At 39.9% G+C, this 191,939-nt stretch carries 194 protein-coding genes, 5 tRNA genes and 3 pseudogenes; 120 read left to right on the forward strand and 82 right to left on the reverse strand.

The window, feature by feature from the left end; all coding sequences use genetic code 11:
• Together FTT98_RS01035 and FTT98_RS01040 are read left to right on the forward strand one after the other, a co-directional pair.
• Window positions 1-111, forward strand: a pseudogene (locus FTT98_RS01035) (IS701 family transposase); the annotation flags it as partial.
• A 56-nt stretch (window positions 112-167) separates the two neighbouring features.
• Window positions 168-827, forward strand: coding sequence for an SOS response-associated peptidase family protein (locus FTT98_RS01040; protein ID WP_180040273.1), 660 nt, complete (start codon window positions 168-170; stop codon window positions 825-827).
• 21 nt (window positions 828-848) lie between these two features.
• Here FTT98_RS01040 and FTT98_RS01045 read toward each other — a convergent pair whose 3' ends face one another.
• The gene (locus FTT98_RS01045; protein ID WP_078193646.1) at window positions 849-1,313 is read right to left on the reverse strand and encodes a MarR family winged helix-turn-helix transcriptional regulator; all 465 of its coding nucleotides are present in this window, start codon (window positions 1,311-1,313) and stop codon (window positions 849-851) included.
• Window positions 1,314-1,929: 616 nt separating this feature from the next.
• On the opposite strand from FTT98_RS01045, the gene FTT98_RS01050 reads away from it, so the two are divergent.
• The 3 genes from FTT98_RS01050 (at window position 1,930) to FTT98_RS01060 (ending at window position 5,131) form a co-directional block, all read left to right on the forward strand.
• Window positions 1,930-3,450, forward strand: a complete 1,521-nt coding sequence (locus FTT98_RS01050; protein ID WP_180040254.1) for a transporter associated domain-containing protein — start codon at window positions 1,930-1,932, stop codon at window positions 3,448-3,450.
• Window positions 3,451-3,831: 381 nt separating this feature from the next.
• Complete coding sequence (locus tag FTT98_RS01055; RefSeq protein ID WP_180040256.1) at window positions 3,832-4,560, forward strand: hypothetical protein; 729 nt, start codon at window positions 3,832-3,834, stop codon at window positions 4,558-4,560.
• A gap of 19 nt (window positions 4,561-4,579) precedes the next feature.
• Window positions 4,580-5,131 (forward strand): hypothetical protein, encoded by a 552-nt coding sequence (locus FTT98_RS01060; protein WP_180040258.1) that lies wholly within the window; start codon window positions 4,580-4,582, stop codon window positions 5,129-5,131.
• Window positions 5,132-5,230: 99 nt separating this feature from the next.
• Here FTT98_RS01060 and thiM read toward each other — a convergent pair whose 3' ends face one another.
• From thiM to FTT98_RS01075, 3 genes are all read right to left on the reverse strand, one after another.
• Complete coding sequence (thiM, locus tag FTT98_RS01065; RefSeq protein ID WP_180026863.1) at window positions 5,231-6,100, reverse strand: hydroxyethylthiazole kinase; 870 nt, start codon at window positions 6,098-6,100, stop codon at window positions 5,231-5,233.
• 11 nt (window positions 6,101-6,111) lie between these two features.
• Window positions 6,112-7,269: a hypothetical protein gene (locus FTT98_RS01070; RefSeq protein ID WP_111885041.1), complete on the reverse strand. Its 1,158-nt coding sequence runs from the start codon at window positions 7,267-7,269 to the stop codon at window positions 6,112-6,114.
• Window positions 7,270-7,418: 149 nt separating this feature from the next.
• The gene (locus FTT98_RS01075) at window positions 7,419-7,682 is read right to left on the reverse strand and encodes a hypothetical protein (RefSeq protein ID WP_111885040.1); all 264 of its coding nucleotides are present in this window, start codon (window positions 7,680-7,682) and stop codon (window positions 7,419-7,421) included.
• 495 nt (window positions 7,683-8,177) lie between these two features.
• On the opposite strand from FTT98_RS01075, the gene FTT98_RS01080 reads away from it, so the two are divergent.
• The 6 genes from FTT98_RS01080 (at window position 8,178) to FTT98_RS01105 (ending at window position 15,540) form a co-directional block, all read left to right on the forward strand.
• Window positions 8,178-8,453, forward strand: a complete 276-nt coding sequence (locus FTT98_RS01080; RefSeq protein ID WP_180040260.1) for a hypothetical protein — start codon at window positions 8,178-8,180, stop codon at window positions 8,451-8,453.
• Window positions 8,454-8,807: 354 nt separating this feature from the next.
• Window positions 8,808-11,417 carry an aminopeptidase N gene (gene pepN / locus FTT98_RS01085; protein WP_180176873.1) on the forward strand — a complete coding sequence of 870 codons (2,610 nt, stop codon included), beginning with the start codon at window positions 8,808-8,810 and terminating at the stop codon, window positions 11,415-11,417.
• A 332-nt stretch (window positions 11,418-11,749) separates the two neighbouring features.
• Complete coding sequence (locus FTT98_RS01090; protein WP_180003031.1) at window positions 11,750-11,962, forward strand: hypothetical protein; 213 nt, start codon at window positions 11,750-11,752, stop codon at window positions 11,960-11,962.
• Window positions 11,963-12,187: 225 nt separating this feature from the next.
• Window positions 12,188-12,964 (forward strand): Rossmann-like and DUF2520 domain-containing protein, encoded by a 777-nt coding sequence (locus FTT98_RS01095; protein WP_180040264.1) that lies wholly within the window; start codon window positions 12,188-12,190, stop codon window positions 12,962-12,964.
• A 62-nt stretch (window positions 12,965-13,026) separates the two neighbouring features.
• Window positions 13,027-13,710, forward strand: coding sequence for a class I SAM-dependent methyltransferase (locus FTT98_RS01100; protein WP_180022464.1), 684 nt, complete (start codon window positions 13,027-13,029; stop codon window positions 13,708-13,710).
• A 213-nt stretch (window positions 13,711-13,923) separates the two neighbouring features.
• Entirely contained in the window at window positions 13,924-15,540 is a 1,617-nt protein-coding gene (locus tag FTT98_RS01105; RefSeq protein WP_180040266.1) for a GMC family oxidoreductase, read from the forward strand.
• A gap of 104 nt (window positions 15,541-15,644) precedes the next feature.
• Here FTT98_RS01105 and trmB read toward each other — a convergent pair whose 3' ends face one another.
• From trmB to FTT98_RS01120, 3 genes are all read right to left on the reverse strand, one after another.
• A complete protein-coding gene (trmB, locus tag FTT98_RS01110) occupies window positions 15,645-16,361 on the reverse strand; it encodes a tRNA (guanosine(46)-N7)-methyltransferase TrmB (protein ID WP_078188891.1) in 717 nt (238 codons plus the stop codon).
• A 175-nt stretch (window positions 16,362-16,536) separates the two neighbouring features.
• Window positions 16,537-18,477, reverse strand: a complete 1,941-nt coding sequence (locus FTT98_RS01115; RefSeq protein WP_257220677.1) for a sensor histidine kinase — start codon at window positions 18,475-18,477, stop codon at window positions 16,537-16,539.
• A 289-nt stretch (window positions 18,478-18,766) separates the two neighbouring features.
• Complete coding sequence (locus FTT98_RS01120) at window positions 18,767-20,209, reverse strand: SulP family inorganic anion transporter (RefSeq protein WP_180041312.1); 1,443 nt, start codon at window positions 20,207-20,209, stop codon at window positions 18,767-18,769.
• Window positions 20,210-20,424: 215 nt separating this feature from the next.
• On the opposite strand from FTT98_RS01120, the gene FTT98_RS01125 reads away from it, so the two are divergent.
• Entirely contained in the window at window positions 20,425-21,036 is a 612-nt protein-coding gene (locus FTT98_RS01125; RefSeq protein ID WP_078188886.1) for a glutathione binding-like protein, read from the forward strand.
• A 67-nt stretch (window positions 21,037-21,103) separates the two neighbouring features.
• Here the strand turns inward: FTT98_RS01125 and FTT98_RS01130 are convergent, their stop codons facing one another.
• From FTT98_RS01130 to FTT98_RS01155, 6 genes are all read right to left on the reverse strand, one after another.
• Entirely contained in the window at window positions 21,104-21,676 is a 573-nt protein-coding gene (locus tag FTT98_RS01130; RefSeq protein WP_180041314.1) for a hypothetical protein, read from the reverse strand.
• A 181-nt stretch (window positions 21,677-21,857) separates the two neighbouring features.
• On the reverse strand, window positions 21,858-22,643 hold the full coding sequence (locus FTT98_RS01135) for a thiazole synthase (RefSeq protein WP_180041316.1): 786 nt from the start codon (window positions 22,641-22,643) through the stop codon (window positions 21,858-21,860).
• A gap of 12 nt (window positions 22,644-22,655) precedes the next feature.
• The gene (gene thiS, locus FTT98_RS01140) at window positions 22,656-22,853 is read right to left on the reverse strand and encodes a sulfur carrier protein ThiS (protein ID WP_111885686.1); all 198 of its coding nucleotides are present in this window, start codon (window positions 22,851-22,853) and stop codon (window positions 22,656-22,658) included.
• Between the two features lie 57 nt (window positions 22,854-22,910).
• Window positions 22,911-23,276: a DUF423 domain-containing protein gene (locus FTT98_RS01145; RefSeq protein WP_180010328.1), complete on the reverse strand. Its 366-nt coding sequence runs from the start codon at window positions 23,274-23,276 to the stop codon at window positions 22,911-22,913.
• 171 nt (window positions 23,277-23,447) lie between these two features.
• Entirely contained in the window at window positions 23,448-24,317 is an 870-nt protein-coding gene (gene rpoH / locus FTT98_RS01150) for an RNA polymerase sigma factor RpoH (RefSeq protein WP_078188879.1), read from the reverse strand.
• Between the two features lie 143 nt (window positions 24,318-24,460).
• On the reverse strand, window positions 24,461-24,655 hold the full coding sequence (locus FTT98_RS01155; protein WP_078189214.1) for a sulfurtransferase TusA family protein: 195 nt from the start codon (window positions 24,653-24,655) through the stop codon (window positions 24,461-24,463).
• 415 nt (window positions 24,656-25,070) lie between these two features.
• Between FTT98_RS01155 and FTT98_RS01160 the strand changes: the two genes are divergently transcribed.
• Together FTT98_RS01160 and rhlB are read left to right on the forward strand one after the other, a co-directional pair.
• A complete protein-coding gene (locus tag FTT98_RS01160) occupies window positions 25,071-25,283 on the forward strand; it encodes a cold-shock protein (protein WP_005014923.1) in 213 nt (70 codons plus the stop codon).
• 99 nt (window positions 25,284-25,382) lie between these two features.
• Complete coding sequence (gene rhlB, locus FTT98_RS01165; protein ID WP_180003018.1) at window positions 25,383-26,534, forward strand: ATP-dependent RNA helicase RhlB; 1,152 nt, start codon at window positions 25,383-25,385, stop codon at window positions 26,532-26,534.
• A 100-nt stretch (window positions 26,535-26,634) separates the two neighbouring features.
• Here rhlB and FTT98_RS01170 read toward each other — a convergent pair whose 3' ends face one another.
• On the reverse strand, window positions 26,635-27,024 hold the full coding sequence (locus FTT98_RS01170) for a hypothetical protein (RefSeq protein ID WP_078188876.1): 390 nt from the start codon (window positions 27,022-27,024) through the stop codon (window positions 26,635-26,637).
• A 212-nt stretch (window positions 27,025-27,236) separates the two neighbouring features.
• Between FTT98_RS01170 and FTT98_RS01175 the strand changes: the two genes are divergently transcribed.
• The 15 genes from FTT98_RS01175 to FTT98_RS01245 all read left to right on the forward strand — a co-directional run bounded on the left by FTT98_RS01175 (window position 27,237) and on the right by FTT98_RS01245 (window position 41,535).
• Window positions 27,237-27,827, forward strand: a complete 591-nt coding sequence (locus tag FTT98_RS01175; protein WP_218954585.1) for a nitroreductase family protein — start codon at window positions 27,237-27,239, stop codon at window positions 27,825-27,827.
• 60 nt (window positions 27,828-27,887) lie between these two features.
• The gene (locus FTT98_RS01180; protein WP_180041318.1) at window positions 27,888-28,961 is read left to right on the forward strand and encodes an NAD(P)H-dependent glycerol-3-phosphate dehydrogenase; all 1,074 of its coding nucleotides are present in this window, start codon (window positions 27,888-27,890) and stop codon (window positions 28,959-28,961) included.
• 79 nt (window positions 28,962-29,040) lie between these two features.
• Entirely contained in the window at window positions 29,041-29,496 is a 456-nt protein-coding gene (locus FTT98_RS01185) for a histidine phosphatase family protein (RefSeq protein WP_078193626.1), read from the forward strand.
• Window positions 29,497-29,523: 27 nt separating this feature from the next.
• Window positions 29,524-30,663, forward strand: a complete 1,140-nt coding sequence (gene gspL / locus FTT98_RS01190; RefSeq protein ID WP_180041320.1) for a type II secretion system protein GspL — start codon at window positions 29,524-29,526, stop codon at window positions 30,661-30,663.
• The gene (gspM, locus tag FTT98_RS01195; protein WP_180041322.1) at window positions 30,663-31,142 is read left to right on the forward strand and encodes a type II secretion system protein GspM; all 480 of its coding nucleotides are present in this window, start codon (window positions 30,663-30,665) and stop codon (window positions 31,140-31,142) included. Before gspL ends, gspM begins: the two co-directional genes overlap by 1 nt.
• A 90-nt stretch (window positions 31,143-31,232) precedes the next feature.
• Window positions 31,233-32,234 (forward strand): quinone-dependent dihydroorotate dehydrogenase, encoded by a 1,002-nt coding sequence (locus tag FTT98_RS01200; protein ID WP_180041324.1) that lies wholly within the window; start codon window positions 31,233-31,235, stop codon window positions 32,232-32,234.
• Between the two features lie 5 nt (window positions 32,235-32,239).
• Window positions 32,240-32,827 (forward strand): CvpA family protein, encoded by a 588-nt coding sequence (locus tag FTT98_RS01205; protein WP_078188866.1) that lies wholly within the window; start codon window positions 32,240-32,242, stop codon window positions 32,825-32,827.
• A 24-nt stretch (window positions 32,828-32,851) separates the two neighbouring features.
• The gene (gene purF, locus FTT98_RS01210; protein ID WP_078193623.1) at window positions 32,852-34,390 is read left to right on the forward strand and encodes an amidophosphoribosyltransferase; all 1,539 of its coding nucleotides are present in this window, start codon (window positions 32,852-32,854) and stop codon (window positions 34,388-34,390) included.
• A gap of 91 nt (window positions 34,391-34,481) precedes the next feature.
• Entirely contained in the window at window positions 34,482-36,371 is a 1,890-nt protein-coding gene (locus FTT98_RS01215) for a M48 family metalloprotease (RefSeq protein ID WP_180007308.1), read from the forward strand.
• Window positions 36,372-36,545: 174 nt separating this feature from the next.
• Complete coding sequence (locus FTT98_RS01220) at window positions 36,546-37,193, forward strand: hypothetical protein (protein ID WP_180041326.1); 648 nt, start codon at window positions 36,546-36,548, stop codon at window positions 37,191-37,193.
• A 20-nt stretch (window positions 37,194-37,213) separates the two neighbouring features.
• On the forward strand, window positions 37,214-38,185 hold the full coding sequence (locus FTT98_RS01225; protein ID WP_180041328.1) for a D-glycerate dehydrogenase: 972 nt from the start codon (window positions 37,214-37,216) through the stop codon (window positions 38,183-38,185).
• Window positions 38,186-38,270: 85 nt separating this feature from the next.
• Window positions 38,271-39,713, forward strand: a complete 1,443-nt coding sequence (locus FTT98_RS01230; protein WP_180176874.1) for a M48 family metalloprotease — start codon at window positions 38,271-38,273, stop codon at window positions 39,711-39,713.
• 31 nt (window positions 39,714-39,744) lie between these two features.
• Window positions 39,745-40,407 (forward strand): IS1595-like element ISAcra1 family transposase, encoded by a 663-nt coding sequence (locus tag FTT98_RS01235; protein ID WP_004783898.1) that lies wholly within the window; start codon window positions 39,745-39,747, stop codon window positions 40,405-40,407.
• 163 nt (window positions 40,408-40,570) lie between these two features.
• On the forward strand, window positions 40,571-40,930 hold the full coding sequence (locus FTT98_RS01240) for a hypothetical protein (protein WP_168378953.1): 360 nt from the start codon (window positions 40,571-40,573) through the stop codon (window positions 40,928-40,930).
• A gap of 47 nt (window positions 40,931-40,977) precedes the next feature.
• Window positions 40,978-41,535 carry a GNAT family N-acetyltransferase gene (locus tag FTT98_RS01245; protein ID WP_180041330.1) on the forward strand — a complete coding sequence of 186 codons (558 nt, stop codon included), beginning with the start codon at window positions 40,978-40,980 and terminating at the stop codon, window positions 41,533-41,535.
• A gap of 112 nt (window positions 41,536-41,647) precedes the next feature.
• On the opposite strand, the gene FTT98_RS01250 is transcribed toward FTT98_RS01245, so the two are convergent.
• Window positions 41,648-42,094, reverse strand: coding sequence for a GatB/YqeY domain-containing protein (locus FTT98_RS01250; RefSeq protein WP_180010337.1), 447 nt, complete (start codon window positions 42,092-42,094; stop codon window positions 41,648-41,650).
• 39 nt (window positions 42,095-42,133) lie between these two features.
• Entirely contained in the window at window positions 42,134-42,349 is a 216-nt protein-coding gene (gene rpsU / locus FTT98_RS01255) for a 30S ribosomal protein S21 (RefSeq protein WP_001136722.1), read from the reverse strand.
• A gap of 146 nt (window positions 42,350-42,495) precedes the next feature.
• On the opposite strand from rpsU, the gene tsaD reads away from it, so the two are divergent.
• Window positions 42,496-43,512 carry a tRNA (adenosine(37)-N6)-threonylcarbamoyltransferase complex transferase subunit TsaD gene (gene tsaD / locus FTT98_RS01260; RefSeq protein ID WP_180010338.1) on the forward strand — a complete coding sequence of 339 codons (1,017 nt, stop codon included), beginning with the start codon at window positions 42,496-42,498 and terminating at the stop codon, window positions 43,510-43,512.
• 132 nt (window positions 43,513-43,644) lie between these two features.
• Window positions 43,645-44,034, forward strand: a complete 390-nt coding sequence (locus FTT98_RS01265) for a hypothetical protein (RefSeq protein WP_180010339.1) — start codon at window positions 43,645-43,647, stop codon at window positions 44,032-44,034.
• A gap of 249 nt (window positions 44,035-44,283) precedes the next feature.
• Here FTT98_RS01265 and FTT98_RS01270 read toward each other — a convergent pair whose 3' ends face one another.
• Window positions 44,284-45,162: an ATP-binding protein gene (locus FTT98_RS01270; RefSeq protein WP_180041332.1), complete on the reverse strand. Its 879-nt coding sequence runs from the start codon at window positions 45,160-45,162 to the stop codon at window positions 44,284-44,286.
• Between the two features lie 189 nt (window positions 45,163-45,351).
• Here FTT98_RS01270 and FTT98_RS01275 point away from each other — a divergent pair, with 189 nt between their 5' ends.
• The 6 genes from FTT98_RS01275 to FTT98_RS01300 all read left to right on the forward strand — a co-directional run bounded on the left by FTT98_RS01275 (window position 45,352) and on the right by FTT98_RS01300 (window position 48,247).
• A complete protein-coding gene (locus FTT98_RS01275; protein WP_180041334.1) occupies window positions 45,352-46,863 on the forward strand; it encodes a DUF3336 domain-containing protein in 1,512 nt (503 codons plus the stop codon).
• Window positions 46,841-47,665, forward strand: coding sequence for a protein kinase (locus FTT98_RS01280; RefSeq protein WP_180026843.1), 825 nt, complete (start codon window positions 46,841-46,843; stop codon window positions 47,663-47,665). Before FTT98_RS01275 ends, FTT98_RS01280 begins: the two co-directional genes overlap by 23 nt.
• A 107-nt stretch (window positions 47,666-47,772) precedes the next feature.
• Window positions 47,773-47,857: transfer RNA gene (locus tag FTT98_RS01285), tRNA-Leu, on the forward strand.
• A 37-nt stretch (window positions 47,858-47,894) separates the two neighbouring features.
• Window positions 47,895-47,968 (forward strand) — tRNA-Trp (locus FTT98_RS01290).
• Between the two features lie 36 nt (window positions 47,969-48,004).
• A tRNA-Leu gene (locus FTT98_RS01295) sits at window positions 48,005-48,089 on the forward strand.
• A gap of 73 nt (window positions 48,090-48,162) precedes the next feature.
• Window positions 48,163-48,247: transfer RNA gene (locus FTT98_RS01300), tRNA-Leu, on the forward strand.
• Between the two features lie 307 nt (window positions 48,248-48,554).
• On the opposite strand, the gene FTT98_RS01305 is transcribed toward FTT98_RS01300, so the two are convergent.
• Window positions 48,555-48,758, reverse strand: a complete 204-nt coding sequence (locus tag FTT98_RS01305) for a hypothetical protein (RefSeq protein ID WP_078188846.1) — start codon at window positions 48,756-48,758, stop codon at window positions 48,555-48,557.
• A 482-nt stretch (window positions 48,759-49,240) separates the two neighbouring features.
• Between FTT98_RS01305 and FTT98_RS01310 the strand changes: the two are divergent.
• Window positions 49,241-49,466, forward strand: a pseudogene (locus FTT98_RS01310) (hypothetical protein).
• A 92-nt stretch (window positions 49,467-49,558) separates the two neighbouring features.
• Here FTT98_RS01310 and gloB read toward each other — a convergent pair.
• Both gloB and FTT98_RS01320 read right to left on the reverse strand, forming a co-directional pair.
• Entirely contained in the window at window positions 49,559-50,290 is a 732-nt protein-coding gene (gene gloB / locus FTT98_RS01315; RefSeq protein ID WP_180002990.1) for a hydroxyacylglutathione hydrolase, read from the reverse strand.
• Window positions 50,291-50,399: 109 nt separating this feature from the next.
• A complete protein-coding gene (locus tag FTT98_RS01320) occupies window positions 50,400-51,008 on the reverse strand; it encodes a flavin reductase family protein (protein ID WP_180002988.1) in 609 nt (202 codons plus the stop codon).
• A 104-nt stretch (window positions 51,009-51,112) separates the two neighbouring features.
• On the opposite strand from FTT98_RS01320, the gene FTT98_RS01325 reads away from it, so the two are divergent.
• Together FTT98_RS01325 and FTT98_RS01330 are read left to right on the forward strand one after the other, a co-directional pair.
• Window positions 51,113-51,934 carry a PhzF family phenazine biosynthesis protein gene (locus FTT98_RS01325; protein ID WP_180041336.1) on the forward strand — a complete coding sequence of 274 codons (822 nt, stop codon included), beginning with the start codon at window positions 51,113-51,115 and terminating at the stop codon, window positions 51,932-51,934.
• A gap of 149 nt (window positions 51,935-52,083) precedes the next feature.
• Window positions 52,084-54,852, forward strand: coding sequence for a pitrilysin family protein (locus tag FTT98_RS01330; protein WP_180041338.1), 2,769 nt, complete (start codon window positions 52,084-52,086; stop codon window positions 54,850-54,852).
• 80 nt (window positions 54,853-54,932) lie between these two features.
• On the opposite strand, the gene FTT98_RS01335 is transcribed toward FTT98_RS01330, so the two are convergent.
• Both FTT98_RS01335 and FTT98_RS01340 read right to left on the reverse strand, forming a co-directional pair.
• Window positions 54,933-55,997, reverse strand: coding sequence for an amidohydrolase (locus tag FTT98_RS01335; protein WP_180007295.1), 1,065 nt, complete (start codon window positions 55,995-55,997; stop codon window positions 54,933-54,935).
• A gap of 172 nt (window positions 55,998-56,169) precedes the next feature.
• Window positions 56,170-56,571 carry a DUF3144 domain-containing protein gene (locus tag FTT98_RS01340; RefSeq protein ID WP_078188837.1) on the reverse strand — a complete coding sequence of 134 codons (402 nt, stop codon included), beginning with the start codon at window positions 56,569-56,571 and terminating at the stop codon, window positions 56,170-56,172.
• A gap of 106 nt (window positions 56,572-56,677) precedes the next feature.
• Here FTT98_RS01340 and FTT98_RS01345 point away from each other — a divergent pair, with 106 nt between their 5' ends.
• Together FTT98_RS01345 and FTT98_RS01350 are read left to right on the forward strand one after the other, a co-directional pair.
• Window positions 56,678-57,310 (forward strand): hypothetical protein, encoded by a 633-nt coding sequence (locus tag FTT98_RS01345; protein ID WP_180007293.1) that lies wholly within the window; start codon window positions 56,678-56,680, stop codon window positions 57,308-57,310.
• A gap of 446 nt (window positions 57,311-57,756) precedes the next feature.
• Window positions 57,757-57,927, forward strand: a complete 171-nt coding sequence (locus FTT98_RS01350) for a hypothetical protein (protein WP_180002979.1) — start codon at window positions 57,757-57,759, stop codon at window positions 57,925-57,927.
• A gap of 100 nt (window positions 57,928-58,027) precedes the next feature.
• On the opposite strand, the gene FTT98_RS01355 is transcribed toward FTT98_RS01350, so the two are convergent.
• On the reverse strand, window positions 58,028-58,459 hold the full coding sequence (locus tag FTT98_RS01355) for a hypothetical protein (protein WP_168378945.1): 432 nt from the start codon (window positions 58,457-58,459) through the stop codon (window positions 58,028-58,030).
• 223 nt (window positions 58,460-58,682) lie between these two features.
• Entirely contained in the window at window positions 58,683-60,143 is a 1,461-nt protein-coding gene (locus FTT98_RS01360; protein WP_180041340.1) for an inorganic triphosphatase, read from the reverse strand.
• Between the two features lie 321 nt (window positions 60,144-60,464).
• On the opposite strand from FTT98_RS01360, the gene FTT98_RS01365 reads away from it, so the two are divergent.
• The 8 genes from FTT98_RS01365 to rapA all read left to right on the forward strand — a co-directional run bounded on the left by FTT98_RS01365 (window position 60,465) and on the right by rapA (window position 69,032).
• Window positions 60,465-60,848 (forward strand): DUF962 domain-containing protein, encoded by a 384-nt coding sequence (locus FTT98_RS01365; RefSeq protein WP_168378946.1) that lies wholly within the window; start codon window positions 60,465-60,467, stop codon window positions 60,846-60,848.
• 594 nt (window positions 60,849-61,442) lie between these two features.
• Window positions 61,443-62,063, forward strand: coding sequence for a thiamine phosphate synthase (gene thiE / locus FTT98_RS01370; protein ID WP_180040098.1), 621 nt, complete (start codon window positions 61,443-61,445; stop codon window positions 62,061-62,063).
• 31 nt (window positions 62,064-62,094) lie between these two features.
• Window positions 62,095-63,393, forward strand: coding sequence for a glutamate-1-semialdehyde 2,1-aminomutase (gene hemL / locus FTT98_RS01375; protein WP_180040096.1), 1,299 nt, complete (start codon window positions 62,095-62,097; stop codon window positions 63,391-63,393).
• A gap of 104 nt (window positions 63,394-63,497) precedes the next feature.
• A complete protein-coding gene (locus tag FTT98_RS01380; protein ID WP_180040094.1) occupies window positions 63,498-63,911 on the forward strand; it encodes a heme-binding protein in 414 nt (137 codons plus the stop codon).
• Between the two features lie 226 nt (window positions 63,912-64,137).
• Window positions 64,138-64,431, forward strand: a complete 294-nt coding sequence (locus tag FTT98_RS01385; RefSeq protein WP_180040092.1) for a hypothetical protein — start codon at window positions 64,138-64,140, stop codon at window positions 64,429-64,431.
• Window positions 64,432-64,570: 139 nt separating this feature from the next.
• Window positions 64,571-65,275: a phosphopantetheine-binding protein gene (locus FTT98_RS01390; RefSeq protein WP_180176875.1), complete on the forward strand. Its 705-nt coding sequence runs from the start codon at window positions 64,571-64,573 to the stop codon at window positions 65,273-65,275.
• A gap of 133 nt (window positions 65,276-65,408) precedes the next feature.
• Window positions 65,409-66,053, forward strand: a complete 645-nt coding sequence (locus tag FTT98_RS01395) for an RluA family pseudouridine synthase (RefSeq protein ID WP_180040088.1) — start codon at window positions 65,409-65,411, stop codon at window positions 66,051-66,053.
• Between the two features lie 141 nt (window positions 66,054-66,194).
• Window positions 66,195-69,032, forward strand: coding sequence for an RNA polymerase-associated protein RapA (rapA, locus tag FTT98_RS01400; protein ID WP_078188819.1), 2,838 nt, complete (start codon window positions 66,195-66,197; stop codon window positions 69,030-69,032).
• Window positions 69,033-69,142: 110 nt separating this feature from the next.
• Here rapA and FTT98_RS01405 read toward each other — a convergent pair whose 3' ends face one another.
• A complete protein-coding gene (locus FTT98_RS01405) occupies window positions 69,143-69,532 on the reverse strand; it encodes a hypothetical protein (protein ID WP_180040086.1) in 390 nt (129 codons plus the stop codon).
• A 560-nt stretch (window positions 69,533-70,092) separates the two neighbouring features.
• Here FTT98_RS01405 and FTT98_RS01410 point away from each other — a divergent pair.
• A complete protein-coding gene (locus FTT98_RS01410) occupies window positions 70,093-70,356 on the forward strand; it encodes a PAAR domain-containing protein (protein WP_078193592.1) in 264 nt (87 codons plus the stop codon).
• 106 nt (window positions 70,357-70,462) lie between these two features.
• Window positions 70,463-71,260, forward strand: coding sequence for an alpha/beta fold hydrolase (locus tag FTT98_RS01415; protein ID WP_180003806.1), 798 nt, complete (start codon window positions 70,463-70,465; stop codon window positions 71,258-71,260).
• A gap of 64 nt (window positions 71,261-71,324) precedes the next feature.
• On the opposite strand, the gene fabR is transcribed toward FTT98_RS01415, so the two are convergent.
• Complete coding sequence (gene fabR / locus FTT98_RS01420; RefSeq protein WP_078188804.1) at window positions 71,325-72,023, reverse strand: HTH-type transcriptional repressor FabR; 699 nt, start codon at window positions 72,021-72,023, stop codon at window positions 71,325-71,327.
• Window positions 72,024-72,167: 144 nt separating this feature from the next.
• Between fabR and FTT98_RS01425 the strand changes: the two genes are divergently transcribed.
• Both FTT98_RS01425 and FTT98_RS01430 read left to right on the forward strand, forming a co-directional pair.
• Entirely contained in the window at window positions 72,168-73,235 is a 1,068-nt protein-coding gene (locus FTT98_RS01425; protein ID WP_180022037.1) for a ferredoxin reductase, read from the forward strand.
• A gap of 11 nt (window positions 73,236-73,246) precedes the next feature.
• Window positions 73,247-74,341 carry an acyl-CoA desaturase gene (locus tag FTT98_RS01430; RefSeq protein WP_180040084.1) on the forward strand — a complete coding sequence of 365 codons (1,095 nt, stop codon included), beginning with the start codon at window positions 73,247-73,249 and terminating at the stop codon, window positions 74,339-74,341.
• 87 nt (window positions 74,342-74,428) lie between these two features.
• Here the strand turns inward: FTT98_RS01430 and FTT98_RS01435 are convergent, their stop codons facing one another.
• From FTT98_RS01435 to FTT98_RS01445, 3 genes are all read right to left on the reverse strand, one after another.
• Window positions 74,429-74,632 carry a hypothetical protein gene (locus FTT98_RS01435; protein WP_078188800.1) on the reverse strand — a complete coding sequence of 68 codons (204 nt, stop codon included), beginning with the start codon at window positions 74,630-74,632 and terminating at the stop codon, window positions 74,429-74,431.
• A gap of 176 nt (window positions 74,633-74,808) precedes the next feature.
• Complete coding sequence (locus tag FTT98_RS01440; RefSeq protein WP_180040082.1) at window positions 74,809-75,438, reverse strand: HAD-IB family hydrolase; 630 nt, start codon at window positions 75,436-75,438, stop codon at window positions 74,809-74,811.
• Complete coding sequence (locus FTT98_RS01445; RefSeq protein ID WP_180003816.1) at window positions 75,405-76,610, reverse strand: DUF1615 domain-containing protein; 1,206 nt, start codon at window positions 76,608-76,610, stop codon at window positions 75,405-75,407. Before FTT98_RS01445 ends, FTT98_RS01440 begins: the two co-directional genes overlap by 34 nt.
• 277 nt (window positions 76,611-76,887) lie before the next feature.
• Here FTT98_RS01445 and FTT98_RS01450 point away from each other — a divergent pair, with 277 nt between their 5' ends.
• Window positions 76,888-77,070 (forward strand): hypothetical protein, encoded by a 183-nt coding sequence (locus tag FTT98_RS01450; RefSeq protein ID WP_168377709.1) that lies wholly within the window; start codon window positions 76,888-76,890, stop codon window positions 77,068-77,070.
• Window positions 77,071-77,231: 161 nt separating this feature from the next.
• Window positions 77,232-77,399, forward strand: coding sequence for an acyl-CoA thioesterase (locus FTT98_RS01455; protein ID WP_373683444.1), 168 nt, complete (start codon window positions 77,232-77,234; stop codon window positions 77,397-77,399).
• A 91-nt stretch (window positions 77,400-77,490) separates the two neighbouring features.
• Here FTT98_RS01455 and FTT98_RS01460 read toward each other — a convergent pair whose 3' ends face one another.
• A complete protein-coding gene (locus FTT98_RS01460) occupies window positions 77,491-77,661 on the reverse strand; it encodes a hypothetical protein (RefSeq protein WP_171262568.1) in 171 nt (56 codons plus the stop codon).
• A 314-nt stretch (window positions 77,662-77,975) separates the two neighbouring features.
• Window positions 77,976-78,350, reverse strand: coding sequence for a hypothetical protein (locus tag FTT98_RS01465; RefSeq protein ID WP_257230169.1), 375 nt, complete (start codon window positions 78,348-78,350; stop codon window positions 77,976-77,978).
• 564 nt (window positions 78,351-78,914) lie between these two features.
• Here FTT98_RS01465 and FTT98_RS01470 point away from each other — a divergent pair.
• Window positions 78,915-79,262, forward strand: a complete 348-nt coding sequence (locus FTT98_RS01470; RefSeq protein WP_180003822.1) for a hypothetical protein — start codon at window positions 78,915-78,917, stop codon at window positions 79,260-79,262.
• 16 nt (window positions 79,263-79,278) lie between these two features.
• Here the strand turns inward: FTT98_RS01470 and FTT98_RS18025 are convergent.
• From FTT98_RS18025 to FTT98_RS01530, 13 genes and pseudogenes are all read right to left on the reverse strand, one after another.
• Window positions 79,279-79,634, reverse strand: a pseudogene (locus tag FTT98_RS18025) (site-specific integrase); the annotation flags it as partial.
• Window positions 79,635-79,910: 276 nt separating this feature from the next.
• Complete coding sequence (locus tag FTT98_RS01475; RefSeq protein ID WP_180176876.1) at window positions 79,911-80,192, reverse strand: pyocin activator PrtN family protein; 282 nt, start codon at window positions 80,190-80,192, stop codon at window positions 79,911-79,913.
• Between the two features lie 13 nt (window positions 80,193-80,205).
• Window positions 80,206-80,511 (reverse strand): hypothetical protein, encoded by a 306-nt coding sequence (locus tag FTT98_RS01480; protein WP_180176877.1) that lies wholly within the window; start codon window positions 80,509-80,511, stop codon window positions 80,206-80,208.
• Entirely contained in the window at window positions 80,508-82,001 is a 1,494-nt protein-coding gene (locus FTT98_RS01485; protein WP_180176878.1) for a 3'-5' exonuclease, read from the reverse strand. The genes FTT98_RS01480 and FTT98_RS01485 overlap by 4 nt, the downstream gene beginning before the upstream one ends.
• 52 nt (window positions 82,002-82,053) lie before the next feature.
• On the reverse strand, window positions 82,054-82,983 hold the full coding sequence (locus FTT98_RS01490; protein WP_180176879.1) for a transcriptional regulator: 930 nt from the start codon (window positions 82,981-82,983) through the stop codon (window positions 82,054-82,056).
• Between the two features lie 12 nt (window positions 82,984-82,995).
• The gene (locus tag FTT98_RS01495) at window positions 82,996-83,976 is read right to left on the reverse strand and encodes a YqaJ viral recombinase family protein (RefSeq protein WP_180176880.1); all 981 of its coding nucleotides are present in this window, start codon (window positions 83,974-83,976) and stop codon (window positions 82,996-82,998) included.
• A gap of 1 nt (window position 83,977) precedes the next feature.
• Window positions 83,978-84,193: a hypothetical protein gene (locus tag FTT98_RS01500; protein ID WP_180176881.1), complete on the reverse strand. Its 216-nt coding sequence runs from the start codon at window positions 84,191-84,193 to the stop codon at window positions 83,978-83,980.
• The gene (locus tag FTT98_RS01505) at window positions 84,190-84,579 is read right to left on the reverse strand and encodes a hypothetical protein (protein WP_180176882.1); all 390 of its coding nucleotides are present in this window, start codon (window positions 84,577-84,579) and stop codon (window positions 84,190-84,192) included. The genes FTT98_RS01500 and FTT98_RS01505 overlap by 4 nt, the downstream gene beginning before the upstream one ends.
• A gap of 1 nt (window position 84,580) precedes the next feature.
• Window positions 84,581-85,021, reverse strand: coding sequence for a hypothetical protein (locus FTT98_RS01510; protein WP_180176883.1), 441 nt, complete (start codon window positions 85,019-85,021; stop codon window positions 84,581-84,583).
• 93 nt (window positions 85,022-85,114) lie between these two features.
• The gene (locus FTT98_RS01515) at window positions 85,115-85,939 is read right to left on the reverse strand and encodes a DUF2303 family protein (RefSeq protein WP_180176884.1); all 825 of its coding nucleotides are present in this window, start codon (window positions 85,937-85,939) and stop codon (window positions 85,115-85,117) included.
• Between the two features lie 53 nt (window positions 85,940-85,992).
• Window positions 85,993-86,322 (reverse strand): hypothetical protein, encoded by a 330-nt coding sequence (locus tag FTT98_RS01520; RefSeq protein WP_010112842.1) that lies wholly within the window; start codon window positions 86,320-86,322, stop codon window positions 85,993-85,995.
• 199 nt (window positions 86,323-86,521) lie between these two features.
• Entirely contained in the window at window positions 86,522-86,848 is a 327-nt protein-coding gene (locus FTT98_RS01525; protein WP_180175461.1) for a hypothetical protein, read from the reverse strand.
• A 74-nt stretch (window positions 86,849-86,922) separates the two neighbouring features.
• Window positions 86,923-87,648 (reverse strand): helix-turn-helix transcriptional regulator, encoded by a 726-nt coding sequence (locus tag FTT98_RS01530; RefSeq protein ID WP_180175462.1) that lies wholly within the window; start codon window positions 87,646-87,648, stop codon window positions 86,923-86,925.
• A 107-nt stretch (window positions 87,649-87,755) separates the two neighbouring features.
• On the opposite strand from FTT98_RS01530, the gene FTT98_RS01535 reads away from it, so the two are divergent.
• The 18 genes from FTT98_RS01535 to FTT98_RS01620 all read left to right on the forward strand — a co-directional run bounded on the left by FTT98_RS01535 (window position 87,756) and on the right by FTT98_RS01620 (window position 99,559).
• A complete protein-coding gene (locus FTT98_RS01535; protein WP_004761406.1) occupies window positions 87,756-87,983 on the forward strand; it encodes a Cro/CI family transcriptional regulator in 228 nt (75 codons plus the stop codon).
• A gap of 8 nt (window positions 87,984-87,991) precedes the next feature.
• Window positions 87,992-88,318, forward strand: a complete 327-nt coding sequence (locus FTT98_RS01540; protein WP_180176885.1) for a hypothetical protein — start codon at window positions 87,992-87,994, stop codon at window positions 88,316-88,318.
• A gap of 2 nt (window positions 88,319-88,320) precedes the next feature.
• Window positions 88,321-88,587, forward strand: coding sequence for a hypothetical protein (locus FTT98_RS01545; RefSeq protein WP_180176872.1), 267 nt, complete (start codon window positions 88,321-88,323; stop codon window positions 88,585-88,587).
• The gene (locus FTT98_RS01550; RefSeq protein ID WP_180176886.1) at window positions 88,584-89,273 is read left to right on the forward strand and encodes a hypothetical protein; all 690 of its coding nucleotides are present in this window, start codon (window positions 88,584-88,586) and stop codon (window positions 89,271-89,273) included. The genes FTT98_RS01545 and FTT98_RS01550 overlap by 4 nt, the downstream gene beginning before the upstream one ends.
• Window positions 89,270-89,785, forward strand: a complete 516-nt coding sequence (locus FTT98_RS01555; RefSeq protein ID WP_180176887.1) for a hypothetical protein — start codon at window positions 89,270-89,272, stop codon at window positions 89,783-89,785. The genes FTT98_RS01550 and FTT98_RS01555 overlap by 4 nt, the downstream gene beginning before the upstream one ends.
• Window positions 89,782-90,039, forward strand: a complete 258-nt coding sequence (locus tag FTT98_RS01560; RefSeq protein ID WP_180176888.1) for a hypothetical protein — start codon at window positions 89,782-89,784, stop codon at window positions 90,037-90,039. The genes FTT98_RS01555 and FTT98_RS01560 overlap by 4 nt, the downstream gene beginning before the upstream one ends.
• 73 nt (window positions 90,040-90,112) lie before the next feature.
• On the forward strand, window positions 90,113-90,691 hold the full coding sequence (locus tag FTT98_RS01565) for a hypothetical protein (protein ID WP_180176889.1): 579 nt from the start codon (window positions 90,113-90,115) through the stop codon (window positions 90,689-90,691).
• Window positions 90,688-90,993 carry a hypothetical protein gene (locus FTT98_RS01570; protein ID WP_180176890.1) on the forward strand — a complete coding sequence of 102 codons (306 nt, stop codon included), beginning with the start codon at window positions 90,688-90,690 and terminating at the stop codon, window positions 90,991-90,993. The genes FTT98_RS01565 and FTT98_RS01570 overlap by 4 nt, the downstream gene beginning before the upstream one ends.
• A gap of 6 nt (window positions 90,994-90,999) precedes the next feature.
• Window positions 91,000-91,908 (forward strand): DUF1376 domain-containing protein, encoded by a 909-nt coding sequence (locus FTT98_RS01575; protein ID WP_180176891.1) that lies wholly within the window; start codon window positions 91,000-91,002, stop codon window positions 91,906-91,908.
• Entirely contained in the window at window positions 91,905-92,648 is a 744-nt protein-coding gene (locus tag FTT98_RS01580) for an ATP-binding protein (protein ID WP_180176892.1), read from the forward strand. The genes FTT98_RS01575 and FTT98_RS01580 overlap by 4 nt, the downstream gene beginning before the upstream one ends.
• 8 nt (window positions 92,649-92,656) lie before the next feature.
• Entirely contained in the window at window positions 92,657-92,830 is a 174-nt protein-coding gene (locus tag FTT98_RS01585; protein ID WP_180176893.1) for a hypothetical protein, read from the forward strand.
• A complete protein-coding gene (locus FTT98_RS01590; RefSeq protein ID WP_180176894.1) occupies window positions 92,827-93,222 on the forward strand; it encodes a DUF1064 domain-containing protein in 396 nt (131 codons plus the stop codon). Before FTT98_RS01585 ends, FTT98_RS01590 begins: the two co-directional genes overlap by 4 nt.
• A gap of 23 nt (window positions 93,223-93,245) precedes the next feature.
• Window positions 93,246-93,707: a hypothetical protein gene (locus FTT98_RS01595; RefSeq protein ID WP_180176895.1), complete on the forward strand. Its 462-nt coding sequence runs from the start codon at window positions 93,246-93,248 to the stop codon at window positions 93,705-93,707.
• Entirely contained in the window at window positions 93,700-93,885 is a 186-nt protein-coding gene (locus FTT98_RS01600; protein ID WP_180176896.1) for a hypothetical protein, read from the forward strand. Before FTT98_RS01595 ends, FTT98_RS01600 begins: the two co-directional genes overlap by 8 nt.
• Before the next feature lie 84 nt (window positions 93,886-93,969).
• Complete coding sequence (locus FTT98_RS01605) at window positions 93,970-94,623, forward strand: hypothetical protein (RefSeq protein WP_180176897.1); 654 nt, start codon at window positions 93,970-93,972, stop codon at window positions 94,621-94,623.
• A gap of 101 nt (window positions 94,624-94,724) precedes the next feature.
• On the forward strand, window positions 94,725-96,392 hold the full coding sequence (locus tag FTT98_RS01610; RefSeq protein ID WP_180176898.1) for a terminase: 1,668 nt from the start codon (window positions 94,725-94,727) through the stop codon (window positions 96,390-96,392).
• Between the two features lie 11 nt (window positions 96,393-96,403).
• The gene (locus FTT98_RS01615; protein WP_180176899.1) at window positions 96,404-98,707 is read left to right on the forward strand and encodes a hypothetical protein; all 2,304 of its coding nucleotides are present in this window, start codon (window positions 96,404-96,406) and stop codon (window positions 98,705-98,707) included.
• 60 nt (window positions 98,708-98,767) lie between these two features.
• Window positions 98,768-99,559, forward strand: coding sequence for a Gp49 family protein (locus FTT98_RS01620; RefSeq protein WP_257230171.1), 792 nt, complete (start codon window positions 98,768-98,770; stop codon window positions 99,557-99,559).
• Window positions 99,560-99,606: 47 nt separating this feature from the next.
• On the opposite strand, the gene FTT98_RS01625 is transcribed toward FTT98_RS01620, so the two are convergent.
• A complete protein-coding gene (locus tag FTT98_RS01625) occupies window positions 99,607-99,834 on the reverse strand; it encodes a hypothetical protein (RefSeq protein ID WP_227515190.1) in 228 nt (75 codons plus the stop codon).
• Window positions 99,835-99,939: 105 nt separating this feature from the next.
• Between FTT98_RS01625 and FTT98_RS01630 the strand changes: the two genes are divergently transcribed.
• From FTT98_RS01630 to FTT98_RS01725, 20 genes are all read left to right on the forward strand, one after another.
• Window positions 99,940-101,001 (forward strand): hypothetical protein, encoded by a 1,062-nt coding sequence (locus FTT98_RS01630; RefSeq protein WP_042890536.1) that lies wholly within the window; start codon window positions 99,940-99,942, stop codon window positions 100,999-101,001.
• A 26-nt stretch (window positions 101,002-101,027) separates the two neighbouring features.
• On the forward strand, window positions 101,028-102,317 hold the full coding sequence (locus tag FTT98_RS01635; protein WP_180176900.1) for a DUF4043 family protein: 1,290 nt from the start codon (window positions 101,028-101,030) through the stop codon (window positions 102,315-102,317).
• Window positions 102,318-102,381: 64 nt separating this feature from the next.
• A complete protein-coding gene (locus tag FTT98_RS01640; RefSeq protein ID WP_180176901.1) occupies window positions 102,382-102,855 on the forward strand; it encodes a hypothetical protein in 474 nt (157 codons plus the stop codon).
• A 71-nt stretch (window positions 102,856-102,926) separates the two neighbouring features.
• Window positions 102,927-103,820: a RyR domain-containing protein gene (locus FTT98_RS01645; protein ID WP_180176902.1), complete on the forward strand. Its 894-nt coding sequence runs from the start codon at window positions 102,927-102,929 to the stop codon at window positions 103,818-103,820.
• A complete protein-coding gene (locus FTT98_RS01650; RefSeq protein ID WP_180176903.1) occupies window positions 103,821-104,495 on the forward strand; it encodes a DUF6682 family protein in 675 nt (224 codons plus the stop codon).
• A 93-nt stretch (window positions 104,496-104,588) separates the two neighbouring features.
• Entirely contained in the window at window positions 104,589-104,786 is a 198-nt protein-coding gene (locus FTT98_RS01655; protein WP_180176904.1) for a hypothetical protein, read from the forward strand.
• Window positions 104,767-105,174, forward strand: coding sequence for a hypothetical protein (locus FTT98_RS01660; RefSeq protein WP_180176905.1), 408 nt, complete (start codon window positions 104,767-104,769; stop codon window positions 105,172-105,174). Before FTT98_RS01655 ends, FTT98_RS01660 begins: the two co-directional genes overlap by 20 nt.
• A 62-nt stretch (window positions 105,175-105,236) precedes the next feature.
• The gene (locus FTT98_RS01665; protein ID WP_218954586.1) at window positions 105,237-105,602 is read left to right on the forward strand and encodes a hypothetical protein; all 366 of its coding nucleotides are present in this window, start codon (window positions 105,237-105,239) and stop codon (window positions 105,600-105,602) included.
• The gene (locus FTT98_RS01670) at window positions 105,583-106,842 is read left to right on the forward strand and encodes a hypothetical protein (RefSeq protein WP_218954587.1); all 1,260 of its coding nucleotides are present in this window, start codon (window positions 105,583-105,585) and stop codon (window positions 106,840-106,842) included. Before FTT98_RS01665 ends, FTT98_RS01670 begins: the two co-directional genes overlap by 20 nt.
• Window positions 106,829-107,188 (forward strand): carboxypeptidase regulatory-like domain-containing protein, encoded by a 360-nt coding sequence (locus tag FTT98_RS01675; RefSeq protein ID WP_180176907.1) that lies wholly within the window; start codon window positions 106,829-106,831, stop codon window positions 107,186-107,188. Before FTT98_RS01670 ends, FTT98_RS01675 begins: the two co-directional genes overlap by 14 nt.
• 1 nt (window position 107,189) lies before the next feature.
• Window positions 107,190-110,009, forward strand: coding sequence for a hypothetical protein (locus FTT98_RS01680; protein ID WP_180176908.1), 2,820 nt, complete (start codon window positions 107,190-107,192; stop codon window positions 110,007-110,009).
• Complete coding sequence (locus FTT98_RS01685; RefSeq protein ID WP_180176909.1) at window positions 110,002-112,593, forward strand: hypothetical protein; 2,592 nt, start codon at window positions 110,002-110,004, stop codon at window positions 112,591-112,593. Before FTT98_RS01680 ends, FTT98_RS01685 begins: the two co-directional genes overlap by 8 nt.
• Window positions 112,594-112,602: 9 nt before the next feature.
• The gene (locus tag FTT98_RS01690; protein WP_180176910.1) at window positions 112,603-113,793 is read left to right on the forward strand and encodes a hypothetical protein; all 1,191 of its coding nucleotides are present in this window, start codon (window positions 112,603-112,605) and stop codon (window positions 113,791-113,793) included.
• Between the two features lie 27 nt (window positions 113,794-113,820).
• Window positions 113,821-114,405: a hypothetical protein gene (locus FTT98_RS01695; RefSeq protein WP_180176911.1), complete on the forward strand. Its 585-nt coding sequence runs from the start codon at window positions 113,821-113,823 to the stop codon at window positions 114,403-114,405.
• Window positions 114,406-114,454: 49 nt separating this feature from the next.
• Window positions 114,455-115,615, forward strand: a complete 1,161-nt coding sequence (locus tag FTT98_RS01700; RefSeq protein ID WP_180176912.1) for a hypothetical protein — start codon at window positions 114,455-114,457, stop codon at window positions 115,613-115,615.
• Window positions 115,615-117,525 (forward strand): hypothetical protein, encoded by a 1,911-nt coding sequence (locus FTT98_RS01705; RefSeq protein WP_180176913.1) that lies wholly within the window; start codon window positions 115,615-115,617, stop codon window positions 117,523-117,525. Before FTT98_RS01700 ends, FTT98_RS01705 begins: the two co-directional genes overlap by 1 nt.
• A 69-nt stretch (window positions 117,526-117,594) precedes the next feature.
• The gene (locus tag FTT98_RS01710; protein ID WP_180176914.1) at window positions 117,595-119,523 is read left to right on the forward strand and encodes a hypothetical protein; all 1,929 of its coding nucleotides are present in this window, start codon (window positions 117,595-117,597) and stop codon (window positions 119,521-119,523) included.
• Window positions 119,524-119,748: 225 nt separating this feature from the next.
• Window positions 119,749-120,213 (forward strand): hypothetical protein, encoded by a 465-nt coding sequence (locus FTT98_RS01715; protein ID WP_180176915.1) that lies wholly within the window; start codon window positions 119,749-119,751, stop codon window positions 120,211-120,213.
• Window positions 120,210-121,271: a serine/threonine-protein kinase gene (locus tag FTT98_RS01720; protein WP_180176916.1), complete on the forward strand. Its 1,062-nt coding sequence runs from the start codon at window positions 120,210-120,212 to the stop codon at window positions 121,269-121,271. The genes FTT98_RS01715 and FTT98_RS01720 overlap by 4 nt, the downstream gene beginning before the upstream one ends.
• Window positions 121,272-121,548: 277 nt before the next feature.
• Window positions 121,549-131,838, forward strand: a complete 10,290-nt coding sequence (locus tag FTT98_RS01725) for a PLxRFG domain-containing protein (protein ID WP_180176917.1) — start codon at window positions 121,549-121,551, stop codon at window positions 131,836-131,838.
• Between the two features lie 38 nt (window positions 131,839-131,876).
• On the opposite strand, the gene FTT98_RS01730 is transcribed toward FTT98_RS01725, so the two are convergent.
• The 5 genes from FTT98_RS01730 to FTT98_RS01750 all read right to left on the reverse strand — a co-directional run bounded on the left by FTT98_RS01730 (window position 131,877) and on the right by FTT98_RS01750 (window position 134,317).
• Window positions 131,877-132,599, reverse strand: coding sequence for a phage antirepressor KilAC domain-containing protein (locus FTT98_RS01730; protein WP_010112790.1), 723 nt, complete (start codon window positions 132,597-132,599; stop codon window positions 131,877-131,879).
• Window positions 132,596-132,886, reverse strand: a complete 291-nt coding sequence (locus FTT98_RS01735; protein WP_004761346.1) for a hypothetical protein — start codon at window positions 132,884-132,886, stop codon at window positions 132,596-132,598. The genes FTT98_RS01730 and FTT98_RS01735 overlap by 4 nt, the downstream gene beginning before the upstream one ends.
• Before the next feature lie 80 nt (window positions 132,887-132,966).
• Window positions 132,967-133,314, reverse strand: coding sequence for a hypothetical protein (locus FTT98_RS01740; RefSeq protein ID WP_180176918.1), 348 nt, complete (start codon window positions 133,312-133,314; stop codon window positions 132,967-132,969).
• Entirely contained in the window at window positions 133,311-134,147 is an 837-nt protein-coding gene (locus FTT98_RS01745; RefSeq protein ID WP_180176919.1) for an ORF6N domain-containing protein, read from the reverse strand. Before FTT98_RS01745 ends, FTT98_RS01740 begins: the two co-directional genes overlap by 4 nt.
• A 2-nt stretch (window positions 134,148-134,149) precedes the next feature.
• Entirely contained in the window at window positions 134,150-134,317 is a 168-nt protein-coding gene (locus tag FTT98_RS01750; RefSeq protein ID WP_180176920.1) for a CopG family ribbon-helix-helix protein, read from the reverse strand.
• Window positions 134,318-134,431: 114 nt separating this feature from the next.
• On the opposite strand from FTT98_RS01750, the gene FTT98_RS01755 reads away from it, so the two are divergent.
• Entirely contained in the window at window positions 134,432-134,746 is a 315-nt protein-coding gene (locus FTT98_RS01755) for an Arc family DNA-binding protein (protein ID WP_004761343.1), read from the forward strand.
• A gap of 29 nt (window positions 134,747-134,775) precedes the next feature.
• Here the strand turns inward: FTT98_RS01755 and FTT98_RS01760 are convergent, their stop codons facing one another.
• A complete protein-coding gene (locus FTT98_RS01760; RefSeq protein ID WP_180176921.1) occupies window positions 134,776-135,390 on the reverse strand; it encodes a DUF4124 domain-containing protein in 615 nt (204 codons plus the stop codon).
• Between the two features lie 140 nt (window positions 135,391-135,530).
• Here FTT98_RS01760 and FTT98_RS01765 point away from each other — a divergent pair, with 140 nt between their 5' ends.
• From FTT98_RS01765 to FTT98_RS01775, 3 genes are read left to right on the forward strand one after another with little or no spacing between them, the layout of a single operon-like run.
• On the forward strand, window positions 135,531-135,911 hold the full coding sequence (locus tag FTT98_RS01765; RefSeq protein ID WP_180044781.1) for a hypothetical protein: 381 nt from the start codon (window positions 135,531-135,533) through the stop codon (window positions 135,909-135,911).
• Window positions 135,911-136,495 (forward strand): glycoside hydrolase family 19 protein, encoded by a 585-nt coding sequence (locus tag FTT98_RS01770; RefSeq protein ID WP_174498793.1) that lies wholly within the window; start codon window positions 135,911-135,913, stop codon window positions 136,493-136,495. Before FTT98_RS01765 ends, FTT98_RS01770 begins: the two co-directional genes overlap by 1 nt.
• A complete protein-coding gene (locus tag FTT98_RS01775; protein ID WP_180176922.1) occupies window positions 136,492-137,001 on the forward strand; it encodes a hypothetical protein in 510 nt (169 codons plus the stop codon). The genes FTT98_RS01770 and FTT98_RS01775 overlap by 4 nt, the downstream gene beginning before the upstream one ends.
• Window positions 137,002-137,005: 4 nt before the next feature.
• Here FTT98_RS01775 and FTT98_RS01780 read toward each other — a convergent pair whose 3' ends face one another.
• Window positions 137,006-138,622 carry a tyrosine-type recombinase/integrase gene (locus FTT98_RS01780; RefSeq protein ID WP_180175489.1) on the reverse strand — a complete coding sequence of 539 codons (1,617 nt, stop codon included), beginning with the start codon at window positions 138,620-138,622 and terminating at the stop codon, window positions 137,006-137,008.
• Between the two features lie 147 nt (window positions 138,623-138,769).
• Between FTT98_RS01780 and dusB the strand changes: the two genes are divergently transcribed.
• Window positions 138,770-139,789 (forward strand): tRNA dihydrouridine synthase DusB, encoded by a 1,020-nt coding sequence (gene dusB / locus FTT98_RS01785; protein ID WP_257230173.1) that lies wholly within the window; start codon window positions 138,770-138,772, stop codon window positions 139,787-139,789.
• 155 nt (window positions 139,790-139,944) lie between these two features.
• Here dusB and FTT98_RS01790 read toward each other — a convergent pair whose 3' ends face one another.
• Window positions 139,945-140,988, reverse strand: coding sequence for a nitronate monooxygenase family protein (locus FTT98_RS01790; protein ID WP_111883795.1), 1,044 nt, complete (start codon window positions 140,986-140,988; stop codon window positions 139,945-139,947).
• A 214-nt stretch (window positions 140,989-141,202) separates the two neighbouring features.
• On the opposite strand from FTT98_RS01790, the gene FTT98_RS01795 reads away from it, so the two are divergent.
• The 3 genes from FTT98_RS01795 to FTT98_RS01805 all read left to right on the forward strand — a co-directional run bounded on the left by FTT98_RS01795 (window position 141,203) and on the right by FTT98_RS01805 (window position 143,838).
• Window positions 141,203-142,462 (forward strand): putative DNA modification/repair radical SAM protein, encoded by a 1,260-nt coding sequence (locus FTT98_RS01795; protein WP_180176924.1) that lies wholly within the window; start codon window positions 141,203-141,205, stop codon window positions 142,460-142,462.
• Between the two features lie 9 nt (window positions 142,463-142,471).
• Window positions 142,472-143,251 (forward strand): TIGR03915 family putative DNA repair protein, encoded by a 780-nt coding sequence (locus FTT98_RS01800; protein ID WP_180176925.1) that lies wholly within the window; start codon window positions 142,472-142,474, stop codon window positions 143,249-143,251.
• Window positions 143,252-143,316: 65 nt separating this feature from the next.
• Complete coding sequence (locus FTT98_RS01805) at window positions 143,317-143,838, forward strand: hypothetical protein (RefSeq protein WP_180176926.1); 522 nt, start codon at window positions 143,317-143,319, stop codon at window positions 143,836-143,838.
• Between the two features lie 39 nt (window positions 143,839-143,877).
• Here FTT98_RS01805 and FTT98_RS01810 read toward each other — a convergent pair whose 3' ends face one another.
• The 5 genes from FTT98_RS01810 to metK form a co-directional block, all read right to left on the reverse strand.
• Entirely contained in the window at window positions 143,878-145,089 is a 1,212-nt protein-coding gene (locus FTT98_RS01810; protein WP_180176927.1) for a YeeE/YedE family protein, read from the reverse strand.
• Window positions 145,090-145,224: 135 nt separating this feature from the next.
• Window positions 145,225-145,926, reverse strand: coding sequence for a VIT family protein (locus FTT98_RS01815; RefSeq protein ID WP_168377647.1), 702 nt, complete (start codon window positions 145,924-145,926; stop codon window positions 145,225-145,227).
• 146 nt (window positions 145,927-146,072) lie between these two features.
• Window positions 146,073-146,417 (reverse strand): hypothetical protein, encoded by a 345-nt coding sequence (locus FTT98_RS01820; protein ID WP_078188782.1) that lies wholly within the window; start codon window positions 146,415-146,417, stop codon window positions 146,073-146,075.
• A 151-nt stretch (window positions 146,418-146,568) separates the two neighbouring features.
• Entirely contained in the window at window positions 146,569-147,009 is a 441-nt protein-coding gene (locus FTT98_RS01825; protein ID WP_180022259.1) for an SMI1/KNR4 family protein, read from the reverse strand.
• Between the two features lie 207 nt (window positions 147,010-147,216).
• Complete coding sequence (gene metK / locus FTT98_RS01830; RefSeq protein WP_078188779.1) at window positions 147,217-148,383, reverse strand: methionine adenosyltransferase; 1,167 nt, start codon at window positions 148,381-148,383, stop codon at window positions 147,217-147,219.
• 444 nt (window positions 148,384-148,827) lie between these two features.
• Between metK and FTT98_RS01835 the strand changes: the two genes are divergently transcribed.
• The 4 genes from FTT98_RS01835 (at window position 148,828) to FTT98_RS01850 (ending at window position 152,748) form a co-directional block, all read left to right on the forward strand.
• A complete protein-coding gene (locus FTT98_RS01835) occupies window positions 148,828-149,253 on the forward strand; it encodes a pilin (protein ID WP_180003834.1) in 426 nt (141 codons plus the stop codon).
• A gap of 459 nt (window positions 149,254-149,712) precedes the next feature.
• Window positions 149,713-151,701: a transketolase gene (gene tkt, locus FTT98_RS01840; protein WP_180176928.1), complete on the forward strand. Its 1,989-nt coding sequence runs from the start codon at window positions 149,713-149,715 to the stop codon at window positions 151,699-151,701.
• 182 nt (window positions 151,702-151,883) lie between these two features.
• On the forward strand, window positions 151,884-152,099 hold the full coding sequence (locus FTT98_RS01845; protein ID WP_180114028.1) for a hypothetical protein: 216 nt from the start codon (window positions 151,884-151,886) through the stop codon (window positions 152,097-152,099).
• Between the two features lie 205 nt (window positions 152,100-152,304).
• On the forward strand, window positions 152,305-152,748 hold the full coding sequence (locus FTT98_RS01850; protein ID WP_373685110.1) for a GNAT family N-acetyltransferase: 444 nt from the start codon (window positions 152,305-152,307) through the stop codon (window positions 152,746-152,748).
• 52 nt (window positions 152,749-152,800) lie between these two features.
• On the opposite strand, the gene FTT98_RS18035 is transcribed toward FTT98_RS01850, so the two are convergent.
• The gene (locus FTT98_RS18035) at window positions 152,801-153,316 is read right to left on the reverse strand and encodes a nuclear transport factor 2 family protein (protein ID WP_252725773.1); all 516 of its coding nucleotides are present in this window, start codon (window positions 153,314-153,316) and stop codon (window positions 152,801-152,803) included.
• Between the two features lie 293 nt (window positions 153,317-153,609).
• Here FTT98_RS18035 and FTT98_RS01860 point away from each other — a divergent pair, with 293 nt between their 5' ends.
• Window positions 153,610-154,206 (forward strand): YceI family protein, encoded by a 597-nt coding sequence (locus FTT98_RS01860; protein ID WP_078188771.1) that lies wholly within the window; start codon window positions 153,610-153,612, stop codon window positions 154,204-154,206.
• Window positions 154,207-154,287: 81 nt separating this feature from the next.
• Here FTT98_RS01860 and FTT98_RS01865 read toward each other — a convergent pair whose 3' ends face one another.
• Together FTT98_RS01865 and FTT98_RS01870 are read right to left on the reverse strand one after the other, a co-directional pair.
• On the reverse strand, window positions 154,288-154,917 hold the full coding sequence (locus FTT98_RS01865) for a LysE family transporter (protein WP_180010148.1): 630 nt from the start codon (window positions 154,915-154,917) through the stop codon (window positions 154,288-154,290).
• 66 nt (window positions 154,918-154,983) lie between these two features.
• Window positions 154,984-155,691 (reverse strand): glutamine amidotransferase, encoded by a 708-nt coding sequence (locus FTT98_RS01870; protein WP_180040058.1) that lies wholly within the window; start codon window positions 155,689-155,691, stop codon window positions 154,984-154,986.
• 420 nt (window positions 155,692-156,111) lie between these two features.
• Here FTT98_RS01870 and FTT98_RS01875 point away from each other — a divergent pair, with 420 nt between their 5' ends.
• Complete coding sequence (locus FTT98_RS01875; protein WP_078193570.1) at window positions 156,112-156,387, forward strand: hypothetical protein; 276 nt, start codon at window positions 156,112-156,114, stop codon at window positions 156,385-156,387.
• A gap of 86 nt (window positions 156,388-156,473) precedes the next feature.
• Here the strand turns inward: FTT98_RS01875 and FTT98_RS01880 are convergent, their stop codons facing one another.
• The 3 genes from FTT98_RS01880 to cysS all read right to left on the reverse strand — a co-directional run bounded on the left by FTT98_RS01880 (window position 156,474) and on the right by cysS (window position 160,721).
• A complete protein-coding gene (locus tag FTT98_RS01880; protein ID WP_180040056.1) occupies window positions 156,474-158,573 on the reverse strand; it encodes a TonB-dependent siderophore receptor in 2,100 nt (699 codons plus the stop codon).
• 588 nt (window positions 158,574-159,161) lie between these two features.
• Window positions 159,162-159,237, reverse strand: a tRNA-Gly gene (locus FTT98_RS01885).
• Between the two features lie 62 nt (window positions 159,238-159,299).
• Window positions 159,300-160,721 (reverse strand): cysteine--tRNA ligase, encoded by a 1,422-nt coding sequence (gene cysS / locus FTT98_RS01890; RefSeq protein WP_180040054.1) that lies wholly within the window; start codon window positions 160,719-160,721, stop codon window positions 159,300-159,302.
• Between the two features lie 355 nt (window positions 160,722-161,076).
• Between cysS and FTT98_RS01895 the strand changes: the two genes are divergently transcribed.
• The 11 genes from FTT98_RS01895 to FTT98_RS01945 all read left to right on the forward strand — a co-directional run bounded on the left by FTT98_RS01895 (window position 161,077) and on the right by FTT98_RS01945 (window position 171,767).
• A complete protein-coding gene (locus FTT98_RS01895) occupies window positions 161,077-162,054 on the forward strand; it encodes an SIS domain-containing protein (protein ID WP_168377848.1) in 978 nt (325 codons plus the stop codon).
• Between the two features lie 4 nt (window positions 162,055-162,058).
• Window positions 162,059-162,598 (forward strand): HAD family hydrolase, encoded by a 540-nt coding sequence (locus FTT98_RS01900; protein ID WP_078188762.1) that lies wholly within the window; start codon window positions 162,059-162,061, stop codon window positions 162,596-162,598.
• Between the two features lie 35 nt (window positions 162,599-162,633).
• Entirely contained in the window at window positions 162,634-163,176 is a 543-nt protein-coding gene (lptC, locus tag FTT98_RS01905; protein WP_180040052.1) for an LPS export ABC transporter periplasmic protein LptC, read from the forward strand.
• Entirely contained in the window at window positions 163,166-163,732 is a 567-nt protein-coding gene (lptA, locus tag FTT98_RS01910) for a lipopolysaccharide transport periplasmic protein LptA (RefSeq protein ID WP_111883783.1), read from the forward strand. The genes lptC and lptA overlap by 11 nt, the downstream gene beginning before the upstream one ends.
• Complete coding sequence (lptB, locus tag FTT98_RS01915; RefSeq protein ID WP_180176929.1) at window positions 163,732-164,475, forward strand: LPS export ABC transporter ATP-binding protein; 744 nt, start codon at window positions 163,732-163,734, stop codon at window positions 164,473-164,475. Before lptA ends, lptB begins: the two co-directional genes overlap by 1 nt.
• Before the next feature lie 166 nt (window positions 164,476-164,641).
• The gene (locus FTT98_RS01920) at window positions 164,642-166,165 is read left to right on the forward strand and encodes a TolC family protein (RefSeq protein ID WP_180040100.1); all 1,524 of its coding nucleotides are present in this window, start codon (window positions 164,642-164,644) and stop codon (window positions 166,163-166,165) included.
• Window positions 166,162-168,288, forward strand: a complete 2,127-nt coding sequence (locus FTT98_RS01925) for a type I secretion system permease/ATPase (protein ID WP_078193563.1) — start codon at window positions 166,162-166,164, stop codon at window positions 168,286-168,288. The genes FTT98_RS01920 and FTT98_RS01925 overlap by 4 nt, the downstream gene beginning before the upstream one ends.
• 3 nt (window positions 168,289-168,291) lie before the next feature.
• A complete protein-coding gene (locus FTT98_RS01930) occupies window positions 168,292-169,482 on the forward strand; it encodes an HlyD family type I secretion periplasmic adaptor subunit (RefSeq protein WP_180040048.1) in 1,191 nt (396 codons plus the stop codon).
• A 102-nt stretch (window positions 169,483-169,584) separates the two neighbouring features.
• On the forward strand, window positions 169,585-170,184 hold the full coding sequence (locus tag FTT98_RS01935; RefSeq protein ID WP_180040046.1) for a YigZ family protein: 600 nt from the start codon (window positions 169,585-169,587) through the stop codon (window positions 170,182-170,184).
• Window positions 170,177-170,794: a DapH/DapD/GlmU-related protein gene (locus FTT98_RS01940; protein WP_180040044.1), complete on the forward strand. Its 618-nt coding sequence runs from the start codon at window positions 170,177-170,179 to the stop codon at window positions 170,792-170,794. Before FTT98_RS01935 ends, FTT98_RS01940 begins: the two co-directional genes overlap by 8 nt.
• Before the next feature lie 130 nt (window positions 170,795-170,924).
• Window positions 170,925-171,767 carry a universal stress protein gene (locus FTT98_RS01945; RefSeq protein ID WP_078188753.1) on the forward strand — a complete coding sequence of 281 codons (843 nt, stop codon included), beginning with the start codon at window positions 170,925-170,927 and terminating at the stop codon, window positions 171,765-171,767.
• A 166-nt stretch (window positions 171,768-171,933) separates the two neighbouring features.
• Here the strand turns inward: FTT98_RS01945 and FTT98_RS01950 are convergent, their stop codons facing one another.
• The 18 genes from FTT98_RS01950 to FTT98_RS02025 all read right to left on the reverse strand — a co-directional run bounded on the left by FTT98_RS01950 (window position 171,934) and on the right by FTT98_RS02025 (window position 191,728).
• Entirely contained in the window at window positions 171,934-172,599 is a 666-nt protein-coding gene (locus tag FTT98_RS01950; protein ID WP_078193558.1) for an O-methyltransferase, read from the reverse strand.
• Between the two features lie 131 nt (window positions 172,600-172,730).
• Window positions 172,731-173,453, reverse strand: coding sequence for a D-Ala-D-Ala carboxypeptidase family metallohydrolase (locus tag FTT98_RS01955; RefSeq protein ID WP_078188751.1), 723 nt, complete (start codon window positions 173,451-173,453; stop codon window positions 172,731-172,733).
• Between the two features lie 138 nt (window positions 173,454-173,591).
• Complete coding sequence (gene fdxA / locus FTT98_RS01960) at window positions 173,592-173,915, reverse strand: ferredoxin FdxA (RefSeq protein ID WP_004651686.1); 324 nt, start codon at window positions 173,913-173,915, stop codon at window positions 173,592-173,594.
• Between the two features lie 385 nt (window positions 173,916-174,300).
• A complete protein-coding gene (mutS, locus tag FTT98_RS01965; RefSeq protein WP_180064208.1) occupies window positions 174,301-176,931 on the reverse strand; it encodes a DNA mismatch repair protein MutS in 2,631 nt (876 codons plus the stop codon).
• A gap of 286 nt (window positions 176,932-177,217) precedes the next feature.
• On the reverse strand, window positions 177,218-177,373 hold the full coding sequence (locus FTT98_RS18305) for a hypothetical protein (RefSeq protein ID WP_373685111.1): 156 nt from the start codon (window positions 177,371-177,373) through the stop codon (window positions 177,218-177,220).
• A gap of 76 nt (window positions 177,374-177,449) precedes the next feature.
• Complete coding sequence (locus FTT98_RS18310; protein ID WP_257231037.1) at window positions 177,450-177,548, reverse strand: hypothetical protein; 99 nt, start codon at window positions 177,546-177,548, stop codon at window positions 177,450-177,452.
• Window positions 177,549-177,738: 190 nt separating this feature from the next.
• Window positions 177,739-178,230 (reverse strand): hypothetical protein, encoded by a 492-nt coding sequence (locus FTT98_RS18315; RefSeq protein WP_373685112.1) that lies wholly within the window; start codon window positions 178,228-178,230, stop codon window positions 177,739-177,741.
• Between the two features lie 250 nt (window positions 178,231-178,480).
• A complete protein-coding gene (locus FTT98_RS01975; RefSeq protein WP_373685113.1) occupies window positions 178,481-180,448 on the reverse strand; it encodes an esterase/lipase family protein in 1,968 nt (655 codons plus the stop codon).
• A 167-nt stretch (window positions 180,449-180,615) separates the two neighbouring features.
• Window positions 180,616-181,530, reverse strand: a complete 915-nt coding sequence (locus FTT98_RS01980) for an ABUW_2363 family tetratricopeptide repeat lipoprotein (RefSeq protein ID WP_180048902.1) — start codon at window positions 181,528-181,530, stop codon at window positions 180,616-180,618.
• Between the two features lie 105 nt (window positions 181,531-181,635).
• On the reverse strand, window positions 181,636-182,445 hold the full coding sequence (gene cysE, locus FTT98_RS01985; RefSeq protein ID WP_180003858.1) for a serine O-acetyltransferase: 810 nt from the start codon (window positions 182,443-182,445) through the stop codon (window positions 181,636-181,638).
• A complete protein-coding gene (locus FTT98_RS01990; protein WP_078193553.1) occupies window positions 182,438-183,280 on the reverse strand; it encodes an RNA methyltransferase in 843 nt (280 codons plus the stop codon). The genes cysE and FTT98_RS01990 overlap by 8 nt, the downstream gene beginning before the upstream one ends.
• Window positions 183,281-183,331: 51 nt before the next feature.
• Window positions 183,332-186,904 (reverse strand): DNA polymerase III subunit alpha, encoded by a 3,573-nt coding sequence (gene dnaE, locus FTT98_RS01995; protein ID WP_180176931.1) that lies wholly within the window; start codon window positions 186,902-186,904, stop codon window positions 183,332-183,334.
• A gap of 152 nt (window positions 186,905-187,056) precedes the next feature.
• Window positions 187,057-187,728: a hypothetical protein gene (locus FTT98_RS02000; RefSeq protein ID WP_257220665.1), complete on the reverse strand. Its 672-nt coding sequence runs from the start codon at window positions 187,726-187,728 to the stop codon at window positions 187,057-187,059.
• A gap of 172 nt (window positions 187,729-187,900) precedes the next feature.
• A complete protein-coding gene (locus FTT98_RS02005) occupies window positions 187,901-188,596 on the reverse strand; it encodes a methionine ABC transporter permease (protein WP_078188742.1) in 696 nt (231 codons plus the stop codon).
• Window positions 188,593-189,618, reverse strand: coding sequence for a methionine ABC transporter ATP-binding protein (locus tag FTT98_RS02010; RefSeq protein WP_180039990.1), 1,026 nt, complete (start codon window positions 189,616-189,618; stop codon window positions 188,593-188,595). The genes FTT98_RS02005 and FTT98_RS02010 overlap by 4 nt, the downstream gene beginning before the upstream one ends.
• 75 nt (window positions 189,619-189,693) lie before the next feature.
• Window positions 189,694-190,566, reverse strand: a complete 873-nt coding sequence (locus FTT98_RS02015) for a MetQ/NlpA family ABC transporter substrate-binding protein (RefSeq protein WP_168377622.1) — start codon at window positions 190,564-190,566, stop codon at window positions 189,694-189,696.
• A 348-nt stretch (window positions 190,567-190,914) separates the two neighbouring features.
• Window positions 190,915-191,385, reverse strand: a complete 471-nt coding sequence (locus FTT98_RS02020) for an IS5/IS1182 family transposase (protein WP_039254797.1) — start codon at window positions 191,383-191,385, stop codon at window positions 190,915-190,917.
• Window positions 191,333-191,728 (reverse strand): transposase family protein, encoded by a 396-nt coding sequence (locus FTT98_RS02025; protein WP_071851480.1) that lies wholly within the window; start codon window positions 191,726-191,728, stop codon window positions 191,333-191,335. Before FTT98_RS02025 ends, FTT98_RS02020 begins: the two co-directional genes overlap by 53 nt.
• Between the last annotated feature and the right edge of the window lie 211 nt (window positions 191,729-191,939).

Below are 191,939 nucleotides of genomic sequence, written 5' to 3' on the forward strand. Positions count from 1 at the left end.
GAAAATGTATATCGTTGGCAGAAGAAATTATTTAGACCAATTATCAAAAGCTTCATTGATGACTTTATTCTCGATAAAAATCATCTGCTACCACAGAGAATCTTTAAATAATAGTGCGTAAGTCCTAATTTATTATAAAGATTGAATTTTTGCGGATTATGGCAAATATGTGTGCCAATTTCAAACCGATTACCTTAGCGCAATTAAAGTCGCAAAACTTGCCTGAAATCAGTTTTGAATATCCTGAGGAAGTCTATCCAAATTATGATTTACCGCTGCTCTTTAAGTCTGAGCAAGGGCTAGAGTGGCGAAAAGTGGGTTTTGGCATGGTGCCTAAATGGGCCGAAGACAAATCTATTGCACTAAAAACCTATAATGCCCGAAATGAAACTTTGTATCAAAAGCCGTCTTTTATCAATGCGATCTCAAAATGTAAGTTTGGCGTAATTCCAGTGTCTGAATTTTATGAGTCTATGTATATCGACAATAAACCGCAGCGTTGGAGTGTTAAACGCAAAGATGGAGAAGCGTTTTATATCGCTGCCTTATATGACATTTGTCGGCAAGGTGATGAGATTGTACGTTCTGCAACCATGATTACGATGGATGCTATTCAGCATGAGATGATGAAACACTTTCATGAGCCAGGTAATGTAAAACGCTCAGTGATTGTGATTCCGCATGCACGATTAGAGGAATGGCTGAGTTGGAAATCACCGAATATCCAAAGTTTTGTACAGGGTTTTCCTGTTGACGAATTTGAATGTGAGCATGCACCCAAAATAAAAATCGAAAAAATCAGTCCCCAACTGAACTTTTTCGATTGATACTTCGGTGATGCAGAATGCTTAGCGCGCTAAGTTTTTGAAAATGTGCTTTAAACTTTCCATGGTTTTTTCAATTTGTAGCGGTGTTAAGCCTTCAAAAGATTGTTCTAGAACGACATTCGTTAGATCGTTAATCTTTTGCGTCATAGCAGTGCCTTTATCGGTTAACACGACGCGAGTAATACGTGCATCATCTTCACAAGAATAAGTGTCTACTAAGCCTTCATCTTTTAAGCGATAAACAATTTTGGTTGTCGTCGACATTTTAGACACGACCATTTCAGATAAATCCGAAACGCTCGCATGTGGTTTAGACTTGAGTGCGAGCAGGATGCGACGACGTGAATTATCTACGCCATACTTTTTTAAGGCATGGTCGACGTTTAAAACATATTGTGAATGCACCTGAGTGACCCAGTAGAAAGGAAAATTTTCTAAACTAAAGTCATCGGTGGATGGTAAAAATTTTGAATACTTTTTTGTCATGAAGGAGTCCCCTGAATATTTGTTTTAATTTTATTTAATGTTTTAACATTCTATTGAAAAATAGAGGGTAATAGCAAGAGTTCACAATAAAAAAATAGAAAGTAGAAGATATCTCATTTTTAGATTATCTTAATAGATTATATTGATATTCTTTCCAAGCGATTAAAAGAGAATAAAAGCAAAGTTGGGTAAAGAGATAGTGTAGTGAAAATAAATAAGTTTTTAATTTGAATTGAATATTAATATTTTTTACCAAAAGGTAGAAATAAATAATTCATTAGATTTGTCATACAATCTCATACAACGTATTTAATTACATTTAATTAAAAGTCAGGTGAATTCATACTTTTTTTAAAGTGGAAGAGGAGATCTCAAAAAGTAGGTTTTAACATCTAGATGTGTATTTTATATCGCCCATTCGATTTGTAATACATTCAGCGTTTTTAACATTTTGTCATATTGTTGCTGCGAAAAAATATGCTTGAATACATTACAAATGCGCAAGATTATGCATAATGGAATGGTCTCTAGTTACACAGGTTAAATTTATGGATCCGTCGCCGTGCGTTGGTCTGATTGAAGATATTCTTACAATCCAGAATGAGGAAGAGAGCTAATGGAATTTTTGTTAGATCCTGGAATCTGGGTTGGTTTACTTACATTAATTATTTTAGAAATTGTACTAGGGATTGATAACCTAGTCTTCATTGCCATTTTGGCAGAAAAACTCCCTCCAGAACAACGTGACAAAGCCCGTATACTTGGTCTTTCACTCGCATTGTTAATGCGATTAGGATTGTTATTTGCAATCTCTTGGTTGGTCACATTAACAAAGCCCCTGATTACCGTTTTTGATTGGACATTCTCTGGTCGAGATCTCATTTTATTGTTCGGTGGATTATTCTTAGTCTATAAGGCGGTCACAGAGCTGCATGAGAAATTAGAAGGTAAACCAGAAGTTCAAGTGACAACAAAAGTGGCTTATGCGAGCTTTACAGCAGTCGTGGCGCAAATTGTTGTCTTAGATGCAGTTTTCTCTCTAGATTCTGTCATTACAGCAATCGGTATGGTCGACAACATTTATGTCATGATGGCTGCAATGATTGTTGCAATGGCTGTGATGTTACTTGCATCTAAACCGTTAACGGCCTTTGTTAACCGACATCCGACCGTCGTGATCTTATGCTTAAGCTTCTTATTGCTTATTGGTATTAGTTTGATTGCAGAAGGTTTTGGTTTCCATATTCCGAAAGGCTATATCTACTCAGGTATTGGTGTTGCGATTATCATCGAAGCCTTTAACCAGTTTAGTCAGCGTAATGCTCAAAAACACGAAGCGAAAATTCCATTACGTCACCGTACTGCAGACAGTATTTTAAAGCTGATGGGTGGACGCTTAGAAGCCGATCAAGTCGGTAATCAAGCACAAGAAACCTTTGCAGACGAAGAACGTTACATGATTGGTGGTGTATTGACGCTTGCAGAGCGTTCAGTTGCGTCGATCATGACCCCTCGTAATCAAATTTCTTGGGTTGATTTAAATGACACACCTGAGCAAATTCGTGAGCAAGTCCTTTCAGTGCCGCACAGTTTATTCCCTGTGTGTCGTGGTAGCTTGGACAAAGTGATTAGTATTGTCCGTGCGAAAGAACTTATTGATGTTCTAGATAGCGAAGATGATCTAAAAGTATTGATTAAACGTCATCGTCCGATCTTTATTTTCCAAAAAATGAAGGTGATTGATGCGATTAATACCTTGCGTACCTCTAAAGGCTCTTTGGTACTGGTTACGGATGAATTTGGTGCGGTACAGGGTCTGATTTCACCACTCGATGTGTTTGAAGCAATTGCTGGTGAATTCCCAGATGCGGATGAACAACTTGATTTGATTAAAATCGATGATGAACATTGGAAAGCTTCAGGCATGCTCGATCTGTATCAGTTAGAACTTGAATTGGAAATGCTGGATTTGATCGAAGAAGATGATGGTTATATCAGTGTTTCAGGTCTTATTTTAGATCAGACCCACGGCAATGTAGAAGTCGGTACTGTGGTTGATTTTAAAGGCATTCAATTTAAAGTCACGGCAATGGATGAAAACCGCATTAAAACGGTTGATATCTATTACCAGGCCTAATGCTCAAATATTAAAAATGACCCTAAGACAGCTTTTCGAAGCTGTCTTTTTTGTATGACTAGAAAGTATAAGAAATCCTATCCAAGGAGGCTGTAATTCACTATGTTAAAACGTATTATATTTACATGATGTAACAGTCAAAAAACGCTGCAACTTTTGGGCTTTTAGAGGGCTAAAACGATTCAAAAGTAAGAAATATTGATAGGGTTGATTTTAAAAAAGCATGAGGGTAAATAGCGATTCATTTTTAACTTGGGGTTTTAATCATCATTGATGATCTATGAATAATTTTATTTCATTTAAATACCGCTTCGGAAAACTTTATAACTAGGGACTTTGAAAAAACATCAAAGTTAATCCATTAAGAAAATGGGTGTTGGTATGGCGATCACTGAGAATATCATTGATTTTTGCAAACTCACGATTGAAGAAAAACATGAGTTGTTTCAACGGCTCTGGGAGTTTGATCAATGTATTTTTCCAACTTCTAGGATTGAGCAACTTTATCAATACATGCATGACCCAGATATTGTTGCCTTACCAATCATTCAGTATTTTGAGCAGGAAAAACTGATCGGGCAAAACATTGTGCGTATATTAAAAATTATGCATAACAATCGGCCGATTTTTATTTTTAATTCACGGGCAGGGGTATTGGTTGATTATCGTCGGAAAAACCTGACCTTAAATTCGGCGATTAAAGTGGCGATGCAGCATCAGATTCGATTTCCAGCGATTCCTATGTGGTTTGTGGCTACATTGGCACAACCAAAGGTATATACATTATTTGCCTCGCGCTCTGTTAAGTTTTATCCAAGGCATGGTGTCCCGATGCCCACTGAGTATGCGGATGTTTTAAACAGTTATAAAATCCGTCAGCATGATGTGCAGCATCGCGCTGAGGATATTTTTGTTCATCGTTGTGATTTACCGAAGGTGACGCCTGAGCAATTGGTTCGGCTACGGAAAAAATCTGATGAACATGTTCAATTTTTTATGCAGCACGTGCCAGATTATTTTGATGGCATGGGTTTAATGTGTATTTGTAAATTAAATGTTTCAACTATTTTTGAAGCAAGTATGAATCTGGCAGTTGGGCGGGCAGTTTAATGACGGACATGGATGTGTTATGCGACAAATGACGATATATCGATTATTCGGTTTCGGCGCGGCGATCTTTTTAACGGCTTGTCAGCCAGCAGAGCAAAAAGTACAGGAGCAATCGCAGAAATGTGTTGCCCCCGAAAAACTGGTCAAACAAATTTATGATCAAGAGTTGAAATTGCATGCTTTGAGTAAAGATCAACTTGCTGCCTATTTTGAGCCATCGTTAGTGGAACGTATGCAAGCAGAAATTAACTGTAAGCAGTCGCAACAAGAGTGTAATGTGGATTTTGATATTTTCACGGACAGCCAAGATCCGCAGCAAAATTCCAAAAAGGGCGTACAGCCTAAACTGAGTTTTGATGAAAATAAAAACGTTGTTCGTGCTGAGTTTAAAATTGGTGATGAAGCCAAAGTCTTAAATTATGAAATGAGTGATGGCGACTGTTCAAAAATCAAAAATATTGTCTATGCGGGGGACTATGACCTCGACATGATTTTGAGTAATCCAACAGAAACGATCGAAGATTCAGAAATGTTTGATGCCAATGCTGCAATTGACAGTACGGCACAGTAAATTTTTTGTCGCATATTAATTAGTACAAAACAGTATGAATCCCTGAACAGCTTGAGTCTTTACTCAAGCTGTTTTTGTTTTTCTCAAGCTATCATAGCTTCATAGTGCATAAATTTGCATGTTGGCAAGTTGATTGAAATCATCTTCATTGAGATTATAAATTTCATCTAAAAATGCAACATTGAAACTGCCGACACTTGAGCTAATTTCATAGGCTTTTTGACCCGCAATCGCAAAGTGCAAATGTGCTGCGACCGTGCCAGCAGTTAGCGTTTCACTCACGGCGCAATAAGCCGCTGTTAACGCACCTAAAGCGCAGCCAGAAGCCGTCACTTTGGGTTGTAAGTAAGATCCACCATTAATCTGTATCACAGCATTCATTTCTTTTGATAAGATGAAATCCGATTCGCCTGAAATTGCCACACATTCACAGTGTTCTAATAAGGGCGCAGCATTTAAATAAATCTCGGCACTATTGAGTGTGCTATCGACACCGCGTGACTCACCTTGATTACCTGCAAGACCACTGATTTCTGATGCATTGCCACGGATTATGCTTGGCTTGTACTGGAGTAATTGATCAACCATTTCAGATCGCCACGGCAAAACGGGGCCATAACCGACAGGGTCAAGCACCCAAGGTTTATTTAAATTTTGTGCTGTTTGTGCAGCAATTTGCATGGCCTGCATTTGTTCAGACGTTGGCGTACCTAAATTGATATTCAATGCACTGGCAATTGAGGCAAAGCTTTCGGCTTCAAAGGGATTGTCAATCATTGCAGGAGAAGCACCCGCAGCCAAAAGGACATTGGCGACATAATTACTCGCGACTGCATTGGTGAGGATATGCACCAAAGGTTGTTTGGATTGAAGTTCAATCCACGCATTGATGACGCTTTGCAAAAGCGGGCTATTTAAGTCAGTCAATTCACTGTTCATGGTCGTTTCAAAATTTTCAGATTGATTCATCGGTTTCTCCCTTAGCGGGTGAAGTAATGGTCTTGATGTTTACAATTACGGCAGAACAGGGTCACATAATCTGCGGCATCATAATCGACAGAGAGCTCTTGTGAACCACAGTACATGCAGCGCTTTGTGGAATAAAAATTTAAGCGAGGTTCGATTTTTTTCCAAGCATGGCGTATTGGCTGCACAAAGATACTTTCATCGAGTCCTAAAAAGTTAAAGAGCAAAATTTCACTCATTTTACTAAAGGGGAGTTGTGGCGGACGAGGGAGGGTAAAAGTTTCCCATTTTTCCTGTAAGCCACGTTCACGGTATTGCTGTAAGGTCTTTTTTAACAGATTGGTGTTAATGAAATTTTCATTACGAACTTGCAGGGCTTTTTGTTTATGTAGATATTCGAGTGCTGACTGAATCATATAATAAATCTGCCCAACCGCTAAATGGTCGAGTAGGCGATAACAGAACACTTGAAAGCTTTTATTCCCTGCAATTTGAATACCCCATGTCTTACAGTAAAACTGCATGAATTGCACAATTTCTTGAAAAAGTAGGAGATACAAGCATTCTTTCACTTCGTCAGCACTTTTAAAGGGAACACCCAAGGCTAAATTTTCATAAAACCAATGACGGAGTTGCTGCGCTACGCTAAAAAGACTGGGCTCCGAATAGCCATCCAGACGGACATTGATATAATACTGTTCAGCTTGTAGTGCATCATCTTTCACAATCAAAATTTGCTCATGCACGAGATGCTTTTTGAGTGATTGTTGGAAGAAATAATTCGGGCTGATGTTATGATACTTAATAGCGTCCCAGTCGATAAATTCTTGATGCGCCGTATGTTCTTGGACGTGATTATCCAATAAAGCCAGCAAAAAGAGTTTCTGTAAAAAACTCAGTTCACTTAATTCACGTTCAACGATATCTTTATTTTTGAGTTTACGCTGTTCTTGTAAACGGGTTTCTTTCAGTAGTTTTTTTCGCGCAGCCTGACAGTTTTCACAATGACAGTTGTATTGCTGTTCTGGAAATATTTGATGATGACAGTGGCTACACTGATAAAAATTAAATTCTTGCTCATCTAATTTTTCAGCATCTACCCAATACATAGATGCACGACACAACGGGCATTGCGTACTTTCATCCATTTGTTTGCGTAGAATATTGAACATGTTGCCAGCGTTTCTTGAAAGGTTAAATTGATTATACACATCTCTGTTTAAAGACGGGTTTGCAATTTCAGTTGCAGCAGCTCAGGCGAGAAGTCGACAAATAAAAAAAGCTGCATAGTGATGATGCAGCTTTTAGTTAGAATGGATTATTAATAGGCGGCTGGGCATGGGATCGATTCGTCCTCCTCTCCAACTTGTTTGGCTTGTATTAAGGCTTGCACTTTTTTAGACGCGACTTTTTTAGTGCCTAATGCACTATATGAGTTAAGTAATGAACTGACCTCAAAGGCTTTGAGTGGAATCCCTTCGCAAGTCATAAACATTGCAATTACTTGATGGTCGATATTTGCAGCATCAAGCGCTTGCAGGGTCTTCATATTTTCAATACGGATGATGTGTTCTTTAATAAACATAATGCACCTCTTTTTGTTTTAGCCTGATGATTTTGCTTTTGGCAATTAAGTAGATGCAAAACGCATGCTCAAATGTTTTGAGTAGACATTTTAAAGCAGATAAACTTTATAATTATTTACTAAGATATTGAAAATAAATTATTAATTTAAAAGTAACAAAATAATATTGATGCGTATGGCTATGTCTAATGAATTCTCAAAATGCTTAAACTGTTGAAAAAGAAACATCTTGGTGCATCGTTTAAACAGAAGTATGCAATCAAATACAAATTAGAAGATTGATATGAATTACGTACTAAGGTGCTTTTTGGAAGGAATCACCTAAGCGATTGGATTTGAAAAGTATATTTGTATATATTGAGCTTATAATTTTTAATGATCTAGGCTTCTAGGATTGAAACCAAGCGGAATCTACTGAACTTGATACACAGCATGATTCAGCTGGATTTCTAAAGGTTTTGATCTTTTTTTATCCTTTCTTTGTATGGAATACATATGTCAGACGCACTTAAAAACAGCAATATCACCCGTATGCAATTATATAAGCAGCCACAGGGTACGGTTGGTGCGCTGATTATTGGGCATGATCAAACACTGGAAAAGACGATCGAGTTATTGAGCCTGGCGCAGCAACATCAAGTATCTAAAATTTATGTGGCGGGTGCGACGGAAGAAATTCAGCAATTCCTCACCTCAAAAGTCACGGCATTTCAATTTTACTTTGCTGCAGACTATGACAGCGCGCTCGATTTAATTTTCGAAAATCAATAATCCTCTAAGTCTTAAGCAGGAAAGTTTGAGCGTAATAATTTGAAGGTACAGAAGGATATAAAGCACCTGTACTTTCTCTTTCTAGTATATAGGTGCTTTATTTATTTGAGGTAGATAAATAATTTGCATATTGCAGTAGCTGTACTCAACTCGGGCATTTATTTTGCTTAAACATGGCGAAAATATGTGCCAGCCTTTAAATTATTCAATAAAGATGATTGAAAACAACATGCGCTGAGCCCATATATAAATCATTGTAAATGCGAAGACAGCTTATGCATCTTGTCGTATGATCAAGTCATTCACAATGTGTTCAAAAAGCTGATGAGCAATAACTAAGGAATAGGACGAGATATGAACATTGCGGCAAATCCAGTGGTCGAAGCAGACCAAACTGTTTATTTAAAAGATTATCAAAAACCATCATTTGTCGTAGATAGTATCGATCTAGATATTCAAGTCTTTGATGACCATACCAATGTAAATGCAAAATTAGTGATGCGGCGTCAAACGGCAGGGGATTTGGTGTTATTGGGTCGTGATTTGGAACTCAAATCAATTCACTTAAATGGTCAAGTCTTGCCAGCAGATGCCTATGTTGTAGATGCAGAACAACTGGTGATATCAAATGCACCTGACCAAGCTGTCATTGAAACCGAAGTCGTGATTCATCCTGAAAGTAATACTCAACTCGAAGGCTTATACCAAGCGGCAGGCGATCTATTCGTCACTCAAAACGAGCCTGAAGGCTTCCGTAAAATTACCTATTATCCTGACCGTCCTGATGTGCTATCGGTATTTACCACACGTGTCGAAGCGGATAAAAAATTCCCTGTATTACTTGCCAATGGTAATTTGATTGAAGCGGGTGAAACCGGTGAAGGTCGTCATTATACCGTTTGGCAAGATCCAACCAAAAAACCATCGTATCTTTTTGCTTGTGTGATTGGTGATTTGGCGGTACTTAAAGACTCTTACGTGACGTCTGAAGGTCGTAATGTTGCTTTAGAAATCTATGCAGAAGAAAAAGACATTCCAAAATGTCATATTGCGATGGAAGCTTTAAAGCACTCGATGCGTTGGGACGAAGAACATTATGGTCGTCCTTATGATTTAGACAATTATATGATCGTGGCAACCAGTGCATTTAATATGGGTGCAATGGAAAACAAAGGCTTGAATATTTTCAACACCTCTTGTGTGCTTGCTGATGAAGAATATACGACTGATGCTGCGATCATGCGCGTTCAATCGGTGATTGCACATGAATACTTCCATAACTGGACGGGTAACCGTATTACCTGTCGTGATTGGTTCCAACTATGCTTAAAAGAAGGTTTGACGGTATTCCGTGATCAGTCGTTCTCAGAAGATTTACAATCTGCTGCGGTACAACGAATCGATGATGTTGCAGTATTAAAAGCACATCAGTTCCCAGAAGATTCAGGCCCGCTTTCGCATCCACCGCGTCCAGATCATTTTGTTGAAATTAATAACTTCTATACCGCAACAGTGTACGAAAAAGGTGCGGAAATTAACCGCATGATGGCGACACTCTTGGGCAAAGAAAAATTCCGTGCAGGTACTGACGAATATTTCAAACGCCATGATGGTCAAGCTGTGACTGTTGAAGATTGGGTGGCAGCACTGACAGCGGGTTCAGGTGTGGATTTATCGAGTTTCTTGATTTGGTATAACCAACCGGGTACACCAAAACTTGAAGCAAAAGGTGAGTACGATGCTGCAAATCAAACCTATACTTTAAGCTTGAAACAAAGCTTAAAAGCTCATCCGAAATATCCAAATTTAAAAGCTGTGCCTATTCCTGTGGCTTTGGCATTGTTTGATGCGACGAGTGGTGAACAGTTAGTTCTCAGCTCAGATGCATTGGTTGAAAATGGCATCAAAGATGGCGTGTATTTATTTGATACCGATACTGCAACCATTACATTTAGCGGTGTAAAAACTCAGCCTGTTGTTTCTTTACTACGTAACTTCTCTGCACCTGTTAATCTTGAATTTAACTATTCAGATGAAGAGCTTGCATTCCTTCTGCAGTATGAAACCAATGGCTTTAACCAATGGCAGGCGGCGCAGAGCCTGGTCGAAAACATTCTGCTGAAAGATCATGATGCGCAAATTTATTTAGATGCGATCAGTTCGCCTAAGCTGCTGCCTCAATTGGTCTGCAAAGATCCGTTATTGGCTTCACGCTTGCTGGATGTTCCGGCTGAGGGCTATTTGGGCAGCCGTATTGATGAGAACTACAATCCAGCCATGATCCAAGAAAAGCGCAATGCTTTACTTACCGCTGTTGCATTGTCATTTACCGGTTTCTGGAAAAATATTTATCAAACATTAGAAGCGCCTGCAGAGTTCAGTCAGGCAATGGGTGTGCGCGCGCTGAAAAATATCGCTTTGAATATGATGGCGCGTCAGGGGGATAAGTCAGTATTTGATTTAGCCTTTGAACAGTTTAAAACCACGCAAAATATGTCTGAACGTCTTGGTGCTTTAAAAGTATTGGTTTGGAATGATGCACCACAAGCACAGCAAGCTTTAGAAGCCTTCTATACACGCTTTAAAAATGAAGCTTTGTCGATGGACCAATGGTTTATGCTGCAAGCTGCACATCCGAAAGCAACTGCGGAAACTATCAAGGCACTAACTGCTCATCCTGACTATGACTTGAAAGTACCGAACCGTATTCGTGCGGTTACAGGCGGTTTAAATAGCAATCCTGTCAACACATGGAGCTTTGGTGTACAGCACATTGTTGAATTGGCAAAATTCCTCGATGAGAAGAATCCAATTGTCGGTTCACGGTTACTGCAAATTTTGTCCCGTTGGTACACTTTGGCAGAACCGCAGCGTAGTGAAGTCAAAGCAAAACTTGAAGCACTTAAACCTGTTGTGAAATCGAAGAATGTGTCAGAAACATTAAACAGTATGTTGAGTGTTTAATCGTTCAACCACATTGTACGATTGATTTGAGTTAAATCAGTCGTACTGAAATGAGCCTATTGCCATGGCTATGGCAGCAGGCTTTTTTATATCCAGTCTTTTTATCCAATCTTTAGCTAGGATTGAAAATCAATCATGTTTAGATGACTGGAACTGAATGATTTTCTCTAATTATTCATTTAAATTGCATAATAATTGCAATACAAATCACATAATGGCGTTACAATGATTTCGGTTTATCCTATTTATAACTGTATGCGGTAAGGCATCCAAGTTTATGAATGTTTAGATATTTTTATCTATTTCATTATGCAAGATTTTTGAGGCGAGTCATGTTAGTTAAGGTTGATGATGGTTTTTATTTAAACTCACATCATATTATTGCAATTCGGATTAATAGAGATTTGCTTGATACCTTTGTTGTTTCGGTAGAATACACACCGAACAGTGTGCAAAACACAGGTGTATTTGAAAAGAAATTCAATGCGCGCCGTGACGCAGAACAATACCTACAGACTCTGAATCAAATCATTGGTAAATCGTAAAAGCTAAAGTGCATATCGAATATTGTCTAGATTGAAAGCGATATGATATGCATTAGACTTAGATTGACGTCTAGCAAAAGGGATGAAACGCATCCCTTTTTTTGTGCTTATCTGAGCGAAACTAATGTGAAGAATTGAAAATAAATCATTCTATCGATACAACTCGATTTGCACGTCCGATATTTTCCTGACATGCTGTAGCCATCGAAAATGAGTTAAAACTATATGCGAATCAGTATTGTGGGTGCAGGTCGTGTTGCACATCATTTGCTCAAAGTACTTCATCCACAACATCACATTGTGCAAGTTTATGCGCGAAATCTTGATAAGGCAGAAAAACTTGCAGCAAGTGTAGGTGCCGAAGCCATTCATACCCCAAATAAGTTGAATGCTGAGACTGATCTTTTGATCATTGCGGTGAGCGACCAATCGATTGCAACCGTTATTCAGCAAGTTACAGCCTATCTGCCACAGGTTTTGATCGTGCATACTTCAGGTAGCACCAATATCACGGTACTGACCCAGCAGCATTTGCGAGCAGGGGTGTTTTATCCTTTACAAACCTTTAGTTTAGATCGAGATGTGGACTGGACGTCTACACCGATCTTTGTAGAAGCCGCGGATTCTAAAGATTTGAGGACACTAACAGATTTAGCAAACAGCATGAGTCAAAGGGTTTATCAATATGATTCGGCACAACGTTTAAGTCTGCATCTTGCTGCGGTGTTCGCATGTAATTTTAGTAATTATTGTTATGACATGGCAAAGCAGGTTGTCGATGCAAAATACGTCGATTTTAGCTTGCTTTATCCATTGATTTTAGAGACAGCCAATAAAGCGACTCAGGCTGAACCGCGTAACATGCAAACAGGCCCTGCAATGCGTGGGGATCAAAATATCATGCAGATGCACGCCAATATGCTTGAGCAAGCGGATCAAGTCGATCTGAAAGTGGTCTATGAAATGCTGAGTCAGCAGATTTTTGAGCATCATCAGAAATAAACAATCTATAAAGAACAATGAATATTTATTAGCATAGAAATACATGTCAATCAGGATGTTACATGGCAAAAGATTTTAATAGCCCACAAGTGGTCGAAAGTTATGATGCACATATACGTAAATTAATTCCCGGTTATGAACTTGTCCATCAACAGATTCAGGCGGTGTTAAATTGCTATGTCGCTGAAGATGCCCATGTACTGATCATTGGATGTGGGACGGGCTATGAATTGGGCTATCTCATGGCCTTGAATCCAACATGGTCATTTACCGTTACAGAATTATCTGAAAATATGCTGAATCAAACACGGCAAAGTGTTGAAGCTGCTGGACAGTTGCATCGCGTCAAATTTGTTTTGGGCAGTCACACTACTTTTGAGCAGGCGAGTTGTTTTGATGCGGCGCTGAGTATCTTGGTGACGCATTTCATTCTGTTGTCAGAGAAAACTAACTTTTTAGCAAAAGCTTTTGAATTGCTTAAACCGCAGGGCATTTTTGTAAGTTTTGACTTGATGCAAACTCATTCGAATTTTGAGCAGCGTGTCCTACCTGAATTTTGCCAAATGCAAGGTTTATCTGCTGTACAAGCGACAAAAATGATGCAGCGTTTAGAGGATGATTTTGAACTGATTAGCCAGCAGCACTATCAAAATTTACTAACGGAAATAGGCTTTGATCAAATCCATTGTTTCAGCCAAATCTTTAGCTATGCAGCTTACAGTGCTTTTAAAACGTCTATAGATTAAAAATATAAAAAGACCAAGTTTGGGTGTTAAGTTCATCGATCATTTTGACCGACATAGTTGCTACCTTGCATGAGTGACGCTTGCCTCAAAATTTCGATCATCAGTTTCATCCTTCTTGCACGGTATCGCGCGTCATTTTTTAAAAAGAAACTTTTCAGTCAGCGTTAAATCACTTATTGTGCATTTATAAAAAGAATCAATTGGATGAAAATAATGTCAAAAATGGAATTTGATTATATTGTGATTGGTGGCGGAAGTGCGGGTTGCGTACTGGCTGCACGACTCAGTGAAGATCCGAATATATCTGTGTGCTTGCTAGAAGCAGGTGGACAAGGTGATCAGTGGACGGTCAATATTCCAGCTGCATGCGTGGTGAGCTTGCCGACCAAGATCAATAATTGGGCTTTTGAAACTGTGCCACAAGCTGGCTTGAATGGTCGTAAAAGCTATCAACCACGTGGAAAATGCCTAGGCGGTTCATCTAGTATTAATGCCATGATTTATATTCGTGGTCATAAAAATGATTATGATCAATGGGCGGTACAGGGCAATACTGGTTGGTCATACGACGAGGTCTTGCCATATTTTATTCGCTCAGAAAATAACAACCGAATACACAATGAATTCCACGGAAATGACGGCCCTCTATCCGTCACAGATGTACAAAGTGACAATATTTTCCATCAACGCTATACCGAAGCGGCTCGTGCACAAGGCCATAAAGTCCTTGATGATTTTAATGGTGCAGAACAAGAAGGCTTAGGGGTTTATCAAGTTACGCATATCAATGGAGAGCGTTGTAGTGTGGCGCGTGCGTACTTATTTCCACATTTAGATCGGCCAAATTTAACCGTATTGACCAAAGCAACAACGCATAAAATTACCATAGAGCATCAAGTTGCGACTGGTGTAGAAGTACAACATGCAGGGCAAATGAAACACCTAAAAGCCAGACGTGAAGTCTTGCTCAGTGCCGGAGCGATGCAGTCACCGCAGATTTTAATGTTGTCTGGAGTGGGAGATCAGGCCGAGCTACAAGCGCATGGCATTGAATTGAAGCACCATTTACCGGGTGTAGGAAAGAACTTCCACGATCATCCCGATTTCATTTTTGGTTATAAAGTCAAAGAATATCAAGGCACATTTGGGGTGTCCTTACCAGGCTCAATTGATATGTTTAAGCAGATCAGTCGCTATCGTAAGGAGCGACGGGGCATGATTGCTTCAAATTTTGCAGAATGTGGTGGTTTTCTAAAGTCTTCACCCGATTTAGCGATACCAAATTTGCAATTACACTTTGTCGTCGCGTTAGTAGATGATCATGCACGGAAATTTCACGCAAGCCATGGTTTGTCTTGTCATGTGTGTCTGCTCAATCCAAGAAGTCGCGGTACGATCAAATTGAGTGGTTCCAGTGTCAATGATCCATTATTGATTGATCCAAACTTTTTAGGGGATGAACAGGATTTAGAAGATTTGGTACAAGGCTTTAAGTTGACGCAGCAATTAATGATGTCGCCGTCTTTATCGAGTCATTATCAGCAAGATTTATTTACCTCACTGGTCAAAACCGATGATGACATACGTGCAATCTTACGTCAGCGTGTGGATACGGTTTATCACCCTGTCGGCAGTTGTAAGATGGGCGTAGATGAGATGTCTGTGGTTGACCCTGAATTGAAAGTCTACGGGATTCAAAACCTTCGTGTAGTCGATGCTTCTATTATGCCTTCTGTGGTGAATGGCAATACCAATGCCCCAACAGTGATGATTGCTGAAAAAGCCGTGGATATGATTCGTCAAAGTCAGCTCCAAGCGCAAGTAGCCTAGGTGTAAGCAGTTTTCCTGTGATTTGAAACAACACAGATAAATCTTAGATCAAAAACAGCAATAAAAAACCACCGCTAACGGTGGTTTTTTATTTCATTCAAAAATTAGTTTACTTTTTTGAAGATGAAGTCATTAATTTTATGGCCTGCTTCAATTCCGCGACGTTCAAATTTAGTTTGTGGACGCCAGTCTGGACGAGGGTAGCTATTGCCTTTACCTGCAAGGTTTTCAAGACGTGGACGTTCTTCAAGAACTTCGATCATCCATTCAGCATACGGTTCCCAGTCAGTTGCTGAGTGGAATGTGCCGCCGATTTCTAATTTTTCTTCAACCAATGGCATACGGTCATGAGATACAAAACGACGTTTGAAATGACGTTTCTTCTGCCATGGATCTGGGAAGTATAATTGCACAGTATTAATACTGTTATCTGGCATTTCACGTAGCACTTGGATGGCATCAGCATCCAGTACTCGAAGGTTAGTTAAACCTGCAAGACCTGCTTCATACACACATTGAGCGATACCCGGAACATGCACTTCAATGCCGACAAAGTTTCGCTCTGGGTTTGCTTTTGCCATTAGCACCAAAGAGCGACCCATACCAAAACCGATCTCTACAGTTAATGGGCGTTCAGGGTGTTCAAAATGCTGACGCAAATCACCAACAGGGTATTCCAAAATTAGATGACCATATTGTTCCAGCGCAGTACGTTGCGAAGTATTAAGTGGCGCAGAGCGGCGCATAAACGTCACGATTTCACGGTGTTCGTTTAGATTATCCAGATCTACAGCGTGCTGGTCTAATTGATCGTTCGACATAACTTTGGCAAATGTAAAAAATTCGAATGCGGTATTTTAAGTCCTGAGATGCACAAGTCAAATTTTTTACCGTGAATATATCCGCTTTTTGCTCAATCTCACCGACGGAAGCCGTGCCGAGGATTTGCAATGTACAGTGAATTACTCAGCTCAAAAGCGATGAAATAACATTAAGCTAGGCGATTTTATCGTCAAGATCTTCACTATCTGTATCATCATGTTTAAACGGTAAAATGGCCTCAAGAACGGTACAACCCGGCTGTGACTGTATTTTAAATTCACCACCGATACGATGTATTCGTGTTTGCATACTATGGAGGCCAACATGTAGCCCTTGTTCAACTTCGTTAGGGTTGAAGCCTATACCATTATCTTCAATACGTAATATCAGTTGAGTCTCTGTTTCGCACAAACTGACTTGAACTTTGCTAGCCTGACTATGCTTTAGAATATTGGTCAGGGTTTCTTCTGCGACACGAGTCAAATTGAGACATTGAGTTGCAGTGGGTGAGTGAATCCATTCGGCAGCAAATTTCCAGCTTGAGCTCATGTCTAATTCTTCAAAGAGCTGTACAAAGCGATGGCGAATCGGCGCCGCCCATTCGATCGGGGTGTCTGGAACTTTCGTCCCTATACTTGAACCCGAATCGATAACTTGTCTTAAATCATTTCGGAACAATTTAAGCATCGACATGATTTGTGGTTTTTCAATTTTATCATTTTGTTCTAACAGTAAAATTGAACGGACAATTGATCCGCCTAAACCATCATGTAAGTCATGAGATAAATGAATTCGTTCTTGAAGTCGTGCATTTTCAAGCGCGAGTTGATGTTGTTGACCGAGTGAAGTAGCGAGTTTCAGTTCAGCTCGTTGAACATTTTCAGTTAAGGTCTTATTAAAACGCTCAATTTGACGCGTGTGTCGAGCTAAACGTAGAGCCAGTACGCCGCCCAAGATGAGGGTTGTCACTGGCCCGGTATAGGGCGAGAGCGCATGACCTTCCATGGTCATCATAAAGTGAGCATCATGTACCGCAATCGGTAAATAAATCAGATACAGCGTTGCAAGCAAATAGGTTTCAGCCATTTTGGCTTTATAGGCTAAATAGGGGTAGCTAATACATTTGGCCACAAAGACAAAAACAAAGAAGCTAAAACAAATTTGGATGACGGTCTTTAAATAAGCCTCTGGCGCAAAACCTATACAGAGAGCGGCGATGGTGGCAAGACTTAATAATAGTTTCTGAATTTTTGGAAATGGGTGGTTTGCAAAATACCATGCACCAATACAGCCAAAAACCGTATAAAAGCAGAAAATGATATTTTGCATACGGTCGATCTGTACGGTGGTTAGAAATGCAATTGGCCCATTAAAAATAATACACAGGCTATAAAACACCCAACACATACCAGTGATGGTTAACCATAAGTAAGCTCTTTCATTACGATTGGCGAGCCATGCTAAAAAAAAGAACACAGCCACGACGAAATTAATCATCGTATTGAGTTCGACTAATTGTCGTTGTTCGAGTAACCAAATTTTAAAGGTGTCATAGACTTGCGGGTATTCCCCAATTTGAACTGAACTGAGTCCTGATTTTTGGGTCACCGAACCATATACTTGCACCCAAATGGTATTAACACCTTGCTTTAAACTCGAGCTAGGCAAGTTCAATAGTCTAGGTTGATGTTGGCTTCGCGAAAAATGTTCTGCTGAAATGTAATCTTGCCAAAGTAGGGCATCGTTGATGTACACCCGTCCACTTTGGGTGATGCCTTGTATGGCGATAGCAATGGGCTGATTTAACTGATGGAGGTCACAGTTCAACTTAAATTGGATTTTGTACCAAGCGATACCATGATAATCCGGCCAACGTTTATTCCAAGTGTCTGGAAGCTTTTGCAGATTTTGCCAACCTGTACGTGGGCGCTCTTGCTCGACAGCGCTTTTAGCTGTGGCAATATGGGTAATTTCAACAGGACAATGACTGCTTGAGATCTGAGGGGTGGCATTGGCAAAAGTGGGTATAGCAATACAACATAGCAGGCAAAATAGACTCGCTAAGACCAGCAGCCGATTTGCTTGAATGCAGTGTCGTGACCAAAACCATACCATCAAAATTCCCCCAATTTTGTGTATCCACAATTTAAAAAAATAAATAGAAAGTCACATCAAATCTTTGTTTTATTTTTGATAGTTATAATTTTATGAGATGAATTATACAGTTAAATCGAATGAATGGTGAATTTTTCGCTTTTTTATAGGCTTAGTATTTTATGTAATGTCATTACAAATGAGACTTTGATTATTGAAACCCTTTGCTATATATATCCTGCTTAGGGTCCCAATAGGTCGCGCTTTATTGAAAATTGATTTGATTCAAAGTGAATATTTCAAAAATCCATTAGTCACTGACACGGTCAAGTAAAGTGCTACTTGCTTCATTTAAGCCAAAAACCTCTACTTGAATCTGTTTTGACTCAAATTTTTGCACGACATTTTTTAAAATATTGACGGAAGTAATATCCCAAATATGTGCATGACTCAGATCAATTCGCACATGACTAACCCTCTCCTGAAAATCAAAAAATTGATAAAAACTCTCAGAGCTACTAAAGAAAATTTGTCCATAGACTGTGTAGCTACGAATATTGTCTTTAAGTTCTGATGTGACTTTTACCGAACTTTCCAGTTGATTGATAATAAACAACGCAGAGAGGAGCACACCAACCAATACGCCAAGCGCCAAATTATGTGTTGCAAGCACCACGATCACCACAGTAATCATCACGACATTAAAAGACATTGGATGCTTTGAAAATTGCTTGACTGAATTCCATTGGAACGTAGTGAATGACACCATGACCATAATCGCGACTAAGGCCGCCATTGGGACATAGGCCAACCAGTCTTTTAGGAACACCACTAAGCACAACAAAAATACACCTGCAACCAAAGTGGAGAGACGAGTTCGCGCGCCAGAGCTAACATTAATAATCGACTGACCAATCATGGCGCAACCTGCCATGCCGCCCATAAAGCCACTGACAATATTGGCAATCCCTTGACCACGACATTCCTGATGACGATCTCCTTCGGTTCCAGTGACTTCATTGATCACTGTCGTGGTCATCATGGTTTCTAATAGGCCAACTGTTGCTAGGGTGATGGAATAAGGGAAAATAATCGTGAAGGTTTCAAGATTGAAAGGAATTTCAGGAATCAAGAAAATAGGTAGAGTCTCTGGAAACTTACCCAAATCACTCACAGTACGCAGGTCTGCACCTAGAAATAATGCCAAGCCACTGAGGACAATAATGCAAATCAGCGGTGATGGAATAGCTTTGCCAATTTTAGGTAGATATGGAAACAGATAAATAATCGCAAGCCCTAAAAGCATAAACACATAGCCCCAACTATCCATCTTTGACATTTCAGGTAGCTGTGCGACAAAAATTAAAATCGCGAGTGCATTTAAAAAACCATACACCACTGACTGCGAGACGAAGCGCATAAGTTTTGCGACTTTAAAATAGCCAGCAATGATCTGAATCACACCAGTCAAAACCGTGGCAGCCAAAAGGTATTGCAAACCATGATCTTTGACCAAAGTGATCATAAGTAAGGCCATCGCACCCGTAGCAGCTGAAATCATTGCTGTACGACCACCAAAAAAGGCAATGGTGACGGCGATACAAAACGAAGCGTACAAACCAACCTGAGGGTCAACCCCAGCAATGGCTGAAAAGGCGATCGATTCTGGAATTAGCGCCAGTCCAACTACTAAGCCAGCGAGCACATCGGTACGAATATTGGAAAACCATTGTTCTTTTTTAAGTTGTAACACGGTAACTTTTCATCAAATCTTAAACGCGGCTATGTTAAAACAACTGAGTATAAAAATGCATAACAGATTGACTTGAAATCTTCTTGATAATGGACAATAGTCAATGAGTATATGTGTTTCAGCATTTACGCTTTTTTGCAATTTACAGGTTTGATCACTTGAAAGTTTGACAGAAGAGATTTAAAACATTGAATAGTACATAACAAGGATCAGATATGAAGCTTTATTATTCTCCAGGTGCATGTTCATTAGCATCACATATAATTTTAAATGAAATTAATGTCGATTTTGATTTGGTCCGTGTTGACCTAAAAAACCATAAAACAGAAAAAGGGGTGGATTATTACGAGATCAACCCAAAAGGTTATGTACCTGCATTAGAAATTAACCCAGGTTTGATCCTGACCGAGAACGTGGCCATTTTACCGTTCCTTGCACAGCATGATCCAAAACAAGATTTAATTCCGCCATCAGGTTTAGGTCGTGCCAAAGTTTTAGAATGGCTTGGCTATTTGAACTCAGAATTACATGATGCTTATGCCGTATTCTTTGGTGCTCCACTAGATGCAGACGCTAAAGAAAAAGCTTATGCAGAAATTGATCGTTTATTGACATACATCGATAAAGCGATTGGTGAATCAGATAACGACTATTTGGTCGATGATAACTTTGGCCCAGCAGATGCTTATCTCTTTGTACTGACAAATTGGTCAAATGGCATCGGACATGATTTAACGCCATATAAAAATATCATTGCATTGCGTAACAAAGTTGCAGAGCGTCAATCAGTTCAAATTGCGATGCGTGATGAAGGATTAATTCCTTAAGTTGTGTATTCAAATTGAATTAAAAAAAACCGCCGAAATTGGCGGTTTTTTATTGCTCAGGTTTAGCTTAATACTCGAACTGTGTATAGAAATCATCAAAGTTAATATTTTTAAGCGTCAGTTGCTGTGGTGCTTTGAAGGTTGACCATTTGGTCTGAGTTTTGGCATCTTCAAACATATTGCCGCCTACAATTTCCTTACGTTTTAAGGTCGAAAAATTATAGCTTTTCGATGTTTCTTCACCAGAAGCTCGGTGAAAGCTATTGTAGTCAAAACCAATCAGGTCAAAGCGTTGATTTTGCCAACGGAAGGTATAACTATGTCGGGGCCATTCCCAGCCACCACAAGCCATAAAATAACTAAAATGAACGAGTAAATTGCCTTTACTGATTTGGATGTCTTCTGCTTCAGCAAGTGGATCAAGTAAGCATGAATTGGGCTGCTGAGCGACTGGGATACTGTTGTTTTCAACGATACGTTGATATCCCTTTGCGGTTTTAAAAAATACGATGAGTTGTCGTGGATGGTTATGAACGACTTTGCCATCGTCATCATAGGTCACCACATCGACTTTTTGTTTTTCCACGATCATCGCAATATCTGGCATTTGATCTTTGTTTAGGTCGCCAGTCGTAGCCATCAAAATCTCCCAACCTTGAGGCGCGAGTGATTTGGCTGTGCTGGGCACTTGGGCAGACAGCCAACTAGATGCGACACAAAGACTCAAAGTACAAAATATATGGGATATTTTCATTGTTATCAGGTTTTCAAAATCAAAAAAAGGACTCAATAGAGTCCTCTTTTATACCGTGAATGAGTTCTTATTTAAAGAAGTATCCAGTTTCAGGTGAACTGGCATTTGCCATGCGTTTACGCGGCATACGTCCTGCTAGGAATGCTTCACGACCTGCTTCAACTGCTTTTTTCATCGCTGAAGCCATCAGAACAGGGTTTTGTGCAGCTGCAATTGCTGTATTCATTAATACGCCATCACAGCCCAATTCCATCGCTATCGCTGCATCACTTGCTGTACCTACACCCGCATCGACCAAGACAGGCACTTTGGCATTGTCTTTAATGATCGAAATAGTATGTGGGTTGAGAATGCCTAAACCTGAGCCAATGAGACTACCTAAAGGCATAATCGCTACACAGCCCATGCTTTCCAGTTCTTGTGCCACAATCGGGTCATCTGAGGTATAAACCATGATTTCAAAGCCATCGTCAATCAATGTACGTGCAGCTTTTAAAGTCTCGGTAATATTTGGATATAAGGTTTTCTCATCGCCTAAAACCTCAAGTTTAACCAAATTGTGACCATCTAATAGTTCACGCGCCAACATGCAAGTACGGACCGCACTGTTCGCATCGAAACAACCTGCTGTATTTGGCAAAATCGTATATTTTTCAGGTGGAATTACAGAAAGCAAGTTCGGCTGGTCTGGATGCTGACCAATATTCACACGGCGAATGGCAACGGTCACAATTTCAGCACCACTGGCTTGAATGGCCTGGTCAGTTTCCGTTAAGTCCTTGTACTTACCTGTACCAACTAAAAGTCGTGAATTAAATGTACGTGAACCAATGATTAGGGGTGTATCTTCCATGGGAGCTCCATTTTAGCCGCCACCTACGGCATGAATAATTTCAATATGATCTTGCTCTGCAATTGGGGTTTGTTCCAATTTACTTTTCGAGATGATCATTTCATTTTTTTCAACAGCGAAGCGTTTGCCTTCCAGTTGTAATTGTTGAACCAATTGCAAGAGGTTGACACATTCGGTTTGTGTAGCTTCGCCGTTTAAATAGATTTGCATTTGTGGATTCCGTTCTTGCTGCCTTACCTATTGAATAAGGCCAAAATCTGTTGTTAATTATTTTGCGTATTTAAATGCATTCCAGGCCAATATGAGCCATCCAGCAATCATCAACGCTCCACCAATTGGGGTAATGGCACCGAGACCGCGTGGTAAGCCTAGAGCCATCACATATAAAGAACCACAGAAGAAGAAAATACCAACTTGTATAAGGAGGAAACTAGCTTTTATTGGAAGTTGGGGAATGACTTTAGATAAGATCGCGAGGGCAAGTAAGCCCAGTGCATGATAAAAGAAATAGTCCGTTGCAGTTTGCCACCAAGCCAATTGGGCTTCAGTCGCGCGCGCTTTTAATCCGTGTGCACCAAAGGCACCAAGCATCACAGCAAAAGCTAAGTTAAGTGCGGAAATGGCAATCCACATGTGCATTCACCTTAACAAAATTTGCGCATAACCATAGCATATTTAGTACCTTGGGTTAAAGCAAAAATGCCCAAAGTTTTTGTGTTGCAGTTTGTCATTCGACAATATTCAGGCATAAAAAAAAGAGCATCGAAATGCTCTTTTTTAGTATGACTGGGAAAAGTCTTCAACTTAGTTTGAAGACATTGCGACTTTAATTTTTTCCATCGCATTTTTTTCCAACTGACGAATACGTTCAGCAGATACATTATATTCCGCCGCTAATTCATGCAGTGTCGACTTTTCGTCATCTAACCAGCGACGTTGTAAGATGTTACGTGAACGATCATCCAGCTGATCCATGGCTTCATGTAAAGCTGAAGTACTTTGTTCTTCGTAGTCTTCATCTTCCGCTAAACGCGCAGGGTCGTAACGGTTATCTTCGAGATAAAGGGCAGGAGCAACATGAGTCGAACCTTCATCGTCATCATCACCTTGAGCTTCAAACGCAGCATCATAAGCGGTTAAACGGCCTTCCATTTCCAAGACTTGTTCGGGTGTCACATTTAAGTCATTGGCAATTGACTGTGCTTCAGCCAAAGTTAATTTTTTAGACGACTTTTTTAAGCTACGTAAATTAAAGAATAATTTACGCTGTGCTTTAGTGGTCGCAATTTTGACAATACGCCAGTTACGAATCACATATTCATGAATTTCTGCTTTAATCCAATGCACAGCAAAAGATACGAGACGTACGCCCATATTTGGGTCAAAACGTTTTACCGCTTTCATTAAGCCCAAGTTACCTTCTTGAATCAGGTCACCTTGTGGCAAGCCGTAGCCTGCATAGCTACGTGCGATATGCACAACAAAACGAAGATGCGACATCACCAGCATTTTAGCTGCGTCTAAATCTTGGTCATAATAATAACGTTCGGCCAGCTCTTTTTCTTGTTCGGCCGATAAAATTGGAATCTGATTAACAGTACTAATATAAGCACCAAGATTCACCCCAGGTGCCGATAATGACAGGGGCATCAATTGATTGCTGCTGTCACTCATGTTTTCTCCTTGAGAACTAAAAATGGGTAAGCCCAATAACTAAGATTCATCTTAATCCAATATTTCCGTAAATTATGGAAAATTGGGTATAGAAATGTAAACTTTTATTCAATTATGAAGCAATTTAGTTTAACTGAATCTTTTTAAGATTCAATTAAGTAATGAAACTCAGAATCGGAAATTTTGCGCATTTCACAGTTTAACTGATGTATTTGACAGTATCGTGATACATCTTGTTGGCTGTGCGGATCGGATGACTTTAACAATAAAGATTGGTCTGGACTTTTCTTTAAAGCTTTTTTGAGCATCAATAGTGGCATCGGGCAGGGTTTACCCATTGCATCTACAGTTAAAAGCGAATTTTGGCTGTCACTCACGAAGCAGATCCAACATGTTTACATTTCAATGGAAATATTAGCAAATACAGTGCCAAATCCCAACCTAAAATAGGTAAAAATCCTTTGTAATTTATAACTCAAACGATGTGAAAAAATAAGAATATTCAAAAGGAAAATAGATCAAAAAAATCTATTAATTGCGGTAAACCCGTGTTAAGCTCGTTGCGTTGTTAAGATTTTTGTTGGCTGTGAAGCCTCTTAACTCTTGATATATTTGGATGTAACCGGGATTTTGTTGATAGTTTTACAGAATGATTACAAGCTTAGAAATAAAAATATTTTTTTTAACCTTGTTTGGTCTGCTGTTTGCAACACCGGGTGGTCCTTCTTTTTTAAATACGATAAGGATTAACTTATGACAGCTCGTGAACAAGGCGTTGTTAAATGGTTCAACGACACTAAAGGCTTTGGCTTTATTCAACGTAACGGCGGCGACGACGTATTCGTTCATTTCCGCGCAATTATGGGCGAAGGCCACCGTTCACTTCGTGACGGCCAACGCGTAGAATTCAGCGTTGTTAAAGGTCAAAAAGGCTTCCAAGCTGAAGAAGTACAACCTTTAGACTAATCGTCTGAATGTACTCAAAAACGCTCCAATGTAAATTGGGGCGTTTTTTGTTTATAATGCTTCAGCAATTTTGTGATTATTCAATTAGGGCACATCTATATGTCATCAGGTTTTGAAACCTTAAATTTACATCCGAACCTTAAAAAAGCCATTGATGCTTTGGGTTTTAAGGATATGACGCCTATTCAGCAAAAGGTTTTAAAATTTACATTGGCTGGACATGACGCTATTGGTCGTGCTCAAACTGGTACTGGGAAGACTGCGGCTTTCTTGGTCAGTGTGATCAATGACTTGTTGAATAATCCAATTAAGGAACAGCGTTATCGTGGTGAACCGCGTGCATTGATTCTTGCACCAACCCGTGAGCTTGCATTGCAAATTGAAAGTGATGCTAAAGAATTAGTGAAATACACTGATCTCAATGTCATGACTTTGCTCGGTGGGGTAGATTTTGATAAGCAAAAAAATCTATTAAATCGTAATTTTGTCGACATTATGGTTGCAACCCCAGGTCGCTTAATTGACTTTGTGGAACAAAAAGAAGTTTGGCTCGATCAAATTGAATTTTTAGTGATTGATGAAGCTGACCGTCTTTTAGATATGGGCTTTATTCCTTCAGTTAAACGTATTGTGCGTTTCTCACCACGTAAAGAACAACGCCAAACACTAATGTTCTCTGCGACGTTTAGTTATGACGTGCTCAATCTTGCACAGCAGTGGTTGTTTGAGCCCGTTACAGTTGAAATTGAGCCTGAAAAGAAAACCAATGCAGACGTTGAGCAACGTGTCTACATGGTGGCGAAGTCTGATAAATATAAATTATTGGAAGACATCTTACGAGATGAACCAATTGAAAAGGTCATGATCTTTGCCAACCGTCGTGATCAAGTGCGTAAACTTTATGATCATCTCAAAAAAGACGGTTATAAAGTGGTGATGTTGTCAGGTGAAATCGCTCAAGATAAGCGTTTGAAAATGCTTGATCAGTTTAAAAATGGTCAACATAACATCATGATTGCAACAGACGTTGCAGGTCGTGGTATCCATGTCGATGGCGTTTCTCATGTCGTGAACTTTACACTTCCTGAACAGTCTGATGATTATGTACACCGTATCGGTCGTACAGGTCGTGCAGGAACACGTGGTGTCAGTATTAGTTTCTTGTCTGAAGATGATGCTTTTTCACTACCTGAAATTGAAAAAGCTATTGGTCAAAAATTACCTTTAACCCGTTTAGACGGTTATTGCTAATTTTTGCTTCTAAAAAAGCCTGCAGATTTGCAGGCTTTTTTATTTCATGTTGACTATTTCATTTTGAGTTAATGACAAAACTAAATCACAAACTAACGTTTTAGTTTGCACGGCAACTAAAGGTTAGTACAGTTTGGTAATCATCATCTTTGCTGATGCTGCCGCTATTTCCTGTAATGGTGCCAAGTACGCCAGCCGCCGCCTGAATCATTTGACCTGTCTTTTCATCGACCACGCCTTTTAATACACCGTTGTATTCTTGCTTTTCATCTACCACGACAGGGGTCGCATTTTTACCACAGGTACTATTTGCAGCTGCAATTGCATTATTTTTTGCCGCTAAACTGGTTTTACCTACGGCGGTCACTTCATATTGATTATTTGGTTTTTGAATCGCTAAAGATTTTGTTGGCGTAGATGTACATGCAGCTAAAAGCACAGTTGCGCTTAGCGTGCTAACAATGGCAACAGTTTTGTTGAATTTTTTCATGCGGTGCCCCGAGTTAGAAATAATTTGATTTATTTGAACATAAAATTTCTTATAGAACAGGGAACTGCTGTACAAGTTATGCGGTTTTTTTATAGTAAATCTGTGAATAAAGCTGACTTAACAAATAAGCACCGAGTCTGACGTAAACATTCTAGAGTAAGTTATTGAGAATATGCTAATCTTGAGCAAACGTTTTAAAGTACAGTGTATAGATGTCAATTCTAAAATCAGCAGTTGATACAGTTCATCAAAATATTCATCAGCGTCAGTCGATTGGTCATTTAATTGAACCTGCGCCGAATGCTGAGCAATTGGAAAATGCGTTTCAAGCCGCTTTAACGGCGCCAGATCATCATCGTCTTAAGCCTACGCGTTTCGTGATTATTCCTGAAACTGAACGTGAAGCATTTGGTGAATTACTTTCACATGCCTTAGCTGATACTGGACAAACAGAAGAAGCGCAGTTGGAACGTGTGAAACACCATCCATTTCGTGCGCCACTATTGGTTTTGGCTTTAACTCAATTACAAGATCATCCCAAAGTTCCGCATTTCGAACAAATTTTAAGTTCAGGCGCAGCAGTACAAAACTTTTTGCTCTCTCTACAAGCACAGGGCTTTTCAACCATGTGGCGTAGTGGGGCGGTGGTTGAATCTAAATTGTTTAAACAAGCCTTAGGCTTAACGGAAAATGATTTGATTTCAGGCATTATTTATATCGGTACAGCAGTGAAAGCAATTCCACCGCGTGCTGAAATACAGTCTGCTGACTTTGTAAGCCATTGGCATAAAACAAACCAATAAAAGTGAAAAATAGTTCGATTGAACAAGATCGATCAGTAAAGAAATTAGGATAAAAGAACAATGTCAGAACTTGATTTTGCAAGTCTTGTTAGCCCTGTGTCAGTTGACCAAAAAACTGCACTGCGTGTTACGGTATTGGGTGGCGGGAGTTTTGGTACTGCGATGGCCAATACCGCAGTACGTAATGGCTGTGACACCATGATATGGATTCGTGATGAGGCGGCGGCTGCGGATATCAATGCAACACATATCAATAAACGTTACTTGCCAGATTTTCAATTAGAAGCTGGGTTGCTCGCTGTTTCAGATTTAGAAAAAGCAGTATGTAATCGTGACATTATTTTAGTGGCCATTCCGAGCCATTCTTTCCGTAGTGTTTTACAGCAGATCAAGCCTTTTATCACGTCACAAGCAGTGGTGTCTTTAACCAAAGGTATTGAAGCCAATACCTTTAGCTTTATGAGCGATATTATTCGTGAAGAACTTCCTGAAGTCCCTTATGGTGTGCTTTCAGGGCCAAACTTGGCGAAGGAAATTGTTGCAGGACAACCAGCAGGAACAGTGATCGCAAGCCAATCTGAGCTGGTTCGTTATGCAGTTCAACAAGCGCTACACAGTGCGTTGTTCCGTGTATTTGCCAGTGATGATGTGCATGGCGTGGAATTGGGCGGTGCTCTGAAAAATATCTATGCAGTCGCGATGGGTCTAGCTGCGGCTTATGGTGTCGGTGAAAATACCAAGAGTATGATTTTGACACGTGCTTTGGCAGAAATGAGCCGTTTTGCAGTGAAATTAGGCGCAAACCCATTAACATTCCTAGGTTTATCTGGTGTCGGTGACTTATTTGCAACTTGTAGTAGTCCACTCAGCCGCAATTACCAAGTCGGCTTTGCACTCGGTAGTGGTAAAAGCTTAGAACAAGCTACCAAAGAACTCGGACAAACTGCGGAAGGGATTAATACGATTGTGCAAGTACGCGCACGCTCTGAAGAGCTCGGTGTGTATATGCCAATTACCAGTGCCTTGTACGAAGTGATTTTTGAAGGTGCGCCGGCACTGAATATTGCATTGTCACTGATGAAAAATGGCCATCGCAGTGATGTTGAATTTGTCTTGCCACATCAGCAAGTTTAAGTTTGCTGATTAATATGCAATACACATAGCTTTGTCATACTGGCTGTATATAATGTGCGGAATAGAATAAGGAAATTTTATGCAACTGACATTGGTTAGGCATGGCGAAGCTGCTCCGCCAGTAATGGGGAATGATGAAAAGCGTCCTTTAACAGCGCGCGGACAAACTCAAGCGGCAGAAACTGCAGCATATTTGAAAGATATAATTCAACCAGACGTTTTTGTGGTGAGTCCGCTACTGCGTGCGCAGCAAACACTTTCATCTTTGCAAAAACATTTTCCACATGTGCCTGTGGTTATTTGTAATGCCATCAAACCGGAAGATGATGCCAAAGTTGCAGTGGAATGGTTGTCACATTTACCGTATGAGTCTATTGTGGTGGTGTGCCATATGAACGTTGTGGCACATATGGCCAGTGTTTTGGTCTCAGAATATTTTAATCCCTATGCTTTGGCAGAAGCGCGCATTTATGAACAAGCGGTCATTGCTCCAGGGTTATCAACACAAATTAAAACGTTTATACCATCAACATAAAAACCAATTAAAACGGCAGAAAAATTAATGTTGTATTTATGGATGCCCGAAGCCAATGGGGTTTGGCAATGGTCAGAAGGGGATTTCTGGAAGCAGTCATCGACACTTGAACAGTTGATTCAGGAAATTCAGCCACATGCGGGAAAGGAAGCGGTTGTTTTCTTTCCGAGTCGTGATGTACAAATCATTCAGCAAAATTTTCCAAAAAACCAATATAAAAAACTTGGCCCAGACGGCGTAAAATATTTACTTGAGGAATATGTCATTTTGCCTTTGGATGCAATGAAAGTATTGCATCATTTTCAAAGTCCAGATGAATTAACGGTCATGGGGATTGCACATAGTGCAGTCGAAACGATGCAGCATGCTTTGACGCTAATTCCTGTAAAAGTCATTTCGTTATTACCTGACTTTTTGGTCTTACCAAGTCCAGAATCAGGGCAACATGTTTTGGCAAATGTCAGCGGTCATTTATTGGTCCGAAATGGTGAATATGTCGGGCAATCCGTTGATGATTTGGCTTTGTACTTAGATTATCAAATTGGTCAGCCGAACTATAAGATTTCAAATCTAAGTTCAGATCAGACGCATAGTCTTGAAGCCGCTGTAACGCATGATCACATTGAATCTTTTCATTATGAATTACCCAATATAAAAAAACCGAAACAACACCCACTCAATGTTTTGCCGAAAGCCAAAGCCAATACGGGTGTGAGTGGCTATTGGAAAGCATGTGCAGCTGTTTTGGTTGCGGCTCTAATTACTCAGTTTAGTTATGATGCAGTTCGCTGGTATCAATACAAAAAAGTGGCCAATATCACTGCGGCACAAGCGATTGATCAGTTTAAATATTGGTTTGGTCAAAGCTATCCTGTCACTGAACAAACGCTGAAAAGCCAGTTCGAATCACAATTGCGTCAGAGTCAAACGGGCAATGCACAGGCTTTGTCTTTACTGAGCCGTGTTGGTCCTGTTCTAATGCAAAACCAAATTTCTGCAAATCGTGTGAGCTATGAAGCCTCGATGCTGAATATGGAGTTAAAAGCTAATTCGGCAGAAGTACTACAAACCCTAACTGATCAATTAAAACAACAAGGTTTTAAAGTCGAATTAGGGAATATTCAACCAAGTGCCAACGGCGCGATTGGATTGGTGAAAATACAATAATGATAAAAATGGAAAACCTACAGCAACGTATAGATGGGCAAATTGAGCGCATCACTGATTATTTAGACCAACTTTCTACTCGTGAACGAGTCATGGTGATCTTTACCACAATTTTTGTTGTAGTGGCAGCGATTGGTTCGGCACTGTTTTATATGAACAAAGCTGCAAATTTTCAACAAAAGCGCGTGAATGAACTCAAAGATACTGTTGTTTGGATGCAAAGTAATGCCGTCACGATGAAACCAGCAGGTGATACACAACTGAGCGCGTTGGAAAAAGTTCAGCGTGTATCGCAACAACAGGGCTTGTCAGTAGCATCTCAACAAGTCGGCGAGCAAATACAGATTGCTGTGATGCATGAAAATTATGCAATTCTGGCCAATTTTTTGACGCAATTGGTTCAAATGGGTTTAAGTATTGAAAAGATGGAATTAAGTTCTGAAGCGGGACAGATCAAATTAACAGCGAGTGTACAATAATCGGTAAAAATAAAGATCTGCTAAGCATGGTGTTTTATTTGTGCTGTGCCTATAATATGCCGACTTAAAAAGCAGTAGACTTTTATAGATATGTTGTATTCTCTAGCCCGCCCTTTGTTGTTTACTTTAGCACCAGAGCGTGCACATGAGCTGACATTATCGCTGTTGAAATCTTCTCACAAGATGGGAATGATGCGTCAAAACGTGGCGTCTAAACCAGTGACATGTATGGGAATCGAATTTCCTAATCCTGTTGGTTTAGCAGCCGGTCTTGATAAAAACGGTGCTTATATCGATGCGCTGGCGAGCCAGGGCTTCGGCTTTATTGAAATTGGTACAATTACACCCCTTCCACAATCAGGTAACCCTGAACCTCGTTTATTTCGTTTACCGAAAGCAAAAGCCATTATTAACCGTATGGGTTTTAACAACGATGGCGTGGATCAGCTGATCGAAAATGTAAAAGCTGCAAAATTTAAGGGTGTACTTGGGATCAATATCGGTAAAAATGCAGTTACACCTGTTGAAAAAGCAGTTGACGATTATCTGATTTGTCTAGAAAAAGTTTATAACTACGCTTCTTATATTACGGTTAATATTTCATCTCCTAACACAAAAAATCTTCGCAGCTTACAAAGCGGTGATGCTTTGACTGAACTGTTAGAGACGCTCAAGAAAAGTCAACTCGAGTTGGCGGATGAAAATCAACATTATGTACCCTTAGTACTTAAAGTTGCACCAGATCTAGAACCTGAAGACATTAATTTTATTGCACAACAATTGTTAAAATTTAAAATTGATGGTCTGATTGTTACCAATACGACTTTGTCACGTGAAGGTGTTGAAGGCCTTCCATTTGGTGATGAAGCTGGTGGTCTATCAGGTGCGCCAGTCTTTGAAAAAAGTACGGCATGTTTGGCGGCTTTTGCTAAAGTATTAAACGGTCAAATTCCATTGATCGGTGTGGGTGGTATTTTGTCGGGCGTAGATGCTGTTGCGAAACAAAAAGCAGGAGCAAGCCTTGTACAAGTGTATAGTGGCCTCATATATACAGGTCCGACACTTGTAAAAGACTGCGTAGACGCATTGTAAATATCATGAATACCATTGATATCTTTATACTGATTATTTTGCTCATTGGAGGGCTTAACGGTTTGCGTCAAGGATTTGTAAAAGCCTTTGCGAACTTCATTGGATGGATTCTTGCACTTGTCATTGCGGCAAAGTATGCAACCGTCCTTGCACCTTCGATGACATCTTTAAGTACAGATCCAGTGGTACAGAAGATTGCCGCGTTCGCATTTATTGTATTGTTGATTGTAGTCATGACTTGGGTCGCGACATGGTTATTGAACAGTATTTTGAAAACATTAAAGCTTGGTCCGTTAAATCGACTGGCAGGTGGTGTTTTCGGAAGCTTAAAAGGATTGTTGGTGGTGCTGATCACTATGCAGGGGCTAGGTCCTTGGGTAGAAAGTTCACCACATTGGAAACAATCTAAAATGGTTCAGTCATTATTGCCATATGCGCCTTGGGCAACCGAATTGTCCAAAGATGCTGCAAATCAAGCACTTCATCATATTCAGTCTGAAGATGCTCAGAAATCTTCAGACCTACCATCTGAGTCGCAGAACAAGCACGGACGTTCTGGATCAGGTGAGTCAACAAATAATCCTTTTTATTAACCCTAGCTTGTCTGCGAGGTTGCTATGTGTGGAGTAGTTGGTATAGCTGGTAAATCACCTGTTAACCAAATGTTGTTTGATGCGTTAACGATGTTACAACATCGTGGACAGGATGCAGCCGGGATCGTAACTTGTCAGGATGGTCGTTTATTCCTGCGCAAAGATACGGGTATGGTACGTGATGTGTTCCACACACGTCATATGCGTGCATTACAGGGTAATTATGGTATTGGCCATGTTCGTTACCCAACTGCTGGTTCTTCAAGCAGTGCTGAAGCTCAGCCATTCTATGTAAACTCACCTTATGGCATCACGCTTGCACATAACGGTAACTTAACCAATGCTGCTGAAATTCATGATGACTTGTTCAAGACTGACTTACGTCATATGAACACCGATTCAGACTCAGAAGTATTATTAAACGTATTTGCTCACGAATTGCAAAAACGCGCAAAACTTACACCAAGTGCTGAAGATGTATTCCACGTGGTTTCACGTGTGCATGAACGTTGCAAAGGTGGTTATGCGGTTGTTGCTATGATCACAGGTCAAGGCCTTGTGGGTTTTCGTGATCCAAATGGTATTCGTCCATTAATTTACGGTTCTCGTGAAACTGAAAATGGTATGGAATATATCATTGCGTCTGAATCTGTCGCAATTACAGCGCTTGGCTTTAAAGTTGAGCGCGATATTGCACCGGGTGAAGCAATTTATATTACTGCTGATGGCGTGATGTCGACCAAGCAGTGTGCAGTAGCCCCTGAATATCGTCCTTGTATCTTTGAATACGTATATTTTGCGCGTCCAGATGCAACCATTGACGGTATTTCAGTTTACAAAGCACGTTTGAAAATGGGCGAAAAACTTGCTCAGAAAATTCTACGTGAATGGGGCGATGAGCACGATATCGATGTCGTGATCCCAATTCCTGATACTTCACGTACTTCGGCGCTAGAACTTGCAAATACCTTAGGTGTGAAATTCCGTGAAGGCTTCATGAAGAACCGTTATATCGGTCGTACCTTCATTATGCCGGGTCAGCAACTTCGTAAGAAATCTGTGCGTCAAAAGCTCAACCCTGTAGAGTTAGAGTTCCAAGGCAAAAACGTACTCTTGGTCGATGACTCGATTGTTCGTGGTACGACTTGTAACGAAATCATTCAAATGGCGCGTGATGCGGGTGCGAAAAAAGTCTTCTTTGCGTCTGCTGCACCGATGGTGAAATATCCAAACGTTTACGGTATCGATATGCCAGCCAAATCTGAACTGATTGCGTCAGAACGAAGTGTAGAAGAAATTCGTGAAATCATTGGTGCTGATCGCCTAATTTTCCAAGACTTGGAAGATTTGAAATCTGCAGTACGTACCAAGAAAGTCCCTGAGTTACAGGACTTTGATTGCTCGGTATTTGATGGTAAATATGTGGCAGGCGGTATTGATGCTGAATATTTAGCAGCATTAGAGCGTAAGCGTAATGACTCTGCAAAAAATGAAAAGCCAGCTTATATCGATGTCAACATTGATGCGGCTTCTGTGGATTTAACAGGTGTTCGCGAAGAATAATCTGCTGAAAACATACTGAAAAAGCGGGAATTTCCCGCTTTTTTCATTTATGATGAGCAAACAAAAGACAATGTAGCTTAAGGGTATTACATTGAGACGTGTGGGTTATGATTTTATAAAAAACAAAAATATGTTTTGGCCTGTCACCATGTGTATGGCGGCAGTGTTTTTGACCGTCGCAATTATTAATGTAATTGTCGGTTTAATTGTGGATTATTATGATTCCACTCAGTCTATCTATTGGCATGTCCTTAGCCCATTTTTAGTGGCAGCTGTGCTGCTGATTATGTTGGTTTCAGTTCTCTATGATTTTTACACCTTTCGCTTAGGTGGTTATTCACTTGCCAAACAGTTAGGTGCGCGTCGTCTCAGTCTGATAGAAAGTATTCCTGAAGAAAGTGTTGCACTGCGTATGACAGAGCAATTGGCAGATACCTTTCTAATCGATACTCCTGCACTTTATGTCTTACCTGATGAAGTGGGTGTGAATGCGCTCACCGCTGGTTTTAGCCCTCGAGATACATCGATCATTTTAACCTGGGGTGCCTTACAAACCCTAGATGAGATGGAAATGTATGGTTTGCTGAGCCATGAATTTAATAAGATCTTGTCGGGGGAAGCTGCTGAAAATACCCGTTTGAAAATCTTATATAGCGGTTTGACGACCTTTAGTCAGTGGGGCAGTAAAATTGCAAAACGTGGTTTCTATAAAAATGGACAAGCACGGGACAATAAGTTTGAAACGCTCTTTGTAGCGATTGGCGCAGTTATTTGGTTGATCGGTAGTTTAGGTGTTTTGATTTCCCGCTTTATTAAATATATCTCTTTGGGTTCTCGAACCTATCGTAATGACCAGAAAACTAAACGTCTGATTCAAAATGATGCCAATATTCAAACCTTATTAAGGATTTATGTGCATCATTCAGGTTCGCAAATTCATAGTGAATATGCGGAATCGATTTCTCATATGTGTTTTGCAAACTCACTCAGTCCGCAAAACTGGATGAATATTCACCCAAGTATTGAACAGCGCATTTTTGAATTAAATCCGGCGCTCATTCATGACCTGCAACTAGAAAATTTAAAAAAACTGCGAAACCAACCGCTATTTTATTTGTTCCGTTCACTAGAAGAAGCCAGTCCAGATGTTGCAACTCCATGGAACTCGCCACAACCATTACCTTTACTGCGCTTGTCACCGATCAGTTTTGCGATACGAGATGCAATTAAACCGTTGAACCCCGAGATTCGTGAAAATTGGCAGCGGCCTGAATTGATCCAACGTGCCTTGCAAACTGCAACCGGTTCGCGTGAGGTGATGGTTGCGATTTTAATGATTCGTCAGTATCGAGAATTTATTCCGACTGAAGCTGAAGTCAGTCGTGCGATTGTGGATGCCTTATTGAATCTTGATGGTCGTGTGCATATCTCAATTTTTCATGAGGCATGTAAAAATATTGGCACCATGCCTGCAACAATTTCTCGGCAGTTCTTAACCAAGCTGGCCAAGATTATTCAAGAAGATGGTGAAATTGGATTACTCGATGCATTACTACTTGAAACAGTCAAATATGAGTTAAATCTGTTGCCTGCACATACGCCTACGTCTTTAGAAGATGTAAAACCCAGTATTGTGCGTTTGATTGATGCCTTGCTGCATGTGCAACAAATTAACAGTGATAACCAGCTCGAAGTGCGTGAAAAAATCCTCAATCGAATCTTAACGAAAGAAGAACTAGAGTTCTATCGCGATATATCTGATGAGCCAATTGATTTGGCTGAAATCCTAAATGATATTTCTGGGCTGCTGCTGCGTGAGCGGTTAAGCATTCTTGGGGTTGCTGAAATATGTTTATGGAATGATCGAATTATCACGCAAGATGAGTTGGATGTTTTGCAGCTACTATATTGGCGTATTGGATTTGAATCAGCTGAGATAGTTGAACTAATGCAAAAGAAAAATAGTTTAATGATCGTATAATTATTTATAGCGGCTTGATTTATGAATAAATTGTTTAATTTTAAGTCAAAAGTAGTCTGAGCAAGTCTACATAATCATTAGAGAAATAGAGTGGTCTAATTGATTTATAAAAGTTCAGCAAAACAGAGTGAATCCCGTTAGAATAACAAGCCTTGAATAGGTGAAAATGAAAGCATGATTGGGCATCAGCGAAGCATAATGGCGGCAATGGGAATTGATATATGGATTCCTCAGGCGGCTCCGTGTCAGCAATTTAGCTCAAATATTTGGCGAGATCAGGCGGCTCCTGAAATAGTCTCTGAAATTCTACTCAAAAATGAGCCTCAGCCAACGCCTGTTTCATCACAGACTGAGCTTAAAAAGAACGTTGATATTGTTGTAAATCAATCTGTAGAAGCACCTAAAGATGAACCAAAGGTTGTTGAGCCTGTTGAAGTTCGTCCAATTGTTCAAATCCCTTCGTTTAACTTAGAAGCCATCTGTTTAATGCACTGTGTCATTGTCATTGATGCCACAGAATTAACGGCAGAGCAGCAAGTTTTGTGGAGCAATATTCAGCGCGCAGTCAGTGCAGATTTTTTTGCCTTACAGTGGCCATTTGGTTGGGTGAATTTGCAAGATGGTCGTGGTGCAGCATCTTATGTGCAGGGCTTTATCGATGCGATGAGCTTGGATAAAAATGTCATTTGTCTAGGCGATATTCCGCATCTAGATCATGAGAAAGTGTATCCATTGGCATCTTTACAGCAAATGATTGAACAGCCTTTATTGAAAAAACGCCTATGGCAATTTATGCAAAACAAGGCAGGACAAAATACTTAAATGACGTAAATGGAAAATTTATGCAAAAAAAAGTAGTGGTTTTTAGTCAAATAGATCAAGAAATAATTCAACGTTTAGAACAGCAATTTAAAGTTTTCCAAATTAGCCCTAAATTGGGCGATGTGAATCAGCAAATTCTTGAGCATTCAAAAGATGCTGACGCCATGATCGGTGCGGGACGTTTGTTGAATGCTTCGAATTTAGCGCATACGTCACAATTAAAAGTCATCTCAAGTGTAAGTGTCGGTTATGACAACTATGATTTAGCATTTTTAAATCAAAAAAATATTTGGTTGAGCCATACTCCGCATGTATTGACGGAAACTACAGCAGATTTAGCATTTACTTTGTTGATGAGTGCAGCACGTAAAGTGCCTGTATTGGATCAATGGACCAAACAAGGGCAGTGGAAGCGTACAGTGGGTCCTGAGCAATTTGGTATGGATGTCTTTGCTAAAACTATTGGTATTATTGGCTTAGGACATATTGGCGCAGCGATTGGGCGTCGTGCTCGCTACGGCTTTAATATGAATGTACTCTATCATAATCGCCGAGAAAAAATTGAATTGGCTGAATCGTTATCAGCGCAATATTGTGATTTGGATGATTTGTTGCAACGTGCTGACTTTGTGGTCGTTGCAGTGGATTTAAATGCAGAATCGAAAGCTTTAATTGGTGAACGTGAGTTGGCCTTGATGCAATCGCATGCGGTATTGGTCAATATTTCACGCGGTTCAGTGATTGATGAAGCCGCTTTAATCGATGCATTAAGTCGTGGTCAAATTTTTGCAGCAGGCTTAGATGTGTATGAGCAAGAGCCACTTCAAGAATCGCCATTATTTACATTAGCCAATGTCGTGACATTACCCCATGTGGGTTCAGCAACAGCGGCAACTCGTAAACGTATGGCGGAATTGGCTTATCAAAATCTAGTGGATGTTTTGGTACATGAGTGCGCGCCACGCTATGTGGTCAATCCAAAATTTGAATAAACAATCACAACAGTTTTCTCCATAATTCACCAAAATTCAATGCTATATTCGATGAAGTACGAATATGAAATTTAGAGAATAGACTTTGAAAAAGATTTTACTGGCATGTGGTCTCGGGCTTTGTTCGACATTGGCGCAGACGCAGTCCGTAGATTTTAGTTCATCCCCACAATTTTCTGTGCCTGAAATAGGTAGTGGTGTCGGCTTGTTGGATCAACAAAAAGAGCGTGCCATTGGCGAGAAGGTGTATCGTGAGGTGCATCGTCAACTTCCTGTGACTGAAAATCCGTGGATGGAAGATCGTCTTTTATCTGTCTTTACGCATATTTTGAGCCAAACCCAACTCAACCAACCGGTCGGTTTGTTATTAATTAATGATCCACAAATTAACGCTTTTGCTGTGCCGGGAGGTTTATTTGCATTAAATGCTGGATTAATTAATTCAGCTCGCAACATGGATGAAGTGGCAGGGGTGATGGCGCATGAAATTGCACATGTCTCACAACGTCATTACAGTCGTTCACAAGAAGCTTTTAAAGGGCAAGGTTTATTGTCACTAGCCGGTATTTTGGTCGGAGCCTTGGTGGCCTCACAGGCAGATGGTGATGTCGGTGCGGCTGTAATGATGGGTTCACAAGCCGCTTTGATGGATAAACAGCTAACCTATAGCCGCAATCAAGAACGTGAAGCAGACCGTATCGGGATGCAGTATATGTATCGTGCTGGATACAATCCGCAGAGCATGGCTGACTTCTTTGAAGTGATGCATCGCTCTACGAGTCGAGTGAGCTTTCTGCCTGATTTTTGGTTGACGCATCCTTTAACCACGGAGCGTATGAGCGAAGCGCGCTTACGTGCCAATCAGTTGCCTCAAGTTAAAACCAGTTTGGTTGATCAAGATTTTGAAATTCTGCGCTGGTATAGTCGAGTACTGTCAGGTCAGGCGACTGAATTGCAATTAAATGCGATGGTGGCGCAAAAGAATTATGCAGCTGAGTTGGCTTTGGTGAGCTTGCATATTAAACAAGGTGACTTTAGTGCTGCTCAAAAGTTATTAAATGAAGCAGCAAAACAAAATGCTTCGCATGCACTTTTTACTATTTTGCAGACCGATGTGCTGTTGGGTCAAAACAAAGCGGCTGAAGCCGTGAACGCTGTGAAAAGTTCGGCAATCATTATGCCTGAAAATCGTGCTTTAAATTATAAATATGCAGAGGCTTTGATTCGAAACAAAGAATATGCGCAAGCACAACTGATTCTACAGCGATTTTTACAAGCAAATCCACGCGACTTGAGTGGTTGGCGACTGATGTTGCAAATGGCTGATGCAGACAAAGATGCAAGCTTCCGTTCGGTCAATGTGCTGCGATATCGAGCTGAAGTAGAGTATTGGGGCGGGGATGAAGAACGCGCGATTAAATCTTTGCTACAGGCGCAGCGCATCGCCAAAGACTCGAAAAGTCTTTCTGCAAAAATCAAGCAGCGTGTAGACGAAATGCAAAATGAGCGGAAATTAAAAAGGCTCTAGACTAGCAAAATGATTATGTTAGTCTAGAATCATGATAGAAAACAGTAAATTAAGTCACTACAAGATTAAAAAAATTATTCAATGCTTTTGTGTTGATATTCCTGCTTCCAAAACAGCCTTATTACTCAATTTAAATCGTAATACGATTAACTATTGGTACATGCTTTTTAGAGAAACTATCTATGATCATCAAACAGATTTAAGAGCTAAGTTTGTTGGTTCAATAGAAGTAGATGAAAGCTATTTTGGAGCGAAAAGGCAACGTGGGTTTCATGGAAAGTTAAAGCGTGGTCGTGGGACTCTAAAACAGCCAGTATTTGGAATATTCGAACGTAATGGGCGCGTCTATACTGAAATCGTACCTGACTGTAAAATGAAGACTTTACAAGAGGTTATCATTGGTAAAGTTTCACTTGAGAGTGTGATTTATAGTGATGGATGGCGTGGCTATAATGGTCTTGTTGATGTGGGTTATTCAAAGCATTTTAGGGTAAATCACGGAGCAAATGAGTTTGCTAGAGGAGAATGTCATATAAATGGAATAGAATCATTTTGGAGCTTTTGTAAAAGAAGGCTAGCAAAGTTTAACGGCATATCAAAAGAGTACTTTGATTATCATCTTAAAGAAACTGAATGGCGTTGGATGAGGGAACCTAATGAGTTAGCAACTGAGCTGTGGAACCTCATTAGGTAAAATTAAGTGTAAATCTGCTAGTCTAGAGCCTTAAAAATATAAAGATTTCAACTGTGATGCACTTATCTATGTCGATTATAAAGTGCAAATTGTAGTTTTAGTGGCTTAGATTAATCAGTGTAAACTAGCTGGATGTAAAATGTTTATGATTAAGAACTTACAAATGAAAAATATAATTTTAGCGGCCTGTCTGTTGGGCTTAGCAACGAATATTGCAGCAGCGAGCGCAGAGCAATATGTGATCGCTGTGAATGATATTAACGAAAAATATAAAACCGATGTACGCCAATTTTTTAGTCAGTTAGACCCACAGCAACAGGGATTTAAAGCAGACCAGCAAGTGAAATACTGCGGTATTGTTCAGACTTATGTAAATGATCTATATCGTGCTGCAGACGAAAATCGTGCATTTTTAGATCGTGAGTACCGTAATATGAATAAGCAGGATGTGATTCAGCAGGTGATCGCATCAAAAGAGATGCAATTATTAAAAAAATATAATGTGCAATGTGCCCTAAATTAAAAATAAATTTATAAGCATTTTAAATCATCACGAGAAACTGAATAAAAATGAAACTCGATGATTTTGGTATGAGTCATGGCAGAATCACGCTTCAGTTGATTCAGCGCCACGATGCAAAAGCACTTTATGAGGCTATTTGTCAAAGTATAGAAACCTTACGAATGTTTCCTGCAAGTTTGGCTTGGTCCTTACAAGAACCTAATTTAGATGCTTCATTGGCATTTTGTGATTCGAGAGTGTTGGCAGCGTTAAATCAGGAAAATTTTGTTTATGTGATTCGTGAGCAACAGTCGCATAACTTTTTAGGTGTCATGGATATTCATCAAATCAATTGGATGGAAAACCAAGCTGCCGTTGGATTTTGGGGAAATGTTGAATTTAAAGGGCAGGGCTTGATGACAGAAGCTTTGCAGTTATTTGTGGATCAATTATTGAATGATCTAGGATTTCAGCAATTAAACGCTTTTGTAGATGTAGAAAACAAGCAAGCACGACGTCTATGTGAACGAGCAAATTTTAAATTGATTGAAATCGAACAAGCTGCAATTCAAAATCCAGTAGATGGAAGTTGGCGAGATATTTGTAAGTATGAAATCGTTAGATGATAAAGAAAAATAAATGATGTGTGGATTTGAATTTTTTTTGAATTTGGATAATTTGGCTATTTAAGTCATCAGCGTACTTAAATAGACCAAATCAAACAATATAGATGAAAGATTAAGAGAGTTTCGCTTTAATTTTAGCTGAAACTTGTGCAGGATCGGCACGTCCGGCTATGAGCGGACGTAGAGAGTTCATCACCTTACCCATATCTTTCATGCTAGTAGCTTCTTGCGCAGTAATCGTTTGCGCAATGATGGAATCAAGTTCTTCCTCAGTCATAGCTTCTGGTAGAAATTGAGATAACACCTCAATCTCGGCTTGTTCCTTACTAGCTAAATCATCTCGGTTTGCACCTAAAAAGGCTTTAACCGATTCTTTGCGTTGTTTGATTTGCTTTTCAATGACCGCAAGAACTTGGTTATCGTCAAGCTCTATGCGCTCATCGACTTCGATTTGCTTGATTGCTGCCTGTAGACTACGTATTACCGTTAACTTATCCATTTCTTTAGCACGCATTGTTGCTTTCAAAACTTCAGTTATTTGGTTTTTTAAAGTAGTCATTTATCTTGTCCAGGTTAGTCAATCAATCACAAATTAATCTTAGTAAAGGCGAGTAGTACGTACTGATTCGCGAGCCAATTTCTTTTGGTAGCGTTTAACAGCAGCAGCTTTTTTACGTTTACGTTCTTGAGTTGGTTTTTCGTAGAATTCACGTTTACGAACGTCAGCAAGAACACCTGCTTTTTCGCATGAACGTTTGAAACGACGGATAGCTACGTCTACTGGTTCGCCTTCTTTCAATTTAACTTGTGGCATGAAGAATCCTCATTAAGTTATGGATAAGATCTCGGGTCGAATTACCCTTGATCACAAGTGAAGGTCAGTATTTTACTCATTTACATCTCATATCACAAGTCTATAATAGGTTTCGCAATATTTTGAAATGGGCAAAAGGCAGTTTAATGATCGTTTTAGGCTTGGAAACTTCGTGTGATGAAACAGGACTCGCACTCTACGATAGTGAGCAAGGATTACGCGGACAAGTATTGTATAGCCAAATCAAACTGCATGCAGAATATGGTGGTGTGGTACCTGAATTAGCTTCACGTGATCATGTGCGCAAGTTAATTCCTCTAATAAAACAATTGCTTGAAGAAAGTCAGATAGATAAATCTGAAATTGATGCCATTGCATATACCCGCGGACCGGGCTTGATGGGTGCCTTAATGACTGGCGCATTGTTTGGTCGCACATTGGCATTTGCACTGAATAAACCTGCTATTGGCGTGCATCATATGGAAGGTCATATGTTGGCGCCTTTGTTGTCTAAAACTCCACCAGAATTTCCATTTGTGGCACTTTTAGTCTCTGGCGGACATACTCAATTGATGGCTGCTTATGGAATCGGTCAATATGAATTATTGGGTGAGTCGATTGATGATGCAGCAGGTGAGGCATTCGATAAAGTCGCTAAAATGATGGGGCTACCATACCCAGGTGGTCCAAATATTTCGAAATTGGCGATGAATGGCGACATCAATGCCTTTGAATTTCCACGTCCAATGCTACACCAAGGCTTAGATTTTTCATTTAGTGGTTTAAAAACTGCCGTTTCAGTTCAATTGAAAAAAGTTGAAGGCGAAGGTCGTGAGGCGGATATCGCTGCATCTTTCCAAGAAGCGTTGGTTGATACATTGGTGAAAAAATCAGTTAAAGCCTTAAAACAAACCGGTTTAAAACGTTTAGTTATTGCCGGTGGTGTAAGTGCGAACAAACGTTTACGTGAGCGCTTAGAAGCTGACTTGGCAAAAATCCGTGCAAATGTGTTTTATGCAGAACCTGCGCTTTGTACAGATAATGGTGCAATGATTGCGTTTGCTGGTTATCAGCGTCTTAAAGCGGGTCAGCATGATGGTTTGTCTGTTACGACTACACCGCGTTGGCCGATGACGGAATTAAGTAATCCAAACGAAGCGTAAAAATCGGTTAAAAAGGAGGCTAAATTAGCCTCTTTTTTTTGGGGAAATGAAAAAAAATTATAGTGAATGTTATGTTCATCTATCTGAGTCTTTTGTTATGCTAAGTTTTAAACTTAACTAAAAAAATTAAAGATGAATAAATTATTAGCACTAGGATTTATGGTTATTTCTTTGTCTGCTTGTAGTACGAAACAAGAAACAGCAACTGAGCTAAAGAGTACTTTTAAGAACTCTGTTGAATGTCAGACATTGTTAAAGGAAATTGTAAATCAGCATTTTAATTTACGTGGTATTCCAACAAGTGCATTGAAATTTACTGTATCAGCAAAATCTGAAAATGAAGAACAAATTCAAATAGATGTCTTGAAAAATGACGTATCAAAAGCAACCTCAATTGGGAAATTCAAAGTCTTAAAAAATGAAAAGCAAATTTTTGATTCAACTTTTGAAGATACAAATATGATTAAAGTTAATTTAAAGGAAAATATAAGTGTAATTGATATATGTTTTTCACAAGCATAGCGCAATTATAAACTCAAAATATTAGGCATCAGAACCTTATATGTGAATCGCTCAACTCAATTTAGCGCCATAAGCGGTGTGTTCTTAATGATTTTCAAGCAATTGATTTAATCAAGAGTTTGAATCGAGTTTGCTAAATTCTTAGATTAGCATTTAAAAGCAGCCAACGAGGATGTGGCTGCTTTTTTTGAAATAATCTGACTGGCTTTGCAGAACTTATATTTTCAGATCATAAAAATATTGTAGACGTTATTTTTCCAAAGCCTTTAGATTTTCAGACCCAATCCAATGCTTTGAAAACTGATAAGCAGCACGGCCTGAACGCTGCCCACGAGACTGACACCATCTTAAGGCTTCAGCACGAACTTCGCTGGTCATGGCTAAATCAGCCTTGGCAAGATAGTGTTCCACAATTTCGAGATATAAATTTTGATCCATTGGGTAAAAAGACAGCCACATCCCAAAGCGGTCAGAAAGAGATATTTTTTCTTCAATCGCTTCTTGTGGATGGAGCTCAGTATATTGAGGCACATCTACCTTGGTTACAGGTGTGTTTTCATGCATGAATTCAGGCAATAAATGACGACGGTTACTGGTAGCATAAATAATAAAATTACTTGAACCTGATTGTAATGAACCATCCAAAACACTTTTTAAACTGCGATAGTTTTCATCTTCAGCATTGAATGCCAAATCATCACAATATACGATAAATTTTTCAGGGCGATTTTTAATTAAATTTTGGATTTCTGGTAAATCAGATAGATCATCACGCTCAATTTCAATTAAACGTAAACCTTGGTCTGCATAATGGGTGAGCAGAGCACGGACGATGGATGATTTACCTGTACCACGAGAGCCAGTGAGTAAAACATCATTGGCAGGTAAGCCTTTTAAAAACTGTAAAGTGTTTTGAATCACTTTTTCTTTTTGACGTTCAATTCCTTTTAAATCTTCTAAATACATGACTTTGGGCTGTTGAATGGCTTTAAGCTGTTTATCTTGCCATTTAAACGCGATACTCGAAAAATCGGGTGCTTGTTTAAGCTCAGGCAAACTGTGCTGTAGTTGTAAGAGTACAGTAGATAGCGATTGAAGGATGTTGTCAGGTAAATCAATTGTAGCCATGATAAGTCAGCTTGTCGTGTCTTGTTGTTGGTTAGTATATGACAGCAGTGTACATCAATAATGCAGTTATAATTGCTGAAATATGTCAAAGTTAAATGATTGTTCTGGCAGATCAGCGCTATTCGAATAACCAAAAAGTTGTTATAAATCTAGCTGAGTGAACAGTTTAAAGTGTGCTGAGGGATAGTCATGTTGTTTACAGGGTTTTCAAAAAGTATTAATCCACATCAGGCATATCGGATAAAAAAATTAAAGCGTCAGCTCGACCGTGCTGAATGTTATGAAGAATGGAAAGATATCGCACTTAAAATAGATGAAGAATCGGGTGCGCAAGAATGGAAATTCGATAATAGTTCACCGTATTTTGATGCAGAAATTATTACTCATCGTTTAGGGTTACTGAGACGATATCGTGCTCAGAAACGTACTCGAGATTTGATGTACATTTTAAGTGAAGGTTTAACTTATGATGTGGGCAATATTGCCCATCCCTTGCTGTTTACAGAAGCCTACGTCGGCACCAAAAAAATTATTGAAGACTATGTTGATGAGGTGAGTCAAAGTTTGGCCTTTATTGCATCCGAAGAATGCGTTTGTCTCAATGCTGCACAAAAAATTGAATTCTTTGAACAAAGCCAAAAAGCCTATGGACAACCTGTATTGATGTTTTCCGGCGGTTCAACTTTAGGCTTGTTTCATACCGGTGTGTGTAAAGCGCTGATGGAACAAGACCTCATGCCAAAAGTTTTGTCAGGTTCCAGTGCTGGCGCCATTATGACAGGGATGTTGGGTGTATCTAAACCGTCAGAATTTACCAATTTATTAAACGGACAAAACTTCTTTAGTGAGGCATTTCACTTTCGGAAATTGACTGAGTTAGTGCAGGGTAATGGCGGCTTGGCGGATGTAAAATATCTGAAAAAGTTTTTGGTTGAAAACTTAGGTGACTTAACTTTTTTCGAAGCCTATAAGCAATCTGGTCTGCATATCAATGTGGCAGTTGCGCCTTATGATGCATCACAAGATGCAAGAATTATGAATGCCTATACCTCACCCGATTTGTTGGTATGGAGTGCAGTGCTGGCATCATGTGCAGTGCCCATTCTATTTCCACCGGTACGACTGACCAGTAAGCGTTATGACGGGCAATTTACGCCATATATGTCGGCAACACGTTGGGTAGATGGTAGTGTGCGCAGTGATTTCCCACAGGAGAAAATGGCACGTCTATATAATATTAATTATAGTATCGCCAGTCAGGTCAATCCGCATATTGTGCCGTTTATGCAGGATGATGCTGCACGCTTTCGTAAAAGCATGTTGAGTTGGCCTGAGCGGATCGTTCGTCGTCAAGGTAAGGTGATTAGTAAAGGGGTTATGGATTTTGCCCGTGAGCGCGCAGGAAGTATTCCACCTGTTAGACGTTTGCTTGATCATGGTTATGGCGTGATGGATCAGCGTTACTATGGTGATGTCAATATTGTGGGGAAATATGGCTTAAGACACTATAGTTATATGTTGCAAAATCCTCGACCTTATCTGTTTAAGGTATTGCAACGTGAAGGTGAAAGAGCCACATGGCCGAAGATTTCATTAATCGAAACGCAAGCCCGTATCGGTAAGACCATTCAGCATTGTTTGGAATTATTAAATTATCAAAATGAACCCAGCCAACGACATGCAGAGTTTATTGCGGTTTAAATCCACAGATTTAACGCAAATCATTTATGAGCCAAAAACCAAATCTAAAAGTTTGGTTTTTGGGCGTCGTCTATATCAATTTCAATTCAATCAACAACGTTATTGGCTCAAGGCGCAAGTCAGTGACAGCAGTCCTGAACATGTAGCTAGTTTTGGTCGTGAAATTGAGCTGTACCAACTATTTAGTCAAGCGTCTACACAAAACAGCATCACGCTACCTTTTCAAGTGATAAAACAGTCGCATCTCAGTATTCAGCAAGAGTCTATTGATCGCCTATTAATACTCCCGAATGCCGAGCCTTGGTTCGTACAGCCTGCATCGAATTTGAGCCTTGCGCAGGTGAGGCAAGTGCTATGGCAAGCACTCGATGTGGTTGAACGATTAAGCTTGCACGGTTGGATACATGCAGATTTAAAACAAGAGCATTTTGTGAATTGGCAAGGGCAGTGCAGACTCATCGATTTTGAGCAAGCGTTACCTTTAGAATTTGATCAGTTAGATGCCTTAACTGCGACACCACGTTATATGGCTCCAGAACTTTTCCATGGACAAGCGAAATCTTTGCACAGTGATATCTATGCGCTGGGGATTATTTTTTTGGAATGGCTGACATCACAGCGTTTAGAGGCGAAAAACTATGAAGATTGGGCCTATTTACATTGCCAACGCTTAAAGCTTGATCTGCCACTGCAATATCAAGGGTTTACTCAGCTATTGCAACACATGTTGATGAAGCAAAAAAATGACAGATTGGTGGATTTTTATCGCTTAAAAAGCGACTTAGTTGCTGAATTTGCTTAAGAAAAATACAAAAAAAGCACTATTGTTTTTTATTTAAACAAACAAGATGCTTTTTTATAAAAAAGGCTTGTCATGTAGGGGTGATCTCTATAATATACACAGCCATCGGGGACGTGGCGAAATTGGTAGACGCACTGGATTTAGGTTCCAGCGCCGCGAGGTGTGAGAGTTCGAGTCTCTCCGTCCCCACCACTGAATTACTAAACATGAGTTTGGTAATGAAGGTTACAGAGGATTGGTGTAATGGTAGCATGACGGTCTCCAAAACCGTTCGTCAAGGTTCGAATCCTTGATCCTCTGCCAAGTTTTAAAAAGTCTGACATTGTCAGCAACCCTGTTGGGGACGTGGCGAAATTGGTAGACGCACTGGATTTAGGTTCCAGCGCCGCGAGGTGTGAGAGTTCGAGTCTCTCCGTCCCCACCACTTAATTTATTAAGTTGCCAAATAAACAGGTTTTTAAAACAAATTAAAGTCTGACATTGTCAGCAATCCTGTTGGGGACGTGGCGAAATTGGTAGACGCACTGGATTTAGGTTCCAGCGCCGCGAGGTGTGAGAGTTCGAGTCTCTCCGTCCCCACCATTAGATTAAGCAAGGTTTTATACCTTGCTTTTTTGTTTTTGAAATTCGAAAAAAATCAGTGTCTCAAACGTGGTTTTTTTGAAGACATAATCTAATGAAATAAATCTAATGAAAGATGATGAACCAAGAGATACAGCAAGATGTCTAATCTTGCTTTTTTATTGTCTGAAATTTAAATCAATAAAAATGTGTCAGTAAAACAAAGGTGAAAAAAAGCCCGCATATACGGGCAAATTTAGAAATGTGGATTCGAATCAATCGAATTAAATCATTTATTTCAAATCGTTCGAATAAATTATAGAGCAGATTATGCCTTTAAATGATCTTCAAACTCTTCACCGAGCTGCATGGCCAAAGCATTACCAGACAAGTCTACAGTCACTAGACCATATTCTTTTTTAAAACTGAATGTAAATCCACGATTATCTGCCAGTGTGCGAACAGAATATCCTAACTTTTCCAACCAAAGACGGAAGGCAACTAAATTTTTTGCTTTAACCACTTTTTTCACGAGCGAACTCCTTATCAATCATTAAAATATTAAATAGGGGTGTCAAAATATTTTTTAAAGGGGAAAGGGAAAACTTTTATTTAAAATATGAAATTTTGATGGATAAATAAACAGATTATCGGCTTGTAAACTGTATAAATTCATTTAAATTGCTGTTTTATAACAAGCTAAACTTAATGTAAGTAAATATAACGTATTTTAAAAATTTGGTTTTTAACTGCTGGCTTAAAATCTATCCTATGCCTATAGAGAAGCTGTGCGCAAAATAAACGATTGCTTGGCTTAGAATGCACAGCTGTTTGGGCGTGCAATATTGATTGCAAATAAAGACTTGTTCACAGCCAAATTAACTGGATAGGTGAGCATGCAAAGCTATTTCACATCAAGATTTGTCGAAAAGCTTTTATACTATGTTCTATTAGTATAAGTAGATTGAACGCATGCAGAACATTGAGCACGCTGTAAAAGCAAAAATTGAACAGATGCAACAAGCGGGACAGACGCCTGTTGCGGTGATGCTTGGACATGAAGATTGGTTGGTCTTTTCGGAGCAATCCAAAGTGGCATATACACCCATTTGGTAGTGCACGACGTTATCAGCCGGCATTAGGTGGTTTATTGATGGTACGTATCGATGAAATGCAAGCCGTTCGAGTTGTGACTCAAGCTGAATTGGATGAGTTTGCTGCAAGCAATCAAATTTTATAAATATAGAATGATAAATCGTCCCGAAATATTCATCACAAATAAAAACAGTATATTTGTGATGAAATCTTAAATTCATTAAACTCTCAATCCAATTAAAAATTGTCTTTAAGTTCTCTTAAGCGCTGAAACGCTTCAACACTTTCTGCGCGTAAAAATGGATTGGTTTCTAGTTCTAATTCAATGCTGCTTGGCAAAGTACATTGTCCAAGCATGCGTAGGGATTCAACCTCATCAAAACGCTGTTGTATGGCAAGGTTGTCGGGTTCAACATGCCGCGCAAACTGCGCATTCGACAGGGTGTATTCGTGAGTACAATACACTTGAGTTTCTGCAGGGAATGCGGCAATACGGTTCAATGAATCGTACATTTGTTGAAAAGTACCTTCAAATACACGTCCACAGCCCATAGCAAATAATACGTCGCCACAGAAAAGTGTATGAATGTCATCGATAAAATATACGATATGACCGAGGGTGTGGCCGGGCGTTGCTGTTATTTCAACTTCAAGACCATGAAATTCAAAACGGTCATTATGATCGAGAGGATAATTCACCCATGGAATACGGCTCAATTCTGCACGGGGACCGTAAACAGCAATGTTTTTATCCTGAATAAGTTCTGGTACGCCACCGACGTGATCTTTATGCCAATGCGTTAGCCAAATTTGCGTAAGATTGAGTTGATGTTCCTGACAATAGCGCTCGACCAAGGCAGCTTCAGTAGGATCTACTGCAATGACATCATGGCTTTCGGTGTGTTCAAGCAGCCAAATATAATTTTGCAGTGAATTTTTGACATCCAATGTATGTATTTTAAACGTCATATCCATTCATTCAATATTTAAAATTAAGTTAAAGTTAGCATGAAAATGCTCAAAACGGATGATTATTGATTTTCAACCTTAGGTAAACGACAGAGTTCATAGCACTATTTTAGTCTGGTGTCTCGTCTACAGATACGGGATTACCAATGGTATAAAAGTGCCCGCCAGCAACATGGTGTAGGCTTTTCCATTCATCTGCTACTTCATGATAATACCAATGTCCGTTACGGAAGACGCGGTCGTCTGCATAGGCAGCAATGACTTCGCCAATAAACAGATCGTGCGCTTGTTGATTGTGCGGCTCAGGAATAAGTTTGCACAGTAGCCAAGCAGCACAACCTTCAACCACAGGAATATTTGAGTTATTAAATTGAAATAATTCCACGCCACATTGGCGTAATTTTTCTGGCGCATCACGTTGGCTCATCATGCCAAGTGCATAGACCAGTTTGAGTTGTTTTAGTGTTGGTACTTGTAAGGCGAAATAGCCTGAATTCTCGATAATCTCACGTGTTTTAGTTGATTTATCCAGTACTACCGTCACTTTTGCAGGATTGAACTCTAAGGCGCATGCCCATGCCGCAGTCATCACACCGGTATGGGTTTGATCCTGAGCAGAGACGAGCACAGTCGGCCCATGATTTAAAAGTCGGTATGATTTTTCTAAAGGAACAGGGTGAATATGCGTTTTCAAAATTGTACCTATATTTAAGTTCATCTAAAACTTAGATGTTTTATTAAAAAGTGTTGCTACATAGCATATAACGCATGAAATATTTTCAAAAGCCTTTAATATAAATCACTAAATCAGGAGTTCTATCAATGAAAATGTATCAAGTGGACGCATTTACCCAAGTGTTATTTAAAGGCAACCCAGCGGCGGTTTTGGTGTTGGATGAATGGTTAGATGAACACTTGATGCAACAGATTGCTTTGGAAAATAATCTGTCTGAAACTGCATTTGTGAAAAAAATTGACAGCAGTAATTATGAAATTCGTTGGTTTACACCGACCACTGAAGTGGACTTTTGTGGACATGCGACATTGGCCAGCAGTTATGTGCTTTTTGAGTTTTATACTGCAGAAAAAAATATCCAATTTCATGTCAAAAATCTCGGTATTTTTAGCGTAAATAAAGCTGAAGATGGAAAAATTCTGATGAATTTCCCTGTGCGTCGGGCACAGGTCGTGAGCGAATATCCTGAAGAGCTACGTCTAGGGTTGAGTCAACCTTTTAAGCAGGTTTATCAGAATGCGCAGGCGTATATCGTGGAATACGAAATGGCTCAACAAGTCTTGGACGAACAACCGAATTTTGAAATTTTAAAACGTCTTGGCAAAATCCGCACCGCCATCACAGCGCCGGGTACGATCACTGATGTTGCAATCACTGCGGCAGCCCAGCAATATGACTGTATTTCACGCTATTTTGCACCGGGTAATGGCATCAATGAAGATCCTGTTACGGGTTCTATTCATACCGGAATTGTGCCCATTTGGGCAGAATGTCTACAAAAAAGTCAGATCTTGGCATATCAAGCATCAAGTCGTGGTGGTGAACTACACTGTCAAATGCTTGAAAATGACCGTATAGAAATCTCAGGCTATGCGTGTTTGTATATGCAGTCGGACATTTATATCTGAACATAAATCAAATACATGCTGTCGAAATCTGCGGCATGTATTTAATAAAAAGTAACTATTAATCCTGAAAAGCTCAGCATAAAATCAAAACCAATCTGATCGACAGCACTGCGCTGATCGATACTAAATATAAAGGACACTTGAATTACATGCGTATTAAACATTTAACGCTTTCACTTTTTTTTGCAGGTTTAAGTACAAGCCTCTTTGCTCAACCTGTATTGGTTAAAACTGAACAAGCCATTGAAGAATATAAATTAGACAACGGTTTTCGTGTGGTTTTGGCGCAAAACGATAAAGAAAGCAAAGTGTTTATGAATACGGTGTATTTCACGGGTTCATTAAATGACCCTGAGGGCAAAGGTGGTTTAGCGCATTTGCTTGAACATTTGGCTTTTAAAGGCACTGAAAATGTCAAAGGTGATGAATTTCAGCGTCGCTTAGACCAATTCACGCTGATGACCAATGCCAGTACGGATTATTATTCAACGAAATATACCAATGTGATTCGTCCTGAACAAAGTTCAATCGATCAAGTTTTGCATTTAGAAGCAGAACGGATGGATAAATTGGTACTTCAGGAAAAGTTTGTACCAACAGAAATTGATATCGTTAAGCGTGAACGTGAAATTCGTTTAGATCAGCCATTTTCCGTCTTAATCGACCAAGTTTTAAAAGAAGCCTATGGCAATCAATCTTTAGGTCGTTTACCGATTGGTGATTTGAAAGAACTTCAATCGATCAATATGAACGAATTAAACCAGTTCTATCGCCGTTGGTATGTGCCAAATAATGCAGTGATGGTGATTTCTGGTAAGTTTGATAAAGCGGCTGTATTAAAACAAATTGATCAACAATTTAGCCCAATTGCCGCACGTCAAATTCCTGAACAAGCCAAAGTCCCTAAATTAGATGGAACGAAATTAAAGCAACGCGAATTTACCGTTCATAAGGGCAGTGACTTTGGCAAATTTAATATTTATTTAAATGGTGCAGTCGAACCAATTAAAACTGCTTTGGCTGTATCTCCAACGTTGTATACCTTACAGCCAAGTGGACATTTGTACCAAAGCATGGTGGAAACAGGGACAGCAACCGCAGTTCAATCGACCACATGGTTAGATAAAGATTTTAATTTGGTGTTTATGGGGGCGATATATGGCCCAAGTCATGATGCTAACAAAGTGGCAACCAGTCTGGCACAAGGTGTAGAGCAGAATAAAGCCTTTAATGACGTCGAGCTAAACCGTGTTAAAAGCCTGACTCGAAATATGGCTGACAATGTCAAAAATAGCGCAACAGCACTTGGCGAGCGTCTTAGTTCTTATACTGTGGCTTATAACGGGGACTGGTCTCAATATTTCCGAGACTTAGATAAAGTACAAAAGCTAAATGTAAGCGACGTGAATCAGGTGTATAAGGACTTTCTAAAGCCCGAATACCGTGTCACAGGAAATATTCTACCAACACCTGAAGACCAGAAGAAAGCACAGCAACAGGCTGCGTCAAAACCTGCTGAAACTTTAGATCAGCAAGCGCCTGCAGAAGAGCCGTTGAAAGATGCGAGTGTTTATCGTGCTGAAGTGAAGCAATACGTTGCAGAGTCTAAGCAATATTTAAATCAGAAAGAAAAACAGATTCAGCGCGCTAAATTTAAAAACGGCATTCAGTATGCATTGTTTCCAACCAAAACTCGTGATGACAAGACCTATGCTACGATTGCATTGGATTTTGGTACAGCGCAAAGCTTAATGAATAAAGGTGAGTTGCTAGATTTGACAGCTTATCTCATGTTCCGTGCATCTAAAGATCAAAGTTTACAGCAAATTGCCGATAAAATTATTGATGTTGGTGGCGGTGCAACGGTCAGTGCAAATGATAATGGTCTCATGATTCAGGTGGTTGCACGTAAAGAAAAATTTGCTGATTTTTTGCAATATGTTATTGATGTTATTAAAGCTCCAGCATTTGAACAGTCACAATTTGATTTAATTAAAGCGCAAAGTTTATCGAGTTTGGATCGACCTTATACAGAGCCGGATACCGTTGCTGCAATGACGCTGTCGCGTATTGTCGAGATCTATCAGCCGGGGGATATTCGTTATCACTTCGAACCTGAACTTGCGAAAAAACAAATTGAGTCGGCTACACGTGATCAAGTGCAGCAGTTACATCAAAAATTCTTTAAAACACAGCATGCACAAATTGCGGTAACTGGTGATTTTGATACTAAGCAAATTGAAAAAATTCTGAAAAAAGAATTTGCAGATTGGAAAACCAGCGAGCCATATCAACGCTTAGAGTCTACGTTTACGGCATATCCTGCACAGAAAGTGCATGCATTGTCTGAACAGCGTGAGTTTGGTAGTTACCAAGCGATTATGACTCTACCTGTAGGTGTGGAGCATACTGATTCTCCTGCACTACAAGTATTACGCCACATACTTGGTGATTCACAGTTGTCTTCACGTTTAGCTCAAGAGTTACGTGAAAAGAATGCACTGGTTTATGGTTTTAGTGCAGACATTAATTTTGATGAATGGGTGAATTCGGGTGTACTGAGTATTGATGCAAACTACACTGCGGGTAAATCAGCACAAGTTTCTCAGTCTGTTCATAAAGTTTTGCAAAACTTATTGAAAAATGGCGTGACGGAACAGGAAGTAGAAGCGGCCAAAGCCAGTATTTTGAAAAAGCGTTTAACTGCACTTGAAGATGACCGTCGCATTCATAGCATGTTGATTCCACAGTTAGAAAAAGGTCGTGACCTAAACTATCGTGAAAAACGTGATCAACGCATTGCTGCTTTGACCAAGGCGGATGTTGATGCTGTCATTAAAAAATATATTCAACCTGAACATTTGGTTGAAGTGATGTCTGACCAATATGGTCAAGCCGCAAAATCTACTCAAAAATAAACCGAATAAAAAAATCCTCCAGATGGAGGATTTTTTTTGAGCCGCAATGGATAGCTTGATAGCAAAATAGCTTAATGAACTTATAGGCGGTAGAACTGACGCGCATTTTGTTGGAAGACTAAAGTCAGCGCATCAGGATCATAACTCGCGACCGCATCTGAAAAGGCGTCAATAATATTCACCAAGGATGCACTCACACTATCCATCGGGAAGTTAGAGCCAAACATCACACGGTATTTCCCAAAGCATTGTAGAGCATGCGAAATAAGCGGGAAGGCGCAATCGAAAATCTCTTGTTTGGATGCAAGGCGTTGTTCTTTATGAAACTGATGACCCAGCACAGGCATGAATAAACCAGACATTTTGGTATAAACATTTGGGCAACTTGCCAGTTCAGCTAAATCATCTTTCCAACGAAACAAGATATTGTCACGTGAAGTTTGGGTTAAGCCTGTATGTGAGCCGACAGGTCCAAAGGCACCGACAGGTGTCCCAAAATGATCCAGAACGATAGATGTTTCAGGGAAAGCACGTGCTAAAGCGGTTAAATCACGAATTTGGTCTGAATAAACCCATGCATCAAAACTTAAATTCATTTGAGCAAGGGCTTCAAAACCTTTCATAAATTTTTTATTGGTATAGAGATGGGGCTCATTGGTCCATGCGTGAACTTTTGGGTCTTCATGTACAGCTGCCATTTTTCGTATGCCACGAAAATGTGGGGAGGCTTGTTTATGCATTTTAAGAATTTTCTTAAAACTACTGTCACATGGGTCTGCAGTGCCGACTATGGCGCCAAGTTTAATCTTTTGAGCATTAAAGTCTAAAGATTCAATAAACTTTGTTTCACCAACCACCCCTTTGCCTTTATGGTCATGCCAGCTCGCTTCTACATGTACGATTTGATCGACCAGATAATGTCCTGCATCTTGCTTATAATTTTCAGGCAAATACGGTGTCGTCACATGTTTGGTTAAACCAACTGTGTCAATTAACTCTTGCGGCTTAACTAAGCGCATCATTTTGTCGAGCAAGTAGGGATGTTTACCCAATAATTTCACGGCAAGTGAAGCGGCATGTGGGGTATTGTATGGATCCCATTGATGTATATGTGAATCCACGATGGCAAAATCGAGCGTCTGCATTGCTATCCTTGTCCTTAAAACCATGTCCATTTCTTGCGTATTTCATTGTATTTCCGAATACGCGAGGCACTGAAAATAGCATGAATGATGAAAATACAACGTTATGACTAAATATTAAATCAAAGCTTTGTGAAAGAGAAGTTGTATAAAAAAAGCCCCGAAGGGCTTTTGATTAATGCTGATGATCGTGGTCGTGATCATGCTTATTTGCATGGAATTCTTCGTTATGACGGAAGCGAAGATAGTTTTCAAACTGTTCGCAATATTCATCATAATTATCTTCAAGCATCATTTGAAATTGTTGAAGAATATAAGACATCACTTGATCTTTGGCATCACGCATTTCTTTGCCATCTTTGAAGCCATTTGCAGCAACCCAAGTATTAAAGCGAGCAGTACCAAATAACATGGCAGCACTTACTTGACCGCGCATTTCTGCAGGTTTGACTTGAGAACCTTTTTCAACACGACAAAATTCATTGGCTTGTTTAATAAATTCATCCGCACGTTCAAAGAATGCTGCATTCAACGCTTCTTCTTCGGTTACATCAGTAGCTTCAATCTTTTGAACCATGAATGTGTCCTAGCATAAAAATCTAATGCAGTATTATAGGCAAAGCCTTGCAGAAACTAAACCTTTGACTTAATCTAAAAATAGCCTAAGTACAATGGAATGCTTCATGCAAGACGCAATCGCAGTGCAAAGTCTGAAAAGTGATATTGCATTACTTCGACAAAATATTTGGCCGCCCTCAACCTTAGCCAATGTAGAAGGGCTGCCCATTTATTATGGTACGCAGTCTGAAGTAGCCGAATATTATGCACAGTGGACAGGTTTAATTGAACGTGCTCAAGACTTATTTCAACCCTTTGTGGAAGATGAAGTCCTTGATGCAATCCATTTGCCGAGTCATTTGAATCTGCCGCTTTTTTATTTTCATGTGGATCGTATTCGAATCAACAAAACACGTGCAAAAGAATCTAAAACCTTTCGGGGTATTGCCAGCTTAGTTGAAAAATGTGGGCAGTTTGAAGCAGATCAAATTCAAGCGATGCGACATTGGCTTGACAGCGATGACACGGCAGCCTTGGTCGGACACCGTGAATTTATTGACCTCAGAACCTATGTATTTCAACATGGGCAAAGTGATTATACCCGTACTCGTTTTTATGTGAATGGCATTGTACTTAGTGTCGAAAACGAGTTTAAATTGGTGGATGCCCGTGACAAACCACGTAAAGCCCGTAGCGATAGCTATAGTGACCCTTTAGCAGATAACAATACGTGGAAAATCTTTGGGAAATATCGTTAATTAATAAATATCGTTAATTACTGATGTTACGCAGTAACATCAGAAGCGCCATTTGATTCAAATAAAAGAGCGATACGCGGCAACGTCATCCGCAAGTGTTTGAGACAGAACTACATCTATTTAAAGATGTTTTTGCGATACTTTGAATAAGTAGACGCTAGTGAACGAGTTTTGCGGATGACAATGGTTTTGGGTACTTTTGCCGAATGAGAAACAACGTTTCGTAAGAGTACTTCCAGCCGAAGGCTAATCCCTTTATTTAAACCCTAGATGTAAGACTCCGTCGAATAGACTTAAAAATCATTTTAAAAATGCGTAATTACTTTTACGCGCGTAACATCAGTTAATTAAATATGTTGACGATATTACTTAGAACGTGAATTTAGTTCGCTGCACAAGGATGCTTTGGATTATGTAATCCACGCCCTAATGTGAAAATAGCCACTATGGCAAATGCCGAAATTGAAAGTTTGGCTCATGCAGAGCAATTGACTGATTTTTATATGACCTTATTGCAAGGGATGACGATACAAGCACGTGATGGTATGGCCTTGACACAATTACAACGCATGGTGAGTAATGCCATGAAATCATGGGGGTTATTAGCACAAGGTTAAATCAGTATGGATTATGAATTAAACCCCCAATAGCAGTGTAGCCTTAAGGCAATTTTCTTAGTTTTTTTGAATGACTGATATGCAAATACTATATTGAAGTTTATTTGCAGGGATGAATTTTAATGTCGCCCAATTCCATCACACTGATATAACCGTCAACCGCAATTAAATTGTCGCTTTGACTCGATAGGGTGAGACATTCTCCAGACTTGACGCTAGATAGTAGCTGACCTTGTTGCGGATTCAAGTTCATGCTGTAAATACTCAGTGTGCCAGCATCGGTTTTGATTTGGTAAGACTCATCACCATAGTCCTCATTATTATTGCGCAGGACTTTAAAGGTTCGTCGTGTCTGATCAAAGTTTTGAGTTGGAGAAAGCGGCTTTTCGACTTGTAAGGATGCCGTGCGCCTTAATTCGGTACTTTGCACAGGCTTATGTTGTTCACTACAAGCACTCAGTATTGGGAAAAATATAAAAATAAGTGAAAATGAAAATAGGGGATAAATTACAGGTATGTGACTTTTCAACATAAAACCACCCTGAATCTAAGTTTTCAGATAGCTTATTTTAAAAGTTTTTATCCAGAAAACAAAAATAATAGGTTCTCAAAATATTTCAATGTAACTGAGTCAAACTAAGGAAATGATGAATTGAAAATAGCCGACTTTGAATCTGAATGATCAACAAATGAATATCTATATGACAATGTAGGATACAAATAAACAGGGAGAATCATTGAATCTCCCTTAGGTTTTATTTAATAAGTTTTCGACTGACAAGGAATTGTTCTGTCGCGTCTAATAGCTTATCTGCATAAACCTCTTGTTTTGCCGTCAACCAACCGAGAACAAACCAATCGCTAGCTTCCAGCTCTGTTTGCTGAATATATTGTGCAGAAGAAGATAGGACTTGGTATTCCTGAGCCGCGACTTGTGCATCATTAAGCGCTTTACTGTATTTCTGCAAGTTTTTTACATCATAAATCGATGTCAAAATAGGGAAGCTAAATTTAAGCTCTTGTATGCGCTGAGAAAGCACATCTAAGCTTTCAAAATTGTTAATGTCGGCATCATTTAAAGCCTCTTGCAGGGCTTTATATTGGTTTTGCAGGGTGTTTTGAGCATGCCATTTAAAATCATGTTGCTGCGGTGCATCATCGATTTTCAAACTAAACATTAAAAGCTCAAGATAATGATGTACATTTTGAGTCGATTTAACCAAATTGCCTAACTTCTCTTTGGCATACAAAATATCTTTGGTTAAATTTTCAGAAGTCGTTGGGTTTTGTAAAAAGCCACCCAAGGTATTTTGCATGTGCTCAAAATGGTGTAATTGTTCAAACTGCTGTTTAAATGCGCCTAATTGCAATGCCCATTTTTCAATGATATCGCTGTTCCAATCTTTAAACAGCGAAATGGTTAATTGTAAATGATGGAGTGCTTTTTGAGCTTGTGTAATGTGCTCGGCCTGAGCCACACCTGCAGAAATTGCGGCAATATTAGGCAGAAGGTGCTGCATTTCCTGTGCAATTAAAAGTCGTAAGTTTTTTGCGGCAGTGTCTTTTTTACTGAGTTGAAATTCTTTAGCCTCAACTGCTGGACTCACCGTTTGATTCAATGCCAGCAAGTTACCAATTTCCGCTTTACTGCGAACGTCTAACCACAAATGGTACTTTTTAACCCATTCAAAACTAAAGGCTAGAAGCGATTGAATAGAGCCACTTTTAAGTTCAAATTCAACTTCGTGAACCTCTGTTTCTGTGCTGTTACTGCGGATACAGCCGACATCTAAGCTAACTTCGATCTTGGCGTCTTCAAACTCTATGACGCGATAAGTTCTCAGAATGTCAGTTTCAAATTGAAGTTGTAGCGTATCTTGCTGATCGCCTAAAGTGGTTTTTAAAACCGATTGAACTTCAGCTTTATTGGCATAGACCGATAAATCTAAAGCAGGAGCTTGTTCAACTTCACCCAAATCTAAGTTATGTTCAAAGCGTTCAATGTGGCTTTTACCTGCAGCTTTCAGGGTTTGAATCCAGCGGGTTCCTTCTAAACGCTGACGCAAGGCTGCATGCTGCTGTGCCATTTTTCGATCTGGGGTATCAAAATATTTAGCTTTAAGTTGAATTTGTTCCGATTTTTTTGGATCGAGTGCTTTTAATAATGCAGTTCGACGTGCTTCTGGAATCTGGAACTTTAATTCAACTTCAACCATGGTTTTCTGTCCTGATGTCACAACTTCATGATCTGGCATGAAGCGATCTTTAAATTTTTATAAAAATGAAAAACTAAAATGTGCGTACATTTTCTATCAACTAAACGCGTATCGATTGTAGCGAAAAACAGTTGAGAAGTAAGACTTGACGGATTTGAAAACTCTGATTTTGGACGAAGAAAAGTTTTAAAAGATGGATATTCCATCAATTGTATAATTCACAATGGTTCGACTTTCATGGGATCAAAATAAAATTTTACGTCTTTAACGCGGACGAATTTTAAGCTATGTTGATTAAAATAAGTTCAGGATGAGCACAACATGAATTCACAAGTACAACCCGAGTTTAATCGAAACTTAAAGCCCGAATTTCAGTTACCGATTCGTGACTATTCGCAATTTTATCGATTTTATTTGACTGAACATCGAAATATTATGAGTCGTCGTTTACATGCCACCGGCAGCAGTATTGGACTCTATTTCTTTGCAAAAGCAATTTTAAAAAGACAACCAAAGTATTTTGCTTATGGCCTGGTTTCAGGCTATGCTTGTGCATGGGTCGGACATTTTTTCTTTGAAAAAAATAAGCCGGCAAGTTTCAAGCAGCCTTTATACAGCTTTATTTCCGATTGGCGCATGCTGTCTGATATTGTGAAGGGGAACTTAAGCTTAAAAGACCGTAATTTAGATAAGATTGATAGTTAATTATTTATTAATCAAACGTTTAATTTTTATTGATTTTGGTGTAGTTTTTTGAGTAAATGACTTGTAAGTTTAGAGTGATTAGTCTAATAATGTTCATATTGTTTATTCACTGTTTATCTGAAAGATAAATAGACGATAAACCCCAGTTTTCCAAGCCTAGAGTGACCTTCTCTAGGCTTTTTTTATGGCCTTAGAAATGGTCTATTGTTTGAAAGATTTAACCACAAAAATGTTCACAAAAAAAAATAGGCTAGACTTTTTGATGCTCTGAACGCTCCCCAAAACGTTTCTTACCAAGCACCAAAAAGTCTAATAGGTTGCATATTTTATTCTTATCAAGTGTTTTGTTTTTATGCGCTGTTTTTTGTATTCTTCTGTTTCGCTATTAGATAATTTGTATCAGTTTTGTTCTATACCTAAAAATAGTGATTTTTTCCATTTTTTACAGACAATTCAATTAAACATTTATATAAGCAGTCTTGTGAAAAGGAATATAACTTTCACAGCGGGAAAATATTAAAATTTTATGCCCCAAGCAACATTTCATAGACCTAATCGCTATAATATTCAAAAGTTTTAAGTTGTGATTGAACTATGCGTGGTTTATACCTCATTACCAATGATGATCCTATAGAATTGCTTTTAGCCAAACTTGAAGGCGCGATGGCGACTTATGAAGTCGCTGTTTTGCAATATCGCCGTAAAAAAGTGGCAAAAGAAGATCAGGCTTATGAAATTGAATACATGAAAAATATGTGTAATCAGTACAAAGTGCCTTTTGTTATTAATGACGATTTAGAAACTGCAGTTCAATATAGTGTGGGTGTCCATTTAGGGCAAGATGACGGTTCAATTGCTGAAGCTGTAGCACGCTTACCTAAAAATGTTTTGATCGGTCGAAGCTGTAATAACTCTTTAGAACTGGCTGAGCAGGCGATTGCAGACGGTGCAAACTATGTGGCTTTTGGTGCCATTTTTGCAACTGAAACCAAGCCTGAAGCAGGCAATATTGGCTTAGAAACGCTAAAACAAGCCAAAGCGAAACTAAATGTACCTATTTGTGCAATTGGTGGTTTAACTGTAGAGAACTCCGCTGAAGTGATTGAAGCAGGTGCTGATCTTTGTGCTGTGATTAGTGATGTATTAGGTCGTTCAATGTCTGCTGTCAGCAGTCGTGTTTATGAATGGTCTGAGCTTTTTGCTGAACAAGCTTAATTTTTTTAGATTGAATAAGTAGAGAATTTTTATGAGCTTATCTGCTAAGCAAGAACAATTATTTAAACAAGCCAGCAAGCATATTCCTGGCGGCGTAAACTCTCCTGTACGTGCATTCAATGGTGTAGGTGGTACACCGGTATTTATCGAAAAAGCGCAAGGCGCATATCTCTATGACGTAGACGGAAAACGCTATGTCGACTATGTCGGCTCTTGGGGCCCAATGATTTTAGGTCATGCGCAGCCCGACATTATTAAAGCGGTTCAAGAAGCGGCTGTTGATGGTTTGAGTTTTGGTGCGCCAACCGTTCATGAAACGACTTTGGCGGATATTATTTGCGAAATTATGCCGTCTATTGAATTGGTTCGTATGACTAATTCAGGGACTGAAGCGACTATGACAGCCATTCGTCTTGCTCGTGGCTATACCGGCCGTGACAAGATTGTAAAATTTGAAGGTTGCTACCACGGTCACTCAGATTCACTCTTGGTTAAAGCGGGTTCAGGCTTACTCACTAAAGGTGAAGGCGAAGCGACTTCTGCAGGTGTTCCTGCTGATTTCGCCAAACACACTTTAACCCTGCCGTACAACGATATTGCGATGCTGAAAGAATGCTTTGCAAAATTCGGTTCAGAAATTGCAGGTGTGATTGTCGAGCCAGTTGCAGGCAACATGAACTTGGTGAAACCAATTGACGGTTTCTTGCAAGCGATCCGTGATGTATGTGATGAGCATGGTTCTGTCTTTATCATTGACGAAGTGATGACAGGTTTCCGTGTCGGTCTTGGCGGTGCGCAAGCGTATTATGGCGTAACACCTGACTTGACCACTTTAGGCAAGATCATTGGTGCAGGCCTGCCAGTTGGTGCATTTGGCGGTAAACGCGAAGTGATGGAATGCATTGCACCTCTTGGTAAGGTATATCAAGCAGGCACACTATCAGGCAACCCACTTGCAATGCGTGCTGGTATTGAAATGTTTAAACATTTGCGTAAACCTGGCTTTTATGAAACTTTAACTGAAAAATTGGCAGGCTTACTTGCTGGTTTACAAGCTGCTGCAGACGAAGCGGGCATTCCGTTCTTTACCCAGCAAGTAGGTGGAATGTTTGGTATTTACTTTACAGATCAAACTGAAATCACGGGTTTTGATTCAATTTTGAAATGTGATGTAGATGCATTCCGTACATTCTTCCATGGTATGTTACAGCGCGGTGTAAACTTAGCGCCTTCAGCTTTTGAAGCAGGCTTCTTCTCAAGCGCGCATAGCGATGAAGATATTGCATTTACCATTGAAAAGGCGAAAGAAGTTTTTGCCGAAATGAAGTAATTTTCATTTAAAACGGCAAATTCTGCTTTAGAATAAAGCCCGCAGCCTGCTGTGGGCTTTATTGTAGCCGCATGATTGAACGTGCATTGAAAAAGGATTTTTAAATGAAAACCAAGCATTATTTAACTTTGGCGGATGCAGAATTTTTATTAAACACAGCACATGCTTATGCAGTAGAAAATGGTTTTAATGTCAGCATTGCGGTAACGGATGAGACAGGCAATTTGTTAGCGATGAAACGAATGGATGGTGCATCGCCAATGACAGCAAATCTATGCTTAGAAAAAGCCAAATGTTCAGCCATCAGTAAGCGCCCATCTAAATTGTTTGAAGACATTATTAAAGGCGGTCAGATGGGTTTTCTGACCATGGATACCTTTTCAGGCATGCTGGAAGGCGGTGAGCCGATTATGTACGAAGGGCAGTTGGTGGGTGCGATAGGAGTGTCTGGAGTAAAGTCTTTTCAGGATGCAGAAATTGCACAGCAGGCGATTGAGAAGTTTTTGGCACAGGTATAAAACTTCCTTAGAGATTTTTAAGTTTAGCTATATTTAAAAATTCATAGTTTCATAGCCAATGATGCGTCGAACGTGAATAATCACAAAAAAGCTGTTTCATTGTGCTGGACTCTGAAATGGATGATTTTAATAAGATATTGATGCTTATAGGTAAATTTCAAGAATTTCGTAAAAGGTTTATTATGTTAATTGTAAAAATAATTAAAAGTTTAGGAATACTAGTAGAATGCAGCTAATAGAAATAGAACCTTATTTTTGGGAATTATATGAGGATAGCGAAAATATATATCTCAATGTTTTTATAAATATAAGTGCAATTTCTTGGGAGAAAACTATCTGCCTAGATGAACAAGCGATTCAGCAATATCAGACTCAAGGAAAAAGTTTTATTGATGGCTTAGCGAAAAGAATTGAAAGTAGCCAATTTGGAACAGATTATGAAAGATTTTACTCATATGTAGATGCCTCTAAAGAACAGAAAAAGGCAATGCTTCAAGCATTTAAAGAATATAAGGCTTAGCAAAATTAAATCCATTTAATATAATGAAGATTGTACGAAATGTTTATGTTTACATAGGTAAATAGCAAAGAACTTATTACTTTTGTGTATCTACGCTAGCATAAGTTTAATTTATGAATAATTAGTTGACTCATCTCCCATGCTGTACCCAATGCCCAAAAAAATCCAACTTTCACCATCTAAAGCGAAATGGCAACTGTCATCAACACAGTCAGTATTGGTGCTGGTTGGTTTACAAAATTTACGCATGCAGCAAGGCATACAAGATACGCAGTTGATGGAAAATTTGATCCAGCTAACCAATAAAGCCAAAGCTTTAGAGATCCCCATCGTCGATTTATATGGCGATGATTTACTTCAGGGCATGCAGCAGCTCGGTGAATATGCAACAACACACCAGCAGCTGATCTTTACAGGGCAAATCACGCCTATGCTGAAACAGATCTTGCCGCATCTATATAGCGTGACAGAGCAAATCTGTATTATTGATGACGCAATTGTGCTGAATAATCAGGAACAGCATATTCAGTGGGTGGACTCCATGTCAGGCCAAGGTATACATCATATGAGTAGTTATAATTTGATGCGGCTTTGGAATCTGTCAGCACCAACGGAATTCGTTTTGTCAGCCAAAGGCATATTATTGGCTATTGCAGAGCAGCTAGATATGGACGCTTTGGAAATAGATCCCTTAATCGATTTACGCAGTTATGGACTCGATTCCGTTGCCATGGTCAGCTTAATTGGTTTGTGGCGTGCCAATGGTGCAAACATCCGTTATGAAGACTTTTTAGAGGATGCAAGTTTAAAAGTATTGCTAGAAAAATTGCTCAGTACAGACTAAACAAAGCTAATTGGAATTATTTTTGTTCTAAATCGGAAAATACGTCGGGAAATATAGCTTTGTGCATTGTAATTGTTGGCTAAGCTTTTTATTATTGCCGCCTTGTTTTTCGAGATCAGAACTGGATTGAACTTTGAGTAATTTTCTAACCGAACACCTGATACATCGTGACACTGACTTTATGGTCATCCATAAACCAGCAGGTTTACTCACAGTTCCGGGAAAAACAGCAGATTTAAAAGACTGTGTTATCAATCGATTATTAAAAATTGAACCGAATACCTTGCTCATCCATCGTTTGGATCGTGATACCTCAGGTATTTTGGTTTTTGCATTAACCCGTCAAGGGCAAAATCGAATTTCACGCCAGTTCCAAGAACGTCAAACTTCAAAAACATATCAGGCATTGGTTGCGGGTACGCTCGAAGGTGAAGGTACTGTTGATGTACCCGTCGTGTATGACCCAGAACATCCGCCACTGCATATTGCCGATCCTGCACATAATAAGCCTGCACTTACGCATTGGAAAGCCACTGAACATTTTGAGATTCAGGGGCAAGCCGTAACACGTGTAGTTTTAACGCCTATTACCGGTCGATCACATCAGCTTCGCGTTCATATGCAATATTTAGGTCATCCTATTGTTGGTGATACTTTGTATGCAACACCTGAGCAACAGAAGCTGATGCCGCGTTTATGTTTACATGCTGAGCGTTTAAGTTTTAACCATCCTGAAACAGAGCAAACAGTGGAATTTCACTGTCCTGTACCATTTTAGGAAAATCATTTAAATCCCTAAGAATTCTGCTCACTATTTAGTGGGCTTTATGTCAAAATATATTGCTTTATGGTCTAGATTTTTGCTCAAATAACGTTCACAGTTTGAGCATAATATTTTCAGACCGAACTTGAGAAAAAGGTGGAAAAATTGCAGCAGTTTGCTATTGGTCAACGTTGGTTATCAGATACAGAAACGGAACTGGGTTTAGGTGTTCTTATTGATGTTGATGAGCGATCGGTCAGCATTTTATTCCCAAAAAGTGATGAAACTCGTGTCTATGCCCGTCACAATGCGCCTTTATCTCGTATTGTTTTCAATGTAAATGACGAAGTCCAAGACCAAGAAGGTCAAATTTGGATTGTCGAATCGCTTGAAGACCGTGGTGGTGTGGTTCGTTATAACGCGGTACGTAAACTTGCCGATGGTACTGAAGAGCGTAAAGCACTGAATGAAACACGTATTGGTGCAAGTATTCAGTTAGCAAAACCATTAGATCGTTTACTTGCAAGCCAAGTGGACTATAAAGAATGGTATGACCTGCGTATCGAAGCACTGCTTCTTCAAGCCAATATGAAGTCTAGCCCTTTACGTGGCTTAGTGGGTTCACGTGTGGGTCTCATTCCACACCAACTGTATATTGCGCATGAAGTGGGTAAACGTTTTGCTCCACGTGTATTACTTGCTGACGAAGTTGGTCTGGGTAAAACCATCGAAGCTGGTCTGATTATTCATCAGCAACTCAAAACGGGTCGTTCAGAACGTATCTTGGTCTTAGTACCTGATTCATTGCAATATCAATGGATGATTGAAATGCGTCGTCGTTTCAATCTTGAGTTCTCATTATTTGACTTGACGCGTACAGCTTCGATTAAAGAACACGATCCAGACCTCAACCCATTCTTAACTGAACAATGCATTATTGCTAGTGTTGATTTGATGATCGACCATGATGACTTGCGTGAACAAGCGCTTGAAGCTGGTTTTGATTTGCTCGTGGTCGATGAAGCCCATCATTTAATGTGGTCAGAAGAAGAAGGCGGCAATGACCGTTATGACCTTGTTGAAGAACTTGCTGAAAAAACGCCGGGTGTCTTGTTACTAACCGCAACGCCTGAACAATTAGGTGTGGAAAGTCACTTTGCACGTTTACGTTTACTTGATCCACAACGTTTTAGTTCACTTGATCGTTTCTTGGATGAAGAGGAGCAGTATCACCAAACAGCTAAAATTGCTGAAGTGCTGATGTCTGATCTGCCACTCGAAGAAGGGCATTTGGCAGCGATTGAAAGCCTATTAGGTCATCGAATTACTGACGAGCCAGAACAACGATTCCGTGCTATTCATGAGTTATTAGACCGTCATGGTACAGGTCGTATTTTATTCCGTAATACCCGTGAAGCGATTCAAGGCTTCCCAGGTCGTGACTGTCAGCCTGCGCCATTACCTGCACCTGAAAACTGGTCTAAAGATGGCAAGCTACGTGAACAAATGTGGCCTGAAGAAGCGCAGCTTGATGGCTCGTGGATGGAAACTGACCCACGTGTGATGTGGTTGATGGAACGTCTGCGTACAGACCTGAAACACAAAAAAGTGTTATTGATTGCACGCAGTGGTCCAGTGGTTGAGTCTTTAGAAAATGTACTTCGTTTGCATGCGGGTATTCGCACAGCGATGTTCCATGAAGGCATGAGTTTATTAGAACGTGACCAAGCAGCGGCTTACTTTGCGGAAGAGTCATACGGTGCGCAAATTTTACTTTGTTCAGAAATTGGTTCTGAAGGTCGTAACTTCCAGTTTGCATCGGACCTTGTGTTATTTGACTTACCTGCCAACCCAGACGTACTTGAACAACGTATTGGTCGTTTAGACCGTATTGGTCAAGAAAATCGTATTCAAATTCATGTGCCTTATTTGGTTGGTACTGCTCAAGAGCGTATGTTCCGTTGGTATAACGAAGCATTAAATATTTTCTGTAATATCTCGCCGACTGCGCAAACCTTACAAGAAAACTTCATTGTCAATCTGAAAGATTGTTTGTTGGCAGATAAAGGTCAAGAGTTTGAAGATTTGCTCGAAGCGGTGAGTGTACAACGTGAAGCACTTGAAGCTGAACTTCAAGAAGGTCGTGACCGTTTACTTGAGTACAACTCTTGCCGTCCAATTGTAGCGCAAGAAATTGTCACTGCACTTGAAGACTACGACGACAATACAACCTTACCAATGTTTATGAAGCGCTTCATGGCGTCTACAAACATTGATTTTGATGAGCAAAGTAATGGTACCGTGATCATCAAACCTACGGATCAAATGCAAGTTCAAGGTCTGACTTTGGACGAAGAAGGTATGACGGCGACGTTCTATCGTGACCAAGCACAGATTCGTGAAGATGCTCAGTATTTAACACTTGAGCATCCATTCACTGAAAGTGTGATGGAAATGATTAATACACAAAGCTTTGGTAGTACTAACGTTGCTGTATTGAAATCAGCAGCTTTACCACAAGGTTCTGTGTTAATGGAAGTGTGGTTTAAAGTCGATGTCGTTGCACCGAAAGCACTGAATTTGCCGTCAAGTTTGCCACAACAGTTGGTTCGTGTATTACTAAGCGAAAAAGGTCAGGATTTATCGCAAAAAATTGCACCTGAAATTTTACGTCCTTATTTACATCATCTTGATGGCAACAGTTGCCGCCAAGTGGTTAAGGCGCGTCGTGATGTCATTGAACAGCGTTATACGCAAGCGCTTGAAATTGCTCGTGGTGCATTACCGGGCTTTAAACAACAAGCCAAAGAAATCTATGGTAGCAAATGGCAGTATGAAATTGACCGTTTGACTTATTTGAAGCAGTTCAACCCAAGTATTCGTGAAGACGAAATTGCACGTTTACAAAAACTGCAAAAAGAAGGTTTAACACTGCTTGATGGTCTAGCGGTTACACCAGAAGCGATTCAAATTATGGTAGTGGTTAAGCCATAAGTTAAGAATCTTAAAAAAGCACCTTCGGGTGCTTTTTTTTATGGCTAAAATTATAACTGTAAAATTAATCACGACAGATTTAAGCTAAATCTTAGTTTTGTATTATTTTTTTAATCTAAATTGTCGACATCGGCATAAAAAAAGTAACTATTCTTCAGCAATTCTACAGCTTGATCAAAATCTTCATTTTCATCCAACATATAAAATATGCCATCAAGCTTTGTATAGTCAGGATGATTTTTTGCTAACTGAATTTGGATCGTACTTCGTTCTGCTTGGCTGCGTGTTACATAATGAACACTAAGTAAATCAAAGTCGATGTCATTACATAGCGGCTGTTTTAAGGCAATGGCACCACAATAATCATGTATTTCAGGTAATAAGCGTAGAACTAAATCAGCCTCTTTGCTTTCCGCCACGATGAGCTCTGGGTCTGCAGTCTTACACAAGGCCAGTATTTCTGTTAATAGGGTTGTTTCATCTAGTGTATGGTCTAACACGATGACTTTTTACGGTTGGATTAAATCAAAGTCATCTATTAAAATCATAAAACCTCCTGAAAATAGAATGGTTATGCTTTATTTATCTGCGTTATAAAATGAAATGGCGCTACGTTTGGAATCTAAAATTTTCTACAAATGGTTTTGGATAATGTGTTTAGTCTAAGAACGTTCTAAGGTTAATCATGGCGTAGAAATGCAACATTTTTTGATTCGTAGCTCAGTTAAATATGAAATTGTTAATATAGGGCGCTACGCTTCATGCTCATTGCTAGACCCAATATACATGCTTTGATTAGTAAAAGAATCGGCGTCGCGACATAAACTGTCGTTATTGATATCGATTGAATCCTGAAAGTGAAATGATTAAATGTATTCGGACATATAGCGATAGCATCATAATCAAATGATTGTTCACGAACTGTCTTAATGTCGTGTTTTGATGCTTTAGTTAAGTAAAGTTTTGGCTTGGTTAAATTTATACTTCGATGCTAGCGAGTTGAGGGCAGTTCCGTTAAAATGCTTCAAATTTCAGCAGTTCGTTAGAAGAAAATAAAAATATGAAATCCTTAATTACCTTAGGTAGTAAAACGTCACACGGTGGTGTGGTTTCAGAATGTGAACCTTCATTTGTGATTAATGGTATTGCGGTGCATTTAAATGGCATGAAACATTATTGCCCGAAATGTAATTCGACTGTGGCTGCGATCGCGGCAGATCAAAGTACAACGGTAAAGGGGCGTGGTGTTGTGGTTGCTGGAGATAAAACCACTTGTGGCGCAACCTTCTTACCAAATCAATCAATGGTCGGTTCACAAAAATAATCTGCATACTGACTTTTAGGTCATCTAGATAAGCTCTTTGAGTCCTGTTTAAATCGTATTGATCTCTTTATGATGGGTCATCATCAGTTGATTGGATGAGTTTTAGATGAAAAGCGCGATCCATTTTACCCATGCCAATGGTATTCCTGCCGCGAGTTATCGAAAGTTTTTATCCTACTTTTCACCGCAATTTGATGTGAAGGCGATTCCGCTGATTGGTATGGATGAGCGCTATCCGATCACCAAAGATTGGCGATATTTGGTCGATCAAGTCATCGCAGATATTGAGCACCAATTTCCAAAGCAACAAGTGATTGGGCTAGGGCATTCTTTTGGCTCTTTAGTCACCCTGATGGCGGCTTATAAACGTCCAGATTTGTTTTCACAACTGATTATTATGGATCCACCTTTTGTAATCGGTCCTAAGTCCGCCATTTTTGAAGGCATGCAAAAATTAAAGCTCAAAACTGTCGATAAAATCACGCCTGCAGCAATTACACTGAAGCGCAATGATCATTGGTCAAATTTGGATGAAGCCTATACGGCTCTGCGGAATAATCGTTTATTTAAAAGTTTTGATTCGCAGTGTTTTGAAGATTACTTTGCACAAGGCATTCAAGCTGATGAAAAACGCGGTGGCGTGACCCTCAGCATTCCAAAAGCCGTCGAAGCACAAATTTTCCGTACAGTGCCTGCATGGTGGTGGCGTACCCCACGGAAAGCCCCTCAAATGCCTGTACACCTTATCACCGCAAATGACAGCCATTTTTATAAACAAGGTTTGCCTGACGGAATGAAGAAAACCTATGGTATAGATTATAGTGTGGTTGATGGTGGGCACATGTTTCCACTTGAGCAGCCGAAACAGACAGCGCTACACGTCATGCAGTACTTACAGCATTAGAAAAATATATTTTGCTCATAAAAAAGGAGACCTGAACGTCTTCTTTTTTTCTCACCGTTAATTTTTAGCGAATTTGGGCTTCGTCTAGATGGCGAGCACCTTCCAATATCATACGAATCATAATCATGGTTTGTTCGGCAACTTCTTTGCGTTGTTCTGTCGGTAGATCAATGACTTTCGCACCCATGTTAAACACCAATTGGGTAATACCACGTGCCACGATGTCAGGATGAGCCAACTTGCTCTGATTTAAACGCTCTAGGACGATTAAATCTTCTCTTAATTCTTGTTGGAAATAGTTGAGTTGACGCTCAACTGCATTTTTATAAGAATGCGAACCAGTATAGCCTTCACGAAGCAACAGGCTTAAGTTGCCTTCATCGGCATCTAGCTGCTGAATAAATACTTCAACTGAACTACGAATAATACTGCTTTGGCGTGATGCCTGAAGGCGTGCTTCATGCAAAATTTGACGTAACACACCGCCAGCTCGATCAATCAACTCAATGGCTAATTCATCAATATCTTTGAAATGACGATAGAAACTATTTGGAGCAATGCCAGCTTCACGTGCAACTTCACGCAAACTCAGTGATGAAATACTTTTTTGTGGACCAATTAAATTAAGCGCTGCCTGAAACAGTTCTTCCTTGGTAATTGTTGCTTTACGACCTACAGTGCGAACTGTAAGTGGAGTTTCAGCTTCAGAATGTAAATCTTCCTGGTACATGTTAACCATATTCGTCTGTGCAGACTGAGTCATATTTTTTAATAGATTAAAAACATTAACATATTATAGCGTCTGCTAATAGCTTTTGTGAAAATGTCGATTAAATGCACAAGCGTATATACAAATATATATACATGTGTATAATAATTAAAAACCTCCCATGAGTTGTATTTGATTATGCATGTACTCGAAAAAGCGAAAAAGCCTTTAAACGCAATCAAAGACAGTGTTGTAGACGTCAATGCGGTAAATTTCTGGTTGCAGAAATTTAATCCGTTATGGTCTGGTAATCAGGCACTCGGCAAAATTGTACAAAAAGAAAATGCAGCAAATGAGATGGTCAGCCTAACCATACAGGTGAACCGTTTATTTAAAATTGGCGAAGCTGGTCAGCATCATCCTGTTTTTGCTCGCGTAAATGGTATCCGTTACGAACGTACTTATAGTTTGACTCAGTTAGATGATCAACACGTATTGCTTAGTGTAAAAAAAGTGAATACGGGTATTGTGAGTACTTGGCTCGTAGAACAAGCGCAAGTGGGCGATATCTTAGAATTTGGTCAGCCTTTTGGTGATATGACTTTGGTGTCAAATTCTGCGCCGTTGCTACTATTGGCTGCGGGTAGTGGTATTACGCCAATGTTAAGTTTGTTGAAAACGATGAGCAAAACCAAGAAAATTGCGGAGCAACCAATTCAGTTAATGTATTGGGTTAAGTATCACGATGATGCCGCATTCAAATTACGCTTCGAAGCTTTGGCAAATCAATATCCAAACTTTAAATTTCAAATTTTCTTTACCCAAGAAGAAGTTGCTGATCCACGATTAAATGCCGCTCACGCTGCTCAAATTGACGACATTGAGCACAGTACTGTGTTTGCATGTGGTCCATCGGGTTTCGTCACTCAGGCCGAAGCGTTATTTGATCATGCACAATGCTTTATGAGTGAAGCATTTAGCATGAGCCCAATTGCAACGGATGAGATTGGCTTTGTGAATGTCACACTTACACAATCCAATAAAACCGTCAGTATTCCAAAAGGCCAATCAATTTTAGCCAGTCTTGAGCAGCAAAATATCAAACTAAATCACGGTTGCCGTATGGGCATTTGTAATAAATGTGCCTGCAATAAAGTGGAAGGTTCGACTAAAAATATGGTCAATGGTAGCCAAAATACAGAGCCGGGTAATTTACTCAAAATTTGTGTGAACTCAGCACAGTCAGATCTTGTTATTGATTTATAAGGTAGAAAAATATGAACATGCCTGTAAAAATTGAATATTTTAAAAATCCCAAAAACCGTGAGTTAACCCAATCGCAATTAGACGAACTTGCGCGTGAGCTTGATGCGATTAAGCAAGAAGTTTTAGATGACTTAGGTGAAAAAGACGCGAAATACATTCGCCGTGTGTATTCGACAGTTCGTTATTCATCTATGGCGGGTCGTGCTTTATTGTTTGCAGGTTGGTTCCCACCAGCGTGGATTTTGGGCACAGGTCTTTTAGGTTTTGCCAAAATCATGGAAAACATGGAATTGGGTCATAATGTCATGCACGGTCAATATGACTGGATGAATGATCCTAAATTCAATGGTCAGACCTACGAATGGGATATCGTAGGGACAGCAGATAACTGGCGCCAAACTCACAATTTTAAACATCATACCTATACCAACATTAAAGGTATGGATGATGATATTGGTTATGGTCTCGTTCGTTTGTTCCCAGAACAGCGTTGGAAGCCGGGCTATCTATTACAACCGATTTATAGCATTCCATTTTGCTTATTGTTCCAATGGGGTGTTGCCATTCAAAACCTTGAATTGGGTAAATACTTCAAAGGTCGTAAAACAAAACAGCAAACCAAAGAAGAATGGAAACCAATGCAAGCCAAAATCGGCAAGCAATTATTTAAAGACTATGTGTTCTTCCCGCTTATTGCAGGGCCTGCAGCATTACCGGTGCTTACAGGGAACCTAGTGGCGAATGGTCTTCGTAATATTTGGACGTTTAGTATTATTTTTTGTGGTCACTTTACCAAAGATGTTGAAGTTTTCCCGAAAAAAGTACTTGAAAATGAAAGCCGTGGACATTGGTACATGCGTCAAATTCGTGGTTCTTCAAACCTTACCGGTTCAGAAGCATTTCATATTTTGACAGGGCATTTAAGCCATCAGATCGAACACCATTTATACCCAGATGTTCCTGCGCGTCGTTATCGTAAAATGGCGCCAAAAGTACAGGCGGTATGTGAAAAATATGGTTTGAACTATAATAACGCAAGCTTGGTGAAACAGTACGGCAGTGTTATCAAACGTATTGTGAAATATGCGTTTCCATTTAAAAAGTAATAAAAGCTAGGCTTGAGTTGCTGAATCAAAAAAAAGCCATGCATTTACATGGCTTTTTTCATATTAACTTTGGGGGAAATATCTATTTTACTTTTTGATATGTAATTTGAGGATCTTAATCAAATTCATATAATTTCCTTTTTTAGCCATACGAATGACCAATTCAATTTCTTCTTTCGTCCACATCTGGCGAGTGGCTGAGAAGGCAAATTGAGCAAGGAGAACAAATGGATTTTCGCCAAATTTAATATGGAGGCCTTTGACATATTTCGGTGGATTGAATTGATTCATATTCTTTTCCCGCTTTTAATATTTGACCGCATTATTTCTAATTAATGAGAAAAATAGCACACTATAAAGTCAAAATAAAAGCAGAATTTTCAAAATTTAATCATATATTAGAGCGACTTAAATTTAAGTTTGTGATTGTTAACTTTGATTAATAAACCAAACTAAATCACTCGACTTTAGTCGAGTTCAGGTAGGCACTTATCCTGTCCATTCATGAAATGGTGGGTGGCCAATTCAAACATAGCGAGGTCTTCATCGCTATTTCCATAGGCATATACCTGCTCATAGTCTTGAAGGTTAAATTGCTCCAAAACTCGAATTTTCTTTTGCTCACCACTACAGTCTAAGGTTTGATACAAACCAGTCAGTATTTGGTCATTGGCTGCTGTTTCGGTACAAATCAGTTTGACCCCGAGCTTTTCGGCCACAGGTTTAAGATATAAATCGACGGATGCAGAAACCAATACGACTTCATGACCGCGTTTTTGGTGTTGCTGTAATTGTTCATATAGCGAAGGATTGAGTTCCGCCATCAAATGTTCAGCATATTGTGCTGCTTGATTTAAAACCTGCTCATGATTGGCTTGGCTAAACATTGCGGCATATAGGCGAGGACGCATTGCATGGGCAGGATATAGCTTGAGATAATAGCCTTGAATCCAAGGGAGAATTTTAATCCCTTGGCGCACGATATGTCGTTTAGGCAGGGAATAGAAGATGAACCCTGTAAAACTGTCTTTATTACACAGGGTTCCGTCAAAATCGAATAAGGCTAGAGTTTTAGGTTTTTGATGCGGCGCATGCATGTTTGATAACGTCCATCGACTCGTGTGGCAAACCAATTGGTATTGTAATCACGGCTTAATTTCGGCCCAGAAATTACGACTTCAGGCATCATGGCATAAAACGGTTCTTTACCAGTCTTTTCTTGGTACAACTTTTTGACCGCTTTATACGTCAAAGTATCTTCGAAGTCCTGATCTTTTTCTTTTTTAAGATCTGAACGAATTTGACGTGGAGTTGCAATTACATTGTTTTCTGCAAAAACGGCAATCAGCGCAGTTTCAGACTGGCTTTTTGCTGAACGTGGAGAACCATCTTTATTATAAAGTAAGAGGTCACCATCTAAGCCGAGCTCAGCAGGGGTTAAGTCATTCAACATGCTTTGGAATGCCGCATTACGACTCGAATAACGACCCGAGTTATAATCTGCAAAACGATAAATCGGTTTGTCATATTCAGCTGGATACATCATTAAACGGTGGATGCCGTAATACAAACCGCCATATTGGCTATACATGTCAGTACGTAGAGCAGCAATATTTCCACCTTGGCGTTTGTGGTCTTTGGCATAGCCTATATGAACTTGCATGGAACCCAAAGTGGTAATGGGGTTGAGCTTTTCACCAATATCTTGTCCAACCAGTTTCGCTGCGCCCGTCAAAGCACTCACGTGATAATGTTTAGACATATAGTCAAAAATTTCACGATATAACTCGTCTAGTTCACGTTCAGTTTGTACACGGCGCATTTGGCTCAGATAGTTATCTTCTGGACTCGGTTGATTTTTTAACACATCTTGGAAATAGCCAGCGACTGTACCACCGATGCCATCACCCAATTTATCTTTAAACTTTTCTTCAAGACGATCTTGAACTTCTTTGACGGCTTTTTCACCGAGTCCCGGCACATGCGGGTCGGCAACAAAATTGGACTCTTGATCGACTACAGCAACAATCGTACAAACATTTTCTTTCGTGGTTGGAATACCGAGCTGATCACTAATGTCGTAGATATCATTGGCCCATGACAGACGTTCATTCACGCGAGGTGGAATGGCTTTTTTGATCTGTTCCGCTTCCATAGTGGGTTCATCTTTGCTCCACCATGAACCATTACCACAGGCAGCCAAGCCAATGGATAAAGCCAGTACAGAAAGGGATTTAAAGCATAATGTGGTCGAAAAAGTTTTGTTCATATTTTCCAATAAACTCAGCCATATGGGGGCGACAAAGCAGGTGCAGTATACTATGCAAAATACATAAGTAATGAATAAATATGTATATGTCTCATAGGGGACTGTCAATCTATTTATGGAGATCTACGCGTGTAAAAACAAGCAGTTCTGTCAGGATGATTGGAAAAAGAATGCTTTTTGAGCTAAATAGATGAATATTCCAATATCATTTTCAACAGATTATAAAAAATGCAGGTATATACTAGCTGAAATCCATAAATTTTTTAAGGGGATTATTATGCCAGCTAAATTTTTCAGTCGTTTCTTGGGTTTGATTGCGTTAGTTATGGTATTGGGGGCAATCATTATTAACTTTGTTGTGGCTAAACCGATGGTGGAATATTGGATCTTACTCTTACTACCTTGTTTTGCCGTTCCAATTTTAACCTCAGTGATGATCACGAAGGATGAAAATCTTTAACATCATCGTTCAGTAAATCTATATTTCAATCCAATAGATGATGAATACTCAGTCTGTGCAAAAAGCTCACATCGGGTGGGCTTTTTGTTGATGTGTCTAAAGTATTTTATACTGTGCAAATGAGAAATTTAAAACGCCAGCACAAATTAAAGGTATCAAACGTGATTTGGTCAACTGAACAAGATGCCGTGTTGATCGAACATGCAGATTTAGCTATGTCTGAATTAATCCAGCACTTGGGATTTAGTGAAGAAGACATTTTACAAAGAAAAAAAGTATTGGGTTTAAACCGGCGGGCACGTCAAATTCAACGTTTATATTTTAAATAATTGAAATCAAATTCATTGAAAACTGCGACAGATCTAAAATGTCTGTGAATTTAAAAACCCACAATCTGTGGGCTTTTAAATTTTTGCTCAATTATTTTGCAACAGCTTCAGAAGCAGGAGCCGCTTCAGTTGCATCTTGAGCAACTTCAGTTGTTTGAGCTTCAGATGCAGCAGCTTCAACTTTTTGTTCTTCAGCAGCAAATGTAGTTGCAGCAGCAGCAGAGATAAGTGTAGCGAAAAGTACTTTGTTTAAAGTTTTCATGATTCAATCTTCAGTCTATTTTTTTGGAAAAAACAACTTAATGTATTAATCATGATAAAAGTGTAATTAAAATGAGTTGTTATGTGTCTAGATTGTGAACACATGCGAAAAATTATCATATTAAATCAATAGTTTGAAATCCATTACAAAATAATATGTGTCATTCAAATGTCGTTTAATATTTGAAAGGCTTTAAAAAGAAAAACCCGAATAAATCGGGAAGTGTATTTTACATTGTTATTACAGCGAAACTTACACACTTTTCGCTTAATAACAATTTATCGCACAATTGTGACGCCATGATGAAAGGGAGATTATTCAGCAGGGCATTCAATTTTGAGTTTTTCTTTGTAATAGTCCTGTGCAATCTTCAAATCATTCAACATTTTATCTTGAGTATAGTCTTGGGCTGCGAGTTTGAGCATGGCAGGCATGTAGTTAGTTTTATATTCATGAGGGTAGTCATGACATAAGACTTGTGTTTTTTCCTTGATAGATGTGCTTGGGGCATCTAAAACATCAAGGTATTGACTGATTTGCGCATCTGACTGCTCAAATTGTTGAGTCGCTTGTTCCGTTGTTAAATCAGCGTTTTGGTTTTCAGCTGCAGCCGCCTCGTCATTGGGTTGTTGGCAGGCTGTCAGAATGGTAGCGAAAAATATAAAAGAGAGAATTTTCAATTTTTTCATAAAGTTCAACTCACTCGTGTGAATTTATAGATTTAAGTTTTCAATGATTTTAGCAGTATCCCTCTATAGTAACACCTGTACAGGCAGATCTGTTGAAAGTCTGATGTTGAATCGATAGTGTGTTAACTACATGGCTGATGCATAAGTTTCAACGACTCTTAAGCAAAAGCGTAGAAATTTTTGTTTGGAATTACTAAACTATCGCATTGCAAATTTGCCGTCCAATTCCGAAGCTTCAAATTCCTCAATTCAATCGTTGAGCAATGTTGATGTTCATTGTCATCATTCAATTGCATAATCATTGCCATGAAACGTTTTTTCGCTCAACAGATTTTGCGAACATACACTTGAATTTAGTATTGTTAAAAGTGGCTTTGAAGAGATCGAATGTGGTTCAGGCATCATTTGCTAAATATAGCTAGAGGTTAAAACATTGAGTCAACATCCTGTCATTCAAGAATTATTCGATCGTCCCATCGAGAGAAAACTGTGGGTGGCACCTATGGCAGGTGGGTTAGATTACGTTACTATTTACAATAACATCCAATTTAATGAGTATAAATAGTGCATTATCTAACCAAAATTATTAACGGACTAACAATTTGCTTCCTAGCATCAGTGAATTGCTATGCTAAAGATGAACCATCAAATGCTCATAATGTAATTGAATTTAAATGGTACGAAGCCAAAAATTATTACAACAGAATAATGAGAGAGTCTAGAGAAGCCAAAAGGAATGATAGTGATTGTGAGAAAAAACTGGATAGCTGTGATAAAGATATGAAAAGCTATCTTTATTACCCGAAAGCATTAGCTGACGCAAAAGCTCGCTTAGAAGCAGCTGAAAGTAAACTATATGAGAAAATATCATTAGAATTTAATGCAGAGAATGCTGGGGTTCAGAAAGATTAATACTTTTATAAGAAGCGGCGTAATCAGAAAAGTCTTGTCGCGTTAAATAATAGATATTCTTTTCAGAAATATCTAAACTAGCGATATGCTGTAGTGCTCCTGTTTTTGTCCTAGCAAAACTGTCCGCCTCATCCAAATACTGAAATATGAATTCTCTGAGTGTTTTTGCTTAAGTTGCACCTCAGGGTTCAACATTTTTTCAGGGTGCAATTCAATTTCTGCCTCTGCGCGTTTAATCCACTCATCAGCCAAAGACTTTTAGCTAAATGTTTTGGATTGCTTGAATTCTGGGTAGCCTTGAAGTTGTACGCGGACTTGAGCTCTATACCGAGTTGTACCGTCTTTTGTTTGTCGCTTAGTGACTGTACCTATAAATTTGCAACATTGAAATTTCGTGGTGCAAATAGGTTGCAACTAAAGAGCATTAAAAGTCAATACGAAGCGACTAAACGAAGTTAAACGAGGTTAAAAGATTTTGAGTAAAAACAATGTCATTCAAGAATTATTCGATCGTCCCATCGAGAGAAAACTGTGGGTGGCACCTATGGCAGGTGGGTTAGACTATTTATAATAATAATTTAAAATCAATATCTTAATGTTTTTTGCGTGGCGTATGGCGTAGAATTGGCGTAAAAAAAAGAGGTGAAATCAATTCACCTCACTCCAATTTCTTTGAGACTCTTTTTGCAGTGAATCCAACCAGACTGCAACATCCGTTAAGTTTACAAAGTATTCAGATTTATTACCATCGACCTTAAATGCTGGAAAAGGTAGTTTACATTTAGCTGCTCGTTGTTTTGCAGCTGCCATATCTAAATGTGGCATGTAATCTTCCACAATATCTTTTAAGGCAACAACAGGTCTTTTATAATGCAGAATCAACATCATTGATGTGTCGATTTGGTCATTTCGATTGATCGCTACTCCCATTACGAATTCTCCTTCAAGCCACCATTAAGTAGTTAAAATTCTTACTACGATTTAGTTCAACTCTTGCTTCACGCTCTAAGCCGACTAAAAACTCTCGATATCCGTTTAAGTAGCATCCACAAAATTGCTTAAATTTTCGCTGACATGCTTCATTCATCAAATAATCTTGCTGCATTCGGCCTTTGTGGCAAAATATTTTGAGAACACTATCGCCACGACGCATAACCACAGCATCTTTTTTCACTTGTGGCCTGTATCCATCACAGTACAACCAGTAAGTGAATAAGTTTATAAATCGGCAAGGTAGGCGAGTGATCATGTTGCTACCTCAGCTTGGGTGTTATATCCGATAGCTTTAAACAGTGGGTTCAATGCAGAAATATCTAACTGCTTTTTAGCTCGAGTAGCAGCAACATATAAAAGTCGAGCTTCATCTTCGGTTAGGATTTTTTCACCAGGTGCAGCAGCTTCTTTATAAAAGAAATCACCACCAAGTTTGACCTTGTTAAACTCCAAGCCTTTAGACTTATGAGCTGTGGTTACAATGCAGTCATAATCACTAGAATTACTTTTTAGTAATGAGCTGATTAGAGCTTCTTCACCCACTTTATTGATTAGGCTAACAAGTGCTTTTAAGTCATTTCCAGAGACTTCATTTGTGTATTCAATGACTTCTTCCCAATTGCTAAAGCCTTCAAATACACTTCCATCGTGGACTTTTATTCCAGATTTAACTTTTTTGGCATCTTCAATGTTTTTTAATAAAGAACCTGTATCAACTTCCAAACGTGGTTCACGTCCAATTTTTACCAGCTCAACCATGTTGGAAAGGGCAGCAGCATTGGTACGATAGATAAATGCATCTGCAACCATATCGGTGACTTCACCAACATGGGAATCTATCTGTTCAAAACCACGTAATGGAATTTCTTCATCCAAAACATTGAACAAAATTTTATTCGCAAGATCAGCAATGTTTTCACCAAAACGGAATGATTGACTTAAACGTGTTTCAGCTATATCTAGAGATTGCATCGCATTGACAGCACCACGAAACGCATAGATTTGTTGGTGACGATCACCAACATAAATTACCTGAGCACATTGTTTACTCAAGACATTTAACATGATTGGATCAGCATCTTGTGCTTCATCAAATAAAATAAAGTCAGCATTAATCACTGGATTACTTAATGCCCAATATTTAAGATAATGATCGTGTTCTAAGCGGTTAATACCAGAAGGATTCAGAATATCATTCCAATAATCATGTGCCTTAGGTAAAAGAATATTTGCCAATTCTGCACGGTATGTGTCATCCATCCAATCAGGTAAAGCAGCGTAAACTTGTGATAGTAGAATTTCGCTGTAATTAGATCGGCAGAAATAACCAACGGCATTCATCATAGATGTGGCCATACGTTTTGAATTAAATAATCGTTTCTGATCATCTTCACCACGTTGTTTAACCAATGCCACTGGTACTTGATAATTCTCAAGATCATGGCGAGATGCCAATTGGTTTGACATCAAGCGACGATTTTTTAATTTATTAGTCAGCCAGCGTGGAACTGAGTTATAAGCTAGGCTGTGAAATGTTTTGCACTTAACATTATGGTTAAATTTAGACTGTGCTTCTGTTGCAATAGCCTTGTTAAATGCCAAGTACATGCCATGTTGATGATGCTTTGCATTACCAATCAGTTTAAGGGTAGAAGTCTTACCAGCACCGGCGTATGCGGTCACTTTACAAGACTGTCCATGTAATGCCATATCAATGGCATGTTGTTGTTCAATAGTTGGATTCATATTTCTATCTCACTACTGGTACCCTCATGTGTGAGGGCACCACATGCCAGTGTTATGCTGTTAATTCAGCTGCTTTGCGTTCGTAAATCGAATTGATCTTGTCGATTTGAACATCAGATAAGCCAGAAGTGTGAGGCTCAAAACGCTCACCCATAATCTTATTGATGGTTTCAACATCCGCTGCTTCTTCAAGATCAACAACCAACTGAAGGTAGAACTTCTGCCAGCCATGAGCATTTTTAATATCAGTTTGAGCTGGTTCACCTAAGTTAGTAGGTACTGTGTTGCTGACTTCTTTTAGCTGTTCCAGTGTTTCAGTCGCATAAATTTGTGCAATTAATGCTGCTGTATCGAACTCGGGTGCCATATCAACAACTTTGTCCTGTTGTTCACGATGTTCTAACTGTGCTTTTAGACCAGATGCACCTTGATGCTTCTTGATATTTGATGGCTCAGGAGTCACATCAATTTCTTTGTCGCGCTCTTCTTCAGCAACCCCAAAACCTTTAAGAATATCCGTGAACTCATCGCGTAATGCATAGCCACGTGCACGCATTTGCATCATGCGTCGTGGATATTGAGACCAAGGACCAGCTTTAGAAAGTAAACCTGCACGTTTTGCATCTTCTTTGCTGAATGTTTTGGTAACTGATTTTTGGCCTTTACGTTTAACGATACAAGTTGCCACATCGTCGGTTTGAGTCTCTTCAAACTGCTCAAGCAATCCTGAACTACGAACCAAGGCAAGAACAGCATCACCCCAAAGCGAAGGACGACCATTAATTACTGCAATGTTTTGCATGGCCTGAAGTGGTTGCAAGCCAATTTCAGCACCCCATTGCATAGCAACCAAAATGTTGCCAGGCTTTTTCTGATAGTCCTTTGGGACAATTTCAGAGTTCGCCAATAAATCAGCAATTTGCATTGCTTCTTGAAGGTTAGTAGGAGTTAAAAAGCCAGTGTTTTGAACTAATGCATTCATGATAAATATTCCTTAAATTGTTTCTTTAAACTTGTTTGAAATACGGAAAACACGTGTGCTTGATGTTTTGCTATATTTCGCAAATAAATCAGGTTCTTCTTTCTTCAACAGCGTACTGTCGATACGAGTAGAGGATTGTTCTTTGTAGGTGCAGATGGACTTGCCTTGGCTAATCATCATTTCCGCATCCTGCATCGTTGAGACAATCTTTAATTTGATTTCATCTTCACGAGCCTTATCTGCTTTTAGACGACCTTGAACAGTGATAAGTTCTTCAGCGAGTTTGATATGTTCAAAATCAGCTTCGACTTGTTTACCCACAACATGATTTGACCAGCGATGTAAAACATCATCAAAACAAGTAGGATCTGGTGGAACATCAGCAATGACATGGTTGAACCAAAATGCTTTAACCTGTTTAAAGATTGATTCAATTAAATCGTCATCACGTTCAATGCGATACATACGAAATTTGTTGCCACCGATCAGCACCGCAAGGTCAATGAATTGGCAACCTGAAAGTAGGAGGTACCAAAGGCATTGCGTTAGGTAGTAGTCTGGAACTTGGTCTGAACCTTCTTCACCAAACAGTTTTGCAAGGTATTCAGAAGCCGTTTTACATTCGAGAAGTTGATCTGTAGTCAGCTTGCCGTCTTTGAATCGCACGTTGCCTGAAATTTCAGGATTGATAATTGCACGGTCAATGTTGCCAATCGCCCAAGGATGGTCAGGCAAACTTAATTGTTGAGTTACACGCTGAACCTTTACACCAGCACGACGTGAATATTCCTTTGCAACAACATCTTCAAGGAGATGACCAAAGTGTGCTGATTCACTTTGAGACTCTGAGCGTTCACTACGACCAGTTTTGTCTAACCATAATTGGTATGGTGATTTGTATGGGCTAAAGCCAAGGATTGCAGCAACGTCTGAACCACCGATACCTTTTTTACGACCTGCTAAGAATTTTTCGTGATTTACTTGTGTATTCATATCACACCACCTGATTTTCAGAATATTTAGGAGCCAAAGGGCGGTAGCTATCATCAGCAGCACGCTGACATTTCACACAAACCATTGCTGGTATGACGTTACGATGGAAATATTCATCATCGTAGCCATCACGTGTTTCGGTATTTCCGCAGTGCTCACATTCATAAATTGCTGTGAAATCACGACGGATTTGAGAAGTAATCTTTTTGATTTTCATGCTCTAAATCCTCTACGTGAATTCATGATTTCCAAACGAATTGAACCAATTCCCACGTCAATAATTAATTCACGAAAATTTTCATTTGAAGTGATGCCAAATTTGAAAGCCCATCCACCACCAAATCGACCAGAACTTTTGACTTTGAACGGATTCCATCCCCAAAATTCACCGTTATGCTGATCAAATGGTTCATCTTTAGAAGAAACCACATGCCAAGGAAAGCCATGCATTAGGCAAATAACAGTTTTATTTCCAACATCGAATTCAAATTCGTTGTATTTGACAGGTTCACCAAATAAAGCTCGATATACATCAGCTTGAAGGCTTTCAGACGGATTATTTTTTCCGCTTGTAGCTGTTTTAATTTCAATTAAATCAAGCATATTAACCTCTCAATTTCTGTAATTTCACAGCGATAGAGTCTTCAAGAGCATCATTGATCTTGTCGATTTCATAACGATCAAGATATGCATTGATTTCGCCATCTTCATCACCGACCAATTCAGGTTCTAAGCGATCAATCTGAATGCCTACAGCACGATTAAAGCCGTTACCATCATCGAAACCTGAATAGTCAAAATTCACCTCGATGTAATACTGGCCATTTGCGGTTAATAAGGTTGCATGACAGTCATGTTGACAGTCGTTGTATGGTCCTAAATCGAGCTCATCCACCTTGTAGATGTCTGATGCCACTGTGATCTGCTGCTGTTCTTCAACAGGTAGCTTGGCTGGTTGATACATTTGCACAGACGCAAAAACTGCTGTCATTGCTACTGCACCACCTAAACCCAACAAAATTGATTTGAAATTTAATGAAACCATGTTCATAATCTCCTTATAGCGATTGCTATACCCCCTAAAGAAGCCCCGTCCTCGATCAAAATTTCGGGGCTTTTTATTGCTTAATTTTTAGTTTTAAGCGGAAAAGGTACCAATACGGACAGGGTTTTCAGGAAGTAAGGCAATCACTTTTCCCTTGAATTCTTGAATAATTTCATTACGCAAGAGTTCTTCTTTAACGATTTGCAATGCAAACGATGGCTCACCATCTGAGCTATTTACTACAAGACGCAAGCGAATAGTTTTGTCATCAAGACCGACATAAGCTGGATCAATGATTTCAAAATAACTTGGTAATTTCCCTGCTGTGCTTGAAGCTTCAACTTTGTCAAAGACTGAGCGAGTTTCTTGCATGTTTGATACTGACGAGTCAGTAGTTGAAGATGCGCCAACTTTCATGTTGCGAACTGCATTAATTGCTTCCGCAATATGGATCGTTTCACCAGTTTCACTTGTTGCAGCGAATACACTTGCCCAATCTTCAAGTAGAACCGCAAAGCGTTTTTGATTTAACTTATTGTCTTTAAGTTGGTTTAACTTTTCCCAAACTACAGTTGGTTCAAGCTGTAATACTGCTTTATGGTCACAATGACCTTGAGCCAATCCAACAACTTTGAAGTTTAAAATTGCCGTTGCTGATACATTTTTGTGGTCAACAAATACAGGGGCATAAACTTTTACTTCAGGAACAGAATTTTCAGACTGCGTATTACCTAAAACATAACTTTTGAAATCTTCAAAAGATGGGGTTTTTAAAACACCACGTGCACGGTTACGACCAGCTTGAAATTGTTCTAAATCATGAACATTGAAATTTTCATGAATGGCAACAAGTTCACCACGAGATAAATCATTTACAGGTAACGCAAGTTCAACGATTTCTTTAGCAGAGTTTTCCATTTTCAGTACCTTATGGATGGTTGGTAAAATTGTTGTAATGAGAAGGGGGCTGTTTAAGCGTCTTCAGTGAATAATTGGCTTGTATGGTTAGCGAACAAAGTGACATCACCACCAGCATTCAAATGCATTGGAGTTTTTGAGGTAGTGTCCTCTGCACGTTTACCTTTTGCTGTTGGTTCAACAAAAGCGAGTGTGTGTGCAATTTCGACCTGGCTTGAATCACCGATACGAGCAATATCAAGTGTGATTTTGATTTGCCCTTTTTTGTTGTGCTGAACAGCACCTTGAGAAACCATGCTGATAGCTGCACCGAGTTGGTTAGCAAAGGTTCCTGCACCTAAGTCAGCAACAAATTGCTGTGCGTTGGTTGGTTTGGTAGACATTTTTACCTCACATTGGGTTAGTGTGTGAGATAAATATTAGGTAAACCTAATTATTTAGTCAATAGGTATTCCTAATTTATTTTTAGGATTGCCTAATTTTTTGTTTTTGATAAAAGAAAACCTGCATATAGCAGGTGGAGTGGTGTTTATTGATATGCTGTTACATCATTAAGATAGGTGGATTACCAAATTTATTAAATTAATTTCCCCATTTTTCCCAGTCACGATAGCCAGTTAAGCCATGCTTTAAAATCTTTATAGATGAGTCTTTTTTCATTATTTCTAAGTTTTTTTCATATTGGCTACAATATTTAAAATATTCAAAAGTATGATAACCTCTTATCACGTACTCAATGTGGTAATCACCAAATCCCTTAACAGTTAAATTGGGGTGCGTGACTCTTTGTAAGTGATTTCTAACCAAATCATAATCGCTTGGTTTGTTGCGACGATCTAACCAAAAAACGATATAAAAAAATATAATAATTAAACCAATAATTCCCAAGTTATATATAAAGTCATGCATTCTTAGATACCTAAATTATAATGATTTAACTTTTTCTTACTCGTTTGGGCTTAAAACACTTATACCTTCAGGTGTTACCATTTTTCCAATTTCGCAATCTGCCAAACCCAACCAATAATTTCAAATTGTTGTGAGATTCTTTCTTCTGCTGTAAGTTCAATTTCTTTATATTCTTCTGAATTATCAGATAACAATCGGATTCCACCAAAGGGTAGGTTATATAAACGTTTGCAGTAATGAAGCCCACCTATACAAATCACATAGATACGACCATCTTTAACCTCTTTGCGACCAAGATCAATGTGGATTGTATCGCCATCATTAATGGTTGGTGTCATTGAGTCGCCTGATGCAGTTGCTGCAACTGCATTAGATTCTGTGATTGCTAAATTGCGTAAAGTCGCTTTGGACATTCTTAATTTACGTCTTTCATTAGCAATAGCTTCATTGAATGAACCACCTCCACAAGCAAAAGAAAAATCCTTGAAAAATGGGATTTCTACTTCGTCATCATCTACTGGAGTATTGGTATCCCATTCATTTACCTGGGTGAATTGAGGATTAATTTCACCATCTTGTTTAGGTGAGCCTTTACCAGTCGCAAGCCAAATAGGGTTCACATTCAAGTGATTTGCAGCTCGTAGAAGATTCTCACCTTCCATTGTTTTTGATTTACCAGAAAGCCAGTCACTAACAGATGGTGGCTTAACACCAACAGCACGAGCAAGTTCTACACCCTTTATTTTTTTTGGTGGTAAAACTTCCATTGCATATTTAAGTCTTTCAGCAAGTGTCTTCATAAATAACTCTCAAATCATTAGGAAATCCTAACATGAATAAAATTAGGTATGCCTATTGATTATTTATAAGGAATGCCTAATAATTGCTTTTGTTATAGGAGAGCAACATGAATGACAACCAACTTATAGAAGCCCTTGGTGGATGTAATGCAGTTGCACGGCTTTTAGGTATTACAGGACCTTCAGTGAGTGGTTGGAAAGCTATTCCAACTGACAGAAAAATCCGCCTAGCTGTGATTGCAGAAGATCGTGGAATCTGCACACGCAAAGACCTTTTCCCAGAAGATTATCAGGACATTTGGATTGAACTAAGAGAACCTGAACAAATTCAATAGGTGAACCCATGGAAACAAAAATAATGTTTGTATTCAGCAAAAAACTGTTGGCACCCATGTCAACACGTGTACCGCTGGAAGTCCAAGAGATCATTGATACTTTGGCTGAAAGCCAAGGTAGTGATCGTGCGAAATGGTTAAGAGATGCCATAGATAAAAAGATCGAACTGGAGACAGGTCAATCATCATCTGAGCACATAGAAAAATCAAAGAATACAACGTCTACCAGTGTATTCAAGAATGTATGCAGAAATTTGAAAAGTTTTTGGCAGGCATTAAAAAAGCCCGATGGTCAAGATCGAGCTTCTAGTATTCATCATCTATCAGGAAAATGAACATGAGTAATTTAACAGAACATAAGTGTGCTGGCAAATGTCCAGAATTTAAAGGGGAACAATGCCATCACTGTTTAGTACCAGACATGAGTTATTCGGAATTTCCGAATAGCTCATATGTCATCGGTGTTGATTTAGCTGCTGATGGGGAAGATAAGTCGGTTGAAGTGGCTTATTGCGTAATCTCTAAAAAATACTGTACCTGCCCAAACGGTGTGCAGATTTGCTTACATGAACATGGTGGTGCAGTGGTGGAGGTGCAGTCATGAAAGAACGTCCGATTCTATTTAGCGCCCCAATGGTCAGCGCAATTTTGGAAGGCCGCAAAACTCAGACACGTCGAATTATGCGTCGTCAACCAGATGATGTTGAACGCTTTCACCGCGGTGAGACAACAACTGACACGGATGCAAGTCATGCCATTTTGCGGTGCTATAACAATCCAAAAGGATTTAAGAAGTGTGCGAGTGGTTGGTTTGCTGGTGCGACATATAAAACACCTTTCAGTGAATTTAATGTTGGTGACCGCCTTTGGGTGCGTGAAAATTTCATGGATTTAAGTGGTACTGGAGTGGAGCATAGAAATTCAAGCGGCAAGCTTCAAAAATATGCGTATGCAGCAGACTGTCCGCGTGGCAGTCATTCAGATGAGTTGCGAAAAGATTTTGGTCTTAAATGGAAACCTTCAATTCACATGCCTCGCAGTGCATCACGCATATTGCTTGAAATCACAAAAATTCGTGTAGAGCGCCTCACGGACATCTCAACTGAAGATGCTAAAGCAGAGGGTTTTGATTATTCAACTCATCCATCTGCAATAAAAATGGGTTATGCCATTGGAGCTAAAACTAATTTTCGTCATGCATGGCAGGAAATCTACGGTGCAACCTCATGGGATAAAAACCCTTGGGTGTGGGTGGTGGAATTTAAAGTGATCCAAGGTGGTGAAACATGATTGATAACACCGCAATTCTCGCCCTAACTGACATTATCCAATTGCCTGAAGCTGAACGCTTACAGGCAATCAAGGATAATTTTTCAGCAAAATCACATGATGAATTACTTAATTTACTTGGCAATGTTTTAAATGTTGCTGTGAATTATGCCCAATCGTGTGATGAAACATTATTTTTACATCTTGTCACCACAGGTGATATGCACCCATACGCAATAGATAAGCTTATTTCACCTAGTTTTCATGGTGCTTTGAATGGGTTGATCTTGGCGCAAAAGGCTCCTAATCAAGATGTTCTATGTGAATCGTGTGCTTATCGTTGCGGCACTTTAGCAAATCATTGTCTTTCTACTCAATCTGACTTGGCTTATGCCTTGGAGTTGGATGCTGTTTTTTATTGCCATAAAGATATTGAAAATTTGCATAGCCCATCTGCTACAGATCGTAAGCGCATGAAACCATGCAAAGGCTGGGCACAGCATGTGAAGAAACATAAGGGAGTAGCAGCATGAAATCAAATAAAGCTAAAAAACCTATGTATATCTTTACTGAGCTAGGTAAAGAAAAACTTTGTAAGCACTGTGATGAATACTGGCCTACAGATTCAGAGTTTTGGTTCATGATTAAATCAAAGTTAAAGGATGGAACCATTACATTTCGACCAGAATCAGCATGTAAAGGCTGCTATGACCGTGTTTATAGACCACATCATGTAAAAGGTGTGAATAAAGTTCGTTCAAGTCATGAAAAGAAGGTGGCAGCATGAAAGAACTCCACAAAACTTTGCTGTTCATTTTCATGCTCTTTGGGGCTGCCTTAATTCGATTAGGGGGTGTGGTGTGATTAAGAAACGCAATAAAAAATACAACCCCAATAAACCTGCTTTAAATCCTGTACGCAAGTTTCAGCTTATTGGTGAAGCGATTGAAGAAAATCTCATTCTCGACCTTTGGCAATTAACAAATGGGAAATCTGAGGATCAAACGCCTGAGTTAGCCCATTTGCTAACTTTGACCAAGGGTACGCTTGTGATTGCCATGCGTAAGGATTTAATCGACAAGGAGCAAAGCTTCCATATCAGTTGTGACATATACGCAGATCATCCAGATGGCCGATCTATACAGCTCGATTTTGAAATAGCTGTACCTGAACGCATGACATATGGACAGTTTTTGAATGGTTGTGAAGAAGATCAAGAGCCGATTTACATCGTTGAATGTGGTGTTAAAACTCGCTGGAAAGGTGCCAACAAGTTAATGGATGAATATTTGCATGAAGTTGCGGGACCGGGATTCAAAATTGTAAAGCAGCCATACATTGTGACTTGCTTTTCTGCATTCAAGAACATGGCATGTCAGCGCGAATTTAAAGCAGTTCAGATATCCCTTACTGGTAATGGGTTAGGGGTGGCAGCATGATTATCGGAGTTGCTGTTAAAGCAGGTGAGCTTATGGTCGCTCTACCAAAACCTAATCGCCATGCAGATTGTATCAATATTATTTTGTCACTTGGCTTGGTACCAGATATTCAAAACCAATGGGGTAAATCATTACACCAAGGTTTTTATTGTGAGAAAGGAAAGTTCTATACACGCCCACAAGCAGCTTTACACGCTATCGAATGTGGCCAACAAGAATGGACAGAAAATGACTTAGAGCTAATAGCCTTGGGTGAAAAGAAATTTTCACGTATGGGGCTATGTAGTGAAGATTTGTGGTGAGGTGGTATGAGTAATCAAGAAGTTGATATTTGGATGCCTGTCTATATTGGCGACATGCTGGCTAAAACTACACGAATGACCACCGAGCAAATCGGTGCGTCATTTTTGGTGTTAATGGATTACTGGCGTAATGGAGCCATTCCAAATGATAACAATATTATTGCAAGCATTACTCGTCTTTCTTTATCAAAAGCAAAAGCATTAAAAGATGTACTTATTCGTGCAAATTTATTGAATGTTTATGATGAAGAAATTCGTTCTGAATATTTAGATAATTTGAAAACCCAAGCTGAAAGCAATAAGACCGCAAAAGCTGAACGTGCAAAGAAAGCAGCCGAAGCACGTTGGAATAAATCTCAAGACAATGTAAATACAGAGCACAACTCTAGCAATACTAATGCATCTAACAAGCATGACCTTAGCAATGCTAATGCATATCCTCAAGCAATGCATAAGCAATGCTTAGATGATGCTAAAAGTATGCTTGAGGAATGCCCGTCATCGTCACCTTCATCTATTAATAATATCTCTATAACGCACGAGCAAAATTTGCACGATGAAAATTCGAAAGGCGATGATCGTTTTTTATTTGATTTAGACACTGTGAATACACGAATCAAGCTCCGTGGACTCAAAGAAATTACGCAAGAGGATTTGAGTAGGCTTCAGCAAGATCTACAGGATGAGTATGGCCATAGAAACCAGATGGTTAAAAACCAAGTTCTTGGAAAACTTGTTCAATGGGTTGAACGACGACAGCAAACACCATTGACACCACCTGAAAAACCCAACGTTAAAACAAAACAGAGCACTACTCGATCAACAGGGTTGAACGTCAATGATGCCTGGAAAGATCAACCCATGAACGACCAGCCATTTTACGGCACAGTCGAATTACCTGAGGGCATGGAATGAACGCACATTTTCAACTGAATGGTTTTGTTAAATCGAATGAAGTTTGTAGCTTGCACAAAACTCAAAAAATCTTAGCTGGTGGTAACCTGATTTGTCCTATGTGTGCAAATGAATTTCTAGCAGCTGAAAAATCAAAACAACAGGCTGAGACAAATAAAGCGGTTTTTGAAAAGCATATTGCAGGTGCAATGCTTCCAGATCGTCATGCATATTCAGCATTTTCAAATTATCAAACTCATACACAGGGTCAAGCCAATGCATTGAATCAATGTGCGAACTACGCACAACGTATTTCTGAAAAACAATGTTCTAACTTCATCATGGTTGGCTCTACAGGGACAGGTAAGACACATCTTGCATGTGCAACTGCAAAAAATCTTTTGAAAAAAGGGCTTAAAGCTCGTTACATCACAAGCGAAGAAATTGCACAACGAATTATGAATGCTTGGGATAGAGATTCAAAAGATCAATCCGAAGAAGCCGTAATTTATGAATTTGCTCAATATGATTTATTGATTATTGACGAATATGGATTACATGATCGTGAAAAACGTACAGAGCTTGTGCATAAGGTTTTAACCAAGCGATACGACAGTAAAAAACCAACCATGTTGATTTCAAATTTCACATTAAAAAAATTAAAAGACGATTTAGGGGATCGGTTGTGGTCACGTTTCCAGCACGATGGTTTAACCGTAGTGGAGTGCAATTGGAATGATGCTAGGGTGATCAACCAATGAAGCGGAAAATGAAGCAGAGAGCCATACAACAACACAGACAGCAGCGAAACATTCAAGCGATGCTCAATAAGAAACATTGTCCACATGGATTTGACATTGCATGTTTAATTTGTGGTTTTGGCGAACAGAATAACAAACGTGTTTATCACAGTTGGAGTAAGAAAACAGGGGAACTTGCATGACAAATTGTCTATCACAATCTCAAATTAAAAGACTGGTCCATCAACGTGACAACAAGCCTAAACAATCAAAGTATGGCAATCATAAAGTTGTCGTTGATGGTGAAAAAGTTGCTGATTCACAGCATGAATATCGTCGTTTAAATGATTTAAAGGTCTTGCAGCGTGCAGGTGAGATCAAGGATTTACAGACCCAGGTTCGATACAACCTGATACCGGCACAGAAAATTTGTGGTGAGAAAGTACGTGGCACAGATTACATAGCAGACTTTGTTTATTGGACCAAAGATGATCAGTTCATCTGTGAAGATGCAAAAGGTCATAAAACTGCGGATTACATCATCAAACGTAAATTGATGAAATTAATTCACAATATTGACGTAGTTGAAGTTTAAGAACGATTTAGGGGAGTGTGACAATGAAGTCTAACGCTGAAACAATCCTTGAAGCCGTTGAGGATTTACATAATCAAGAGCAGATCGTTACTAGAGAAACTTTGTCACAATTGACAGGCTTCAAATTATCTATCGTTGATGATCGTTTAAGCTATCTTGTCGATAGTGGCCAGATTATCCGTGTACAGCGTGGTGTATTCATTCCAGCCCCTAAACATCGTCCATCTCGTATTATGTCCAAGATGGTTTTACCTGATGGTACCGTTAAAATTGAAATTGGTGATGACCAGATTTTGACATTAACACCACGTGAAGCACGTAACCTTGGAAATCTCATGGTTGCTGAAGCAATGCAATATGCAAATATTGAAATGGGTCATCATATGGCAATACTTCAGAGTGAAGTTTCAGGTCAAGTCCGTAAGTTATCGAAGCAAGTAGGGGATTTATTGGATATAGGTAAGCAGGGTGAATTAAATGTTTGATGATATACAAGATGCTTATGATGCCTTTGAAAGTTTTATGTTGAAACGCTTTAATCGAAAAATAGATGAATTTGACATATATAAAAGAAAAAAATTAGGGCGTTATTTTTCAGAGCTAGACACTTGGTTTGCAATTTGGCATGAAGCACAAAAAGAAAATCAATTACCCAAATTATAATTCCCCCCTCTAAGGTTAGACCTCCCCCACATATATACATGATCATTCAGCCATTAGAGGTTTCTTGCGGAATATATTCCTCACATGGCTGAAAAAAAAGTAATTGATTGGGAAAAGATCGAACTCGATTATCGAGCAGGTATTAAGTCTCTACGTCAAATTGCAGGTGAGCATGATATTGCAGAATCAGGCATTAGACGTAGAGCAAAGCAATACGAATGGGTTCGTGATCTATCTGAAAAAATTAAAGCTAAAGCAGATGACATTGTGCGCAAGGAGAGTGTGCGCAACAGTGTGCGCACGAAAACGACCATTTCAGAAAAAGACAAAATTGATGCAAGTGCCAATGAAGTAGCATCGGTACGTTTAGCCCATCGCAAGGATATTCAACGCTCCCGATCTATTGCTATGAGTCTTTTTGATGAGCTCGAAATGATGGTCGGTCAAGAGAATGTCAAATTGCTAGAAATGCTGGGTGAGCTTATGTGGTCACCTGATGATAAAGGCAATGACAAAGTAAATGACCTTTACATGAAGATTATCTCAATGCCTGGTCGTGTGAAGTCTATGAAAGATTTAAGCGACACACTCAAAACATTGATTGCTTTAGAACGTCAAGCGTTTGGACTTGATGATGAGAACAATAAACCTGTCGATGCACTGACTGCATTACTTGAACGAGTAAGCACTGGAAATAGTTCTGCATTTAAACCAATTGCCGATGATCCTGAATATTAGTGCATGTACGTGAATGGAACGACTAATCACCCACACCAAAACAATTTCATTCACGTACACGCTTCAAAAATGCACCAATATTGTGCAAAATGGAGTAAAAATTGATTTATAACACTAACTTACAGCCACTACCGACAAATGCCGAGGAGCTTGAACGCTGCTTGGCAGACCCTGTTTGGCGTATTTTTAGTGGCTGTTTATATAAGATCAAAATTAAAGGTGATGACTTTGTAAATGAGTTAGGGCAAGTAGAAGAAGCTCCAACATTTGAATTACCGTTCCAGCCTAATGATGCACAGAAGAAATTCTTAAATCGGTTGTGGTACCGCAATATTATTTTAAAAGCACGTCAGTTAGGTTTCACCACATTGATTTGTATTTTGTGGCTTGATCACGCTTTATTTAATGCCAATCAACATTGTGGTGTTATCGCACAGAACCTTGAAACTGTTGGTGATATTTTTAGCGATAAGATTAAATTTGCGTACGATAACTTACCGCCTGAAATTTTAGAGCGCTTTCCGTTAAAAACTAACAACGGAACCGAGATGGAGTTCGCGCACAACGGCTCTAAAATCTCTGTGGCCACATCATTCCGTGGTGGCACCATGCACCGTTTACTTATTTCTGAATACGGTAAAATTTGCGCTCAATCGCCTGGTAAAGCGAAAGAGGTTCGTACAGGTTCATTACCAGCAGTTCCAACAACAGGTATATGTGTCATTGAATCTACTGCTGAAGGTCGTGGTGGTGACTTCTTTGATAAGGTTCAGATCGCACAGAAGAACTTTGCTTCACGCAAAAAACTTACGCCAAAAGATTTCAGACTACATTTTTATGGTTGGTGGGAAGAACCTAAGTACCGTATTGATTCATCAGAAGTCATTATTACTAAGAAAGACCACAATATTTTTGATCACATTGAAATTGTTGTATCCAGAAACTTAGGTAAGAAAATCAAAATTGATCCTGATCAACGTGCTTGGTATGTATCGACACGTGATAATGATCTATCTGGTGATCAAGCTTTAATGTGGCAAGAGTATCCTTCTTTCCCTGATGAAGCATTTCAGGTCAGTACAGAAGGGAACTACTACGCAAAAGATATGCTTGAGTTGCGTAAACGTAGTGGTATTGCTCAAATTGAAGTTTTAGATGTACCGACGTGTACGTTTTGGGATATTGGCAACCATGATGGTTGTGCAATTTGGTTCCATCAAATGATGAATCAGCAAGATCGCTTTATTGATTATGAAGAAGATCATTTTCAAGATTTACGTCATTACGTGAAACTGATTAAAGATAAACCTTATATCTATCATACTCATTATTTACCGCACGATGCAGCACATCAACGGCTTGGCGATTACAACAAGTCAGTATTAGAAATGCTTGAGGAATTATTACCTGGTCATAATTTTGTGGTCATTCCACGTATTACGTTGCTCACAACAGGTATTCAACAGACTCGTAGGCATTTAAAGAATGCTTGGTTCGATGAGGAACGCTGTAAATTGGGTATTGAGCGTATTGAGGGTTATAAGAAAAAGTTTAATCAGCAAGCGAATATGTTTATTGATCAGCCCGACAAGTCTAACGGCTGTTCAGAAGGTGCAGATGCGCTTAGACAATGGGCGCAAGCTAAAGATGCTGGCCTGCTTGGTGATTACGTCTATACGTCTAGCAGAACAAGCGATAATTCAAGTACAAATACACATGAACAGCAATCTAGTTATAGAGAAGCACCACCAACAGATTGGCGAATGTAAGGATTTTAAATATGTTTGATCATGAAACAGCAGAGATTGAGCAAGCTAATCTTGAAGATAATGCTTTGACACTCGACGAACTGACCGAAATTATGCACGAAATCGAGGAGCAACCGCATTGGCGACATATTGCTGACAAAGAAATGGACTATGCAGACGGTAATCAGCTTGAATCAGAGCTATTGAATCGCATGAAAGCTATCGGCATACCGCCTGCGGTCGAAGACATGATTGGTCCTGCACTGCAATCGGTTGAGGGTTTCGAGTTACAGACACGTACAGATTGGCGTGTTAAAGCAAATGGTGACACTGGTAGTGATGATGTAGCTGATGCTTTGAACTTTAAATTAAATCAAGCTGAGCGTTTATCTAAAGCCGACAAAGCATGTAGTGATGCGTTTAGGCCGCAAATCGGTTGTGGTATCGGTTGGGTTGAAGTTAAACGTGAGCAAGACCCTTTTAAATATCCGTATCGTTGCGTGAAAGTGCATCGAAACGAAATCCATTGGGATTTTAAAGCCACTGAAAATGATTTGAGCGATGCACGTTGGTTGCGGCGTACACGTTGGGTTCATCCAAAGCGATTGGTTCAGGCATTCCCACAACACAGAGAATTGATAGAAACCGTTGGGCGATATGGCGGTTCGTGGTGGCAAGAAGCTGGCGTGTTGGATGGTGGCTCAAATACTGGACTGCAAAATGCATGGCTTGATGCACGCTCATACACTGTAAGCGAACAGTATTGGTATAACCCAACATCAAAAGAAATCAATATCGCAGAGCTTTGGTACCGTCGCTGGGTACGTGTACCGGTACTTAAGTTTGGTGATGGTCGTGTCGTTGAATATGATTCATCAAATATGCATCATGATTTGGCAATTTATCAAGGTCTTGCGCGTGTAGAGCAGGCGAACATATCTAAAGTACGACGTTCTTACTGGCTTGGTCCACATTGTTTATTTGATGGTCCTTCACCTTATTCGCATCATTATTTCCCTTATGTTCCATTTTGGGGTGCACGTGAGGATAATACTAATATCCCGTATGGCTTTGTACGTCGGATGAAGTTTAGCCAAGACAGCATTAATAGCGGTATTTCTAAATTGCGTTGGGGCATGAGCGTTACACGTGTTGAGCGTACCAAAGGTGCAGTAGATATGACAGACGAGCAGTTGCGTCGTCAGATTGCACGTCCTGATGCTGACATTGTGTTGAACGCCAATCACATGGCTAAACCTGGTGCACGATTTGAAGTGAAACGTGACTTTGAGTTATCACAACAACATTTTCAATTAATAAATGATAACCGTGCGGCGATTGAGCGTGTAAGTAATATCACATCTGGCTTTCAAGGTAAGAAAGGTAATGCCACTTCCGGAAAACAAGAGCAGCTGCAGATTGAGCAAAGCAACCAAACGCTAATGAAAATTATGGATAATTTTAGAGAAGCACGGACTTTAATTGGTGAAATGCTTTTATCTATGATTGTTGAAGACTTGGGTGAGGAAGAACACGTGGTAGTGATTGAAGGTGATGCGGTACGTGAAGACCGTACTGTAGTCATTAACAAGCCTGAAGTTGATGAGCATGGATATCCGTATGTGTCGAATGATGTACAGCGTATTCGCTTGAAAGTGGTACTTGATGATGTGCCAAGTTCTACAACATTCCGTGAGCAGCAACTTAATGCACTGTCTGAGATTACCAAGTCTTTATCCGCGGAGATTCAAACAGCAGTCTTGCCGTATGTCATGGCATTGACTGACATTCCGTTCAAGAAAGATATTATTGAATCTATTCGTGAAGCGACTCAAGCGCAAACACCTGAGCAAATCGAACAGCAGATTCAAGAAGCGGTTAAGCAAGCACTGGCTGAATCTGGTAATGAGATTAAATTGCGTGAGCTGGAGCTTAAAGAGCGTAAGGCAGATAGTGAAATTAAAGAGATTGATGCACGCTCTGTACAGATTGGTGTACAAGCAGCTTATTCTGCTATGCAAGCTGGAGCACAGGTTGCACAAATGCCAATGATTGCACCAATTGCGGATGAGGTGATGAAAGGTGCAGGTTATCAACGTCCTAATCCAATGGGCGATGACCCTAATTTCCCAACAGCAGAGCAGACCGCAGCACGCAATATTCGTAGTCCGTATATAGAGGGTGATGGTGCACAGGCGGGGAGTGAGCAATTGCCAATGGTTCAACAGAATACCAGCCCGATGAACCCACCAGTACCACAGCAAGGTTCAACAGGAATGCAGGGGATTGAGACTCCACGAACCAATGACAACATGCCCCCTGTAAGGCAAGAGTAATTTTTATTGTTCACAGATACTAAGACAGTCAAATCGACTGTCTTTAATTTGGTATCCAAAATGAATAAAAGAGTTGTTTGTAAAGAAAATGGTCTTCAGGCTCTAGCTCAACCAATGAGTTACGAAAACTTTGCCTTTCATGAAGGTTTTAAATGTCCACCTGGTCATGAGACAAATAAAGGTTATCTTGTTAAGTATGAAGAAGATGAATTATTGACACATAAAAAATGGTTTAGTGAAAGTGAATTTAATCAGCTATTTACCTTGGAGGTGGAAAACACTGAACAGCAAATTGAGCAAGAAATTCAATCTAAAAACTTAAATGCGCCACGTTTAACGTCAGATCATATTGATTCTAAAATTAAAGGCATTTATTACTCGAATCCGTTACAAGGTGTTAGTCCAGAAACAGCTATGGATGAAGGTACATACCAAAATTTACGATGCCTTACTTTCTGTACTATTGTTCTTGAAAATGGATTTACTGTTACTGGTGAATCGGCATGTGTAAGTCCTGAAAATTTCGATGCTGAAATTGGTCGAAAGATTGCTTATGAAAATGCCCGTAATAAAATCTGGATGCTTGAGGGCTATTTACTGAAAGAAAAACTATACCAACAACCAGTTCATGAGGTATTAAAAGGCGATGCTAGTAATGTGAAGTCATTCGAGCCTGAATACGATAATCAAGTGCATAGTGTGGGTGGTGATTGCATCCACCGTTCTAAATTATTAAATAACCGTGAAAATGCATATTTGCTTACTCAATTACTAACCACGACAAATATCAGTAATGATCTTCGTGAAAAAGCTGAAACCAAAATGACTGCATTATTAGATGAATTGATTTAAACCTATCGAATTCGAGACCTTTAAACCAGCATCAATATGCTGGTTTTTTATTTCTTGATTTTCCATTCAACGGCATGATTTCCATTGTCGCAATCATGGCTCACACATTCACCTTTGTGATTCACCTGAATTACACCACAACCTTCACAAATAACATTTGCTAGATAGTTTGGCTTACATTCATTGATAAACCCATTACTCATTCCATATTGCTTGGCGCATTGAGCACAATATTCTGCCATTAATCCTACCCCCTGTAAGGCTAACGACATCATATATAAATCCTAGACACTTGTCTCATGTTGAGCAATCAACAGCTAAACGCTAGATAACTCTAGCCATTCGCCTTTGCGGTCACAGCGATAAGTGATAGGACAGACATGGATATTACAGAGCAACAAAATGAGTTGATTGAAGCTAACGGTGGTAAAGCATCACCTGAACTTGCAGCGCAGCTTTTAGAGCAAGCGTTAAATGGCGATACCGCAAATGCGGAAAATGGTAGTCAGCCAGCAACTACCCAAGTTACAGAAGAAAATACCCCAAAAGTTGAAGGTCAAGACGGTACGCATGAGGAGCATAGCTCCGCAAGAGCTGATACACAACAAGCACAACAGCAACAACAGGTCGATGAAAGCCAGTTAAATGCTGAAAATGCTGTGATCTTAGCTAAAGACGGAAAACACACCATTCCCTATGACAAGTTAGTGGAAGCACGTAACGGTGAAAAGGAATGGAAGCAAAAGTTTGATGAAGCTCAACAACAGTTGGCACAACTTCAAGCTGATGCACAGGAACGTAAAGATAACGGACAGGCTCCAACTACACAGGACAACCAAGCAAATATCGCACAACAAGCGATTGATCAGGGTGTAGACCCTGCAATCTTTGGGGATTTTAGCGAGAAAGACTTGGCTGCTGGTATTCAGAAACTTGTTAATTCACAGGTTTCAACTTTGGTGCAACAGCAATTACAAACTGCTTTAGCTCCAATTCAGCAACAACAGCAGGTCAGTGTAGAGCAAGCCCATTTTAACGAAATCTTTACAGCACACCCAGATGCAGAATCTATTGTTGAATCGAAAGAATTTAATGATTGGAAGAATGCACAACCAAGTTTTCTGAAAGATGCGTATGAAACAGTTTTGGATAAAGGTTCAGCTGCTCAGGTGGTAGAACTTCTAGGATTGTATAAGTCGAATACCCAATCAGGTCAACAAGCTGCTCAACCTGCCAATGATGCAGTAAAGGCAGTAGCGCAAAAAGCTGTGAGTCAGGCTCAAACACCACCACCGAACAGTCTGAGTGATTTGCCTGCTGGTAGTCCTGCTGGTGTTTCTCGTGATGAGCGTTTGGCAGCAATGTCGCCAGCGCAACTTGCAGAGGAAATGCAAGGATGGACACCCGACCAAGTGGAGCAATTTCTCAATAGACGTGTTTAAACATACGTGATGAGAGTATTTGAAACATGACTACTAAAACTAACGCAAGTTATGGCGATAAGACCAATTTAGTTACCCAAGCGGTAGGTCTGTTCGCTACACACATGAATCGTAACAGCACCTTAAACCTATTGGCTGGGAAAATGCCTAAGGGCGAAGCAGGTGCGGAAGCGACTCTCCGTAAACAAACCACATCCCATATGCCTATTGTTCGTGTTCAGGACTTAGGAAAAGGGCGTGGTGATGAAGTGACATTCCACTTACTAAATCCAGTCGGTGCATATCCAATTATGGGTAGTGCGTATGCTGAAGGTCGTGGTGTGGGGATGTCTTTGAATGAAGATCGCCTACGTGTAAACCAAGCTCGTTTCCCTGTTGATTTGGGTAACGTGATGTCACAGATTCGTAGCCCAGCTGATTTACGCAAACTTGGTCGTCCAGTCGCTCAGAACTTGATGGATCGCTATTGTGATCAGTCATTACTGGTGCATATGGCTGGTGCACGTGGTTCTCATAACAACATTGAATGGGTTATTCCTAAAGATAATCATAAAAACTTCAATGAAATCATGGTAAACCGTGTTAAAGCACCAACTAAAAACCGTCACTATGTTGTTGATGGTTCTGGTGTGCAGAGCGTTAAAAGCAATGCAGGTGATTTTAATATTGCAACAACTGATCTATTTACTATGGATACAGTTGATTCAATGAAAACTGTTCTGGATCAAATTGCTTTACCACCACCTATTTGTAAGTTTGAAGGTGATGTTGCTGCGGAAGATTCACCATTACGTGTATGGCTTGTATCGCCAGCACAGTACAACAAATTTGCTGCCCAACCAGGTTTCCGTTCTTTCCAATCATCTGCATTTGCACGAGCAAGTCAGGCAAAACAACATCCGCTTTTCTTAGGTGATGTAGGTTTATGGAACGGATTTATTATCCGAAAAATGCCACGTCCGATTCGTTTCTATGCAGGTGACACAATTAAATATTGTGCTTCGCATGACAGTGAAACTGAATCAGATTTAATCGTGCCATCAAGCTTTGGTAGCACATTCGCTGTTGACCGTTCAATTATTTTGGGTGGACAAGCAATTGCGGAAGCAATGGCTGCAAGTGATAAGTCTGGCGTACCTTTTTTCTGGTCTGAAAAAGACCTTGATCATGGCGATAAATGGGAATTATTGATCGGTGCCATTCGTGGTACATCAAAAATCCGTTTCGCTGTTGATACTGGTGAGCGTACAGAATTTACCGACTATGGTGTAACTGTTGTCGATACCGCTGTGCCAATCATTGGTGCTAATCAGTAATTGTTTTGGGTATGTCCAGTTATGGGCATACCTCATCTTATTCTAATCCTTGGAGATTTTTAAAATGGCGACAATTAAGAAGAAGCCTAGTGGTTATGGTCAGTTTGGTGGATTCTCACCATATGGCAATGTTACAGCGTTAGCATTTTTTCTTGCCACGAATGCTTCAGGTGCCGTAATTGATTCAGACACAACTGCTGCAGTAGCAAGTGCTGATGTTATTGATTTAGGTGAACTACCAGAAGGTATGCGCCTTGATGATGCTCAAATCCTGATTAAAACAGGTATGACAGCCACCGTTACAGGTTCACTTGGCTTTAAGTATGTTGATGGTGATAGTACAGAAGTACCACAAGATGCAGCTTACTTCATGAGCAATGGCGACCTTGCAACAGCAGGTCGATTACGTGCTAATACAGGTAAATTGGTAACCTTGCCTAAGGCTGCACGATTGATTTTAACCACTGGTGGTGCAGCGAATGCCAAGGCAAGCGACATCAAGGTTATTGTCAGTGGTGAATTGACAGGTCCTCGTTAATGTTTTGATGGTGTAGGTTTTAGACAGACCTACACCATTCTTTTTATTTTTTAACTTATTACGGTGATAAGATGAAAACGATTGCAATAGCGATGATGTGTCATGCAATGAATGCTGCATATTGCCAATCAATGGGTGATGATAGTCAACCTACTTGGGATGACACACCAGAATCACATAAACAAAGTTTGATTGCTGGCGTTGAAATGCATTTGGCAAATCCTGATGCCACACCTGAACAGTCTCATGAGTCTTGGTATAAGGTCAAAGAAGCTGAGGGCTGGAAGTATGGTGAAGTAAAAGATATGGAGAAAAAAGAACATCCATGTTTTTTACCTTATGAAGAATTACCAGATGAACAAAAGGCAAAGGATTATTTATTCCGTACAACGGTGCATTTGGTTAAGGACTTGCCTGATCCTGAAGATTACTTGGCATTGAGTGCGGAAGTTGTGAATCTACGCCAAAAGGTTGAGCATCAAAAGAATGTTGCAATTAATACAGCGACAATCACCCCAACCAATGTTGTTCAAAAATCTGCTGGTGTATCAATTCAGTATATTGGAAATAAATCTCTATATACCGACCACTTATACGAATCAGCTTTAACCTTTGAACAAGGTCAAGTGCGATCAATTCCAAGTGATTTGGCAACCAAGTTTTTAAAACATCCTGAGTTTACTCGTTATGAGGGTGAGCCTGAATCTATTTCGGGTGAATCTACCGAGCAAGGCTTAGATGATGATACGTCAAGTATTCTCAATCGCTCTAAAGAAAAACAGCAAGAAGAAATTGATAAAGAAAATAAAGTTCTTGATGAAATTGAAACGATTGGAAAAATGACAAAGGCTGGTTTGGTTCAATATGCTTTAGAAAAGTATGAGCAGAAACTTAGCCCACAAAAAAATCTTGATGAGCTGAAAGAATCAGTTACTCAAATGATTCATCAATACGGGATAGTTTAGATGCAATTACTTGACCTGATCAGCCGTTTTCGCACACTGGCCAACGATAAAGTAGAACCATATTTTATTGATGATGCCAGTGTCATTGATTGGCTCAATGATGCCGTAAGTGAAGCGTGTATCCGTGGTCGTTTATTGCATGAATCCCAAAACAATGATGTTTGTAAGATTAATGTATTAATTGGTTCGTCTCATTATCAGTTACATGAATCGTTATACGAATTGACTCGTGTGTGGTTCCAGCCAAGCGATGGAACAAAAGGGCAATACTTGACTTTAATGTCAGCTGAATTACTCGATCATTACTATGATGGTGAGAATTGGCGAGTGAAACAGGGTAAACCTGAACACATTATTCAGGATGACACAGGTATTCGTCTTGTTCCAATTCCTGATGTAGGCGGTGAATTACAATTGGAAGGCTATCGTGTGCCATTGTCACCAATGGAAAGTGATACTGATATTCCAGAAATTAACCAAATTCACCATGTTCAATTGATTCAGTGGGTTCTACACCAAGCGTTTAAGGTACCAGATGCAGAATTCTTTGATCCAAATCGGTCAGCATTAGCAGAGCAGGAATTTACAGACTATTTCGGTATTCGTCCTGATAGTGATTTGCGACGCATTACTCGTGAGGATATACCGCATAACGTTATTCCATTCATGCCATGACTTGCTTGTGACATAAGCACCCCTGTAAGGCTAAAGCTTTTCAGGGGTTTTTTACATAATGATCTTACTTATTTTATTTAATCATGCACAAAGATGGGCAAACGTACAATTGATTTAAAGACCGAAGATACGCTTTACATTGGCGGTGCCAAAGTTCAATTGATCAAAAAATCAGGACAATTGGCTCGAATTTGTGTTGAAGCAGATAATCACATTGAAATTAAACATGAGCGCATGAGTGCTTTCGATTCAGTTACGGAGACTCAAGCACATGGCAAACACACTCTATAACGAAGCACGAAAAGGCTATCTGGAAGGCGAATTTAACTGGTTGAATGATACAGTTAAAGTGATCCTGGTCAGCACCCAGGCGTATACCGTCAACACCACGACGCATAAATTCCTTGCTGATATTTCCAGTTCTGCAATCATTGCAGGTCCTCAGACGCTCTCGGGTAAATCTACGCTAGGCGGTGCAGCCGATGCCAATGATGTGACATTCCCTGCTGTTTCAGGCGGTGCGATTGGCGCCATCATCATCTACGTGGATTCTGGTCAGTCTGCAACAAGTAAGCTACTTGCATATCTTGATACTGCGACAGGTTTGCCGATCACACCAAACGGCGGCGATATTATTATCACTTGGGACAATGGTACAAATAAAATTTATAAAGTTTAATAGCTTATATTAATTTTGTACCGTTTATTTTTTTGAAAGACGGTACAAAAAAGGAATACTTTATGACAGAAAACGCACCTGAGCCCATCAATATTGAGCCTGAAATCTTTGGTGATAAGCCATCTCCGATCATCGTACAGATGGAGTCTATTGCGCCGGTGCTGATCACTATGGGTGGTGGTATCGAACTCAAGCATGACTGGTTCCGCTTGCTGAATGGTGCGCCTTTCCAGATGTTTGCCTGTGAAATCTCAGGCCAAAGCTATTCTAATGTGGATGAATGGCTAGTGCCTTTGGTTGAGGATAAGATCATGAATGAAGGTGAGGATAAGTTCTTTAATAAGTACTGCACCTGGCATGAAGCGAAAGGCTGCTGGAAAAATGAAACGGTTTACGGGGATTTGATTGATGAAGCAAACACAAACTAAATATTTTGATTGCTCAGATGTTGGTCTTGAAATGTGTTTTGGAGCAGTCAATAAAAACCCTGGAAGCTTTAAGAAAATTTTATGCACGGGTTACAACCCTCTTACAGCGTCATCTTTTTCCATCGCAGGAGGTAAAGTTACGCTGAATTATGCATCTAGTCACGGTTATGTTGCTTCACGTGTTCTGCATGTGGAAGCATCTGGTGGATATTCAAAAGAAGTGGTGATTGATAGTGTAACTGCAACATCAGTCACATTTACCGATGCGGATACTGCAGACTTAACTGGAACGATTAACACCAAGATAGCGCCGCTCGGTTGGGACCTAGTATATGAAGTTGGCAACATACACATCTATAAAATGCTGCATCTTGATGATACAGATCGTTATGTGCGCATGTGTTTTGAGACAAATACAGAACATCGCGCCGCCATTGCAGTATGTATCGGGAAAAGCTACGACCCTGTAACTGGCTTTATTAATGATCCGAATGCACTACAAAGCACAAAAGATGTTGTTAGTCCATCGGCAGCGAATTTACCGAAATGGGATGCATATTTTCTAGGCTCGACTTATGCTAACTATAACTATACACAAGGTCTTGGGCGGTTTGGTCATGGCGCGTTTGTGGGTAGTAAGTACCACATAGGTTTCCAAGTTGCAGATGGTTATATGGGTGGCGGTGGAGCAAATGTCGCGCATCATATATTTGGAATTTTCCCGACGCATTGCCTCGATTACGAGGTGCTTGATTATCCACTTTTAGTTGCGATGAATTACAATTCTGCTGGATGGAATACTGGCAATGTTTACGGTAATTTCTCAAGAACTTCAAATTCAAGAGGTCATGGCAGCATTGGAAATATTCGAGTACGTCTCGACTTTAATTCGGCAACAGAAGAATCGATTTTGCATAACAATGCCAGCTATCCATTTTCACCATTATCCTCTTATGTGAGCACAGTGGTGGATACATTTAACACCACAACACTACAACCCTTCGATATTTACGAACACACCACATCACAATTTTTGGGAAGCGTGTATGGCATTTATCGAGTGCTGTGTAATGCGACCCAATTGCCACCAATTACTGCGCTCACATCCCCATCTATTAACTACTCTGTTGATTTTAATACGCCCATTTTATTGTGTGCATCATGTCAAAATAATGCAAATACAACTGCGGTACGTATTATCGCGTTACCTGTGGAGCCAATTAAATATGTATCAGATTAACCGTCGTTTTGTCGGTGGCTACACACCTGATCCTGAGGTGTTGCAGGCATGGAATGTGCAGCACAAAGGTGTGAGATTCAGCAAACCTATGTCGTTGCAGACTGAAGTAGTGCATGGGATTGGACGAATTGAAGGTATGGTTCGCTCGGGTGGCTTACCTTGTGGCAATATGTCTGTACAGGTGTTTAAGCGAGATAACAAGACATTGCTATGGGAGACTAAAACCACAACAGACGGCGTGTTTAAGTTTAGGAATATTGCGGTTGGACTGGAATGCTATGTGATGGTGTTTGATCCTAACCGTGAAAAAAATGCCAAAGTCAAAGACTTGATTGTAGCGAGATAAGATGAGCTATGAACCAGATCATCACCTGAATGTCATCTTTGATTTTGATGGTGAGTACAGTCTGCCCGATGCCTGGAACGTCATTATTGATTTTGATGACGATGAAGGTGGCCAGACATTACCGCAATACCTAAACCCATTGTCATTGGATGCGCTATCGATTGGTCAGTCCAGTGTTAAAACTGCTGCATGGACTATTAGCATACCAGGATTTAATAACTTACAAATTTCTCAACCAACGATAGATTTTCTTGTAAGAAGTATTAAAAATTCAGGTAGCGACTTTCAGTTATTTGGTCAATCTTCAATCCGCAACACTGCTCAAGCTATAAAGGTTGGTGGATATTCAGCAGGATTATTTGGTAAGCCTGAATTAAAGATTACGCGTGTTTTTCTAAATATACCTGGCATAAACTCGTTACTGAGTGGTCAGGCTCGGATTAGTTACAAATTACAGTCTGCACAGACAATACAGATCCGTCCATTTTCTGAATATGGCAATCCAACTGTTTCACATGGGGTGCGCTATCTTGAGCAGACCAATGCACCGCTATTCACTCAATATGGTGCCGCTTGGGCTTCGCATTCACCGCGCTATATTGAACCACGTGGCGTCTTTGAGTTATTCCCTTCACGTCATACCATTGGTACATCAAGATCAATTCAAATGTTTGGCTTTGATGCTTTACGCTTTGGTGCGCGAATTATCCCTGAAAATCAGACTGTATATCCTCAAGGGTTTAGTAACACCTTTGGTCAGGCTGAAATCTATAACCATGTTCAACATATCCGACCACGTGGTTTTTTAACCTACGGCACAGAATCAGGGCATCGTTTTGGTTATGGTGAAGTCTGGAACTCTACACAGATCATTCATCCAAACAATGTGGAACATGGTTTTGGACCATTCTTTGCAGATGCAGGTCAGTGGCAAATTTTTAACCGTAACCGCTATGTGCAGACACATGGGCAGCAGCAGACCAGGTTCGGTTATCAGGAGCTCAACAATACTGCACGTGTTATTGCGCCGCAGGGTATTAATTCTCCTGTTGAAGTGGAGGCCACACGAACGATGGTGGCAGATGGTATCCGCCACTTTAGCATCCCGTCTATCGAAGCGCCGTATATCAGCACACGCCATGTCGTACATTTAGGTGCTAGGGCGGTTGCAGGTCTGGGGCGGCTGTTTTCCGAATATGGTCAGCCGAATTTAAAAAATACCAGGCGTTACTTTAATTATATTGGGCTGGGTGAGCAGTCGCTCTTTGGTAAGCCTATGATCAGTGATGCAGTACGGCATATCCGTCTGCAATCGGACTACAGTATTCATCCGCCTGTCATTCCTATGCCAAGCTTGATTCATGGTCAGCGTGAATTTGAGATGCGTGGCATTGATAGTGTTCGATATGGTACTCCATATATTGTTTCAAAATGGAATACGGCCATGCCACGCTGGACACATATAGATCGTGTCGGTGAGCCAGTCATCAAGAATGTCACACCTGAAATCAGAATTTGGGGCTTATTAGATGATGATTATGGTCGTCCATATATCGGGCATTACACTCGAACTGTGAATGCGCAGGGTTTAAACAGCCAGATTTTTGGTCGTCTTAAAATTGCAGACCGTAAGCAGGTGGTTAATCTTTCAGGATTTGGATTAAAGTCAGAGCAGATTAACCGTCTGCATAAAATAGAAAAGTTCCAGACTGAAACCTATTCTGACCGATATATTTACCCATCAGGGATAGCAACACCCAATTTTGCGATAGGTGCGGTACATCAGATCCACCACAACAGCATTCGTCCTGATTCTGAAAAGCCGATGACTTTGTTTGGGAACGCACGCATTACAGCGAATACCATTCGGGTTGAACCGGGTTATTGGGAAATACTCATGGGTAAGCCATTGGTAGAGTATGCCAATCGAACCGTTTCCCCTAAAAGCATTGGGGATATGATGGAATTTGGCAAGCCACGTCTATCGCCGCATACCATTTACGCTGTAGTTGAAGCACCGCAACAAGCCATTGATAACCATGAAAGATCTATGACCAGACTGCACTATGTTGATGGGCTTGAAGGGGATCGGATCAAAGAGCCGGGTGTGGAGTTTGGTCGTCCATCCGTGACTCACAAACAACGCTTTATTCAGGTACAAGGCGAGGTGATATCACAATTCGGTATAAGCAATATCCTGAATGCACAGTTTTTTATTCAGCCGCGTGGCTTAAACAGTCTACAGATCGGTGTGCTTGGGCCAATTGGTGATCAGGAAATCCGCTTTAGGTTGCAGAATGTGCACAGCCAATATGGTAATGCACTGGTGCAACATTATTTTGAAAAGAACAATCAGATTCTGGTAGCCGGGCAGAACTTTTTAAAGTTCGGGCAGACAGAGATACAGCATTTTCACCGCAGTATCTATCCGCAAGGTGTTTTTTCTCAGGCCATGGGTACACGTAAAACTGGTGATCAGCCTTATATGTGGCAAGGTTTTCGTGTGGGTGAACACGTACCGACCCGTTTTGGTGGGGAGGAGCATAGTATTTTTGGAACAACATGGATCAGTCATCGGGTGCGTGAGTTGATTGTAGGGGGTGAGGATTTTCAGCTGGTCGGAGAATATGATCCCGCAAATTTCAAGCAACGTCTGTATGTGTGGAACCGTAATCAGCCTGAGCTTCCTGCACCACGACTGATTCAGCCACATGGACTCTTTTCGCAGATGGCAGGTGTACCTAACATTAAGCCTGCCGCACATTACATCCGACCGGATGGGAATACAGATAATTACCGCAAAGGAGCACCTGATGCATAAACCACGTCCCTATGGTCTGGCTACATATGGTGGTGATCTGACAGAAAAAGACAAGGTATTTATTGACCATTGCTGCCAGACTGTGACCAATTACAAGGAAGTGACGCAGTTAAATGCACTGAAATATACTCGGGAATTACCTGACGGTGGTGTGGTGATTGTGCAAGATGCTGGTGGGGTATTTCGCGCTATTGCATACAAACCTGTGCAGCAACAAAGCCCTCATTTAACTGATCATCTGGCACCACTAGATATCCCCATGTTGTTTAGCGGCTGTATAGATGACGGCTGGGATCGAACCAATAGTGGTATTGAGCTCAAGATGACTGATATGTGTCAGTTGCGCCTAGGCAAGTATCGCACCAGAATTGGTGGAGCAGTAAAACTTAAACGCTTTCGCTGTCCTTATACAGAAGTGATGAAAGTGTTTTTTGTGCCAGAAGGATTGCGAGGCATTTCTGAAGAAAACCTTTTGATCAGCCAGTATGACAAGCTCAAAGCCTCATGGTTTTCAGGTGCAATGGCAGAGGCGGTTCAGGTCATCAGTGGTTATGGTCGTCAGGACATGGATCAGTTGCCACAAGACCCGATTGAGCAGGCACATTTTGAACTGCCTGCAAACATCAGGGAGCGGATCCAACAGGAGTTACACCAAGTACGTCTACCGGCCTGTAGTGGCAAGGTGGATACAGAAGGTCGAATCCTGTATCAGTTTATGTTCTTCAATACGCACCTGGTCAGCTTTGACGTGAAGCGTAAACCATGGCTGGTGCAAATTAGTTCAAATGGTGTCTGGGTAATGCCGTTGCCGATGATTCCTGCGACGTGCACAACAGCATTTCATGACTATATCAGTGAGGTAGGCGACCAAGAAATTGGAAAAATACTAGATCGTTTTGGTGGGATGCCGAGTGGTGAAGGCTTTCCTCAAGGGCAAGAGTTTGACCGGTGGGTGCGTGCTGGCGCGATTATCAAGGTTTGTGATACTGCAGACTTTTACCAGCATTCAGCCTATAGCTCTGTTACAGGATGGAGTTGTGACCAGGATGGTTGCAACCTGATCAATACATGTTATGACTACAAGAACGGGTTCTGTTATGGGTATACCTACCAGATCAGCTTAAATCTCGCTGCTGCACAAGATCATGGATGGAGTCATGAAAGAACATTGGCGGATTTAACCGCAGAGCAAAGCAGAATGATCTCGGCATATATGAGCAATCTGTATGATTTATTGAGTCGTGCTGAGTATTATCAGACTGCGGCAAGTATTAAATATAAACTGCGCAGGGTGGAGGTTGATGTCATCTTGTCACGTGCAAGTAATGCTTTTAATGAATCAGAGGTGACTTTTTGGGACAGCTATGTTTGCCCACCTATCGCCATTCATCAAGGCCATATTGCACTAACTAATCAAGGTTACCTGTTCAGTGGTGGAACTTTGAAAATTCCTGAACCATTGCTTGATGGGGTTATCTCCATGTATTTTGCGCCGCGAATTGACATGAACTCAAGCATACGTGTGCCAAAGGTGGACACTATTGTTTATGCCTACTATGTTGGCAATAGTTTAAAAGTGATCAAAAACTTTCATGATGATCGCAAGGTGGTCAAGGAAGTGGAAGGTACTTTTCAGGATGAGATGATTGTCGGGAGTTGGGAGCAGACCAAATATATTGGCCTGACCGGTCTTGAGGGGGAATTTTACTCCACCGATTTTGATCATCGGCAGGAAATTGCGCCAATGGAAATTCATAGCAGTATTGTGGGTCGTGATCTAGGTTATGGCACACCGTATGCCAATTATGGGGCGGTTTTTTCAGCGACAGGTCAGTTGTCACGGTCACGCTATTACAGTCATAAGCGTATCACTACACAGAAACTCGCCAAGCAGATTAATCAATGCTTTATTGTTCCGATGTGTCAGCGCAACAGTATACTGGCTGGCTACCGTGAACAGTTCGATAAGGTAATTGTCACTGAGGCGGTGAATCGAAATGCAGCATTAGATCCAAACTGGTATGACATCTGGACATATAACGCTGCAACCAACTATATCAATTCTGCACGTGATGCAGGTCCATTCCCAAAAAAAGGAATGCCTTATCCAGTGGACAATGTGCCGGTATGGGCAGAGGTTCACCACTTTGATCATGATGGCAGTGAGGCGCAGGATTTTGCCAATTCAGGGGATTGGATTGGAGGTATGCCGGCTGACGTGACCAATTATGTCAATCCACCTGGTGGTGCCACCACACTCAACTATGGTGGTGTGCCACCTAATCTACTGACTTACCAAGAGGTCACGGAAACACCATACAAGAAATACGATGAACTGCATCTTGCAATGTATGAGCCTCCAAGGCTCATGCACAACAAGCCGCAAAACAATGCCTACTATGAAATGTCACCCAACTCATTCGGAGACATCTTGTATATGGATGCGTCTAGGGTTATGTTTGGAGAGGTTGAGTATGGCAACATCTCTGAAAATACCGAGCGTGGTGTCCGTTTCTTTGTGGGTTATAGCAAGCTGTGCACTCATAAAGTAGCCCATACCTTTATCGGAGTAATTAACGAATAAGGTGGCCTTATGCCAGTCAAAAAAATACCAGTATTCCTTGGAATCAATAACGTCAAGGAAGATGCTGCACTTGAAATCAAGGGTGATTCACCTGGCATGTTTTTACGCGATGCGGTGAATATCAACTTTAGTGATACTGGTCGGGCAGAACTGGCCAAAACTATGCAGCTGCAAAGCAGCAAGGCTATCCGCGATTTATGGCAATCACCTTTACACAAGGAGTGTTTTGCGGCTCTGGATAATCAGTGGGTTAAGGTTAATCCTGATACCTGGGAAACACAGCCATTAACTGAATGTGGTCAAGGTCCCTTGTTTCATATTGTTTTGAATAACCTGGTATGTATGGCCTGTGATAATGGCCTTTTCACCTACGATGGCCAAACTGCTAAACGATTGATCATTGATACACCAGCCAAACCACAAGCCAATGTAAAATATAACTATAGCCTAGATCATGGGGATTATAGTTTTGCGATTTCATGGGTGGCCAATGGGCTTGAATCCGCCTTATCAGAAATTGAAAAAGTGAAGCTGCTAGATAAAAGTGGTGTGCAACTGCAATTACCAATGTGTCTGGACAGTAATGTGACGCATGTGCGGATCTATATGACTGATCCTGGTGGTGGCGAATTGCGTCAGGTGTTTGAATTGCCGATTGACACCATGAGTGTTGATATTCCGGCTTTACCTGAGTTGGGCCGGGCTGCGACTTTTCAGCACTTATCCCCGATGAAAAGCGGTGATTTCCTACGTTTATGGCGTGGTCGTTTATGGGTGGCCAGATCCAATGTGCTGTATTTTTCCGAAGCCATGACTTACCACTTAACAGACGATAGATATAACTTTATCCAGTTTCCGCAGCGAATCCGTTTTATTGAACCTGTAGATGGTGGTATATGGGTGGGTCAGGCTGACCATGTAGTTTTCTTGCGTGGTCAGGACGTGCGCAACATGGCGATAGAGCAAAAGGCGTCACGTGCACCAGTCTATGCAAGCAGTGCCTTGCTGCATAGTGATATGGTTAAGTCACTTTCTCAGGGTGGTACATGGTGCGCAGTGTGGCTGGCTGAGAATGGTTTTGTAGTAGGTACCTCAGAAGGACAGTTGGTGGAAATACAATCTGATGCGATCTATGGAATTACTGCAAATTCTTGTAGGCTTGTAGGGTTTGATAACCGATTAGTGGCAGTTGTAAATTAGGTTTTATTTACAATACAGGCCATAGCTATGGATGTAAAACTACAGCGCGTTTTAATGAAAGACGCACTCAATGAGAATTTTGACGAAACTAAAGAAGGTATTTTCTTCCCGAAGCATGGCTTTATGCTTTCAGGTGAATACATGGATCGGGTCAATGGTGGCGAAGCGACCTTTACAAAAAACCTGATTCCCAAAGAAGCCTTAATCCATGTGTTAAACGTGGCCATTGGCTCTAAAGCAAAACCGGCAGGTTCATATCTGGCATTGTTTAACGGTGCTACTGCGCCGGCAGACAACTGGACAGCTGCTAACTTTGCTGCAACAGCCGGTGAAATCGTTTCACTGACTGAGGGCTATACCAATGCAACACGCCCTCAATTCATTCCTTCAGATTCTACCGATCAAAAATATATCGATAACTTTGGCAGTGTGGCCAGTGTGACTATTGCAACAACTTCACAGGTCAATGTCACTGGTGTGGCTTTACTGACTAATAACCAGCGTGGTGGCACAACCGGTGTGCTTCTTTCAGCCACCAAGTACCCGGCAGCGCGTGTATTCCAGAACGGTGATGTGTTTGAAATCGGTTATCGCATTACTGCAACCTCTTAAAACTTAAAGCACTGGTGAGTTGTCATCAGTGCTTTTTATGGAGCACAGCATGGCGATATATCGTGACGATGCACTTGAAGGCATGGTCTTCTCAGATAGTACTTGGCTGCGGTTAAGGGTTATCGCAGAGGATCGAATTGTTTTTTCAGATTCTAATCTTTCCAGGATCAAGGCTCATTTTGAAGATTCCTTTAGTCTGGCTGATGAAATCACGCAGACCGGTGCCATCTCCACCGCTGTAGATGGGTTTAGCCTATTCGATCAGATCACCGGACAACGTATTGCACGTGGCCTGGTATCCGATCAAGTGAAGCTATTTGATGCAGCCTATCGTTTTACAGCTGAAAATATTGAAGATCAGTTCACCCTAGATGATTTCACCCTGTCCACAACACTGGCATTGAGTACCGATTCCATTCACTTTGTGGAGTCTATTTCTGGTCAGCGATATTCAAGAATCCTGAGCAATGATCAATTTAAACTGACAGATCTGGCAAATACAGTCGCATCTGAGCAGGTCGTTGATAGCATTCTTTTAAGTAACTTCACTCAAGACAAGCTACGTGCTCAAAGTTATTTAATCGATTCGATTAGCTTTGGTGATCAGGATCTATCGAGTGTACATCTGCACAGTCATGCTCTCGATAGCTTACAACTTGGCGACAGCACACAATCCAAACTGACTGGTCGGACAAATAGCAATGATTACTTCTCTATTTATGATGAATTGAAAGACAGTAAAGCATATGGCCAAGCATGGACAGCTAATACAGATACTTGGGCCATGAGCCGCTACATGCCATTTTCTTTTGATGGCTTGACTGTCATTAACGACAAGCTATATGGATGGAATGACAAAGGTGTGTTCTTGATGGGCAAGCCTGATCATTTAATTCATGGCTTAATCGAAACTGGCAAGTTAGATTTCGGTGATAGTCTAGTACATCCTACAGCAGCTTATCTTGAATATGAAATGAGTGGTCAGGACAAGCAGTTGAGTATTGCTGTTACTTCTACCCAAAGCGGAAAACCTACAACCTATACCTATATGCTGCCAAATGAGGAAGCCGATCACTTGACCAATGGTCGTGTGTTGTTTGGTCGTGGGCTGCGAGGTCGTCATTTTTCTTTTGCTATTTCTATTGCTGCAACTTCTGCGCAGATTAATGCCCTATCCATGGACTTCACCAAAACGACTAGGAGAATATAATGATTATCTATTCAAGAGTTGAGCCGGATGGGGTGATGGATGCAGCCATTACCACTGTAATGGATCAGATGGATAAGTTGGACAGTGTGGCCGGACGCTATCGCAATGAACTTTCACAATCCCTAGCAGGGATCAAAGAAGTTACTGTTACTCAGGTAGATCCACCGACACGAATGTCAGTACCAGAAACACCGGTACCATCAATTGATTTGTCTGGAGCACCGACTTTTCAGGCTGTGCAATTTGATAAGCCTAATCTGCCAGAATTTCAAAGCATTGAAAACTTACTCAGTGAATTAAGTTTAGATGACTTGCAAATGCCAGATGCGCCAGTCATGCCAACAATGGAATTGCCAAGTGCGCCAGGTATGGCTGCAATTCAGATACCTGTTCGTCCTCAGATAGACACGGATATTCAACTACCAGAATCACCAACCTTAGAGCTCCCACAAATGGATGATCTCAAGGAAATTGATATTCCAGTCTTTGAATTTCCTGAATTACCAGACTTTAACGGTGAGCCACCAAGCATTAGTGATGTTACGGTACCAAAAGTATTTATCGAATGGGGTGAGCCGGAATATAAATCCGAATTACTGGATGAATTAGCGAAATATATTAAGGATGGAATTACTGAAGGCGGTATCGGTTTACCTGCTCCAATAGAAGAAGCCTTATTTAATCGTGCACGTTCACGTGAGAGTAAAGAAACTTCACGTGCAGTTCAGGAAGCCGTCAACGACTGGTCTACACGTAATTTTTCTATGCCGCCTGGTATGTTAGTCAAGCAGGTCGCAACAATTCGGGAGCAGGGACAGTTAAGAGCGAGTGAATTAAACCGCGATATTCTGATTGAAGCCTCAAAAATGGAAATCGATCAGCTGCGCTTCTTGGTACAGCAAGGCATGTCACTGGAGCAGCTGACCACCAATATTTTCAACAACGTCACCAATCGGCTATTTGAGATTGCGCGGTATAACGCTGAAAGCCAAATCAATGTATTCAATGCACAGATTACTTTCTTTAATGCACAGAATGAAGCATTCAGCGTATTGTCTGGCGTGTATAAAACCAAGCTAGATGGCGCATTAGCCAAACTGAGCGCATATAAAACTGCAGTCGATGCACAGGTAGCGATTGGTCAGGTTAATGAGCAGTACGTCCAGGTCTACAAGGCCAAGATGGATGCGGTATTGTCCAACGTAGAAGTGTATAAGGCATTGGTACAAGGCGCATCGGTACGTGCTGACGTGATCAAAAATCAGTTTGATTCCTATCGTGCCGATGTTCAGGCTTATAGCGAACAGATCAATGCCGAAAAGGTCAAGGTCGAAGCCTATGAAGCACAGATCCGGGGTGAATCAACCAAGGCTACTTTATTTGATACCCAAGCACGTGCTTATGCGTCCACGATTCAGGGTGTACAGGCAAAAGCCGATGTAAAAGGCAAACAGATCCAATTAAAAATGGAAGCGGCTCGGGTCTGGATTGGTAAGTATCAGGCAGATCTGGAAGCATACAAGGCAGAACTGCAGGCAAACTTGTCAGAAGTACAGCAAAATACCGCAGCCTTTAGCGCGGAAGTCGAAGCATGGCGAGCATCAGCCGGCATGGAAGTCAGTCATGCTGAAATGCAATCACGTTATGCTGACATGAATACTCGGACCAATATTGCTTATGCCGAAATGCAGCTTAAGGAATATGAAGCCAAAATGCAGAAGGCGATCCAGGAAGCCAATATTGCACTGGAATCTGCTAAAGCTATGGGGCAATACACGGCACAACTGGCAGCCGGTGCCATGAGTGCAGCGCATGTATCAGCCAGTATTAGTGGTAGTGGTTCAGCGAGTACATCCAGCTCACGTAGTAAAAGCGAGAGTTTCAGTGAAAGCCACAACTATAGCTACTAACCCTGTAAGGCTAACGCTTACAGCCTGTATTGATTAAATATACATGATATTTATATTGGAATAAGTGTCATGTACGGCTTAAAAAAACGTTCAAAGCAAGATGAAAATGGACTAATTCAAGGTGCAGGTACTGGCACTTCTGATGATATTAAAAAAAATGTTCCAGCAGGTAGCTATATTATGCCTGCTGATTCTACTCAGCAGATTGGTACCAATAATTTAAAAAATATGGGGAGCCCCACGCCAGTTAATCTCAGTAACGGTGAGTTCCAACTCTCGCCTGACCAAGTTCATTCGGTTGGTGTGCAAACACTTGATGCCATGAAAAATCAAACACATGTACCTGTTGATCAACCTCAATTGGGTTTCAAGCCTGGTCAAAATAAACCTGAGTTATTTTTTGCAAATGGTGGACTGGTACCAAGTGCCTACCCAAGTGCAGATGATATTCGTCGTGCACAACAAAATAGAATTGGTGGACCACAAATGCGTGATGTATCTGGTATCACTCGTGATGTGAGCAGACCTTTACCAAGCACAACAGTAAATACATCTTCAACAGCCAGCTCAACATCAGCAAGTCCAAGTAATCCAGCACCAACACAAGGAGGTGGTTTTGGGGCAGGCGTAAGAAATTTCGTTAATAACAGTAAACTTGTAAAAGGCACTGGATATTTAGGAGCGGCATCGGCCTTATTTGCAAATGCTGCCACACCAAGTGAAGACTATCGGGAACGTTTTGGTTTTGGTGATCAGTCACCTGAAGATTTTGGTACTGTAAAAGGGTTTGCTAAAGACTTCGGTATCAGAGGATTAGGTTATGCGTCAGACTTGGGCAATGCTTTAACCTTTGGACAAGCTGGACGCTTTTATGCTGATAAACAACGTATTGCAAGTGAAGCAAAAGCAGCTCAACCTGAATTTAATACTAAACAGAATAATCCAAATGCTGTTGTAAACAATCCATTTGGTAATAATAAAGCACCACCTACCACACAAACACAGCCTGAAGCCCAGACTCAATCAAACTCTGTACAAAATTCTGATCCTTATGCTATTCAGCAAAAAGGAAACAGCTTTAGCTATGCTAATCCTAGTGCAGCAGCTCAAGCACGAGCAGATGGTATTAGAGAAGGCGAAGGACTAGGATTCAAAGTAAGACCAGTGAATGACCCTCGTGGGGTAGCAAATTTATTTGCTAATACTCAAGAAATGGGACCGACTGAACAACAGATTCAAAATGCAATTGCTCAACGTGAAATGAATTTAGGCTTGGGTATGCGAGGTTATGGTAATAATCCTGTACAAGCACCTCAACGTAATGATGCACAGGAAGCTGAACGTCAAGCTGTAATTCGTGCAGCAAGTACACCGATTGCAGGGGCAAGAGGATTAACTGCTAATCAAGTCCGTACTTTGTCTGATTTACAGCAAGGTGAGGATAATCGTGCAAATCAACGTTATACCACTGATGCAAACAATGTTGCTGCTTTACAGCGTGAAGCCATGGGGCAAGCTGGACAGAACTATCGTACAGAACTAGGTGAGCAAGGTACAAATAACCGATTTAATGCAAATTTAGGATTTGATGCACAAAAATTCCAAGCAACCAATGATTTAGCGAATCGAGAATTTAATCTTAATGCCACTGAAAAAGGTTTTGGCATTCGTAATTCAGCACGATTAGAGAAATTGTACGAGCAATATGATTCTGCGAAATCGGATGAAGATCGTAAATCCATTCAAGAAAAAATTAATCGTTATGCAGGTAATAAAGCAGATACTGGTAAAGACCGTTATATGACTGTGGGTGGTGGTCAGCAGTGGGATGACAAAGCTGAAGGGACACTTACTCAACCGCAACGTCTGTTTGATACTCAGACACGGCAATTTGTTGATACGCCACAGGGGACTCCTCCACAACGAGCGGTGGGTACAATTTCAAAGGTAGGTGATAAGACTGCTGTTTGGGATGGCGAAAATTGGGTTCAGCAATAGAAATGACTGTGTTGAGTATGAATTGCTCAACTAACAGCCGATAGGATATCTTGTATTTTCTACCCTCTAAAATAAAGTTCCTGCGAAATATCAGTAAGCAACTAGAGTTAGTTCAATATTGAACATCACCCAAAATCAGATTGCTAATGTTTTTTTGGGTGATATTATGTGAAAAATTACGAAGTTAACGTAATACTTTATAAGTTATAGGATTTAAAAATTCGTATGAATTCTCTAGGCATTAGGGTTGAACCCAAAAAAGTTACTTTTGTAGTTATTGATTATACAGATAGTGAGGCTGATATACTTAACGTCGAAACTATAAAGATACCATTAGCTTTAGACTTTCCAGCTAAATTAAAATATGTCCGAAATACCGTGCTTGATATTATTCGAGAATATGATATTCAAGTTGCAGGTATAAGAATTGCTGAAACAGTCTCTGAAAACGTAAACATTAATCGGCTACATATTGAGGGTGTTATTCAAGAAGCATTTTCTAGTAGTAGTGTTAATAGTTATTTTACAGGTCAACTAATGTCAATTTCAAAAAAACTTGATATTAATAAAGAACTTTATAGAGACTTATTAAAAAGTAAATCTCAATATGCGAAAATTAACAGATGGGCTTTATGTACCAATTCTGAAAGTAAAGAAGCTGCATTAGTAGGCTATGGAGCAGCACTATGATGTATCCATGTCAAAAAGCAATAGTATCATTTCAAAAAACTAGAGAAATTGGTGCTGAAGGTAAGAATTCAAAAGTTTATTTAGCCCATGATAAAAATATTGATGGGGAAGTGGTAATTAAAGAAATTGAATATCGAAAAGATGATGAGACAATTGTAGACCTAAACGATTTTTATGATGAGGCAAGAAAATTATTTAAAAGCTCTCATCCAAATGTTGTACAGCTTTATTATGCTTGTGAAGATGATAGAAATATCTATATAGCAATGCCATTTTATAAAAATGGGACTATTAAAAGTCTATTAGCTAAAAAACAATTAACTGCTAGGGAAGTGATTAAATATGCGGTTGAGTTTCTAAGTGGTTTGCATAATATACATTCGAAGGGATTAATTCATTTTGATATTAAACCAGATAATATAATGCTTTCAGATAGAAATGAAGCAATGGTATCTGATTTTGGACTGACACAGTTAGTAAATGATGATGGAGTTGCATGGGTCTCATCAGTTTATACAAGAATTATTCCACCTGAGTTTATAGATGGGTATTCTAAAGGAGATTTAAGCTTTGATAGAACTTTTGATATTTATCAAGTAGGGGTATCGCTTTATAGAATGTGTTGTGGGGATGCGGAGTTTTATAAACAATGGGATATGTTGGGTTCACAAGAAAATTTCATAAATTCCTTAAAAAAAGGAACATTTCCTGACAGAACAAAATATCCTCCCCACATTCCAGATAAGTTAAGAAAAGTTATTAATAAGTGTATGCATGTAGATAAAACTAAAAGATTTCAATCTGCTTTAGATGTTATCAATGCTATCGCGGATATCGACTCTAACCTCTTGGATTGGGAATATACAATTGGTAGTGATGATATAAAAAGATGGAAAAAAACAGATAAAAAGGGTAATTTATATGTATTAGAAGTTAGTATTGATGGCAAATCTACAGCCATGAAAACAACTACTAATTCAAGTAAGAGAATCACTGATTACTGTATTGAAAATATAAGTGATGAAGATATCGTTTCATTCTTAGATGGGATTGATTGATCATGAAGAATTTAAGTCGTGTGCAGAAGGAGGTTGAAATGTTTAGTAGAAACAAGTTATTACCTCCTTTAAAGGTTGAGGATAGTGTTAAAGAAAAACCAAATAAGTCTTCCAAGAGTTGCCATGACTTGACAAATATAGATCTTTATAATGGTGATTATATACAGTTAAAAGACTAAATTCTAAAGCCACTTTCGGGTGGTTTTTTTATCCCCTGTAAGGTTCGACCAAATTCTAAATAAAAACCATGATAGACGCATAAAATTAGGAGTGCGTCATGTCAGATCAAAACCAAATCGATTGGGAAAAAGGAACTATTCAAGAACCAAATCAAATAGATTGGGATAATGGTCAAATTTCACAACCTAAAGAAAAGAAAGATAAAGGTTTTCTTGGTCAAGCAAAAGATCATGCAGTTTCCTTTCTTGGCAAGGGTACGGTAGCCGTAGGTGAGGTAGCAGTCGGTCTAAGTGACATGATGTCCGATGGTGCTACAGGTAAAATACTTTCCGAAAAACTTGGTTACGACCCAAAAGCTGCCAAAAATGTAATGACAGGTTGGCAGTCTGAGCAATACCAACAACAATTAAAAGATTCTGCAAATATTGGCAATCGAAAAATTGAGGAAGGTGACGACTTCGCAACAAAGGTTGGTAAAAAATTCGACAATGCTGTTGATATAACAAAAAATGCCATCAACAACCCATCACTTATCACAAATACTGTTGCTGAATCTCTCCCTTCAATGCTACTGGGTGGTGTATTAGGTCGTGCTTCTGGTATAGCCAATCCAGTTGTAGCTGGTGCTGTTGGTGAAGGTGCAGTTATGGCAGGTAGCCAAGCTGAACAAATTCGCCAAGAAACCGTAGATGGACGCTTAACCGCAGATCAATCTTTAGCAGGTGCGGCTACTGGTGCCCTTGGTGGCTTGTTTGGCTATGCTGGTGGTCGTCTTGCTCAGAAAATGGGCTTATCAGATGTTGATACAGCCATGCAAACAGGGCGCTTAACCACGCAACAAGTGGGTGAGGAAATCGCTAAGACACCGATGAGTGCAATTCCAACTGCTGTGATCAAAGGTGCAATTTCAGAAGGCTTTTTAGAAGAATTACCTCAATCCGTTTCAGAGCAAATTTTACAGAACTTGGCATTAGATAAGCCTTGGCATGATGGTGTTGAAAATGCAGCAGTCATGGGTACTTTGGCTGGTATGGCAATGGGCGGTACAGTCAGTGGTGCGGGTAAAACTGGTGATTGGTTGGAATCTTCTGCACAGCAACGAGCGATAGAAAAGAATTGGACACAATCCGAAGCTGAATATCAAAAAAACTCATTAGATGAGTATCGTTTACGGTCGCATCAGGAACAAGAAAAAGTCTGGAATGCACAAGATTATGAAAAATTATTGGCTGATTTATCACATTATATCAATAATAAAAATGGACGATTCCTTAATCAACCGACAGAAGAAATGGGGAATCTAGGTAATCAGATTGGTACGGGTGTTAATCCTAATTTACTTGGATTTAATCCAAATAATGATCCTGATGCACCAATTACTCCTAATTCACCAGACACACCTAAGCCAAATGATAATTCACCAAGTGGCAACTATTTAGATACTCCAAAACCGCAATTACCATCTGAACGCATGGGCATTGACCCTAATACTGGCCCTATGTCATCTGCAGCGGCTTTGGCTGTAGATAGTGGAGTGACATCAACAGGATTATTAACTTACTCAGCTGAGCAGGAAGATGGTCAGCAATTAAGTTCTGTACCTACAGATTACCGTACTTTTTTGGGTGAAAGCCAACAGGCTGCGACGCAACCTGAGTTATTGAGTTCTTTACAATCTCAGGGAAATAGCAACAGTGGTGCAGTTAGCAATAATACAAGTACAGCCACAGCATCTGATATTGAGACCGAAAAACTTGATTTAAATACACGTATTCAAGAGGCCCAACAAAAGTTTGATGCAGAAACAAGCGTGGCCCAAAAAGCCCAATTAAGACGTGAACTTAACAGTCTGAATGGTAAGTTAAAACAGGTAGAAACCCAAAAATTAAATGAACAACACAAACAAAAAATAGATGTTGCAGCGAATGAAGCTGCAACTAGTTCTGGTAATAATTTACCAGCACCTACACAAGCACAAATTGAAGCAGGCAATTATAAAAAAGGCCACATTAAGGTTCATGGTTTAGATATTGCTATTGAAAGTCCGCGTGGCTCCACACGTAGTGGTAAAAACCCTGATGGTAGTGACTGGTCGCACACGATGAGTGACCATTATGGTTATATCAAAAAAACCAAAGGGGCAGACCAAGAACAGTTAGATGTGTATGTAGGCAAGAACCCTGAATCAGAACGTGTCTTTATCGTTGATCAATTAAATCAAGATAATGATCAATTTGATGAGCATAAAATTATGCTTGGGTATCAAAGCCTAGAAGAGGCTGAGCAAGCGTATAAATCTAACTTTGATCCAGGATGGAAAGTTGGTCCTATTCGTTCATTATCAAAAGATGAGTTTAAAAGCTGGTTGGATAATGATGATACCGTGCGTCCAGTCAGTGAAAAAGTTCAGCCTAAATCAGATCGTATTGCTGATAAAAAGGAAGTTGTGACTACAGCAACTGGACGTTCATTTGAGGTTCAGCATAAGTTAGTGGAAGCTGCTGATTTAATCACATCAAATAATCCTAATGGACAAATTAATCCTAATTATCCTCAAGAGTTACAACCAAGAGACCGTACTCGCGCTGCGTCACAAATGCAAATTACGGAAATTGCGAATCAGTTAAATCCATTATTGCTTGGTGAAAACCCGAATGCTTCTGATGGAGCACCAATTGTTTCAGTGGAAAACATTGTTGAAAGTGGTAATGGTCGTTCTATGGCGATTACTAAAGCATATATGGAAGGCAAGGCAGAGCATTATCGACAGTGGTTGAAAGAGCAGGGATATAACACTGATGGTATGACAGCGCCTGTATTAGTACGTGAACGTATTACACCAATGACTTCTGCAGAACGTATTGCTTATACAGGTGAGGCGAACCAACGCTCCACACTTGAGTTGAGCGATACTGAACAGGCGAAATCCGATGCTGCAAAATTAGGTTCTATTTTGCATCAGTTTTATGGTGGGGAAATTGACTCTGCACAGAATAGAAACTTTGTTAAATCCTATGTCAATGGAATTGCATCATCGAATGAGCGAGGTAGCTTATTAGGTGCAGATGGTGTTTTGACCCAAAAAGGTTTACGTCGTATTCAAGCATCCTTGGTTGCACGTGCCTATGGTGATCAAACTTTGATTTCTGATTTGTTTGAAAGTTCTGACAGTAATATTAAGGCGATTGGTGGTGCCTTAATGGATGTTTCAGGGTTCTGGGCAAATATGCTTGAAATGGTTGATCAGGGTGTCATTTCAAAAGATGTAGATATTACGGCCAACTTATTGGAAGCTGTAAATCTTATTAAAAAGGCACGTAGAGAAGGTCGATCTGTTTTTGATTTAATGAATCAAAGTGATATTTTTTCAGGTGAAATTGATCAAGTTACACAAGACTTTCTAAGAATCTTTTACTCAGGTGATAAACTGACTCGTGCAAGAAGCCGTGAGAAAGTTGCCACTGCACTTAAATACTATATTGATAATGCACTTTCCACTAAATCAGGTGTCAACTTGTTTGGTGAGAATGACCCTACTGGCGCAGAAATTTTAAGGACTACACATGAACAAGTCAGACGACAAGAAACCGAAAAGCAACAAGACATCTTCACTAGCCCGCAACCTAATGAACCAGACACTGGCACAGTTGGCGGTGGACGATCAGGACGAGGAGCTATTGCAGGAAGTGAAACAGCGCAAGAACAATCAGAGCCTACAAAAGCCTTAAAGAAGACAGCTCCAACATCTGAAAAAGAAACGATTCAAGATTTTGGTGAAAAAATTGGTGGTGCTCGTAAAGATACTTCAGTGAAGACTGGCCCCAAAACCTCTGGCACTACTACAAAGGACAATCGTCCAACTTGGGCCAAGCGATTTGAGATTACTGAAATTGCTGCCTCAAGTAATCCAAATGAAGTTGGTAAATGGATTATCACGGATACAAGAAAAAAGGATTGGAAGGGGAATGCCAAGCAACTAGGCAAACAATTTTTTGATTCCCAAAAAGATGCTGAACTTGCACTACCAATTCTAGCTGTAGCTCAAAAGCATCGTGTGTGGGCTGCTGGAAAAGATAGCTTTTCTATCTATCGTGAAATTAGTGATCGGAAGCGCGTTAAAGTTGTCGAACAAGAATTTCAAACACGTGAAGATGCTATGAAATATATGGCAATCCATGCGATTGAAATTCTAGAAACCAATACAACTTTTGGGGAAATTGATCTTCCTCGACCTGAAAATACGGTAAGAAAAGGACTAGATCGCCGTAAAGGTGATGCTAAAGATGCCGATTTTATTCGTGTGTTTGGTTTCCGTGGTGTTGAATTTGGGAACTGGAATAATCAGGCAGAACGCCAAGAGCTATTAAATGATGCCTTTGATGGTCTCATGGACTTGGCTGAGATTTTAAATATCCCACCTGCAGCAATTAGCTTAAATGGGGAACTCGCTTTAGCGTTTGGTGCTAGAGGGCAAGGATTAAGTGGTGCAAAAGCGCACTATGAACCTGAACGTGCTGTGATTAACTTGACCAAATTGAATGGCGCAGGTTCATTAGCTCATGAATGGTGGCATGCACTAGATCACTATTTTGGTCGACAAGATGGCAAAGCCCCATCTGAATGGGTAACGAATGCGGATGGCAGTCGATCATTAAAGATTGCAAAACACTTTGAAGATATGAGCGTCACTTCTGGATTCTCTTATAAATCAAATGTTCGTGAAGATGTGCAAGAAGCCTATAAACAATTGGTACAGACAATTTTTAGAAAATCTGAAAACTATATTGAAGATACTGTTAAGGTTGAAAGCTTCGTTAGTTCTGCGAGAAACAACTTAAAAGATCAATTAGATAAGTTACGTGCTGATCTTAATCGTGAGCTTGATCCTAAATATTACAAGCGCTTTAACAAAGCTGCCTCAGCTGAACAGCTGGCTGAGTTTGATACGGTTGCTGAGTTATTGCTTACAGGTACGGCACTTACTACGGAAATACGTCACAACAATAATAAGAATAGTCGAAATATATTTAGTGGTGCACGTTGGTCTAATGATGCCCTAGATAAATTAAGTGTGATTTATAAATCTGTCCGTGGTAGATCAGGGTTTAATGCTGAACAAAAGGGTGTACTAGACCGATTACGTCAATACATGAATACCTATGCCCAACGCCTCAAACTATTGGCAGAAGCTCAAAATGGTACAGAGAAAGCGAAAATGATACCAACGGATTTTGCTATGAACGCAAAAGAGTTAGATCAGGGACGCGGTACAGATTATTGGATTACTACTCCTGAAATGACAGCACGTGCATTCCAAGGGTATGTAGAAGATAAAATTTCTCAAAATAGTGGCTACAGTCCGTTTCTGAATTTTGGCCCTGAGAGTGCTGCGATTTTTACCCCATGGGGTTTTAAGCGACCATTTCCTACTGGTACAGAACGAAAAGCAATCAATGCAAAGTTTTCTGATTTGGTTGATACACTAAAAACAGAAGAAACAGAAACAGGGATTAAACTTTATAGTCGTGACAAATTAAAACCTGATAACGAGCGTAGAGGTGCTTCACCATTAGACACGACCTTTACTCCCTTATCCGTTGTCAGTGCTACTCGTAGAGTCCTTTCTATTCTTCAACATCTCAAAATGTCCGCTACACAAGATGCGTCTTCTAGGGGGCGTATCAATGTCAGTCTTAATAATAGGATCGGGGTCAACAAAGTCGGGAATGTGAATTCCAATGGGTTTAGTGTTCAGGTTATTTCTAGTTTTAGCGATCTTCCGAAAGTCATACAAAATGATGCAACCTACAAAGATGAAAATGGCAAAACCCAAAATTATGATGTAAGCGGTGTTTGGCATGATGGCACGCTCTATGTGGTTGCTGATCAGGTTTATGGGGATAGCAATAAACAGCTTACTACATTTGATGCTTATGAGGAATTATTAACCCATGAAATTGTTGGGCATTTTGGTGTTCAAAAGCTATTTGGAAATGAGTATAAGACCAAATTTCAACAACTATTTAATGCTCTGGGTAAGCTTGAGGGTATTCGTAAAATAGCAAAAGATAATGGCGTGGATATGCAGCAATTTGAAAGTGCATATATTGAACCATACACTCAAGGTGTTAAAGATGAAATTTATACCGAATCAGATGTTCAGCAAGCTTTGGTTTCTGAGCTATTTGCCTTTATCGCTCAAAATGCCAAGTCACGTCCTTTTGTGCGTCAAAAGCTAAAAGAAGTTATTGGATATATTCGTCAGTGGTTCCGTGATCGTGGCTTTGATAAATTCCTTTCACGTTACAATGATGCCGATTTGATGATGTTTTTGTCAGAAGCTCGTAAGGCTGTAGTTGATCGAAGCTATTTTGGTAAATATAAAAATCAAGAATTTTCATCTAAGAACAATTCTGATACTCCACTTTATAGCCGTCGCACTAAAAGTAATTCAGGTTCTACAACTCAACAAGTACGAGACGTGTTGATTGATCGTTTTGGTAAAGAGACCATTGATGAGCTTGAACGACAAGGTAAGCTTGAAATTATTCAGGATTATCAGGTCGAGGGTGTTGAGGGCTTCTATTACAACGGTAAAGCCGTACTCGTTGCATCGAATCTGACTGCTGAAAGCACAGTGCCAACATTCTTACATGAGTTGGGTGGTCATGCTGGTTTTCAAAATATGATGAACCAGAAACAATATAATGAATTGATGAATCAATTTAATAAATTGGTTGATCAGGGCAATCCTATTGCTATGGCTGCAAAGATGCTTGCAGAACGTGAACAAGGCTCTGAACGTCAGCAGCTTGAATATTTACCATATTTATTAACCCTTTCATCTACTATGCAACAACGTAATGTGATTCAACGGAATGCACTGCAAAAGTTGATTAACAATATTGTTTCGTATGTAAAAGCATGGGTATTTGATAATTTTGGTATCAATCTTAATTTGAATCCTGATGATATGCTTGCATTATCAGAGCGTATGATTGGGCAAATTAAACATCAATCATCATTGGATTTAATTCGTCAAAAATATCATGGTACAAATCAATGGATGACAGCACCAAACGGTGCAAAGACACATCTTTCAGAACAACAATGGTTACAAGTCCGGACACCAGAATTTAAGAAATGGTTTGGTGATTGGGAAAATGATGCAGCAAATGCTTCACAGGTATTAGATGAAAATGGGGAGCCTAAGGTTGTTTATCATGGTACCGCCACCGAGTTTAATGAATTTAAGCAGGGTCATGGCTTATTAGGGGATGGCATTTACTTAACTGATAGTTTTGATACAGCAGATGTATACGCCAATATCCGTGGGGAAAATGGCTTTGTACTTCCATTATTTGTAAACATTCGGAATGTGTTCAAAACTACAGGTAATGTTTCACGTGATGAATTTGTAGAAGCGACAACTTCTGGGAAATATCAGGGAATTGTTCATCAGTTTGAAAATCACGAATATATTGTTGCCTTAGAGCCTAATCAAGTAAAAATGGCTGAGGGGAATAAAGGCACATTTAATAGTGAAAGTTCAGATATTAGATTTAGTCGAAGTTCTAACTATGATGATATTACCAAACGTATCGCTAATGGGTTTAAAAATTTACCCAAAACAGGTGACTGGATTAATAAAAAAGGTGTCGATTGGTTGAAAATCGGATTAGGCTTATTGAGTCGTCGGCATTTAACGGAGGTTTACGGAAAACTACTTCCACCACTAAACAAATATAATGAACTAGCTGCTCAGATGGATGCTGATAAAAATGATATAGCTGCTAATGCAGATAATATTGTGCGTGAGTGGTCTAAATTAAAGGATGAAGAAGCTTTAGCAAATGTAATGCATGATGCAACTTTAGCTCAAATTGACCCTGCTAAACCATACCAACAGGGGGATAACAAAGTTAAATATCAGCAATTGATTCATGCCTATAATAATTTATCTCCTGAAGCTCAAGCAATGTATAAAAAAGCCAGGAATGCCTATAGTGGGCATTATGCCAAAGTTCGTGAAGCGATTAGAGAACGCATTTTGCGATCAGCTTTAAGCAGCCAGAAAAAAGCTGATTTGCTAAAAAATATCGAGGGTTCTTTTGGTCAAATTAAAGGTGTCTATTTTCCTTTAGCTCGTTTTGGTAAATACGTGGTGGTACTGCGAAACCAAAATGGTGAGGCTGAGGTTGTTAGTCGTGCTGAAACTAAAAATGAAGCTGAATCGGTTCGTGCAGAGTTAATAAAAAAATATCCACAATATAAGGCTGATGACGTAAAAAAAGATGCGGAGTTCAATGCAAGTCGTGACAGCGTTGGTCGTGGATTCATGTCTGATCTTTTTGATGAAGTTGGAAACCTAGGTTTAGATAAAAACGCTCAAGCGGATTTTGAAGATACTTTAAGTCAACTATATCTATCATCTATGCCTGATTTATCCTGGGCAAAACATGGTATCCATCGAAAGGGTACTGCTGGATTCAGTCAGGATGCTCGTCGTGCATTTGCTCAACATATGTTTAGTGGTGCAAATTATTTAGGAAAATTGCGTTATGGGGATCAGTTAGCTCAACAAATTGATGATATGAAAAAGTATTCTAATGAGCAATTTAACAAGGGTATTGGCTATGACCAGAATTCTGCTAATGATGTTATTGATGAAATGGAGAAACGTCATGAAAATTTAATGAATCCTAAAGGGTCTCCAATATCAAGTTTTCTCACAAGTGTTGGTTTCATGTATTACATGGGTTTATCACCTGCAGCTGCCATCGTCAACTTATCTCAAACAGCATTGGTTGCTTACCCGATTATGGGGGCTAAATGGGGGTTTGATAAAGCAGGTAAAGAGTTACTGAAAGCATCAGGAGAGTTTGGTATAGGCTTAAAAGATGGTTATGAGAATCCTGATTTTTCAAGTGTAACTAATGCCATAAAAACAATAGGCAATGTCTATAATCCTAATATTGCCAATAGGCTACAAGGTGATGAGCTTAAAGCATATGAAGAAGCTGTAAAGCGTGGTGTGATTGATGTTACGCAGGCTCATGATTTAGCAGGTATTGCTCAAGGGGAAGACAGTAAAGTAATGTGGTATTTCCGACCTGCTATGCGTTTGGCAAGTGGCATGTTCCATCATGCGGAGCGATTTAACCGTGAGGTTACTTTTATTGCAGCTTATCGGTTGGCTCGTCAGCATGTTAATTTGGATGGCTCAAAGTCAACCCACAGCGAAGCTTTTGAACAAGCAATGGATGCGGTATATAGAGGGCATTTTGATTACTCAGCAGGGAACCGAGCACGTTTTATGCAGGGTAATGTTGCTAAAGTCCTTCTTTTATTTAAGCAGTATGCACAAAATATGCTGTATACCTTAGTTCGCAATGCCCATCAGTCAATATATGCGCTCGACCCGAATGAACAAAAAGAGGCTCGTCGTGCTTTGGCTGGTATTTTGGGTATGACGACTTTGGCAGCTGGTGCAATTGGATTACCAATTACAGGAATGCTTTTCACTGCCTCTATTTTAATCGCAAAGAAAAGTAAACTCGGTTCTGCTGCATTTTTTGCGGCTTGGGCTGTGGCGTTCTTTGGTGCTGCGGATGGCGACGAGGAAGACCCTTATGAGTTGGAAATTGTAATCCGAAACTGGTTGGCAGATATTCATCCTTTTTTTGCAGATTTGGTGTTTGGTGGTGTGCCTCGCGCATTAAGTCCAGTCGACTTGTCGGGTCGTGTCGGTTTAAACAATTTAATTATTCCTGATGTGCAAGAGGGTCTTGAGGGGGCGGATTGGGCAACCGCAATGCAATCTGCATTACTTGGACCAGTCGTAGGTATTAGCACAAGTACAGTAAAAGGCTTGCAACAAATTCAAGAAGGTGGTTACGGTCGTGGTATAGAGACTATGCTGCCGATTTTTCTTAAAAATGCGATGAAGTCTTACCGTTATGCTGATGAGGGGGTATTAACCAAAAATAAGGATGTGATTCATGATAAGGATGTCACAGGGGTTGAGTTATTTTCTCAAGCCATTGGTTTTTCACCGGCATCGGTAAGAACCTCATACGAGGGGCGGTCTGCGATTTTCCAATATAGAACTAAGCTGGAAGATCATCGACGTGAGTTGATGCGCAAGTGGGTGGTGGCTCGACAAGAAGATGACAGTGATGGCATGAATAAAGTATGGACTGAAATTTTGGAATTTAATGCAAAAACTGCCGAGAAAAATCCAAAGATGCGAATTAGTCGTATGAACCTTATGCAAAGCTATAAAGCTACTGAGCGTAAAGCAAAAGAAACTGGTGATGGAGGTGTATACCTTACTAAACGGCAGAAAGGTGCTGAGGAGCAAGGTGGGTTTGCGTTTAATCGTTAAAGGGAAAAGCCACCTTGCGGTGGCTTCTTTATTGGATTTTATTTGAGTTTTTCCTTATTTACTAAACCTGTAATCCTAGTCAAGCCAAATGCTGTCACTCGCATGTGTAAAAATACACGCTCTTGACCATCATTTTGATTTTTGATTACTGGTGATGCTTTATTGGTAAAAACACCATTCAACACATACTGTGCATGTGGTTGTAATTTCTTTTCAGCATCTCGATAACACCATTTTTTTTGAAGTAAAAGATTAATGAGATCCTTTTCTTTTATTCCAATTGTTTTGGCACATTCACGGATACAGTAGGTATGTACTGTTTCAGCAATGGTATCGAGTGCTTGCGCTTTGGGCTCAAGTTTTTCAACTTTTTGGGTTAGTTCAATATTTTGTTTTGCCTGAGTTTCAATTGCTTGTAGTAGGTGATAAGGATTTGAAATATCAAATACTGGTTGAGCAACTTGAGCTTCAAGTTCTTGCCAACGATCTACCAAGCGAGCTGTAAATTCTGGGCAAAGTTGGGCAACCACGATAATACTGTCGCGCTTACCTTGTTCACCTGTGAATACATAAACTTGAGTAGTACGAGTACGACCCATTTTATCAGTAGATTGTTCATCCTCAATTTGAGGTTGAACAATAACGCTAGTGTTTACAAGCGTTTCAATAGTACGCTTAACATTGTCATGGCGTTTTTCAACAAGTTCAGCAATTTCCAAACTTGTCATCATTTGAATTTGTACAGGAACAATTGCATTCATGCTGCCAACTCCTCTGCAAAAAACTTTACCAAGTCAGGTGAGCATTCTTTGAAGTTATCAAATTCTTCAACACAAATATCTCGAAAGTTATTTGCTATTGATGAAGCTAAATGTGCCAAAGTTTTGATTGTTGGTGATAGTTCTGACTTTTCGGCAATTACAGTTGTTAATGCTGAAATTTCATCAAAACGATTATTTGCGATACGCACAAATTCAAGCAAACTCCGTAATTGTTGCTCACTGACTTGAACTTGCTTGTCTTGGGTGAATTGGGTTATATTGTTCATCGTTAATATTCCTTTGTTAACAACTCCAAAGCCCTTTGAATCCGCCAAGATTACATTGAAGGGCTTTTTTATTGTCTGAATTAAACATTGTTAAGATTCCAAATGATTAAGCTCAAAATTAATATAATTAATCCTAGTAAATAACTTGTAGTTCGCCACACTAAAAGAGATTTAGTTCCTTGCTTGAGTAGCGTTTCACAACGCACCATTTCATTTGTTGCTTTTTCAAGCACCTTTGTTCCTTGTTCTAAAGCTTTACGCATCTCCATATTTTCAAATTTGATCTGTTTCTTTTCATTCCAGTTTTCAACTAGCATTTCACGCTGAGATTGAATACGATAAGCAATATCCTCTAAAAGTTCTTCGCGTGTCATTTTGTGAAAATTTTCGTCAAGGTCTTTGACTAATTGGTCAGTTGATACATTCATTCTACAAATCCTTTTACTAACTGCACCACAGATTGATACCATTTGAGTTGCTTGACAGGAACACCGTCACTGTGTTTTTTACCTGTATCAAATAATTCACCTAAACCTTGAGCTTTTTCAGTCATCAACCAGATATCATCTTCTTTTACTTGATAACCTAAATCAACAAGCACCTTATTAACTTTTTGACCACTTAATTTAGGTTCTAACATTTCACCAATTTGGGTTGGCGTAAATACCTGTTCTTGCACTGGCGAATGTAAATGTGTGGCATCCAACAATTGTAAAGGTGATTCACCAGTTATCTTTTGAACAGCTCGGTCAGCAGATAAAATAGCCTGATTACCTTCAAGTCCGATCATTTTTGCCATACTTAAACAACATTTAAGTGTGCTACTTATTTCACGAACATTTGATTTCTTGCCAGAGGCATTGATTGGTGATTCTTGAAATGACTTAACAGTAAAGTAACAATCTTCAAGTTGTTCAAATACGCTCCACGCTTGATCCGTATCAAGAATTTTGGCATGACGCGCAGCCCCTTTTTCTGTCCAAAGCATTAGGGAGCGAGTTTTACTAGATATTTCAGGATAATTTGTGAGTATCTTTAAGCTACTCGCAAAATCTTTTAATTCCTGTCCTGTAATTTTGAAGAAGTGCTTACCTTCGACAAAACGTTCATTATTACGATCATGGTTTTGGCGAATACGAACTGAGTCAGTTCCGTAAAATTCTGCCAATTGTTCTGTCAATAGAACTGGTTCAGATTTAAATTCAATAATTGCAGTTTGCTTTTCTGCAACTTGTACTACTGGTTTTACTAAAGCATTCATTTTTAAAGCTCCTGTTGTTGTTTGAGCTGCTTAATTGCTTTCACAATTAAATAATTCATAGAACGATCATGCTTTTCTGCCATTTCTTTTAGCCATGTGTGTAATTCATCTGGTAAACGAACTTTGTATTGCGTTCCACGCTGTTTTGGACGTGGTTCATCATCAAACATATATTGCTCCAATAATATGTACCTCTTGGTGATATTTATAATGTACCTCTTGGTGACCATTGTCAAGAACCAAAGAGGTGCTTTATCATGTATTTTTAATTTTGGTTTATGGTTATGAGTGCAAATCAACGTGATCCACAATACAAACTTCGTTGGTCAGAAGAGTTAAGGGATAGGATTACTCAGTCAGCTAAAGACCATAACAGATCAATGAATGCGGATATAATTGCTCGCTTAGAGGCAAGCTTTAAATTAGATCAAGCAAAAGATCAGATGAATGATTATTTTTCTGTAAATGATAAAATTGTTGAAGGTTTCAAAAGACAAGAAGAGATATTAAAAACAATCGTTACAACATTAGTTATGGAAAAGAATATTGATGAAGAGTTAAAAAATGCTTTAATGAGTTATATAACTAAGAAAGATTAAAAAGCCGACTTAGTGTCGGCTTTAATTGTTTAATTACACTGCATTTGTCCGCCCACACTTTGGCATGAGCCACCAGTAGAAGGGAAATAAGTATCACCTGCACCACGATTATAACGAGTACCATCCGACCCCCAACAACCTGCACCATCACAGTTTGTTATTGTGGATGGCTGACGTTGTGTCATTGGGGCAGAGTAAGAGCTATTTGAGTTTGAGTAACTATCACCACTAGATACATTTACGCCATTCATTGCTGCTAATGTATTACGCTGGTTAGTAGTTAAACCTCTGGATCCTTTAATCGGTGTGCTAGCTTCCTGAATAATTTTTTGGCGCAATGCTTCATCTTCAGCAGAGCGTGTAGGCTGACGAGGCACAGTATAAGTATTTTGACGAGTGCCCTGATAGTGATTTACATACGTGTCAGGAATGGATGAATTAGAGCGATAAGTTTGTTTAGGTGCTGGTGTACTGGTTGTACCCAACGATCGTAAAGTTTCTATATTCTGTTGCTTAGTACCCTTAGGTGGTGGCTTACTTGAATAGGTAACATTACCTTTTGCATCAACCCATTTGTAAACCCCTGCATATAGATTTACTGGAATACACAGTAAAATAAACGTTGTAATTTTTAATACACTCATGCGCATCTCAAAGATAATAATTATATGAAATCACGATAGTTTAATTTTAAAGCAGTATCAACCCCCTGTAAGGTTCGCTAAATAACCGCCTTTAAATAAAACTCTACGAAATAAAGTAGAGTTTTATTTCGGGGCAAGTTATGCAAGAAAACACAATTCCATGGATCATCAAAGTTGTGCCTGCCGTAGTGGGGGCTATTCTTGCCCTGGTATTAAGTGGTGACATTGATAAAAACGGAAAAATTCAAGTGTCTTTGGGTGTTATAGGCAAGTTTTTATTCAGCGTTTCAGTCAGCCTTTATGGCGGTTCAGCATTTATTGAATATTACGAATTATCAAAATATTCTCACATGGCTCAAGGCTTTGTGATGCTTATGTTTGCAGTTTTTGGATTATTAGGGATTGGCATTCTTTATCAGTCTATTGCATTGATGCATGGTAAACCTTTATCTGAGGTTATTAGTGAGGTCAAAGCTGCCTTTATTTCAATACTTAGTAATGGTAAAGGTGGGAAAAATTGATGAATACTCTTGATATTACACAACTTCAAAAAGCCGTTGGCGTGAAAGCTGATGGAATTCTTGGGCGTAATACTTTAACAGCTGTATTTCAAAAACTTGGTGCTAATCCTGCACGAGCTACTGAATTAGCATTAGCAGCAAATGTGCACTTAGAGACATATTCAATCAAGACGCAGTTACGCTTTTGTCATTTCTTTGCTCAACTTGCTCATGAAAGCGGAAATTTTCGCTATATGGAAGAAATTGCTTCAGGTGTAGCTTATGAAGGTCGAAAAGACTTAGGTAATGTAAACAAAGGCGACGGTGTGCGTTATAAAGGTCGAGGACCAATCCAGTTAACTGGTCGAGCTAATTATCGTAAGTATGGTCAAGAACTTGGAATTGACTTTGAAAATAACCCTGCAATTGTTGCGCTGCCAAGTGTTGGAATGCTTGTAGCTTGCAAATACTGGTCTGAAAATAACTTAAATGTATTTGCAGATTATGATGATGTAACCACGATTACTCGTCGTATTAATGGCGGTTTAAATGGCTTTGATGATCGTAAAAATAAACTTTCTATGATTAAAGGGTGGTTTAAATGATTGATGCCGTGTTAGGTAAATTTTACAAATACATCATTTTAGGCTTGATGATATTTATCTTTGGCTATGTTTTTTATGCCAATTCTCTTGCTGGAAAATTGGCAGATTCTGAAAAAGTTAAAACTAAAGCAATAGCTGATGCTATTAAGCCTTATCAAGATGCAATTGATCAGGCTCAAGAGGAAAAAGCCACCATTATGAAAACATGGTCAGCTAAAATTATAGAGGTTGAACAAAATGCAATTAAACAAATCCAAGCTGCCAATAGTGATGCTCGTAATGCTCAGTTTTCAGCTGATAGCATGTCAAAGCAACTCAGTGAAGCCAACAAACGTTTGTCCAGTGCTCCCAAGCAAACCATCATTAACTACACCATTGCCAACTCAGAGCTACTCGAAAGTTGCACAGCAGAATATCGAAGCTTGGCAGAAAAAGCTGATGGACACGTCATTGATGTCAGGCGATTAAATGAAAGCTGGCCAGAACCAAATAAAACCCTCAATTGAGGGTTTATTTCTTGATAAGGTTTGAAACATCAGCATCAAAATATTTAGTAATATCAAACCATTTTTCTATTTCTTTTTCCCATTTGTACACACGTTCATTTTCAATTTTTAATACATCTAACCCTTTGATGCTAAAGTGAGTCGTATCATTTGGAAGCTGTTTCCAATCAATAACCCCATTATCATTAAACCAATTTTCCCAAGCATTTTGTATGTATGGGACTACAAAAGACTGTTGCACATCATTCCATGCAAATATGTTTTGTATATTGGATTTTTCTTTATACATATCTTTAACACTTTTAGTCGGGCGGAATGATTTCATAAATCTTTCCAACTGTTCTTTGATAAAAGAAAATTCAGTATTTATAACGTCAGGTGTTTGAACTTGAGAATAAGCTTCCTCTGCATCCGCAATATCAGCAGCTGATACATACCTTTGTTTTAAAGCAAATTTAGAATAATTATCGTCATATTGTTGTCGGGCAAATTGAATAGCTGTCTGATAATCTAAACGTTCACCACGTTTTCTTAGGTTTACATACCGTTTAAGACTATTCCATGATGAATGTAATGTAATTGTTTGAAGTTGCGGTATCGTAAAGCCATCCTCTGCATAGCGTGTTGCAGCTTCATGGCGTAAATCATGGAACCTTAAATCTTCAATTCCATTTAAACGACATGCTCTACGAAAATAATCACTGACCGTCTGTACATTGACAGGTAATAAAAGCTCATCACTATAACCCAGCTCCAGCATTCTTTTTCGAGTAGAAGGTTCAAGTAATTCTTCAATAATGAGGAGGGCATTAGGCTCTAAATGGGCAAACTTATGATTTCCTTTGGATCCATCTGGATTTTTAACGTCTCTGATCTTCCATTGACTATTTTTTTTGTCAAAATCAGCTAAACGCATTTCACATAGTTCACCTTCACGACGACCTGTATAGATCGCAAGCCACATGACCAGGTGCATAGGAATGGCATTGCGAACTCGTTTCCAGCCTTTATAAAAGTGATTGGTCAGAATATGAAGTTCTTCTGATGTGATTAAACGATCACGTTCCTTTGATTTAGTAACAATACGAGCTTTTTTTAGACCGATTAGCGAATGTGACAATTCATTTTTTGCATGTGCAACATCTTCACCCCATACAAGTTCAGCATGGTTTAGGACCGATGAGATATGGGATAAATCTTTTAATGCAGTTGCTGGGGCAACTCCATCTATCATTTCAATTGGATTGCCTTTTCGTCGTTCAATGGCAAATGATGAGAAATCTTGACGTGAAAGGGTATAAGCATCTTTATGGGCAATATCATAATTACAGATATTTTTTAGTGCTGCAGTTTTGGTATCAGCAAATTCATCACTAATTTCATCTAAATATTGAGTGATGAATTGTTCTAAAGTTTTTGACACAACCTTAGCTTCTGGATTTAGAATAGCAGGATTAACCAGAATCTCTGCTTCAAGTCGCTTAATCCATTCTTTGGCTAATGACTCTTTTGCAAAAGTTCTTGTTTTAATAAATGGTGGTAAGCCTTTACGAGTTATTCGTATTTGAGCTCTGTATCGAGTTTTACCATCTGCTGTAGTTCGTTCTGCAATTGTTCCCATATTTACGCCATAAAGTTGGATTTACGCCACAAGGGTGATTATGGCGCAAATAAGGCGTAAAGAATAGTTAAGAATGATTGAAAATGATGTAAAACCTTTGAGAATATGGGAAAGTGAAAATTGAGTAAAAACAACGTAATTGCAGAATTGTTTGATAAATCAAAGCATTCCCCTATTTTTGTCGCCCCGATGGCAGGGGTTACAGATCGCCCATTTCGTACACTTTGCAAATACTTTGGTGCAGGTCATGCGGTCAGTGAAATGATGACGGCAGATAAGACACTACGCATGAGTAAAAAGAGTCTTTATCGTGCCAATTTTGATGGTGAAATAGCGCCTATTTCTGCCCAAATTGCAGGGTCAGATCCAGCTGAACTGGCTGAAGCCGCTCGCTATCAAGTGGCAAATGGTGCGCAAATTGTCGACATTAATATGGGATGTCCGGCGAAGAAAGTCTGTAATAAGTTGGCAGGTTCTGCACTACTCAAAGATGAAGACTTAGTGGCTCGCATTTTAGATGCTGTGGTTGATGCAGTTGATGTACCCGTGACTTTAAAAACCCGCTTGGGCTATCTAAATGGTCATGAAAACATTATGTGCGTTGCGAAACGTGCTGAAGAAGCTGGCATTGCTGCATTGGCACTTCATGGTCGTACACGTGAAGATATGTATCTGAATACGGCGCGTTATAGCTTAATTAAAGATGTGAAATCGTTGATCAATATTCCTGTGATTGCCAATGGTGATATTGATACACCTGAAAAAGCTAAATATGTATTGGATTATACTGGTGCCGATGCAGTCATGATTGGTCGCGCAGCTCAAGGTCGCCCATGGATATTCCGTGAAATTGGACATTACCTGACGACAGGTGAACATATGGCTGCGCCAAGTATTATGGAAGTTCGTGACGTATTGCTTGGACATTTATCTGAGTTATATGGTTTTTATGGTGAATATTCAGGTTGTCGAATTTCACGTAAACATATTGCTTGGTATACCAAAGGTTTACGCTCTAGTAATGAGTTCCGCCAAAATATGTATAAAGTTGAATCTACAGCAGATCAATATAAAGTCGTCGAGAACTATTTTAATCACTTACTCGATCATGGTCAGATCATGAGTGATGTTCAAGTTGATCAGGTCAATTTGCTTGAAACCAAATAATTTAAAGTCAAACGAAATGGATCTGTGCAATTCGATACAAAGTAGGCTGCTTTAAGTTAGTTAGATTGATTTGAAATAAGGATCTAATAAAAAGCCCTCAATGTTGAGGGCTTTTTTGTAGGCATTCATGTTTAAATGACGCGTTGATCGAGGTCTTAGTTAAAGCGCATTTCTAAAACCAATTGATTGATCAAGTCGGGTGCTTCCAATTCACGTATTTGAGAGACATTGGTTCCCGCCCAAAAAGCACCATATTCATGTACCCCATGTTTACTTGCTGCTGCATGTAATTGTTTGCCTAAATCATAGCTATATGGGTAAGCCGGAACTGTCGGGCGTGTCGGCGTGTCAATATCGGTGTGCCAGTTATTGATAATGCCACGCGCAGGACGACCTGAAATACTTGATGTAATCTGCGTGATGGGCGCATCAAATAATGCTTTGCGATAAGCTTCATTTGCATTTGATGTTTTGCATTGCACAAAAGCAGTGCCCAATTGAACAGCATCTGCACCCAACTCCATAATTTGATAGGCCTGATGTCCATTCATAATGCCGCCAGCAGCAACAACGGGGCATTGAATATGGCGTTTCAAGAGCTGAACCAAGTCACGTGTCTTAACACTACTATCAAAGTTTTCATTGAAAATGCCACGGTGACCACCAGCTTCAATACCTTGAGCAATCACGATATCAATGCCTGCAGCTTCGATCAGTTTAGCTTCTGCTAAGTTGGTTGCAGAAACTAGAGTCAAAATACCCGCTTGTTTCAAGGCTTGGATTTGATGTGGATGTGGAATACCAAAATGGAAGCTTACCGCTTTAGGGCGCGTTTCCAATAAGAGGTTTAGAAAATGGTCATTGTCTTTAAAGCTTGGATAAATACAGTTCAGTGCTTCTGGAGCTTCTGCATTATATTGAGCAAAGCGTGATTTAAATTGCATGATCCATTTGGCAGCAACTTGTTCATCGAGTTCTACTGTGTCATGACAAAAAAAATTGACCTGAAAGGGTTGTTCAGTGAGCTCTTGAGTTTGTAATATTTGTTGACGTGCATTCTCAACACTGCTTGCACCTAAACCCAGTGAACCAAGTCCACCTTGATTTGACACTTCTGCAGCAAGTTCAGGTGTAGAAACACCTGCCATTGGGGCAAGAAATATAGGGTGTTTGATGCCAAGTTTTTCTAATAAAGTCATGTGCATACTCCAATCACTCTAAATACTTTGCCCAAGCGAGTGAAATTAAGCAAATAATATTCGTTATTTCATATCAAAATGGTCTTTTGCTTACACGAAAGTTGTACTTGAAATTAAGCGACACCTCGTGTCGTAGTAATGATGTATGACCCGACTTTTGAGGTGGATCCTTTTAAAATGATGCTGTATTCACTTTAAATTTTATAATTCTCCCATGTCTGAACGTATCCGTGAAAAACTGCAAATTTTAGCCGATGCTGCCAAATATGATGTCTCATGTTCTTCGAGTGGTAGTAAGCGCCAAAATAAAGACAAAGGTCTGGGTAATACTGGAAACGGTATTTGCCATAGCTATACCGAAGATGGTCGCTGCGTTTCGTTATTAAAAATTCTATTTTCCAATGTCTGTATTTTTGACTGCGCATATTGTGTGTCCCGTCGAAGTAACGACGTAAAGCGCGCAGCATTTACGGTACAGGAAGTGGTCGATTTGACTATGAATTTTTATCGTCGGAACTATATTGAGGGGCTATTTTTAAGTTCGGGGATTTTTAAATCGGCGGATTACACCATGGAACGTATGTTGCAGGTGGTAAAAAAACTGCGTTTAGAAGAAAATTTTAATGGTTATATTCATCTGAAGACCATTCCGGGGGCATCTCAGGAAATCATTACCGAAGCAGGTTTATATGTCGACCGTATGAGCATTAATTTGGAAATGCCGACAGAAGATGGTTTAAAAAAATTTGCACCTGAAAAAAGTCATGTTGAAGTCCAAAAAGACTTAGGTATCGTGCGAGATCGTTTGATTCAATTCAAAGATGAACGAAAAATAATACGCACAGTTCCTAAATTTGTACCCGCAGGACAAACGACGCAAATGGTGGTGGGCGCACATCAAGAGTCTGACCGTGATGTCATACTGATGGCAGACCGTCATTACAAAGAGTTTAAGCTCAAGCGTGTGTATTACTCGGGTTATATTCCAATTAATGAAGAGGAGCGTGCGCTGCCAGCTGTGGGATCAGCACCTCCTTTATTACGAGAAAATCGGCTGTATCAAAGTGATTGGTTGATGCGTTTTTATGGGTTTGAAGCGACGGAATTGGTCGATGAAGAGCATCCAAATTTAGAGCTGGATATTGACCCAAAATTAGCGTGGGCACTGCGTCATCCAGAGCAATTTCCCGTGGATATCAATCGTGCAGAATATCAGATGATCTTACGTGTGCCGGGTATTGGTGTGCGTTCTGCTCAAAAAATTGTTCAAGCACGACGTTTTGGTAAAATTCATATCGACCAATTAAAACGTATGGGTATTTCCTACAATAGAGCACAACATTTTATACGCTGTGAAGATTCACCTAAATTTATTCGTGAACAACAGCCTCATCAAATAAGACAGCAGATTTTGCAAAGTGGCCAGTCGAAATATACGCAGCAAATTTCTCCACAATTGAACTTAGGTTTTTAGGATACAGTCGTGAGTATTTATGTCTTTGATGGCACGATGACAGGATTGTTAAGTTGTGTTTTTCGGGCCTTTCAATTTAAGCAATTTGACATTCAGATTTGTACAGATGGGCAAGTGCAGGCAGGTCTTTTCGCCGAAGTCATTGATGTGGCTAGTCACGATGAACAAGCACAGCGGGTATGGCAAGGATTAAAGCTTAAAGCATCTGAAAGTGCTTTGAAGCAGTTTTATTATGCGTTTTTATCCGAGCAGCAGCAGGCTTTTCAGCATTGCTTTAATTTTGCAGTGTATGTGTTTCAGCAGCAGCGAGATGTATCAAAGAATTATGGTCATGCAGACGTATTGGGTCTGAGTCAATGGGCGAAGCAAGTGGGACGTGAAAAACATCGTATGGAAGCTTTTGTGCGTTTTAAAAAATGTCAGGATGGTTTGTTTATTAGTTTAGTCTCACCTGATTTTAATGTATTGCCTTTGATCGAGCGGCATTTTAAGGCACGCTATCAAGATCAGCGTTGGTTGATTTACGATGAAAAACGCAACTATGGCATTTACTATGACTTAAAACAGGTGCATCAAGTGGATATGGATGCCACAACCATAGATGGGCAAATACAGTCCGGCCATAGTCAATCTTTCAATATCGAACTGGATGATGATGAAGTTTTATATGATCAGCTTTGGAAAGATTATTTTAGAAGTGTCAATATTGAAGCCCGACGTAATATGAAATTACATGTGCAGTATGTGCCACGTCGTTATTGGCGTTATATGAATGAAAAAGCGATTTAGGTGCGAATCATCTGGCAATTTTCGGGCATAATGATTGCGCTTTTGATTGTTTAAGTGAGACCTTGATGAAATTATTTCTTGTTACGACCGTTCTGACGGCAATGACGCTCACGGCGTGTTCTGCAAATAAGCAAGAAAAGAAAACATTCGATCCGAAAAGTTATCAAGTTGCTGATACTGCTGGATTACAACGACGCTTTGAACAATTAAATCAAACTCTAGCAACAGATTTTAGCCAACTAAAAAAAGTAGAAAGTATGGCTTTTTCAGATCAATCCGCTTTAGATGTTCAGAACTTAAAAACTTTAAATCAGCATTTTGTTGCCAATACCGCTTTAAAAAGCTCCAAAATTGCCTATTGCGAAGTAATGAATCATTATTTTGCTGAAATGTATCATCTCGGACATGTTAACTTAGCCTTGGTGAAAGACGTTAAACTACCAAATGCCGAAAATGAAGATTTGAGTCAGGTATTTGCAAATGCTGACCAATTTTATGATTTTATTATCAACCGCTATACCACATACAAACAGGCACAAGAAACCATGCAATATGGTTGTAATCTAAAAGCTGCACTAGCAGATTAAAAAAAGCCCCTCATTTGAGGGGCTTTTTATTTACAGAAATTAGCAGCCTGTTAGTTTTTCCGGTTGTGGACGTTCGCCAGGGAAGAAGATTGGACGTAATTTGACGCCGATACCGTTCCCAATGAAGGCAAATACTAACCATAACCAGCCGTGTAAACTACCTGAAGCGATACCACTGAAATATGCACCAATGTTACAGCCGTATGCTAAACGTGCGCCATAACCCAACATCAAACCACCGATCACAGCCGCTAGCAGTGAACGTTTTGGGATATTAAAGTTCGGTGCAAATTTGCCTGCTAGGCTCGCTGCGAGTAAAGCTCCGAGCATGATGCCGAAATTCATCATTGACGTGATATCAAACCATAATGACTCGGTCAGTGCTTTAGCATTTGCAGGTTGCTGCCAATATGCCCAAGATGCGACATCGATCCCCATGACACTTGCTGATTTTGCGGCCCAAACGGCTAAGGCAGAGGTCACGCCCCAAGGACGGCCTGCAAGTGCGAGTGTGGCAAAGTTCAGTAAAGTCAGGATAATTCCGCCCCAAACCAATGGCCATGGACCACGTAGAAAACGTTTCCAGCCGTGTTGCTTGGCTTGCGGTTCAACTTCAAGCTGACCATGGCGTTTCTTTTCAAAGTAAATTGTTGCTGCGGCAATCATTGCAAAGAGCACAAAGTTTAAAATCAGTGCAGGGACTACACCAAAGCTTTTGACTAAAGAAATCGGCTCAAAGTGGGGAAGGTCAAACCACCATTGAATATGTGAAGTTGCAATCAATGAACCTGTACAGAAGAAGATCAGCGTTACAATCATACGTGCACTACCTGCGCCCACAGTGTACAGGGTGCCTGATGCACAGCCGCCGCCAAGTTGCATACCAATACCAAAAATAAAGGCACCGATCATCACGGACATTGAAACAGGATTAACGTTACCTTTGACTGGGTTGCCAAATAATTCACCCGCACCTAAGGCAGGGAAAAAAAGTAATACAGCCAAAGCCAACATGATCATTTGTGCACGCAAGCCACGACCACGACGCTCTTTAATAAAGACACGCCAACTCGAGGTAAAACCAAAAGAAGCATGATAAAGCGTCATACCCAAAGCACCACCAATTAAAAATAGCAATGCTTGGTTAACGCCCGCAACCAGATAAGCACCAAGGGTGCCTAAAATTAATAAAACAAAAGCCACCCAAATCGATACATTGGATCGATTGGCTGGCGCAGCAATTACAGACATGGAGAAAAAAGCTTAAAAAATGTAGCTCTATTTTACGGTTTTTATATATTGTAAAAATGAATATTGTTGAAAAATCACACAATCATTGCTGCGTATAAATGATTTAACATATATGAAAAACTGATAAAGCGAGCGTTAAACTGGATTTACATTAAATAAAGAACCAATCCAACTAGAAAAAAGCATGGCTGCAATGCCCCAAAGCGCAACACGTAGGCTGCCTTTCAACATAGAAGTGCCTGCTGCATAACTGGCTAAGGCACCGAGGAGTGCTAGGGAAATCACGCCAACGGCCATAACGGTTTTTTCAATATGCATGTTAGCACTGATCAAAATCGCAACCATCGGAAATAGTGCACCAATTGAAAATGCTAAAGCCGATGAGAGTGCTGCTTGAACGGGTTTTGCTGCGGTATTGTCATGGATTCCAATTTCATCTCGCGCATGGGCTTCTAGTGCATCATGGGCCGTCAATTGGACTGCAACTTCATGGGCTAGGGTTGGCTCTAACCCACGATTTACATAAATTTGAGTCAGCTCTTTAAGCTCCATTTCTGGGTTACGTTGTAATTCTTTATGCTCCATGTGAAGATCTGCTTTTTCGACGTCTTCTTGAGATTTCACAGAGATATATTCGCCCGCAGCCATAGAGGTTGCACCAGAGATGAGTCCTGCAATACAGGTAATGAGTAAGGTATGGCTAGAAGCACCACTTGCGGCCATGCCCATAATTAAACTGGTGACGGAAATAATGCCATCATTTGCACCGAGTACAGATGCACGTAGCCAACCAGTACGTTCCATAAAATGTTTTTCGGTATGATGTGAATAAGACATTCTTTTCTCTAAATTTGTTATATATATGACGTCATAAGATTGACCTGACGTCAGTTAAATTTCAAGTTAAAAATGGATTGAAACAACACGCTGAACAAAAGACAAATATAAAAAAAGCACCCGAAGGTGCTTTTTTTAAAGAATGCTTATTGTTGAGCTTTTTCTTTCACGTTTGCTGCACCTTGCTCAACAGCACCTGCTGTTGCAGCAGTCGCGTCTTTAGCTGCTTCTTTTGCATTGTGTGCAGCAGCTTCAGCATTTTCTGCTGCATTATCAGCTGCTGTCGCAGTTGCAGTTGCAGCATTATCTACAGCAGTAGCTGTCGCAGTTGCTGCTTCTGAAGTTGCATCAGCAATGTCATGGCCTGCTTGGTCAGCAGCGTTTTCTAGGTGTTCACCAGTTGTTGCACCTGTTTCTGGCGCTTTGTCTTTATTACAGCCAACAAGTGCAACAGTTGCAGCCAAACCTAAAGCAACAAGTAATTTATTCATTTTGATCTTTCCTTTTTTTGTTATGCCCGTAGCATGGGCTGAATTTATATTAGCTGAAAAAATATTCAAAAATCGATCAAAAATTGTTGATTTAGTGTAATTTTATCCAGCATATTTTGTAGTTTAAAAGCCTTTATATCTACTTATAGCGTTAAGGGTTTTGTCTAAATAATTCTTCAATTGAAGTCACAAGTAGATAGATAAATTCACTGTCTTCATGGCGCCATAAATATATTTCTTCCCCCAATTGTGTATCGTCTACCGTACGCATCAATAAATAATCGCCATCACCGTTATGTGCAATGGCAATGCTGTTTTCAGGGAAGTCTTCAATTTTACTTATAGTTTGATGTTCTGCGGCTAGATGATTCGTTGTGCGTTTTATTCTTTTCACATCGCTGGTGTCCTGGAAGGGGAAGAGCCACCATGCTTCGATATCATCACCATCTTCAAATTCATCCGCACTAGAAAAGCTAATGCCGAATTCGCCACCATTTTCAATTTGCATTTTGGCTTTATATTTTTCTGGAAACTTAAATCCTAATTGTTCTTCAGTTGCAGTAATAAATTTTAAGTCTAATGGAAAGGGCATGATATTGTTCTTAAATTATTTTGGTGTTTTATGAATAAGCTAGGCGTAAATTTTAGTCAATATTTTTTACACTCGTTATTTTTATCCTAGATGTTTTAGTTATGGACATATGGGGCATAAAAAAGCCTGCAATTAATGCAGGCTTTTTTGAGAAATTAATCTATTAAGATTAAAGACCAGCAGATTTGAGAAATTAATCTATTAAGATTAAAGACCAGCAGATGCTTTAAGCGCTTCCACTTTGTCAGTTTTTTCCCATGTGAATGCGGTATCAGAACCTTCACGACCAAAGTGACCATACGCAGCAGTTTGTTGGTACATCGGTTGGATCAAGTTCAACATACGAGTAATACCGTATGGACGTAAGTCAAAGTGTTCACGTACAAGTGCAATAATCAAATCTTCAGATACTTTTGCAGTATTGAATGTGTTGATCGAGATAGATGTTGGTTCTGCAACACCAATCGCATAAGACACTTGAATTTCACATTTGTCAGCTAGACCAGCAGCCACAATGTTTTTAGCAACATAACGACCTGCATAAGCAGCAGAACGGTCAACTTTTGATGGATCTTTACCAGAGAACGCACCACCACCGTGACGAGCCATACCACCGTAAGTATCTACAATGATTTTACGGCCTGTTAAACCACAGTCACCTACAGGGCCGCCAATCACGAACATACCTGTTGGGTTGATGTGGAATTTAGTGTCTGCATGGAACATTTCAGCAGGAATCACTTTTTTCACAATTTCTTCAATTACCGCTTCTTTCAATTGAGCTTGAGTAATTTTTGGATCGTGCTGAGTTGAAAGTACAACTGCGTCTAAGCGAACTGGCATGCCATTTTCATAAGCAAATGTTACTTGGCTTTTTGCATCAGGACGTAACCAAGCAAGTTTGCCTTGTTTACGTAGTTCAGCTTGTTTTTCCATTAAGCGATGCGCATATGAAATCGGTGCTGGCATAAGCACATCAGTTTCACGGCTTGCATAACCAAACATTAAACCTTGGTCGCCCGCACCTTGATCTTCTGGTTTTTGACGGTCAACACCCTGAGCAATTTCAGGTGATTGTTTACCGATCATGTTGATCACGGCACAAGTTGAACCATCAAAGCCAAGATCTGAATGGTGGTAACCAATGCCATTTACGGTGTTACGAACAATCGCTTCAAAGTCAACATTTGCAGTTGTTGTGATTTCACCGGCAAGTACAACCGCACCCGTTTTTACAAGCGTTTCACAAGCAACCCGTGCATATGGGTCTTCTTTTAAGATTGCATCCAAAATAGCATCACTGATTTGGTCAGCCATTTTATCCGGATGGCCTTCGCTTACAGATTCCGAGGTAAATACAGCGTACTCGCGCATAAGTCCTATCACAGTTAAATTTAAAGACGCAATATGTTACATCGAGAAAGCGTTTAGGACTAGCTCAACATGACCAAATTGGATGAAATTAATTCATTTCAATGACTTTTTAATTGATATAGGCATCTAAAAAATTGATATGAGCTATGGATTTCTCAATTTAAATTTTTATGATGAGATAAAACAGAGATATTGGGCTTTGGTACGAGTAACAATGTGATTAGGCGTTAAAATGCCTAAATTGGCTTTTTAAGTGAATCAATTATTAGAAAAAATCAAATCAATATCCTGAGATTTATCAATAATGAATGTCATGAACTGCCAGAATGTGACTGTAAACGACAATTATTCGTTTAATTTGAAAAATAAAACACAATAAGTGCGGGCTTTTGAGACTTGGTACGCAAATTGCCTATTTGTCATTACGTTGAATGGGGAAACGTAATGAAACAGTCTGGTTTTACACTCATTGAAATTATGATCGTGGTGGCAATCATCGGTATTTTGGCTGCAATTGCTACTGTATCTTACAATGGCTATGTCGCTCGGGCGCAAGTGGCTGAAGTATTAACAATGATTTCACCCTATAAATTAAAACTGATTGAAAATTATTCAGTGGAGCAAAGCTGTGTAGATTTGAATACAGCGTTGAATGAAAGTATCAGTACCAAGTATATTGCGAGTAGTGAAATTACTGATGTGGCAGGAACGTGTTCAGTGGTTTTTACCTTTAAATCAACAGATGTCAATTTTGCTCTTCGCTCAAAGCAGATCTATTTTAGTATTCCAGATGGTTTAAATGGTGCTTGGAATTGTCAATCGGATGATATTTCGCAGCGAAATTTACCTGCTACATGTCGTGGTATATAAATATTGAATGTGAAACCGTGAGTATATTGGATAAGTGCTGATTTCAAAGGGATGAGTTTGCTGTTTGAGTTACCCAAACCGTAGAGGGTGTATTTTATATGAAATCAAATTTCAAATGGTCATTTATCTGGATCGGCTTTGGCTGCTATTTATATTCACGATTTCCATTCGATGTAGCGGACTTTTATCAGTTATGAAGCGGTTGCTTTCTCTGCCAAACTCTAAATATGCATTGCGCTGTCATTGATTCGCCATATAAAAGCGTCACTGTATACAAAATAAACGACATGCATAGGCTTGAAATTGAGCAATAAGCGCCCAAAATACAGGTGGTGCAGGAATAATTAGCGAAAATTTGCCCCTGAGGCTTTACCCATTCCGCTTTTTTTAAGACAATATGCGCATCTTTGAATTCTTATTCATCTTACTCTTTTAAACCATTTGTTTGGACTCTGACCTATGACAACCCCGCTTAACGAACGTCGTATTGCAAACGCAATTCGTGTATTGGCAATGGATGCTGTGCAAAAAGCAAATTCAGGACATCCAGGTGCTCCAATGGGGATGGCAGATATTGCTGATGTGGTATGGCGTGAATTCCTCAACCACAACCCTGCAAACCCACAATGGGCAAACCGTGACCGTTTCGTATTGTCAAACGGCCATGGCTCTATGTTGCAATATGCGTTATTGCACTTAACAGGTTATGACCTGTCTATTGAAGATTTGAAATCTTTCCGTCAATTGCATTCTAAAACTCCAGGCCACCCAGAATTGGGTTATGCACCGGGTATCGAAACAACCACGGGTCCATTGGGTCAAGGTATTGCAAACGCTGTAGGTTTTGCACTAGCTGAAAAAACTTTAGCGGCTCAATTCAACAAAGAAGACATCAAAGTTGTAGATCACAACACATACTGCTTCTTGGGCGACGGCTGTTTAATGGAAGGTGTTTCTCACGAAGCATGTTCATTGGCAGGTACTTTGGGTCTGGGTAAATTAGTTGTTTACTACGATGACAACGGCATCTCAATTGATGGTGAAGTAGAAGGCTGGTTCTCTGACGACACAGAACAGCGTTTCTTGGCATACGGCTGGCAAGTGCTTAAAGTTGATGGTCATGATGCAGATGCAATCCGTGCGGCAACTGTTGAAGCAAAAGCTGAAACTACCAAACCAACCTTAATTATCTGTAAAACCATTATTGGTTTAGGTTCACCAAATAAACAAGGTAAAGAAGATTGCCACGGTGCGCCGCTTGGTAATGATGAAATCGCTTTAACTCGTGAAGCTTTGGGCTGGGCAGAAGGTCCATTTGAAATTCCTGCTGATGTTTATGCAGCTTGGGATGCAAAAGCCAAAGGTACTGCTTCTGAATCTGCTTGGAACGACACATTTGCTGCTTATGCTGCTAAATATCCAGCAGAAGCAGCTGAACTAAAACGTCGTCTTTCTGGTGATCTTCCTGCTGACTTCGCAGCAAAAGCGGATGCTTATATTGCTGAAGTAAATGCTAAAGCTGAAACAATCGCTACTCGTAAAGCGAGCCAAAATGCCATTCAAGCATTTGCACCACAGCTTCCAGAAATTCTAGGTGGTTCTGCTGACCTTGCAGGTTCTAACCTGACTTTATGGAAAGGCGCAGAAGGCGTTGAATCTAACCCAGCGGGTAACTACGTTCATTACGGTGTACGTGAATTCGGTATGACTGCAATTGCGAACGGTGTAGCGCTGCATGGCGGTTTCGTTCCTTATGTAGCAACATTCCTGATGTTCATGGAATATGCACGTAATGCAGTACGCATGTCTGCATTGATGAAACAGCGTGTGATTCATGTGTATACACATGACTCAATTGGTCTAGGTGAAGATGGTCCTACACACCAACCTGTAGAGCAAATTGCATCTTTACGTGGTACACCAAATCTAAACACTTGGCGTCCATGTGACACTGTTGAAGCGTCTATTTCTTGGAAATCTGCATTGTTACGTAGCGAAGGCCCTACAGCGTTAATCTTCTCTCGTCAAAACTTGCCATTCCAAACTCGTACAGCAGATCAAATTGCTGACGTAGCGAAAGGCGGTTATGTACTTGCAAAAGAAAAAGGTGAGTTGAAAGCAATCATCATTGCAACAGGTTCAGAAGTTTCATTGGCAATGGATGCTTACGCACAGTTAGAAGGCGTACGTGTGGTTTCTATGCCATGTGCTGAAGAATTCGTAAAACAAGACGCTGCTTACCGTGAAGCGGTTCTTCCAGCTGCGATCCGCGCTCGTGTTGCGGTTGAAGCTGCGCATGTGGATTACTGGTGGAAATTTGTAGGTCTTGACGGCCGTGTAATCGGTATGACGACTTACGGTGAATCTGCTCCAGCAAAAGACTTGTACAAACACTTCGGTATCACAGCTGATGCTGTTGTTGCTGCAGTGAAAGAAATTACCGCTTAATCTGTAAAGATTAACCGTAATAAAGACGCCCCAGAGAAGGGGCGTTTTTTATTGCAGAGATTAAATTTATTTTTAATTGTGAAATAACGATTTGTAACGAATGAATTAAAGCATTGGTTTAAAATTAATTCATTCATGCAGTATTCAGCCACGGGTGCAATGTTGCCCCAAGTGAGGAAACGATGAGCCTTTATGATCAGATAAATGATGAAATTGTACTGATGGATGCTGGTGAACAGAAATGGATAGGCGCGGACTTAGAGCTTGAAGCCATGGTTGCAGTAGAGTTGATGCTGCAAGATTTGCAAGATGACAAAGTGATTAAGATTCGCCGTAAGAACCATGAAAAGCATACAGGTCTAAAACAGGTAGATCGGATCTTGGTTGAAAAGCTATAAGCCGAATGGCCAAAAAGTCCGAATCTTCGGGCTTTTTATTTGCCTATCGTATTTATAAAAAAGATAAGTTTATAAAACAAATAAGAAAACGTCCTTTCAAGACTCATTATTCTTAAAAAAGAGCGCATTAAATAAAGTGTTTTCAACACATGAAGCTTTATTTCAGTTATAAAAATCCAGTGATCATTTAAAAAAGACATTGAACGTGCAAATACAGATTAAAAATTTAACAGAAATATCAAAAAACCAATGGCAGCCGCTTTGGGAGCTGTATTTAAAATTTTATAAAAGTCAGGTGGTAGATGCAATGACCGAGCGAACGTGGCACAGGTTACATGCTGCTGACTGCGAACATATGTATGGCTTTGCAGCTGTGATTGATCATCAAGTGGTTGGGATCGTGCATGTCATTGAACATGAGAGCTGCTGGACATTGCAGCCTTATGCCTATTTGCAGGACTTATATACCCTTGAGGATTATCGCGGGCAGGGCATTGGCAAGGCGCTGATCGCGAAAGTGAAAGAATATTGTGATCAGCGGCAGTGTGACCGTGTGTATTGGCTTACGCATCAGGACAATGAAACTGCGCAAAAGCTGTATGATCAAATCGCGAGAAAAACCGGATTTATCCAATACCGCTGTCATTAACTCAATGTAAAAGGCCATTCCAAATCAACAGCAGCTTTTGCGCATCTCAGTATTAAGCTGAAACTTTAAAGTTTTTAGCCGGGTCAGCATCTTGCTGAATGATCCATTCTCCACCTACGCGGAACGATGAGGCTGAGGCATAGGTATCTTCCATAAATTGGAAAAAGCTGATTAAACCGTTTTGAACTTTGGCTTTAATTGAAAAAGGCGAGGTGAAAGTATTTTTTGCATAGACTGAGGTGTAGGTGAATTGACCAAATACAGCTACAGTTTCATCCTCAGCGATCATATCGGTGATTTGAAAGTCGTCGATATTCCAGTAAGTGCCTACGTTGGCAAAGGTATAAATATAGATGGCTCTGCCTGTGCCAGACCCAGCCCATGGCTCAATTTGTTTCAGTTCTGGGTTGCTGAAGTTTAGGGAAACATACGCTGCGTCTTCGGCTACCAGTAGCTGAGTTGCATTTTCGACGAGTTCTTTTGAAGTATTCATAAGAAATGCCAAAACGACATCTTTGGGCGTTTTAGTATTTAAGGCTTTTTCAATAGCCAGCGATTGTTCTGTCATTTTTGGGTACTCAGATTTTTATGATGTCTAAAAATCTTAAGTGGATTTGTTTAGAAAACCTACGACTCAGATAGGTTGATGTTTCCTAAATTTAGGATAAATAACTCATGGATCAATTAAATTATTAATTATTTGAAATATATGGGAAATTTAATAATTGAGAGTGGTTGTAGATGCTGCTACAGATTTTACAAAACTATCGTTCTAAACATGCAACAAAACGTTTTATCTTTAAAGCTGTAATACGGTTAAAAACCTATAGACTTAATAGTATTCGATAGTGAGATAAAAACATGAACTTTAAAGCATTAACAATCGGTTTGGCGGTAGCATCAGTTACAACAATTTCTATGGCAAAACCTGTTGCCTATCAAATTGATCCTACTCATACAGCAACAGTATTTACTTGGAATCATTTTGGTTTCTCAACGCCTTCTGCAAACTTTAGTGACATTCAAGGGACAATTAATGTCGATAATGCAAAACCTGCAAATTCGTCTGTGAATGTGACGATTCCATTATCAAGCTTAAATACCAATGTCAAAGCATTAGATGATCATTTAAAAACAGCTGATTTCTTTGATGCTGAAAAATATCCAAATATCACGTTTAAAAGTACAAAAGTTCAAGCGATCAGCAAAACTAAATACAAAATCACGGGTGATTTAACAGTTAAAAATGTGACTAAACCAGTGGTATTGGACGCTGTATTGAACAAGCAAGCCGTTCACCCAATGACTAAGGCGGAAACGATTGGTTTCAATGCAACGACTTCTTTTGATCGTTCAGCATTTGGTGTAGGTGCATATGTACCGAATGTAGGCGACAAAATTACGGTAAATATTACGACTGAAGCGGCTGTGTCTACAGCAAAGGCAGCAGCGAAATAAGATTTAGCTCCCTCAGTTAAGTTAGGAAAGCACCCATTTGGGTGCTTTTTTATGTTTGGCAGATATTTAATTGGTGCTTGATTAATCGCGATTGAGCAGTAATAGGCAGCCAAAACTGATGAAGATTCCACCGGTAATTGCGTCAATTTTTTTACTAAATTTTTGATAGTAATGCGTCATTTTAGGTGCTGAGAATAAGACCGCAACCAATGCAAACCAAATCAAACTTTCAATAAAGACTAAAGCTAATAAAGAGCTTTGATCAAAAATACTGACCTTTGCACTGATTCCAATGGAAAATACACTACTGAAATAAACCAATGCTTTAGGATTGGCCATATTGGTCAAGAAACCTTGGAATAATAGCGTCAAAGGCGATTTTTTCTGTACAGCTTGCTCGGTTGGTTTTGTTATTGTGCCGAGGTCTTTACTCCACGCAGACTTTAATAACTGAGTGCCTAAATATAAAAGATATAGGCCGCCCAAAATCATGAGGCATTGTTGTAACCAAGCCATTTTTTGAAATAGAAAATGTAAGCCACTTATTGCACAAATTGACCAAACCAAGATACTGAGTGAAATACCTAATGCGGCAAATAATGCATGTGATCTGGATTGTCGAATGGCACTTTGAGTGACGAAAAAGAAGTCTGGGCCTGGGCTGATGAGAGCAAAAAAGTGGATGAGCGCAATACTGAGTAAGGGAGTCATTCTAATGGCTTATACGTTTTGAAGTGCAACTGTTATAAGCCATTTAGCTTTAAATTAATAGCTATTTTAAAGCTCAAGCTGTTGTAAAAATTGTTGCAAAATCATGGGAGCAACACGTTCTAAATGAGGTGTATGTTGTTGGCTTTCCATGCGCAAATTTGGAATGTTAATTTGTGCTTTATGTAATTCACATGTATGCCCAATCAGCCATTTTTCCATGGCCTGTGCTTCTGCTTCGATGTGAAACTGTAGGGCTAAAATATTGGGCCCACAGCTAAACGCTTGATTCGGGTATATTGTCGAGCTGGCAAGTAGCTTTGCATTTGTAGGTAAATCAAAGGTATCACCATGCCAATGCAGTACAGGCACTTGATCTAACGGCGCTAATATATTGTCAGCAATATTATCAAGCTCTAAGGCACTCCAACCGATTTCTTTGCTATGACCTGGATAAACTTTAGCTCCCAATGCATGTGCAATAAGCTGAGCACCTAAGCAAATGCCTAAAGTCGGTAAGTTGCTCGCTAAACGTACTTTAAGTAAGTCTATTTCTTTTTGTAGGAAAGGGTAGTCATTAGTTTCATAAACTCCGATCGGGCCGCCCAAAATGATGGTAAGCCCTGTATGTTGCATAGCTTTACTGAGGTCATCGATACCAGCTTCGAAGTATCTCACCCGATAACCCAGTTGATAAAATACATCTTCCAATGAACCCAAATCTTCAAATGCAAGGTGTTGAATGACGTAAATGGTTTCGTTTAATGCAGTACTCATAGGGATTTTTCAGGATTAAAATTTCAAAATAGAATGTAGCTTGAATTGTCGGAGATTAAAAAGGAAAACTGTAAATTTTTCACAATTGCGAAAAGAGATAAATATAGAAGTTGGCTTGAAGCATATTGTTTTTTTCTTTGAATGATTAGGTCTGAAAATTGAACTTAGCATTTAAAACCTTTGTACTGTGAAGTAAGGGATTCTCGAAAGGCTTTATTGGCAAAATTTATGAGAAAAAGTGCATGATATTTTGATAAAGCTTTGGTTTAGTATAAAAAAAAGATGAAAAACCAATGGAAAAGCGTTTAGAGATGCGTATGATGAAATCTTCGACAAACAACAGTTCATTTTTCTTTTAATATCATCACATAATTAGATAACTGATTTTAAAAGTAAAAAAATATAAGCCAGGGAACTTGTATGCAGTCAAAACATAATCGAGATGCCAGTCTCTTGCATGCGATACATAAAATTTTATTGAAGGAATGGGACCCGTTAGGGATTCGCCGTATTCCTGCTTTACGTGATGAATATGATGATTATTTGCCCAATATTTTTAAATTAATTCAAGAGGATTCTAGTGAATCAGAAATTTTTGAATATTTATGGTGGGTTGAGCAAAAGGTCTTAGAGAAAAAAGGGCAGAAGGAACATACCCTAAAAATTGCGAAAATGTTGAAGGCAATTGAGCGCTAGTTTGCGGTCGTGTACGCATAAAAAACCGATTCGTTGTCCGTATCGGTTTTTTATTTTAAATCTCTTAGAAGTCTCTTAGAAACGGTTTAGAATTTCTTTTCTAAGGTAAACATAAAGCTTGGAATTGCTTCATTGATACGAGATTGGTATAGCGCGCCAGAACTTTGTTCTTTTAACACTTCTTTATAATCTGAGCTGAGAATATTACGTGCATTCACCGATGCAGACCAATTTTGATCAAAGCGTTTAGTAAAACTCACATCCATATTGACGCGTTCATTGCTGGTGCGATTGTACGGTTCGTTACTCAGCGCACGTGTATATTCAGGGGTATAATTGAGGTTCACACTTGTTGCAATACGCCACGGTTGATAGTTATAAGATAAACCAGCACTTGCGGTATAAGGTGCAACATCACTTGCCAAACGGTCAGAGCCGTCAGTTTCTTCAATTTTTGCACGTACAGTTGAAAGTTGAGCATTCAACATAAATGAATGACCATTCTCCGTTTGCTTCAGTGCATAACGTCCAGCAATTTCCACACCATAAGTAGTTGCACTGTCTTGGTTATATGGACGTTCGACAAAACGGCAATCGGTATTTCCTGCTTCACAACGACCACCTGTAGTATTTTCTGACAGGATCGATTTTTCGATATAGTCATTAATTTCTCGATAATATGCTGTGATATTTACGCCGCCAGCAGAGGTGTTATAACCTAGGGTTGTTTCGTAAGCATTAATAGTTTCAGGTCTTAGGTCAGGATTACCACCACGATCAGGGTTGTTTAGTGTCCCAGCATCACTATCTGTAGAAACTGAAACCGTCGGCATCAATTGATTGCTACGTGGATTTTTAAAAGCCTGACTCAAGTTGGTTTGGAGTGACCATTGGTCATTAAAGTCAAAACGGTGTGCTAATACAGGACTTAAATGCTGATCTTGATAATCCACTAAACCTGAACGATCAATCCACTCTTGGCGTACACCTAGAGTTAAGGTTTGGCGCGGCGTATATTTCCAACTTCCTTCAACATAGGCAGCATACAATTGTTCATCCAAGGTCTCTGCAATATTGCTTTCAAGTTCATTGCTACGTAGATCAGTACCAAATTTTATTTGGCGTTTTGAGTCGAACTTGCGGACACCGTCGTAGCCTAAGCCATATTCATTAATTTGTTCATCAATATATGATTGAGAATTTCTATACTCTGTAAATTCCGTTTCATTTTGCTGCTCGATTGATAAGCGAATTTTGTCGGAATTACCTTGGTCTTTACGCTCATATCGTGTGTTGAGTCGAATGCTGTCATTTTTATCTTTTTGGACTTGGGAGCCACTTGTGCCTTCGCTTTCATTGTTGCGATAAAACATTTCAGCGACCAGTTTTTGTTGATCATCAAGTTGATATTCAACACGTGGGGTCAGCATTTGCGACGTACGATTGGTGATGCGTTTTTGAGTTTTCGTTCCTGTTGCATCTTGTGTACGGGTGAGTGTATCTGAATCATTCCACATTTGGCTCCCAGATAAACTATAGATCCAAGGGTCTGAACGACCATCCATTTGAAAATTTAAATTGGTGCGTTCTTCTTCACGTGTATTTGACTTGGTTAGGCCATAACCAGCACGTACAGATCCACTCAAACGCGTGCCATTCAATGGTTCTTTTAAAATAATATTAATGACTGCAGATGAAGCAACCGAGCCTTGAGCAACGCTGGGTTGCTTGGTGATTTCAAGGCGTTCGATCATTTCCGGTGTAATGCTATCAACAACTGACATGCCGCCGCGAGGACCACCTTGTACAGGTTCACCATTGATTAAAAACACGGGTGCGCCACCACCACGAAAGCGCATGCCGCCAGCACCTGCACCACCACGTGGACCACCGCCAGCACCGGGCAGTTGAAACCCTGCAGCACGGCGCAGCGCATCATTGATTGACTGATCGCCAAATTTCAACATTTCATCACGGCTTATAATAGTTTTTGCGACAGCACTGATATCTGGGTCTTTGGGCTTAGTGCTTGCTGTCGGAACTTCAAATGTTAAAGCTTCCATTTGCTGAACTGCTACAGATTCTTGCGGATTTTGAACAGTATCTGCGGCCCAAATTGATGTTGAGATCGTAAGTAATGCGTAACTTAAGCTGGTCAGTTTGAGTGTAGTGTGCGCGCCGTGCATTATTTGGTTGTCCAAATGTAATTTTGGCAAAGAATAACGGAAAATTATGGAGAAAAATTGAGGAAAATTGGCGAGATGAGCATTTCATCAGATTATTTTTTAACAGGTAGGTGAAAGGTCGTGTGGCAATAGGGGAAGCCTTATTCGTTGGGGGAAAATTAAGGCCTATTAACGTCGCTACAATATAATAAATAACTGAGGTGACGCAGTAGCATCAGAAGCGTACTTTGCTTCAAATAATAAAGATACGCGGTAATGTCATGCGCAATTGTTTGAGACAGGACGACTTCTAATCAAAAATGTTTTTGCGATACGTTGAATAATTTGACGGTAGTGAACGAGTTTTGTTGGTGAGGTGCATTGCACCGCAAGATGGTTTCCTTGCGAAGCTTCGCATCTCATTTTGCCGAATGAAAAACAACGTATCGTATGTGTACCTCCAGCCGAAGGCTAATCTCTTTATTCAATCCCTAAATGCGAAATTACTTTTATGTGCATAACATGAGTAAATAAATCTAAAAATAAGCCGTTGAAGAAAAATTTAGACATAAAAAAACCCTCATCTTTCGATGAGGGTTTTTCGTATTCTGGAGCGGGAAAGGAGACTCGAACTCCCGACCCCAACCTTGGCAAGGTTATGCTCTACCAACTGAGCTATTCCCGCAATGAGGTGAATTATAGAGAATTTCACACAACTGTCAACTCTCTATGCTTCTGTTTGCTCAATTAATCAGCACGGCGCCAAATAGTACCTTGACGAGTATCTTCAAGGACAACACCTTGATCTAACAAAGATTGACGAATTTCATCTGCTTTGGCAAATTCTTTGGCCTTTTTCGCATCTTTACGTTGTTGAATTAAATCTTCAATTTGCTCTTCAGAGAGACCTAGAGCTTCCTGACCAATATCTGATTTTAAGAATTCATCAACATTATGCTGAACCAAACCTAAAATATTGGTTAAGTGACGCAATGTCGAATAATACACAGCCGCTTGTTCAGCATTTTCATCTTTTACGGCACGGTTCAATTCTTTGTTGACTTCAAACAATACCGCAATTGCTTCTGCGGTGTTGAAATCATCACGCATAGCGGCGTTAAAGCGCTCAACTAAAGCATCATCCAAAGTTTCTACGGTTTTTTCACCATAGACTTGCTGATAAGCTTTAAATGAATGATAGAAACGGGAAAGGGTATTTTTCGCTTCTTTTAAAGCAGTGTCAGAGAAGTTTACTGGGCTACGGTAATGTGATGACACAATAAAGAAGCGAATCACTTCAGGGTGGAATTTATCCATCACATCACGAATAGTGAAGAAGTTACCTAAAGACTTCGACATTTTTTCGCCATCGACATTAATAAAGCCGACGTGCATCCAGTAATTAACATACTGTTCGCCAGTAGATGCCTCAGATTGCGCAATTTCATTTTCATGATGTGGGAAAGTTAAGTCTGAACCGCCACCATGAATATCAAAATGGTTACCTAAGCAGCAGGTCGACATCGCTGAACATTCAATATGCCAGCCCGGACGACCATAGCCCCAAGGCGAAGCCCAAGAAGGTTCATTTTCTTTGGCATGTTTCCAAAGCACGAAGTCAAAAGGATGTTTCTTTTCTACTTCTACATCAACACGTTCAGAAGCACCAGCCTGCATGTCGTCAAGTTTACGACCCGAAAGACGACCATATTTGGCAAACTTTTCAACTTCAAAATAAACATCGCCATTTGCAGATGGATATGCTGTACCTTTGTTAACCAAGTTACCAATCATATTCTGCATTTGATCGATATAGTCTGTTGCACGTGGTGCTTCATCAGGTGCTGCACAACCTAAATTGGCAGCATCTTCGTTCATGGCCTTGATAAAGCGATTGGTTAAAGCAGTAATGCTTTCGCCATTTTCATTGGCACGAGCAATGATTTTGTCGTCAATATCGGTAATGTTGCGAACGTATTTAACGTTCCAGCCCTGACTGCGCAGGAAACGGATAATGTAGTCGAATGCAACCATAACTCGAGCATGACCAATATGACAGTAGTCATACACGGTCATTCCACAGACATACATGTCGATATGTCCTTCTTTACGAGGTACGAATTCTACTTTTTTACGTTGCTCTGAGTTATATAGAACAAAAGGTTGCATAGGTCTTCAAATTGTTTCTACCAAAAGATGGCTCATCTTAACCTAAGCATTTTTATTCATAAAGTTAAAACCCAAAAAAGCAGATATTTTTTAATGCTTGATGTCTTTGCGTTGCTAAAAATAGCGTAGAAGGCTCATTGGATTCGGTCTGAATCTCATTCGAGTGCTGAATTCAATTTATCTGTCCGGAAGATAAAAATGAAGAAATGCATCTTTTCTGCATAATTCATGAATTCTTATACATTTGGAAACGTGCTATTTGCATAGATATGATAAAATTGTGAAAATTTTTTATTTTGAAAGTGAGAGCGCACCTCTCACGGCTTAAGGTATAACAACTTTGAATCCACCAAATATGCCGAATCAAGTCGATTTTCAGAAAGTCGCATTAGAAACTTTGCGTATTGAAGAGCATGCTTTACAAGTATTAGCGACTCAAATAGATGATCGTTTTAGCCAAGCCTGCGAAATCATTTTACAGTGCAAAGGGCGTTTAGTGATTACTGGTATGGGTAAATCGGGTCATATCGGTCGTAAAATGGCCGCTACGTTTGCCTCGACCGGTACGCCATCTTTCTTCATGCATCCGGGTGAAGCGGGGCATGGTGATTTGGGCATGTTGGTTAAAGGTGATGTGCTCATTGCAATTTCAAACTCAGGTAAGAGTGATGAAATTATGATGCTCATGCCGTTGATCAAACATTTGGGCATTCCTCTAATTACCATGAGTGGCGACAATAAAGGCCCAATGCCACAAAATGCTGATGTCGCATTGACCTTGGGTAATATTCAAGAAGCATGCCCTTTGGGTCTAGCGCCGACTTCAAGTACCACTGCAACATTAGCCTTAGGTGATGCCCTTGCAGTTGCATTATTGGATGCACGTGGCTTTACCTCAGATGATTTCGCACGTTCTCATCCTGCTGGAGCGTTGGGTAAGCGTTTGTTATTGCATGTAAAACATCTTATGCATACAGGTGAAGACTTACCCAAAGTGTCGCCAGAGACACCAATGAATAAAGTCCTGTACGAAATTTCAAATAAACGTTTGGGTCTCACCACGATCGTCGATGAAAACGATACCTTATTGGGCATTTTTACCGATGGTGATTTACGTCGTTTGATTGATAAACAGCAAGGCTTTGATGTGAATATGAAAGTCTCAGAAGTGATGATTAAAAATCCTTTGACGATTTCACAAGAAGAACGTGCGGTACATGCTTTAGAACGTATGAACGAAAAGAAAATTACACAATTTGTAGTTGTTGATGATGCCAATAAAGTGATTGGGATTATCAGCATGCATGATCTGATTCAGGCTGGGGTAAATTAAGAAAATGGCATCGTATGTATTGCTAGAACAAGCGCGTCACATAGAAGCACTGGTACTGGATGTAGATGGAATTTTAAGTGATGGATTTGTAACGTTGACCAATAGTGGCGATGAAATCAAATCTTTTGATATTCGTGATGGCTTGGGCATGAAGTTAGTGCAAAAAGCGGGTATCAAAGTCATCATTATTACCGGCCGTAAAAGTAATATTGTTGAAAAACGCATGTCTGACTTAGGTGTCGATTTGGTCTTTCAAGGACGTGAAGACAAAGGTGTTGCCTTGACTGAAGCCTGTGCACAGTTTGGTATTGATCCTTCAGATTGCCTATATATGGGTGATGATTGGCCGGATCTTTCAGCCTTTGCTATTGCAGGGATGAAAGTGACCGTACCGAATGGACATTTAGAAGTACGTCGCCGTGCAGATCTTGTTACGCAGGCGATGGGTGGACGTGGTGCTGTTCGTGAAATCTGCGATATGCTTTTAGTTTCTAAAGGTGTATACCAGGAACTACTTGAAAAATATGCAAGTGCACCTTATTAATAAATTGATGCAGTCATTGGATTGAATCTCCGCTTATGGATACTAAAGTTTTATACGTGACAGCTGTGGTCATTGCTGCAGTAAGCGGTGGTTTTTATTATTTCGGTGGAAAGGGTAATAAGCTTCAGGCGGACTCTTCGAAAAGTATGACTTACTCAGCTGAAAACATTAACCTGACGCAGACTGATGAGCAGGGAAAATTGCATATTCGTGCGCAAGTCGATCGACTTGAGCAGGATTTGCAAAAGCAAACGTCTCATTTGGTCAATCTGAAAGCATCGACCTATCAAGATGGTGCTGTCGATGCCACGTTTTTTGCCAAACAAGCCAATGGTATGGACGATAACCAAAAAGTCGTGCTGAGTGACAATGTGGTTGCAACGAAATTGATGCGTGAAGGGCAAATGGAGTTTCGTACTGAGGAACTAACTGCTTTTCCAAAACAGCGTGAAATAGAAACGGACAAGACTGTAACGGTGATTTCACCACAAGCCGAATTTGTCAGCCAAGGTTTAAAAGCAAATTTAAACGGCGGTCAATACGAATTTTTTAATATTCGAGGAAAGTATGAACCATAATTTTAATCGAAAAACTGCAAAAACTTTCCTAAAACGTACAGCGCTACTCGGTTCACTGGCGTTATGTTCAGTTGCAGCTTTTGCTTTGCCTTCAGACCGTAATCAACCGATTTCATTGGTTGCCGATCGTGCAACATTTAATGAAAAAACTGGGATTACGACGTATACCGGTAATGTCATCATTGAACAGGGTTCGATGAAGCTTCAGGCAAACTCAATCGTTGCGAACTTAAACAGCAAAAAAGAGATCAGTACGATTACAGCAACGGGTGGGCCAGCACATTTCCAACAAAAAACTGACCCTGCCAAAGGCTATGCGAAAGGCCAAGCACAGAAAATCGTCTACAATGCTGAAACAGGTATTATCACCATGACGGGTGGTGCTTTGTTGCAACAAGATGGTGCAAGTATTCGTGGTAATAGCTTGAAATACAGTATGAATAAAGGCGATATCGTTGCTGAAGGTACGCCAAATAAATCTGGATCTTCTTCAGGTCGTGTACAAATCGTGATTCCGCCGTCAAGCACTAAGTCCTTCCCAGGAGCACGTGATTAATGGAGCAGACCTCGCAAGTTCAAACTTTATGTATTAAGCATTTAGCCAAAAACTACAGTAAGCGTTGGGTGGTAAAGGATGTGTCCTTTAGCATGCAAAGTGGTCAAATTGTGGGTTTACTTGGTCCAAATGGTGCAGGTAAAACCACAAGCTTCTATATGGTTGTTGGCTTAGTTCGTATGGATAAAGGTGAGATTCATTTAGATGATCTTGATTTGTCTGACTTGGCAATGCATGAGCGCGCACGTAAAGGTATTGGTTATCTACCTCAAGAAGCATCTATTTTTAGAAAATTAACCATTTCTGAAAATATCATGTCGATTTTAGAAACCCGTAAAGATCTAAATAAGCAACAACGTCAGCAACGTTTAACGGAATTGCTTGCTGACTTTAAAATCACACACATCAAAGATTCTCTTGGTATGAGTGTGTCGGGTGGTGAGCGACGCCGTGCGGAAATCGCGCGCGCGTTAGCTGCAGACCCTAAATTTATGTTGCTAGATGAACCTTTTGCAGGGGTCGATCCTATTTCAGTGGGTGATATTAAAGACATTATCCGAACATTGAAAGATCGTGGTATTGGCGTATTAATTACAGATCATAATGTGCGTGAAACCCTTACGATTTGTGAGCATGCTTATATCGTGAGCGAAGGTTCAGTGATTGCAGAAGGTACTCCAGAAGAAGTCCTTGCAGATGAAACGGTACGTAAAGTTTATCTTGGTGATGATTTTATCGTTTAATTGAATAATATAAGAAATTTCCCGTTGAATGGCGCTAGTTTCATTCAGCGGGTTTATGTTATTGTCTGAAATGACAAAAACTGAGCGATTAATCTAAAAAATTAACAAGAATTCAGTATACTTTAAACTAAAAATACGACCTGCAAAAATCATGCGATTACGAAAGATGAATGGTCCAGAAGTTGGGCGTCCGCGTAAAAATAAGTGTAATTTCTTTTGTATATTATTATTACCCTTTTCCATTGGTTCAGTGTATGCAGCAGATACTAGCACTGCACAAAGTACCATTCAAAAGACATTAGATAAGATTTTTTTACCTAATAAGCCTAAACCTTCTGCCGAAAAAATTAACATCACCGAACTCAGTAAATATAATTTAGATACCTCACGTGTCCAAGAAATGCCAGCCGTTGCTTATGGTCGAACACAACAAGGCAGCTATAATCCAAACACAGTAGCGAAGAATCTAAGTTTTATTGATGCGATACATATCGCCGTCCAAAGACGTCCAGAAATCACACAAAGTATTGCTACAGTCGCATCGCAAAACGCTAATATTGACCTAGCGAATGCTGCATATTATCCCCAAATTTCAGGTGGATTGAGCACTGCAGATCTGACTAAAGGCGAGCGTGGACGTCAGTTGGTATCTTTAAATGCGACGCAGATGTTATATGACTTTGGTAAAACCAAAAGTGCTGTCGGTATCGAAGAAGCAAAAATGTTACAAGAGCAGGCTAATGTACTTGTAAATTTAGATGAAGTTTCTTTTGATGTTGCAAATGCCATTATCAACATTAAACGATATCAAGAAGTTGCTAAAATTGCGCAGCAGCAAATTGCCGGTGTGAGTCGGATTGCTGAGATTGCTAATTTACGTGCAACCGCAGGGATCAGTAGTCAAGCAGACCCTATTCAAGCCAAGTCAAATTTAGAAGCTGCGGAATCAAATTTAATTGTGCAAGAAACTCAACTTCGACAGTACCAACAGCGACTTCGTACCTTGTTAGGTTTTGATGTAAGTCAGATCAATTGGGTGATACCCGATCGGATCTTAACTGCAGCGGCTTTATATGAGGATCCGGACTTCAAGATGATTCCGAGCATGATGAAAGCACAGGCTGGAGTTCAAGTTGCCAAACTGCAAAAGCAACAGTCAAAATTAAGTGCTTATCCAACCCTCAATGTCAAAGGCAGTCTGAGTCAGGCGGTGAATGGCCGTAATCCAAATAATGATGAAGATGATGGTTTATATAATTCAATCATGTTGGAAGCCACCAGTAATTTTTACCAAGGTGGTGCAATTGCAGCGCAAACACGTGCCGCAAGCTATGCAGAAGAAGCAGCAAAAGCACAAGTAAATACAGTGTATTTGGATGTGATTGATCAAGTCCGAATGATTCGTGAACAAATCGAAAATAAAAAGCGTCAAATGTCGATATTGGTGCAGCGCCGTGAAACAACGGTAAGAACCAAAGAGCTGTATCAAGAACAATATAAATTAGGCACTCGAACGGTTGTCGATCTACTGAATGCAGAGCAAGCCATACATAGTGCCGCACAAGAAATTGTGACATCGCAATATGATATCTACTCAGCACTTGCACAGTACATCCAAGTGACAGGGCGTTCACGAAATATCTATGAACTTAATAATATATCTATTCAGGGGTTTGAAGTTCAGCCATGAGTAATACAATAAATTATCAACCGTGGCTACAAGCGGTTCTGAATATTGCAAAGCATTATCGAATTGAACCCTCTGAAGAACGTATACGGTTGCAGTTGGATTGGGATCAACACAAAAATGCCGATGAACTGGTCGCAGTTATGGCACGCCAAATTGGATTAAGTGTTCGTAAAAACAAATACGACATAAATCTGCTCAATCCATGGCGCTTACCTGTATTGGTTGAGTTTATCAGTGGTGAAGTGGGTGTGGTAGAACGCATCGACGTAGACGGTAATGCCAGTGTCCAATTGAGCGGAGATGAAGGTTTATCTCAAGTCTTCTCTATTGAACGATTGAGCCATGGCGTTCGCAATATATATATTCTGCGTCCAGAGTCATCTGTACCCGATGCACGTGTTGATGAATACATCAAGCCGTTTGAAAAAAATTGGTTCTGGTCGATCGTTTTAAAAGACTGGAAACGCTACATCGACATTATGTTTGCTTCATTAATGGCAAATATCTTGGCCCTAGCCACCATTTTATTCTCAATGAATGTGTACGACCGTGTCATTCCATCTCAATCTGTGCCGACTTTATGGGTACTTGCGGGTGGGGTGTTAATTGCAGCGATATTTGAGTTTGCATTACGTGTTTCACGAATTTATTTGTCGGATATTATTGGTAAACGTGCCGATTTGAAAATTTCAGATCGTGTATTTGGTCATGCATTAAGAATTAAAAATAGCGAACGCTCAAAATCTACAGGTACTTTTATTTCACAGATTCGTGAATTAGAAGGGGTACGCGAAATGGTCACCTCGACGACTGTTACTGCGATTGCCGACTTACCGTTTTTCTTCTTGTTCCTGTTCATCTTCTGGTTAATTGGCGGCAATCTATTTTGGGTTATGCTGTTGGTGGTTCCTTTGATGATTATTCCAGGGATTTTGGCGCAAAAACCATTGGCTAAACTTGCACAAATGGGTATGCGCGAGTCTTCGATTCGTAATGCCTTATTGGTTGAATCTGTGCAAGGTATGGAGGATATCAAATTACTTCGTGCTGAATCACGTTTCCAAAACCAATGGAACCACATGAATGAAGTGTCTGCTGATGTCAGCATGCGTCAACGTAAAATTGTAGGCTTAATGTCGGCATGGACGCAAAAAATTCAGGGTCTAACGTTTGCAATTGTTGTACTTGTCGGCTGTTTTGCTGTGATGAAAGGTGAAATGACCACAGGTGCTTTGGTGGCTTGTTCGATTTTGTCCTCACGAATGTTAGCACCGATTTCTGCATTGGCAGGGGTATTAGGTCGTTTACAACAGGCAAAAGTGGCAAAAGCCGGTCTGGATGAGCTCATGAAGAAACCTGTCGATCAACCGGATTATTCTCACCTTATTCATCGACCATCAATTAATGGTCATTATGAACTCAATGGTGTGTCATTTAAGTATGGTGAAGATGATCCACGTCCGAGTCTTTTAATTCCAAAACTGGAAATTAAGGCCGGAGAAAAGATCGCAATTTTGGGTCGTAATGGTGCTGGTAAGTCGACGCTTCTTCAGTTGTTATCAGGTATGCAAACGCCTGTACAAGGCAAAGTTAAATTAGATGGGATTGAGCTGTCTTTAATCGACCCCGCAGATGTACGTCGTGATATGGGGCTATTGAACCAAAATGCACAGTTATTCTACGGTACGATTCGTGAAAACTTGACCTTGGGTGCTCCGTTGGCTACGGACGAACAATTGATTGAAGTACTGAAAATTACGGGTGCAATTCACTTTGTTCAAGAGAAAAAAGAAGGGCTAGACCATATTATTTTAGAAGGTGGTGTAGGCTTCTCTGGCGGTCAACGCCAAGCATTGCTGCTTGCACGCTTATTGATTCGTCAACCCAATATTCTATTGCTTGATGAACCTACAGCGGCCATTGATGACGTATCTGAAAAGCAGTTGATCGATCATTTAAAAGGTTATTTACAAAACCGAACTATGGTGGTGGCAACACACCGTCGTGCGGTACTTGAGTTGGTTGACCGCATTATTGTGGTGAACGAAGGTAAAATTGTCATGGATGGGCCTCGTGATCAAATTCTGAATCAGAATGCTCAGAAAAAAGTAGCTGGGGCTTAAATCATGAGTGAAAATAAACAAGAAATACAACGCTCGACCAAAGTCAGCTTTAAAGAGCCACCATTACCAAAATCGAGTTTAATCATTTGGATTATTACGATTGGTCTGGCTATTCTTTTAATCTGGGCTTGGTTATTCAAATTAGAGGAAGTCTCTACAGGTACAGGTAAAGTGATTCCATCTTCGAAAGAACAAATTGTTCAGTCGCTTGAGGGAGGGATTTTAACCAAATTGAATGTGAAGGAAGGTCAAATTGTTGAACAAGGTCAAGTCCTTGCACAACTCGATCCAACTCGTTTTGCATCAAATGTCGGTGAAACTGAGTCTTTACTTGTGGCATCTCGTGCAACAGCAGCGCGTTTACGTGCAGAAGTGAATGGTACGCCACTCAGTTTTCCTGAAGATGTTCAAAAGATTCCGGCCTTAGTGAATGAAGAGACTGCTTTATATCGTTCACGTCGTGCAAACTTGGAAGAATCAGTTGCAGGCTTAAAACAAGCTTTGGTATTGGTTCAACAAGAATTGGCCATGACTGAGCCGCTCGTTGCCAAAGGTGCAGCAAGTGAAGTTGAAGTGCTTCGTTTAAAGCGTTCAGCGAATGACTTACAAAATCAGTTAAACGATGTCCGTAACCAATATTTGGTGAAATCACGGGAAGAATTGTCGAAAGCCAATACGGATATTGAATCACAGCAACAAGTGGTGAAAGGCAAATCGGATACGTTGAGTCGTACGGTATTTAAATCTCCAGTACGTGGTGTGGTCAAAGAAATTGATGTGATGACATTGGGCGGTGTGATTCCGCAAAATGGTAAATTGATGACTATTGTACCCTTGGATGAACAGCTTTTGGTTGAAGCACGTATTTCACCGCGGGATATTGCTTTTATTCGTCCGGGTCAAGAAGCCTTAGTTAAAATTACGGCTTATGATTATTCGATCTATGGCGGCTTAAAAGGTAAAGTGACCGTCATTTCACCAGACACGTTACGTGATGAAGTGAAACAAGATCAGTTCTATTATCGTGTTTATATCCGTACAGATAGTGATAAATTAAGCAATAAAGAAGGTAAAAGTTTTAGTATTACACCGGGTATGGTGGCAACAGTTGATATCCGCACAGGCTCGAAAACTGTACTTGAATATTTAATCAAGCCATTCAATAAAGCCAAAGAAGCACTTCGCGAACGTTAATAACGCAGTGCCAATCAAGCCTCCAGTTTTGGAGGCTTTTTTGTGGATGTAAGTCTTTCAAAAAACGCTATAATGTCCTTTGATACAGGATCTAAAGACGTTATGCCATTTACACTCGCCGCACAGTTTGAATATGAAGAAGACATTAAAAAAAGTCGTTTTCAAGCCATCGCAGTTCCTGTGGAAAATGAACAAGCCGTTAAAGAATTTCTCGAAGCCAATAAGGATATCTCAACAACACATCAGTGTTGGGCATGGAAAATTGGACATACCGTACGTTTTAATGATGATGGTGAGCCTTCAGGCACAGCAGGTCGGCCCATTCTAGCAACCATAGAAGGGAATGACCTAACCAATGTTTTGGTCTTGGTTAATCGTTGGTATGGCGGAATTAAGCTCGGGACTGGGGGCTTGGTACGTGCCTATGGTGGCTGTGCCGGTCAATGCCTTTTACAAGCTGAAAAAATTGAACTCATTGAGAAGAAAAAAGTGCAATTTAGTTGTCAGTTTAATGAGTGGGCAATTTTCCAATATGAACTCAATCAGCAGCAAATTGAATTTCAGGAAGACTACACAGTGGAAGGTGTAAATGTACTTGCATCATTGCAAATTCATCAAATCCAACCACTGCAGTTAAAGATACAAGATGTAACTCGCGGACGTGAACAACTGCATATCGTCGAGGCTGATGAAGATGAATGAACAAGATCCATTATTGAAATATCGAGAGCAACATAAGCATCGTCTGAATTATATGCCTTGGTTGTATTGGTCACTTAAACCGAAAAATCGTGGTTGGGCCGAAGCTTGGCAACAGGAATATCAAGACTATCTCAAATCGATGGAAACCGTTGAAATTGGTGAAAACTGTTTTATATCGCCATTGGCTCATATTTTTGCCGAACCGGGACGTAAGATTGTTATTGGAGATAACAGCTTTATTGCGGCGGATTGCACTTTGCATGGCCCAATAGAAATAGGCAATGAAGTGGCGATCAATCATCACTGTATTTTAGATGGTGGGCGAGTGGGCATCAAAATTCACGATCAGGTTCGTATGGCGGCATATTGCCATTTATACGCTTTTGATCATGGAATGGATGTTAATCAACCCATTTATCAGCAGGCTGTACGATCACAAGGGATTGAGATAGAGCGTGATGTTTGGTTAGGGGCGCATGTTGGAATCAAGGATGGCATTCACATTGCTGAGCAGGCTGTGGTCGGTATGAACAGTATGGTGACGAAAAATGTTGAAGCGCGTGCAATCATTGCGGGAAATCCTGCAAAACTCATTCGATATCGTGAATAAATAATCGCCAAATAGGTCATAAATCGTTTTTATGCTTACACAAATGCATGCACAGTGAAACAGAGTTGTGATAAGTTAAAAATAACAAACAACATTTTATAGCCAAGCAATAATAAAACGAGGGCTAATCATGAAACGAGTTATCGCCTGTATCGACTCTTCTCCATGCATTAATGCACTAGCTGATGCTGCTGCTTGGGTTGCTAAACAAACTCACCGTGAGTTGGTTTTACTGCAAATACTTGATTACTATCCGGCAAGTTATCACTTAGGTGAAATCAGTGGAGTGATTGGGTTTGAAAGTAATGCTATGCTCTTGAAAGAACTCGCGGAGTTAGAACAAAAACAAAGTGATTTAGCGTTAGATTATAGTAATAACTTGCTCAAACACATTTCTGAAATGATCCAAGATAAGCATGGTATTCAAACCACCCATATTCAGGAAAAGGGCGACTTCTTAGAGCAAAGTTTTAATGTGTTGCAAGATGACGATATTGTTTTAATTGGTCGCGTGGGTGAACGTTCAGCAGAGCGCAATAAGCCGCTTGGTAGTAATGTTGAAAACTTTATACGTGGTGCAAGTTGTACAGTTATGACTGTAGGGCCAACGTTTAAACCACCGACTCGTTTTATTTTTGCCTATGAATATTCGCCTAAATGCGTTGAGTTAATGAAGCGTGTGGCACAAAGTGATCTACTCAAACTCTTACAATGTCATTTGGTTTATGTTGGAGATCACCCACAAATCTTGGATGATCCAAAAAATTATTTAACCAATGCCGGTCTCGATGTGGTGACAGAATACCGTTATGGCGATGTTTCGGAAAATATTCTGGACTATCAACAAGAGCATGGCATTCAGTTAATCGTACTTGGCGCTTTTAGCCACAGTAAAATCCATCAGTTCTTCTTGGGCAGTATCACCACCAGTATTTTCAGAAATTCGAGTGTTCCATTGTTGGTTGTAAAATAAGTTGAGCAAACGAACAGAGTTGATTTAAAAACAATCAGAGTTATCCTCATAAATTGTGGATAACTCTGTGTGCAGTGTTTATAAGTAATTGTTTTGAAAATAAAATACTGTATTGATTATTTTTTATACCTTTACTCAAGATGTCTAAAAAACACCTCGATTAAGATTATTTAACGATTGCAATTGCAAAACCATCATGACCTTTACAACCTACAGTTTGAAGTGCCGTGCAGGATAAAATTTTCGGATGATTTTGCATAGCTTTGAACATATCACGAATACCTTCAATGCTTGGTTTATGGTTTTCAGCATTCAGAATCTCACCTGCACGAATCACATTGTCTAAAACAATCACTGTACCTGAATGAGATAAATTTAAGCTTAATTCTAAATATTCAGGGTAGCTCTGTTTGTCTGCATCGACAAAAATAAAGTCAAAAGGTTCGGTATCTTCAGGAAGGGCACGTAAAATATCTGCCGCACGACCACATTTCAGTTCTATCGTTTGTGCAAGCTTTGCATTATCAATATTTTCTTGACCGAGGGCAGCATGTGTATCACGACCTTCAATGGTCAGAATGTAACCATCTTCAGGTAAGGCACGTGCTAACCACATGGTGCTATAGGCTGCAAAAGTTCCAAGTTCTAAAACGCGTTTACACTTGTTCATTTGGATTAACATTTGAAGCAGCATGCCTTGATTAGCCGCTACAGCAAGATGATCAGGAAAGCCACGTTCATCCGTATGTTGAAGTGTTTGGGTCAATATTGGATCTTCAGGAATTAAATGTGAATCGATGTAAGCATCAATGTCTGTCCACATTTGTTGCATGTTGTCGCACCTCGTGATTGATGCAAGCATTTTAAACCTTTCCACCAACATCGCAATTTATTGTTCTATATTTGAATATTTTATGTACAAAAAAGACCTCCGAAGAGGTCTTGATATGACGATGTAATGTTTTAGTAATTACACATTGATGAGCGACTTGAGTGATCAGGCCCCCAAGTACGGTAGCCTTGAGTATCAATATGAATTTGTCCGCTGGCATATAAACCTAATCCCATATTGAGACTCTGCCCGTGTTGTGACCAAAATTGGCATAAACGGAACTTGGTATTTTCAATATAACTGTAGTCTTCGGGCTGCGGGTACGCAGGTCCAATACGGAAATCAATCGCAGAGTTGTATAAGTGACGAGATGAACTTGCACCACCGGCACACTGGTTCAAAGGCAAATCACGATAAACCGATGTCACTTCAAAGTCCGTTAAGATATTGGCAGCTACTAAATATTTAAAGACACGTAAGGTTGCAATTTGGTTTTGCCATAATTCACGGTTAGGTACCATATATTCTGAGCGACCACATTTTTGCCAGTCACGTGCAGTACGCATCAACTCAAATGAAGGAATGATATTGCCTACACCATTTTTCTCTAAAAAGACTTCATAGTCTCGAACGCGACGTAAATTATCGACAGACGCGACCCACGAATTGTAGGCATAAGGCACCACTTTAGGCGGGGCTTGTCTGATGGTCGTCACTTTTTCTTGAGGTATGTAAATACGTTTACCGTCGGGAGTTGTAATAGTGTGACCTTGTTTTTGTGGTGTAGTTGTACAACCAATGAAAACAAGAGGGAATATTGCAACGGACAATAATCCCTTGAGTAAATGCTTCATTATAGAAATCAATTATTTATAAACTCGTTCTATTTTAATCCAATTTGATTGAGAAAATTTGAATAATTTGCAATGAAATGTGTGCTTTAAGTATAAAAAAAGATCAGCATGTGCTGATCTTTTCATGAAAGCGTAAAATTACTTTTCAAGATATTGTAATTTATCAGCTTTACCGTTCCACTCTTCACGGTCGGCAGGTTGATCACCAATTTGAGTGATGTTCGGCCATTTTTGAGAAAGTTCAGTATTAAGTTCGATAAATACTTCTTGACCTTCAGGTAACTCATCTTCAGAGAAAATCGCGTTAGCTGGACACTCAGGTTCACATAGCGCACAGTCGATACATTCATCTGGATTAATAACAAGGAAGTTTGGACCTTCATAGAAACAGTCAACAGGGCAAACTTCTACGCAGTCTTGATATTTACATTTAATACAGTTTTCAGTGACAACAAAGGTCATGGCGACAGCTACCTAAAAAATATGGTTCTAATAAACTAATGGTGTATTTTAGGCAAAAAATAGGGTAACTAACAATTCCTTTTATTGATAATTATTATATGCAGTGCTGTTAAAATCACTAAAAACTGAACAATTTATGTAAATTTCACAATGAATGAGAATCATACTCAAAAACTAATTAAATTACATCTGTTTATCGAACAATATTTTTATGTGCATTTTAAGCATGAAACATTTTAGAACATTAATTTTTTATCAATTTATTGCTGAATAGCCGCGGTAGTAGATAGCAAACATTCACTAATTTACGCGTTTGAATGGTGTCAATGCAAAGAACACCTTCATTGGTGTTCTTTGCATATCTCATCTATCGCTTCTGCTCAATTTAGATCTTAAGTAAATCCTTTAAAGCGTAAAGCTGTTGTAATGCTTCACGTGGACTTAAGTTATCGATATCAATATCTGCTAAGGCATCAAGTACGGGCGATGTTTTTTCAACTTCAACTACGCGTTCAATGACTTCAGGCTCTGCGAGTGCCGAGAATAGATCGGTTTGTACAGCCGTATTGAGTTGCTGTTTTTGCTGAGTTTCTAATATATGAAGGCGATTTTGCGCTTCTTTGATCACAGCTGCAGGAATACCTGCAAGCTTTGCCACCTGTAGACCATGACTTTGACTCGCTGGGCCTTGTTGAACTTTATGCAGTAAGATCAGGTTGCCATTTAGCTCACGAGCAGTCACATGATAGTTATCTATATTGGCGTCTTTGCCTAACTCGGTGAGCTCAAAATAATGCGTTGCAAATAGGCATAAACATTTAATGCGACGGGTGAGATCGAGCACACATGCCCACGCCAAAGATAAGCCATCATAGGTACTCGTACCACGTCCGACTTCATCCATCAGTACCAATGATTGATTGGTCGCATGATGTAGAATCTGTGAGGTTTCAGTCATTTCCACCATGAAGGTTGATTTGCCTGTAGACAAGTCGTCGGCAGATCCTATACGGGTAAATATCCGATCGATCGGCCCTAATACGGCAGATTGGGCAGGGACAAAGCTACCACAGTAGGCTAATAAGCTGATTAAGGCAGTTTGGCGCATAAAGGTCGATTTACCGCCCATATTTGGCCCTGTGATAATCGCCATGCGGTGATTAAAGTCCAAACTAGTATCATTTGGAGTAAATGCTGATTTGCTCAGAGATTCCACAACTGGGTGACGTCCGGCTTTGATTTTGATCCCAACTTCAGGGCTATATTCAGGACGTGACCAATTTCGTAATCGAGCTTGATGGGCAAAATTAGCCAGTAAATCAATTTGCGCTATAGCGGCGCTCATCATTTGTAAGTTGCCAATATCTGCACGTAACTCATCAAGTAATAGCTCAAAGAGCATTTTTTCGCGCGCTAATGCACGTGACTCACTCGAAAGCACCTTATCTTCAAACGATTTCAGCTCAGGGGTAATGTAGCGTTCCGCATTTTTTAGAGTTTGGCGGCGAATATAATGATCAGGTGCTTGCTCAGCCTGTGCTCGAGTCAGTTCAATATAGTAGCCACTGACACGGTTATAGCCAATTTTTAAGGTTGAAATTCCGGTTTGTTCACGCTCTTTGATTTCGAGATCAATGAGGAATTGTCCTGCATGGTCACGAATTTTACGCAGTTCATCGAGTTCAGTGTCGAAGCCCTCGGCAATCACATTACCATCACGTAAAAGCACCGGCGGGTTTTCTACGATGGCAGACATAAGACGCTCATGTAAGCCGTGAAAATCACCCATTTCATCATTTAACTGAGCGATCAGCTTAGATTGATGTGCCTGAATGATCGGTTCAAGTGCATGTCGAAGATAGGGAATTTGTGCACAAGTTTGACGTAACTGAACAAGGTCTCGTGGTCGAGCACTGCCGAGCGCTACACGAGATAGCACTCGTTCAATATCGCCAATTTCCTTGAGAACTAAGCGGATCGGAGACTCATGATAGCCTTGCAGCATCGCTTGTGAAGCATCTAAACGCGCATCCAATAAAGCGGTATCTCGTAAAGGCTGCATTAAGGTACGACTTAATAGACGGCCACCCATCGCAGTTTGGCAATCATTGATTAGTTGGAACAGGGAAGTACCATGTTCAAATAGGGGATCAATCAGTTCTAAGTTACGACGAGTGACGGGATCGAGCGCCACGAAATCACTACTTTGTTCGAGTTGAATGCTGCGGATATGTGGTAAAGCGGTTTTTTGAGTGACTTTTGCATAGTGAATCAAAGCCGCTGCGGCAGCTTTCGCCAAAGGTAAATGGTCAATACCAAAACCTGAAAGTGTGGCTACTGCAAATTGGTCACACAGCGTTTTTTGCGCGTTATTTAAATTGAAGTCGACATTTGGACGCTTGGTAACAGGGCAGTCTAATTGACGTTTAATTTGCTCGACAATATTCGGGTCAATGAGATCTTCATCAATCAAAATTTCGCTCGGCATTAAACGTGAAAGTTCGATTGCCAATTGTTCCAGTTGATAGTCCATTTGCTGAACTTTAAAAATACCTGCACTGAGGTCTAGTAAAGCAATCCCGATTTGATTTTGTTGTAAGCAGATCGCGACTAAATTGGAACTTTGATGAGAGGCAATCAGTGCATCGTCTGTTAATGTTCCCGGGGTAATGATACGAACAATGCCGCGCTCAACTGGCCCTTTGCCAGTTACTTCACCAATTTGTTCGCAGATCACCACCGTTTCACCTTTTTTTACAAGGCGGGCTAAATAGCCTTCAGCTGCGTGGTACGGGACGCCAGCCATGGGAATGGGCTCACCATTGGCTTTACCACGATGCGTCAGTGTAATTCCTAAGAGTTTTGCTGCTTTATGCGCATCTTCAAAAAAGAGCTCATAAAAATCACCCATCCGATAAAACATCAGTGAATGCGGATTTTGCATTTTGACTGACATGTACTGTTGCATCATCGGGGTCAGGGTTGAAAGGTCAACTTTGGAATTATCAGCTTGCATGAAACGAAATACCTTAAAATAAAAATTTGTGCGCTGCTAAACGAAAAACACTGTTTTGATGAAAATTGGATTTAGAAAAAGTCCTTATATTTATATTGTCTCTTCATTCAAAACCACAGGTGTACGTTAACAAATCGTGTTGCTGATTCTAGCAAAAAAAGTGACAGGAAAATGCCAGAAAAGGTTTGTCTGCATGTAAAAAAAGCAGTCAAAATATTATTTATAAACGCTAAAAAGTCTGTGTGTAAATTCAACAATGGATAAATTCACAAAGCGATAGACTGACTCAAACATCTAGCTGCGCTTCACCCTCAGCTAATCGATATTGGTTGCGACCGCTGCCTTTTGCAAGGTAAAGCGCTTGATCGGCAGCCAATATAAATTTTTGAATTTTATCAGGTTTAGATGGAATGATCGTTTCCGTACCGATGCTAATCTTCACAAATTTAGACATATGGCTGGCTGGATGTGGAAGTTCGAGTGATTAAATTCTGCGTAATAAATCGGCTGCCAAAGGTTCAATTTTCAGCTTCAGTTAACACCCTAAAGAAGAGTAAAAAACCTTCGCTGCCATAGTGTGCAGCTAACTCACCATTTCGATTGGTGATTTGAGACAAAACCTCAGTAATTTGTGTGAGGCAGATGTCACCCGCCTGATGACCTAAATGATCATTTTAATTTTAAAAAAATCGATATCGATCACCATGATGCTTAAAGGCTGTTGATGGCGTAGGGCATAATGCCATAGCTGTTCTAAAGCTCCTTATAACGGACGACGGTTTGCTAGCCCAGTCAGTGGGTCATGTTCTACCAACCCGCAACCATGGCAATATAAAAACGCATACCAACAAAGGCATAGATGATGACCACGGTATACATCATGGCAGCATGTAATAGCGCATCATTGTGATAATTACCAATCATGGTAATGATGATAAATGTGATCGCAACAGCGCACATCGAGCCTAAACAAGTATAAGCATCAAAATAACGGTTCAAACGCGGAACAAAAGATAAAACCCATGCACTCAGAATGATAATCCCCACCCAAATGTACAGAGAAATCCATAAAACTGCGTCATGACCCGCAGGAATCACTTGATAAATCCCCGAACATAACAGGGCATACAGGAAAAAAATAATGATCCCGCGAAAACGAAATTCTTTCGCCGCTTCATCACGGTAGAGCGGCTGATAAATGGATTCTAAATTTGGCGTAAAATAAACTTTATTTAATCGAGTTTTGATTAAACCCTCAATTTCATCCCGATGAAGTAACTTTGAGCCTTTTAATTTCATAATTCGATATGCTCATAAAAAATTTAGGATATGTGCACAACTTTTTTGTCTATATTTAACCCGTATTTATCTCTAATATAAGATTTGTATAAAATTTAACAAGTGATTTTGAGTTTTAAAATGATTAAAAAATAAAGGCTTATATAATAATTATGTGAATATTGGCATATTCAAGTAAATGCAGAAATGAAAAAAACCGATCCTGAGATCGGTTTTAAAATATGTAGATCAAATTAAATGCTGTATTGGATTATGGTTTATAGAGGCCAAGTTCAATCAAATGCAAACGTAATATACGGCGTAGTTCGAGTACAGCTTCTGGGGTTTCTTGAATTGAATGACCACCTTTAATGATCTTTTCTGAAACAGCACCCTCTAAATGCGCACTGGTGTATGGCACGACATCATCTGAGATTACATTTTTATCTTGGCTGTTGGTGTTATTTCCCATAATTGAGTGAAACTTCAAACCTATACGTGGCTGAATATCTTCAGTGAGCGCAATAAATTTGGATTGGTGGCTTAAGTCACTTGGTCCATTTTGGATTAAGCCGTGGTCGATTTCACGGAATAAATCTTTCAGGTCTTCTTCCTGAGTTAACACATCACCCATGGCTGATAAGAAAGCGCCCGGAAGTTTAATGATTTTTCGAGCAGCTTTGGTAAACCAACGATCTGCGTATTCAGTACCACGATGCGGTGCAGCCAAGAAAATCGCACGGCTGAAATTTGGAATATCGTCAATTACCATACGCTGCTTCACGACTGGAATATTGCGGTACTGATTTAATTGACGTGAGTTCATCATTTTCAAAGCAGATTGTGTGGTATCGGCTTGGCTAACCAGTAGTCGTGCAATAATTCCGCCCATACTATGACCAACTAAAACCGCATCTTTTTTAGCTGCAGCATTGGCGTCGACTTTATTAAAAGTTTGAGTCAATATGGAATAAATTTGGAAGCGGCTTTCAATAATCGGCATGTTGGTTGAATAGAACACTTGCCACACTTGATAATGCTCACGTAGCACAGAATCGCCCATAATATCGTTAGTCAGACGAATCCATGCTTCAGGGCTACTAGCAAGACCATGTACCAAAACGATGACTTTTTTGTCAGGATTATATGGTTCAAGCATGTATAAATGTGGCATCGTGAGTTTTTCATCACGGTCAATCAGGGATAAATACGCTGCCTTGCCCAAGTTGTTTTGTGCTAACCAAAGACCATAAGGTGCAGAAAAATTGGCTGCAAGGGCATAGTTTTTATTGGCAATATTGACCTGTTCATATTTGTACGGGTCGTAAGCCTTAATTTGAAACTCATGCTGATTTAAAATTTGATCAACTGAAGTTGTGGTGCTTACAGGTTCCGCTGTTAAGGTTGCAGCTAAATAGCGCGCTTGATGGATATTAGGGTTTGAACCAGACGGATATTTAAAATCTATTGGGTTGATAATGTATTTGGCTTTGCCTGTTTCAACTATATGTTCTTCGGGTAAAACCACAAGGAATTCGGAACCAAAACCATCTCGGCGGGTAATTGAACGTAAACCTGAGAAGTTGAGGTTATAGGTTGACATCAATTGTTCAATTTTACGATTTTTGAGTTCTGGGTAATGGCTGAAGTCAATATGATAGGTGGTTTGTCCGACTTTGATCTGTTGGGTGACTTCTTGCGGTTTATAACGTAGTGCATAGCTGCTAACCAGTTTAGCAATCCCTTGATTATAGAAATCTCGGATTTGAACTTGGCGGTTATCAAAAATACGGTCAGCAGGCGCACGTTTGGTTTTAAACATATAGGCGTAGCTATAGCGAATACTTTTATCCAGTAGCGTCAGCTGTTGATCTAAACATTTGTTATAAGTGTCTTGTTCAATTTTTTGTTTTTCTTCTGATTTGTGGCTACTGAGAAGACCTAATTTACAGGCTGAAGAAGACTCATATTCAATGGCTTTTGCTAAATATAATTCACTTGCCGTAGACAATAATTGTTCATCTTGAATTTGAGGGATCTGTTGTAGTTCATCAACACAGGCTTTCGGGTCTTCTATACACGCTTTGGCTTCACGACCTGTCATCGACAAGACATTTAAACTGGCTTCGCTGAGTTTGTTTCGAGAAATAATACTTTCACGTTCATTGGCAATAGAAACGTTGAGTTTTTGGTTTTTGACACTGACGACCTGACATCCACTCAGTACGCTGGTACTCATGATTCCAAGGAGCAGTATTGTTTTAGTATTTAGCTGCATAAAGGGGTCGCACATTGGGTTGAATATTTTCAAATCATACGATAATTGTCAGGATTTTCAATTCGCCTTAAATGAAAAAAGACCGTTAAAACGGTCTTTTTTCAAAAGAATTTTCTAAATCGTTACAATTAAGATGTAGCTTTAGGTGGATTTAGAACTTGCCAAACATTCCAACGGCCTTGCTTTTCAATTTCTTGAATTAAACGATCAGCAACTTCTGCTTCTTGTGGATATTTAACTTTATAGTTCTTTAAAACCTGAATGGCGTTCTTTTTTTGTTCCATTGCAATGTAGTTATTTGCTGCAGAAAGATACGCTTCTTGAACACCGGCTTTCATTGCTTTGTCTAAGTATGGAATCGCTTCACGTTGACCACCACCTTCAGATAAACCAAAACCGAACCAGAAGTTTGCTTCTGCATCATTTTGGTTGATTTTTAAAATACGTTGTGCGTAAGTTAATGATTTAGTTGTGTACACAGAACCTAAGTCGAGGTTACGTGCCATCACACTGGCTTTAAATGCACGAACTAAAACATCAAAAGAAGCGTTGTCTTTAGATGCAAGGGTATCTAATTTTTGCGTCACTTCTTTAAGTTTAAGTTCAAACCCTTTACGTTCTTGGCGTTGAACAAAACGAGGTGGATAGTGACGTGCTTTACCTTCAACGAGCTGTAAGAAATCATCAATTTCAGTAATGTCGATTTCATTATCACCCGCTAAAGCAGCAAATTTCATTGAACGTACTTTGCTGTCTACAATTGGAATAATCAGACGGTTTTCTTCAAGTGTCAGTTGTTTAGATGGGTCGGTCGGGCTAGTTACCACCATCTTAGTCACAGGCTGTGCTGCAGCTTTTTGTAAATTTAATTCAAAAGGAGGTGGTGCATCGTAGTTAAATGGGTTGAGTGCGTAGAACGGTGGAGTCAGTTCAGGCTCTACAAAAATCATGGCATCTTTAGGAGCATTATTTTTAGTTGGGGCGCTTCCACAAGCGGCAAGGGTTAAAGCAATACAAGCAACTGCCAAGGGCTTAAGCGTCATATGATTCATCCATTAATTTATTTTATACAAAAAAGCATGTTGGTCAGTCTAAAAAAACTCTGAACAACATGCAAGTTAAAGGCAACTTATTATGATTGCTTTTGGTTAAGCTTTAGATTGATTACTTTGAGCTTCGCATTCGCGGCGCACATCTTCAATGATTTTAAGTTCTTCCTGACTAAAAGGTTGTTCATTAAGCTGTTGCTTTTTGAACGTTGGGTCAAGGAGAGACAAACGCTGACACAAATTATTCATACGTTTTTCATTGTGCTGAATACGATCTAACAATACACGCATACCTTCTAACATCGGGTCAGTTTGGTCTTGGGTTGCAGCATAAGGCTGAAAACCAATACTTTCTGCATAATCGCGACGACGGCTTTCAGCTTCATCTTTTGGCTTATCTTTCGTGATAAAGCGTGCTGGATTACCTACAGCGGTAGTATCCGCAGGAACTTCTTTGGTCACCACGGCATTTGAGCCGACTTTGGCATTTTTACCTACCGTAAATGGGCCTAAGATCTTTGCACCAGCGCCAACCACTACGCCATCTTCCAAGGTGGGGTGACGTTTGCCTTTATTCCAAGTTGTGCCCCCTAAGGTCACACCATGGTAAAGGGTGACATCATCACCAATTTCAGCTGTTTCACCAATCACCACACCCATACCGTGGTCAATGAAGAAACGACGACCGATTTTCGCACCCGGATGAATCTCAATGCCTGTGGCAAAGCGGCTAAAAGAAGACAATAAGCGAGCTGAGCCTTTACACTCTTTTTTCCAAAGTTCATGTGCCATACGATGCATGATCAAGGCATGAATTCCTGGATAAGTCGTTAAGACTTCGAGCGTATTTCGTGCAGCAGGATCGCGCGCGAATACAGCCTGTATATCTTCTTTAAGCTGCTTAAGCATTAGATTGATCCTCATTGTCTGTAGATTTTTTCCATGTTCCGTTATTTAAAGCCTGTACTCGGCTAAAGATGCCACGTAATAAGTGGTATTCCATACGATCTAATTGTATACGTCCAAATAAGCGACGCAAGCGTAAAGGTAATAATCTTGGATTTTTTGGATCCATAAATTCAATCTCTGCCAGCATTTTTTCAATATGCGGGTAGAACTGTTCCATCATTTCATGGGTCACTAACGGTTCATCCCATTCCATATCAATGTCATCTGTCACATGCATATTGGCATCAGGATTTGCCGTTAACTCAGTATGTGCAAGGGCAGCCATACGCATTTCATAGCAAATGACTTGAATCGCTTGGGCAACGTTTAAGACGCCATATTCAGTATTTACTGGAATAGTGACGTGGTAGTTGGCCATTGCCAATTCTTCATTGGTCAAACCACGGTCTTCACGGCCAAACACCACGGCAATTTCTTGTTGTTGTTCACAGACCGCTTTGAGAGACATTTCAGCAGCAGGGCGAGCATCAAGCAGTGGCCATGGGATGGTACGACTACGCGCACTGGTACCAAAGACAATATGACAATCTTTAATGGCATCTTCTAATGATTCAACGATTTCAATTTGATCAATTAAATCGACAGCACCGGCAGCCAAGGCATTAATGTCTGGATGCGGGTAAGTCTTAGGTGCAACTAAGACCAGCTTTGAAAGTCCCATGGTTTTCATGGCACGTAATGCACTACCAATATTTGCGGGTAATGTTGTATTCACCATGACAATACGCACATGGGAGAGATGTGCTGAAACCGCAGCATTGTCAGTTTGATTCATGATATTTCCAATATGTTTATTTAAAAAAGCAGTTCAAACAGCGTTTAAACTTTAAGAAAATTGATTGGCTTCTGCTTGGTATAAATCCATGGCATCATCCATGCTCATCCCATCTGGCGGTGGCGGAACCTGCGCAGGAATAGAGGCTTGTTCATAACTTACTGCTTTGGCAGCTTTGGATTTGACATGATATTCGACATGCAAAGATTCTTTACCGAAGTAGTCACGCAGCTTAGACAGTAATTCATCTAGTGGGGCAACTTTCCAGTTTAAGCCCAAATGAATGTCGGCCGTCGCATATGGATAGTCAATATATAACTGCACAGGGATATGCGTACACATATCGACATTGCAGAAAGGCAGTAAAATATCTTGGATGTCGCGTGATAGCGTTTTACTAAAATGTTCAGGTGTTAATTTAATTTGAATGGCATTGGCACGTTTTTGACGGATTTCATTCAAACTGAAGGCTTTAGTTAAGCGACCCATAGGGCGGTCAAAACCTTCACGTTCGTAAATTTCACCTTCAATGACCACCACTTTTTCGTTTTGAATCACATCTTTGAAGCGGTTAAAACGTTCGTGATTCGCAGACACTTCAATACGTGCAGTACCATCATCGAGCGTCACCATCATACGGTTCGGGAAGTTGGCAACATCGACGACGAGGCCTGCAAATACTGTAGTGACACCACGTCGTGTAGGCGTAAGCTCATTAATGCGCTGTGAAATAAAGGCTTTTAGCTCCGATCGATACACATCGATCGGATGACCTGTTAGATAAAGCCCAAGAGTATCTTTTTCACCTTTAAGCCGAACTTCATCTGACCACGGTTTAACAGGTTTAGAAGGTTTACGCTGAACTTCTTCAACTTCACCAAATAAATCCATCATCCCTGTTTCGCGGTTTGTACGGGCTTGGTCAGCCGCTTGTACAGCTTCTGGCAATTGCGCCATCAAGTCAGCGCGTTCTAATCCTAAACAATCCAATGCGCCACCACGAATCAATGCTTCAAGCGTGCGCTTATTGATTTTTTTTAGGTCAATACGATGGCAGAAGTCAAACAGATCTTTATATGGGCCATCTTGGATACGTGAGTCAATCACAGACTGCATGGCAGCTTCACCGACACCCTTGATCGCACCTAAACCATAGACGATGGTTTTTGGATCGCTGGCATGGAAATTATATAAAGACATATTGACCGAAGGTGGCAAGACTTCAAGACCATTAATACGACAGTCATCGATCAAGAACACCACGTTATCGGTATTCTGCATTTCCGAGGTCATCACTGCTGACATAAATTCAGCAGGGAAATGTGCTTTTAACCAAGCGGTTTGATATGCAACAAGGGCGTAGGCTGCGGCATGGGATTTGTTAAAACCATAGCCTGCGAATTTTTCCATATAATCGAAGATATGGTTGGCCGTATCTGCATCAATACCTTTGGTTGCAGCACCTTCAGTAAAGATCTGACGGTGCTTAATCATTTCTTCGACTTTCTTTTTACCCATGGCACGACGAAGTAAATCCGCGCCACCCAAGCTATAGCCAGCACAGAACTGCGCTGCCTGCATTACCTGTTCCTGATACACCATAATGCCGTATGTCGGTTCAAGGACACTTTCTAGTAATGGATGTAAGTATTCAAACTCGCCACCATGCATACGGTAAATAAAGTCTGGAATCAGGTCCATCGGGCCTGGACGGTATAAAGACACGAAAGCAATAATTTCTTCGAACTTACTTGGACGTGCCTCTTTCAGCATTTTTTTCATGCCGACGGATTCAAACTGGAAGACTGCTGTGGTGTTTGCATCTGCGAACACAGCATAGGCAGGTTTGTCATCCAAAGGAATTAAGGAAATATCGACAGGTGTAGTGATATCTGGACGGGCATTAATGTGCTTAATGGCATCTTCGATTACCGTTAAGTTACGTAAGCCCAAGAAGTCGAATTTAACTAGACCTGCAGCTTCCACATCGTCTTTATCGAATTGGGCTACACGGTTAGTTCCATCTGCATCACATAGGACAGCCGAATAGTCAGTTAACTTAGTTGGTGCAATAACCACACCACCGGCATGTTTACCTGTATTACGGGTAATGCCTTCAAGTTTGAGTGCCATTTCCCAAATTTCGGCTGCATCGTCGTTATCAGGATTTGATGGGTTGGTGACAATATCTTTGAGCTGTGGTTCGGCCTCAATCGATTCTTCCAAACTTAAACCTAAAGGCTTGGTTGGAATCATTTTAGAAATACGGTCAGCCAAACCATAAGATTTACCCAAGACACGGGCTACGTCACGAATTGCACCTTTTGCCGCCATGGTACCGAAAGTTGCAATCTGAGAGACCGCATCTCGACCATAAGTGCGTGCAACATAGTCAATAACACGGTCACGACCTGCAATACAGAAATCGACGTCAAAGTCGGGCATTGATACACGTTCAGGGTTTAAGAAACGTTCGAACAGTAGGTCATAACGTAGTGGGTCTAGGTCGGTAATTTTTAAACTATAGGCAACCAAGGAACCTGCACCCGAACCACGGCCTGGACCAACAGGCACGCCATTACCTTTAGACCATTGAATAAAGTCCATGACAATTAGGAAATAACCTGGGAATTGCATAGTCAGGATGATCCCGACTTCATAAGCCAAACGTTCATCATAAGGCTTACGAATTTCTGGCCAGTCGTCACCACGTTGTTCGACAGGGTACAAATGCGCTAAACGTTCTTCTAAACCTTCTTTTGATAAATGTTCAAAATAGGTGTCAATTGTATGACCTTCAGGAATTGGATAATCGGGAAGGTCATGGAAGCCTAAACGTAGTGACACATTACAGCGTCGTGCAATGTGATAGGTATTTTCTATAGCCGTTGGAATGTCTGCAAACAGCTCCGTCATTTCCTCGGCAGTTTTAAAATACTGTTCAGGGCTATAATTTTTAGGGCGACGATTGTCACCAAGGACATAACCATCGGCAATACAAACGCGTGCTTCATGTGCCTCGAAATCTTCTTTACGTATAAAATGCACATCGTTATGAGCAACCACACCAATGTTAAATTTCTTCGCAAGTTTTACTGCTTCGTGAATAAAGTCTTCTTCACCCGAGCGCTCAGTCCGTGTAATCGCTAGATAAACACGATTGCCAAATTTTTCGACCCATTCAGCTAACAGAGGTTCAGCTTTTTGCGGGTTGGAAGAGCAAAGCATTTTGCCGACATCACTTTGCATACCCAGTAAAACAATCAGGTCTTGGTGTTGATTTAAAATCCAATCTTTTTTTACGCAAGGAATATCAAGCTGTTGACCTGAAATATAACCTTCAGAAACCAACTCTGTTAGACTGCGCCAACCTTTATTGGTCATCGCTAGAAGAGTAGCTTTGTGCTCAGCATCATTCAAACGAAGGGTCGAACCAAAAATCGGTTTAATGCCTTTATCTAAGCACTTTTTATAGAATTTTACAGCAGCATGTAGATTTGAAAGGTCAGTAATGGCCAGAGCGGGCATTTCATCTGCAGCTGCAGCTTTTACAAGATCAGGTATACGTACAATAGATTCAGTAATGGAAAATTCTGTAAAAATACCAAGATGTACAAAGTGCATAGATGAGTCCCTGCGAAAACAGCTGCTGATTTTAGCATGCTCTGAGTTCAAACTTGCGTTTATTGCATGGCTTTATACAGATTTATAAATTCACTGTTTAATCAATAAACGCTGTATGATAATCACCATTTAGCAAGCAATACCTTGATTAACTAAAAAGCTATCAATTTGCTATTTTTAAAGTTGAAGAGTAGATTGCCAATATAGGGTAAATCATAGTTATGCGGCTCTTTCAGCACGCATTTTGCATGAGTCGGTGAGAGTAAAATCACATAAGCAATTTCATTGGGATTGGCTAATTTTGCACTTTTGGTAAAGTCTTTTACAAATTGTTGATAGTCATATTGGCTTATCAGATGTTTTGACCCAATTTGAATTTTATCGCGTATTTGAGTGGATTTATCCCATTCCATCCAAACATCCCCTTTGGTTTGTCCAAGTTGGGCGAAGCTGCTTTTATTTTTATAGAATGAATCATTTTTAACTTGAGGATTGTCCTCTGCATAAATTTCAAATTTTAGAAATTTACCTTTTGATGTGACATGAAATTCAGTATTGCCGGTACATTCTGAATATTCATATTTAAGCTTTACTGGATTTTTGCTGATTAATGCATTTGCTTTTGATGCAGGCAAGGGTAAGGCTAAGTCAACATCATTTACCTTAATACTAGTGACATAGTCATAATCAGCAATGGATGCAGATGCTGCTGAAGTGATCAATATCTCAGTTGTGAAAAAAGTTAAGCGGAAAATTTGTGCTGGCAGTGTAGTTTCCATGGGGAATATAAAATCCTGTTCTTTTGATGTTTTGTCGTAATTCAAGTTTTTGGAAACGTAATGTTGAGGGGCGAATTTTAAATTCTATTGTGTTGCTAATTTGCCGTCAAAGTAATTTAGGGTCAAAGAAATCTTGGTTTTAGTTCTGCATTAAAAACTAAATTTTAAACACTAAAAAGCCCTCCGAGGAGAGCTTAAATATATGAATTATGCAGGCTTAGCGCAGTTTCGATAACCAGTCCCCCAGACTTTGAACAATTTGTACCAAAATCAACAATACAATGACGGTCATGATGACCACGCTACTATCAAAACGTTGATAACCATAAGAAATGGCAAGATCACCGATACCGCCTGCACCTACTGCACCCGCCATGGCTGTTGCACCAATTAAGCTAATGGTTGCAGTCGTTAAGTTTAAAATTAAAGAGCTACGAGACTCTGGTAGGACAAATTTAGTAATGATTTGCAGCGGAGATGCACCCATCGCTTGAGCAGACTCAATGATGCCGTCATTCACTTCAAGCAACGAAGTTTCAATCAGACGACCAATGTAAGGACCAACATAGATTGTGAGAGGAACAATTGCAGCCCAAGTACCAATTGAAGTACCCACAATGACTTTGGTCAAAGGGATGACTGCAATCAGGAGGATAATAAATGGCAATGAACGCAGCGCATTCACTATCGGGTTCAAACCATGGTAGATGACACGGTTAGGCAAAATGCCTTGTGGACGTGAGACATATAAGATCACGGCCTGGATAAAACCCCAAATACAGCCGAAGAGCATGGCAAAGAACACCATGTGAAAAGTTTCTTGTAGGGCAGTGACGAACTGATCCATAGACAAAGAACTTTTCCAAAAGGGTGCTGTAATTTGAGTCAGCCATTGAACAATTAAATCTCTCATTGCTGAACTCCTGCTTGAGTGACTTCAACACCATGTTGTTCTAAGAACGCCACCGCTTGTTGAATCAATGCTGTATCACCTAATAGCTGAACGAACATTTGTCCAATCACCGCACCATTAATTTCAGTCATATTGGCAAACAAAATATTCAGGCTAATATCAAACTGTTTAATTACCGCCTGAATCACAGTTTCTTGTGCCGAACTGCCGAGGAATTTTAAACAATAAATACTGTTATGATTTTGATTTTCTAAATTATTTAAAATATTAACAGGGAGCTGTTGCTGTAATACAGTTTGAATAAAGTTTTTCGTTGTATTGTGTTTTGGCTGACTAAAAATCTCTAAAGTTGAGCCATGTTCGATGACTTTCCCTTGTTCCATTACCGCAACATAATCACAAACGGATTCAATCACATCCATTTCATGGGTGACCATGACAATGGTAATGCCTTGTTCTTGATTGATTTTCTTTAATAACGCCAATACCGATTTGGTGGTTTGCGGATCGAGAGCAGATGTTGCTTCATCACACAGTAAAATTTTAGGATGATTGGCAAGCGCACGGGCAATCCCGACACGTTGTTTTTGACCACCAGAGAGCTCATCTGGATAGGCATTTTTCTTATGTTTTAGGTCAATAAATTCGAGCAACTCTTCTAAACGTTTTTGGCGTTCAGCTTTAGCTACACCTAAAAGTTTAAGCGGCATTTCAATATTTTCTGCAACTGTTTTGGTTTGCAGTAAATTGAAGTGCTGGAAGATCATGCCAATATTGGTTCTTTCTTGACGAAGCTCTGCCGAATTTAAAGCAGTAAAGTCTTTATCATGAATAATAATTTGCCCTTCACTAGGACGTTCTAGCAAATTAATTAAACGGATTAAGGTACTTTTGCCTGCACCACTGTAGCCAATTAGACCGAAAATACAGCCATCTGGAATGTCCAGATTAATCTGATCCAGTGCTGTAACGGTTTGGCCTTTTAGCTCAAAATGCTTGGAGATATTTTTAAATTGGATCATAGCGTCAAAAAAGGGTTCAAAAATGAAAAAACAGGCAAAGTAAACTTTGCCTGTTTATTTGAAGAAATTATATTACTATTTTGCTTCAGTGAGGTAGCTAGTGGGTTTGTTTACATCAATTTTAGTACCACCAAAATGTTCATCGATGTAAGCTTTAACTGCTGGAGTGTGATAAAGCGCGCCTACTTTTTGTAGTACTGGGTCATTTTGACGGTCAGCAGCAACAGCAAGAATGTTCACGTTCATTTTTGTACTTTGATCGATTGGCTCATAGTAAACCGCATCTTTTAGTACGTTTAAACCACCTTCCATTGCAAGGGTATTACCCAAAACAATCGCATCAACTTCGTCTTTCACACGAACTGCCGTCGCCATTTGAATTGGCTTGATTACGATTTTCTTCGCATTTTCAGTGACGTCAGCAGGTGTGCCTTTTACATCGTCAAAATCAGCTTTAAGTTTGATTAAGCCAGCAGATTGAAGCAGTAATAATGCACGTGATTCGTTTGCACCATCATTTGGAATCGCAATGGTTGCACCTGTTTTAAACTCTTCAAGTTTTTTAACTTTGCTTGAATAGATACCCATGGGTTCTAAATAAGTTGTCGAAAGCGGTGCAATTTTATCTTTATTGTTGTCGTTAAACGCAACCATATAGGCATATGATTGGAATGCGTTAACATCAATTTCTTTATTCGCTACAGCAGTGTTCATAGACACATAGTCAGTGAAGTTTTTCACTTCAAGTTTAATGCCAGCTTCTTTGGTTTCAGGAAGCGAAGCAATGTAGCGCCAAATATCAGCATCCGAACCAGTCGAAGCCATAGTGACGGTTTGCACTTCTGCAGTGTCTTTTTGTTGTGCTGCGTCAGTTGCAGGAGCTTCTTGTTTACCACAGCCTGAAAGGCCAACAGATAAACCGAGAACTAATCCTAGGAGCTTTTTCATATATTCACCCGAGTAAATTTATAAAATTAATAAATTCACAAATCATATTATGGAGAGATTTACTTAAGTCTTTTATCAGACAGGCTGATAGATGCTTAATAATTTAAAATGCTACACAGACTTATACAATTAGATCTGAGTCTATTTCCAAATGGGAAAAGATAGCCATTGCAAGCTGCTGTAAACAAAAGATTTAATAAAGCAAATCTCTATATTTCGCTAGGCATCATATCAATTTTTTATTATTCAATATAGTGATTTAAAAAGTTATGCTTAGACCAAAAATGTAAATGGAATATGTTTAATTAAATAATTTAATAAGTAAAAACAATAGATTTCTTTCATAAGTCATTTTTCACTCAGCTCTAAGTTATAAATTCCAGCAATTAGATTGAATCTTAATGCTAGTCTTTTGCCTCGATTGCGATATCGCTCAGCAAGAATTTTGAAGGTTTTCAAACTGCCAAATACATGCTCAATTCCAATTCTTCTTTTATTGATTTCCTGATTATAGATTTTTAGTTCGGAATCCAGTTTACAGCGCTTCTTTGCTTTTAATGGCAACAAGCTATTTGGATACACTGTATAAATTCCCTGATAACCCTTATCCGCAAGGATAAATGCACCTGCAGGAATCTGATTCAAGTTACGTTTGAAGAGTTCGAAATCATGTACGGCACCACGACTCGTACATAAACTCAGGATTTTTTGAGTTTGATAATGAATGATGGCCTGTACTTTGAAAGTGTGGGTCTTTTTCTTGCCGCTATAGCTTTTCTTCTGTTTTTTTAGGCCTTTGGATTGGAATTTCTGTGGCATCCACGATCACAACATTCCAATCGATGCCTTCGCCCTCGGGTAAATCTTTGGGTAAATTAAAGAGATTGGACCGAATCAGGCAGTCTTCAACATGACGGACAATTCTTGAGGCTGTGGGCTCTGAAACCCCGTAGCTCGTCGCAACGTGAAATAAGGTTCGGTATTCCCGCCAATAGCTTAGACAGAGCAGAACCTGGTCTTCCAGGCTTAACTTGGGCGGTCTGCCTTTGGCAGGGACATGTTTCTTCAATTGCTCAACCATCAAATAGAAAGTTGACCATGAGATGCCTGTGTATCGCTTGAACTGAGGATCAGAAAGCTTGTTTGAATCGATGTATTTCATCCGCAGATTATGCACGAATGCTAAGAAATCCGGAGTGCAAATATTAACCAAAAAGAAGATCGTTTTTTGATTTATGAAAGAGATTAGGACTTACGCATTGACGGATTCAAAAAAGTATTAAAATACTTTATAAAGTATCTGTGATCAGACGAATTAAAAATGCTTCTACAGCAACTTGTACTCTACCCATTTATATGGGCTTTCTCATGAC

The sequence above is a fragment of the Acinetobacter sp. YH12039 genome, from assembly GCF_013420015.1.
Taxonomy (GTDB): domain Bacteria; phylum Pseudomonadota; class Gammaproteobacteria; order Pseudomonadales; family Moraxellaceae; genus Acinetobacter; species Acinetobacter amyesii.

What these genes read in the sequence shown, in the direction of transcription:
- FTT98_RS02025 (WP_071851480.1), bottom strand. Translation starts at nt 191,728, where the DNA reads ATGAAATACATCGATTCAAACAAGCTTTCTGATCCTCAGTTCAAGCGA.
- FTT98_RS01765 (WP_180044781.1), top strand. Translation starts at nt 135,531, where the DNA reads ATGCAAGAAAACACAATTCCATGGATCATCAAAGTTGTGCCTGCCGTA.
- FTT98_RS01105 (WP_180040266.1), top strand. Translation starts at nt 13,924, where the DNA reads ATGTCAAAAATGGAATTTGATTATATTGTGATTGGTGGCGGAAGTGCG.
- FTT98_RS01640 (WP_180176901.1), top strand. Translation starts at nt 102,382, where the DNA reads ATGGCGACAATTAAGAAGAAGCCTAGTGGTTATGGTCAGTTTGGTGGA.
- FTT98_RS01670 (WP_218954587.1), top strand. Translation starts at nt 105,583, where the DNA reads ATGAAGCAAACACAAACTAAATATTTTGATTGCTCAGATGTTGGTCTT.
- FTT98_RS01125 (WP_078188886.1), top strand. Translation starts at nt 20,425, where the DNA reads ATGAAGCTTTATTATTCTCCAGGTGCATGTTCATTAGCATCACATATA.
- FTT98_RS01750 (WP_180176920.1), bottom strand. Translation starts at nt 134,317, where the DNA reads ATGTTTGATGATGAACCACGTCCAAAACAGCGTGGAACGCAATACAAA.
- FTT98_RS01515 (WP_180176884.1), bottom strand. Translation starts at nt 85,939, where the DNA reads ATGGAAAACTCTGCTAAAGAAATCGTTGAACTTGCGTTACCTGTAAAT.
- FTT98_RS01090 (WP_180003031.1), top strand. Translation starts at nt 11,750, where the DNA reads ATGTTAGTTAAGGTTGATGATGGTTTTTATTTAAACTCACATCATATT.
- lptC (WP_180040052.1), top strand. Translation starts at nt 162,634, where the DNA reads ATGGATACTAAAGTTTTATACGTGACAGCTGTGGTCATTGCTGCAGTA.
- FTT98_RS01415 (WP_180003806.1), top strand. Translation starts at nt 70,463, where the DNA reads ATGAAAAGCGCGATCCATTTTACCCATGCCAATGGTATTCCTGCCGCG.
- FTT98_RS01680 (WP_180176908.1), top strand. Translation starts at nt 107,190, where the DNA reads ATGAGCTATGAACCAGATCATCACCTGAATGTCATCTTTGATTTTGAT.
- FTT98_RS01795 (WP_180176924.1), top strand. Translation starts at nt 141,203, where the DNA reads ATGTCTGAACGTATCCGTGAAAAACTGCAAATTTTAGCCGATGCTGCC.
- FTT98_RS01275 (WP_180041334.1), top strand. Translation starts at nt 45,352, where the DNA reads ATGTTGTTTACAGGGTTTTCAAAAAGTATTAATCCACATCAGGCATAT.
- FTT98_RS01950 (WP_078193558.1), bottom strand. Translation starts at nt 172,599, where the DNA reads ATGCAACAAATGTGGACAGACATTGATGCTTACATCGATTCACATTTA.
- FTT98_RS01630 (WP_042890536.1), top strand. Translation starts at nt 99,940, where the DNA reads ATGGATATTACAGAGCAACAAAATGAGTTGATTGAAGCTAACGGTGGT.
- FTT98_RS01625 (WP_227515190.1), bottom strand. Translation starts at nt 99,834, where the DNA reads ATGATGTCGTTAGCCTTACAGGGGGTAGGATTAATGGCAGAATATTGT.
- FTT98_RS01080 (WP_180040260.1), top strand. Translation starts at nt 8,178, where the DNA reads ATGTCAGACGCACTTAAAAACAGCAATATCACCCGTATGCAATTATAT.
- FTT98_RS01590 (WP_180176894.1), top strand. Translation starts at nt 92,827, where the DNA reads ATGACAAATTGTCTATCACAATCTCAAATTAAAAGACTGGTCCATCAA.
- FTT98_RS01475 (WP_180176876.1), bottom strand. Translation starts at nt 80,192, where the DNA reads ATGGGAGTAGCGATCAATCGAAATGACCAAATCGACACATCAATGATG.
- lptA (WP_111883783.1), top strand. Translation starts at nt 163,166, where the DNA reads ATGAACCATAATTTTAATCGAAAAACTGCAAAAACTTTCCTAAAACGT.
- FTT98_RS01790 (WP_111883795.1), bottom strand. Translation starts at nt 140,988, where the DNA reads ATGACTTTATTAGAAAAACTTGGCATCAAACACCCTATATTTCTTGCC.
- FTT98_RS01100 (WP_180022464.1), top strand. Translation starts at nt 13,027, where the DNA reads ATGGCAAAAGATTTTAATAGCCCACAAGTGGTCGAAAGTTATGATGCA.
- thiE (WP_180040098.1), top strand. Translation starts at nt 61,443, where the DNA reads ATGCGTGGTTTATACCTCATTACCAATGATGATCCTATAGAATTGCTT.
- FTT98_RS01340 (WP_078188837.1), bottom strand. Translation starts at nt 56,571, where the DNA reads ATGGTTCAAAAGATTGAAGCTACTGATGTAACCGAAGAAGAAGCGTTG.
- FTT98_RS01895 (WP_168377848.1), top strand. Translation starts at nt 161,077, where the DNA reads ATGCCGAATCAAGTCGATTTTCAGAAAGTCGCATTAGAAACTTTGCGT.
- FTT98_RS01385 (WP_180040092.1), top strand. Translation starts at nt 64,138, where the DNA reads ATGCAGCTAATAGAAATAGAACCTTATTTTTGGGAATTATATGAGGAT.
- FTT98_RS01050 (WP_180040254.1), top strand. Translation starts at nt 1,930, where the DNA reads ATGGAATTTTTGTTAGATCCTGGAATCTGGGTTGGTTTACTTACATTA.
- FTT98_RS01460 (WP_171262568.1), bottom strand. Translation starts at nt 77,661, where the DNA reads ATGAAAACTTTAAACAAAGTACTTTTCGCTACACTTATCTCTGCTGCT.
- FTT98_RS01710 (WP_180176914.1), top strand. Translation starts at nt 117,595, where the DNA reads ATGTACGGCTTAAAAAAACGTTCAAAGCAAGATGAAAATGGACTAATT.
- dnaE (WP_180176931.1), bottom strand. Translation starts at nt 186,904, where the DNA reads ATGCACTTTGTACATCTTGGTATTTTTACAGAATTTTCCATTACTGAA.
- FTT98_RS01055 (WP_180040256.1), top strand. Translation starts at nt 3,832, where the DNA reads ATGGCGATCACTGAGAATATCATTGATTTTTGCAAACTCACGATTGAA.
- FTT98_RS01430 (WP_180040084.1), top strand. Translation starts at nt 73,247, where the DNA reads ATGAACATGCCTGTAAAAATTGAATATTTTAAAAATCCCAAAAACCGT.
- FTT98_RS01115 (WP_257220677.1), bottom strand. Translation starts at nt 18,477, where the DNA reads ATGGTATGGTTTTGGTCACGACACTGCATTCAAGCAAATCGGCTGCTG.
- FTT98_RS01940 (WP_180040044.1), top strand. Translation starts at nt 170,177, where the DNA reads ATGAATGAACAAGATCCATTATTGAAATATCGAGAGCAACATAAGCAT.
- FTT98_RS01390 (WP_180176875.1), top strand. Translation starts at nt 64,571, where the DNA reads ATGCTGTACCCAATGCCCAAAAAAATCCAACTTTCACCATCTAAAGCG.
- FTT98_RS01270 (WP_180041332.1), bottom strand. Translation starts at nt 45,162, where the DNA reads ATGGCTACAATTGATTTACCTGACAACATCCTTCAATCGCTATCTACT.
- FTT98_RS01620 (WP_257230171.1), top strand. Translation starts at nt 98,768, where the DNA reads ATGAATAAAAGAGTTGTTTGTAAAGAAAATGGTCTTCAGGCTCTAGCT.
- FTT98_RS01040 (WP_180040273.1), top strand. Translation starts at nt 168, where the DNA reads ATGTGTGCCAATTTCAAACCGATTACCTTAGCGCAATTAAAGTCGCAA.
- FTT98_RS01720 (WP_180176916.1), top strand. Translation starts at nt 120,210, where the DNA reads ATGATGTATCCATGTCAAAAAGCAATAGTATCATTTCAAAAAACTAGA.
- lptB (WP_180176929.1), top strand. Translation starts at nt 163,732, where the DNA reads ATGGAGCAGACCTCGCAAGTTCAAACTTTATGTATTAAGCATTTAGCC.
- FTT98_RS01695 (WP_180176911.1), top strand. Translation starts at nt 113,821, where the DNA reads ATGGATGTAAAACTACAGCGCGTTTTAATGAAAGACGCACTCAATGAG.
- FTT98_RS01740 (WP_180176918.1), bottom strand. Translation starts at nt 133,314, where the DNA reads ATGAATGTATCAACTGACCAATTAGTCAAAGACCTTGACGAAAATTTT.
- fdxA (WP_004651686.1), bottom strand. Translation starts at nt 173,915, where the DNA reads ATGACCTTTGTTGTCACTGAAAACTGTATTAAATGTAAATATCAAGAC.
- FTT98_RS01845 (WP_180114028.1), top strand. Translation starts at nt 151,884, where the DNA reads ATGAGCCTTTATGATCAGATAAATGATGAAATTGTACTGATGGATGCT.
- FTT98_RS01875 (WP_078193570.1), top strand. Translation starts at nt 156,112, where the DNA reads ATGCAGTCAAAACATAATCGAGATGCCAGTCTCTTGCATGCGATACAT.
- tkt (WP_180176928.1), top strand. Translation starts at nt 149,713, where the DNA reads ATGACAACCCCGCTTAACGAACGTCGTATTGCAAACGCAATTCGTGTA.
- FTT98_RS01900 (WP_078188762.1), top strand. Translation starts at nt 162,059, where the DNA reads ATGGCATCGTATGTATTGCTAGAACAAGCGCGTCACATAGAAGCACTG.
- rpsU (WP_001136722.1), bottom strand. Translation starts at nt 42,349, where the DNA reads ATGCCACAAGTTAAATTGAAAGAAGGCGAACCAGTAGACGTAGCTATC.
- FTT98_RS01530 (WP_180175462.1), bottom strand. Translation starts at nt 87,648, where the DNA reads ATGAAGACACTTGCTGAAAGACTTAAATATGCAATGGAAGTTTTACCA.
- FTT98_RS01490 (WP_180176879.1), bottom strand. Translation starts at nt 82,983, where the DNA reads ATGAATGCATTAGTTCAAAACACTGGCTTTTTAACTCCTACTAACCTT.
- FTT98_RS01485 (WP_180176878.1), bottom strand. Translation starts at nt 82,001, where the DNA reads ATGAATCCAACTATTGAACAACAACATGCCATTGATATGGCATTACAT.
- FTT98_RS01225 (WP_180041328.1), top strand. Translation starts at nt 37,214, where the DNA reads ATGCAAAAAAAAGTAGTGGTTTTTAGTCAAATAGATCAAGAAATAATT.
- FTT98_RS01335 (WP_180007295.1), bottom strand. Translation starts at nt 55,997, where the DNA reads ATGCAGACGCTCGATTTTGCCATCGTGGATTCACATATACATCAATGG.
- FTT98_RS01200 (WP_180041324.1), top strand. Translation starts at nt 31,233, where the DNA reads ATGTTGTATTCTCTAGCCCGCCCTTTGTTGTTTACTTTAGCACCAGAG.
- FTT98_RS01185 (WP_078193626.1), top strand. Translation starts at nt 29,041, where the DNA reads ATGCAACTGACATTGGTTAGGCATGGCGAAGCTGCTCCGCCAGTAATG.
- FTT98_RS01810 (WP_180176927.1), bottom strand. Translation starts at nt 145,089, where the DNA reads ATGTCTGTAATTGCTGCGCCAGCCAATCGATCCAATGTATCGATTTGG.
- FTT98_RS01155 (WP_078189214.1), bottom strand. Translation starts at nt 24,655, where the DNA reads ATGGGTAAACCCTGCCCGATGCCACTATTGATGCTCAAAAAAGCTTTA.
- FTT98_RS01280 (WP_180026843.1), top strand. Translation starts at nt 46,841, where the DNA reads ATGCAGAGTTTATTGCGGTTTAAATCCACAGATTTAACGCAAATCATT.
- FTT98_RS01760 (WP_180176921.1), bottom strand. Translation starts at nt 135,390, where the DNA reads ATGAGTGTATTAAAAATTACAACGTTTATTTTACTGTGTATTCCAGTA.
- FTT98_RS01805 (WP_180176926.1), top strand. Translation starts at nt 143,317, where the DNA reads ATGAAATTATTTCTTGTTACGACCGTTCTGACGGCAATGACGCTCACG.
- FTT98_RS01715 (WP_180176915.1), top strand. Translation starts at nt 119,749, where the DNA reads ATGAATTCTCTAGGCATTAGGGTTGAACCCAAAAAAGTTACTTTTGTA.
- FTT98_RS01575 (WP_180176891.1), top strand. Translation starts at nt 91,000, where the DNA reads ATGAGTAATCAAGAAGTTGATATTTGGATGCCTGTCTATATTGGCGAC.
- FTT98_RS01410 (WP_078193592.1), top strand. Translation starts at nt 70,093, where the DNA reads ATGAAATCCTTAATTACCTTAGGTAGTAAAACGTCACACGGTGGTGTG.
- FTT98_RS01735 (WP_004761346.1), bottom strand. Translation starts at nt 132,886, where the DNA reads ATGAACAATATAACCCAATTCACCCAAGACAAGCAAGTTCAAGTCAGT.
- FTT98_RS01545 (WP_180176872.1), top strand. Translation starts at nt 88,321, where the DNA reads ATGAGTAATTTAACAGAACATAAGTGTGCTGGCAAATGTCCAGAATTT.
- FTT98_RS01170 (WP_078188876.1), bottom strand. Translation starts at nt 27,024, where the DNA reads ATGAAAAAATTCAACAAAACTGTTGCCATTGTTAGCACGCTAAGCGCA.
- FTT98_RS02005 (WP_078188742.1), bottom strand. Translation starts at nt 188,596, where the DNA reads ATGAGAGATTTAATTGTTCAATGGCTGACTCAAATTACAGCACCCTTT.
- gloB (WP_180002990.1), bottom strand. Translation starts at nt 50,290, where the DNA reads ATGACGTTTAAAATACATACATTGGATGTCAAAAATTCACTGCAAAAT.
- FTT98_RS01325 (WP_180041336.1), top strand. Translation starts at nt 51,113, where the DNA reads ATGAAAATGTATCAAGTGGACGCATTTACCCAAGTGTTATTTAAAGGC.
- FTT98_RS01510 (WP_180176883.1), bottom strand. Translation starts at nt 85,021, where the DNA reads ATGGTTTCATTAAATTTCAAATCAATTTTGTTGGGTTTAGGTGGTGCA.
- FTT98_RS01540 (WP_180176885.1), top strand. Translation starts at nt 87,992, where the DNA reads ATGGAAACAAAAATAATGTTTGTATTCAGCAAAAAACTGTTGGCACCC.
- FTT98_RS01060 (WP_180040258.1), top strand. Translation starts at nt 4,580, where the DNA reads ATGCGACAAATGACGATATATCGATTATTCGGTTTCGGCGCGGCGATC.
- FTT98_RS01095 (WP_180040264.1), top strand. Translation starts at nt 12,188, where the DNA reads ATGCGAATCAGTATTGTGGGTGCAGGTCGTGTTGCACATCATTTGCTC.
- FTT98_RS01355 (WP_168378945.1), bottom strand. Translation starts at nt 58,459, where the DNA reads ATGTTGAAAAGTCACATACCTGTAATTTATCCCCTATTTTCATTTTCA.
- metK (WP_078188779.1), bottom strand. Translation starts at nt 148,383, where the DNA reads ATGCGCGAGTACGCTGTATTTACCTCGGAATCTGTAAGCGAAGGCCAT.
- FTT98_RS01745 (WP_180176919.1), bottom strand. Translation starts at nt 134,147, where the DNA reads ATGAATGCTTTAGTAAAACCAGTAGTACAAGTTGCAGAAAAGCAAACT.
- FTT98_RS01725 (WP_180176917.1), top strand. Translation starts at nt 121,549, where the DNA reads ATGTCAGATCAAAACCAAATCGATTGGGAAAAAGGAACTATTCAAGAA.
- gspL (WP_180041320.1), top strand. Translation starts at nt 29,524, where the DNA reads ATGTTGTATTTATGGATGCCCGAAGCCAATGGGGTTTGGCAATGGTCA.
- gspM (WP_180041322.1), top strand. Translation starts at nt 30,663, where the DNA reads ATGATAAAAATGGAAAACCTACAGCAACGTATAGATGGGCAAATTGAG.
- FTT98_RS01870 (WP_180040058.1), bottom strand. Translation starts at nt 155,691, where the DNA reads ATGAGTACTGCATTAAACGAAACCATTTACGTCATTCAACACCTTGCA.
- FTT98_RS01250 (WP_180010337.1), bottom strand. Translation starts at nt 42,094, where the DNA reads ATGACTACTTTAAAAAACCAAATAACTGAAGTTTTGAAAGCAACAATG.
- FTT98_RS01365 (WP_168378946.1), top strand. Translation starts at nt 60,465, where the DNA reads ATGAATTCACAAGTACAACCCGAGTTTAATCGAAACTTAAAGCCCGAA.
- FTT98_RS01705 (WP_180176913.1), top strand. Translation starts at nt 115,615, where the DNA reads ATGATTATCTATTCAAGAGTTGAGCCGGATGGGGTGATGGATGCAGCC.
- FTT98_RS02015 (WP_168377622.1), bottom strand. Translation starts at nt 190,566, where the DNA reads ATGAAAAAGCTCCTAGGATTAGTTCTCGGTTTATCTGTTGGCCTTTCA.
- FTT98_RS01925 (WP_078193563.1), top strand. Translation starts at nt 166,162, where the DNA reads ATGAGTAATACAATAAATTATCAACCGTGGCTACAAGCGGTTCTGAAT.
- FTT98_RS01380 (WP_180040094.1), top strand. Translation starts at nt 63,498, where the DNA reads ATGAAAACCAAGCATTATTTAACTTTGGCGGATGCAGAATTTTTATTA.
- FTT98_RS01650 (WP_180176903.1), top strand. Translation starts at nt 103,821, where the DNA reads ATGCAATTACTTGACCTGATCAGCCGTTTTCGCACACTGGCCAACGAT.
- FTT98_RS01980 (WP_180048902.1), bottom strand. Translation starts at nt 181,530, where the DNA reads ATGACGCTTAAGCCCTTGGCAGTTGCTTGTATTGCTTTAACCCTTGCC.
- FTT98_RS01860 (WP_078188771.1), top strand. Translation starts at nt 153,610, where the DNA reads ATGAACTTTAAAGCATTAACAATCGGTTTGGCGGTAGCATCAGTTACA.
- FTT98_RS01180 (WP_180041318.1), top strand. Translation starts at nt 27,888, where the DNA reads ATGTCAGAACTTGATTTTGCAAGTCTTGTTAGCCCTGTGTCAGTTGAC.
- cysS (WP_180040054.1), bottom strand. Translation starts at nt 160,721, where the DNA reads ATGCAACCTTTTGTTCTATATAACTCAGAGCAACGTAAAAAAGTAGAA.
- FTT98_RS18315 (WP_373685112.1), bottom strand. Translation starts at nt 178,230, where the DNA reads ATGAAATTAAAAGGCTCAAAGTTACTTCATCGGGATGAAATTGAGGGT.
- FTT98_RS01345 (WP_180007293.1), top strand. Translation starts at nt 56,678, where the DNA reads ATGCAAGACGCAATCGCAGTGCAAAGTCTGAAAAGTGATATTGCATTA.
- FTT98_RS01175 (WP_218954585.1), top strand. Translation starts at nt 27,237, where the DNA reads ATGTCAATTCTAAAATCAGCAGTTGATACAGTTCATCAAAATATTCAT.
- FTT98_RS01535 (WP_004761406.1), top strand. Translation starts at nt 87,756, where the DNA reads ATGAATGACAACCAACTTATAGAAGCCCTTGGTGGATGTAATGCAGTT.
- pepN (WP_180176873.1), top strand. Translation starts at nt 8,808, where the DNA reads ATGAACATTGCGGCAAATCCAGTGGTCGAAGCAGACCAAACTGTTTAT.
- cysE (WP_180003858.1), bottom strand. Translation starts at nt 182,445, where the DNA reads ATGCTTAAGCAGCTTAAAGAAGATATACAGGCTGTATTCGCGCGCGAT.
- FTT98_RS01755 (WP_004761343.1), top strand. Translation starts at nt 134,432, where the DNA reads ATGAGTGCAAATCAACGTGATCCACAATACAAACTTCGTTGGTCAGAA.
- FTT98_RS01330 (WP_180041338.1), top strand. Translation starts at nt 52,084, where the DNA reads ATGCGTATTAAACATTTAACGCTTTCACTTTTTTTTGCAGGTTTAAGT.
- thiS (WP_111885686.1), bottom strand. Translation starts at nt 22,853, where the DNA reads ATGCAAATCTATTTAAACGGCGAAGCTACACAAACCGAATGTGTCAAC.
- FTT98_RS01235 (WP_004783898.1), top strand. Translation starts at nt 39,745, where the DNA reads ATGATAGAAAACAGTAAATTAAGTCACTACAAGATTAAAAAAATTATT.
- trmB (WP_078188891.1), bottom strand. Translation starts at nt 16,361, where the DNA reads ATGTCGAACGATCAATTAGACCAGCACGCTGTAGATCTGGATAATCTA.
- FTT98_RS01240 (WP_168378953.1), top strand. Translation starts at nt 40,571, where the DNA reads ATGAAAAATATAATTTTAGCGGCCTGTCTGTTGGGCTTAGCAACGAAT.
- mutS (WP_180064208.1), bottom strand. Translation starts at nt 176,931, where the DNA reads ATGCAAGCTGATAATTCCAAAGTTGACCTTTCAACCCTGACCCCGATG.
- FTT98_RS01930 (WP_180040048.1), top strand. Translation starts at nt 168,292, where the DNA reads ATGAGTGAAAATAAACAAGAAATACAACGCTCGACCAAAGTCAGCTTT.
- FTT98_RS01815 (WP_168377647.1), bottom strand. Translation starts at nt 145,926, where the DNA reads ATGTCTTATTCACATCATACCGAAAAACATTTTATGGAACGTACTGGT.
- FTT98_RS01660 (WP_180176905.1), top strand. Translation starts at nt 104,767, where the DNA reads ATGGCAAACACACTCTATAACGAAGCACGAAAAGGCTATCTGGAAGGC.
- FTT98_RS01130 (WP_180041314.1), bottom strand. Translation starts at nt 21,676, where the DNA reads ATGGCTACGACTGGCGACCTAAACAAAGATCAAATGCCAGATATTGCG.
- FTT98_RS01935 (WP_180040046.1), top strand. Translation starts at nt 169,585, where the DNA reads ATGCCATTTACACTCGCCGCACAGTTTGAATATGAAGAAGACATTAAA.
- FTT98_RS01685 (WP_180176909.1), top strand. Translation starts at nt 110,002, where the DNA reads ATGCATAAACCACGTCCCTATGGTCTGGCTACATATGGTGGTGATCTG.
- fabR (WP_078188804.1), bottom strand. Translation starts at nt 72,023, where the DNA reads ATGACTCAGTCTGCACAGACGAATATGGTTAACATGTACCAGGAAGAT.
- FTT98_RS01435 (WP_078188800.1), bottom strand. Translation starts at nt 74,632, where the DNA reads ATGAATCAATTCAATCCACCGAAATATGTCAAAGGCCTCCATATTAAA.
- hemL (WP_180040096.1), top strand. Translation starts at nt 62,095, where the DNA reads ATGAGCTTATCTGCTAAGCAAGAACAATTATTTAAACAAGCCAGCAAG.
- FTT98_RS01350 (WP_180002979.1), top strand. Translation starts at nt 57,757, where the DNA reads ATGGCAAATGCCGAAATTGAAAGTTTGGCTCATGCAGAGCAATTGACT.
- FTT98_RS01145 (WP_180010328.1), bottom strand. Translation starts at nt 23,276, where the DNA reads ATGTGGATTGCCATTTCCGCACTTAACTTAGCTTTTGCTGTGATGCTT.
- FTT98_RS01780 (WP_180175489.1), bottom strand. Translation starts at nt 138,622, where the DNA reads ATGGGAACAATTGCAGAACGAACTACAGCAGATGGTAAAACTCGATAC.
- purF (WP_078193623.1), top strand. Translation starts at nt 32,852, where the DNA reads ATGTGTGGAGTAGTTGGTATAGCTGGTAAATCACCTGTTAACCAAATG.
- FTT98_RS01655 (WP_180176904.1), top strand. Translation starts at nt 104,589, where the DNA reads ATGGGCAAACGTACAATTGATTTAAAGACCGAAGATACGCTTTACATT.
- FTT98_RS01675 (WP_180176907.1), top strand. Translation starts at nt 106,829, where the DNA reads ATGTATCAGATTAACCGTCGTTTTGTCGGTGGCTACACACCTGATCCT.
- FTT98_RS01865 (WP_180010148.1), bottom strand. Translation starts at nt 154,917, where the DNA reads ATGACTCCCTTACTCAGTATTGCGCTCATCCACTTTTTTGCTCTCATC.
- FTT98_RS01820 (WP_078188782.1), bottom strand. Translation starts at nt 146,417, where the DNA reads ATGAATAAATTACTTGTTGCTTTAGGTTTGGCTGCAACTGTTGCACTT.
- FTT98_RS01480 (WP_180176877.1), bottom strand. Translation starts at nt 80,511, where the DNA reads ATGATCACTCGCCTACCTTGCCGATTTATAAACTTATTCACTTACTGG.
- FTT98_RS01360 (WP_180041340.1), bottom strand. Translation starts at nt 60,143, where the DNA reads ATGGTTGAAGTTGAATTAAAGTTCCAGATTCCAGAAGCACGTCGAACT.
- rhlB (WP_180003018.1), top strand. Translation starts at nt 25,383, where the DNA reads ATGTCATCAGGTTTTGAAACCTTAAATTTACATCCGAACCTTAAAAAA.
- FTT98_RS01990 (WP_078193553.1), bottom strand. Translation starts at nt 183,280, where the DNA reads ATGAATCAAACTGACAATGCTGCGGTTTCAGCACATCTCTCCCATGTG.
- FTT98_RS01615 (WP_180176899.1), top strand. Translation starts at nt 96,404, where the DNA reads ATGTTTGATCATGAAACAGCAGAGATTGAGCAAGCTAATCTTGAAGAT.
- FTT98_RS01595 (WP_180176895.1), top strand. Translation starts at nt 93,246, where the DNA reads ATGAAGTCTAACGCTGAAACAATCCTTGAAGCCGTTGAGGATTTACAT.
- FTT98_RS01465 (WP_257230169.1), bottom strand. Translation starts at nt 78,350, where the DNA reads ATGAAAAAATTGAAAATTCTCTCTTTTATATTTTTCGCTACCATTCTG.
- FTT98_RS01600 (WP_180176896.1), top strand. Translation starts at nt 93,700, where the DNA reads ATGTTTGATGATATACAAGATGCTTATGATGCCTTTGAAAGTTTTATG.
- FTT98_RS01920 (WP_180040100.1), top strand. Translation starts at nt 164,642, where the DNA reads ATGAATGGTCCAGAAGTTGGGCGTCCGCGTAAAAATAAGTGTAATTTC.
- FTT98_RS01580 (WP_180176892.1), top strand. Translation starts at nt 91,905, where the DNA reads ATGAACGCACATTTTCAACTGAATGGTTTTGTTAAATCGAATGAAGTT.
- FTT98_RS01245 (WP_180041330.1), top strand. Translation starts at nt 40,978, where the DNA reads ATGAAACTCGATGATTTTGGTATGAGTCATGGCAGAATCACGCTTCAG.
- FTT98_RS01700 (WP_180176912.1), top strand. Translation starts at nt 114,455, where the DNA reads ATGGCGATATATCGTGACGATGCACTTGAAGGCATGGTCTTCTCAGAT.
- FTT98_RS01520 (WP_010112842.1), bottom strand. Translation starts at nt 86,322, where the DNA reads ATGTCTACCAAACCAACCAACGCACAGCAATTTGTTGCTGACTTAGGT.
- FTT98_RS01645 (WP_180176902.1), top strand. Translation starts at nt 102,927, where the DNA reads ATGAAAACGATTGCAATAGCGATGATGTGTCATGCAATGAATGCTGCA.
- FTT98_RS01205 (WP_078188866.1), top strand. Translation starts at nt 32,240, where the DNA reads ATGAATACCATTGATATCTTTATACTGATTATTTTGCTCATTGGAGGG.
- FTT98_RS01975 (WP_373685113.1), bottom strand. Translation starts at nt 180,448, where the DNA reads ATGAGTACCAGCGTACTGAGTGGATGTCAGGTCGTCAGTGTCAAAAAC.
- FTT98_RS01045 (WP_078193646.1), bottom strand. Translation starts at nt 1,313, where the DNA reads ATGACAAAAAAGTATTCAAAATTTTTACCATCCACCGATGACTTTAGT.
- FTT98_RS01320 (WP_180002988.1), bottom strand. Translation starts at nt 51,008, where the DNA reads ATGAACTTAAATATAGGTACAATTTTGAAAACGCATATTCACCCTGTT.
- FTT98_RS01265 (WP_180010339.1), top strand. Translation starts at nt 43,645, where the DNA reads ATGAATAAATTATTAGCACTAGGATTTATGGTTATTTCTTTGTCTGCT.
- FTT98_RS18035 (WP_252725773.1), bottom strand. Translation starts at nt 153,316, where the DNA reads ATGACAGAACAATCGCTGGCTATTGAAAAAGCCTTAAATACTAAAACG.
- FTT98_RS01425 (WP_180022037.1), top strand. Translation starts at nt 72,168, where the DNA reads ATGCATGTACTCGAAAAAGCGAAAAAGCCTTTAAACGCAATCAAAGAC.
- FTT98_RS02010 (WP_180039990.1), bottom strand. Translation starts at nt 189,618, where the DNA reads ATGATCCAATTTAAAAATATCTCCAAGCATTTTGAGCTAAAAGGCCAA.
- tsaD (WP_180010338.1), top strand. Translation starts at nt 42,496, where the DNA reads ATGATCGTTTTAGGCTTGGAAACTTCGTGTGATGAAACAGGACTCGCA.
- FTT98_RS01635 (WP_180176900.1), top strand. Translation starts at nt 101,028, where the DNA reads ATGACTACTAAAACTAACGCAAGTTATGGCGATAAGACCAATTTAGTT.
- FTT98_RS01560 (WP_180176888.1), top strand. Translation starts at nt 89,782, where the DNA reads ATGAAATCAAATAAAGCTAAAAAACCTATGTATATCTTTACTGAGCTA.
- FTT98_RS02020 (WP_039254797.1), bottom strand. Translation starts at nt 191,385, where the DNA reads ATGCCACAGAAATTCCAATCCAAAGGCCTAAAAAAACAGAAGAAAAGC.
- FTT98_RS01075 (WP_111885040.1), bottom strand. Translation starts at nt 7,682, where the DNA reads ATGTTTATTAAAGAACACATCATCCGTATTGAAAATATGAAGACCCTG.
- rpoH (WP_078188879.1), bottom strand. Translation starts at nt 24,317, where the DNA reads ATGAGTGACAGCAGCAATCAATTGATGCCCCTGTCATTATCGGCACCT.
- FTT98_RS01585 (WP_180176893.1), top strand. Translation starts at nt 92,657, where the DNA reads ATGAAGCAGAGAGCCATACAACAACACAGACAGCAGCGAAACATTCAA.
- thiM (WP_180026863.1), bottom strand. Translation starts at nt 6,100, where the DNA reads ATGAATCAATCTGAAAATTTTGAAACGACCATGAACAGTGAATTGACT.
- FTT98_RS01160 (WP_005014923.1), top strand. Translation starts at nt 25,071, where the DNA reads ATGACAGCTCGTGAACAAGGCGTTGTTAAATGGTTCAACGACACTAAA.
- FTT98_RS01220 (WP_180041326.1), top strand. Translation starts at nt 36,546, where the DNA reads ATGATTGGGCATCAGCGAAGCATAATGGCGGCAATGGGAATTGATATA.
- FTT98_RS01495 (WP_180176880.1), bottom strand. Translation starts at nt 83,976, where the DNA reads ATGAATACACAAGTAAATCACGAAAAATTCTTAGCAGGTCGTAAAAAA.
- FTT98_RS01730 (WP_010112790.1), bottom strand. Translation starts at nt 132,599, where the DNA reads ATGAATGCAATTGTTCCTGTACAAATTCAAATGATGACAAGTTTGGAA.
- FTT98_RS01775 (WP_180176922.1), top strand. Translation starts at nt 136,492, where the DNA reads ATGATTGATGCCGTGTTAGGTAAATTTTACAAATACATCATTTTAGGC.
- FTT98_RS01665 (WP_218954586.1), top strand. Translation starts at nt 105,237, where the DNA reads ATGACAGAAAACGCACCTGAGCCCATCAATATTGAGCCTGAAATCTTT.
- FTT98_RS01135 (WP_180041316.1), bottom strand. Translation starts at nt 22,643, where the DNA reads ATGGAAGATACACCCCTAATCATTGGTTCACGTACATTTAATTCACGA.
- FTT98_RS01835 (WP_180003834.1), top strand. Translation starts at nt 148,828, where the DNA reads ATGAAACAGTCTGGTTTTACACTCATTGAAATTATGATCGTGGTGGCA.
- FTT98_RS01605 (WP_180176897.1), top strand. Translation starts at nt 93,970, where the DNA reads ATGGCTGAAAAAAAAGTAATTGATTGGGAAAAGATCGAACTCGATTAT.
- FTT98_RS01505 (WP_180176882.1), bottom strand. Translation starts at nt 84,579, where the DNA reads ATGCTTGATTTAATTGAAATTAAAACAGCTACAAGCGGAAAAAATAAT.
- FTT98_RS01450 (WP_168377709.1), top strand. Translation starts at nt 76,888, where the DNA reads ATGCCAGCTAAATTTTTCAGTCGTTTCTTGGGTTTGATTGCGTTAGTT.
- FTT98_RS01770 (WP_174498793.1), top strand. Translation starts at nt 135,911, where the DNA reads ATGAATACTCTTGATATTACACAACTTCAAAAAGCCGTTGGCGTGAAA.
- FTT98_RS01955 (WP_078188751.1), bottom strand. Translation starts at nt 173,453, where the DNA reads ATGAAGCATTTACTCAAGGGATTATTGTCCGTTGCAATATTCCCTCTT.
- FTT98_RS01440 (WP_180040082.1), bottom strand. Translation starts at nt 75,438, where the DNA reads ATGCATGCGCCGCATCAAAAACCTAAAACTCTAGCCTTATTCGATTTT.
- FTT98_RS01525 (WP_180175461.1), bottom strand. Translation starts at nt 86,848, where the DNA reads ATGCATGACTTTATATATAACTTGGGAATTATTGGTTTAATTATTATA.
- FTT98_RS01945 (WP_078188753.1), top strand. Translation starts at nt 170,925, where the DNA reads ATGAAACGAGTTATCGCCTGTATCGACTCTTCTCCATGCATTAATGCA.
- FTT98_RS01570 (WP_180176890.1), top strand. Translation starts at nt 90,688, where the DNA reads ATGATTATCGGAGTTGCTGTTAAAGCAGGTGAGCTTATGGTCGCTCTA.
- FTT98_RS01445 (WP_180003816.1), bottom strand. Translation starts at nt 76,610, where the DNA reads ATGAACAAAACTTTTTCGACCACATTATGCTTTAAATCCCTTTCTGTA.
- FTT98_RS01825 (WP_180022259.1), bottom strand. Translation starts at nt 147,009, where the DNA reads ATGCCCTTTCCATTAGACTTAAAATTTATTACTGCAACTGAAGAACAA.
- FTT98_RS01550 (WP_180176886.1), top strand. Translation starts at nt 88,584, where the DNA reads ATGAAAGAACGTCCGATTCTATTTAGCGCCCCAATGGTCAGCGCAATT.
- FTT98_RS01880 (WP_180040056.1), bottom strand. Translation starts at nt 158,573, where the DNA reads ATGCACGGCGCGCACACTACACTCAAACTGACCAGCTTAAGTTACGCA.
- FTT98_RS01690 (WP_180176910.1), top strand. Translation starts at nt 112,603, where the DNA reads ATGCCAGTCAAAAAAATACCAGTATTCCTTGGAATCAATAACGTCAAG.
- FTT98_RS01070 (WP_111885041.1), bottom strand. Translation starts at nt 7,269, where the DNA reads ATGTTCAATATTCTACGCAAACAAATGGATGAAAGTACGCAATGCCCG.
- FTT98_RS01555 (WP_180176887.1), top strand. Translation starts at nt 89,270, where the DNA reads ATGATTGATAACACCGCAATTCTCGCCCTAACTGACATTATCCAATTG.
- FTT98_RS01500 (WP_180176881.1), bottom strand. Translation starts at nt 84,193, where the DNA reads ATGAAAATCAAAAAGATTACTTCTCAAATCCGTCGTGATTTCACAGCA.